The 230,686-nt window shown below is 55.6% G+C and carries 182 protein-coding genes, 1 tRNA gene, 1 pseudogene and 2 riboswitches; of the genes and pseudogenes, 95 read left to right on the top strand and 89 right to left on the bottom strand.

Going from position 1 to position 230,686, the window contains the following annotated elements; translation table 11 throughout:
• Nucleotides 1–52 precede the first annotated feature (52 nt).
• The 5 genes from nadC to IEW06_RS05940 all read left to right on the top strand — a co-directional run bounded on the left by nadC (nt 53) and on the right by IEW06_RS05940 (nt 3,930).
• Nucleotides 53–913: a carboxylating nicotinate-nucleotide diphosphorylase gene (nadC, locus tag IEW06_RS05920; RefSeq protein WP_187733485.1), complete on the top strand. Its 861-nt coding sequence runs from the start codon at nt 53–55 to the stop codon at nt 911–913.
• Between the two features lie 87 nt (nt 914–1,000).
• A complete protein-coding gene (locus tag IEW06_RS05925; RefSeq protein WP_187733484.1) occupies nt 1,001–1,624 on the top strand; it encodes a hypothetical protein in 624 nt (207 codons plus the stop codon).
• A gap of 126 nt (nt 1,625–1,750) precedes the next feature.
• A complete protein-coding gene (locus tag IEW06_RS05930; protein ID WP_187733483.1) occupies nt 1,751–2,125 on the top strand; it encodes a hypothetical protein in 375 nt (124 codons plus the stop codon).
• Nucleotides 2,126–2,370: 245 nt separating this feature from the next.
• Nucleotides 2,371–3,111, top strand: a complete 741-nt coding sequence (locus tag IEW06_RS05935) for a class I SAM-dependent methyltransferase (protein WP_187733482.1) — start codon at nt 2,371–2,373, stop codon at nt 3,109–3,111.
• Nucleotides 3,112–3,192: 81 nt separating this feature from the next.
• The gene (locus IEW06_RS05940) at nt 3,193–3,930 is read left to right on the top strand and encodes a ZIP family metal transporter (RefSeq protein WP_187733481.1); all 738 of its coding nucleotides are present in this window, start codon (nt 3,193–3,195) and stop codon (nt 3,928–3,930) included.
• 19 nt (nt 3,931–3,949) lie between these two features.
• On the opposite strand, the gene IEW06_RS05945 is transcribed toward IEW06_RS05940, so the two are convergent.
• The 3 genes from IEW06_RS05945 to IEW06_RS05955 all read right to left on the bottom strand — a co-directional run bounded on the left by IEW06_RS05945 (nt 3,950) and on the right by IEW06_RS05955 (nt 5,726).
• Entirely contained in the window at nt 3,950–4,273 is a 324-nt protein-coding gene (locus IEW06_RS05945; protein ID WP_187733480.1) for a chaperone modulator CbpM, read from the bottom strand.
• Between the two features lie 49 nt (nt 4,274–4,322).
• Entirely contained in the window at nt 4,323–5,270 is a 948-nt protein-coding gene (locus IEW06_RS05950) for a DnaJ C-terminal domain-containing protein (protein ID WP_188547685.1), read from the bottom strand.
• Between the two features lie 117 nt (nt 5,271–5,387).
• Nucleotides 5,388–5,726, bottom strand: coding sequence for a DUF3140 domain-containing protein (locus IEW06_RS05955; RefSeq protein WP_187733479.1), 339 nt, complete (start codon nt 5,724–5,726; stop codon nt 5,388–5,390).
• Nucleotides 5,727–5,893: 167 nt separating this feature from the next.
• On the opposite strand from IEW06_RS05955, the gene IEW06_RS05960 reads away from it, so the two are divergent.
• Nucleotides 5,894–6,307 (top strand): DUF6799 domain-containing protein, encoded by a 414-nt coding sequence (locus IEW06_RS05960; protein ID WP_188547687.1) that lies wholly within the window; start codon nt 5,894–5,896, stop codon nt 6,305–6,307.
• Nucleotides 6,308–6,370: 63 nt separating this feature from the next.
• Here IEW06_RS05960 and IEW06_RS05965 read toward each other — a convergent pair whose 3' ends face one another.
• The 3 genes from IEW06_RS05965 to IEW06_RS05975 are packed head-to-tail and all read right to left on the bottom strand — an operon-like array spanning nt 6,371 to nt 7,882.
• The gene (locus IEW06_RS05965; protein WP_187733477.1) at nt 6,371–6,565 is read right to left on the bottom strand and encodes a hypothetical protein; all 195 of its coding nucleotides are present in this window, start codon (nt 6,563–6,565) and stop codon (nt 6,371–6,373) included.
• A 40-nt stretch (nt 6,566–6,605) separates the two neighbouring features.
• A complete protein-coding gene (locus IEW06_RS05970) occupies nt 6,606–6,995 on the bottom strand; it encodes a septal ring lytic transglycosylase RlpA family protein (RefSeq protein ID WP_187733476.1) in 390 nt (129 codons plus the stop codon).
• 35 nt (nt 6,996–7,030) lie between these two features.
• Entirely contained in the window at nt 7,031–7,882 is an 852-nt protein-coding gene (locus IEW06_RS05975; RefSeq protein WP_187733475.1) for a glycoside hydrolase family 25 protein, read from the bottom strand.
• A gap of 113 nt (nt 7,883–7,995) precedes the next feature.
• On the opposite strand from IEW06_RS05975, the gene IEW06_RS05980 reads away from it, so the two are divergent.
• Both IEW06_RS05980 and IEW06_RS05985 read left to right on the top strand, forming a co-directional pair.
• Complete coding sequence (locus IEW06_RS05980) at nt 7,996–8,277, top strand: VF530 family protein (RefSeq protein WP_187733474.1); 282 nt, start codon at nt 7,996–7,998, stop codon at nt 8,275–8,277.
• Nucleotides 8,278–8,317: 40 nt separating this feature from the next.
• Nucleotides 8,318–8,641 carry a hypothetical protein gene (locus IEW06_RS05985; RefSeq protein ID WP_187733473.1) on the top strand — a complete coding sequence of 108 codons (324 nt, stop codon included), beginning with the start codon at nt 8,318–8,320 and terminating at the stop codon, nt 8,639–8,641.
• 84 nt (nt 8,642–8,725) lie between these two features.
• Here the strand turns inward: IEW06_RS05985 and IEW06_RS05990 are convergent, their stop codons facing one another.
• Nucleotides 8,726–9,109 carry an Hsp20/alpha crystallin family protein gene (locus IEW06_RS05990; RefSeq protein WP_187733472.1) on the bottom strand — a complete coding sequence of 128 codons (384 nt, stop codon included), beginning with the start codon at nt 9,107–9,109 and terminating at the stop codon, nt 8,726–8,728.
• A 239-nt stretch (nt 9,110–9,348) separates the two neighbouring features.
• Here IEW06_RS05990 and IEW06_RS05995 point away from each other — a divergent pair, with 239 nt between their 5' ends.
• Nucleotides 9,349–10,032 carry an alpha/beta hydrolase gene (locus IEW06_RS05995; protein ID WP_188547689.1) on the top strand — a complete coding sequence of 228 codons (684 nt, stop codon included), beginning with the start codon at nt 9,349–9,351 and terminating at the stop codon, nt 10,030–10,032.
• A 65-nt stretch (nt 10,033–10,097) separates the two neighbouring features.
• On the opposite strand, the gene IEW06_RS06000 is transcribed toward IEW06_RS05995, so the two are convergent.
• Both IEW06_RS06000 and IEW06_RS06005 read right to left on the bottom strand, forming a co-directional pair.
• Nucleotides 10,098–10,724, bottom strand: a complete 627-nt coding sequence (locus IEW06_RS06000; protein WP_188547691.1) for an Hsp20/alpha crystallin family protein — start codon at nt 10,722–10,724, stop codon at nt 10,098–10,100.
• 237 nt (nt 10,725–10,961) lie between these two features.
• Nucleotides 10,962–12,029 carry a Gfo/Idh/MocA family oxidoreductase gene (locus tag IEW06_RS06005; RefSeq protein WP_229743055.1) on the bottom strand — a complete coding sequence of 356 codons (1,068 nt, stop codon included), beginning with the start codon at nt 12,027–12,029 and terminating at the stop codon, nt 10,962–10,964.
• Between the two features lie 585 nt (nt 12,030–12,614).
• Here IEW06_RS06005 and IEW06_RS06010 point away from each other — a divergent pair.
• The 9 genes from IEW06_RS06010 to IEW06_RS06050 all read left to right on the top strand — a co-directional run bounded on the left by IEW06_RS06010 (nt 12,615) and on the right by IEW06_RS06050 (nt 23,830).
• Entirely contained in the window at nt 12,615–14,219 is a 1,605-nt protein-coding gene (locus tag IEW06_RS06010; protein ID WP_223284772.1) for a family 43 glycosylhydrolase, read from the top strand.
• A gap of 245 nt (nt 14,220–14,464) precedes the next feature.
• Entirely contained in the window at nt 14,465–14,971 is a 507-nt protein-coding gene (locus IEW06_RS06015) for a GNAT family N-acetyltransferase (protein ID WP_187733467.1), read from the top strand.
• 369 nt (nt 14,972–15,340) lie between these two features.
• A complete protein-coding gene (locus IEW06_RS06020; RefSeq protein ID WP_223284771.1) occupies nt 15,341–16,666 on the top strand; it encodes a DNA/RNA non-specific endonuclease in 1,326 nt (441 codons plus the stop codon).
• A 42-nt stretch (nt 16,667–16,708) separates the two neighbouring features.
• The gene (locus tag IEW06_RS06025) at nt 16,709–20,995 is read left to right on the top strand and encodes a T9SS type A sorting domain-containing protein (RefSeq protein ID WP_187733466.1); all 4,287 of its coding nucleotides are present in this window, start codon (nt 16,709–16,711) and stop codon (nt 20,993–20,995) included.
• Nucleotides 20,996–21,154: 159 nt separating this feature from the next.
• Nucleotides 21,155–21,523: a BlaI/MecI/CopY family transcriptional regulator gene (locus IEW06_RS06030; protein WP_187733465.1), complete on the top strand. Its 369-nt coding sequence runs from the start codon at nt 21,155–21,157 to the stop codon at nt 21,521–21,523.
• Nucleotides 21,523–21,714: a hypothetical protein gene (locus IEW06_RS06035; RefSeq protein ID WP_187733464.1), complete on the top strand. Its 192-nt coding sequence runs from the start codon at nt 21,523–21,525 to the stop codon at nt 21,712–21,714. The genes IEW06_RS06030 and IEW06_RS06035 overlap by 1 nt, the downstream gene beginning before the upstream one ends.
• An 8-nt stretch (nt 21,715–21,722) precedes the next feature.
• Nucleotides 21,723–22,901 carry a M56 family metallopeptidase gene (locus tag IEW06_RS06040; RefSeq protein ID WP_187733463.1) on the top strand — a complete coding sequence of 393 codons (1,179 nt, stop codon included), beginning with the start codon at nt 21,723–21,725 and terminating at the stop codon, nt 22,899–22,901.
• Between the two features lie 68 nt (nt 22,902–22,969).
• On the top strand, nt 22,970–23,509 hold the full coding sequence (locus IEW06_RS06045; protein WP_188547693.1) for a hypothetical protein: 540 nt from the start codon (nt 22,970–22,972) through the stop codon (nt 23,507–23,509).
• Nucleotides 23,510–23,572: 63 nt separating this feature from the next.
• A complete protein-coding gene (locus tag IEW06_RS06050; RefSeq protein ID WP_187733461.1) occupies nt 23,573–23,830 on the top strand; it encodes a hypothetical protein in 258 nt (85 codons plus the stop codon).
• 170 nt (nt 23,831–24,000) lie between these two features.
• Here IEW06_RS06050 and IEW06_RS06055 read toward each other — a convergent pair whose 3' ends face one another.
• Nucleotides 24,001–24,855: a pirin family protein gene (locus IEW06_RS06055; RefSeq protein ID WP_187733460.1), complete on the bottom strand. Its 855-nt coding sequence runs from the start codon at nt 24,853–24,855 to the stop codon at nt 24,001–24,003.
• 261 nt (nt 24,856–25,116) lie between these two features.
• Between IEW06_RS06055 and IEW06_RS06060 the strand changes: the two genes are divergently transcribed.
• Together IEW06_RS06060 and IEW06_RS06065 are read left to right on the top strand one after the other, a co-directional pair.
• Nucleotides 25,117–27,213, top strand: a complete 2,097-nt coding sequence (locus IEW06_RS06060) for a M13 family metallopeptidase (RefSeq protein WP_187733459.1) — start codon at nt 25,117–25,119, stop codon at nt 27,211–27,213.
• Nucleotides 27,214–27,525: 312 nt separating this feature from the next.
• Nucleotides 27,526–27,957 carry a hypothetical protein gene (locus IEW06_RS06065; RefSeq protein WP_187733458.1) on the top strand — a complete coding sequence of 144 codons (432 nt, stop codon included), beginning with the start codon at nt 27,526–27,528 and terminating at the stop codon, nt 27,955–27,957.
• An 11-nt stretch (nt 27,958–27,968) separates the two neighbouring features.
• Here the strand turns inward: IEW06_RS06065 and IEW06_RS06070 are convergent, their stop codons facing one another.
• The 4 genes from IEW06_RS06070 to IEW06_RS06085 all read right to left on the bottom strand — a co-directional run bounded on the left by IEW06_RS06070 (nt 27,969) and on the right by IEW06_RS06085 (nt 31,224).
• Nucleotides 27,969–28,685: a haloacid dehalogenase type II gene (locus IEW06_RS06070; RefSeq protein ID WP_187733457.1), complete on the bottom strand. Its 717-nt coding sequence runs from the start codon at nt 28,683–28,685 to the stop codon at nt 27,969–27,971.
• A 108-nt stretch (nt 28,686–28,793) separates the two neighbouring features.
• A complete protein-coding gene (locus tag IEW06_RS06075; protein WP_187733456.1) occupies nt 28,794–29,732 on the bottom strand; it encodes a proline iminopeptidase-family hydrolase in 939 nt (312 codons plus the stop codon).
• 72 nt (nt 29,733–29,804) lie between these two features.
• The gene (locus IEW06_RS06080) at nt 29,805–30,572 is read right to left on the bottom strand and encodes a creatininase family protein (RefSeq protein ID WP_187733455.1); all 768 of its coding nucleotides are present in this window, start codon (nt 30,570–30,572) and stop codon (nt 29,805–29,807) included.
• 61 nt (nt 30,573–30,633) lie between these two features.
• The gene (locus tag IEW06_RS06085; RefSeq protein WP_187733454.1) at nt 30,634–31,224 is read right to left on the bottom strand and encodes a DUF4269 domain-containing protein; all 591 of its coding nucleotides are present in this window, start codon (nt 31,222–31,224) and stop codon (nt 30,634–30,636) included.
• A 132-nt stretch (nt 31,225–31,356) separates the two neighbouring features.
• Between IEW06_RS06085 and aspA the strand changes: the two genes are divergently transcribed.
• Nucleotides 31,357–32,763: an aspartate ammonia-lyase gene (gene aspA / locus IEW06_RS06090; protein ID WP_187733453.1), complete on the top strand. Its 1,407-nt coding sequence runs from the start codon at nt 31,357–31,359 to the stop codon at nt 32,761–32,763.
• 68 nt (nt 32,764–32,831) lie between these two features.
• On the opposite strand, the gene IEW06_RS06095 is transcribed toward aspA, so the two are convergent.
• The 4 genes from IEW06_RS06095 to IEW06_RS06110 all read right to left on the bottom strand — a co-directional run bounded on the left by IEW06_RS06095 (nt 32,832) and on the right by IEW06_RS06110 (nt 35,998).
• A complete protein-coding gene (locus IEW06_RS06095; RefSeq protein ID WP_187733452.1) occupies nt 32,832–33,755 on the bottom strand; it encodes an alpha/beta fold hydrolase in 924 nt (307 codons plus the stop codon).
• 207 nt (nt 33,756–33,962) lie between these two features.
• Nucleotides 33,963–34,679 carry a 3-ketoacyl-ACP reductase gene (locus tag IEW06_RS06100; protein WP_187733451.1) on the bottom strand — a complete coding sequence of 239 codons (717 nt, stop codon included), beginning with the start codon at nt 34,677–34,679 and terminating at the stop codon, nt 33,963–33,965.
• A gap of 178 nt (nt 34,680–34,857) precedes the next feature.
• Complete coding sequence (locus IEW06_RS06105) at nt 34,858–35,124, bottom strand: acyl carrier protein (RefSeq protein ID WP_187733450.1); 267 nt, start codon at nt 35,122–35,124, stop codon at nt 34,858–34,860.
• A 307-nt stretch (nt 35,125–35,431) separates the two neighbouring features.
• Nucleotides 35,432–35,998 (bottom strand): GNAT family N-acetyltransferase, encoded by a 567-nt coding sequence (locus IEW06_RS06110; protein ID WP_187733449.1) that lies wholly within the window; start codon nt 35,996–35,998, stop codon nt 35,432–35,434.
• A 449-nt stretch (nt 35,999–36,447) separates the two neighbouring features.
• Between IEW06_RS06110 and IEW06_RS06115 the strand changes: the two genes are divergently transcribed.
• Nucleotides 36,448–37,002 carry a hypothetical protein gene (locus IEW06_RS06115; protein ID WP_187733448.1) on the top strand — a complete coding sequence of 185 codons (555 nt, stop codon included), beginning with the start codon at nt 36,448–36,450 and terminating at the stop codon, nt 37,000–37,002.
• Between the two features lie 81 nt (nt 37,003–37,083).
• Here the strand turns inward: IEW06_RS06115 and IEW06_RS06120 are convergent, their stop codons facing one another.
• The 4 genes from IEW06_RS06120 to IEW06_RS06135 all read right to left on the bottom strand — a co-directional run bounded on the left by IEW06_RS06120 (nt 37,084) and on the right by IEW06_RS06135 (nt 40,885).
• Nucleotides 37,084–38,418, bottom strand: a complete 1,335-nt coding sequence (locus IEW06_RS06120) for a TPM domain-containing protein (RefSeq protein ID WP_187733447.1) — start codon at nt 38,416–38,418, stop codon at nt 37,084–37,086.
• Between the two features lie 212 nt (nt 38,419–38,630).
• The gene (locus tag IEW06_RS06125) at nt 38,631–38,921 is read right to left on the bottom strand and encodes a hypothetical protein (protein WP_187733446.1); all 291 of its coding nucleotides are present in this window, start codon (nt 38,919–38,921) and stop codon (nt 38,631–38,633) included.
• Between the two features lie 15 nt (nt 38,922–38,936).
• Entirely contained in the window at nt 38,937–40,211 is a 1,275-nt protein-coding gene (locus IEW06_RS06130; protein WP_223284770.1) for a M48 family metallopeptidase, read from the bottom strand.
• Nucleotides 40,212–40,333: 122 nt separating this feature from the next.
• On the bottom strand, nt 40,334–40,885 hold the full coding sequence (locus IEW06_RS06135; protein WP_187733445.1) for a glycosyl-4,4'-diaponeurosporenoate acyltransferase CrtO family protein: 552 nt from the start codon (nt 40,883–40,885) through the stop codon (nt 40,334–40,336).
• A 363-nt stretch (nt 40,886–41,248) separates the two neighbouring features.
• Here IEW06_RS06135 and IEW06_RS06140 point away from each other — a divergent pair, with 363 nt between their 5' ends.
• The gene (locus tag IEW06_RS06140) at nt 41,249–42,262 is read left to right on the top strand and encodes a ScyD/ScyE family protein (protein ID WP_187733444.1); all 1,014 of its coding nucleotides are present in this window, start codon (nt 41,249–41,251) and stop codon (nt 42,260–42,262) included.
• Between the two features lie 256 nt (nt 42,263–42,518).
• Entirely contained in the window at nt 42,519–43,970 is a 1,452-nt protein-coding gene (locus IEW06_RS06145; RefSeq protein WP_188547695.1) for a Gfo/Idh/MocA family protein, read from the top strand.
• 247 nt (nt 43,971–44,217) lie between these two features.
• Here IEW06_RS06145 and IEW06_RS06150 read toward each other — a convergent pair whose 3' ends face one another.
• Nucleotides 44,218–44,901: a RibD family protein gene (locus tag IEW06_RS06150; protein WP_188547697.1), complete on the bottom strand. Its 684-nt coding sequence runs from the start codon at nt 44,899–44,901 to the stop codon at nt 44,218–44,220.
• Nucleotides 44,902–45,161: 260 nt separating this feature from the next.
• Between IEW06_RS06150 and IEW06_RS06155 the strand changes: the two genes are divergently transcribed.
• Nucleotides 45,162–46,229: a GmrSD restriction endonuclease domain-containing protein gene (locus IEW06_RS06155; protein ID WP_187733443.1), complete on the top strand. Its 1,068-nt coding sequence runs from the start codon at nt 45,162–45,164 to the stop codon at nt 46,227–46,229.
• An 8-nt stretch (nt 46,230–46,237) separates the two neighbouring features.
• A complete protein-coding gene (locus tag IEW06_RS06160) occupies nt 46,238–46,849 on the top strand; it encodes a hypothetical protein (protein ID WP_187733442.1) in 612 nt (203 codons plus the stop codon).
• Between the two features lie 50 nt (nt 46,850–46,899).
• Here IEW06_RS06160 and IEW06_RS06165 read toward each other — a convergent pair whose 3' ends face one another.
• Entirely contained in the window at nt 46,900–49,284 is a 2,385-nt protein-coding gene (locus IEW06_RS06165; protein ID WP_187733441.1) for a ribonucleoside-diphosphate reductase subunit alpha, read from the bottom strand.
• 487 nt (nt 49,285–49,771) lie between these two features.
• On the opposite strand from IEW06_RS06165, the gene IEW06_RS06170 reads away from it, so the two are divergent.
• Nucleotides 49,772–50,056, top strand: a complete 285-nt coding sequence (locus IEW06_RS06170) for a GIY-YIG nuclease family protein (protein WP_187733440.1) — start codon at nt 49,772–49,774, stop codon at nt 50,054–50,056.
• A 123-nt stretch (nt 50,057–50,179) separates the two neighbouring features.
• Here the strand turns inward: IEW06_RS06170 and IEW06_RS06175 are convergent, their stop codons facing one another.
• Complete coding sequence (locus tag IEW06_RS06175) at nt 50,180–51,139, bottom strand: ribonucleoside-diphosphate reductase small subunit (protein WP_133274415.1); 960 nt, start codon at nt 51,137–51,139, stop codon at nt 50,180–50,182.
• A gap of 483 nt (nt 51,140–51,622) precedes the next feature.
• Here IEW06_RS06175 and rplU point away from each other — a divergent pair, with 483 nt between their 5' ends.
• Together rplU and rpmA are read left to right on the top strand one after the other, a co-directional pair.
• Complete coding sequence (rplU, locus tag IEW06_RS06180) at nt 51,623–51,928, top strand: 50S ribosomal protein L21 (protein WP_133274414.1); 306 nt, start codon at nt 51,623–51,625, stop codon at nt 51,926–51,928.
• Between the two features lie 93 nt (nt 51,929–52,021).
• Complete coding sequence (gene rpmA / locus IEW06_RS06185; RefSeq protein WP_133274413.1) at nt 52,022–52,312, top strand: 50S ribosomal protein L27; 291 nt, start codon at nt 52,022–52,024, stop codon at nt 52,310–52,312.
• Between the two features lie 120 nt (nt 52,313–52,432).
• Here the strand turns inward: rpmA and IEW06_RS06190 are convergent, their stop codons facing one another.
• The 4 genes from IEW06_RS06190 to hemW form a co-directional block, all read right to left on the bottom strand.
• Nucleotides 52,433–53,203: a cyclase family protein gene (locus IEW06_RS06190; protein ID WP_188547699.1), complete on the bottom strand. Its 771-nt coding sequence runs from the start codon at nt 53,201–53,203 to the stop codon at nt 52,433–52,435.
• A 23-nt stretch (nt 53,204–53,226) separates the two neighbouring features.
• Entirely contained in the window at nt 53,227–53,919 is a 693-nt protein-coding gene (locus IEW06_RS06195) for an alpha/beta fold hydrolase (RefSeq protein ID WP_188547701.1), read from the bottom strand.
• Between the two features lie 224 nt (nt 53,920–54,143).
• On the bottom strand, nt 54,144–54,623 hold the full coding sequence (locus IEW06_RS06200; RefSeq protein WP_187733438.1) for a hypothetical protein: 480 nt from the start codon (nt 54,621–54,623) through the stop codon (nt 54,144–54,146).
• A gap of 28 nt (nt 54,624–54,651) precedes the next feature.
• Complete coding sequence (hemW, locus tag IEW06_RS06205; protein ID WP_187733437.1) at nt 54,652–55,791, bottom strand: radical SAM family heme chaperone HemW; 1,140 nt, start codon at nt 55,789–55,791, stop codon at nt 54,652–54,654.
• Nucleotides 55,792–56,066: 275 nt separating this feature from the next.
• Between hemW and IEW06_RS06210 the strand changes: the two genes are divergently transcribed.
• The 4 genes from IEW06_RS06210 (at nt 56,067) to IEW06_RS06225 (ending at nt 60,987) form a co-directional block, all read left to right on the top strand.
• Entirely contained in the window at nt 56,067–57,908 is a 1,842-nt protein-coding gene (locus IEW06_RS06210) for a POTRA domain-containing protein (protein WP_188547703.1), read from the top strand.
• A 135-nt stretch (nt 57,909–58,043) separates the two neighbouring features.
• Nucleotides 58,044–58,116, top strand: a tRNA-Met gene (locus IEW06_RS06215).
• 255 nt (nt 58,117–58,371) lie between these two features.
• Complete coding sequence (locus IEW06_RS06220; RefSeq protein WP_187733435.1) at nt 58,372–59,430, top strand: hypothetical protein; 1,059 nt, start codon at nt 58,372–58,374, stop codon at nt 59,428–59,430.
• A 1,095-nt stretch (nt 59,431–60,525) separates the two neighbouring features.
• Nucleotides 60,526–60,987: a hypothetical protein gene (locus IEW06_RS06225; RefSeq protein WP_187733434.1), complete on the top strand. Its 462-nt coding sequence runs from the start codon at nt 60,526–60,528 to the stop codon at nt 60,985–60,987.
• Between the two features lie 298 nt (nt 60,988–61,285).
• On the opposite strand, the gene IEW06_RS06230 is transcribed toward IEW06_RS06225, so the two are convergent.
• Complete coding sequence (locus tag IEW06_RS06230) at nt 61,286–61,915, bottom strand: YidB family protein (RefSeq protein WP_187733433.1); 630 nt, start codon at nt 61,913–61,915, stop codon at nt 61,286–61,288.
• 373 nt (nt 61,916–62,288) lie between these two features.
• Here IEW06_RS06230 and IEW06_RS06235 point away from each other — a divergent pair, with 373 nt between their 5' ends.
• A complete protein-coding gene (locus IEW06_RS06235; protein ID WP_229743056.1) occupies nt 62,289–64,502 on the top strand; it encodes a site-specific DNA-methyltransferase in 2,214 nt (737 codons plus the stop codon).
• A complete protein-coding gene (locus IEW06_RS06240) occupies nt 64,499–67,072 on the top strand; it encodes a DEAD/DEAH box helicase (RefSeq protein WP_187733432.1) in 2,574 nt (857 codons plus the stop codon). Before IEW06_RS06235 ends, IEW06_RS06240 begins: the two co-directional genes overlap by 4 nt.
• A gap of 246 nt (nt 67,073–67,318) precedes the next feature.
• Here IEW06_RS06240 and IEW06_RS06245 read toward each other — a convergent pair whose 3' ends face one another.
• From IEW06_RS06245 to IEW06_RS06280, 8 genes are all read right to left on the bottom strand, one after another.
• Nucleotides 67,319–67,924: a recombinase family protein gene (locus tag IEW06_RS06245; RefSeq protein WP_187733431.1), complete on the bottom strand. Its 606-nt coding sequence runs from the start codon at nt 67,922–67,924 to the stop codon at nt 67,319–67,321.
• A 14-nt stretch (nt 67,925–67,938) separates the two neighbouring features.
• Nucleotides 67,939–68,427, bottom strand: coding sequence for a hypothetical protein (locus IEW06_RS06250; RefSeq protein WP_187733430.1), 489 nt, complete (start codon nt 68,425–68,427; stop codon nt 67,939–67,941).
• Between the two features lie 55 nt (nt 68,428–68,482).
• Nucleotides 68,483–70,420 (bottom strand): YfjI family protein, encoded by a 1,938-nt coding sequence (locus IEW06_RS06255; RefSeq protein ID WP_187733429.1) that lies wholly within the window; start codon nt 70,418–70,420, stop codon nt 68,483–68,485.
• A 31-nt stretch (nt 70,421–70,451) separates the two neighbouring features.
• Nucleotides 70,452–70,958: a BT4734/BF3469 family protein gene (locus tag IEW06_RS06260; protein ID WP_188547705.1), complete on the bottom strand. Its 507-nt coding sequence runs from the start codon at nt 70,956–70,958 to the stop codon at nt 70,452–70,454.
• Nucleotides 70,959–71,289: 331 nt separating this feature from the next.
• Nucleotides 71,290–71,616 (bottom strand): helix-turn-helix domain-containing protein, encoded by a 327-nt coding sequence (locus IEW06_RS06265; RefSeq protein ID WP_187733427.1) that lies wholly within the window; start codon nt 71,614–71,616, stop codon nt 71,290–71,292.
• 96 nt (nt 71,617–71,712) lie between these two features.
• A complete protein-coding gene (locus IEW06_RS06270; RefSeq protein ID WP_187733426.1) occupies nt 71,713–72,915 on the bottom strand; it encodes a hypothetical protein in 1,203 nt (400 codons plus the stop codon).
• An 11-nt stretch (nt 72,916–72,926) separates the two neighbouring features.
• Nucleotides 72,927–74,207 (bottom strand): tyrosine-type recombinase/integrase, encoded by a 1,281-nt coding sequence (locus IEW06_RS06275; RefSeq protein WP_187733425.1) that lies wholly within the window; start codon nt 74,205–74,207, stop codon nt 72,927–72,929.
• Nucleotides 74,208–74,673: 466 nt separating this feature from the next.
• A complete protein-coding gene (locus IEW06_RS06280; RefSeq protein ID WP_188547707.1) occupies nt 74,674–74,892 on the bottom strand; it encodes a hypothetical protein in 219 nt (72 codons plus the stop codon).
• A 1,023-nt stretch (nt 74,893–75,915) separates the two neighbouring features.
• Here IEW06_RS06280 and IEW06_RS06285 point away from each other — a divergent pair.
• Both IEW06_RS06285 and IEW06_RS06290 read left to right on the top strand, forming a co-directional pair.
• Nucleotides 75,916–76,173 carry a hypothetical protein gene (locus IEW06_RS06285; protein ID WP_187733424.1) on the top strand — a complete coding sequence of 86 codons (258 nt, stop codon included), beginning with the start codon at nt 75,916–75,918 and terminating at the stop codon, nt 76,171–76,173.
• 237 nt (nt 76,174–76,410) lie between these two features.
• Nucleotides 76,411–79,116, top strand: a complete 2,706-nt coding sequence (locus IEW06_RS06290) for an FG-GAP-like repeat-containing protein (RefSeq protein WP_188547709.1) — start codon at nt 76,411–76,413, stop codon at nt 79,114–79,116.
• 16 nt (nt 79,117–79,132) lie between these two features.
• Here IEW06_RS06290 and IEW06_RS06295 read toward each other — a convergent pair whose 3' ends face one another.
• Nucleotides 79,133–80,311: a LacI family DNA-binding transcriptional regulator gene (locus IEW06_RS06295; protein ID WP_187733421.1), complete on the bottom strand. Its 1,179-nt coding sequence runs from the start codon at nt 80,309–80,311 to the stop codon at nt 79,133–79,135.
• A gap of 329 nt (nt 80,312–80,640) precedes the next feature.
• On the opposite strand from IEW06_RS06295, the gene uxuA reads away from it, so the two are divergent.
• From uxuA to IEW06_RS06405, 22 genes are all read left to right on the top strand, one after another.
• The gene (uxuA, locus tag IEW06_RS06300; RefSeq protein ID WP_223284762.1) at nt 80,641–81,897 is read left to right on the top strand and encodes a mannonate dehydratase; all 1,257 of its coding nucleotides are present in this window, start codon (nt 80,641–80,643) and stop codon (nt 81,895–81,897) included.
• A gap of 25 nt (nt 81,898–81,922) precedes the next feature.
• Nucleotides 81,923–84,028: an alpha-glucuronidase family glycosyl hydrolase gene (locus IEW06_RS06305; protein WP_188547711.1), complete on the top strand. Its 2,106-nt coding sequence runs from the start codon at nt 81,923–81,925 to the stop codon at nt 84,026–84,028.
• A 24-nt stretch (nt 84,029–84,052) separates the two neighbouring features.
• Nucleotides 84,053–84,865, top strand: coding sequence for an SDR family NAD(P)-dependent oxidoreductase (locus tag IEW06_RS06310; RefSeq protein WP_187733420.1), 813 nt, complete (start codon nt 84,053–84,055; stop codon nt 84,863–84,865).
• Nucleotides 84,866–84,920: 55 nt separating this feature from the next.
• Entirely contained in the window at nt 84,921–88,061 is a 3,141-nt protein-coding gene (locus IEW06_RS06315) for a SusC/RagA family TonB-linked outer membrane protein (RefSeq protein ID WP_188547713.1), read from the top strand.
• A gap of 165 nt (nt 88,062–88,226) precedes the next feature.
• Nucleotides 88,227–90,026, top strand: coding sequence for a RagB/SusD family nutrient uptake outer membrane protein (locus IEW06_RS06320; protein WP_229743057.1), 1,800 nt, complete (start codon nt 88,227–88,229; stop codon nt 90,024–90,026).
• A gap of 354 nt (nt 90,027–90,380) precedes the next feature.
• Entirely contained in the window at nt 90,381–92,057 is a 1,677-nt protein-coding gene (locus IEW06_RS06325; RefSeq protein ID WP_188547717.1) for a glycoside hydrolase family 43 protein, read from the top strand.
• 39 nt (nt 92,058–92,096) lie between these two features.
• On the top strand, nt 92,097–93,407 hold the full coding sequence (locus tag IEW06_RS06330; RefSeq protein WP_187733419.1) for a family 8 glycosyl hydrolase: 1,311 nt from the start codon (nt 92,097–92,099) through the stop codon (nt 93,405–93,407).
• Between the two features lie 18 nt (nt 93,408–93,425).
• Nucleotides 93,426–95,027 carry a glycoside hydrolase family 43 protein gene (locus IEW06_RS06335; protein ID WP_188547719.1) on the top strand — a complete coding sequence of 534 codons (1,602 nt, stop codon included), beginning with the start codon at nt 93,426–93,428 and terminating at the stop codon, nt 95,025–95,027.
• A 131-nt stretch (nt 95,028–95,158) separates the two neighbouring features.
• Nucleotides 95,159–96,502 (top strand): family 43 glycosylhydrolase, encoded by a 1,344-nt coding sequence (locus IEW06_RS06340; RefSeq protein WP_187733418.1) that lies wholly within the window; start codon nt 95,159–95,161, stop codon nt 96,500–96,502.
• A gap of 54 nt (nt 96,503–96,556) precedes the next feature.
• On the top strand, nt 96,557–98,485 hold the full coding sequence (locus tag IEW06_RS06345; RefSeq protein WP_188547721.1) for an alpha/beta hydrolase-fold protein: 1,929 nt from the start codon (nt 96,557–96,559) through the stop codon (nt 98,483–98,485).
• Nucleotides 98,486–98,682: 197 nt separating this feature from the next.
• Nucleotides 98,683–101,172 carry a glycoside hydrolase family 95 protein gene (locus tag IEW06_RS06350; protein WP_188547723.1) on the top strand — a complete coding sequence of 830 codons (2,490 nt, stop codon included), beginning with the start codon at nt 98,683–98,685 and terminating at the stop codon, nt 101,170–101,172.
• Nucleotides 101,173–101,219: 47 nt separating this feature from the next.
• Nucleotides 101,220–102,185, top strand: coding sequence for a glycoside hydrolase family 43 protein (locus IEW06_RS06355; protein ID WP_188547725.1), 966 nt, complete (start codon nt 101,220–101,222; stop codon nt 102,183–102,185).
• Between the two features lie 51 nt (nt 102,186–102,236).
• Entirely contained in the window at nt 102,237–104,282 is a 2,046-nt protein-coding gene (locus IEW06_RS06360) for an alpha-glucuronidase (RefSeq protein WP_188547727.1), read from the top strand.
• 78 nt (nt 104,283–104,360) lie between these two features.
• Nucleotides 104,361–106,364: a sialate O-acetylesterase gene (locus IEW06_RS06365; RefSeq protein WP_187733417.1), complete on the top strand. Its 2,004-nt coding sequence runs from the start codon at nt 104,361–104,363 to the stop codon at nt 106,362–106,364.
• A 447-nt stretch (nt 106,365–106,811) separates the two neighbouring features.
• Complete coding sequence (locus IEW06_RS06370) at nt 106,812–108,338, top strand: xylulokinase (protein ID WP_187733416.1); 1,527 nt, start codon at nt 106,812–106,814, stop codon at nt 108,336–108,338.
• On the top strand, nt 108,316–109,647 hold the full coding sequence (gene xylA / locus IEW06_RS06375) for a xylose isomerase (RefSeq protein ID WP_187733415.1): 1,332 nt from the start codon (nt 108,316–108,318) through the stop codon (nt 109,645–109,647). The genes IEW06_RS06370 and xylA overlap by 23 nt, the downstream gene beginning before the upstream one ends.
• A gap of 82 nt (nt 109,648–109,729) precedes the next feature.
• Nucleotides 109,730–111,781, top strand: coding sequence for a transketolase (gene tkt, locus IEW06_RS06380; RefSeq protein ID WP_188547729.1), 2,052 nt, complete (start codon nt 109,730–109,732; stop codon nt 111,779–111,781).
• Nucleotides 111,782–112,041: 260 nt separating this feature from the next.
• Complete coding sequence (locus tag IEW06_RS06385) at nt 112,042–113,670, top strand: alpha-N-arabinofuranosidase (protein WP_187733414.1); 1,629 nt, start codon at nt 112,042–112,044, stop codon at nt 113,668–113,670.
• 55 nt (nt 113,671–113,725) lie between these two features.
• Complete coding sequence (locus tag IEW06_RS06390; protein ID WP_187733413.1) at nt 113,726–114,850, top strand: endo-1,4-beta-xylanase; 1,125 nt, start codon at nt 113,726–113,728, stop codon at nt 114,848–114,850.
• 20 nt (nt 114,851–114,870) lie between these two features.
• The gene (locus tag IEW06_RS06395; protein ID WP_229743058.1) at nt 114,871–117,513 is read left to right on the top strand and encodes a glycosyl hydrolase 115 family protein; all 2,643 of its coding nucleotides are present in this window, start codon (nt 114,871–114,873) and stop codon (nt 117,511–117,513) included.
• Nucleotides 117,514–118,519: 1,006 nt separating this feature from the next.
• Nucleotides 118,520–118,771, top strand: coding sequence for a hypothetical protein (locus tag IEW06_RS06400; RefSeq protein WP_188547731.1), 252 nt, complete (start codon nt 118,520–118,522; stop codon nt 118,769–118,771).
• Between the two features lie 123 nt (nt 118,772–118,894).
• Entirely contained in the window at nt 118,895–120,274 is a 1,380-nt protein-coding gene (locus IEW06_RS06405; RefSeq protein WP_187733411.1) for a sensor histidine kinase, read from the top strand.
• Nucleotides 120,275–120,283: 9 nt separating this feature from the next.
• Here the strand turns inward: IEW06_RS06405 and IEW06_RS06410 are convergent, their stop codons facing one another.
• Both IEW06_RS06410 and IEW06_RS06415 read right to left on the bottom strand, forming a co-directional pair.
• On the bottom strand, nt 120,284–121,249 hold the full coding sequence (locus IEW06_RS06410; RefSeq protein WP_187733410.1) for an NAD(P)/FAD-dependent oxidoreductase: 966 nt from the start codon (nt 121,247–121,249) through the stop codon (nt 120,284–120,286).
• A gap of 118 nt (nt 121,250–121,367) precedes the next feature.
• The gene (locus IEW06_RS06415; protein ID WP_188547733.1) at nt 121,368–124,118 is read right to left on the bottom strand and encodes a 4-alpha-glucanotransferase; all 2,751 of its coding nucleotides are present in this window, start codon (nt 124,116–124,118) and stop codon (nt 121,368–121,370) included.
• Nucleotides 124,119–124,357: 239 nt separating this feature from the next.
• On the opposite strand from IEW06_RS06415, the pseudogene IEW06_RS20685 reads away from it, so the two are divergent.
• The 6 genes and pseudogenes from IEW06_RS20685 to tamL all read left to right on the top strand — a co-directional run.
• A pseudogene (locus IEW06_RS20685) lies at nt 124,358–125,094 on the top strand (DUF4394 domain-containing protein); the annotation flags it as partial.
• A gap of 120 nt (nt 125,095–125,214) precedes the next feature.
• On the top strand, nt 125,215–125,940 hold the full coding sequence (locus IEW06_RS20690; protein ID WP_223284916.1) for a DUF4394 domain-containing protein: 726 nt from the start codon (nt 125,215–125,217) through the stop codon (nt 125,938–125,940).
• Nucleotides 125,941–126,183: 243 nt separating this feature from the next.
• Nucleotides 126,184–127,785 (top strand): DUF4394 domain-containing protein, encoded by a 1,602-nt coding sequence (locus IEW06_RS06430; protein WP_187733405.1) that lies wholly within the window; start codon nt 126,184–126,186, stop codon nt 127,783–127,785.
• A 102-nt stretch (nt 127,786–127,887) separates the two neighbouring features.
• Nucleotides 127,888–129,549: a DUF4394 domain-containing protein gene (locus IEW06_RS06435; protein ID WP_188547736.1), complete on the top strand. Its 1,662-nt coding sequence runs from the start codon at nt 127,888–127,890 to the stop codon at nt 129,547–129,549.
• A gap of 317 nt (nt 129,550–129,866) precedes the next feature.
• The gene (locus tag IEW06_RS06440) at nt 129,867–135,005 is read left to right on the top strand and encodes a translocation/assembly module TamB domain-containing protein (RefSeq protein WP_188547738.1); all 5,139 of its coding nucleotides are present in this window, start codon (nt 129,867–129,869) and stop codon (nt 135,003–135,005) included.
• 142 nt (nt 135,006–135,147) lie between these two features.
• Nucleotides 135,148–137,526, top strand: coding sequence for a translocation and assembly module lipoprotein TamL (tamL, locus tag IEW06_RS06445; RefSeq protein ID WP_188547740.1), 2,379 nt, complete (start codon nt 135,148–135,150; stop codon nt 137,524–137,526).
• 363 nt (nt 137,527–137,889) lie between these two features.
• Here tamL and IEW06_RS06450 read toward each other — a convergent pair whose 3' ends face one another.
• The 3 genes from IEW06_RS06450 to fdhD all read right to left on the bottom strand — a co-directional run bounded on the left by IEW06_RS06450 (nt 137,890) and on the right by fdhD (nt 141,821).
• Entirely contained in the window at nt 137,890–140,445 is a 2,556-nt protein-coding gene (locus tag IEW06_RS06450; RefSeq protein WP_188547743.1) for an FdhF/YdeP family oxidoreductase, read from the bottom strand.
• A 158-nt stretch (nt 140,446–140,603) separates the two neighbouring features.
• Complete coding sequence (locus IEW06_RS06455) at nt 140,604–140,927, bottom strand: DUF7009 family protein (protein ID WP_187733400.1); 324 nt, start codon at nt 140,925–140,927, stop codon at nt 140,604–140,606.
• Nucleotides 140,928–140,939: 12 nt separating this feature from the next.
• Nucleotides 140,940–141,821, bottom strand: coding sequence for a formate dehydrogenase accessory sulfurtransferase FdhD (fdhD, locus tag IEW06_RS06460; RefSeq protein WP_223284755.1), 882 nt, complete (start codon nt 141,819–141,821; stop codon nt 140,940–140,942).
• A gap of 351 nt (nt 141,822–142,172) precedes the next feature.
• Between fdhD and moeB the strand changes: the two genes are divergently transcribed.
• The 3 genes from moeB to IEW06_RS06475 all read left to right on the top strand — a co-directional run bounded on the left by moeB (nt 142,173) and on the right by IEW06_RS06475 (nt 145,025).
• Entirely contained in the window at nt 142,173–143,282 is a 1,110-nt protein-coding gene (gene moeB / locus IEW06_RS06465; protein WP_188547745.1) for a molybdopterin-synthase adenylyltransferase MoeB, read from the top strand.
• A 103-nt stretch (nt 143,283–143,385) separates the two neighbouring features.
• On the top strand, nt 143,386–143,796 hold the full coding sequence (locus tag IEW06_RS06470; protein WP_187733399.1) for a hypothetical protein: 411 nt from the start codon (nt 143,386–143,388) through the stop codon (nt 143,794–143,796).
• A 68-nt stretch (nt 143,797–143,864) separates the two neighbouring features.
• Nucleotides 143,865–145,025: a putative sulfate/molybdate transporter gene (locus IEW06_RS06475; RefSeq protein ID WP_188547747.1), complete on the top strand. Its 1,161-nt coding sequence runs from the start codon at nt 143,865–143,867 to the stop codon at nt 145,023–145,025.
• A gap of 42 nt (nt 145,026–145,067) precedes the next feature.
• Here the strand turns inward: IEW06_RS06475 and IEW06_RS06480 are convergent, their stop codons facing one another.
• From IEW06_RS06480 to moaA, 3 genes are all read right to left on the bottom strand, one after another.
• Nucleotides 145,068–145,874, bottom strand: coding sequence for an alpha/beta hydrolase (locus IEW06_RS06480; RefSeq protein WP_187733398.1), 807 nt, complete (start codon nt 145,872–145,874; stop codon nt 145,068–145,070).
• Between the two features lie 431 nt (nt 145,875–146,305).
• A complete protein-coding gene (locus tag IEW06_RS06485; RefSeq protein ID WP_188547749.1) occupies nt 146,306–146,500 on the bottom strand; it encodes a hypothetical protein in 195 nt (64 codons plus the stop codon).
• 273 nt (nt 146,501–146,773) lie between these two features.
• Nucleotides 146,774–147,781, bottom strand: coding sequence for a GTP 3',8-cyclase MoaA (moaA, locus tag IEW06_RS06490; RefSeq protein WP_187733396.1), 1,008 nt, complete (start codon nt 147,779–147,781; stop codon nt 146,774–146,776).
• A 138-nt stretch (nt 147,782–147,919) separates the two neighbouring features.
• Here moaA and IEW06_RS06495 point away from each other — a divergent pair, with 138 nt between their 5' ends.
• Nucleotides 147,920–148,162, top strand: a complete 243-nt coding sequence (locus IEW06_RS06495; RefSeq protein WP_187733395.1) for a MoaD/ThiS family protein — start codon at nt 147,920–147,922, stop codon at nt 148,160–148,162.
• A gap of 52 nt (nt 148,163–148,214) precedes the next feature.
• On the top strand, nt 148,215–148,631 hold the full coding sequence (locus IEW06_RS06500) for a molybdenum cofactor biosynthesis protein MoaE (RefSeq protein ID WP_187733394.1): 417 nt from the start codon (nt 148,215–148,217) through the stop codon (nt 148,629–148,631).
• Nucleotides 148,632–148,900: 269 nt separating this feature from the next.
• Here the strand turns inward: IEW06_RS06500 and IEW06_RS06505 are convergent, their stop codons facing one another.
• Both IEW06_RS06505 and moaC read right to left on the bottom strand, forming a co-directional pair.
• Nucleotides 148,901–150,103 (bottom strand): NTP transferase domain-containing protein, encoded by a 1,203-nt coding sequence (locus tag IEW06_RS06505; RefSeq protein ID WP_229743059.1) that lies wholly within the window; start codon nt 150,101–150,103, stop codon nt 148,901–148,903.
• Nucleotides 150,090–150,581 (bottom strand): cyclic pyranopterin monophosphate synthase MoaC, encoded by a 492-nt coding sequence (gene moaC, locus IEW06_RS06510; protein WP_187733393.1) that lies wholly within the window; start codon nt 150,579–150,581, stop codon nt 150,090–150,092. The genes IEW06_RS06505 and moaC overlap by 14 nt, the downstream gene beginning before the upstream one ends.
• A gap of 266 nt (nt 150,582–150,847) precedes the next feature.
• Here moaC and IEW06_RS06515 point away from each other — a divergent pair, with 266 nt between their 5' ends.
• Entirely contained in the window at nt 150,848–152,065 is a 1,218-nt protein-coding gene (locus tag IEW06_RS06515; RefSeq protein ID WP_188547751.1) for a molybdopterin molybdotransferase MoeA, read from the top strand.
• A 178-nt stretch (nt 152,066–152,243) separates the two neighbouring features.
• Here IEW06_RS06515 and IEW06_RS06520 read toward each other — a convergent pair whose 3' ends face one another.
• The 6 genes from IEW06_RS06520 to IEW06_RS06545 all read right to left on the bottom strand — a co-directional run bounded on the left by IEW06_RS06520 (nt 152,244) and on the right by IEW06_RS06545 (nt 158,513).
• Nucleotides 152,244–153,263: an LLM class flavin-dependent oxidoreductase gene (locus IEW06_RS06520; RefSeq protein WP_187733392.1), complete on the bottom strand. Its 1,020-nt coding sequence runs from the start codon at nt 153,261–153,263 to the stop codon at nt 152,244–152,246.
• Nucleotides 153,260–154,444, bottom strand: coding sequence for an ATP-grasp domain-containing protein (locus tag IEW06_RS06525; protein ID WP_229743060.1), 1,185 nt, complete (start codon nt 154,442–154,444; stop codon nt 153,260–153,262). Before IEW06_RS06525 ends, IEW06_RS06520 begins: the two co-directional genes overlap by 4 nt.
• A gap of 161 nt (nt 154,445–154,605) precedes the next feature.
• A riboswitch (SAM riboswitch) is annotated at nt 154,606–154,697 on the bottom strand.
• A 146-nt stretch (nt 154,698–154,843) separates the two neighbouring features.
• The gene (locus IEW06_RS06530) at nt 154,844–155,164 is read right to left on the bottom strand and encodes a putative signal transducing protein (protein ID WP_187733389.1); all 321 of its coding nucleotides are present in this window, start codon (nt 155,162–155,164) and stop codon (nt 154,844–154,846) included.
• Nucleotides 155,165–155,241: 77 nt separating this feature from the next.
• A complete protein-coding gene (locus tag IEW06_RS06535; protein ID WP_187734371.1) occupies nt 155,242–155,391 on the bottom strand; it encodes an MFS transporter small subunit in 150 nt (49 codons plus the stop codon).
• A 39-nt stretch (nt 155,392–155,430) separates the two neighbouring features.
• Nucleotides 155,431–156,834 (bottom strand): L-lactate MFS transporter, encoded by a 1,404-nt coding sequence (locus IEW06_RS06540; protein ID WP_187733388.1) that lies wholly within the window; start codon nt 156,832–156,834, stop codon nt 155,431–155,433.
• A 170-nt stretch (nt 156,835–157,004) separates the two neighbouring features.
• Nucleotides 157,005–158,513: an N-acetylmuramoyl-L-alanine amidase gene (locus IEW06_RS06545; RefSeq protein WP_188547753.1), complete on the bottom strand. Its 1,509-nt coding sequence runs from the start codon at nt 158,511–158,513 to the stop codon at nt 157,005–157,007.
• A 194-nt stretch (nt 158,514–158,707) separates the two neighbouring features.
• Here IEW06_RS06545 and IEW06_RS06550 point away from each other — a divergent pair, with 194 nt between their 5' ends.
• On the top strand, nt 158,708–159,376 hold the full coding sequence (locus IEW06_RS06550) for an outer membrane beta-barrel protein (RefSeq protein ID WP_187733385.1): 669 nt from the start codon (nt 158,708–158,710) through the stop codon (nt 159,374–159,376).
• A gap of 63 nt (nt 159,377–159,439) precedes the next feature.
• Here the strand turns inward: IEW06_RS06550 and IEW06_RS06555 are convergent, their stop codons facing one another.
• From IEW06_RS06555 to IEW06_RS06610, 12 genes are all read right to left on the bottom strand, one after another.
• Complete coding sequence (locus IEW06_RS06555; RefSeq protein ID WP_187733384.1) at nt 159,440–159,931, bottom strand: GAF domain-containing protein; 492 nt, start codon at nt 159,929–159,931, stop codon at nt 159,440–159,442.
• Between the two features lie 243 nt (nt 159,932–160,174).
• Entirely contained in the window at nt 160,175–160,726 is a 552-nt protein-coding gene (locus IEW06_RS06560) for a hypothetical protein (RefSeq protein WP_187733383.1), read from the bottom strand.
• A gap of 87 nt (nt 160,727–160,813) precedes the next feature.
• The gene (locus IEW06_RS06565; RefSeq protein ID WP_187733382.1) at nt 160,814–161,290 is read right to left on the bottom strand and encodes a tetratricopeptide repeat protein; all 477 of its coding nucleotides are present in this window, start codon (nt 161,288–161,290) and stop codon (nt 160,814–160,816) included.
• 332 nt (nt 161,291–161,622) lie between these two features.
• Entirely contained in the window at nt 161,623–162,579 is a 957-nt protein-coding gene (gene metF, locus IEW06_RS06570; protein ID WP_187733381.1) for a methylenetetrahydrofolate reductase [NAD(P)H], read from the bottom strand.
• A gap of 331 nt (nt 162,580–162,910) precedes the next feature.
• On the bottom strand, nt 162,911–166,624 hold the full coding sequence (gene metH / locus IEW06_RS06575; protein WP_188547755.1) for a methionine synthase: 3,714 nt from the start codon (nt 166,622–166,624) through the stop codon (nt 162,911–162,913).
• A 71-nt stretch (nt 166,625–166,695) separates the two neighbouring features.
• Nucleotides 166,696–166,803, bottom strand: a riboswitch (SAM riboswitch).
• A 114-nt stretch (nt 166,804–166,917) separates the two neighbouring features.
• Entirely contained in the window at nt 166,918–168,309 is a 1,392-nt protein-coding gene (locus IEW06_RS06580; RefSeq protein ID WP_188547758.1) for a M16 family metallopeptidase, read from the bottom strand.
• Between the two features lie 46 nt (nt 168,310–168,355).
• Nucleotides 168,356–169,798 carry a M16 family metallopeptidase gene (locus tag IEW06_RS06585; protein ID WP_188547760.1) on the bottom strand — a complete coding sequence of 481 codons (1,443 nt, stop codon included), beginning with the start codon at nt 169,796–169,798 and terminating at the stop codon, nt 168,356–168,358.
• Between the two features lie 224 nt (nt 169,799–170,022).
• On the bottom strand, nt 170,023–171,363 hold the full coding sequence (locus tag IEW06_RS06590) for a family 1 glycosylhydrolase (RefSeq protein ID WP_223284913.1): 1,341 nt from the start codon (nt 171,361–171,363) through the stop codon (nt 170,023–170,025).
• 58 nt (nt 171,364–171,421) lie between these two features.
• On the bottom strand, nt 171,422–173,095 hold the full coding sequence (locus tag IEW06_RS06595) for a GMC family oxidoreductase (RefSeq protein ID WP_187733377.1): 1,674 nt from the start codon (nt 173,093–173,095) through the stop codon (nt 171,422–171,424).
• 89 nt (nt 173,096–173,184) lie between these two features.
• Nucleotides 173,185–173,802 (bottom strand): gluconate 2-dehydrogenase subunit 3 family protein, encoded by a 618-nt coding sequence (locus IEW06_RS06600; protein WP_188547762.1) that lies wholly within the window; start codon nt 173,800–173,802, stop codon nt 173,185–173,187.
• A gap of 349 nt (nt 173,803–174,151) precedes the next feature.
• Nucleotides 174,152–174,997: an SDR family oxidoreductase gene (locus tag IEW06_RS06605; protein WP_223284912.1), complete on the bottom strand. Its 846-nt coding sequence runs from the start codon at nt 174,995–174,997 to the stop codon at nt 174,152–174,154.
• A gap of 360 nt (nt 174,998–175,357) precedes the next feature.
• The gene (locus IEW06_RS06610) at nt 175,358–176,503 is read right to left on the bottom strand and encodes an alkene reductase (protein ID WP_187733375.1); all 1,146 of its coding nucleotides are present in this window, start codon (nt 176,501–176,503) and stop codon (nt 175,358–175,360) included.
• Between the two features lie 252 nt (nt 176,504–176,755).
• Between IEW06_RS06610 and IEW06_RS06615 the strand changes: the two genes are divergently transcribed.
• Together IEW06_RS06615 and IEW06_RS06620 are read left to right on the top strand one after the other, a co-directional pair.
• Nucleotides 176,756–177,142 (top strand): winged helix-turn-helix transcriptional regulator, encoded by a 387-nt coding sequence (locus IEW06_RS06615; protein WP_187733374.1) that lies wholly within the window; start codon nt 176,756–176,758, stop codon nt 177,140–177,142.
• A gap of 90 nt (nt 177,143–177,232) precedes the next feature.
• Complete coding sequence (locus IEW06_RS06620; protein ID WP_187733373.1) at nt 177,233–177,976, top strand: alpha/beta fold hydrolase; 744 nt, start codon at nt 177,233–177,235, stop codon at nt 177,974–177,976.
• 302 nt (nt 177,977–178,278) lie between these two features.
• Here the strand turns inward: IEW06_RS06620 and IEW06_RS06625 are convergent, their stop codons facing one another.
• Nucleotides 178,279–180,714, bottom strand: coding sequence for a penicillin acylase family protein (locus IEW06_RS06625; protein WP_187733372.1), 2,436 nt, complete (start codon nt 180,712–180,714; stop codon nt 178,279–178,281).
• A gap of 200 nt (nt 180,715–180,914) precedes the next feature.
• A complete protein-coding gene (locus IEW06_RS06630; protein ID WP_187733371.1) occupies nt 180,915–181,757 on the bottom strand; it encodes a septal ring lytic transglycosylase RlpA family protein in 843 nt (280 codons plus the stop codon).
• Between the two features lie 349 nt (nt 181,758–182,106).
• Here IEW06_RS06630 and IEW06_RS06635 point away from each other — a divergent pair, with 349 nt between their 5' ends.
• Nucleotides 182,107–183,021 (top strand): DUF72 domain-containing protein, encoded by a 915-nt coding sequence (locus IEW06_RS06635; protein WP_188547764.1) that lies wholly within the window; start codon nt 182,107–182,109, stop codon nt 183,019–183,021.
• Between the two features lie 384 nt (nt 183,022–183,405).
• Nucleotides 183,406–185,568, top strand: coding sequence for a matrixin family metalloprotease (locus IEW06_RS06640; protein WP_187733370.1), 2,163 nt, complete (start codon nt 183,406–183,408; stop codon nt 185,566–185,568).
• A gap of 66 nt (nt 185,569–185,634) precedes the next feature.
• Here IEW06_RS06640 and IEW06_RS06645 read toward each other — a convergent pair whose 3' ends face one another.
• Entirely contained in the window at nt 185,635–186,582 is a 948-nt protein-coding gene (locus IEW06_RS06645; RefSeq protein ID WP_187734195.1) for a 3-oxoacyl-ACP synthase III family protein, read from the bottom strand.
• 205 nt (nt 186,583–186,787) lie between these two features.
• Here IEW06_RS06645 and IEW06_RS06650 point away from each other — a divergent pair, with 205 nt between their 5' ends.
• Nucleotides 186,788–187,336 carry a hypothetical protein gene (locus IEW06_RS06650; protein ID WP_187733369.1) on the top strand — a complete coding sequence of 183 codons (549 nt, stop codon included), beginning with the start codon at nt 186,788–186,790 and terminating at the stop codon, nt 187,334–187,336.
• Between the two features lie 12 nt (nt 187,337–187,348).
• On the opposite strand, the gene IEW06_RS06655 is transcribed toward IEW06_RS06650, so the two are convergent.
• The 4 genes from IEW06_RS06655 to IEW06_RS06670 form a co-directional block, all read right to left on the bottom strand.
• The gene (locus IEW06_RS06655) at nt 187,349–188,356 is read right to left on the bottom strand and encodes a DUF3667 domain-containing protein (RefSeq protein WP_188547766.1); all 1,008 of its coding nucleotides are present in this window, start codon (nt 188,354–188,356) and stop codon (nt 187,349–187,351) included.
• Between the two features lie 158 nt (nt 188,357–188,514).
• Nucleotides 188,515–189,243, bottom strand: a complete 729-nt coding sequence (locus IEW06_RS06660) for a head GIN domain-containing protein (RefSeq protein ID WP_187733367.1) — start codon at nt 189,241–189,243, stop codon at nt 188,515–188,517.
• A gap of 195 nt (nt 189,244–189,438) precedes the next feature.
• The gene (locus tag IEW06_RS06665) at nt 189,439–189,834 is read right to left on the bottom strand and encodes an ACT domain-containing protein (RefSeq protein ID WP_187733366.1); all 396 of its coding nucleotides are present in this window, start codon (nt 189,832–189,834) and stop codon (nt 189,439–189,441) included.
• 9 nt (nt 189,835–189,843) lie between these two features.
• On the bottom strand, nt 189,844–191,901 hold the full coding sequence (locus tag IEW06_RS06670) for a M13 family metallopeptidase (RefSeq protein ID WP_188547769.1): 2,058 nt from the start codon (nt 191,899–191,901) through the stop codon (nt 189,844–189,846).
• Between the two features lie 312 nt (nt 191,902–192,213).
• Between IEW06_RS06670 and IEW06_RS06675 the strand changes: the two genes are divergently transcribed.
• Both IEW06_RS06675 and arfB read left to right on the top strand, forming a co-directional pair.
• Nucleotides 192,214–192,648, top strand: coding sequence for a hypothetical protein (locus IEW06_RS06675; RefSeq protein ID WP_188547771.1), 435 nt, complete (start codon nt 192,214–192,216; stop codon nt 192,646–192,648).
• Nucleotides 192,649–192,716: 68 nt separating this feature from the next.
• Nucleotides 192,717–193,124 (top strand): alternative ribosome rescue aminoacyl-tRNA hydrolase ArfB, encoded by a 408-nt coding sequence (arfB, locus tag IEW06_RS06680; RefSeq protein ID WP_187733364.1) that lies wholly within the window; start codon nt 192,717–192,719, stop codon nt 193,122–193,124.
• A gap of 28 nt (nt 193,125–193,152) precedes the next feature.
• On the opposite strand, the gene IEW06_RS06685 is transcribed toward arfB, so the two are convergent.
• The 4 genes from IEW06_RS06685 to IEW06_RS06700 form a co-directional block, all read right to left on the bottom strand.
• Nucleotides 193,153–193,803 carry a hypothetical protein gene (locus IEW06_RS06685; protein WP_188547774.1) on the bottom strand — a complete coding sequence of 217 codons (651 nt, stop codon included), beginning with the start codon at nt 193,801–193,803 and terminating at the stop codon, nt 193,153–193,155.
• A gap of 152 nt (nt 193,804–193,955) precedes the next feature.
• Complete coding sequence (locus IEW06_RS06690; RefSeq protein ID WP_187733362.1) at nt 193,956–194,867, bottom strand: magnesium transporter CorA family protein; 912 nt, start codon at nt 194,865–194,867, stop codon at nt 193,956–193,958.
• A 103-nt stretch (nt 194,868–194,970) separates the two neighbouring features.
• On the bottom strand, nt 194,971–196,353 hold the full coding sequence (gene mgtE / locus IEW06_RS06695; RefSeq protein WP_188547776.1) for a magnesium transporter: 1,383 nt from the start codon (nt 196,351–196,353) through the stop codon (nt 194,971–194,973).
• Between the two features lie 97 nt (nt 196,354–196,450).
• Nucleotides 196,451–197,278, bottom strand: coding sequence for an ion transporter (locus IEW06_RS06700; RefSeq protein ID WP_187733361.1), 828 nt, complete (start codon nt 197,276–197,278; stop codon nt 196,451–196,453).
• A 232-nt stretch (nt 197,279–197,510) separates the two neighbouring features.
• Here IEW06_RS06700 and IEW06_RS06705 point away from each other — a divergent pair, with 232 nt between their 5' ends.
• The 3 genes from IEW06_RS06705 (at nt 197,511) to IEW06_RS06715 (ending at nt 201,208) form a co-directional block, all read left to right on the top strand.
• The gene (locus IEW06_RS06705; protein WP_187733360.1) at nt 197,511–198,317 is read left to right on the top strand and encodes a cyanophycinase; all 807 of its coding nucleotides are present in this window, start codon (nt 197,511–197,513) and stop codon (nt 198,315–198,317) included.
• Between the two features lie 156 nt (nt 198,318–198,473).
• Nucleotides 198,474–199,727, top strand: coding sequence for an OmpP1/FadL family transporter (locus IEW06_RS06710; protein ID WP_187733359.1), 1,254 nt, complete (start codon nt 198,474–198,476; stop codon nt 199,725–199,727).
• Between the two features lie 101 nt (nt 199,728–199,828).
• Complete coding sequence (locus IEW06_RS06715; protein WP_187733358.1) at nt 199,829–201,208, top strand: SGNH/GDSL hydrolase family protein; 1,380 nt, start codon at nt 199,829–199,831, stop codon at nt 201,206–201,208.
• 75 nt (nt 201,209–201,283) lie between these two features.
• Here IEW06_RS06715 and IEW06_RS06720 read toward each other — a convergent pair whose 3' ends face one another.
• From IEW06_RS06720 to polA, 3 genes are all read right to left on the bottom strand, one after another.
• The gene (locus tag IEW06_RS06720) at nt 201,284–202,297 is read right to left on the bottom strand and encodes a YpdA family putative bacillithiol disulfide reductase (RefSeq protein WP_187733357.1); all 1,014 of its coding nucleotides are present in this window, start codon (nt 202,295–202,297) and stop codon (nt 201,284–201,286) included.
• 53 nt (nt 202,298–202,350) lie between these two features.
• Complete coding sequence (locus IEW06_RS06725; protein WP_187733356.1) at nt 202,351–202,785, bottom strand: DoxX family protein; 435 nt, start codon at nt 202,783–202,785, stop codon at nt 202,351–202,353.
• Nucleotides 202,786–203,082: 297 nt separating this feature from the next.
• The gene (gene polA / locus IEW06_RS06730; protein WP_187733355.1) at nt 203,083–205,941 is read right to left on the bottom strand and encodes a DNA polymerase I; all 2,859 of its coding nucleotides are present in this window, start codon (nt 205,939–205,941) and stop codon (nt 203,083–203,085) included.
• A 144-nt stretch (nt 205,942–206,085) separates the two neighbouring features.
• Here polA and IEW06_RS06735 point away from each other — a divergent pair, with 144 nt between their 5' ends.
• Complete coding sequence (locus IEW06_RS06735; RefSeq protein WP_229743061.1) at nt 206,086–206,691, top strand: DUF1684 domain-containing protein; 606 nt, start codon at nt 206,086–206,088, stop codon at nt 206,689–206,691.
• A gap of 47 nt (nt 206,692–206,738) precedes the next feature.
• Nucleotides 206,739–207,359: a 3'-5' exonuclease family protein gene (locus tag IEW06_RS06740; RefSeq protein ID WP_188547781.1), complete on the top strand. Its 621-nt coding sequence runs from the start codon at nt 206,739–206,741 to the stop codon at nt 207,357–207,359.
• Here the strand turns inward: IEW06_RS06740 and IEW06_RS06745 are convergent, their stop codons facing one another.
• From IEW06_RS06745 to IEW06_RS06755, 3 genes are all read right to left on the bottom strand, one after another.
• Nucleotides 207,360–208,148 carry a TPM domain-containing protein gene (locus tag IEW06_RS06745; RefSeq protein ID WP_229743062.1) on the bottom strand — a complete coding sequence of 263 codons (789 nt, stop codon included), beginning with the start codon at nt 208,146–208,148 and terminating at the stop codon, nt 207,360–207,362. It lies immediately after the preceding gene.
• A 44-nt stretch (nt 208,149–208,192) separates the two neighbouring features.
• Entirely contained in the window at nt 208,193–208,648 is a 456-nt protein-coding gene (locus IEW06_RS06750; RefSeq protein ID WP_188547783.1) for a TPM domain-containing protein, read from the bottom strand.
• A 79-nt stretch (nt 208,649–208,727) separates the two neighbouring features.
• Nucleotides 208,728–209,306: a LemA family protein gene (locus IEW06_RS06755; protein WP_187733351.1), complete on the bottom strand. Its 579-nt coding sequence runs from the start codon at nt 209,304–209,306 to the stop codon at nt 208,728–208,730.
• Between the two features lie 154 nt (nt 209,307–209,460).
• On the opposite strand from IEW06_RS06755, the gene IEW06_RS06760 reads away from it, so the two are divergent.
• The 7 genes from IEW06_RS06760 to IEW06_RS06790 all read left to right on the top strand — a co-directional run bounded on the left by IEW06_RS06760 (nt 209,461) and on the right by IEW06_RS06790 (nt 221,405).
• Entirely contained in the window at nt 209,461–210,462 is a 1,002-nt protein-coding gene (locus IEW06_RS06760; protein WP_187733350.1) for a sugar phosphate nucleotidyltransferase, read from the top strand.
• 457 nt (nt 210,463–210,919) lie between these two features.
• On the top strand, nt 210,920–212,317 hold the full coding sequence (locus IEW06_RS06765; RefSeq protein WP_187733349.1) for a hypothetical protein: 1,398 nt from the start codon (nt 210,920–210,922) through the stop codon (nt 212,315–212,317).
• 105 nt (nt 212,318–212,422) lie between these two features.
• The gene (locus IEW06_RS06770; RefSeq protein ID WP_187733348.1) at nt 212,423–212,815 is read left to right on the top strand and encodes a hypothetical protein; all 393 of its coding nucleotides are present in this window, start codon (nt 212,423–212,425) and stop codon (nt 212,813–212,815) included.
• Nucleotides 212,816–212,967: 152 nt separating this feature from the next.
• Nucleotides 212,968–214,416, top strand: coding sequence for a hypothetical protein (locus IEW06_RS06775; protein ID WP_187733347.1), 1,449 nt, complete (start codon nt 212,968–212,970; stop codon nt 214,414–214,416).
• A gap of 349 nt (nt 214,417–214,765) precedes the next feature.
• Nucleotides 214,766–218,239 (top strand): hypothetical protein, encoded by a 3,474-nt coding sequence (locus IEW06_RS06780; RefSeq protein ID WP_187733346.1) that lies wholly within the window; start codon nt 214,766–214,768, stop codon nt 218,237–218,239.
• Between the two features lie 58 nt (nt 218,240–218,297).
• A complete protein-coding gene (locus IEW06_RS06785; protein ID WP_187733345.1) occupies nt 218,298–219,833 on the top strand; it encodes a hypothetical protein in 1,536 nt (511 codons plus the stop codon).
• A 111-nt stretch (nt 219,834–219,944) separates the two neighbouring features.
• The gene (locus IEW06_RS06790; protein ID WP_187733344.1) at nt 219,945–221,405 is read left to right on the top strand and encodes a hypothetical protein; all 1,461 of its coding nucleotides are present in this window, start codon (nt 219,945–219,947) and stop codon (nt 221,403–221,405) included.
• On the opposite strand, the gene IEW06_RS06795 is transcribed toward IEW06_RS06790, so the two are convergent.
• Complete coding sequence (locus tag IEW06_RS06795; protein WP_187733343.1) at nt 221,406–221,708, bottom strand: DUF2695 domain-containing protein; 303 nt, start codon at nt 221,706–221,708, stop codon at nt 221,406–221,408. It lies immediately after the preceding gene.
• Between the two features lie 52 nt (nt 221,709–221,760).
• On the opposite strand from IEW06_RS06795, the gene IEW06_RS06800 reads away from it, so the two are divergent.
• Complete coding sequence (locus IEW06_RS06800) at nt 221,761–222,444, top strand: hypothetical protein (RefSeq protein ID WP_187733342.1); 684 nt, start codon at nt 221,761–221,763, stop codon at nt 222,442–222,444.
• Between the two features lie 94 nt (nt 222,445–222,538).
• On the opposite strand, the gene IEW06_RS06805 is transcribed toward IEW06_RS06800, so the two are convergent.
• Both IEW06_RS06805 and IEW06_RS06810 read right to left on the bottom strand, forming a co-directional pair.
• A complete protein-coding gene (locus tag IEW06_RS06805; protein WP_187733341.1) occupies nt 222,539–223,681 on the bottom strand; it encodes a PepSY-associated TM helix domain-containing protein in 1,143 nt (380 codons plus the stop codon).
• 21 nt (nt 223,682–223,702) lie between these two features.
• A complete protein-coding gene (locus IEW06_RS06810; RefSeq protein ID WP_187733340.1) occupies nt 223,703–226,156 on the bottom strand; it encodes a TonB-dependent receptor in 2,454 nt (817 codons plus the stop codon).
• 307 nt (nt 226,157–226,463) lie between these two features.
• Here IEW06_RS06810 and IEW06_RS06815 point away from each other — a divergent pair, with 307 nt between their 5' ends.
• The 3 genes from IEW06_RS06815 (at nt 226,464) to IEW06_RS06825 (ending at nt 229,733) form a co-directional block, all read left to right on the top strand.
• A complete protein-coding gene (locus IEW06_RS06815) occupies nt 226,464–228,662 on the top strand; it encodes a prolyl oligopeptidase family serine peptidase (RefSeq protein ID WP_187733339.1) in 2,199 nt (732 codons plus the stop codon).
• A gap of 205 nt (nt 228,663–228,867) precedes the next feature.
• Nucleotides 228,868–229,101, top strand: coding sequence for a hypothetical protein (locus IEW06_RS06820; protein WP_187733338.1), 234 nt, complete (start codon nt 228,868–228,870; stop codon nt 229,099–229,101).
• 125 nt (nt 229,102–229,226) lie between these two features.
• The gene (locus IEW06_RS06825) at nt 229,227–229,733 is read left to right on the top strand and encodes a GNAT family N-acetyltransferase (protein ID WP_187733337.1); all 507 of its coding nucleotides are present in this window, start codon (nt 229,227–229,229) and stop codon (nt 229,731–229,733) included.
• 108 nt (nt 229,734–229,841) lie between these two features.
• Here the strand turns inward: IEW06_RS06825 and IEW06_RS06830 are convergent, their stop codons facing one another.
• Nucleotides 229,842–230,144, bottom strand: coding sequence for a DUF4286 family protein (locus IEW06_RS06830; RefSeq protein ID WP_187733336.1), 303 nt, complete (start codon nt 230,142–230,144; stop codon nt 229,842–229,844).
• Between the two features lie 58 nt (nt 230,145–230,202).
• Entirely contained in the window at nt 230,203–230,652 is a 450-nt protein-coding gene (locus IEW06_RS06835) for a DUF6526 family protein (protein ID WP_187733335.1), read from the bottom strand.
• Nucleotides 230,653–230,686: the final 34 nt, after the last annotated feature.

The raw sequence follows: 230,686 nt of genomic DNA on the forward strand, positions 1-230,686 counted from the left end.
GAAGAGAGAGTAGCGCAGAGGCTTTGTCAGGTGCTTTTTCTATTTTTGCACCGTGCAAAACGCTCCCTACCTCACCCCTGAAGCCATATCCACGTTTATTCACACGGCCCTGGCCGAAGATGTGGGCGACGGCGACCATTCTTCTCTCGCTTCCATCCCGGCGGATGCTCAGAATCGGGCGCATTTATTAGTGAAAGATGACGGCGTGCTGGCTGGTGTCGCCTTGGCGCACCACATTTTCCGCGCCGTCGATCCGGGCCTGCGGGTAGAGGAACTGCTGAGCGATGGAGCCCGCGTTCAAGTTGGTAATATCGCTTTTCGGGTGGAAGGACGCTCACAGAGTATTCTGACGGCTGAACGGCTGGTGCTCAATTGTATGCAGCGCATGAGCGGCATTGCCACCCACACGGCGCATCTGACCAGCCTGCTAACTGGCACCCGCGCCCAACTACTCGACACACGCAAAACCACTCCCAATTTTCGGCTGTGTGAGAAATGGGCGGTGCTCATTGGCGGAGGCGTAAACCACCGCTACGGTCTGTTTGACCAGATTATCCTGAAGGACAACCACGTAGACTATGCCGGCGGAATTCGGGCGGCTATTGAAGCGACGCACGCTTATCTGAAGCGTACGGGCCGTCAGCTGCCAATTGAAATAGAAACCCGTACGCTGGCTGAAGTACAGGAAGCACTTGATACGGGCGGCATCGACCGTATTATGCTCGACAATATGCCTCCCAGTCAGCTGCGGGAGGCCGTAGCGCTTATCGGGGGGCGTTTTCCTACCGAAGCGTCGGGTGGCATTACTGAGGATACGATTGCCGCAGTGGCCGCTACGGGGGTCGACTTTATTTCCGTTGGGGCACTTACTCACTCTCTGAAAAGCCTGGACTTAAGTCTTAAAGCGTACTAAGTGGTTGTCGGGAAGAGGCATGGCTAGTAGCCAGAGCAGCCACCCGTAGGTTAGCCATTTACTCATTTAGCAATTCCAATTACTCTAATGCAGCAACCAAATCAACGGGGCTTCCGTCAGGCGCAAGGAGCTGCGCCGCTGGCCATCCGTACCAAAAAATACCAGCTGAACACCAACACTTACACCCGCATGGCCATGGCGCAAGTGTGGAAAAAGGAATGGTGGTATGCGCTTATTCCGCTGGCCATTGGGCTGTTGCCGGCCCTCATCTGGCCTTCGTGGTGGTGGATAGGTCTGGCGGTGCTACTGACTGTGCTGTTTGTGCTGCTCCGCTCGGCCCAGATTACGAGCGTGACGCAGATGGAGCAAAGCAAGCCGCTTTTTGAGCGTTTTAACTACGAGATTGATCAACGCCAGATTCTGCTTCGCCTCAATGAAAAGCAGGGGATGAACCTGAACTGGGACATGATTGGTCGGGCTAAGCGCGATGCTGAAGGCTTCACGATGTGGCTGCGCCCCGGCCAGGCACCCGATGAGGTAGCTGGCTGGCGTCGCTGGATTGCGCGCACCTTTGATGTGCCCGTATTCCTGCTGCTGCCCCTGCGAATTTTCAATTCGCCCAATGATATAAAGCTGTTTGATGCCATGCTGCGCCGCAAAAACCTGCTGCCCGCAGCACCAGCAGCGGCCGCTGATGCGCCGGCGGCGTAACATTTGCCCCCCAGGGTCGGTAATCCTTACTTCGCTGAATGGTTTGCTGGCTGACTGTTCAGATAATGCAGGCAGCGAGGTAGCTTTTCCAGCACTTACTCATCAAGCACATATTAGTTTAAACCCATGAATAAGAACCTGTTGCTCGCTGGCGTGGCCAGTCTCGCCTTATCAATGTCTGCTTGTAGCAGCGAACCTTCTTCCTTCCGCCCCGACAAGCAAGTGTCATTCGACCAGGTAGCGCCCGGCTCCCGTTCGTCCGACAATTTCGACCAAGGCACCGCTTACGAAACCAACCAGGCAAAAGGTGCCGCTATTCCGAAGCCGGTTAGCTCGGCAGTAGAAGGTGTTGACGGCAAGCCAAAGCCATCAGCTGAAGCGAGCATCTCGGCTAACGCCGAGGAAGCTATGCGCACCAACAGAAAAGAGGAAGCTGCCAAAATCAACGCGAAGCCCAGCCAAGCCGATACTATGGCAAATGGTAGCGAGATTCAGCGCTAAATAGTTAAGTAGCTTTCGTTTAATAGCTTAGCAATAGCCGCCATGAGCATAGTGCTCACGGCGGCTATTGCTTTAGTCGCTGGTTTCACTTCCTGTGGGGGGCAAATTTTCTGCTTACAGCAACCCGGCGGAAGGAAAGTCAGTTTAAGACAGCTGTTTTATCTGTAACATTGTTGCAAATATTAGTGCTCAATACTTTCCAGATTTGATTGTCTGGCCAGCAGGCTTCTCCTTCCATACCATTCATGTTACATCCTGCTATTGAGTGGTTTATCAGTTGGTTCGACTCTCCTTATTACCATCTGCTGTACCGTGACCGTAACGAGGAAGAGGCGAAAGCCTTCATAGATGCTTTGCTGACGCATCTGCGGGTTAAGCCACATGCGAGGGTGCTTGATCTGGCGTGTGGTAAAGGTCGGCACTCACTGTATCTGAGCCAGAAAGGCTACGCAGTTACCGGCGTCGATCTGTCGCCGGAGAGCATCACGTATGCGCAGCAATTTGGGCATGAGCGCCTGCACTTTCACGTGCACGATATGCGTAACCCGCTGCCGTTTGGGGAGTTCGATTTCATCTTTAACCTGTTTACCAGCTTTGGCTATTTCGCTCACGAGACGGAAAACATCGTAGCGTTGCGCTTCGCGGCGAATGCCTTGCGGCCGGGGGGCAAAATGGTGATTGACTTCATGAATACGGAGCGCACGCTACGCGAACTGGTACTTGAGGAAGAGAAAACCGTGAGCGGTATCACCTTTCACATCAGCCGCCGTCTCGACGATGGGTTTATCGTCAAAACGATTCGCTTCCAGGATGCGCTGGGGCAAGAGCAGCAATTCGAGGAGCGGGTTCGAGCACTGAGCCTGGAAAATTTTGAGGAATATTTTCAGATGGCGGGTCTGCGTTTGGCCGAAGTGCTAGGCGACTATCAGCTAGGCCCGTACAACGAGGCCCTGAGCCCCCGCATGATCTTTATAGTCAAAAAATAGTGGTGATGAACCGATAACAGGTGAGCTATATCCTGCCTTGCTATTCACTCCATCAGTGCATACCTAATTAACACAGTACCCATGTGGATTGCCGTTCTGCTACTATTTCTAACCGTGTTGGGCGCGGGCCTGCTCACTCGTCTGCTGCCTACGGCCCGCACTACCTGGATGAAGCCTTTGCTAGCGTTTAGTGGCGCCTATCTGTTTACGCTCACCATCACTCATTTGCTGCCCGAAGCCTTGCTACTAGTGCCTAACGATGAGATGCATCGCATCGGCTACTATGTACTGGGGGGCTTTTTTGGACAGCTTTTATTGGAGGTTTTCTCGCATGGCGTCGAGCACGGTCATATTCATCACAATACGGAGCATGATGGGCAAGTACCGTTTCTGCTCTTGTTCTCGCTGGTAATTCACTCTTTTCTGGAGGGCAGCATTCTGGTTAAGCAGCCCGAAGCCACACCCAGCAATGAGAACTTTTATGCTATTCTGGGGGGCGTGGCCTTGCACCACATTCCGGCCGCTTTTGCCCTGATGGCGGCGTTGCTGTTGCGCCTGCACAGCTTCAGGCGGGCGCTGCCGTATCTGGTGCTGTTTGCACTGGCCGCGCCCATCGGTATCGTAGTCAGCAATTATGTGGTGCTGGAGGACCTGATGACGGGCGGCTTATACGCTGCGCTGCTGGGCTTGGTCGCGGGCAATTTTCTGCACGTATCCACTACTATTCTTTTCGAAACAAGCCCTGAGCATCGTCTCAATTGGCCCAAACTCGGCGCTACGCTGGCCGGCCTGCTGTTGGCGCTGGCCATTGACGTTTAGTCTAGAATGGCAACCGCCGCTACAGATCCACCAGCGGACCGGATTTGTTTAGAAAATACTCCAACTGAGCAACGCGGGCACGCTGATGAGCCAGCTCGGCTTGGAGTTCCAACAGACGCTGGCGCATAGCCAATACAACGTCAATTCCTTCCGCGCTCAAGCCTAGCTCATGGTGCAAGCGGGCCAATCGGGCGAGGTCGTCGGGCTCGGCGCGGAGCGTGCCGGGTGCATCCGCCGGATGCAGCAGGCCCAGATCTACAAACTCCTGAAGGTCAGGCTCACTCAGGCCGTAGCGGATGGCGCAGTCGTGAAAGGTAATAGTGATGATGGACGACGTTTCCATAGCAGATAGTAAATAGCGGGTGGCAACGGCAAAGACAAACGGGCGGGCGTTAGGAGGCTTCGCCCCGCAGCTGAGCCAGCTGCCGAAACAGCTCTTTCTCTTTGTCCGTGAGGTGCTGAGGCAAACTCAGATCCAGTCGCAGGTACAAATCGCCGAACTGGCCGGGCTGCTTATACATGGGAAAGCCTTTGCCTCGCAAACGCAGGCGCGTGCCGTTTTGCGTTTCAGGCTTCACATTGATCTTAACCGGCCCCGACAGCGTATCGACCACCTGCTGACCACCGAGCAGGGCGGTATAAATGCTTACCGGCACATCCAGTGTCAGGTCGGCACCAGTGCGGGTGTAGCGAGGGTCGGGGGCTATGCGGAACGTAATGTAGAGCGAGCCGGCCGGCCCGCCGTTGCGGCCGGGCGCACCTTGGTCGCGCAGCCGGATGGTCTGGCCATCTTCTACGCCGGGCTGAATGTTGATGCGCAGCTTTTTGCCATTGACAGTAAGCGTACGTGGGCCGCCTTCGTAAGCCTCGGCCAAGGTCAATTCCAACTCCGCCTGATAGTCCTGGCCGGCGCTGGCTCTTGCAGAATGCCCCCCAGCGCGGCTTTCGCCCCCCATACCGCCAAAAATGGAGCTGAAGAAATCTGAGAAATCGGCGTTGCCAAATGGGTCGCCGCCACCGGCCTGCCCGTAGCCGCCATAGCCACCGGGCTGCCCATACTGCGACCAGTCAAAGCCTCCTCCGCCAGCGCGGCCTGCACCGCCGGTTTGTTGGTACCGCTGCCAGTCGGCGCCTAGCTGGTCGTATTTGCGGCGCTTCTCCTCGTCGCTAAGCACTTCATTGGCTTCATTTATCTCTTTAAACTTGCGCTCGGCCTCCGCATTATTCGGATTCACGTCGGGATGATACTGACGGGCCAGCTTGCGGTAAGCCTTCTTGATCTGGTCGGTGGTAGCCGATTTATCCAGTCCCAGCGATTTATAATAATCCTTGTAGTCCACTTCGTGCGTTGGTGAAGATTGAATGCTGAATGTTAACTGAATAAGTTACTTCGGCTCTTAGATGTCAACTCTCGGGCGCCGGCAATCCGATGTAGCATTCAGCCTACAGCCAGCTGCTTACTTTTTCAGCGGATCGTGGCCCCAGTTCATCAGCGAATAGCGCCAGCGCGAGTGCTCCACATCTTTTTCGGGCCCTTGAGCCAGGTGCCGGCTAATGTACGAGTGAACCTTATGCATGTGGGCTTCATCGGCCTCCGTCAGGTCCGCTTTTTTCTTGTTCAGGATCTCAATAATACGCTCGCCCGACTTGTGCCCGACGCTGGTGCCGTCGCCGCTGTCCTGGCCCACCGAGTTGGATTCATCCGTGGCAAGCCATTTTTTTAACTCAGTTGCGGTCATATTCACTTGGGCCTTAAAATCGGCGTAAATATTGTTTGATGCTTTATCCGCTGCCATATGAATCACTGATTTAGAGGATGAAAGAAGGTGCCGCTGATGTGGCGATTTTTCTTTTCTAACGCGCAGGGCTTAAGGCAGGTTGCTGGCTTGTATAGGTGCATGCCCAGCCGTTGTATTCTGAATTTGCTAGGCTTATTTCTCCCACTCTTCATCCCACTTCTCCCATGAGATTACGCAGTATCGCGCTCTTAGTATTTGCCTTAACCACCAGCGCTGTGGCCGCCTCGGCCCAAACAAAAATGCCCCCCCGCAAGGCCGCAACTCCTCGTCCGAAGCCTGTAGCGCCCGGCGTGGCTACTATGAAAGATGGCGTAATGATGAAGGAGGGAAAAGTAATGGTGACCCAAATGGGCCGCACTACGCCCCTTACCCAGGAAATGAGCCTTATTAATGGTACTAAAATAACGCCGACCGGCACGATAACGACGCCCGCGGGCGTCAGCACTCAGCTAACGGAAGGTGATGTGGTTTCGCTGAGCGGCCGTATTACCACGAGCGCTCAAAAGGCCGCGCAAGACAGCCTGCTTCTGGTTAAGAAGGAGAACCTGAAGAATAAAGGCAAGAAGAAGAAAAGCTAACCTGCACTAGTACTAAACAGCCGGGCGGCTCCGACCAGTAGGTTTGGGCCGCCCGGCTGCGTTTTAGGTCTGGGTGTAATCCTGCAAAATCAGGGTAGCCTCGGCATCGTCGCGGGCTTCTACTACCTCGTCCATCACGTACTGGATTTCAACATCGGTCCAGGCCTGGGCTTCGGCGGCTTTCACGAACGCGGCCAGCGCTACAAAACGACTTGCTGCAGCAGGTATAGTCCAGCGCACTTTTTTGCGAATTCTCATGCGAGACAAATAGAAAAATTCAGGTAAAAAAGCCCCCCGCTTAGCGCGAGGGAGCAGCCTTTACCACCTTCACCTTAACTGGAACCACCCCAGCATCAATCAGATCAATTTTACGGGCGGCTTTGCGCGACAAGTCAATAATGCGGCCTTTCACGTGCGGGCCCCGGTCCGTCACGGTTACTTTCACTGAGCGGTTATTACGTGTGTTGGTCACGCGTACCACCGTACCGAAAGGGAGCGTGTTGTGGGCGGCCGTCATCTTATTGGGCCGATATACGGAGCCGCTGGCCGTTTTGCGTCCATTGAACTTGTTGGCGTAATACGAGCCCTGCCCGCTCTGCGTGAACGTATTGGCGCCACCGGCGCATGCGCTCAGCAGCCACGGCAAGCTCAGCAGCCAGCAAAAACGACGAAATGAAATGTGAGGCATAAGCAAATATAAATGACACCAAGCTGGGCCGAATCCTACTCCGCCTTTTCGGGAATTCGCATGGCAAGCAGCATGGCAAAGTTGCCCTGAAATACGTTGAAATCGACCGGGCCGCGAATACCTGGTACGTGCGATTCGTCGCTATGCTGCCAGATAATCCATTTGTCGCGGGGCAGGAGGGGCTTTTCCACTTCGTAGTGCGCCAGCCACAACGGGTATTGATCGAAGTGACCAGCTAAGTGGCGCTTGTAGAAGTTGTAGTTGGTGTACAGAATGGGACGCACGCCATAGTGACGTTCGATCAGGCGCAGCCAGGTGGCTACGTTGCGCCGCATTACGGCCACGTCGTGAAACTTAGGGTCTTCCACATCGAGTACGGGGGGCAAATCGCCGGCGGTCAGGGGCACATTGCGCACAAAAAGATCAGCCTGCTGGGCACCGTCGTAGTTGGGCTGAAAGTAGTGGTAGGCTCCGCGGTAAATGCCTACCGCCCGCGCCTCGCGCCAGTTGCGCTGGAAACGGGAGTCGCGCAGCGTAACGCCTTCTGTCGCTTTAATAAATGCGAAACGCACCTGGTGCTCTGCTACTTCCGGCCAATCGATGCGACCCTGATACGACGATACATCAATGCCGTGCACCGTGTAGCCGGTCAGCAGCGGCGTTTTCTCGCGGCCCGTCAGCTGATGCGCCGTATACTTGGCATAAGTCAGGCGCGCATAGCGGTTGATCTGCCGCCAGTACCGCCCATAAAAAGCCAGCGCCGCCAGCAGCAACCCCACGCCGATCAGCAAGAGCAAACGCCGCCGGGGGGCAGCAGAGCGGCGGGGAGCAATAGGGCGTCGTCGGGGTCGGTTCATCAGCGTGGCCATCGCAAAGGTAACGCACATACGTCCCTTGCTCGTACCTAAGCTAGTGGTTCGGGCGCAAAAAAGCCCCCCAATTACTGTTTGCTTATCAATGACTGCTTTTCCCGACCTTTCGCTTCTTAACGCTCCGCCCCATGACCACTTCTAGCCTTTCCGACGCCCGCGACGAATCGGGCCACCTCATCCGTGAGCTGCACGGCATCACCCTGGCCCAGATTCTGGAATACCTGGTGGCGCATTATGGCTGGCTGGGGCTGGATGAGCGCATTCATATTAATTGCTTCGCCGTCGATCCCAGCATCAAGTCAAGCCTCGTATTTCTGCGCCGCACGCCCTGGGCCCGCGCCAAAGTGGAAGAGCTTTATATAAAAACCCGCAGCAAGGAGGTTTTGAGCAAGAAAAACGAGACCAAGTAAGCTCGGGGGGCAAATAGGTATCTAGCACTTAAAAGCAAAAATGGCTGACGTTTCGCAAAAATCGGGTTCTAAGTCGCTGCTGATTGGCTTCGCGTGCTTTGTGGTGTTCGAGGCCGTGACGTACTACGTTTTGCGCTTTGCCACCTCGGGGCTGGGCATGAGCGACCAGTATCAGCCCGAGAATACCATTGTCAGCAATTGGGTGAAAACCGTCGTGTTCTTGCTGTTGCACCTGCTGGTGATAGTGGTCGCGGTGCTCGTGCTCAGCAACCAACTGCCGCGCCGGTATCGGGGGCAGGTAATGGGCTGGTTTTATCTGGCGCTTGTCACTGGCTTTTTGCTGCTGATACCGCTTTTCGATTAATACAAAAAAAGCCACTGCGACTAAGCAGTGGCTTCAGTGAAAAGGTGTCGGTCGGTCCCGACGTTATGAGCAACTAAGCGGAGCCTAGCGCAATTTGATATCGATTTCGCGGCGGCGGCTGGCCGAATCCTGGAACGGAATGCGGATGCGCAACTCGTTGGCCTCATGCACGGCGTCGATGCGGTCGAGGTCTAGGTTGGCGGGCAGATCCAGGGTTTGCGCAAACAGTGGAGCGCTCATCTGGTCGTCCTCTTCGTGGCGGTAGTCGCAGTACACAGTCAGACGGTTGTTGTCGAGCAACACGTGGAAGTTCTCGGGGCGCACCGACGGCGCCGCTACCCGCACTACCACACCCTTCGCCACCTTATCGACGCGCAGCTGCGCCTGGGCCGTGCCACCGCCCAACGTGTTGAGTAGGTTAAGCTGGGGGGCAATATTGCGAATGAATTCTTGGCTTATCAACTTCATGGTCAGGTCCTTTTCTTGATTGTGATGGACTTATTTCAAACGATGTACCAACCTCTATCATGCGCCACTAGCGCCGAATACCGGCCAGATTGACGCCTTAAAACCCATCTGAAACATATTTAAACGGCCATAGTGGCAGGTGGAATAATTGAAATCAAGCACAACTTTGGGTGCCTCCCAACCATGGCTTGCGTCGCCGCCGTATAGAATACTTTGTCGCACCGCACCTGTTAGACTATATGCAGCTCCAAACGTTTAATACGACGCGCACCGCCCGCTACTATTGTGTGGGCGAACCCGGCCCGACGATTCGTCACGTCTGGTTTTGCCTGCACGGCGAAGGCCAATCCGTTGCTGATTTTGCCGCTCAGCTCAGCAACCTCGTGACGCCCGAGCGCCTCCTGATTCTGCCCGAAGCCCTGTCGCGCTACACCTTGCCGCCCGCTCCCGATGGTACACTGAGCACGGGCGCTACATGGTTTGCCGCCTCCGACCTGTTGCCCGACCTCGCCGACCTCACCAATTACCTCGACTCTTTGGCCGAAACAATTCTGGCTGCCTGCCCCCCCGATACCACCGTTACGGTGCTGGGCTATGGGCACGGTGCGGCGGCCGCCTGTCGCTGGCTGGCCAGCAACCGAATCAACTATGAACGCCTGATTCTGTACGCCGCCATCTTCCCGCCCGAAATTGACCGCCGCGCCACTCTCGTCGGCCTACCCGACCGGCCGGTGAACGTGGTAGCTACCACCGTGGATATGTACACGCCTGAAGCCGCCGGCGAAGGCCTCGTACAGGATTTGCTTGATGTGGGTCTCACGGCGCAGCTTAGCTACGTGGCAGAAGATGGCCTCACGCTGGCAGCTTTGGGCGCCGGCGCCGAATCCCTAAACTACGAGTCTAACCCCAATCCTACGGAATAAAAAAGTCCCCTGAAGTACTCAGGGGGCTTTTTTCGTGAAACATAATAACTGCAAAGGGCCGGTTTTTAAGGCTTCCTCTTTCCAGCGTTACGGCTATCGTTCGAGTCGCCATAGGAGCTGCCATCGCCCTGACCTTGCTGCATGCTGTACTGATTGCCGTTTGATTGCTTTTGCCCTTCGCCCGACTGCACGGATATGTCGCTGGCTTGCTGGCCCATACGCTCCGACATCTGACCGCTGCCGATACTTTGCCCCCCGCGAATATCAATCTGGTGACGCATGGTTTTCTGGGTGTCTTTGGGCACCATCACACGCAGCACACCATCCTCAAACGAGGCCTCAATCTGATCGGGGCTTACCGCGTCAGGTAGCTGGAATGACCGCTGAAACGAACCATAGGAGCTTTCCACAAGATGGTAGCGCCGGTCGTTCTGCTCATTCTTAAACTGCCGCTCGCCTGAAATAGTCAGGCGGCCCTGCTGAAAATCAACTTTAATGTCTTCGCGCTTCATACCCGGTAGCGCGGCTTCAATCTGATAGCCACGCTCCGTTTCGTAAGCATCTACCTGGGGAGAGAAGCTGGATAGCCGCCCCCGGGAAGCTACAGTGTCGTTGAAAAACCGGTCGAGCATGGCACTAAAAGGCGACTGGCTCATTCCGGAAAACGAATCCTGATATTGCTGAATAGCCATGGCGATAACAAAGCTTAAGAGGTTAAACCATTGTTTTAATCACGGACTTTTTACAGCACTTTTGACCGCTAGGTTTCACTAAAATATGCCTTTTTAAGCTCGTCAGGGCGTTTTTCAGTAGTATTTCTATCACCTCTGTGTGTTCTCACCAGTGGCCGTAAAACTACGCAGTCCAGTAGGCTACTCATTGCCCCGCGGCATGTCGAGAAAGGTGCCCATCTCAGCATCTCACAATACCTACAGCGTATCGTCGCTTTGTTCTAGCAGCTCCATCTGCCACCGTATTTGCTCCAGCTTAATCAGGTAAGGAATTCCGTTCCGAATGGTCTGATACAAAGCCTCAAACAGCTGCATATAGTCGCCTTTTGGGGCTGGATAAGAATGGGTAGAAAATTGGCCATCGGCGCTGGCTAACGTAAGAATTCCCTCTTGGCCGGGCGCTTCTAGGCCGTAGGCGGCATCTTGGGGGGCAATTCCTTGCTGCAGTTGGTTTTCTTGCACATCGGTGCGGGCCTTGCTGAAGCTGCCTTGCGCGCCATGGAGCACAAAAGAAGCTTGCGGCTGCGCTACCAGCAGGCTACTAGTCAGAAATACCTGCAAGCCATCGGGGTAGTGAAGGTGAAAACAGAAGTAATCCGGTACCTGCGAGCCAGGACGGAACATGCCGGTAGTTTTGCGGCTGAAAGTGGGCTTGCCAAACAAACTGATGGCTTGATCCAGCAGGTGCGGACCCAGATCGTACACAAGCCCACTGCCCGGAATAGGGGTTTCCTTAAACGCTTTCGTGTTAAGAGCCGTCTTGTAGCGGTCGAAGCGGAAGTGGACTTCTATGAGCTGCCCAAGCTGTCCACTGTCAATTACCTGCTTCACGCTCTGAAAATCACTGTCCCAACGCCGGTTTTGGTAGGCGAATACGTGCCGGTTCATGAGCTGGCCAAACTCCTCCAACTCCTTTACTTCGGCCGAAGAAGTAACCAACGGCTTCTCAATCAGCACGTGCTTGCCAGCTTCCAATGCCTGTCGGGCCAGATCGAAGTGCGTGTTGCTGGGCGTATTCACTACTATAAGCTCAATTTCGGAGTCCGCGAGCAGGGCTTCCACACTATCGTAGCTAATCAGGTTCGGATAATCCTGCTGCGCCTGCTTCTGGTGGCGCTCCGTCACGGCGCGTAGTACAAATCCGGGATGAGCAGCTAAAAACGGCGCATGAAAAACCTTGCCCGACATGCCATATGCCAGCAAGCCGGTTTGAATAGGGTTAGTTGTCGTCATCGTAGTGAGATAGTAAGCATGGGCAGGCCTCATAGTTAGTCGATAGCAACGACAAATGGTCCATCATAGGCTAACCTATAATGAAGAAATACGAGTGATAACCGTAATAATTATTGAAAATAAATCTTGCATGAATGCAAAAAATTATATAGCTTATTATCTATCTTGTAGACAACATGTTAAAAATCCGGGCGTGCATAGCTCGGTGGCCGTTGTTGGCAGAATGTTTGTGAAAAACAGTTATAAAGCGCTATACCAGACAAGATTCGTTTCTCTAGGCTGCCGCTGAAACACACAGGCCGGCCGGTGAAAGAAAATCAAAGTAGAGAGTTGGATTTATAAGAAAAATACAGTTGAGCATCAGCCCTGTATTTTAACCGCAAAGAAAGTTTAGTCACGCTGCCCTTCACACTTTCTAATTCTGGTGCTCACGAGCTAATACTCACCTACGGTTATTGGCTGCCGCGATGCATTTCCAATCTGTTTTTTCTGCTTCAAATACGCTGAGCGACCTCTCAGAGTACACATACTGCTAGTCAGGCTTGGGCCACCCGCCCGTCAAACCGTGCCTTTCCAGCGGCCGAGAGAATCTATTTCCCACCCTCTTTTTCTCTAGTTGTGTCTTTCGATCTAGAAACAGGTGCCTCTGATGCCAGTTCGCCCAGCGAATGGCCTCTTCCTTACCCCGTAGCCAGCCAGCCGGTGGTAAATACCGCGCCGCTGATTGAGGCCGCGCCCACACGCATTTACGATAAGCTCATTCTGCCCGGCGACTTCCCCGACCCTACGGTTACCAAAATCGGTGATACATATTGGGCCAGCGCTACTTCCGCCGAGTGGGGGCCAATTTTCCCCCTGCTAAAGTCTACGAACCTCGTTGATTGGGAAGTGGTGAGCTATGTGTTTCCGGATAAGCTGCCCGAGTGGGCCGACTCCAACTTCTGGGCCCCGGAAATCAGCCACGAAAACGGCAAAACCTACATCTGCTACACTGCCCGCAAAAAAGGGAAAGGCAGACGTGGTCAGCTATGCGTAGCCATTGCCAGCGCCGACGATCCGGCCGGCCCCTACACCGACCACGGCCCGCTTATAGGTCAGCGCAAAGGCTCCATCGATGGCTTCCCGCTGCGCGATGAGAATGGCGTGCTCTATATGGTGTGGAAAGAGGATGGCAACGCCTACAAAAAGGACACTCCCATTTGGGCGCAGCGCATGAACGAAAGTCGTACGGCGCTGATAGGCAAAAAAGTTGAGCTGTTCCGCAACGATACGCCGTGGGAAGGCTGTCTGGTAGAAGGCTCTGCCATCGTGCGTCAGGGCGAATACTTTTATATGTTTTATGCGGGGAATGGCTGCTGCGGCAAGTGCTGCACCTATGCTACGGGAGTGGCCCGCGCCAAAAAGCTGCTTGGGCCTTGGGAAAAATGCCCCCAGAACCCCATTCTGAAGAAAAATAAAACCTGGAAATGCCCCGGCCACGGCACCGTGACGGAGTATGAAGGCCGCTGGTTTCTGCTGCACCATGCTTACTACACCGACAGCCACGAGTTTGTGGGTCGTCAGGGGCTGCTGAGCGAGTTCACCTGGAACGCCGAGGGCTGGCCTGAGTTTGTGAACAACAGCCCCCAGGCCGAACCCTTGCGCGATTTGCGCGTGCTGAATGTGAATGACGATTTTCCCGGCAATCGCCTGGCAGCAGCCTGGCAGTGGCCAGTGAACGAGCAGCCTGGCGTGGGTGTCAGCGACGGTCAACTGCTGCTAACTGCTCGCCCCACGGGCATCGGAGCGGTGGTAGCGCAACGCACGTTCACGGCAACGTACAAAGCAGCCACTACCCTTGATTATGGTGCTTTGGCACCAAATACCTACGCTGGACTGGCGGCTATCGGCGACCCGCACAATGCCTTGGCGCTGGTAGCTGGCAATGGCCATTTGCAACTGTGGCACATGAAGGGCAGTAAGCATTTGACCCTAACGGAGGTAAAGCTGGAAGATTGTAAGATGCTCTGTTTGCGCCTGGAGGCCTGGGGCGGCAGCCGCTTCCGCTTCGCCTTCAGCACCGATGGCGGCACCGCCTGGCAGCCCGTCGTGCTGGATAGCTTTGCCCTGAACGGCACCTATCTGCCCCCGTGGGATCGGGGCGTACGGGTGGGGCTATTGGCTCAGGGGCCCGAAACCTCCACCGTGGCCTTTGATAATTTCGCCCTGCGCAACTGCCGCTAAAAAGTAGCTTTATTATAGTTGTATCATTATCATTCCGTTATCATAAAAAAGCCCCCCAGACTAGTCTGGGGGCTTTTTTATGATAACGGAACCGGCGCGAAAGCTAAAGCGATAATGCCGGCGTACAGCTGCCCGCCAGATGAAATGGACGGGAGGCGGTTTTGGACTAGGAGTTATTTCCTGCCTGTTTTCGATGTTATTAATAACTACGTTTAAAGCAAAAAACCAAACCGCCGCCCTTGCCAATGCTAACCATTCGTCGCGCCACCACTACTGATCTGCCCGGTATTCTGCTGCTAATCAGCCGTGTGGTACCGCTGATGCACGCCGCCGGCAATTATCAGTGGGAAGCATCATACCCCAACGAAGCGGTGTTTCGGCAGGATATCGAACGCCAACACTTGTGGGTAGCCGAGCTGGGGGGCAAAATTGCGGGCGTCGCGGCTCTCACCACCGATCAGGACCCGGAATACGCCCAAGCCGATTGGGATGCTTCGCTGCCCGCACTCGTAACGCACCGCCTGGCCGTCGATCCGGCCGCGCAAGGCCAGGGCGTGGCCGCTGCTCTGCTTCAGCAGGCCGAGCACTTAGCCCTAGAGCAGCAACTGCCCGTGCTGCGCGTCGATACCAACTCGGAGAACCAAGCCACCCAACAGCTTTTCCCCAAATTAGGCTACCGATTCGCCGGCGAAATCACGCTGGCGTTCAGGCCTGGCCTGCGCTTTTTCTGTTACGAAAAGCAGCTAGCGTAAGCATCTTCAAAGAAGTATCTCACCGGATTTTCAGGGCAATTTCAACTGGCAGCAACGGAAGCTACTGCCGTTGCGCCCGCGTGTCCAGATGGTTTTGACTGCCTCAACCGCATCCGGTCAGAGAGCCTATCTCAGCGGCTTTTCACGCCAGCCAGAATCTTTGCAGCTATTTGGCTTCCCTCTGTGAGCAAGACGTCTGAAAATTATATAAACTCTATTCATTTATATTATCCCATTATTTTATTGTTACGAATTTAAGCCTATTATATTTTATTAATAGCTAAGTTCTATTTCAATTGTACTTTTGTCACTGGGTTGCACAAGGTTGCGCAACTGGAACTTAGTCGAATGCTTTTCTCTTGCCAGAATATGCCCAAATTTCTACACAGTCCATTTCGCTTTTTGTTGCTGTTTTCGTGTCTGGCTTTTCAATCGGCTCCTGCCGGTCAGCAAGCTGCCAGCCTCACCGCAACTAATCCCCAAGAATCCTTCGACTCCGGAACGAAGACGGATTATACTGCCGGAACAGTATCCTTAGCTACCGGCACCTGGACGCTGACCGATGCCGTGCTGGGCAATACCGAGGCCGACCGTAAGAATGGCGCGCAGTCCGTGCGTTTGCAGCAAAACGGGAAGCTCACCATGGAGTTCTTTGTACCCAATGGCGCCACCACCGTAACCGTACAGCACGCCATTTACGGTAGCGATGCCAGCAGCAGCTGGGAGCTTTGGGCGCAGGCCCAATCGTGCAACTGCAACAAGTGGACGAAAGTGGGCAATACGGTATTTACTACCAGCAGCACACTCCAGGCCACTGCTTTCACCGTCAATATTGCCGGTAACGTCAAGTTTGAGATTCGCAAGACGTCGGGCGGGCCAAGCCGCCTGAACATCGACGACTTTGCCGTAACCGACTTTGGCACTGTTCAGCCCTCCATCGACAACGACCACCTCGCTTTGGGCAACCCCAGCGGTGCCGTCACCGACGTTAGCTATCCTGGTAATTATCTGATGGTGAAGCCTCAGTATAAACTGAGCTACAACCGAGATCAGGGCAAAGCCAACTGGGTAAGCTGGCACCTGGATGCTTCTGACCGCGGCGGTATCGACCGGCAGGACGACTTTCGCGAGGATCTCACGTTGCCCGAGGGCTGGTATAAGGTACTTGGTACAAGCTACCAGTCTTCTGGCTTCGATCGGGGCCACCTATGCCCATCTGCTGACCGCACCTCCAGCATTGAGAACAACTCGGCTACTTTCCTGATGACTAACATGATGCCTCAGGCACCCCAGAACAATCAGGGGCCCTGGGCTGACTTGGAAAATTACGCCCGCACCTTCTTGCCGGGTAATGAGGTGTACATCGTCTGCGGGAGCTACGGCGTGGGCGGAACAGGTAGTAATGGCGGGTTAACCAATACCATTGATAATGGCCGCATTACGGTACCTAAAAGAACCTGGAAAGTGATTGTGATTTTGCCTGTGGGCGATAACGATGTAGCTCGTGTCACGACTACCACCCGCGTCATTGCTGTGGATATGCCCAATATCAATACCCTCGATCAGAACTGGGGCACACACCGGACCACTGTCGATGCCATCGAGACGGCCACCGGCTATGACCTGCTCTCAGCTCTGCCTGTAGAGGTGCAGACCGCCCTCGAATCGAAGGTTGACGCCGGTCCTGTTAACTAATTCCAACTTCCTGGATCTTTTCAAAACGACATAATCGTCTATATGACAAGTTTTTACAAAAACGCTTGGAAGCTTGGGCAGTTGCCGGCTTTTCTGGTTTGCCTGTTTCTCTTCAGCACGCAGCAAAGCTGGGGACAGACGCCCGCTCAATTAGCCACTGGAACTTATACTCAGACATTTGACGAGATAGGAAGTGGTGCAGCGGTAACCGTGCCTACGGGTTTTCTTTTCTCAAGCGAAGCTGCTCCCACCTACACAAGTGCCAGTAACTATAAGGTTACTACAGCCGCCGCTAACGGCACAAATTTCACTGCTGGTGGCACCTATAATTTCGGTGCTGCGGCTGTTTCCACGGACCGTGCAATTGGTTTCCTATCCAGTGGCTCCGTCCTTCCTCCCCGCCATATTCTGCTCGCAATCCAGAATACAACAGGTGCCGTAATTCAGGATTTAAACGTCCAGTTTTTATTTGAAAAGTACCGCACAAACACACGAGGCTACGAATGGAAGTTCTTTACTAGTACCGACGGAAGCTCATGGACGGCACGGACGGATGGTGATCAGGCCTTTGCAGGCGGAGTAAACACCTACCACTATCCTCCTGTTTCGGTGTCCAAGTCAGCCCCGTTACTTGGTGTCAATATCGCGCCAAATGCTACTTATTATCTGCGGTGGACCTACCAAAGCTCAGAGGGAACCCTGATCACAAATGCTCAGGGTATTGGTATAGATGATGTTACGATAACGGCAACGTTAGAAGGTGGTACCCCACCTACCCCGGCAGCCAGCATCACTACTGCAGCTTCTGCTTTCAATAGCCCTTATTGCATTACGGCTTCTAACGGAAGCACTCCCTTCAATGTAGCCTATACCAGCAGCGTCACCTTCACGGGCGCGTTCAAAGTGCAGCTGTCAAATGCTTCGGGTGAATTCCCGACTAACCTGACTGATAACATTATCGGTAACGGCACTAGCTCCCCAATTGCGGCAGCTATCCCGGCTGGTACGCCAAGCGGCACTAAGTATCGTGTGCGGGTTGTAAACGATGCGCCCGCTACGTATGGCTCCAACAACGGCTCTGACCTGGTCGTAAGCTTAACCTCCGACAGCAACCCGGTGACCGTGACGCCGGCCAATGCTCAGACGGTAATTGCTACCGGGACAGGAGATGCCCTCACCGCTAGTGCTGCCGCTACTTCTACCTTCACTTGGCTTTATGGCACTAGTGCAGCCGGGCCGTATACTTCGGCTATCGGCGGGGCTACTTCGGCTACTTACACCATTCGGGGGGCAGATTTTCCTGGTGTAGGCACTTACTATCTGGTTGCGAAAGCAACTGTCACTACCGACTGCGGCACGGCTACGGGCCTGAGTGCGCCCATTACAGTAACTGTATCGGCGCCTCCTACTACTCCTGCCTTGCTCGTATCAGCTTCCACCCTTTCCGATTTTGGTAGTCTGGCCGTAGGGGCCGGAACCGGGCTGAAGAGCTTTATGGTGGAAGGCAATAATTTAAAAGGAGGTATCATCATCACGCCGCCGGCTGGTTTTGAAATCCGGACTGGCAACAACCCATTCGCCTGCTGCACTATCGAGCTGCAGCCGGCCGGCGGCAATGTGCCTAGCACTACCATTGACGTTCGCTTTGCTCCAACTGCTCCCCAGTCGTATAGCGAATCGATTCCGGTGCAGAGCGCCGGCTTGCCCGATCAGTCGGTAGCAGTTACCGGCACAGGCGTCAATCCTGTTTATCCGGCTGCGCTAAGCACTGCGGCCATCACCGGGCTAACCCCGACCAGCGCCAACACCGGTGGTACCGTAGCAGCCGATGGCGGCAGCGCGGTAACAGCGCGTGGCATTGTGTGGGCTAAAACTGCTAATCCGACTATCTCAGTTACTACCAAAACGGTTGATGGCACCGGTACGGGTACTTTCGCTAGTGCTATAACTGGCTTAGTGCCAGGCACAGCTTACTTCGTGCGTGCTTATGCCACCAATGGTGTAAGCACTTCTTATGGTGAGGAGATTTCCTTTACTACCGTAATGGTGCCGCTGGCCGCCGAGCCAACCACTCAGGCTACGCTCACAGCCAGCCAAGTAGCCAGCACCTCGCTCCAATTGAACCTAAAAGGCGGAGATGGCAAAAAGCGCCTCGTGGTAGCCCGCCGCGGCAGCGCCGTAGATGCTGTGCCCACTGATGCTACCACGTACACTGCGGATGCAGAGTTCGGTAAAGGTAGCGTGCTAGGTGTAGGCAACTTTGTGGTGTACAACGGCACCGGCGACAACGTGACCGTAACGGGGCTCCGCGCCAATGCTACTTATCATTTTTCGGTCTTCGCCTTCAATGATAACGATACGCCCTACGCCGAAAACTACATGGTAACTTCTCCAGGTACTTTAGTTCAGGCAACTTCAGCTGCTCCTGCTGCTCTGCTGCTGGAAGAAAACTTCGACTACGCAGCTGGCTCTCTGCTAACGGCTAATGGCTGGGCAGCACACAGCGGCGCGGGTACTAACTCAATTGCCGTTACGTCAACCGATGGCCTGACTTACTCCGGCTACAGCGCCAGCAGTGGCAAAGCAGCCGCTACCGTTGGTAATGGCGAAGATGTTAACCTGAAGTTTAAAGAGCCTGTGTACGCCGGTACGCCGGTATATACTTCTTTGCTGGTAAACGTTGCGAGTGTGGGTGCTGACTATTTTTTCCATCTTGGACCCGCAGCAATAGGCTCTACTTTCAAGGCACGCGTATTTACACGGGCTGGTTCTACGTCGGGTACAGTACAGTTTGGTATCACTGGCAACGGTGGAATCGTTACTTATACGACCGCGAATTATCCGTTGAATGCTACCCATTTATTGGTAGTCAAATACGACTATGATGAGGTCAGCAGTACGACTAAGTTGTTCGTCAATCCGGCAGCCGACGCAGAGCCTGTTACGGCAAGTGCTGAAGTGGCCGAATTAGGTGGTTCGCCTGCTAATATTGGCGCAGTGGCAATTCGTCAAGCTACCAGCCTTCCGAAACTGACAATCGATGGTATTCGGGTGGGAAATAGTTACCGGGTAGTGCGTACGGGCCTTATTTGCCTAGAGCCGGTGCCCGCCTTTACGGCGACTACGGCTTGTGTAGGCTCCGCAACTGCCTTCACGGACGCTTCTAAAGTCATTGAATCCAACGCTACGTATGCTTGGGATGTAGAGAGTGATGGCAAAGTGGATTATACAAACGTTGGCAACATCAGCCACACGTACGCTGCCGCCGGCACCTACACAGCTACACTGGTTATTACGCAGGGCGCTTGCTCTGCTACCTACACCCAGAAAGTAACGGTGCGTGAGTTGCCAACCGCAACCTTAAGCGGCACTGCTACCGTTTGTGCCGGCACTTCTACTTCGTTGAGCGTTGCTCTCACGGGCACGGGCCCTTGGAACCTGACGTACACGGACGGCACCACGCCGGTCGCGGTTACGGGCATCACCAACTCTCCTTATGTGGTTTCAGTTAGTCCTGCTGCTACTTCCACCTATTCCTTGCTGGCAGTATCGGACGCCAACTGCGCGGGTGCTGCCTTCACGGGCACAGCCGTTGTGACGGTTAATCCGCTGCCCGTACCAACCATTACTGCTACACCTTCCAATGACGTGTACACGGGCGGCGTTGCCACCAACCTCTACCTCGGCTACGGCTCACAGAGCCTGACCCTGACGGCTGCTGGTGGCACTAAGTATAGCTGGAGCGGCCCGGCTGGCCTCAGCAAAAGCGATATTGCTAACCCCGTATTCACTGCAAGCAAGCCCGGTACTTTCGTCTACACCGTGACGGTCACGAACCAGTTTGGCTGCGTTGCTACCAAGGCCGTGACTATAAAAGTGGTTGATGTGCGTGGTGGTAAGAAAAACGCACAAATTCTGCTCTGCCACAACGGCGTCAGCACCTGGGAAGATGTGGATGCTGTGAAGGGCCACCTTGTAATGCACAATGAGCAGCTCGGTAGTTGCGCTGGTAATACGCTTACTGCTTCGGCCGCAGCCTCTGCGGTAGCTACCGAATATGCCGCTACGGCCCATGTGTTTGAAGCGTATCCTAACCCCTTCACAGAGCGTGCTACCCTGCGCTTCCGCGCCGCCGAAACCGGGAAAGCGCAGCTGCTGGTCTACAATTCGGTAGGCAAGCTGGTCGCTACTATCTATGATGGCGTAGCAGAAGGCGGCCGCACCTATGAGTTCGCGGTAGAAGGCGCCGCCTTGGCCGAGGGCGTGTACACCTGCCGCCTGACTACCAACGGAAAAGTAGAAACCAAACGCCTGGTGCTGGTCAAGTGACCTGCTCCGCGCATAATGGCGCAATATTTTGTTGCTATGAAAAAAGCCCCTCAGAGTCTGTCTGGGGGGCTTTTTTGTGCCGCATTTATTTCTTCTGAAAATTTCTGCAACTAATTACGAATTGTTCGTATAATTACGAAAGTTTCGTAATAATCATTTATGGAAAGACTGACCCAACCCGAAGAGGAGGCCATGCAGGTGCTGTGGCAGCTCAATGGCGGCTTCACCAAGGACGTGCTGGATTTGCTGCCCACGCCTAAGCCGCCTTACACTACACTGGCCTCCACCATCCGCAACCTGGAGCGCAAGGGCTATCTGCGCAGTGAGAAGCTGGGCAACTCCTACCGATTTGCCCCCCAGATTGCCGCCGAAGAATATCGTAAGCGGTTTATGAGCGCCTTTGTGAGCGAGTACTTCAAAAACTCCTACAAGGAAGTCGTGTCCTTCTTTGCCAAGGATCAGAAGATTAGCGCCGAGGAGCTGAAGGAGATTATCGGCATGATTGAGAACGGCCAGCGCAAGGACTAATGACGGCGCTGCTTTTGTATCTGCTGAAGGCAAATGGGGCGCTGTTGCTGTTCGCGGGCCTGTATTATGTGGGGTTGCGGCGGCTCACGTTTTATACCCTGAACCGGGCGTACCTGCTGTTTGCGCTCCTCTTTTCGGCTTTGTATTCAGCCCTGGATGTAGGGCCATATTTGCCCCCCACGAACGCCTAAGCGGTTCGTTGCTTACTATTATTCCCAATTGGTCGGGTACTTTGGCTGCACCAGCAACGCCTGTACTCGGCTGGGCGGATGCTTTGGTTGTCCTCTACTGGACGGGCGTAGCGCTAATGAGTTTGCGCCTGCTGGGAAGGCTGATCTCGCTTTACCGTTTGCACCGAACGGCCGGGCCGAAAATGGTGAAAGGCGTGCTGGTGCGGTGCCTGCCGGGGGCCAATAGCCCGTTTTCCTTTGGGCCATTTATATACTTAAACCCTGAACAGTACCCTGCCGCGGAGCTGCCCGCCATTCTGCACCACGAGCAGGTGCACGTGCGTCAGTGGCACACGTTGGATGTTTTGCTGGCGCAGCTAGGACAGGTGTTGGGCTGGTTTAATCCGGCAGCGTGGTGTCTGGGGAGGGCCATGCAGGAAAACCTGGAATTTCTGACAGATGACGCGGTACTCCGCGCCGGCGTGGTGGCTCCGAAAGAATATCAATACAGCTTGCTCCGTCTCAGCGGCTTGGCATCGGGTGCCTCGCTGGCCAATCATTTCACGCTTCTCACCCTCAAAAACCGAATTGCCATGATGAACAAACCCTCTTCTGCCCGTGCGCATTTGGCGCAATACGCACTCGTGCTGCCGCTTGCCGCCGCGCTGTTTGCCTTCACTACTTTACGCGCCGGGCAACCTGTTTCCTCCAACTCAGCAACCGTGAAAGTCGGTGGTGTGAAGTATTATCTGGATGGGCAGCCCACTGTGCAGTCTGCGGTGGAAAAGCTGAATACGACACCAGATGCCATTGCCAACGTGCAGGTATTGAAGGGTGAAGCGGCCCAGGCGCTGACCAAAGCTGCCGCAAGCGGCGTGGTGGCGGTGACTACTAAAGGCAATGAGCGCCTGCCTGCCGTGGAGATGTTGAATGCTAAAATTATCAAGCTGCTGCCGGAGGCCGATACCAAACCTGAGGAGAAAGTGGTGCCCATCAGCAACCTGCACCCAGATGCGCTGGCTTATATCACGCAGCATTTCCCGGGTCATCGACTAGTTGAGCTGCTGGAGGTAAAAGAAAGCGGCGCAAGCGAGGTGCGCTACAAAGCCGTGATTGCCATGGGCCGCCGTCCTAAGTATGTGGTGTTCGACACGCAGGGCAAGGCGCTAGGAAGCTTTGACGCGACGGGCAAGCCGCTGACCGAATAGAGTATTGTAGCAGAAGAAACTCACCAGAACATAAAATTCATTTATCTCATCCTCATTTATTTCTCATTATGACAAACGGAAAGAAAAAACTCGTGAGCCGTATAGCCAAGTGCTTGTTCATTAGTTCATTAGTTGTTGCCGTAAACGTAAGTGCCGCTGCCCCCGCTGCCTATGCCACCGTCCCAACTACCGTGGTACAGAATGCAGTAGGCTTACCCGATGGTGTGTTGTATTATGTAGATGGCCAGAAAGTGAGCAAGGAAGTGGCTGAAAAGATGAATCCTGCTAGCATCGCTATGGTGAACGTCCTCAAGGGCGCTACTCTCCGCCAGATAGTGGGCAATGTACCCGAGACGCAGGTTATCTTGATTACGACCAAGGGCAACGAAAACGCGGCTCTGGTGGTGGAACTGAATAAAAAGCTGAACCGTAGCGTAGACCTTACCAATAAGCTGCTGCTCGTGGATGGCCAGCAGGTGACGCTGACAGAAATGGAGCGCCTGCTGCCTAGCCAACTTCAGCAAGTAACGGTGTTGTCGGCGGACGATGCTGTGAAGGCTTACGGCGAAAAAGGCAAAAACGGCTCGGTGTCAATAACGACTAAGTAGCTGCTTTGGCAAACCCCGGCACTCGCCTGCCGCGTAAACGGTGGTACTACTTACCCGCCTGCCATGCCGCTCCACCGCCTTTTATTCGATAAGCTCAACAAGATTTATGAGCCGTCCGCCACGATTGATGATGTGTTTAAAGGCCACGATATCACCTTCGTGACCAACGAAAACGGCGAGCCCGTTACGCTGTTCATCGGCAAGCGCCGCCCCGATGGCGTAATCATCGGTGAGCGGTACAAGCGCACCATCAAGCGGGCACCCGGTGATGCTCAGACAGCAGCAAGCCATTGGGACCTGAAGGGTAAATCACACATGTAAAAAGCCCCCCAGATACTTTCTGGGGGGCTTTTTATTGCCTTTCAAAGCTCAAGGCGGTCATGCAGAGCGGTAACGAAGCATCTCGCTCGCGGTAGTGGGATTACTAACCTCTCATCAGGACGCGAGATGCTTCGTTACCGCTCTGCATGACCGCCTTTTAAAAGAAATTATTATCCTTCCCAGGTGCCGAATTTGCCCGCGCGGTAATCCTGGTAGGCTTGCTGAATCTCGGCATCGGTGTTCATCACGAAGGGGCCGGCAGCTACAATGGGCTCCTGAAACGGAGCGGCATGACCTAGCAGCACCACGGCATCGGTGAGGGCTTCGATGTGCAGGTCGTCGCCATCGTAGTTGAACTCCAGCAGGCGGCGCGCTTCGGTTTGCTCGCCGTTCACGCGCACTTGGCCCCGGATGGTGTAAAAGAAAATGGTGCGCTCAGCGGGAATAGTCAGCGCCAATTTGCTCCCCGCCTTCATTTCCACAGTGGCCAGCTGAATATCGGTGAGGGGTTGCATGGCGCCGGCCGTGCCCAGCCAGTTGCCCGAAACAGCATTAATGACCACCCGGCCTTCATCTTGCTTTATTTCCGGGATGTCGGCTTTTTGCAGACCAGTGTACTGGGGTTCGGTCATTTTGTGCTTGGCCGGCAGATTTACCCACAGCTGCAAAATCTCTAGGTCGCCGCCGGTGCGCTTGAAGGCGGGCGACGATATTTCGGCGTGAATAAGGCCGCTGCCAGCCGTCATCCACTGAATACCGCCAGCCTCAATCACACTTTCGTGGCCACCGGAATCTTGGTGCATAATGTCGCCGGCCAGAATAAACGTCACCGTCTCGAAGCCGCGGTGGGGGTGTGGGCCGAAAGGTAAGCCGCGGTTGTTGGGCCGATATACCTGCGGGCCGTGGTGGTTCAGAAACAGAAAAGGATCGAGATGATCGACCGACTGCGTGGGCAGAGCCCGATAGGTAATCAAGTCGGCGATAGGGGCGCTAACGGCTTGGTGCTGTTGCTTGATGGTGCGCATAAGCTGGGGGGTAAATATCAGGTAGAAGGGCCGGCAACAGAGCGTCGGCGGCTTTTGTGGAGGAATACCATTTGGCTGGTCAGATAGTTTTTGACGGGTTGCCTGATGGGCTGCTGGCTATAGATTACGCTAACGGTGTTAATTTGTAAAGCGCTGAAGCGCCATGCCCGCATGATTTGCCTGCTACCAGCAGGTGCAGCCAGCAGCAGGCAAGGGAGTCTTTCAGCGGCTTTTTACCTCCATTCTTTTCTACTCGCCTCTATGAAAAACCATTATACCCTAACGCTGAGTCTGGCTGCGGGTTTACTGCTGGCCGGCTGCGCTACCAGCACGCCGCCAGCTACTACCGCTGCTACTGCTACACCTGCGCCAGTTGCCGAAGCTAATATCAAGGGAGTAGGCATTGATGTTGCTGACCTTGACCGCTCCGTTGATCCTTGTGAGGATTTCTTCCAATTTTCGGGCGGTACGTGGCTCAAGAATAACCCCATTCCGGCCTACGCTTCCAGCTGGGGACCGCGCAACCTGCTCGGCGACCGTACCCAAGCCCTGCTGCGCCAGCTCTTGGAAGAAGCCGCTGCCAACACCAGCGCCGAAAAGGGCAGCAATGCTCAGAAAGTGGGCGACTATTACGCCTCCGGCATGGATTCGATGGCCATTGAAAAGGCCGGTACCGCTGCCCTAAAGCCTGAATTGGCCCGCATTGCCGCTACCAAAGACCTTAAGAGTCTGCCTACTACGGTGGCCTATCAGCACCAACTGGGTACAGGGGCCTTTTTCCGGGCCGGTGTGTCGCCCGACCGCAAGAATAGCACGGTGTACGCCGTCAACCTGAACCAGGGCGGCTTGAGCATGCCCGACCGCGACTATTACCTCAAGGATGATGCGCGCTCCAAGGCTGTGCGGGATGCCTTCGTCACGTACATGACCAATACGTTTCAGCTTATGGGCGACCCGGCTGCAACGGCCTCTAAGAAAGCAGCAGCCATTCTGCGCCTGGAAACTCGACTCGCCAAAGCTTCCAAAACCCGCGTGGAACTGCGTGACCCTAACGCCAACTATAATAAGATGACGGTGGCGGCCTTCCACCAGCAGTTTCCGGCCATTGGCCTGCCTACTATTCTGGCCCAAAACAAGCTCGGTGCCGCCAAGGAAGTTATTGTCGGGCAGCCGCAGTTTTTTCAGGAGCTGAACGCCGTACTGAAAACCGAGCCGCTCGCTGACCTCAAAACCTATCTGCAATGGCAACTGGTTAGCTCCGTGACGTCGGCGTTGCCCAAGGCGTACAGCGACGAAGCTTTCCGGTTTGCGCAGGTACAGAGCGGCGCCAAGCAGCAGCCGGTACGCTGGAAGCGCATGCTGGCCGCCACCGATAACACGCTGGGGGAGGCCTTTGGCCAACTCTACGTAGATAAAGCCTTCTCGCCCGAAGCCAAGCAAAAGGCCCTAGATATGGTGGCCAATGTGAAGGAATCGATGGCAGAGCACATACAGAGCAACACCTGGATGAGCGCGGCCACCAAGGCTGAAGCCCTGAAAAAGCTCAACGCGCTGCGCGTCAAAATCGGCTACCCCGACAAGTGGAAGGACTATTCGGCCCTGACCATCTCGCGCGACTCGTACCTGCAAAACGTGCTGAACGCCCGCAAGTGGAACTATCAGCAGAACGTGCAGAAGTACGGGCAGCCCATCGACCGCAACGAGTGGGGCATGACGCCGCCCACCATCAATGCTTACTACAACCCGCCGATGAATGAAATCGTGTTTCCGGCCGGTTACCTCCAACCTCCCTTCTTCGACCCTAACGCTGACGACGCGGTGAACTATGGTGCCATCGGAGGTGTGATGGGCCACGAAATCACGCACGGCTTCGACGACCAGGGTCGGCAGTACGACTCCCAGGGTAATTTGCGCGACTGGTGGACGAAAGAGGACGCCGAGAATTTCACGAAGCGCGCCGCTATCGTAGGCCAACAGTACGATGCCTTCTCGCCCCTCGACTCGGTATATGTAAACGGCAAGCTGACGATGGGCGAAAATCTGGCTGACTTCGCGGGTCTCACCATTGTGTACGCCGCTTTGCAAAAGCAATTGCAGAAAAAGTACGGCAACGGTCCGCGCCCCAAAATCGACGGGTTCACGCCGGAGCAGCGCTTTTTCCTTTCGTGGGCCCAGCTGCGCCGCACCAACATCCGGCCCGAAGCCCTGCGTCAGCAGGTGCTCACCGATCCGCACTCGCCGGGCCAGTACCGCACCATCGGCCCGCTCATGAATATGCCCCAATTCTACGAGGCGTTCGGCTGCAAGGAAGGCCAGAAAATGGTTCGCGCCGAAGCTGACCGGGCCAAGATCTGGTAGCGTTTTCTGTGAATTATTGACAAAAAAGCCCCCCAGCATACTGTTGGGGGGCTTTTATGCCTTCTATAAATAGGTGGTTATGCAGAGCGGCGCGACGCATTTTCTGGCCTTCTTTGCAGCCGAACGCTTCGTTGAGTTACCATTGCAACATCAGCACGCGAGATGCTTCGCGCCGCTCTGCATGACGTGCTTTAGAAACAACTGCATTAGGAAGACTTCGCATTGCTCTGCGTAGGTGATTCTGCGGACGAGCTTCAGAGTCATGACGCATTGCCTGATGACGGCTATATTCGCCCCCAACTACCCGCAACTATGGCTGCTGAGAGGCTCCCCGATCTGCTCGAAACCACCTACCGATCCGACCTGAACCTGTTCGTCGGGCGCTGGGGCTACCAACCTCCCATTGAGGTGTTGCCTCACACTTATAAAAAGCTTACCCAGAGCGCGCTAGCTACTGGATGCCGCTTCTGGCTACAGGATATTCGGCGGCGTACGCTCAACGATCCGGCCATCACCCGCTGGCTGTTCACCGAGTACTTTTTGGATATGGCTGCGCAGCTGGGCGGTCGCCTGTATGTAGCTTATCTCACGAGCCCGACGCTGCTGGAAATCATTATCAACGGGCCCGGCTACGAAGTGCCCCACGCTTCCGACTACCAGCCCTTTGCCGTGGCTTTTTTCAGCAATGAAGGCGATGCGATGGAGTGGGTCAGTCAGGCGCAAACCCGAGACTCGCTAGCGTAAGCCTAACGGCACTAAGGTCGCTGGGGGGCTTTTTTGTCGATAATCTGCTTAGCTACTTCCGGCAGCGTTTTGCCCTGATAAGTGGGCGACGGCGCCAGCGGATACAAGGTCTGGCCTTTGCGGGCAATGAAACCCGCCGCGAGGCCGGCGTGCAGCGCGCCCGCAATATCCCAGCCGTGAGCGGCAACCAGGATAGCGGAAGCGGGCTCCGCTCCGGCCTGGCGCGCGGCAGTATGATAGACGTCGAGCTGCGGTTTGTAGCGGCGCTGATCATCCACACTCAGGCCCTGCTCGAAGTAATGAATGATGTCGGCGTAGCGCAGCTGCTCGTCGAGTACGCTACGCGTGGAGTTAGTGAGCGCCACCAGCGAATAACCGGCTTTAGCGAGCATTTTCAGGCCATCGGGCACGTCTTTGTGCGCCGGCAACTCGGTCATGAGAGCCAAAAGCTTATGCTTCTCAGCCGACTTCAGCGTTCTTTCCTGTAGCATAGCGGCCGTCATATCCAGGGCCGCGTCGCCGATGGTGCGGAAGTCGTGGTAGTGATTGGTCACCGTATCGACCAAGGAATACTGGAGCAACAGCCCAAACCACTGCTGAAAAGCTGCTTTGTTGTTGAAGGCTTTGATGAGCGCGTTTTTCAACTTGCTCATGTCCAGCAACGTTTCGTTTACGTCGAAGAGGATAACCTTGGAATTACTGGTAGAGGTAGAGCGGGGCTGCTGCATAAGTGAATAACGACTGACCAAAGGAACAAGTAGACCTGCATACGTAGCGACCGTTTACACAGACTGCTACTACCCGTTTTTTGGCGCGAAACGGAATAGAAATTCGGCTTACTTCTGCTTGTGCAAAAATGCCCGAACGGTCTGGAAGTATTGCTCCGGCACTTCCCAATAAGCCTTGTGGGAGGCATTTTCGAAGACTACCAACTGTGAATTAGGCGTTTGCTTCTGAAAATAAGCCACCGTGGCGGGCGCGGCTTCATCGAAGCGGCCACATAGGTAAAGCACTGGCACGGTGAGCTTTTTGAGGTCGTTGGCGCGGGAGTAGTTTTTCAGCGTACCAGTGGCTTGGGCTTCATCGGGTCCCCACATGGTCTCGTACACCTGCATGCCGAACGTTGGGTTCGGCGGCATCGGGCCGTTGCGATATAAGTGCCGGCGGTTGTAAAGCGTGACGGCCTCTTTATACGCCTGTTTGCTTGGCTCATCGGTGGCGGCGTACAGGCGCATGGCTTTTTGCTGGGCGGGCGGCAGCTGAGCAATGTAACGCTCCGCATCCTGCACCCAACGCTTGGTATCTAGCAACGGGCTCGACTGAATAAGACTGACGACGGTGGGAGGCTTTTTGGTAAGCAAATACTCGGTGGCCAGCGTGCCGCCCCAGGAGTGACCCAGCAAATGCAGTTTTGGGTAGCCTAGCGCCGCTATTATCTGCTCTAACTCGGTTACAAACCGCTCCAAGGTCCAGAGTTGCGGGTTGTCGGGCTTATCCGATTTGCCGCAGCCCAGCTGATCGTACATAATGACCGGCCGCTCATCGGCCAGCGCCACAAAGCCCTCGAAGCTGCCGCTTCCCGAACCCGGTCCGCCGTGCAGAAGGAGCAAGGGAATTCCTGGTTTGTCGGCCCCCAGCACTTTATACCAAACTTTGCCCCCCGGCACGGTGATATAGCCTTCTTTCATAGTTGGTTGAGCCTGTACGGCAAAGCCCAGCGCCCAACAAATGGTGGCAAGTAACAGCGTGCGACGTGACAGGAGAAAATGCTTCATAGAATCAAAAGTGGAGCGGGAGTGGCATGCTTAAACTTGCACAAACTTCCGTAGATGAGGTAGCGAAATTGTCTATTCGTATAGGTCCTGCGGATCGGCGGCGGCCAGATCAACTAAGAATTGCCCGATGTTGGTGGTCACCACTTCCAGAAAAGCCGCGCCTTTTTCAGCCGTCGCCTCGGCTGGGTCGCCCACACCGGTATCTGCTGATACCTTGCTCCACTCGCGCTGCGCCCATGCCCAGCCTTGCTGAAAGGCTTTGACTTTGAATTGCTTGGATGCGCCGTCGCCGGCTTCGGACAGTGGGCGGACCAGCTGGGGGGCAATGTGCAGCATGGCGCTGGTTTCCATAGCGTCGGCATGGTCGCCGGGGGCGATGAAAAACTGGCTGCGGTCGGCAGCCTTATACCAGTTGAGGGTGCAGAGAAAGACACTCGGAAACTCTGCCTGCAGCTCGCGCAATATCTGCCGAAAGTCGTTGCCGCCGTGGCCATTGAGCACCACCAGCTTCGGAATACCCTGCCGGGCCAGCACCTGCACCATATCGCGCAGAATAAGCAGCTGGGTGCTGGGGTTCAGATTCATATCGAGCGTAATATCCAGCTGGCCAGTGTTTACGCCGAAGGGTATGGTGGGCAAAACCACCAGTTTTGCCCCCCGCTCCCAGGCTTTGCGGGCTGCTTCGGCCGCCACGTAGTCGCACTGGTAGTTGTCGGTAGCGTAGGGGAGGTGGTAATTATGCGCCTCGGTGGCGCCCCAGGGCAGCACCACTACTTCGTACTTCGTTTCTTTCACCTGTTGCCAGGTGGTTTCGGCAAGGATATAGGGGCGTGGAGTCATAGGGTAAGAGCTAGAAAAGAAGGCTGCTTGGCAGCTATAAGATGAGGTGGAACGCTGGACATCAACCTACGTCAGGCAGCGCCGGAAGATTAGCCATCCACATGCGAATTTCCTCTATGCTTTTGCCTTCCAACGACAGTATGGCCTCATACGGGTTGCCGCGCAGCTGCAAGAGGGTCGCAAAAGCGGGCTCCGTCTTCAGGCCTTTTTCTTTCAGCTGGCGCACGGCTGTGCGCCACGCTTCGCCCCCGGCTTGCAGCACCACGTCTTCCACAATCATATGCCGAAAGGCGTGTTGGACTTCCGTAGGACAATCCTGCCCAAAAATCTCCACCTCAAACTCCTGGTACCGAAAGCAGCACACCACTGACGTGCGGTGGTTGATGATTTTCTGCGCTAGCGCAAACTCGGGAAGGTGGGCATAGTGGGAGCGGAGTAGCTCGGTGAAAGAAGACACCTCAGCAGGAGCTACGGCACACAGCACGTCGAGGTCGCTGCTGGCAATGTCAATGTCCAGCGGAATGGTGCCGGCCAGCACGGGATCAAAATCGCGCAGCGTGGCGAGCACACCTAAGTTTTGCAAGGTGACATACGCTAGTTGCTGGCGCGGGGTACCCGTTTGTAAGTAGCCTATATCCTTCCAGTTTGTCATTGTACCCCAATTATCGGCCCTTTTGCGCTGCTAACTGACATAACCCAGGGAATAGCACGCGCCGCCCCTCACAATTGCCGACCTCCTCCGTTACTTTGCGTAGACAAGCTACCCCTTGAAATCCACCCACCCATGCAAACTTCCCGACTCGAGCACGACTTTCTTGGCGAACGGGCCATTCCTACTGATGTATACTACGGCATTCAGACGCTGCGCGCCCTCGAGAATTTCGATATTACGGGTATTCCACTCCGGTCGGAGCCGTTGTTTGTGCAGGCACTGGCTTATGTAAAAAAGGCTGCTGCCCTGGCCAACCGCGACTTAGGCGTGCTCGACTCAGCCATTGCCGAGTGCATCGTGCAGGCCTGCGACCGGGTCGCGGCCGGCGAGTTCGATAGCCAGTTTACCACCGATATGATTCAGGGTGGCGCGGGCACTTCGGTAAACATGAACGCCAACGAAGTCATTGCCAACGTGGCGCTGGAGCTGATGGGCAAGCAGAAAGGCGAGTATCAGTTCTGCCACCCCAACAACCACGTCAATTGCTCCCAGTCGACCAATGACGCGTATCCTACGGCCTTTCGTATTGCTTTGAATAATAAGCTGGTGGGCTACAGCCAAGCGCTGGGACAATTGGCCGATGCGTTTGCGGAAAAAGGCGTCGAGTTTCGGAATGTGCTCAAAATGGGCCGCACCCAACTCCAAGACGCCGTACCTATGAGCATGGGCGACGAGTTCAAGGCCTTTGCGACCAACCTGCGCGAGGAGCTGCTGCGCATTGAAGACAGCCGCAGCCTCATCAGCGAGATTAATATGGGCGCTACGGCCATCGGGACGCGGGTAAATGCGCCGGCTGGCTATGCCGAAACCGTAACCGAGCACCTGCGCCAGATTACGGGCCTCGATTTAATACTGGCCGGCGACCTGATTGAAGCCACCTACGATACGGGCGCCTACGTGCAGCTCTCAGGGGTGCTAAAGCGCACGGCCGTGAAGCTTTCCAAGATCTGCAACGACCTGCGCCTGCTGTCCTCCGGCCCCCGTACGGGCATCAATGAAATAAATTTGCCCCCCTTGCAGCCCGGATCCAGCATTATGCCCGGCAAAGTGAACCCCGTAGTGCCGGAAGTAGTCAACCAAACGGCCTTCTATGTTATCGGGGCCGACCTGACCGTGACTATGGCCGCCGAGGCTGGTCAGCTGCAACTCAATGTAATGGAGCCAGTTATCTCTTTTGCTCTGTTTACCAGTATCTCTTACCTCACCCGCGCCTGCCATACCTTACGCGAGAAATGCGTGATTGGCATTACGGCTAACAAAGAGCACGCGGAGCGACTGGTGCGCAACAGCGTGGGCATTGTAACGCAGCTAAACCCTGTGCTGGGTTACGAAACGGCCTCAGAAATTGCGAAAGAGGCCCTGCGCACCGGCAAATCGGTGTACGATGTAGCCGTAACCGAGCGGCAATTGCTGACCCAAGCCAAATGGGATGAGATATTCACCTTCGAAAACTTGATCAGACCGCACTTTATTCAGTAGCTGATCCAGTAGCTGAACACCCATTGCGGCCCACGGTATAAATGCGTTTCTGCCGTGGGCCGCACCTTTTAACGGTTTTTAGAACTCGTTAACCAGATACCACCCGCTACAATGGCCATTATGCCAAGTACGGCGGCGGTAGTACTCAGGCGGCGGGGCGAAGCGGCAGCAGTTCCACGCGCTTCGACTGCTTCTTCAATAATTTCGCCACTGGTAGCGCGCAGAATCAAGCGAATGGTTTCCTCGGGCTGATCCCACTGCGGAAAGTGTCCACAGTTTTCGAACCACCGCAAGCGGGCATCCGGAAACTTGGCTAGCGCCCGCTTGGCCTGACTCGGAAAACACACCCGGTCTTGCCGGCCCCAGCCAATGATAAGGGGAGCGACAATACTACCCTGTGGAGCGCCTTTCTGCTTCTCCCCGTGAGCTAAGTTATCGAGCAGCTCATCAAATGAGGGAGCTTGGGCGAAGGTGCGCATCTCGTCCAGCGCTACTTGGGGGGCAATTTTCCAGGGCTGGGCTGAGAATTGAGCAAATAGCAGCGTGCGGCCCACGGTGCTACCAGTTAGCTGGGGCATCACTGGCTGTAAGGCACGTACAAGCTTAGTAGAAATGGCCACCGAGTGGTAGAAAAAAGGAATCTCCCAGCCTTCCCAGAACCCACCCGGATCAAGAGACACGACTGTTCCTACCACGCCGCCCCGGCGCGCCAGCTCCAATACCAAGCGCGCGCCCATCGAACTGCCTACCACATCGATGCCCAGCAAGTTTTGGGCGCGTAGGAAATCCGTTACCGCATCAGCCAGCGTAGCAATGGTAACCGGGCCATTCAAAGGGGGCGTATTGCCAAACCCCGGCAGGTCGACGGCAATTACGTCACGTTCAGCAGTGAGGCCATCGAGAATGGTTTGCCAGGAGCGCCAGCTGCCTCCTATGCCGTGTAGCAGTAAAAGTGCCTTTCCGGTACCGCGCCGGATGTGGTGCATATCCATGAGAAAAGAGTAGAAGTGGGAAGATTAAAAAGCCCCCCAGGCGCTACTTGTGAGCGTCTGGGGGGCTTTTCATTCGCGAATCTCGCGTAGGTCGAAGCTGATGCGCTGTACTTTCTACGCGATAGTGATGTGCTTAGATGCTGGGCGAGAAGCTAATAAGCCTAAAAAACGCCGCACCAAAAGACCAATAGGCAGTGCAAGGTCTTGCTACGGATTCGTAGACCACATGCCGGCTTCTTTGATAAACACCCGCCGGTTGAGCTTCAGCTGCGCGATTATAAGCTCGGCCAGATCTTCGGGCTGGGCTACTTTATCCGGGTTGCCATCGGTGAGCTTGTTGCTGACAGCCAACTCAGTAGCGATGGTGCTGGGCGTGAGCGCCGACACCCGGATATTGTGCTTACGCACTTCCTGCATCAACGACTCGGTGAGGCCCATGACGGCAAACTTCGAGGCACTGTAGGCGCTGGTACCCGCTGCGCCGCGCTGCCCGGCCGTGGACGAAATGTTGATGATGTCGCCGGTTTGGCGAGCTATCATCTGAGGCAATACGGCGCGGGTGGCGTAGTACACGCCCATCAGATTTACCTGGATAATGCGCTCCCACTCGGTGGGGTCGAAGTCCAGGAACTTGCCGAAGGTGCCGATACCAGCGTTGTTAATGAGAATATCGATGGGGCCGAGCTCCTGCTCCACGCGGGCCGCAGCGGCTTCCACGGCGGCGCGGTCGGTGATGTCGGCGGCTACTACGGTGGTTTTGCCCCCCAGAGCCTTGATCTCGTCGGCAACGGCCTGAAGCTGCTCCTCGGAGCGGGCCAGCAAGCCCACATGCACGCCTTGCTGAGCCAGCGCCAAGGCTACAGCGCGTCCAATTCCTTTACCTGCGCCCGTCACAAGGGCGACTTTTCCTGCTAATGATTCCATGCAATTTCAGCTAAAAGGGAGAGTGATACACGGCATAACCACCGAAGCCGACAGGTGTTTGGCCGCCTGCGGTAAGTAGCTGGTACACGCCGGGTTCAGTTTTTAGCGAAAAGAGGAATGCCGAGAAAAGCCGTTCAATAGAACGAGCACAAATGCGTCAGTAAGCAGGTGTAGTAGTCTAGGCCATAAGCACCGAGCAGCCCCACTTTTGCCCTACCAACTGATCATTGAGGCAGCTGATGAGTTGCTGCACGGTTTTTACCTGCTCCAGCTCGGTGTCGGGAATGCGGACATGGTAGAGATTTTCGAGGCGAATAACCAGCTCAAAAAAGTCAATCTGATCCATGCCCAAGTCCTCACCAAAGCGGGAATCGTTGGAAGGTTTGGCTGCTAACGTGGGCTTGATGGGCAGGTAGCTATACACCTGCTGCTGAATAGGTAGCATACAAAAGAAATAATAGAAGTTGGAGCAGCGTGCGCCGTTGCAAAGCCGCTTGTAGAAGTAGATAAAGGAAGCCGCTCCCACGCCTGTGGCAGGAGCCCATTCTTAGGCTATACAGACGTATCAACTGGCTTTTTACCTTATCAAGGAATCTGTTTTTTCCTGATACATGAGTGAACACCCCGTAAAAAGGTAGTAAATCCGACGCGAGGCACGCGTCCTAAGCCTAACTAGTAAGACGGTGTAAAAAAGCCCCCCAGAGTCACTCGGGGGGGCTTTTTATGATGGATTTATACGCAGCAGTAGTTGCTTATTTCTTCCCAAACCGCTCCAACATCACCGTAGGCTGGTCTTTGTACGTGGTGCGATGGTAGGGCAGGTAGCCAAACTTCTCGGCCAGGCGCAGGGATGCTTTGTTGGCCGGATGAATAATGCACACGGTGCGCACGGCCCCAAAATGCGCGTCGCCCCAGGCAACGGCCGCGGCTACGGCCTCCGTCGCGTAGCCTTTGCCGTGGGCGTGAGCAGCCAGCACCCAGCCAATTTCAGGCGTGCCGTGGTTCGAGGGCACGATATCGCGCTTCGGATCAGCAAAGCCCACGGCACCGATAAAGGCGCCGGTTTCTTTTTCCTCAATGGCCCAGAACCCGTAGCCCATCAGCGCCCAATGCCCAATGCTGCGGAGCATGGTAGCCCATACTTCTTCCTCTACCATGGGGCGGGGAGTCAGGTAGCGGTAAAACTTAGGATCGGCCCACATGGCCACATACTGCTCAAAATCAATGGGTTTGTACCCCCGCATGAGTAAGCGGGCCGTTTCCAGCACGGGTACTTGATGGAGGGGAGGGTTGAGAACCGGGGTAGAAATTGACTGCATAAAGTATAGTTAGTATCGACGCGCTGGCTAAAGTAATAAGTGCAAACATAGAGATGATGCTTATAAATCAGGCTGTGGTGCAAGGCTAGTGCCGGGCGTACGCGCTGGTAACGGCCACTCCCTGCGGCTTCAGTTTTTCTAAGAAGCCATTGATAACAGCTCTGTCGCTTAGTTCAGAATCGAACGCACTGTCCGTAAGCGAACATTTTTTGATGGGCGTCCTTTATTTATATTTTATATAAGCATCTGTATTGCAATAATTTATGCAAGTGGCACGGGTGTTGGAAATTTATCGGTGCCCCTACGATTCAACTGTTCACAACCGCACACACGCTGCTTTTTTCAGCAATGAGCTCGGCAACCAGCAGGGAGATTATGGAGGGGAATAGCCGCTGCCAAGCGGTGCATTTGGTAAAGTCTCCATCATTTCTAACCCCAAACTTTTTATCATGAAAAGCTCCTTCACTTCCGCCGCTTCCGCCTTCGCCGCCCGTTTTGCTTCTACGCCTGAGTCAACTCAAGCCCGGTCGGCATCTTCTGCTTTGGGTTATTTGCGTCGGGCTACCCTGGGCGTGCTCTTGTTTGGTGGTGCTCTGTTCGCCAGCCCCGTAGTGGCGCAGCAACAACCCGTAACCATCGACAAAGTAGAACCCACCGTCTTCCGGGTGCGCACCCAGAACCTAGCCAAAGAGCATGGGCAAGTGCAGGTGTACAGCCTCGTCAACGGCCAGAAACTGTTCGATGAAGCGTTCGACCAATCGTATTATTCCTGCCGCCTCAACTTTGATAATTTGCAGCCCGGCAACTACCTATTGTGCTTCAAGCTCGGAGGGGACAGCTACCGGTACACGTTGCGGGTAAAATCGGATGGTGCCAACGAAGAAGTAGCCGTGCGCAATGTGAAGGTTCGGCTGGGCAAGCAAAGTCAGCAGGTGGCTGCCCTCAACGCTGCCGTGCCTCTAGCAGCAACTCCTCCGCTGGCAGCTAGCGGTAATGGACTGTAATAACCACGAAAGACTTCTAGCAAAAAAGCCCCCCAAACATGTTTGGGGGGCTTTTTTGGTGTGTGCAGACCTGCGAAACGTTTACCAGGAGCCGCTGTTGTTGTTGGTGTCGTCGAAGTCACCGCCGCCAGTGTCATCAGAAGCGGTGTCGTCGTAGGAGGACGTCTCATCGGCGGAGAAGAAATCGGGCTCTGAACTATTGGCGGGTAAGTCGGAGAAATAATCGGGGCTTGTTTCCTCGACGTTGCCAGTGCCTTCCAGCGCCGGAAAGCCTCCAGAAGTAGCTGCGCCTCCCACACCAGCGGCATAGGTGTTTGCGGGGTCAAGGTTTTGGGGAGCCGTGTTGTCGCCGCCCGCAATGCTGTTGCCGGCTTGGTCAGAGTGTCCGCCCGAGGCCATTCGGTTGCCCAGGTAAGCGCCAGCCGCGGCGGCTGCCCCCGTCGCCAAAATGCCCCCCATGCCGCTGCTCAGGCCACCGCCGCCTCTGTTCATGGTGCCGGTGCCCAGAAAATCAGGAACTGGCTGGCGCGCATGTCCACGGGTGTAGTTGCCAGCCGACCTCGCGGATTGGTTACCCAGGAAATCAGGCGTCTGGTTAGGGTTTTGATTCGGATTCTGATTGGAATAAACAGTCCGGGGCGCGTCCGGAGCCTTACGCCGAAACATCCGCATCACCAGCCACAGGATGCCGCCAATAACCAAGGCTCCAATGGCCATAGTACCGATGCCCATGCCCGGAGACGAAGGCTCAGGCGACGCTTCGGCCGGCCGATAAGGCTCAGAGGCTGGTTCAGAAGCCGCAGGCAACTCATTGTTCAGGCTGGAGCCATCAGTACTTGCCGAACCTGCCGCCCCGCCCAAAGTTGCTGGGCCGGGCGTAGTTGCAGCCTGCTGCTTACCCTGGGGGGCATAATTAGGATTAGCGGCCAACATTAAGGAGTTGAGACCAGTGCGCAGGCCCGCGAAGTAGCGGCCTTGCTTGAAGCTGGGGGCCATTTCTTGGCTGATAACGCGGTTGGTCAACTCCGGCGTAATCTGAGCCCGCAGCCCGCTACCCGCTTGAATGGTGACCTGGCGCTCCTGCCCGGAAAGCAGCAGCACGATGCCGTTGTTTTTGCCGCGCTGCCCAACGCCCCAGGCTTCGCCCAGAGCACGACCGTAGTCGGCCACGGCACGGCCACCCAGCGTGGGCACCGTCACGACAACAATCTGGGTACCGGTGCTATCGGCATAGCGCCGCAGACCGCCTTCCAGGGTTTTAGCGTCGGCGGGGGAGAGAAGCTGCGCCTGATCGGTTACGAAGCGAAAAGGTGAGGGCCGCGGCGGCAGTCCATCAGTGGGCTGCTGCGCGCCTCTTACTGGCCCGCTCAGCCCCGCTGATACGAGCAATAAGATGACAAACAAGAAACGATGCATAGCATAGAGGATGAGGTGGGAGATCAACACTATTTTGCCTTCTACGTCGCTTGTTGTCAAGTGGCTGTAGACCGTAAGCCCTTGACCTAAAACCTCCTTACTCTTTGGTGCATGAAGCTCCTTGGCTGATCTACCGTCATCGAGCCTATTTTTTGGCAAGCTTCGTTAAGTTGGGTGAAAAATGAAGCCCGGCCCATACGCATCATGCCATGCTACTGCGCTGGAGGAGAGGGGCTTGCTGGGGGTGGTGGTAGCAATACTTCGGCCATTGCTTTGAGGTCAAGGTCGGGTACGAAGCCATCACAAACGGTGAGCACTGAAAACAAGTACCGCCTCAATTCCGCTGCCTGTGGCTGGGGATGGCGTAATGCCGCCTGTACCAAGTGCAGCGACAAATCGGCTAAAATGAGCTTCTTCCTCTCCTGCGAATCGACGGCCTCGATAGCGGCGGTCTCGGTCAGAGCGTGTGCTTGGTGAACTAGTTTAAGAATGGCGTCTTGCATAGGTGCGTAAAGAAGTTATTTATCCTGCAAATGCTCTGCCTTCCAGCGCATGGCCGTCAGCACGCGAGTATGGCCGCTAGGATGGTCGAAGAAAATGATTTCTTCCCACGGGCTGGGGTCAATTTTGCGATATTCTGACAGCTTCATAGCAATGGTAGCGAAGCCGTCGGGTTGGCGGGCGGCGTTCAGGCCAAACACGTCCGCTTCCTGCTCCTGGGTGCGAATAATAGTATTGAAAGCGGGCGTAGCCAGAAACATATACACCGCAAACAACGCCACCAGCAGCGGCAGCCCACTCACGTCGGCGATGCCAGCAATACCCCAGCGCGGGCCGTAGCGGCCGATAAGTCGGTGAAAAGCCCAATCGACAAACCACAAGCCGATACCGATAATCAGGACGAGGAAGATCAGCATTTTGGGAATGTGGTTCAGCACGTAGTGGCCCAGCTCGTGGCCCATTACGGCCTGCACTTCCTCGGGGGTGGAGCGATTAAGTAGGTTGTCATTGAGCGAAACCCGGATAGTGCTGCCCAGTCCGCTTACGTTGGCGCTGATGCGCTTGCTCTGCTTGGAGGCATCCACGAGGTACACGTTGTCGGCAGGTACGCCGTTGGCCCGCGCCATACTCAGAATCTGGTCGCGCACGGGCCCTTCTGGCAAGGGGGTGTACTTGTTGAATAAGGGCGAAATGAACACTGGCGACACAAATATGGATATCACCAGAAAGACAGCTAGTATAGCTGTGCCCCACACCCACCAGTTGCGCCCCGTGCGCCGAATAGCCGCGTACAAAGCCAGCAACACTAAGCTCCCGAATACCACCGACAGCGCCAAGCCCTTCAAATCGTCGGTTAGCCACTCACCGAAGCTCTGGTTGGATAAGCCGTACTGGTGCTCGCGGAAATAGTCGTCGTAAAGGCTAAGCGGGAAGTTGAGCAAGTAAGCCAACAGCAGATACAGCGCCGCATAAGCCAGCGTAGGCAGCACCTTACCGGGCAGTCGCGACGTCCAGCCTTTTATAACCTTGGAAAGGCCCAGCACCAGGAATATAGCCGCTACGCCCAGCGCGTATACTATGCCCAAAAGCTGGAGCCAGTAGCCACCCTCAAAGTAAGCGTCGGAGCTGGCCTTTTGGGCGGGCGTGAGCGTGTTGAGGTAATGCTGCGTAGCGGCTTCAATGCTGAAAGCGGCAACCGAATCCGCCGCTGCTGCTGGTGCGGCCAAAGCCGGAGCCAGTAGCACACCCAAAGCCAGCATCGTTAGAAAAATTCGTTTGTAAAGAAGCGTCATAGATTTAGCTAGAAGAGGAGACTTATTCGGACACTGTTTACCTAGGTACACTATGGGAATAATGCAGGTAATATAGCGTAATCGCAATTTGTTTGCCCCCTTTCTTAATAAGCTACTCACTATTAGGTAGAAGAAGGGTGAAGCCGCAATCTGACGTATTGCTGTAGCCACATCGGATAGAGGTTATAAACGACATTGGTAAGCCCGATAAGTAGTGCCCAGCGGCCATAGCCAAGCGCAGCGGCATACAGGCTCGTCAGTAGAAAAAACAGAAAGAGCACCAGGTGAAATCGCTCCTGATGGTAGGTGGCACGCACCAGCGCTGCCTTGTCGGAGTGAGTGCGTACGCGCTTGTACTGCGGATACTGTTGGCGAATCAGGCGGTGAATAAGGTCGCCGTGCTGGGTGAAGCGGTTTACGGCGTGCACCCCCAACCGTCGGTACGTGGCCGGGCCGCGGCTAAGCCGTAGATAGCTGAACCAAGAAGCTGGTATCCCGAAAGCTAATAGACTGACGAGTAGCATCCCATATAGCCACGGCCGCTCCATATGCTGGTAACAGAACACGCTAATAGGCGTTAGGCTCAGCACCGACCAGAACATATTCGGTACGGCATTGTACCATGCCAGCCGGATGGTAGAAGGAGCAGACGTTTTCTTACCAATCGGGAGCATAAGGCAAGGATGCAAAGGCGCCCAGCGGCTGGGCATAAGCTAAACTACACAAGATGAAAGCTCAGTGCTACGCCTTCAGAACGCGGTAGCAGCAAGTCTTTTATCAGGGCTCAGCTGCTAGCATAAAGACGCCCTCGGTACCCGCTGAACTGAGAGGCTGGGGGGGCTTTTTACTACTCATCTGGAAAGGATTTGCTAGTGTTGGGTACGCACTGATGAGCTGCAAAATTCTGGTATTAAACAGAGAGGAAAAATGCTATGAAATCTGGGTTTATCTTTATTAATTAGAGATAACAAGCTGATTAACAGCTATTTTAATTAAAAAAATCATATTTTCTTTCTCTACTCCAAACCCGAATTGCCATGAATTACAAACGTTACCTCCTGAGTGCAACCCTACTTCTGACCCTTGTTACTGGCTGCAGCGACCGCGACGGCCTCGATGGTTTGCTGGCTTCCCAGCGACCTATTCTAACGGATGATTTAGTAAATCCCATCGGGATGAGTGTTGCGCCGAATGGCCGGGTGTGGGTGAGTGAGACTGGAACAGGTCGTAACGACGGACGGGTGTCGGTAGTAACTGGTACGGGGCAGGTGTATCCTGTATTCACGGGCTTTCAGTCCGAATTGCGGCCCGACGGGGACGTAAGTAGTCTTGGCCATGTACTCTATAGAGATGGCATCTTGTATATTCTGGGGGGCTATTTCGGTAAACTCTACCGAGTGGATGTGTCGAGTTACCGGCTCGGCGACCCTGCGCGCCCAGCTTCCAGTCTGCCCTCGGAGGATATCGGCGCGTTTGTGCTGTCGCAGAACCTTTCCAGCCCGCTCGAATCAAACATTTACAGCATGACCTTTGGGCCAGATGGCAGTCTGTATATCGTCGATGCGGGTGCCAATGCTATCATCAGGCGGGATAAAGACAACGGAAGGTTGAGTGTGTTTGCACGCTTCCCCAACATCACACTCCAGAACCAGCCCGTACCCACGACCCAGGCCGTGCCAACGGGTATTGTGCATGATGGCAGCAGATTCCTGGTCAGCCTGCTCACTGGTTTTTCCTTTGCCCCTGGGGCGGCTAAAATAATGCAGGTAAGCAACACCGGCGTCGTGAGTGACTACCGCACGGGTTTCACTACCCTCACCGATATTGAATTAACAGCCAATAAAGCCCCCGTGGTTACTCAGCTGGCCGAGTTCGTATTTCAGCCACCAACAAACGTAGGCTTCCAGCCCAATACCGGCGCCGTACGCAACGAATCAGGCACCGTCCTGCTGGGTGGCCTCAGCCGGCCCACCGATATCGAGCGCATCAGCGGCAGCACCTACTATGTATTAACCAATGGCGACGGCACTATCCGCAGAGTAACGTTTTAAACGTGCTTTATTACTTGTGATAGATACTGTTATAAGCGCAAAACGCCCAGCCAAAAGGCTGGGCGTTTTTGCGTGTATGCCTACACCCTAAGGTGCTTGCTTACAGAAATTTCAGGTCAGCGCCAGACGGCGCAATTCATACATTCCTGTATCTTTCGTCCGGCGCCTTTCCCGCGAATATCCGCTCGATTAGCCTGGCCTGGGGGGCAAATTTGCTCAGCCGGCTCGTTCCCACCCTTACTTCACGTACTTATCGATGAGCCAGATCCCGGAGTCGCCATCACGGCGCGAGTTTATCAAGCACAGCGCCGTAGCCGCCGCTGGTATTATGATTGTGCCGCGCTTTGTGCTGGGGGGCAAAGGCTACACCGCCCCCAGCGACCAGCTTGTAATAGCCGGCGTAGGGGTAGGCGGCAAGGGCGAAAGTGATCTAGCCATGTTTGTCAAAACTGGTAAAGCCCGCATCGGCTACCTCTGCGACGTTGACGACCGCCGCGCCGCCGCTGCCCGCAAGGCCTATCCGCAGGCTCCTTACTACAAAGACTGGCGTCGGATGCTGGACAAGGAAGCGAAGAAGATCGACGCCGTATCCATCGCCACGCCCGACCACAACCACGCCGTGGTGACGCTGGCGGCTATGCAGTTAGGCAAGCACGTGTACGTGCAAAAACCACTCACCCACGACCTGCACGAAGCCCGCGTGCTGACCGAAGCCGCCAAACGCTACAAAGTAGTAACTCAAATGGGCAACCAGGGCGCCTCCAACGACGGCGTGCGCCAGCTCCAGGAGTGGTACGACGCCGACATTATCGGCGACGTGCACACCGTGTACTGCTGGACCGATCGGCCCGTCTGGCCCCAGGGCATTGCCTGGCCCACCGGCAAAGCCCCCGTGCCCACAGAGCTGGACTGGGACCTGTGGCTCGGCACGGCCCCGTACCGCGACTACGTGGATAAGCTGGTGCCCTTCAACTGGCGCGGCTGGTGGGAATACGGCACCGGCGCCCTCGGCGACATGGGCTGCCACCTGATGGAAGCGCCTTTCCGCGTGCTGAACCTTGAATACGCCCACGCCGTGCAGGCCAGCGTGGGCAGCGTGTATGTCGATGAGTTTAAGCGCGGCTACTTCCCCGAGAGCTGTCCGCCCTCCAGCCACGTTACCCTCACGTTCCCCAAAACCAACAAAACCAAGCAGGACATCACCATGCACTGGATGGACGGCGGCATTCAGCCCACCCGCCCCGACGAGCTGGGCTCTAACGAGAAGTTTGGCGACGGTGGCAACGGCACGCTCTTCATCGGCACCAAGGGCAAGATGATGGCCAGCACCTACTCCGCCGACCCGCGCCTGCTGCCCACCTCCCGCACCAACGAAGTGCAGGTGAAGCAAACCATTGCCCGCGTGCCCGGCGGCGCCGACGGCCACTACGGCCAGTGGGTAGATGCCTGCATCGCCGGCCACGGCAAAAAGACCGTCAGCTCACCCTTCGAACTGGCCGGCCCCCTCACCGAAGCCCTGCTTATGGCCAACCTCGCCATCCGCGGCTACGACCTCCAGCGCCCCAAAACCACGGGCCAGGGCATGGATTACCCCGGCCGCGGCATCGAGCTGCTCTGGGATAATCAGCAGCGCAAAATCACCAACTTCGACGAGGTCAACCAGTTCGTGAAGCGCGACTACCGCGCCGGCTGGAAGCTGGGCAGCTAAAAAGCCAGAAGCGTGTACTGCTAAAAAGAACGTCATGCTGAGCTTGTCGAAGCATCTCTACCGCTTCGCTGAATAGCATTGCAACGAAGCGGTAGAGATGCTTCGACAAGCTCAGCATGACAGATAGTTTGGCGACGACCGCACGCGAGATGCTTCGGCTCCGCCTCTGCATGACCGGCGGGAGTAGTAACAGTCCGTAAAGAAAAAAGCCCCCCACACCGCCAACTAGCTGCTGGGGGGCTTTTTCTTAAGCTGCTCCTGCCTCGTAGCGAAGCCACAGAATCCCGTCGGGGCGCTGCTCTGCGCTTAATAGCTTGAAGGGCGTGGCGGGGCCGGGCGCATCGCCCTGCTCGAAAATAGTGGGCGAGGTGGGTGCTCCATCTACCACGGGGTAATGCAGCAGGCTCAGCTCATCGATGAGGCCGACTTTGAGCAGGGAGCCGTTCAGGTGTCCTCCCCCTTCCAGCAGGATGGTCTGGATGGGGAATAGCTCGCCCAGCTTGTGCAGGACCAGCGCAAAGTCGATTTCCTGGGCGCCGCCGAACAGGTACGACACGCCTTTCTCGCGCAGGTAAGCCAGGTATTCGTCGCTTACCTGCTCGGTGAGGATGCTAATGATGTGGTCGTCGTCGATGGCGGCCGATTCCCAACCTAGCTTCCCGTGAGCATCGACGGCCACGGCAAACGACTCGGCCCCGTGCTCGGCCACGAAGTCGGTGCGGGGCAGGGGGGAGGCTACGGGCTTCAGGTCGGGGGTCAGGCCGTGGGTGAAGTCCTTTTCCATAGTCACGCGCCCGCACAGCCAGGCCTGAGCCTCGAAGGTGGCGGCCGTCGTTTCGTACTCCTTGGTGTTGGGCGAGTCGCCCCAGCGGCTGAGAATGGTGCGCCCGTCCAGGGAACTCATCATGTGGCAGATTACACGAGGTTTCATAAGTAGCAGGAAGATGTACATCTTGCCATACGTAAGTTGAAACTGCAGATGCCAGTTACTATTGGTGAATCATAAGCTGCTTCCACGACAACTGTCTGAATGCTACGGGGCGATTTCAACTTGCTTGTATTGCAAGCAACAAAAGCATAACATTCATCTCGAAGCTGGCACTGGCTATTAGTTCGCGCCAGTTATTGAAGCATCTTGTTTTACATTTAAAATAGTATTTTCTTGAATCTTAACCATTAATGTATTTGCCTGTGAAAAGCTTTGATACACGAGTATACAATGTTGCCGATTTTCTAGAATGGCATAGAAATAACCTTTTAGAGCTTTCTCCTGATTTTCAAAGAAGATCTGTTTGGTCTGAAAAAGCTAAGTCTTTTTTGATAGATACTATTTTGACAGGAAAACCTATTCCTAAGATACTTATCACTCAATCACTTAGGAATGCGCGCACTGTCAGAGTAGTAGTTGATGGCCAACAAAGGTTAAGAGCGATAATCGGCTTTATAGATGGCGATTTTAAAATATCTCGTGCTCATAATAAAGAATTGGCTGGGTACACATTTGAAAATTTGCCGGAAGATCAAAAGAGAGAGTTTCTGCAATACGAACTAGGTGTAGACCTCCTTTTTGATTTACCATATGAAGATATACTCGATATTTTTGCCAGATTAAATTCTTACACTGTTTCGCTCAATAAGATAGAAATAATAAATGCTAAATACTTAGGATATTTCAAACAATACGTGTTTAAATACGGGTATAAGTATGTCGAATATTTTATCCAGTCAAACGTTCTCACGAAGTCGCAAGTTACAAGAATGGCAGAGGCTGAGCTATCAGCTGACTTATTTGTCGCATTAGTTGATGGGGTACAATCAAATAAAAATGTTGAAAAATTTTATAAAGAATACGAAGAATCATTAGGCGAATTAGATGAGAAAGCGGAGCAATTTGATATGATTATGTCATATATAGGCGAAATATATCCTCCTAGTGAATTAAGGAATACTAACTGGTCTCGCGTACAGCTATTCTATACCCTGTTTACGTCTATTGGGCACTGCTTATTTGGATTAAGAGCACTAGAGCCCATAACTGGTGATTTTATAATAAATAATAAAATAATAGGTAAAATACGTGTAAGACTTGATGAAATTAGCTCTGTGTTCGATGAAATTAATTCAGAAAAAGAAACAAGTAGTAGGCCGCCCGAATACCGCCGTTTTGTTGAGAAAAGTCAAAAGGCAACAACAGATACTGGATCTAGAGTGGATAGAACTAATTTTGTTGTGAATGAGATTATTGATGCGTTTATCTAGAAAAAATAATGACACAACAGATATTAGACAATTTCTTAGACGAGACTTTAAAGGTTCGTCACTTTGACAGAGATAACCAATTGTCATTTAGCAGAAGAAATATAAATCTTTGGCAGCTGCATATTCTTACTGAGTCTGTTTTCCTCAAGTCATTTAGAAATTATGAAAATTACCTGCGAGATATATTTACTAATTACTGCTGCGAAGCAGCTACTGTGTCAGGCACTGCTGTGGTTTCTTTTTTGAAACCTAGAGATTCAGACCATGCAGAGACTCTACTTAAATCTGCGATGCCATTTCTTGATTGGTCTAGTCCAATATCTGTTATATCTAGGGCAGAAGTCTATTTGCAAGATGGAATACCAGTTAAATCAATATTGATTGCTAAAACTCAAAACTTAAAAAATTATAAATTAATTCGGAATCATATAGCACATAATTCAAAAGAGTCTAGCCTTGAGTACAACAAGGTGCTCAAGAGTTATTTTTCGACTTTCCCATTAACCCCTCCTCCTCCTGGGGAATTTTTATTAATGCCTTCTAAAAAAGCTGCTAATAAGTATAATTTAATATTGTTTTTTGACGAAATAGAGGCAGTAGCAAAAGCAATAGCCCAATAAAAAAGGCAGGAGTTTCATTACTCCTGCCTTTTTTATTGGGCTATTGCTTTTTACGAACCGCAAGCCTCGCAAGCGTCCGGATTATCCAGCGAGCAAGACATGTCCGAAGCGTTCTGGGCGGCTACGTTCAGCGGCTCCAGGGTCTCGGCGGCTTGTTTCTGCACCGTGAACTTGATGGCGTCGGCGGCGGCTTTGGTGCGCAGGTAGTACATGCCGGTTTTGAGGCCTTTCTTCCAGCTGTGGAAGTGCATGCTGGTGAGCTTGCCGAAGTTCACGTTCATCACGTGCAGGTTCAGGCTCTGGCTCTGGCAAATAAATGCCCCCCGGTCAGCCGACATATCGATAATGCGGCGCTGGGAGATTTCCCACACCGTCTTATACAGGTCTTTGATGTGCTGCGGGATGCGGGCGATGTTCTGCACCGAGCCGTTGGCGGCAATGATTTCGTTCTTCATCTGTTCGTTCCAGATGCCGAGCTTGATGAGGTCCTTGAGCAAGTGCTTGTTTACCACCATAAACTCCCCGCTCAGCACGCGCCGCACGTAGATGTTGGAGGTGTAAGGCTCAAACGACTCGTTGTTGCCGAGAATCTGGGCGGTGCTGGCCGTGGGCATAGGCGCCACCAGCAGGGAGTTGCGCATGCCGTGCTCCATTACCTGAGCGCGCAGCGTTTCCCAATCCCAGCGGCCCGAGTCGGGCGTCACGTTCCAGAGGTCGAACTGAAACTTGCCCTGGCTCATGGGCGAGCCGGCGAAGGTCTCGTAGGGGCCATTTTTCTTGGCCAAATCCATGGAAGCCGTGCAGGCCGCGAAGTAGATTGTCTCGAAGATGTCTTTGTTCAGGCCCGTGGCTTCGTCGCTCTCGAACGGCATGCGCAGGGCAATAAACGTATCGGCCAGCCCTTGCACGCCCAGCCCGATGGGGCGGTGGCGGCGGTTGGAGCGCTCGGCCTCGGGCACGGGGTAATAGTTGATGTCAATAACCTTGTTCAGGTTCTTGGTAGCGTGGTACGTGACGTCGTACAGCTTCTGGTGGTCGAACACCATCTGGCCCTTCTGCTCGCCTTCCTTCACGAAGCGCGGCAAGGCCAAGGAAGCCAGGTTGCAGACGGCAATTTCGTGCTCGTCGGTGTACTCCATAATCTCGGTGCACAGGTTCGACGACTTGATGGTGCCCAGGTTCTGCTGGTTCGACTTGCGGTTGGCCGCGTCCTTAAACAGCATGTAAGGCGTGCCAGTCTCGGTCTGGCTTTCCAGAATAGCAAACCACAGCTCCTGCGCCTTGATGGTCTTGCGGCCGCGGCCTTCCTTCTCGTATTTTTTATAAAGACGCTCGAAGTCCTCGCCCCAGGTGTCGCCCAGGCCGGGGCACTCGTTGGGGCACATCAGGGTCCAGTCGCCGTTATCCTCCACGCGCTTCATGAACAAGTCGGGCGTCCAGAGGGCGTAGAACAGGTCGCGGGCGCGGTTTTCTTCCTTGCCGTGGTTTTTCTTGAGGTCCAGGAAGTCGAAGATATCGGCGTGCCAGGGCTCGATGTAGATAGCGAAGGCACCTTTGCGCTTGCCGCCGCCCTGGTCCACGTAGCGGGCCGTGTCGTTGAACACCTTCAGCATCGGGATGATGCCGTTGGACGTGCCGTTGGTGCCCTTGATATAAGAGCCCGTAGCCCGCACGTTATGAATGCTGAGGCCAATACCGCCTGCCGACTGCGAAATCTGAGCGCAGTTTTTCAGCGTGTCGTAAATGCCCGTGATGGAGTCGTCCTTCATGGTGAGCAGGAAGCACGACGACAGCTGGGGCTTCGGTGAGCCGGCGTTGAACAGGGTAGGCGTAGCGTGGGTGAACCACCGCTCGCTCATCAGCTCATAGGTCTCAATGGCCGATTCGATATCATCCTTGTGAATACCGATGGCCACGCGCATGAGCATGTGCTGGGGCCGCTCTACCACTTTGCCATCCATGCGCAGCAGGTACGAGCGCTCCAGGGTTTTGAACCCGAAGTAGTCGTAGCTGTAGTCGCGGTCATAGAGGATAGCCGAGTCGAGGGTAGCCGCGTGCTTGTGGATAACTTCCCACACGTCTTTGGCAATCAGCGAAGCGTTTTCGCCGGTCTTGGGGTCCTCATACGTGTACAACCGCTTCATGGTGCTGCTGAACGACTTGGAGGTCACCTTATGCAGGTTGCTCACGGCAATGCGGGCCGCCAGAATAGCGTAGTCGGGGTGCTTGGTGGTGAGCGAAGCCGCAGTTTCGGCCGCCAGGTTATCAAGCTCAATAGTCGTAACGCCGTCATAAATCCCGTCAATGACCTTTTTGGCCACTTCAATCGGCGAGACATACACCATGTTGAGCCCGTAGCAGAGCTTCTCGATGCGCGCCGTGACTTTGTCAAATTTCACGGATTCGCGCCGGCCGTCGCGTTTAATTACCAGCATATGCGTGTGCGTTTTGGTAGTTGGATATGAGTTTGCCGGCCCAATGAAGAGCAGACAGTTTAGTCAAGAAAGTGAGGTAAGCAGCGTGTGACTGCGGTTAATCGTTGCGGAAGATATTTCTATCTGTTGGGTAGGACAAGACTTATCAACAGAAGTTATCCACATAGTCCAAAATTGTAGCGCTAGGGGGCAAAATTGATGTAGGCGCTGTAGGATAGGTGCTAAATTTTGGGAGCGAAATTGGGTTGTCCTTTTTGGTAGGAAGTTGTATGCTTAGACTTGCCACTCGTGAGTAGTCAGTCTCTACCTTGTTCCCTTCTTCACCTCTCCTTGTCATCCTGAGTTTACGAAGGACCTTATGCCCAGTGAACTACTAGCATAACAACAACTCGTGCCTGCGTGAGAAGGTCCTTCGCGCTGCTCAGGATGACAGACGAGGGGGAGTTAAGTGGCAAAGAGAAAAGGGCTCTGACATACCTAATCACATATGCCTTACTATACCTACATCACGACCAATCCTGCTCGTAACGTGCTGTATATCGGTGTCACCAATAGCCTAAGCAGTCGCATGGCCCAGCACTACGAAAACCGTGGCACGGCGCAGACGTTTGCCGGCCGCTATTTCTGCTACAACCTTATCTACTTCGAAGAGCATTCCGACAGCAAAGCTGCCATTGCTCGTGAAAAAGAATTGAAAGGCTGGACGCGTGCTAAAAAAGAAGTTTTAATAGCTGCGCAGAATCCAAACTGGGAGTTTCTATCGCCTAGATAAAAACACCTGTCATCCTGACGAAGGAAGGACCTTATCACGCTGAAACGACCAATGTAGTTACGGTTCGTTCTAACGTGATAAGGTCCTTCCTTCGTCAGGATGACAGGCGGAATTAGTTATCGCTTAAAAATCCTCATCAAGCGAGAAGGCATTCTCAGTACGCTCGCTCATTACGCCGGCTTTCTGATACTCAGCCACGCGCTTCTCGAAGAAGTTGGTTTTGCCCTGTAGCGAAATCATCTCCATGAAATCGAAGGGGTTAGAAGCATTGTAGATCTTGCTGTAGCCCAGCGACACGAGCAGACGGTCAGCCACGAACTCGATGTACTGCGCCATGTTCTTGGCATTCATCCCGATCAGGTTAACGGGCAGCGCATCGGTCACGAACTCCTGCTCAATGGTTACCGCGTCCCGGATGATGCTGTGCACACGCTCCTCGCTGAGCTTGTTCTGGAGGTAGCCGTAGAGCAGGCAGGCGAAGTCGCAGTGTAGGCCTTCGTCGCGGGAAATGAGCTCGTTGGAGAAGGTCAGGCCAGGCATCAGGCCGCGCTTCTTCAGCCAGAAAATGGAGCAGAACGAGCCAGAGAAGAAAATGCCTTCCACTGCCGCGAAGGCGATGATGCGCTCAGCAAAGTCTTCGGAGTTGATCCACTTCAAGGCCCACTCGCCTTTTTTCTTCACGCACGGCACGGTTTCAAGGGCGTTGAAGAGGCGGTCTTTCTCCTTGGGGTCTTTGATGTAGGTGTCAATCAGCAGCGAATAGGTCTCGCTGTGAATGTTTTCCATCATAATCTGGAAGCCATAGAAGCAGCGCGCTTCGGGCATCTGCACTTCCTGCATGAAGTTCACGGCCAGGTTCTCGTTCACGATGCCATCGGAGGCCGCGAAGAAGGCTAGCACATGCGAGATGAAGTGCTTCTCGTTATCGTTGAGGTTTTCCCAGTCTTTCTGGTCTTGGGAGAGGTCTATTTCCTCGGCGGTCCAGAAGGAGGCCTCCGCCTTCTTATAGAATTGCCAGACATCGTCGTTCTGGATGGGGAATAGCACAAAGCGGTTGGGGTTCTCAACGAGCAGTGGTTCCATAACAGATAGCGTATTGAAGGTGAAACGTGACCAGAAATATGATCAGCTAGTGGCTTGCCAACTCTGCGGCAAACGGAATTGTTTGGCCTGACTCACCAAAAAATTTGGGCGGTCATGGGATCAAATATAAACCCGACCTCCGGCAAAATGCCCCCCGAAAACCATTTTTATTCTGTTAATTTTTGCCTATGCTCACTGATGAGCTGTTGATAACCTTTTTTGTTGAAAGGAGCAAAATTTGGCTTGGAATGCCCAAATTTTGAATACTTATCAACATTTGGACTGTGGACAATCCAACTTATCCACAAAAAGTTTATTCGCGTGCCCGGCGCGTGCTGTTAAAAGACTGTCTGCATGCTGATGCCAGCTCGGTAGCGGATAAGTTTTGGAAGCCGACCAAATGAAGACTAGTGAGTTAGGTTTGGTTTTGAATCTTAAACCTGTTACTTTTGCCTTCCCATTTTTAAAACACGCGAGACGCCGATGTACGCAATCGTCAACATAGCTGGCAAGCAGACCAAGGTCGAAGCCGAGAAATTTGTTTATACCCACAAACTAGCCGGCAATGTCGGAGACGTAGTTGAGCTGGGCAATGTGCTCCTGACCGACAATAACGGTTCGCTCACTATCGGCGCTCCGTTCTTGGACGTGAAAGTGAAGGGTACCATCTTGGCCCAAGTAAAAGGTGACAAGGTATTGGTGTTCAAGAAGAAGCGTCGGAAGGGCTACAAGAAGCTCAACGGCCACCGTCAGGACTACACCAAAGTAATGGTCAACAGCATCGGGTAATTGAATTGACTGATCGGCTGCTGAGTGTGATAAGATTTAACTCAGAACTACCATCAGACAAGACAACACCTATAACGCACAACAAATACAACAATGGCACATAAGAAAGGCGTCGGCTCATCTAACAACGGCCGCGAATCGCATTCTAAGCGCTTGGGCGTGAAGATCTTCGGCGGTCAAGGCATTATTGCTGGCAACATCATCGTTCGTCAGCGTGGCACCAAGCATCACCCCGGCCAGAACGTGGGCATCGGCAAGGACCACACCCTGTTCGCTATGGTAGACGGCACCGTGCAGTTCCGCAAGGGCCGCAAGGATCGCTCGTTCGTATCGGTAGTACCCGTTATCGACGAGACCGAACTGACCGAAGCAACTGCTGCTTAGTCTGAGTTACTAGTTGATCGGGCTCCACATATTTCGTGGAAGTCGATACAATATTCAAAAAGCCCCCCAGACTCTACCTGGGGGGCTTTTTACGTTCAGCTTGATAAGTCGGCCATCCAGCTAGCTCAAGCGGTACAGGACTGGCTTACTTGGACTGGCATCTAACTCCAGGCTGGTGATCTGAAGGTTAAGCAGGTACAAGCCGTCTTTGAGTTCATCGGGCACGAAAATCAACTCGGTGATAGTGCTGGCGCGGCGTGTGTGCTCTGGGTATTGCCAAAACGCGTGATGAGCGAGCAGTTGGCCGCCGTCTTCTTCCCGGTCTACGCTAGGCAAGTCCAGAAGCAGGTGTTCGATATGGTGTTCGGCGAGATACTGGGCCAAGGCTGGCTCTACATAAGTAGGGTTGGTGCCAGAGTACTGACGGGCGCGCTTGGCTTTGTGGTTGGGCAGCGTCCGTAGAATGATGGCTTCCGGCAACACCTCAGAATCCGGGAAAATGCCCCCCAGCGCCGATTGTGCGTCCGCTAGCATCACTACTTGGTCGCCGTTGGGCAGTTGGCGCGGCTCCACGGAAATCAGCCGGGCTACGAATAAAAAGCGCCGCAGGCAGCGGTTGATAGTTGCCTCCAGATCGGTGGAAATGTGGCCGTAGCACTCCGTATGCGTGCCGTTGCCGTGGGGAGTGAGATGAACCCGCTTATAGTTCGTGCTGCCGCCCTCGGCCACGCTTCCCACAAAGTCGCCTACCCGAATGGTGTCAAACTGCACTGGCTCGGCCCAAAAGCAATTTACTTGGTTTGGGCCGGGTGCTAAGGGCAGCGAAATATCCAGCGGCGCGCCAGGGTCGAAGGAAAAGGTGTGGCCGTGGTAAGGATAGGTGGCGAGCATTTGGGGGGCGAATCAAGAAATAATTACTGCACTATATCAACACGCTTACCGGCGGAGGCTGCTTGCTTATCCTGCCGTTTGCTAAGCAGATCATTCAGAATCCGGCTTATCTCGTGAGCGTGCGTAAGAACCATAAAGTGGGTGCCACCGGGAATAAGATAGTCGACGGGGGCGGGAGAAGGTGGAAAAACCCGGTCGCGGGAGCCCAGAATCTGTACGCAGCTGCCAACGCCGGTACTGTCCCAATGCAGCAGCCGCCGGATGGCCCAACTGGTGTAAGCGGAGTCCATATCGCGCAGAATGGCTTTGAACACTTTGTATTCTACGTTGTCATCGATGCCGAAATACCAGCGCCCGGCCCACGGGAAAAGCTTGAGCAATGGCGGCGGCACCAGCTTGTAGACCCGCGTAGCCCGAATAATTCGGAGTAGAGTCGGCAGGCGGTCAGCATCCGGAATGCTGGACACTAACACCGCGCAGGCCCGCGGCCGAATGCGGCAGATTTCCTGCGCTATGACCCCGCCAAACGATACGCCTACTACAAAGCAGTCCGCATCCTCGGGAATCACCGCCGCCATGTGCCGCACATAGTCCGGCAACGGCTCATCACCAATCGGCTTTAGCCATTCCAGCACCTGAGACGGACCGTGCAGCAGAGGACGCAGCTTCTGAAAAACGCGCGCATCAGCCCCAAGACCAGGAATTAGGTAAAACATGAGCAGTAAAAAAGAGACTAATGTGAATTCGAATAGCTAGCTGCTGAATTAATCACTAAAAAGAACGTCATGCAGAACGCAGTGAAGCATCTCGCGTGCTGATGTTGGGTTAGTATTCCCACTAAACACGCGAGATGTTTCGCTTAGCTCTGCATGACGGGCGGGTTTTAGAGCATGTGGCCTGAAACCAAGAAGGATCTTCTCTGTTGCAATACTCGCACTTGCTACGGTTCGAGCCGCAAATACACGCCTTCTAAGTAAAAGATGTTGTGGGGGGCAATTTCTTCCTCATCGTCCTCATCCTCGTCTTCTTCGCTTTCCTCTTCTGCCTCACTCTCGCCCTCATCATCCTCATCTACCAATGTAGCCGGATAGGTGCAGGCCAGCTTCATAGCCACGTTTGGAAGGGGAACGGGGGGCTTTTCTTCGGTGGTATACTCCAGCAGGCAGGGCCATTCGGTGACGGTAGCCAGCGCCTCGGCTACTTCCTCTTGTAGCGCCTCCGCCCGCTCTCCGGCTAAGCGTAGCAATAGATCCAAGGCTGGAAACTGTAGGCCTAAATGAAAGAAATGCAGACTGTTATCGAAGTATGTAGTAGCCCACACGGTTACATCATCGGTCGTGTCGAAGACGATGGCGGTGATCTGAACGTGCTCGACAAAAAAGTCAGCATCGTCGGCGAGGGCATCAATCAGGCGTTCCATAGGCACAGATTACGCTGATTTTATTGATTTAGCCAGCGGCCTGAAATAATTCTAAGGTGATGTGGTCAGCCAGCAGTTTTCCCTGATCTGTAAGAATCAATACCTCATCGCGTAGCGTGGCCCATTGGTTTTGCTCCAAACCCCGCAAGTAGTCAGCGCGTTGGGCACGTAAGTCTACTCCAAATTCCTGCCGCAGACGCACCAGGTCGCAGCCACGAGCAGTGCGCAAACTAGTCATCAGGTATTCATTGGCGCGGTCGGTGGGAGAGAGAGTTTCGCGAGTGACGGGCACCGCGTTCTGCTCCAGCAGGCTCGTTACGTAGCGCGCGTTATTCGCTACCGCAAACTCTCGGCTGACTCCGTCGAATGAATGGGCGCTCGGGCCTAAGCCTAAATAAGGCACGCCGCGCCAGTAGTTCGAATTGTGCCGCGACTCGCGGCCGGGGAGGCAAAAATTAGAAATCTCGTACTGTTCGTAGCCGTGGGCAGGTATTTGGGCCAACAGCATTTCGAACTGCCGGGCCACAAAGTCGTCGGGTGGCGGAGTGAATTGCCCTTTGCGCAGGCGGCGTCCAAACACCGTATCAGGCTCAATAGTAAGCGCATAACACGAAAGATGAGGTACGCCCAGCGCAAAAGCCGCGGCCATATCCTGTTCCCAAATACGGTGGTCGGGAGCCGGCACACCATAAATCAGGTCCACCGAGATATTCTCGAAGCCCGCATCCTGGGCCAGCCGCACGCACCGCGCCGATTCTACGGCTGAGTGAGCCCGATTCATCAGGCGCAGGTGCGGCTCATGGAAGCTTTGCAACCCAATGCTCAGCCGATTGATGGGTGAGGCGGCCAACTCCGCTAGCTTCGGGGCAGTAAGGTCGTCGGGGTTCGCTTCGAGCGTAATCTCGGCCTGGGGGGCAATTTTGAAGTGCCGGTGAATGGCGCTAAATAACGTGTCTAGTTCCGCCGCAGTCAGCAGAGAGGGCGTGCCACCACCAAAATAAATGGTGTCGAGCGTGGCTTGGGGGCCGAGGTAGTCGCGGCGAAGCTCCACCTCCCGCACCAGCGCATCTACCAGCTTGCCTTTCAGTGCCATAGAAGTGCTGAAATGGAAGTCGCAGTAGTGGCAGGCTTGTTTGCAGAAAGGGATGTGAAGGTAAAGGCCAGGCATTCAGAAGAAAAGATAGCGTATGTGGTAACACCCAGAGATGCATAATTAGTTTGGGTGATTGGTTTCAGCTCCATTAAAAAGGACGCAACACCTCTCGCTCCATCTCCTGATTTGTTCTGCAAGGTACCCAGATCACAAATCTCCATTGCACGAGCCGCAGAAGCAGAACCTGACGGCGGCCCTGCTCTCATTGCATTTCAACCACAGGCTTCAAAATTAAATGCTTCCAGTCCACGTTCTTTGCCCCAATGTGTGCCCGCGTCTTTTTTTACTGTGTGCTGAGTCTGCTCCTGGGTTGGCCCAGTGAGATACGGGCGCAGATAACGCCCACCCCGGCCGCGCCTAGCCAGCCTGCGCTGCAGACGCCACCTTTGCCGCCCGCCCGCCCAGATACCAGCATTACGCGGCTGCGTAAGCCACTGCGGGGGGCAAAATTTATTCAACTTACTACCGAGGGAGCCGACCGGCCCACGCTCGTACGCTACCGGTTTCGGCCCACCGCGCCCGACTCGCTTACGGCTCTGCGCATCATCCGCGACGTCGTGCTGGCTCTGCAAGCCGACGCCTACCTCACTGCCTCCGCCGATTCCATGCGCTGGAGTCGCGACTCGGTGCAGGTTCGCCTGTACGTGGGCGAGCAATTCCGGTGGGCACGGCTGCGCAATGGCAACCTCGGCGACGCTTTGCTCACCAAGGCTGGCTACCGCGAAAAATTCTTCCGCGACCAGCCTTTCCGACCCCAGGAGTGGACCCAGCTCCAGCAGCGTGTACTCACCGAAGCCGAAAACCAGGGCTACCCTTTTGCCACCGTGCGCCTCGATTCCGTATCCCTTATCGGCTCCGATATCGAAGGCCGCGTGGTGCTCGACCGTGGCCCAGTTATCGTATTCGACTCTTTGCAGGTGCTGGGCACTACCAAAACCCGAACCCAGTTTTTGACCCGCTACCTACAGATTTTCCCTAATCAGCCCTATAGTCAGCAGCGGGTAGATGCCATTGCCCGCCAGCTGCGCCAGCTACCTTATATACAAGTCAAGGCTGAGCCTGAAGTGCGTTTCGCGCAGGGCAAAGCGCGGGTGTACTTGCTGCTTGACGATCGGCCGGCCAACCAGTTCGATGCCATTGTGGGCGTGCTCCCCAACCCAAGCCCCGGACCGGGCCAGAACAAAGTGCAACTCACCGGCGACGTGACCATCAACCTGCGCAATATTCGCGGCGGGGGCAAGCAGCTGGGCTTACAATGGCGCAAAGTAGACGCCGCCTCTCAGCTCCTGGACGCGCAGTATGTGCACCCTAATTTCTTCGGCTCGCCCCTGGAGGTGGGGGGCAATTTCAACCTTTATCGGCAATCCGATGCTTTCCTCACCCTGCGGCCTCGCCTTCAGGTGACGTACCCCACGGCGCGGGCCGGGCGCATCAGCTTCTTCACCGAGTTCCGCAGCTCCCGCCTGCTGTCCGATTCTACCTTTCGGGAGCTACGGGCTCTCCCCGAAAATATCGACTCCGAGTACACTTCCTACGGTCTCGACTACTCCAAAAGCACTCTCGACGACCTGTATTTTCCACGCCGGGGGGCTTTTTTCAGCAGCCTGGCCGCTGTGGGCAACAAGCGCATCAGCAAGAACACCGACCTCAATGACACGCTTTATACCCGAGTTCCTCTGCGCTCCACCCAGGTTACGCTCGGTGGCCGCGCCGAATACTATTATCCGATTGGTCGCAACGGCGTGCTCCTCGGCCGGGTGCGGGGCGAGTCCTTGCTCAACGACCGGCTGTTTCTCAACGACTTATTCCGATTGGGCGGCCTGGCTACACTACGTGGCTTCAGCGAGTTTGCTTTCTATGCCAGCTCCTACGCCGTTGGTACCGTGGAGTATCGCCAGTTCACCGGCCCCGATTCCTTTGTCTTTCTCTTCCTCGATCAGGCATACCTGCAACGTAAGCTAGCCCAAGGCGCCAACGCCGATGCGCCAACAGGCGTGGGCGCCGGTATCAGCTTTCGCACCGGCGCTGGTCTGTTTCAGCTGGTATATTCTGTGGGCCGCTCAAAGCAGCTAAATCAAAAGCTGGCGCTCAACGCCTCCAAAATTCACTTCGGAATTACCAGCCGTTTCTAGAATCAGTCACTTAATCACAACTTCATCAAAGAATAAAGCGGCTGATTATCAGTATAGAAGCCCCGAAAACCAACTTTTTACACTACAATACCACCTAATTCCAAAAAACCCTCTTACATTTGCAGAACCAAACAGTGCGGGGTGGAGCAGTTGGTAGCTCGTTGGGCTCATAACCCAAAGGTCACAGGTTCGAGTCCTGTCCCCGCTACCTAAAAGGCCGTTTCCTGATTGGAAACGGCCTTTTTTATATTTAAGGGTACATGTAGGGGTACACATCACTGCGATTTAGCTGTTTCTTTCCTTATTCATTAGCTTTTAAACGGCCGATATAATCTCAGGCTAGCCTTGTATCTTTGAGTAAGCCTATAAGGTTGTAGTTGCCAGCTCTACCTGTGGCAAAAGCCCCACATTCCTTAGTGAAGGAAGTGGGGCTTTTTCTGTAATAGTCAATAGTTCTTTTTGTATGTCAAAAAAAGGCAGTTATAGTAAACAGCAAGATGCGCTTTCAGAGAAGTTTTTCTCAGCAGAAAAAAAGTTTGGAGGGCAGTGCCGGTATCCTGGTTGCCATCAAAATGTAGATATGAGGTCTCATATTCTTCAAGAAAGAGGAATACTTAATCATATAGCTCCGGACGGAAATTTCATAGAATTCACCGTAGGGGGTCTTCATCATCCTGAACATAGATTTGAAAGGACTGGCGTAAACGCTACTAAGATGTTTACTTTTCGGGGGCTGTGTGGAACACATGACAACGCTCTCTTTGAAGAGATTGAGAATGGAGAGTACGAATTTTTAAATTATAGGCAACAACTTCTGTTTTCTTATAGAGCATTACTAAATGAGCTATCAAAGGCAGAGGTCGTGGTGAGATTTCACCGTAAATTAATTGACTGTAGTAATTATGATTTATCTAGAAAGAAACGCACTCAGAGTATGGCACCTCGGTGGATACTTGCGGCAAAAGATTTGTACTATTATAAACACTTGATGGAACAGGAGTTGTGGTTTGGCGATCATAACCAAAGGTTTGAATTTCATCGCCGAGTGCTCCCTAAGATCGATATTGCTACTTCGGCAGTATTTGGCGGCGCAATTAGACCAGTAGCAATAACTTACCTGCAAGCACAGGCTATAAATCCGCTTCACATAGGCTTTACACCATTATCACAGCCCAGATTTATTCATCTAATTCCTCGGGCAACAGATCTAGTTTCAATAGTTGGATACGTAAAGCATAGTAGCCAAAGAAAAATTAAAGGGGTTCTTATCAGCGAGATAGAAGAGCTACCTGATGAGAACTTCCGTAAGCTGATAAGCGATATCGTTGTTAGCATTCAAACGTGGGGGATTTCAGAATCTCTGTATGAAACTTGGGAGCATCAAGGAACTATAACAACCATTTTAGACGCCATAGAAAGTTTTGTTACAGGTTCTCAACAGCTTATTTCCCTGCCGACTAATGGTCAAACAGCTACTGACACTGAGCCTATTGGGACCTTCAACATGTTTGACACGCCTTAATGCGTTTGATTAGGATAGTAAAGGCCAAACTAAGATCTAATAGTATAATTTGTCATAGTCCGAAAGGCTACCTACGGCAAAAGCCCCGCGTTCCTCAATCGAGGGCGCGGGGCTTTTTTGTCATAATTACTCAGATTTTATATTTTATCATACTTGTACTATATACATTTACCACATTATAACTTATTATTGGATTAGAAATCAGTGGTTATACATTAAAACTTAAGTCGACTAGCCTAATGAAGAAATTACTCGCCATATGCTTAGTGATACTATTGTGGATTCTCATTATGTGCGGCAGGATAAACCCACCCCGAAGCGAATTTTTAGAAAATCCGTACAACCGCTAACCATGAGTTAGCTTGTAGAGAATAAACTAGTTGCTTAGCTGGCAACTGTGAAGTAGGGTTTAAACTTATTTCCTTACTTATACCCACTGGGTGAGTAGTTGCCAGTTCCCCCTAATGAGTAAAGCCCCGCGTACTCGATTGAGGAACGTAGGGCTTTTTTATAAGGTGACAAAACTACTAGGGCGGGCTACTCATTCGTCCTTAGCAGCCGTCAATCGGTTGAGTCAAGCTTGGCGGGGGGTATGCCACAATTGATTGAGATAAGGAAGATGGCGAAAGAAAGTATGCTGGTTTTCATAGTCATTAACATACAAAACGGAAGGTAGAGTTAGGGATAATCGTTGAGACAACGGGATGGACTATTAAATGATAAATATTAAACCATATATTTAATGATAATAATTGCAACGCGATTTTCTTCACTAATATGAACTTTTTACTTTGGCTGGGTTACTTATGGGGAACCCTTTATTTTGCTGATAGTCTACTCAAGGATAGTACGTCCATAATAAAGAAGATTATTATTATTCTAATTGCTTTAGGCGGTATGTGTTATATGACAGACGTTTTACTAATACACCCACCTCATTTTGAAGATTCAGACAATTTCAGGAAGCTTTGAAGTAGATCGCATGGTTTGCCCTGCCACCCTATATTTAAGGTCACTCATCATAAAAAACCACCATGAAACCACCCCTTGTAAAGTAATAATCAGCATTTGCATTTAACCTAAAAACAGGAAATCATGAAGCACATTTTACTTATCATTTTATTAATTTTTTCTGCATTTCAAGCTAATGCACAACGATATGACTTAGGAGATCAAATTTCGCCTGATGCAGATAAATTAAAATTACTGGGAATTTCTTCTGAAACAAATGTATCTACTTACAAATATATCGGAACTATTAACGAGAATATGTTTGGAAGAAAAATCGGAGATATTATTGTTGGCGTTAAAAATGGAAGAGTCGTTACAACAATTTACAATATAATTCCGCTTTCAGGCGAAAAAGGTGTGCCTAAATCATTTGTTGACGCCGTTCAGAAGGCTTTGCCCTTCCCATTAGCATATAGGAATGGGGTTTATGGTGTAAACATTGATAATGAATCTATTGCTATTAGCAGAGTAAAAAATATGATGACATTTGACAAAGATAGAATCGTGCTTTATAACTCAATTAAGGCAAGTGTGCTTAGAGATTAACTGATTTAGCAGATAAATACCCTGCTAACTGGCCAACATTAGGCAAAAAATCTATGACTGCTCATTGGAATGAGATGCAGAAAGCAACCGAAGGCGAGTTGCTTCTAATCGCTCAATCTTTTCAAAAAACAATGGCAGATAAAACAGCCTCAACCGACTGGTAAGACTCTGGTCCTTGAGCCTGTTGGACTGCGTCGGGTAATTCGTCGGGCGGCATCTCAAAGCTATCCAATTGGCTTAGCTGCATGGCTCCTGGCAGTTGGCGGTCGGGGCGTAGCGTACCCCTATGTGTACACACTTAAATAATTTCCTTTTCCAAGGATAGGAGTCCGGCATCCGCTTGTGGCGTATTCATCGCCTTTTCAAATGCCGGTTTAGTCAGTTCCTCGGGGCTGAGTGCCTTCGCCAAGGCAGCCTCAAATGCGGTCATGTCGAAGGCAGTGGGAGCGGGTAACTGTTTTTCCGGGGTGAGTTGGGCAACTGGTGCTGGCAGAGGAATGCCCAATCGTTCAAAGGCTTCTTCACGAGAAAGGCCCATTTGCTTGAGGATTGCCACCTGCCCTTTGCCAACCAAATTAAAAGTGTTGAACTGGGTCTTTGAAAGCTGAATTACCATCCGCGTTAACTCTTCCACCTGTTTTACCAAGCCCTTCGTGACAGCGAAGTACTCTGCCGTCTGGGTTAGGGTATTTGCTGCAAGGGCGCCCGTGGCCGAAGCCAAGGCTGTCTCTGCAAATGAGCCACGCTGCATCCCGCCTCTTGGTCCTTTGAGTTTGGTAACCCGACCCAGTGTACCGGCTTTTTTCTTCTTGCAATGGGTAGTTCGGCAACTGGCGGAGCAGAAGCGCTGCGTGCCCCGCTTCATGGGGACAAAATCTTGATGGCAATAGGCACATGACTGCTCGTGCGTATTCTGTAATTTGGCCATTTGCGTTAGTTTGTAATGGAGTGTTGACGGAATTGCATGAGCAAAGCTAACCTATGACATTACCGTAAACTGGGTAAACTAGAATAAAAGTGTACTTGAAACCCTTCAGGGGTATCGATACCCCAATAATATAAACCTTATGTTGCTTACCTTTACGATAAGCCGGAAGGTTTGTAGTTGCCAGCTCAACCAACGGTAAAGCCCTGCGATAATCCTTAGAGGACGCGGGGCTTTTTTGTGAGACTACATTAGAACCGTTTTATTGAATTGAGGTCGCTTGGACGGAACCTGAATAGGTTCTCGGCAATCGGGCGAGGCCCCTGCTGACGTGGCCCCGCCCTATCGTCGGATCCACACCATGTGTTGACACCCAATGGTAGTGGTAATTTGTGCCGAATTACATTGGCCAACTCCAACATTACACTACTACATTTTAAAAAACATTTTAGAAAAGCTTGTGTCTCGATTAACTGATCTTATTGCAAACGCGAAGGGCAAAGACCCACAGTTGGGGGCTGACCTGGAACGCGAGTTCCGGGCGCTGTCATCCCGGCTTTCCTTTGGTCTAAACTTTGAGCGGCATAACCCCGAAGCCGTTGAATTACCTCGTCGCCCAGTGCGCAGGGGCGACAAAGTACATGTGCTGCCGCCGCGCGGCTCAACGGCCAAGGGCGACCAGCGTCTGTGGCTGGTGAAGGCCATCCACAAAACCAGCAAAATGGCTGAGCTGACATTACTGGGCGCGGCCGGGGGGGAGAGCCACACAGTAGCGCTCGACGACCTTGTGGTAGTTGCCGAATTCCGCGATACCATCTATCCCGGTCTTGTTCCCACTGGTAATGTTTCGCGTGGTGGTGACAAGCCATGGCATACGGTCATCAATGGCGAGAATTATCATGCTTTAAAAGCCTTGACCTGGACCCACCGGGGCAAAGTGGACGCTATCTACATTGATCCACCTTACAACACAGGCGCAAAGGACTGGAAATACAACAACGATTACGTCGAGGGCGACGATTTGTACCGGCATAGCAAGTGGTTGGCGTTCATGGAGCGGCGGTTGCTGCTAGCGAAGGAGTTGTTAAACCCGGCGGATTCTGTTCTGATTGCCACAATTGACGAAAAAGAATACCTACGGTTAGGGTTACTATTGGGGCAGGTATTTCTGGAAGCACGAATTACTATGGTCAGTTCGGCGATTAATACCGGAGGTGTACCTAGAAAAGGAAGCTTTTCGCGATCAACAGAATACTTGTTTTTTGTATTTCTAGGTGTTTGCAAACCGTTGCCACAGGCTCTTCCTGCGGACTGGAATCCAGTGCAGACAAAAAACAAGTTCATACTTCGTTGGCGCCTTATGCGGCGCGATGGCACGAATGCTCAAAGGGCGGATGGCCCTAATAGTTTCTATCCTATTTTCATCCGGAAATTGGATGATCATGCTGTTTTCCACAGTGTAGGAGATGCCTATTACGGTAGCGACCTATCGGAAATTGAGACACCCGATGGATGTGTCGCGTGTTGGCCCATACGAAAGGATGGTAGCTTTGGAACTTGGCAAAATGGGCCAGCTCGTCTAAAAGAATTGATAAAAAGTGGTTATGCCAAAATTGGACCTTGGCGAGGTAAGGATACTGCTCTCTACTATTTGAACCAAGGAGAGCGAAGTAAAGTTGAGCGCGGCCAATTTCCACTAATCGGCCAAAACCCGGATGGATCAATTATCACAGACATATCCGATCAACATATCATGTTTGTACCATCGGACTTATGGCGTATTCCTTCACATGACGCGGGCAATGGTGGTAGCCGACTTCTTACATCGATTATTCCTGGTCGTAAATTCCCGTTTCCTAAGTCGCTCTATGCTGTTGAGGATGCTTTACGCTTTTTTGTTACAAACAAACCTAATGCGGTTGTCCTTGACTTCTTCTCAGGCTCCGGCACTACCGCCCATGCAGTGAAGCGGCTTAACAAGCAGGATGGCGGTAGGCGTCAGTGTATAAGCATCACCAACAACGAAGTCGGCGCGGATGAGCAAACGACGCTGCGAGAAAAGGGCTTTAGACCCGGCGATGCTGAATGGGAACGGTGGGGCATTTGTGACTACATTACCAAGCCGCGCGTTGAGGCTATCATTACTGGCACGACGCCAGACGGCCAGCCCATCACGGGGGATTACAAGTTTACCGATGAATTCCCTATGTCCGATGGCTTTGAGGAAAATGCTGAATTCTTCACCCTGACGTACGAAACGCCGGTTGGTGTTAGCTATCAGACCTCATTCCCGCGCATTGCACCACTGCTGTGGCTGCGCGCAGGCAGTGTGGGTCGCCGCATCGAAGAACTGCCTGTAGCGGGCTGGGATGTCGCTGATGCTTATGGCCTACTAGTGGAGCTGGACAAGGCAACCGATTTTCTGAATGCCATTCGCAGGGCCGGAACGCCTCAGATCGCTTACATCGTAACTGACGACGAGCGGCGCTTTCAGGCGCTTGCGCGCCGCTTGCCTGAGGGCGTGGAGGCGATCCGCCTGTACGAGTCCTACTTGACCAATTTCGCATTCGAAAACGGAGACAACGCATGAAGTTTACACTCAAAGATTACCAAGATAAAGCTGTCCGCGATGTGCTTGTAAATCTGCAAATAGCGCGCGAGGACTGGCATGGCAGATACAAACGTAAAAATGCTTTTTCGCTGACTGCTGCCACCGGCGCGGGCAAGACGGTGATGGCTGCAGCGGTGTTCGAAGCACTGTTTCACGGCGATGACGGTTTTGACTTCGACCGCGACCCAGGCGCCGTTGTGCTCTGGTTTAGCGACGATCCCTCCTTGAATGAGCAAACGCGCTTCCGGCTATTGGAGGCGTCTGACCGCCTGCGGTACACGGACTTGGAAGTAGTCGCAAACACCTTTAATCGCTCTAAATTCAACCCCGGAAAAATCTATTTTCTGAACACGGGGAAACTGAGTAAGAACAGCCTTCTTGTTCGTGGTTCTGATGGTGATGAGGAATATGAAGGCACATTCCCCGAGATGCGGCCCGACCTGCGAAACCACACTATTTGGGAAACAATCCGCAACACCATCGAAGACCCGGCACTTACCCTATACTTGGTCCAGGATGAGGCGCATCGTGGCATTGGCAAGGAGAATAGCGAAAAATCCACCATTGTTAAGCGGCTTATCAACGGCGAGAAGGGCGTACCAGGTATCCCAGTTGTCTGGGGCATATCCGCTACGGTGGAACGTTTCAACAAGGCAATGGAAGGTGCACAGGGCCGCAGCACACTGCCTGCTGTGACCGTGGATACAAGCCTCGTGCAAGATTCCGGCTTGTTGAAAGACACTATTGTGCTGGACATTCCCGAGGAATCAACGGGTGATTTCGACACGGTGTTGGTGCGCCGTGCTGCAAACAAGTTGCGTCAATCCACAGAGGAATGGGCGGCTTATACAACTCAACAGGAAAACGGCGAAACCGTGCTTCCGCTGATGGTGCTACAGGTACCTAACACACCTAATTCCAATGAAATCGGCCGCGCGCTTCATACGATTTTTGAGCTATGGCGGGATTTACCGGAGACATCCGTTGCCCATGTGTTCGGTGAACACAAGACTCAGGCATTCGGCAAGTATTCAGTGCCTTACATCGAACCACAGCGCGTTCAGCATGACACTTCAATACGGATCCTCATTGCCAAGGATGCCATTAGCACCGGGTGGGACTGCCCTCGTGCCGAAGTGATGGTATCCTTCCGCCCGGCAAGTGACCGGACCTACATTGCTCAGATGCTGGGCCGCATGGTGCGCACACCACTCGCACGTCGCATCCCCGGCAACGACAGACTTAACAGCGTCGATTGTCTGCTTCCGAGGTTTGATAAGAAGACAGTTGCAGACGTCGTAAAGGCATTGAGTGAGGGTGGTGGAGATACACCGCCAACGGGGCGCATTCTCATGAACCCGAAGGAGATGAAGCCCAATCCTGACGTGCCGCAAATGGTGTGGAACAAATTCGTTTTGCTGCCTTCTCAAACCCGCCCACAGCGTGGCGCGAAACCGGCTATTCGTCTAACTGCGCTGGCCCATGAACTGGCTTCTGATGGTCTGCTACCTGGTGCAGGTGGCAAGGCTCACGCTGCCATGCATAAGATGCTAGACAATTTCATTGCTGAACGGGAGCAAGCGTTTACTGAAAAACGGGCAGCCGTAATGACAGTGGATGGGCGTACCATTATTTTCAGTATGCAAAGCCACCAGACTCGTCACGACCTATTCCAAGCCGACGCAGATGACGCTGTAGTCGGGGACGCTTACCGACACACCGCGCGCATCATCACCCCTGATATTGCTCGCACGTACACCATCGAAAGGGCGAAACGCAAACCGGAAGCTGCTGATGATTTCGATGATGCACTGATTGAGGCCCGTGAGGATGTCGCTGCTCTGCACCTCTTGGAGAACCTGCAAATCCTGTTCGACGCCGAAGCGAAAGCACTGTCCGATTCATGGTTTTCGGAATACCGCTGCCAAATCAAGGAACTGCCGCACGACCGGCAAGAGGCTTACCGGCAAATCGTCGCCCTCAGCACGGAGCCACAGGATGTAGATTTAGCACTGCCCGTATCGCGCGTCGAACAAACCAAGGTGCGCGAAGGCAATGGTTCGGAAACGGATGTTCCGACGTATCAGCAGCATTTACTGTGCGATGAGAAGGGTTTATATCCATCTGAATTAAAGTCTTGGGAGCAGGCTGTTTTGTCGAGCGAGATGAAGCGAAACGGCTTTAAATGCTGGTACCGAAATCCTGACCGCCCTAGCCAAGACTCATTAGGCATTGCCTATACAAATGGTAATGACACTAAAATAGTCAGACCAGATTTCATCTTCTTCGCGGAACAGGATGAAACGATTGTGGTCGATATAGTCGATCCACATGGTTTTCACCTTGCCGATGCACTACCAAAATTGCAAGGCTTGGCTCGTTACGCTGAAACGCATTCACAGTTTTACCGCCGTATCGAAGCGGTTGCAGAAGTTGAAGGAAATATGCGCGTACTGAATTTGACCAACCCCGATGTTCGCCGAGCAATAGTGGGGGCGACCAATGCAGAATCCATTTACAAGAGTGCTGTGGCAGGCAATTACTCATAAACTGTGCTTTATAGAAGTAGGAACAGCTCTACACTAGGCAGTATAGTAGCCAATGGATATAAACTGTCTTAGAAGTTAATCGTGCAAAAAGCAAAACGGCTGTTCGATAAGCTGACAAAACCGACAAAAGTGTTTTTGTCGGTTTTGTCAGCTTATCGAACAGCCATTTGGTAAATAATAATTTGTGGATTGGAGCTTACTACTTGCGCTTGATTCATGGTAGTACCGGCAGATTGCGGTCAGGAATCAGTTAGATTGAGCAGAAACGACTCTTTTTCCATTCGCCTGCGCTAGCCGATTAACTACTGCTGGTGCCACTCCCAACTTGCGAGCAGTGGCCCGCTGTCCCAAGCCGGCATCCAATTCTAGTTGGATACTAGCTACCAAGTCGGCCGGCAGGGATGGCCTACCCGATTTCTTCGTGCTGCGAGCCAACCCCGCCCGAACTCGTTCACCCAGTCTCACCCGCTCTTGCTTGGCAATGGCAGCGATGAAACCAATAATAGCTTCCCGGAACGGCCCGGTTGAGTCAAGAAATGGCTCGGTGAAGGACTTAAACTGGACACCAGCAGTGGTTAGCCTCTGCAAATGATTGAGTGTTTCAGTCACGCCCTCGCGGCTAAAGCGGTCGAGCGACCAGAACAGCACCACATCAAAGCGTCGCTGGTGAGCATCAACGAACAGTTGCTGGAATTGGGGCCGGTTGGCGGTACCACCGCTTTCCTGGTCGCAGTACTCCTTATATAATGTGAAGCCCAAGCGTTCAGCGAAGGCCCGTAGCTCGCGGAGTTGGTTTTCGTTGGTTTGGCCTTTGTCTTTAGTAGAGACGCGGGCGTAGATAGCAGCGGTCATTGTGTAGCAGTGGATCAAATACCTGCTTTAGGGAATAATTTGCGAAATGCCTCTTCGTTTTTAAAAAAGTTATTGATGTTTTTAGCTTCACTTATTGCTTTGAGTGGCACCAAATTATTCTCATTATCTCTTAGTTCCCACTCTCCTGCGTTCGATTTTCGCAAAAAAGCATGAGGCGATGAGGAGTAATTATTTAGTTCCATCGAGTCAAGTTTAAAGATGGGATCGCTCTTAGTCGGGCCACCATCCCCTTCGCGGTAAATGAGAGTAAGACGATTCTTAAGTCTATAATTTTGGTTAGCTAAGTCAGTGTCAGTAACATTCATTTTATGAATCTGTTGAGCTAAATCTGCTAAACTTTCAATGTGCTGGTAGCGGCCTTTTTCAAACCATACTACAACAGGTGTACTTGGCATAAGATTGAATGTTGGTGTTCGTAAAGCTACTGTTTTAGGGACAGTTAGCTGACCTCGCTTTTTGACGTTTGCAGAGTGAATTTTCAAGGCATTTTAGAGAGGGTTTTTGGAACACCTTACATGTGCGATTTATTAAGTCAGTTTAGTGTGCTCGGCTTTCTGGCCCTTTCAGAAAAATACTGGGGTTGGCTTCGTAAACCGTACTATGTGGTCGTCCTACCTCTGAAGCTGGTTGGGCATGTAGTTCACGTATCCAGCTGGCCTCAACCAGGTCTTCCAAGGCAGTTGCCACCGCTACCTTGTCGGTTAAGCCCTGCCAACCTTTGCGTTGAATATCGCGCGCAGTGAAATTCGCCTTTAAGTGGCCTTTACTTATGTGTTCCCCTAGCGTAGCAGCATTGCTACCGTTGGCACCATAGGCGTAAATGCGCCGGGCATGGGCCGCGAAATAGGCGCACCACTGCTCAGCCAATTCGGCGGCCCATTGACTAACGGGACCGGGTGCGGTGGCTCCGCTTACAATTTCAAGCAAGTGAAACAGCAAAGCCAAAGCTGGGAACAGCTTGCGGTATTTGGCCAAGTGCTGCACCAAAGCTGGGCTTTCATCGCTGCTTTCAAGCGCCAGTTGCCATTTGGTAAGCCAAGCCACGAACACTTCTTGAGCGGCTAGGTCGAAATGAAAAGCAGGAATAAGATCGCCAGGGCGTATAGTTGCCCCAGCCTTTATGGGGTCTAACGCATCAAGGCGGCGTAGCAATTCAGCAGCGTCGGCGTGGGCGGCGTGGTCGGGAACTACGTCTATGTATTTAAAAGGGCGAGGGTCAGGCCAAGTCAGTAACGAAAAACGCTGCGTCATGCCATCGTTTTCGCCGTTTTGCGTCTGCCTCAAGTAGTTGGCCAGTTTATCGGGCTGAATACCGCCCAGCAACGACAAACAGCAATTTTGCACATATGAGGAGCCGCGACCAATTCTATCGCTCCCGTAATCGCCGGTGCCGTTCCAAGCTTCTAGATAAAACTGCCGATCGGTTTCGCGGCCCTGCTTCTCCCAGGTTAGCAATAAGCCAGTCAACTCATCCCGAAAAACGAGTAGGCCCCGAGGATTATCGATCAACAACTCGACGAGTTTCTCTACAGTGCTATCATTGACTAAGTAGCGGCGGGCCACCGGGGCCGAGGTTGCTTCAAGATTAGCCAGTTGCGCTTGCAGACTCATCAAATCATCCTCAATCCCTTTGTCAGCGGCTCTAGTGAGCTTCTTTTTAATGGCCTCCTTACGGGCTTTGAGCACCTCAGCTTCCGCTTCGTGTGAGCGAATATTATCACGGTGTTCATTGCGGGCAACGCGGTCAAGCTCTTTGAGTGGGTAAAGCGCCGCGTTAAGCGTGGGAGTTTTCATTTTGGAAGGGTCGGCCACTATCGCCCCCCACAAATTTGGCACTTCCAGCCATCCCGTGTCGAGTTGTTTGGGCCGGATGCCACAGCGGTTGCCCACCACAGCCCCCATCATCACCATCCAGGCCACGGCAGGCCAATCGGGCGGGCATTGCAGACGGTGAGCCACATCACGCAGGGCGGGCCGCAGAGCGGGCGGAAATAAATTCTCATTAAACGCCGGCACTGGCCGAAGGCGTGGGGATAAGGCGGCTGGGGTTGGCCACTCCGCCTCGCTCGCTTTGGTTGAAGGTGGGCGAGGGCTTGCCGCCCGGCCATGGCTGTAGTCAGCCACTTTAGTGCCGTGGTCAGATACTTTTTCGCGATAAATACCGCTAACGGTCTTCATGATCCGGTCTTCGCCGTGGCCGTGCAATGCGGGGTGGGTCAGCGCCCAGGAAAGCATGTCTGTTTCCAGTACCCCACGCTCGTTGCAGAAAAGTGCCAGCGCGGCGAGCCAGTCGTTGCGGCCCTGGCTAGGCATGGGGCACGGTCCACGGCTAAATGTTTCAATGCACCAATCCAGCGTGTCATTCGGGGCCGATTGCCGCGGGGTGGGTACAGCATTGGGTCGAGCAAAACCGTTGGGCAGATGAGTTTTTGGGGTAGGCGTTGCCGCCCGCAAAGATTTGAGGTTGATTTTCATTGCCAGCTTTTTTTAAAAATAGAATTGGCTGTCAGGCTGCGGCCGAAGCATCGGGGGGCGGTGCAAGCCAAGCTGCCGGGTCGTGGGGCACGAAACAGGCGCGGGCGAGGTCCTTACCTGCTTCGTCTGGTACGAGGCCCAAGTGCGCATAATGGGCTTTCAAGTAGTCAGCATATCCCCGGAAATTACCCAAATGGTCGGCTTCCGGGTCAGTCCATACAATGGCTTTTAAGCCATCTCCGCTGGGACTGGTGAACAGCATAGCTAGCCCCGGTGCCAACAATTCATCTGCCATCAGGGCTGCCCAAGCTGCGTTCACATCGGGCAAGTGGTCGAAATCTAGCACCAACAGCCCCGAGAGGCTTTGCACCCCGGCATTTGCCCGGTGGCTGAAAACGCCAGCTGGGGTCACATAGTCGAGGGTTTTCTTGATTGCCTTCCGCGCTGTATCTACTGTTGCTTCCCGCAGGGCCTTGGTGCGAGTACTGTATCGAGGCGAAACTAACACCCCGTGTAATTCGGCTAGCGTAAGTGTCATTGAAGGGGTGGTATTGCCAATACCACCTCCTTCGTAAAAGCTAAACAGTCCGGTGACCCTGGGAGGGACTACTGGCCCGGCCGGTGGTGTCTTCATGCGTTGCTCTAACTTGGCGGGCGTGAGGGGAGGCAGCCGGAGGCGTTGCCTATCAATTGTGTAAACAAGTTGGCCGGCCGCCAGCACGTCATTCACAGTCGGTCCATCCCCAGCAGGGTACATTATTCGCAACGCTGTCGCCAATTCGGTCGGGGTAGGAGTGCTTTTGCCGGTTAAGGCAAGCGCGACCGCTAACTCGTCAGAGCTTAAGGGCGGTTTTGAATTAGGCAGCAGCTTATCCACGGGGACCCCCCTTGCCGGATTTAACGCTCCGCTGATGCCCGCTTAGTGCGGTCAACACATCGGCCTTTTTTATGTAGGTGCGACTGCCCAGCTTGTGGTATTTTAGCAAGCCACGTCGCTTCCAGTCGTGTACGGTCTGCACCGTTACGTCTAGCACTTGGGCTGCTTCACGCAAAGTCAGCAGTTCGTCGCCCAGCGCTGGGATAGCCCCGGTGGGCGCGACCGGCGGCGCATGATGGTTTAGCTCATGCCGGATTAAAGCACGGAAGTCTTCTAATAGCTGAGTGTAATCAACACCCACAGGGATAATAGCTGGCATCGGTTAGAAGCTGACGGAGAGGTGTGCAAGTCAGCGACGATGCGAAATAGGTCCGCCTAGGTATGGATAGACAAAGCCCGACGTGGGTTACGGGACTTAATTCGGGACTTTGGTTTGTAAAGACGGGCCTTCCTGTCGTTTTGCTAGCGCCTTTATAGCCTTCGATTTCCAAAGCTGACGAATAGGCCCATCACGGTCAGACCCAATTTTGCAGTTGTAATGGGCAGAAAAAGCTTCGTATAGTGTTGGAAGCGTTTTCTCTTTAGGTAAAATGCTAACCTCTTTTAACGCTATAATAAACCCGGCACAGGCAGCTTGGATGTTTTTATCCACTACCATAAATCTGCCCTTGGAACGCAACTCAATTTCTTCGGCTATCTCTTCTATAAAAGTCCAAGGATAAGCACCAATTGGTACGGAAGGTGAATGCTGTAAAACAGCATTTTCGCCAAGTGCAGCAAGCACAAGACCCAATGCTACTTTAGCATACCCTATTTTGAACCCCAGTGACTTTCTAAAGTCTTGAATAAAGTCAGATTCCAACTTATTGGGAGTTTTGAAGTCATCCAAGTTGAGCCAAGTAAGGCCAGGATGAAAATAAATAAAAGAATTTAAATTAATTATTGCATTTGGATAAGAAATTTCAGTAAAAAAGTCCTCTAATGGAAAATTAGCAAGCGCTTCTAAGCGGTGAGCCGCGACTCTAAGAGAAGCACTCACAGCAGTTTTCTGAATTTCTACTTCAAACATTCTGAGCAAGCCAAGAAGCCTTTCCTGTTCGTCCCAGTCGGGATGTAGCCCAATCTTCACTGGAATCTTAGATTCATCATCAACATCAAATTCGGAGTCAGGGCCATAATCAACATCGGCATATACTGTACCCAGCGCTTTGATAAACTGTTCAATTGCTGACTCACGTCTTAGCCTAATCCATGACTTTAGACGGTCTGCTGCCCACAGGCTCTTAACCAGCATTTGGTGTAGTTGCTCCGGTCTCGTTTCAAAGGGTAAATGTTGTGAAAGGACAGCAAATTGCCCTTCATCGTATAAAAATGGGATAGCTCGACGTAACAAAGTTTCTAGTGCGTTAAGCCATTTTTCTCGCTCTGGGGAGTTGAAATAGATGCGTTCGTAACGAATGGGCGGGGGTAATTCTCCAGGCGCGCCTTGCCAGTCGTGGTCTCCTAGAGCATAAACCCAAAATGATAAAGCTTCTAAGTCAGACTCATCTGCTACACTGGCCCAATTTATTGCTGGCAAGGGACTTTCATAGTCACGGTAAGAGGTTCCTGTATCCATTTAACAGACCCTTAATGCGTGCTCGGCATTTCGTGGAACTTCGCAAATTCCTCGGCTACCCGCTGGGGCGTCAAGTTCACATACCGCTGGAAGGACTTGTAAGACGTGTGCCCGGTTAGCTTCATCACAAATTCGGCGCTCATACCCTTGCCCAGGTTCAGGGTCACGAACGTGCGCCGGGCAGTGTGAACAGTCAGCTTTTCGTACTTGGGGCACGTTGTTACGTCGGCAATACCGCCCCGGTAGCGAATAACTTCGATGGGCGAATCAATGCCCGCCAACTGCCCCAGCTCTTTCAAAAAGCGATTCAGTACAGGGTTCGTTATCGGCTGGCTTTTAATGCTTGCCAATTCTCCCGCCAGCAATCTATTAACGATAGATAGGGCTGAGGTGCTCAAAGGTATGTTCACCACAGAGCGCGTTTTCTTTGCAGTTATGCGAAGCAGTGCCGGCATAGCAGCAGTAGCGGGCCGTAGGTGTTGAGGACGGATGCTCACCAAGTCGGAATACCGTAGGCCAGTGTAGCAAGCCAGCAGGAACCAGGCGCGGGCTTTGTCGAGGCGGGAGCCAGGGGCTAGGGGCAGATCTTCCAGGGCAGCTAATTCGGCAGCAGCCAATGCAATAACGTCCGGCTCCCGGCGTGCCCAGCTTACACGGTCAAGCGCGGTATTTTCAGTGTAACCCCGTTTGGCGGCCCATTTCATGAATGACTTTACCCGCCCTAGGTGTTTGTTTATTGTGTTGTCGGTCAGCTTGGCCACGTTCAGCAGATAAGCTGCCCATCGGTCTCCCACGGTGGTGGAGAGTGTATCAAAGTCTACAGCGTATCCAGTCGAATCAGCAAACTCCCGTAAGTGCCGGCCAGCTGTAGCGTGCGCTTGCGCTGTCCGAACTGTGCCGGCGTCACGTGTGTAAGTAACCCATTCCTCATACCGTTGCCAGAACATTCCGCCAAGAGCGATTGGGGCAGCAATGGGTTCTTCGGCTCGGGCTGGTGCGGCAGCTTCACGAAGGGTGGCAGCAGTTGGCAACATCCCAGCCGCAAGGTGCTCGGCATAGACTAGCTGGAGCCGCTCCGCAATAGCAATCAGTGCATCATTGAGGTGTCCATTCAGTTCATTGCCTTTGCCTCGGACTTGCGCCCGCTGGTCCGCTTTAACCCATTTACTAGGGTGAAGACTTTGCCCAGTATAGACCTTGATCCGGGTACGCCGGTCAATGGTGAGTAGGGCATAAATGGCCGTAGGGCGGTCTGCCCCCGGCTCTTTCAAGTGAAAGGATACGGTTGCCATAGAAAGTGTGTGTAGTTGCCGTATCAAATATAGGGTGTGTACCCCATTCGGGGTACACGTAGGGGTACACACTTCTTGATTTTAACACTATTTAGACATACTCAAACAGATATCATGAACGATAAATATGCCTTATTGGAATTTTAAGGCCACTTTTACGGTCGTTTGTAGTATGTATAAAAATGCAGGTTGCATTCCTGTCCCCGCTACCTAAAAAGGCCTTTCCATAACGGAAAGGCCTTTTCTTTTTATCAGGGCACCTGACTATACATATTCCCTTGCTTCCAACTCTTGGCTGAGGCGCTCTACTGCATGTACCTGAGCGTAATGCAAAGCCTGAGACTAGCGCATTTACTCCTACCGCAAGCCAATTTTAAGCGTACAGGATTCAGTGCCACTTAAACATCAGGGCTACTTCGACTAGTCTTATAGTCTTACAGCCAAACGCCCCTGTAAACTCCAGACATTAGGCTGTATACACCACTGACCGTCTCTCGGGCGCATACTCGTGAGCCTCCAGATGAACCAGTACCTGATCCATTGTTAGCTCCCCGCGCACGAAGGCCTCAAGCAGCAGCTGATGATAAGGACCCGGAGTGAGAAAAGCACAGGAAGGGAAATGGAATGCTAACGAGACCGCCAAGCGATGCGCTTGATGGGAACTCAGGGTGGAAGTAGAACGCATGATCAGTCCAGTATTATTACGGAATACAAAGATCGATAATACGTACTTTTCCCGCAAGCTGAACCAAGCAGGTATTTATACGGGCAAACGCATTCCATCACTGCCGATGGATCCGCCCCCTTGCAATAACAACGTGTACATAATTTGAGGTGTAAAAGGCTTCTCTCGAGGCCCGTGAGTAATAATGTCGAGTACAGACGCGCTGATGAGAGTCTGTTAAGTATTTCTACTTATAACAACGAAATATCGGGCCAAAGTCATTAGCGCAGGGGTTTATCCTTGAGCTCACGAGTTCAGATTTTCTAATCTGCTTGCTGCCGCAATGCTCTCAAACCGTGCAGCTTGGAACGACTGCGGTACTCAAAGCCATGAAGCATTAAAGTATCGTGAGGTAGCTGCGCAGTAGTTTGAGTTGTACAAAAGCTGCGACAAATACGCAGCCCAAGATTCAAGGTAAATCACACACAGAATTAGCCTGTAAGGCCTAGCCGACACTTTTATCTCCGCCGTATAACCTCATGAGTGCTGCTCGAAGCGGCCCCGGTTTTTCTCCCACCAGAACCAACTCATGCAGGTATACCACGAAATTCTGCCGCGTACGTATCGACTTGTCTTGGTACAAGACCTAGAGCGGGAACCTGCGCTGCCGCTCTTGCAGGAGGCACTCCGACGAGCGGCTCGCAGCGGAAAACGCCTGGTTTGGATTGATTGCCGCTTGCCTCGGCTGGATATGGCAACATTGCGCCTGCTTGCGCACTACCGGAAGCGACTGCGAGCCATGGGGATACGGTTTCGCATTAAGCATGCTCCAGCTACCAATGTGCCATCCTAAGCCATAGAAGCAGAGTTTTCGGGTAGGACGCCTCATAAACAGCCACGGGAAAGCAGATGGCTGAGATCCTGTCCTAATCTCCTGCTACTTAAAAACAGGTAACAGCAGTTTTTGGCGGCTTCAAAAGGTCCCAGTTCACACCTGCTGTCTGCGCTTAGGTGAGCACCTAGTATAATTTTTAACTGCAGATTATGCCCCTTCATCCCGAATTAGAAAAGAAGCTTAACAAGACGTTTGAGCCCTCCACCAGCATCCACGATGTGTTCAAAGATTATGATATCACCTTTGTGACCAACCAGCACGGTGAACCCGTGACGTTATTTTTTGGTAAGCGCCGACCTGACGGCCTCATTGCCGGTGAGCGCTACACGCGCACAATCAAGCGGGAAGGTGATGGTATGACGGTAAAATCCAGCCACTGGGACTTACGCGGCAAGATTATGCGCTAAGAAATATGTAGGCTTAGTCACAAATTTTCTTGCTTGCTTTCAAACGCGAGAACGTTTACATGTATATTTAGTAAAGATCTTCTAACGCTCCTTCCGGCTTGTGCCAGATTGAATGTTGGACAAAGGGGCCCGCGCACCCCACTAGCTTGCGCCACCTCCATACCCCTGCTTTTACAGGTTATTGGTGTCTTATCTAATGTTAAGTGTCTATGAGCCAATTGTTCTACTCTAATTTTTATGTTACGCATTTCCTCGTTTTTGAGGCACTGTATCTGTGCTGTCGGCTTTTTTGTAGTGGCCACTGTTAGTGGGGGGCTTTTTTATTTGAATTTTATCGCCACCAGCCGGACGCTTGCTACTCAGGCTGCTGGTCCCGCTGGGGGGCTTTTTTCCAGCCAGGAAGCATCTGCCAAGCCTAGTGCGGGTGGGCTGGCTAACGGACCCGCCGCCGGACTTGCTCAAAGTGCAGTTTCGCGGGCTGCTCCGGCTACCGACGAACTTGCGGCCGTGCTGGCTGATGTGCAGCGCCGCGCCTACTTTCTGTATCAATCCAGTGAGCACTCAGCTGCCACTATCGCCGATAATCCTGATCAGGGGCTAATTTCTACCCTGGGCGCTGCGGCCTATACCGTGGCCGTTTCCGCCGACCGCGCCAAGGCTTCCCGGGCGTGGCAGCTAAGCTTAAAGCTGCGCGGCATCGGGCGAGGCGATAAGCTGAAGTTTTTGCCGGAAGACACTTCCACCGGTACCACCTGCCAGGAAAATAAGGCGGCATATGCCCACGGCGCAGCCTTCGCCGTCGATTATGAGAACTCGCCGGCAGGGTTGCGTCAGAACTATACCTTGTTTCAGCGGCCGGCTGGCCGGTCCGGTCCGGTGCAGGTGCAGTTGGCTCTGCATACCAATCTGCAAGTAGCAGGGCACGCGGATGGGCAGGCATTGAGCTTGCGTGAGGCCGGCAAAGAAGTGCTTCGCTATGCGGGCCTACGCGCCTGGGACGCAACCGGGCGGGTACTAGCGTCGCGAATGCAGCTCAGCGCCGATGAAAAAACAGTAGCGCTGGTCGTGGATGATGCGCGCGCCACCTATCCGCTCGTTATTGATCCGCTTATCACTACCCCCATCACCATTGCTGAGCCTGGCCCGAAGAAGCGAACCACCTTCGGCCATCGCATAGCGGGAGCCGGCGATGTAAACGGAGATGGCTACGACGATGTACTCATTGCTGCCAGCGACACTGCTAACAATTCAGGTGTTATATACAAAAGCCGGGCGTACCTCTATTATGGCAGCAAAAACGGATTGGTTACTGCCAATCCTACGGTCTTAGTTGCCCCTGCAAATACGCGCGCCTTTGGTCAGAATATGGCGGGAGCAGGAGATATTGATAACGATGGGTACGACGATGTATTGATAAGCGCTGAAAGCATCAGTAGTGGGTCAAGACGGGTATACTTCTACCGAGGCTCCGGCACTGGCCTTGTCACCGAAGATCCTACCTTGCTGGCTTCCCCCGGTAGCAATAGCGGCGATTATTTTGGTAACAGTGTGGCGGGCGTCGGCGATATCGATGGCGACAGCTACAACGATGTAATGGTTGGCGCTTTTGGTAATAATAACTACCAAGGGCGAGCTTACTTGTATCGGGGTACTAGCTTAGGAATAAACACTACTCCTGTCATCATCGCCAACCCAGTCAACACAGGTGAAGATTGGTTTGGCGTCAGCGTAGCAGGGGCTGGCGATGTGAACAAGGATGGCTATGCTGATGTGGTGATTGGGGCTCAGGGCGCCAATAATAATCGGGGGCGTGCTTACGTGTACCACGGCTCTAACGCTGGACTAGTCACCCCACCCACCATACTAAATGAGCCTCATGGGGTGAGGCTCAGCCAGTTTGGTGTAAGTGTATGTGGAGTAGGAGACGTAAATGGAGACGGCTATTCCGATATTTTGGTAGGAATCATAGCCGGTCTGGGTGGCACCCCGAACCGTGCTTACTTCTATAACGGTGGCCCTGCCGGAATCAACACGACCCATGTAACGCTCGATGACCCCATGGCAAAGCCGGGGAGCTTTTTTGGGCTGGACATTGCCAGCGCTGGGGATGTGGATAAGGATGGGTATGCTGATGTACTGATTGGAGCCTATGGTTCTGATGGGAATAAGGGCAGAGCGTATCTCTATCATGGGTCCAGTTCTGGGCTGTATACCACGAGCCCCATCATATTGAAGACACCGGAAAGCACAACGACTGCCTTTCTATTTGGGAGTGTAGTAGCCGGGGTCGGGGACATCGATGGGGATGGGGACGACGATATAATGATCGGCGACCCATACGCAAACAACCGGCAAGGCCAGGTCTATCTTTACCAGGGTTCCAGTGTTGTCCCCTTACCAGTTGAGCTAGTAAGCTTTACGGCCGTAGCCAGCGGCTCCTCTACGGTGAGTTTAACCTGGACTACGGCCTCAGAAAAGGACAACGCCAGCTTTACGGTGGAGCGCAGCACTGGGGGGCAAATTTTTGCCGCCATCGCCAAGCTGAATGGCGCTGGCACGAGCACTGCCTCGCACCGCTATACTTTCCGCGATGACAACCTGCCGCCCGGAGCGGCGGTGCTCTATTACCGCCTCCGCCAAACCGACCTCGACGGCACGGTGAATTATTCGCCTGTGCGGGCCCTAAAACGACCCAAAGTTGTACCTGGCTTCGACGTGTATCCTACCGTGGTTGTGGCCGGGCGGGCGTACTACCGCTATACCGGGCCAACTGTTGCGGCCACCCTCAGTATAGTTAACCAAAGCGGCCAGGTGGTTCGCACGCAGACGGTAAAAGACGCGGCAGAGGGCGACTTGGCTCTGGCTGGCTTACCGGGGGGCATTTATGTGGTGCGCTACCACACCCCCGACGGCCATTTCCAGAGCCGATGCGTGATACAGTAGACGAGAGCCGGCAGGTTTAAATCTCCAGCTTAAAATAATTTCCCTTGCCCTTCAAAGATGACTGCCGGATCACCAGGTCGCCGGAGATGACGAAGGTGCGGGGCTGGAAGTTCTCCTTCATCCGCATTTGCTCGAGAAAGAGCCGCGCCGCCTGCTGCCCGATACGATAAGGGTGTAGATCAACGGTCGTCAGGCCGGGCTCTATCATCGAAGCCATAAACTCGTCGCCGAACCCTACCACCGCCATATCGTCTGGCACCCGCAGGCCGCGCTTTTTGAGGGCGACCAGCAAATCAAACGCATTGGTGTAGTTAATAGCAAAAATGGCGTCGGGAGGCTCGGGTAGAGCCAGCCACGCGTCTAAGGCTGCTACGGCTTCCTCGGGCTGAAACTCTATGTGCACCTCGTACTCCGGGCGCAGGGGCATTTGGTTGCGTTTGAGGGCATGCTGGTAGCCCGCTAAACGATTACGGCTGATCAGCAAAGACTCAGGCCCCGCCAGGATTGCAATACGTTGCGCGCCCTGCTCAATCAGGTGTTCGGTCACGTTGAAAGCGCCATTCCAGTCATCCAGAATCACTTTGGCGCTGTCCACCTCGTTGCTCACCCGATCAAAATGCACCACCGGAATTCCGCGGCAGGCCAGCGGCTTCACGTGGTCGAAGTTCTGGGTTTCGCGGGAGTGGCAAATCAGCAGCCCGTCTACGCGGCTGGCGATAAGTGCCTGTACATTGCTGACTTCTACATCATACGACTCCTTCGACTGACAGATCATGACGCGGTAGCCCGCCTCCGTCACTACCTGCTGAATACCACTGATAGCCGTAGCGAAAAATGGTCGCTCAATGTCAGGAATAACAACGCCAATGGTCTTGGTTTCGCTGCTTTTAAGGCTCTGAGCCAGCAAATTAGGCTGATAGTCCAGTTGCCGGGCCACGTCAATAATTGCCTGCCGGGTATTTGAGTTGATGTCGGAGTGGCCATTGAGCGCCCGCGACACCGTGGAGGGCGCTACGCCCAACACTTTTGCCACGTCGCTGATCGTGGTTTGGTGCCGTTTGCGCTCCGGCGCCGGAAGAGCCTTATTATCCGTGAAGTGATAGTCGCAGGCTTTGCAGAAGAACCGTTGGCGGCCCCGAATGAAGCCTGCCCGCATCACCGCATCGGCGGAGGTGCACTTTGTGCATTTCATCATAATATGAATAGTATTATTTCTAAATGCCTAAGCGGTAGTGGAAAAGCACTAAGAAATATCCTCCTTGATTATTCGAAGATAATCTAAAATTATTTTTTGTATAGATGAGTTTTAAGAATACCTATCGAAACCGTTTCCGGTAACGTTTCCGGTATTTTTATTTAGAAATCAGCCAGTTAGGCCATGTTTTTTTTTGCTTTCGGTTCCAATTGTTATTCTATCTTCGAGAGCAAGTTACTCTAAATAGCTTGTTGCGGCTTTTTCGGCAAAGCCTCCGATACAAACCGTAGAGCTTAAAGTTAATTGGACTTTTATAATACAAAGCGCCTATGTTGCACACCATGCGCTGGTTCGGACCCCATGATCCGGTTTCTCTTCACTCACTCCGCCAGGCCGGATGTAGCGGCGTAGTTACGGCCCTGCACCAGCTGCCCGTGGGAGCGGTGTGGCCAATGGAAGAAATTCGGGCGCGCCAGCAGCTGATTGAGACTGATGATGGCCAGTATTCGGCCTTGCATTGGGCAGTAGTAGAAAGCCTGCCCGTGCACGAGGACATCAAGAAAGGCTTGCCTACGCGGACTCAGTACATAGAGAACTATAAGGAGTCGTTGCGCAATCTGGCTGCTTGTGGCATTCAGACGGTGTGCTACAACTTCATGCCAGTGCTGGACTGGTCGCGTACCAACCTGAACTATCAGATGCCCGACGGCTCGCGGGCGCTACGCTTTGTGTGGCAGGATTTCGCCGTTTTCGACCTGTGCATTTTGAAGCGTCCCGGTGCCGAAAACGATTACGACTCAACAGTGGCAGCCGCGGCCCGCACTCAGTTTGAAGCTATGTCGCCGGCCGAGCTGCAAACGTTATCGGATACGGTGCTGCTTGGGTTGCCCGGCTCGGAGGAAGCTTTTCAGCTAACCCAATTTCAAGGTTTGTTGGATCAGTACGCCAATATCGGCGCCGCTGAGCTACGCGAAAACCTGTATTACTTTCTGCGGGCAGTAGGCCCAACGGCTGAAGAAGTAGGGGTTAATCTGTGCATTCACCCCGACGATCCGCCGTTTCCGCTCATGGGTTTGCCGCGCGTGGTAAGCACCGAAGCCGACCTCACTGGCTTGCTGCAGGCGTATGATTCGCCCGCCAATGGCCTGACCTTCTGCACGGGCTCGCTGGGCGTTCGGCCCGATAACGACCTGGCCGGCATGGCCCGCCGATTTGCCCCCCGCATTCACTTTATCCACCTCCGGGCCACCAAGCGCGAAGAAAACCCGCGCAACTTCCACGAGGCCGATCATCTCACTGGCGACGTGGATATGTACGCGGTGGTGAAGGAGCTGGTGCGCGAGGAGCTGCGCCGCGCCCGCACGGGCGAAGGCAACGCAAGCATTCCTATGCGCCCCGACCACGGCCACCAGATGCTCGACGACTTGGAAAAACGCACTTATCCCGGCTACTCGGCCATTGGCCGCCTGCGCGGACTAGCCGAGCTGCGCGGACTGGAGCTGGGTATTCGCCGGAGCATGCAGGAAACCGAAAAAAGCCCCCCAATCCACACCAACGCCGATTCTCTCGCTTCCCACTTCAATTAATTCTTTTCAATTGCCCTTCCCACCTATGGTATTTCGCTTTCTCCTCCTGCTTGTAGTTCTATGCGTTGGCTCCCTTCAACAGGGCCTTGCCGACGATGGCTACCGCTTGTGGCTGAAGTACGACCAGCTGCCAGATGCGCGCTTACGCAAGGCCTGGCAGGCGCAGGCCAAGGGCATTACAGTAGAAAATGGAGCCTCGCCTACTTTACAAACGGCCGCCCACGAGCTGCAACTCGGGCTGCAAGGTTTGTTGGGCCGCCCGGTGTCGGTGGGAGCATCGGGCGGTAAGGGGCGAATCCGCTTGCAAGTAGCCGCCGACCCCACGCTGGGCAAGGAAGGCTACAAAATATCGGAGCAAAATGGCGGACTAGTCGTAACTGGCCCCACCGACGCGGCCGTACTCTACGGCTGTTTCGCCCTGCTTCGCCACGTGCAAACCGGGCAAATGCCCCCCACGGCGGCCCTGACCAGTCAGCCGCGCGTTCAGTACCGCATGCTTAATCATTGGGACAACCCCAATGGTACCGTGGAGCGCGGCTACGCGGGTTCTTCCATCTGGAAATGGCTAGAGCTGCCCGAGGTCATTGACCCTCGCTACAAGGACTATGCCCGCGCCAATGCTTCTATTGGCATCAATGGCATCGTAGTCAACAACGTGAATGCCAGCGCCCGCTACCTCACGCCCGAGTACTTGCGGAAGGTGGCGGCCGTGGCCGATGTCATGCGGCCCTACGGCATCCGGGTGTATCTGTCGGTGATGTGGGCGGCTCCCAAGCTCATTGGGGGGCTTTCTACCTCCGATCCGCTTGACCCCAAAGTGCGGCAGTGGTGGAAGGCCCGCACGGATGAAATCTACAAGACCATTCCCGACTTCGGTGGCTTTCTGGTAAAAGCCAACTCCGAAGGCGAGCCCGGCCCCCAGGACTACGGCCGCAACCACGCCGACGGCGCCAACATGCTTGCCGAGTCATTGGGCCAGCACGACGGCATCGTAATGTGGCGCGCCTTCGTGTACAAAGCCAACTCCAAAGGCGACCGGTTTAAGGAAGCGTACGAGGAGTTTAAGCCGCTCGACGGCAAATTTGCCCCGAAGGTGCTGGTGCAGGTGAAAAACGGCCCGATTGACTTCCAATCGCGCGAGCCGTTTCACCCGCTGTTTGGCGCCATGCCCCGCACCCCGCTCGTGCTGGAAGTGCAGCTTACCCAGGAGTATCTGGGCTTTGCTACTCACCTCGTGTACCTGGGCCCGCTTATCAAAGAATGCCTGGAGTCGGACACGTATTCCCAAGGCAAAGGCTCGACGGTGGCCAAAGTGATTGATGGCACCCTGGAAAAGCACAGCATCAGCGGCATTGCCGGCGTGGCCAACATCGGCTCCGACCGCAACTGGACCGGCCACCCCGTAGGCCAGGCCAACTGGTACGCTTTCGGGCGGCTGGCTTGGGACCACACACTGAAGTCGGATGCCGTTGCCGAGGAATGGACCAAGATGACGCTCACCCGCGAGCCTCAGGCCGTGAATACCATTGCGCAGGTGCTCAATCAGTCGCGCAACATCTATGTGCGCTACACCACGCCACTGGGTTTGCACCACATTATGGGTCAAAGCATCCACTACGGCCCCGAGCCCTGGCTGGAGAAAAGCGCCCGCCCCGACTGGACCTCCGTGTATTACCACAAAGCCGACTCCATTGGTCTGGGCTTCGACCGCACTGCCAAAGGCTCCAATGCCCTCAGCTTGTATTCCCCCCAGGTGCGCCAGCTTTGGGGCAATCCGGCCACTTGCCCCCCCGACTATCTGCTTTGGTTTCACCACGTTCCCTGGGGGCAGCGGCTAAGTACCGGCAACACTCTGTGGGATGAACTGACCACCCGCTACTACTCTGGGGCCGACTCCGTGCTCTGGATGCAGCAGCAGTGGGAGCAGGTAAAGCCCAAGGTCGACCCCGAGCAGCACACCGATATAGCCTCCCGCCTGCGCATTCAGCACCGCGAGGCCCTATGGTGGCGCGATGCCTGCGTGCTCTACTTCCAGACCTACGCAAAGCGACCGATTCCGCCTTCGCTAACGCCCCCCACGCGCCCCTTGGCCGAAATCAAAGAACTGGTCGACATCTATCAACTGCGCTAATTATCCCGCATCATTCTTTCTGACATGGCACACACCGAGCACCTTGTTTCACCGCATACCCAGCCTAGCGGGCAGCAGCAGTCCAACCCGTTTTCCCTGGAAGGAAAGCTGGCGCTGGTGACGGGTGGCGGCACCGGCATCGGGCTGGAAATAGCGCGCTGCATGACCGTTGCGGGCGCTACCGTCATCATTACCGGCCGCCGTGAGGCCGTGCTGCAGGAGGCTGTTGCTGAGCTTGGCGAAGCTGCTCATTACCTCACCAATGATGTCAATGAGCTAGACACGTTGGAAGACTTGGTAGCTCAAATTGAAGCTACCTATGGCCCGCTGGACATTCTGGTAAACAATGCCGGGATAAACATGAAAAAGCCTGCCCTCGAAGTCACGGATGAAGACTTCAACCGCATTATCCACACCAACCTGAACGCTGTGTTTGCCCTCACCCGGGCCTGTGCCAAGCGCATGGTAGAGCGCCAGAGAGGAGTGATTATCATGATTTCGTCTATGGCGGCCTACTATGGTATCGACCGGGTAGTGGCTTATGCTGCTTCCAAGTCGGCAGTAGAAGGCATGGTAAAGGTGTTAGCCTCAGAGTTATCCAAGCACAACGTGCGCGTGAATGCAATTGCCCCCGGCTTCATTGAAACCGAGATGAGCCGCACCGCCATGAACAGCGACCCCGACCGCCGCGACCGGGCCATGCGCCGCACGCCCATGGGCAAGTTCGGACAGCCCTCCGATATCGGCCATGCAGCTGTGTTTATGGCTTCTGAGGCAGCACGTTATATCACCGGTGCTTCCCTCCCCGTGGATGGAGGCAATTCCATTGGCTTCTAGGAGCTGGTTCCACTAGAAATTAAGCTTACTCTCACACCTCAAACATCCCACTTCCATGCATTTATCATTACGAAAAACGGTCTTCGGGCTGAGCTGGCCGCTAGCGGTGGCCACCAGCCTACCCCTAGTCGGGGCCATGCTCGTCCCTGTGCAGGTACAAGCCCAAGCAACTCAAACTATTTCCGGTCGTGTAGTGGCGGCCGATGGTACCGGGTTGCCCGGTGTAAACGTAGTGGTGAAAGGGTCCAGTACTGGTTCCGCAACCGACGCAGATGGCCGGTTTACGGTAGCAGCAGCACCAGGATCTACTTTGGTATTTTCATTTGTAGGCTATACGGCTAAGGAGGTACCCGTCGGCAACCAGTCCACGCTTGATGTAACACTAGCCGAGGATACGAAGCAGTTGAACGAGGTAGTGGTGGTTGGTTACGGCGTGCAGAGAGCAGAAGCGGTAACGGGTTCAGTTGCCTCTATCAGTGGAGAGTCCTTGCGCGAAGTGCCAACGGCTAACATCTCGCAGGCCCTGCAAGGCCGGTTGCCGGGGGTACAAATTGCCCAAACCTCCTCCCAGCCGGGCGCAACCACGCAGATTCGGATACGCGGTACTCGCTCCCTTACGGCCAGCAATGACCCGTTGATTGTATTGGACGGGATTCCTTTCCCGGGTTCCATCGGCGACATCAACCCCAACGATATCCAGAGCGTCGACATCCTGAAAGATGCCTCGGCCACGGCCATCTACGGGTCGCGGGGAGCCAATGGCGTGGTCTTGGTAACCACCAAAGGGGGCAAAAAAGGGCAAAAGGCCCAACTGACATATGATGGATTTGTGGGCGCGAAAACCCTTTTTGCCCCATACCCCATGATGAACGGGCCAGAGTTTGCGGCGCTCCGCAAAGCAACGGGCTTGTACAATAATGGGCAGCCCTTGTATACTAACACCCTAGACGAATCTGATGACGTCGATACCGACTGGCAGAAGCTGTTGTACCGAACCGGCATTCAATCCAACCATAACATAGGGCTTACCGGTGGTACGGAGAACGGGCGGTACAATTTCAACGCGGGTTACTATCAAGAAGAAGGCGTAATTCCTACTCAGGAGTACACCCGTTATTCTGTCCGTGGCTCTCTTGACCAAGGCGTTGGTAGATATGTCCGCTTGGGCTTCACTACCAACAATACCTATAGCTTAACGGAAGGCTCTAACGTAGGGGTGTATGGGGCCTTGACTTCATCACCACTCGCCAGTCCGTACAATGAGGATGGGACGCTGAGAAGAACCATCAGAATGCCCTTGGATGAGCAGTGGGTAGGTACCAAGGATGTGATAGAAGCCAATAAAGACAGATGGCTGAGTGAATCGAGAAACTTTGCCAGCTACAACTCTCTCTTCGGTGAATTCAGTATGCCAGGAGTCGATGGGTTGAAATACCGCATCAACCTGGGTGTAAACTATCGGCAGGGCCAGGGGGGCAGCTATACGGGACCGGGCATCAACGCGGTTCTCGCTACTAATCCTTCTACGGCATCCACCAGTAACTCGCTTACCACGGACTACACCGTTGAAAACATCCTGACCTACGATCGCACCTTTGGCGAGAAGCATAATATCAATGCGTTAGCCTTGTATTCTGCCTCCAGCAATATTTTCAATCGGTCGCAGATTAATGCCCGGGATATTCCTGCCGACGCCTTTCAGTTCTATAATCTGGGCCTGGCGGCCGGCGAAATCATAGTAAACCCCAACGACCAGCAGTATGTAAAATACGGGCTCTTGTCCTACATGGGACGTGTGATGTACTCCTACGATGACCGGTACCTGCTATCCGCTACGGTCCGTTCGGACGGCTCCTCCCGGCTGGCTGAAGGAAAAAAATGGAACACGTACCCGGCGGTGTCGGTCGGCTGGAACATCGCCAAAGAATCGTTCATGCAGAGTGTTTCAGCCGTAAACATGTTGAAACTGCGGGTTGGCTACGGTGTAACGTCAAACCAGGCCGTTAACCCTTATTCTACCCTAGGCCGCCTGGCCACCCGACCCTACAATTTTGGCCTTAGCCCTACCGGCTACCAGACGGGCTTGTTTGTGAGTGAGGCACCCAACCCTAACCTGGGATGGGAATTTTCTAAAACCTGGAATTACGCGTTGGATTTTGCAGTCCTGAAAAATCGTCTTTCGGGTACCGTGGAGTACTATGTCACCAACACCGAAGACCTTCTGCTGGGGTTGCCCTTGCCTTCCACCTCCGGTGTGGGTAGCTACACGGCCAACATTGGCTCCACTCAAAACAAAGGCATAGAGTTTTCTTTGAACGGGTTGATCTTGGACAATCCTGACGGCTTGACGTGGGAAGCGGGCTTCAACGTGTATGCCAACCGCAACAAGATTACGTCGCTGGCAGGAAATTCACCCCGGGATGAAGCAAACTGGTGGTTTGTGGGCAAACCGATCAACGTAGTCTTTGATTACGAAAGAATAGGGCTGTGGCAAGAAGAGGACCCCTACAGAGCCATTCTGGAGCCATCTGCTAACCCTAATGCCACAATTGGTATGATTAAGGTGAAATACACCGGTACGTACAACGCTGATGGTACCCCCACCCGCCCCATTGGCACCCAAGACCGTCAGATTCTGGATGTAAACCCCAACTTTGAGGGGGGGGTGAACACCCGGGTAGCGTACAAAGGCTTTGACCTGTCCCTCGTAGGGGCCTTCCAAAACGGCGGCCTGCTCAATAGTACAATTTACGGTTCGTCGGGCTACCTCAACTTGCTGAATGGTCGTCGCGGGAACGTAAAAGTGGATTACTGGACGCCGGAAAACACGGATGCCAAATATCCCCGGCCAGGTGCCCTCGCGAGCGGCGACAACCCAAAGTACGGCTCTACGCTTGGCTATTTCGATGCCTCTTACCTGAAGATCCGCACCATCTCGCTCGGCTATAATTTCGACAATATGGAGTGGTTGAAGAGTGCCGGCGTTAGCCGACTGCGGCTGTACGCGACGGCACAAAACCCCTTCGTGCTGTTCTCGCCCTACCACAAAGAATCAGGCATGGACCCGGAGACTAACTCGTTTGGCGACCAAAACGCGGCCGTACCCCTGTCCGGCAACCTGCGCCGCATTCTGACGCTGGGCACCAACGCCCCGGCAACCCGCGCCTTCATCGCCGGACTCAACCTTACCTTTTAAGAAAAGATCAACATGAAGACCTTTAACATAAAATTCTTTATTGGAGCGGCATTCATCTCTATGTCTGCCGCTGGGTGCACGGATCTTTTGGAAGAAGAACCCCGAGCCATTTACACGCCCGGCTACTTTCAAACCGAAAGGGGCGTTAGCGGTGGATTAACCTCTATGTACGCTCACTTGCGCTACATCTACGGAAACGCGTACTACTATAATGCTACGCTGACCGGAACCGATGAGGCAACCTACGGCCGGGATGCCGATGAGAACTTTCTGGCCATGGACCTCTCCGGCCGAGCGGCGCTCAACGCCAATAACAGCCGGGCCGATGCGTTGTGGGGAGCTGCTTTTCCTAATATCAACACCGCCAGTGGTATTATTAAGAGTGCCAGCGCCGTCGGTACCATTTCGCCGGCGTTGATTGCTGAGGCGAGATTCTTCCGCGCCTTCGATTACTTCATGCTGGTCCAAACGTTTGGCGGGGTACCCCTGGACTTGGGTTCGGGAGAGTTGGAGTTCAACACCAGTGCTATCAGAACCTCGGTTCGCAATACGGTGCCCGAGGTCTATACCAAAGCCGTTTTTCCTGACTTACTGATAGCCGTCAACGACTTGCCGGCGAATCCACGGGTAGTAGGGGGCGCAACTAAAACGCTTGCCCGCCTTTATCTGGCCAAAGCGTACCTGACCTATGCCTGGTGGCTGGAAAACCCGAACAACATTCCCACCTATCCGGCGGCGCCAAGAACCGATCCTGACGGTCATGACGCCCGCTGGTATTATCAGCAGGCCTACGATGTCGCCACGGCCGGTATCGACAGCCCGGGGCCGTTCCGCCTGCAGCCCACGTACTACGATGTGCACGTAGGCACGAATGACCGCAATTCGGAAATGCTGATGTTCGCGGACCACACCGAATCCAGCGAGTTATACAATGGCGGCAGCATCACCTTTGGTAGTGGTGGTTCCCCTGACAACTTTGCCGGCTGGATGATGACGTGGAACTATACCAACATCCGAAGCTACACCAATGCGAATGGCACAGGGGGCGTAAATTCGGTGCAGCGGGAAGCCGCTCAGGCATTGGGCCGTCCTTGGAACCGGATGGCTCCGACCATTGGGGCCATCGAAAACACGTTTGCCGACAAAACCAACGATTCCCGCTACGATGGGACGTTTACCACGGTGTACCGTGGCAACTGGCCCAAGGCAGGCGTCACTAACGCCACCTTGTACAACGCCAACAACCTGCCAGTAACCCCAGGTAGTGCCATCCTGACTTTTCTGGATACAGAACCTGCTACTGCTATTACGTACCCCACCGGCACTGGCGCGAGCAATGTAGGAGCAGGCACACTACCCGGCAGAGCCGATTATGTGATTTCGCCGCGCGGGATAAGCCGGATTGTTTATCCCGGTCTCTGGAAGCTCGGCCCTTACCGTACCGACAACGGTACGGGCTTAGGACAGCCGAATGCCGGCAGCACGCGGCCGTTCAACGTGGCCAAGTTCTCGGAACTATACTTCGTAGCGGCCGAAGCCGCCGTAAAAGGAGCCACTACCAAATCTGGTAAGAGCGCCCGGGAATTGATTAATGTCATTCGTGCCCGGGCCGGTAAGTGGCGTTTCGACAACAACGGTAACATGGCCAAAGTGCAGGATAACAGCGCTGCGATGGTTGCGGCCACTCCGACCACGATAGACATCAACTACATCCTGGCAGAACGTTCGCGCGAATACTATGCTGAAGGTTACCGTTGGTTTGACTTGGTGCGCACGCAAAAATGGAATGAGTTAGCTTCTACCTACCGTATTGGGGGCACTAACTACGGAGACCATACCCCTCTAACCGTTACGCGCACCATCCAACCTTATCACTATCTGCGTCCTATACCGCAGTTCCAGCTTGAGCGTTTGGACGTATCACCAGATGTAAAAGCTACTTATCAAAACCCGGAATATCAATAGCCTGATAAAAAAGGGTTAAAAAAGACTGGCTGCTCAACACGGGTAGCCAGTTTTTTTACCCCTTTTTTCTTTGATGCTTTTTTGCACAGCAAGTAAAGCGAATGCCATTTTACGCAAGTGACTATCACCTCACCAATTCAGTATAAGTACATGCCCAGTTGGTGACTGGGGGGCAAATTTTACCTGAATGAACAATAGCGGATCCTAGCACTCACCTGCAAACTAAGCCTAAAGCTGGACGGAGAATGAAGCCAACTTCTACTAATTCTGGCCGGCATTATTTACATCTGAAAATTCAATTTGGTTGATAAACTTTTCGCCTAGTCAACTAAATTAAATACCTGATAAAATAGCATGAAAATCAAAGCGCTTCTCTTCACCTGCACCCTCTTTTTGCTGCATAATGTAGCTGTTTTTGCACAATCGATTGAGTTGGTTAATCCCATCATGACGGGCTTTTACCCCGACCCCAGCGTCATCCGGGTGGGTACGGATTACTACTTGGTTAACTCCACCTTTTCTTATTTCCCAGGCATTCCGGTCATGCACAGCAAGGACCTGAAGAACTGGAAGCAGATAGGAAATGTCATCAGCCGGCCCTCACAGATGACCTTCATGGGCGACCGCATGACGCGCGGGTTGTTTGCTCCGGCCATCGAGCACCACAACGGCACTTTTTACGTCACCTGCACGCTGATTGACCACAAGGGCAACTTTGTGGTGACGGCTAAAAATCCCGCCGGGCCGTGGAGCGACCCAATCTTTTTGCCCGAGGTGAAGGGCATTGACCCCTCACTATTTTTTGAGGGCGACAAAGCCTACGTCATCTACAACAGCGACCCGCCGAACAATGTATCACTCTACTCCGGCCACCGCACCATCAAGATTATCGAGCTGGACCCGGTGAAGCTGCAAACCGTAGGCGAGGCCAAGATCCTTGTCAATGGCGGCGTCGATCTGAGTAAGAAGCCGGTGTGGATTGAAGGACCGCACATTATGAAGCGCAACGACTGGTACTACCTGTACGCGGCCGAAGGCGGCACGTCGGTAAATCATACGGAGGTGGTATTCCGCAGTAAGTCGCCATTGGGGCCCTATGTGCCCTACGAAAACAACCCAATTCTCTCGCAGCGGGAATTGCCTAAAGACCGCAAAGACCCTATCACGTCGGCCGGCCACGCGCAGTTTGTAGACGGACCCGATGGGCAGACCTACGCTATTTTTTTGGCTGTGCGGCCCTACGAAGGCAACCATTACAATACGGGCCGCGAGACGTTTATCGTACCCGTTATCTGGAAAGACGAGTGGCCCGTTATGAACCCCGGCCCCGACGGGGTGCAGTATTCGTACATGGCGAAGTTTCCGGAAGTGAAGCAGCCCGGCGCGCTGCCGCAGAGCGGAAATTTCGCTTATACGCTCACCTTCGACAAGCAGCTCGACCCGGCGCTCCTGTTTATGCGCACCGTGGACAGCACCAATTTTTCCTTGAGCAAAGCCAAGGGACTTACGCTTAAACTCAAGCCGGAAACCTGCGCGGAACTGGGCAATCCGGCCTTTATCGGCAGGCGACAGCAGCACCTGTATGGCAGCACCGAAACCGAGCTGACCTTCTCGGCTAAGGCGGAAAATGAAACGGCTGGCCTGGTAGTCTTTCAGGACGAAAAGCACTTCTACTACCTCTGCAAATCGGTGGAAAAGGGGAAGCCAGTGGTGCAGCTGCTCAAGAGTACCGATGACCCAAAGAACATGGAGCTGCTGGCGAAGGCTCCTCTGAAATCGGCGGGGGGCAAAATGCTGCTGCGCATCAATGCCGAGGGGGACACCTACAGCTTCCGGTTTTCGGAGAATGGCAAAGCCTGGACCCTGCTCAAAGACAAGGTAGACGCACGCTTCCTGAGCACGCAAACTGCGGGGGGCTTTATTGGCTGTCTGTTCGGTATGTACGGCACCTCGGCCGGGCAGCCTACTACCAATGCGGCTTCCTTTAAGTGGCTGAAATACGAAGGAAACGACCCGGTATACAAGAAGTAAGGCGCGCTACAAACGAAGTCACGGCTATATAATCAGGCGATGAACGCACTCCTCCAACTTCTTAAAAGCAGCAAGGGTCACTGTCTGCTGCTGTGCCTGCTGTACGTGGGCCTGGGTAGCAACGCCGAAGCGCAGCGACTGCCAAAACAGAAGCAGGCACAGCCAAATCGGAAAGCGGCTTTTTACACCGGCCAGTACCCCAACCTGTTCCGGGAAGCGGGCTATAAGCAGGCCGACATCGATAAGAAGGTAGCCCAAACCTACCAGGCGCTATTCGAAGGTCCCAACCGGATCTACTTCGAAGTGGGCGATTCGATGGCCTACGTATCCGACCTGAAAAACCATGATGTACGGACGGAGGGAGTTTCGTACGGGATGATGATAGCCGTGCAGCTAAATAAGAAGGAGGAGTTTGACCGCATTTGGCGCTGGTCGAAGAAATACCTGCAACATCAGGAAGGCCCCTTAAAAGGGTATTTCGCCTGGAGTCTCAATCCGGCCACCATGAAGCGGAATTCCGAAGGGCCGGCTTCCGATGGCGAACTGTATTTCGTTACCAGCCTGCTGTTTGCCTCCAACCGCTGGGGCAATACGACGGGCATCAACTACTACCAGGAAGCCCGCAACATTCTGGATGCTATGTGGAAAAAGGACGGCACCGGCGACGTGTATAACCTGATCAACACCGAGCATAAGCAAATCAGCTTTGTGCCCGTCGGCGACATGTATAACTGGACTGACCCTTCCTACCACGTACCGGCCTTCATGGAAATATGGGCCGAGTATGCCAAGGACGGGCACGAGGCGTTTTACCGGGCCTGCGCTGATACGTCGCGGGCGTTTCTGCACCGCGCCTGCGACCCCGTAACCGGCCTCAATTACGATTACACTGAGTTTAGCGGCAAGCCCCACGCCACCAAGTGGGCGCCGCCCGCCTTCCGCTACGATTCGTGGCGGGTGCCGATGAATATTGCCATGGACTACGTGTGGTTTGGCAAGGATAAAGCCTGGCAGGAGCAGTACGCCCAGCGTTTTCAGGGGTTTCTGCGCAGTAAGGGCATCAACACCTTCGAGGATCAGTTCAACGTGGACGGCTCGCGGCCGGAGTTTATTCTGCAAGCCGGCAACGTCAAGAAGCTGCGGCACTCGCTGGGGCTGGTGTCTACCGCCGCCTCGGCTTCTCTGATAAAGCAGGACAAGCAGCTCGATTTTGTGCACGCCCTTTGGAACGCCAAGCTGGAGCCCTATGAAGACGGCTACTTCGATCCTTATTACGACGGTATTCTGTATTTATTCAGCTTAATGCATTTAAGCGGGAAATATCAAGCTATAAAACCGCAGCAGCGCTAAAAAAAAATACTCAGGCTTATGTATTATTTTTCTGTTGGGGGCTTTTTTAATAAAATCGGTTTATTCTGCGGAATAATTTTCGCGTCGATTTTTATTTCGCCGCTGTTTGCGCAAACAAAGCAGGCGCAAAATCCGGTGATTCACGCCGATGTGCCGGATATAGCAATAATTCGCGTGGGGGGCAATTATTACATGAGCAGCACCACCATGCACATGAGTCCGGGCGTGCCGATTATGAAATCCACGGATTTAATTAATTGGAAGCTAATAGGCTATGCCTACGACACGCTGGTGTCGAATGACGCCATGAACCTGACCAACGGTAAAAGCACTTACGGCCGGGGCTCCTGGGCCAGCAGTCTGCGCTTTCACAATGGCACGTACTACGTTAGCACCTTCGCCCAAACCTCCGGCAAAACGCACATTTACTCCACTCGTGACATCGAAAAAGGCCCCTGGAAAGCTGTGTCGTTCCGGCCCAGCTACCACGACCATTCCTTATTTTTTGATGACGACGGCCGCGTGTACCTGGTGTATGGCGCTGGCAAGTTGCGTCTGGTAGAGCTGACGGCCGACGCTTCCGGCGTGAAGCCCGGCACGACAGAGCAAGTCCTGATCGAAAACGCGAGTGCGCCGGCCGGCCCCAACATCAACCTGCCGGCGGAAGGCTCTCAGCTGTTCAAAGTGAAAGGTAAATATTACCTCTTCAACATTGTATGGCCAAAGGATGGCATGCGCACGGTGGTAATTCATCGGGCCGATAAGATAACCGGACCCTACGAGGGCCGGGTGGCACTCCAGGATTTGGGCGTAGCCCAGGGCGGCCTTATCGATACGCCCGATGGCCAGTGGTACTCGTACTTATTCCGCGATTTTGGGGCCGTGGGCCGCATTCCCTATTTGGTGCCTGTAACATGGGCCGACGGCTGGCCCGTGTTGGGTACGGCCGGAAAAGCCCCCCAGACGCTGGCTTTGCCCCCTAGCAAAGGACTCATTCCCGGCATTGTCGCCTCAGACGAATTTGACCGCCGGCCAGGCGCGCCGGCTTTGCCGCTGGTGTGGCAGTGGAACCACAACCCCGACAACGCGCTCTGGTCGCTCACCGACCGCCAAGGCTACCTGCGCCTGAAAACCGGCCGCGTGGATTCCTCCTTCCTGCTGGCCCGCAATACGCTCACCCAGCGTACCATCGGGCCGGTATGTTCCGGAACTACGGCCCTGGATATTTCGCAGCTGAAGGACGGTGATTTTGCTGGCCTGGCTTTATTGCAGAAGCGCTACGGGCTGGTAGGAGTAGAGCGCACAAAAGACGCAAAAGCCATCGTGATGATAAGCGCGGAGTCGGAAAAGCCGGTGGAAATGCAGCGCATTCCGCTGACGCAGAACAAGGTTTATTTTAAAACCGAGTGTGATTTTACGGACCGTAAAGACGTGGCTACTTTTTTCTACAGCCTAGACGGCAAATCGTGGAAAAAAATTGGCGCGCCGCTTAAAATGGCTTACACGCTGCCGCATTTTATGGGATACCGGTTCGGGTTATTTAATTATGCCACAAAAAATACGGGTGGTTATGCTGACTTTGATTATTTCCGAATTACAGAGCAGATCAGTAAAGAATAAAAGAACGTCATGCAGAGCGGCAGCGAAGCATCTCGTGTGCTGACGTTGCCAAGCTATACAACTAAACACGCGAGATGCTTCGGCTCCGCCTCTGCATGACAATACGCACGCATTTCAATAAAAAGTCTCAAATGATAAAACATAAACTGTGGTATCTGCTGACTGCATTTGTCTTTTTTAGCATAACTGCCGGCGCCCAAAACCCATTTATCACCAATCAATTTACGGCTGACCCCACGGCGCGCGTATTTAATGGCCGGGTGTACGTGTATCCGTCGCACGATATTCCCTGCGGGCCAGGCCGCGGGCGCATCGGCTGGTTTTGCATGGAGGATTACCACGTGTTTTCGTCCGCCAATCTCACCGACTGGACCGACCACGGCGTCATCGTCACCCAAAACAAGGTGCCCTGGGTGAAGCCCGACAGCTACAGCATGTGGGCGCCGGACTGCATCTACCGCAACGGCAAGTACTATTTCTACTTCCCAACCACGCCCAAAGACACTACGGTCATCAAAGGCTTCACTATCGGTGTCGCCGTGGCCGACAAGCCAACGGGTCCGTTTGTGCCGCAGCCGCTACCCATCAAGGGCGTGCGCGGCATCGACCCTAATGTGCTTATTGACAAGGACGGACAGGCATATCTGTACTGGTCGCAGGGAGAGATATACGGGGCCAAGCTCAAGGAAAACATGCTGGAACTGGCTTCCGAACCCAAAACCCTAGGCGAGCTGCCGACCAAGGGCCTCAAGGAAGGGCCGTACGTATTTGAGCGCAAGGGCACGTATTACCTCACGTATCCGCACGTGGAGAACAAGACCGAGCGCCTCGAATATGCCACCAGCACCAGCCCGCTGGGGCCGTTCAAGGTGCAGGGCGTGATTATGGACGAGTCGCCCACCGGCTGCTGGACCAATCATCATTCGCTGCTGGAGTTCAAGAACCAGTGGTATCTGTTCTATCACCACAACGATTTGTCACCCAACTTCGACAAAAACCGCTCGGTCAGAATCGACAGCTTATCCTTCGCGCCCGATGGTTCCATTCGGAAAGTGCAGCCGACCCTGCGCGGCGTGGGCCTGACCGATGCCAAGCAGAAAATCCAGCTGGACCGCTACAGCCGACTCAGCAATAGCGGCGCTTCGATTGCTTTTCTGGACACAGCCAATACGTTCAAAGGCTGGAAAACCGTGCTTACCAACAGCCAGGCGTGGGTACAATACAACGAGGTAGCGTTTGGCAAACAGGCGCTCAAAACGGTAACGATGCGTGCGACAGCGGGCGCCGGTGCAACGGTGCAAATCAGAACAGCTGGAGCTGCCGGGCCAGTGCTGGCCCAAGTAGTGGTGCCGAAGGGCGGGCAGTGGCAGGAAGTGAAAGCGCCCTTGTCAGCTTTCAAGCCCGGTACGCATACGCTGGTGGTTTCGTCCAAAACGAATACGCCTGTAGAGATTGACTGGGTGAGATTCGAGTAAGCAGCAAAAAAAGCCCCCCACACCTTCCACCTGACAGATTTGCCCCCCCGAGCTATGAGAAACCTGTTTTCTGTCATCCTGGGTGTTGTCCTGCTAAGCGCAGGCGGCGCTTTTGCCCAACCGACGGTGAAGGAAGCGCCCAAGGGCTTCGACCAGCCTACTGCGGGCGTTGCCAATGGCCGCCTGGACAGCATCACCTACACCTCCAAAACCGTGGGCACGGTGCGCAAGGCTCTGGTGTATACGCCGCCGGGGTTTTCTAAAAGGAAAAAATACCCGGTGCTCTACCTGTTGCACGGCATCGGCGGCGATGAAAAAGAATGGCTCAAGGGCGGGCGCCCGCAGGTGATTCTGGATAATCTGTACGCGGCGGGCAAGCTCAAGCCCATGCTGGTGGTGATGCCCAACGGCCGGGCCATGAAAGACGACCGGCCCGTGGGCAATGTCTTCAGCCCCGAGAAAGTAGCCGCGTTTGCCAACTTCGAGCAAGACCTGCTGACCGACATCATCCCTTATATTGAAAAGAAGTACCCGGTGCTCACCAATCGCGAGAACCGGGCCGTGGCCGGGCTGTCGATGGGCGGGGGACAGTCGCTGAACTTCGGGCTGGGCAACTTGGATAAGTTTGCCTGGGTGGGGGGCTTTTCTTCGGCCCCGAATACTAAAATGCCTGAGGAGCTGGTACCCGACCCGGCGAAAGCCAAAAAGCAACTCAAGCTGCTCTGGATTTCGTGCGGCGACCAGGACGGCCTGCTGCCCATCAGCCAGCGCACCCACGACTACCTGTACGAGCACAGCGTGCCCCACGTGTACTACCTAGAAGCAGGCGGGCACGACTTTAAGGTCTGGAAAAACGGTCTGTACATGTTCGCGCAGTTTCTGTTCAAGCCCGTCGATACGGCGGTACTGCCTACTTACACCGTGCTGGGCGCGCCCGCTGCTACCAACGTGCGCAACGCCAAGTATCCGCAGATTTTGCCCGATAATCGCGCCGTATTTCGCCTCAAAGCCCCCGGTGTGCAGCAAGCACAGCTGGACTTGGGCCGCAAATACGACATGGTGAAAGACAGCAGCGGCACCTGGACCGTCACGACCGATACGCTGAGCCGGGGCCTGCACTACTATTCCCTGGTGCTCGATGGCCTGCCCGTGGCCGACCCCACCAGCGACACCTTCTACGGCATGGGCCGCATGGCCAGCGGCATCGAGATTCCCGGCCGCGGCACCAGTTTCTACGCGCTAAAAGACGTGCCCCACGGCGAGGTGCGGATGAAGCGGTTTTATTCCAAGGTCACCAATTCGTGGCGGCAGTTTTACGTGTATACGCCGCCGGGCTACGAGGCCAATACTGCCACCAAGTACCCGGTGCTTTACCTGCTGCACGGGGGCGGTGAAGACGAAACCGGTTGGGCCAAGCAAGGCAAAGCGGATTTGATTCTGGACAACCTGATTGCCGAGAAAAAGGCCAAGCCCATGCTCGTGGTGATGCTGGACGGCAATATGGGCGGCCCTGGCGGCTTGGCCAGCTTCAACGAGAATACGCTGAAGCGCTTTGAAGACGAGCTAAAGCAAACCGTAATGCCGGTGGTGGAAAGCAATTATCGGGTAACGGCCGGGGCCCAGAACCGGGCGCTGGCAGGTTTATCCATGGGTGGCTTGCAAACGCTCTACGCCGGCATCAGGAACACGGATATGTTTGCTCACTTGGGGGTGTTCAGCTCGGGCTTTTTTGCCAATAATACGGCCTTGTCTGACCCGCAGTATGCTTTTATGAAAGCGAATGCCGGCACCATCAATACCAACCTTAAGCAGCTGTGGCTCTCGATGGGCGGGCCGGCCGACATTGCTTACGCCAACAACAAAGCCATGCGGGCCAAAATGGATGAGCTGGGCATCAAGTACGTGTACAGTGAATATCCCGGCGGCCACACCTGGCCCGTCTGGCGGCACGACTTGTATCTGTTTGCTCAGAAGCTGTTTTAAGGGAAGCCAGCTGTGACTAAAAGCGTGAACAATAAAACAAACAGAACGTCATGCTGAGCTTGCCGAAGCATCTCTACCGCTTCGTTGAGATAGTATTGATTACTACTCGGTAGAGATGCTTCGGCAAGCTCAGCATGACGTTCTAAGAAGTCTTAAACAAACTCTAACGCTCAACTCGGCATCCATCCTACCCACGTATGAGGAAACTTCGCTGGCCTGTGGGGGGCTTTTTACTTTTGCTTTGCTGGGCTGCCGTGCAGCCGGCCATAGCCGCCAAGCCCATGCCAACCCCGCTGCGGCTGTGGTACGACCGGCCCGCTGCCAACTGGAACGAGGCCCTGCCCCTCGGCAACGGTCGCCTGGGGGTGATGGTGTTTGGCGCGCCAGAACGCGAACGAATTCAGCTGAACGAGGAAACCATCTGGGCCGGCGGACCCAACAACAACGTGAAGCCTAACGCCCTGTCCGTGATTCGGCAGCTACGCGAGCAGCTCCGAGCCGGGCAGCTAGTGGAGGCCCAAGCGCTGGCGCAAACCCAGATGCAGCCGTACGGCAACAGCGGCATGCCTTACCAGATGGCCGCCAACGTGTACCTGGATTTTTCCGGTCACGAAAAAGCCGCCCACTACCAGCGCGACCTGGATATCAGCCGCGCCGTAGCCTCCGTTAGTTACCAGCTGGGGGGCGTTTCGTACCGGCGGGAGATATTCAGCTCCTTGCCCGATCAGGTTATCATCGTGCGCCTCACGGCCAGCAAGCCCGGCCAGATCAGCTGCCAGCTTGGCGCGGAAAGCCTGATGCCGCACACCCAGTGCACTGAAAACAACCAGCTGGTGCTCGATGGCCGCGGCAGCGAGCACGAAGGGCAAGAGGGGAAAATTCGCTTTCAGACGCGCGCGCAGGTTGTGGCCGAAGGCGGCACCGTGCAAACCACCGACGCAGGCATCCGCATTCAAAATGCTAACAGCGCCACGCTCTATATTTCCATCGGCACCAACTTCAACAACTACCACGACGTGAGCGGCAACGCCGCCGAGCGGGCCACGGCCCACCTGACAAAGGCCGTGAGCAAGCCCTACCGGCAGGCCCTGGCCGACCATGTAGCGACCTACCAGCGCTACTTCAACCGCGTGACGCTGAATCTAGGCGTAACGCCCGCAGCCCAGCTGCCCACCAATAAGCGCCTCGAAAACTTCGCTCAGGGTAATGACCCTGCCCTAGCGGCGCTGTATTTCCAATACGGCCGCTATTTACTCATTAGCTCCTCGCAGCCGGGCGGGCAGCCGGCCAATCTGCAAGGTATCTGGAACGACCAGCTCAAGGGCCCCTGGGACAGCAAGTACACGGTGAACATCAATACTGAAATGAACTACTGGCCGGCCGAGGCTACCAACCTCACCGAGCTGCACCAGCCTTTGTTTGCTATGCTCAAAGACCTGAGCGTGACCGGCCAGCAGAGCGCCCGCCAGATGTACGGGGCCCGGGGTTGGATGCTGCACCACAACACCGACATCTGGCGCATCACGGGGCAAGTCGACCCGCCGCAGTACGGCCTCTGGCCCATGGGCGGGGCCTGGCTCAGTCAGCACCTCTGGGACCATTACCAGTTCACCGGTGACGAGCAGTTTCTGCGCGAGTACTACCCCGTGCTCAAGGGCGCGGCCACCTACTGCCTCGATGCCTTGCAGGAGGAGCCCACCCATCAGTGGCGGGTAATAGCCCCGTCGGTGTCGCCCGAGAATACCTATTCGCTTCAGGGTAAAGCCATTGCCATTGTGGCGGGCACCACCATGGACAACCAGCTAGTGTTCGACCTGTTCTCGAAAACTATCCGGGCCGCCGAGCTGCTGAACACCGACCGCGCCTTTGCCGACACCCTGCTCACCCTGCGCGAGCAACTGCCGCCCATGCAGATTGGGCAGCACGGACAGGTGCAGGAGTGGCTGCAAGACGTGGACAACCCCCAGGACCAGCACCGTCACATTTCCCACCTCTACGGACTGTTCCCGAGCGGCCAGATTTCGCCCTACCGCACCCCCGAGTTGTTTGAAGCCGCCCGCGTGACGCTCACCCAGCGCGGCGACGCGTCCACGGGCTGGTCGATGGGGTGGAAGGTGAACTTTTGGGCCCGCATGCTCGATGGCAACCACGCCTATAAGCTGCTCACCGAGCAGCTGCGCCTGCGCTCCGGGGCGGGCGGCAACTCGGGCGAGGGCGGCGGCACTTACCCCAACCTGCTCGACGCGCACCCGCCGTTCCAGATTGACGGCAACTTTGGCTGCACCGCCGGCTTGGCCGAGCTACTGGTACAGAGCTACGACGGCGTCCTGGATTTGCTGCCGGCCCTGCCCGACGCCTGGCCGACGGGCGAAGTAACCGGCCTCGTGGCCCGCGGCGGCTACGTGGTAGACCTTGCTTGGGACAAGGGTAAAATAACCCGCGCACGCATCACCTCGCGTCTGGGGGGCAATTGTCGGGTGCGGGTGCACAGTCCCGTGAAAGGCTTTGGCAAAACGAAGCTCCAAACTGCCCAAGGTGACAACGCCAACCCGTTCTACCAGACGCCTTCCATAAAAGCCCCCCAGATATCCGGAAAAGCCCCCCAGCGGCAACCCACGCTGCCCGCGTCGTTTGTGTATGATTTTCCGACGGAAGCTGGAAAGGCCTATGAGCTGCGGTCCCAGTAAGCTTTCAGTCACTACTGCTCCCTTATTCTGTCATCCATCCTGATTCTATGAAAAAGAGCTTCCTCTTATCAGTCGTAGCCTTGCTGCTCCTGACGACTGCTACCAGCCTACAAGCGCAAAACCCCATCATTCGGGACGTCTTCACCGCCGACCCGGCCCCGCTCGTCTACCGCGACACGCTGTTTCTGTACACCAGCCACGATACTGCCTCGGTGCAGGAAACCAACTACAAAATGCCCGACTGGCGCATCTATTCCACCACCGACATGGTAAACTGGAAAGATTACGGCAAGCGCCTTTCGCCCCGCACCTTCGCCTGGGCTACCGGCGACGCGTATGCGGCGCAGTGCGTGTACCATAAGGGTAAGTTTTACTGGTTTGTATCCACCTTCCACAAGAAAGACGACAACAGCCAGGGCGGCGCGGCCATCGGCGTGGCCGTGTCGGATCGGCCGACGGGGCCGTTCAAGGATGCCATCGGCAAGGCGCTTATCATCAATGAGATGACCAAGGACAAGCCGCACGCTTGGGACGACATCGACCCGACGGTTTTCATCGACGACGACAAGCAGGTGTATATGTATTGGGGCAACTTAAGCTGCCGCTGGGTGAAGCTCAAAGACAACATGACGGAGCTGGATGGCCCCATCACGGTGCTGAATATCAAGAACTACATTGAAGGTCCCTGGGTGTACAAGCGCAAGAAGCTCTACTACCTCGTGTACGCCAGCCAGGGCACCAAGCCCGAAATGATTGAGTACTGCACAGCTCCCAGCGCCACCGGCCCCTGGACGTATCGGGGTATAATTCAGGAAAATGTGCCCAACAGCTTTACCACGCACCCCGGCATTATCGATTACAAGGGCAAGAGCTACTTCTTCTACCACAACGGCGCCCTGCCCACCGGCGGCAGCTACCGGCGCTCCATCTGCGTGGATTACCTGCACTACAATAAGGACGGTACTATCAAGCCTATCGTGCAGACGACCACAGGCGTGGCGCCGGTGAAGTAAAAACTCAGAGCGGCCCCTTCCCCTTCAACAGAAACCTTCCCACTCTGCTTTATGAAACGCTTCTTTCTCTTTCTGCTGTTCCTGAGTGCAGCCTCATCATTGAGGGCCGAAGACGGGCACCAGCTTTGGCTCCGCCCGCAGCGGGCCGCACCGGTTAAGGTGGTGGCTACCGGCAAGAATTCACTCCTGCTCGCTACGGCGCGGCAGGAGCTACAGCAAGGCTGGCAGGGAAAACCCGGCGCATCCGTTGCGCTAACCCTCACAAAGGACAAAACCATCAAGTACGACGGATTTCGCCTGGGACCTACCAGCGTGCAGGCTGCCACCGAGGCAGGCCTCCTGTACGGGGTGTATGAGCTGCTGCGGCGCCAGCAAACCGGCCAGCCCGTGCAAAACGACCTGCTCAATCCATCCTATGAGCACCGGCTCCTCAACCATTGGGACAACCCCGACGGGTCGGTGGAGCGGGGCTACGCCGGCCAGTCTATCTTTTGGCGCAAGGATAGCGCCCTGGTAACGACTAGCCAGGACAAAACCCGCTGGCAGGAATACGCCCGCGCCAATGCCTCCGTGGGCATCAATGGGGCCGTTATCAACAACGTGAATGCCGCCCCGCAGATCCTCTCGGCCGAGTACCTAACCCGCGTGAAGGCTATTGCCGACGTGCTGCGACCGTATGGCGTCAAGACCTATCTCGCGGTGAAGTTTTCCTCGCCAGTGCTGCTCGGGGGGCTCAAAACCGCCGACCCGCTGGACCCGGCGGTGGTTAAGTGGTGGCAAGGTAAGACCAAGGAGATTTACCGGCTGGTGCCCGATTTCGGTGGCTTTCTGGTGAAGGCCAGCAGCGAAGGCCAGCCCGGCCCCCAAGACTACGGCCGTACCCACGCCGACGGCGCCAACATGCTGGCCGACGCCGTGCGGCCTCACGGCGGCCTGGTGATGTGGCGCGCCTTCGTGTACAGCCCCAACGATAAGGACCGCGCCAAGCAGGCGTACAACGAATTTGTGCCCCTGGACGGCAAATTCCGCGACAACGTCATCGTGCAGGTAAAGAACGGTCCGATTGACTTTCAGCCGCGCGAGCCGTTCAGTCCGCTCTTTGGAGCCCTGAAAAAGACCTCCGTCATGCCTGAGTTTCAAATCACTCAGGAATATCTGGGACATTCTATTGATCTGGCGTTTCTCGCCCCCATGTGGGAAGAGTGCCTGGGCAGCGACACCCACCAAGCCGGTCCCGGCAGCACAGTGGCCCGCTGCACCGATGGCAGTGTGTACCCGCAGAAGCATACGGCTATGGCTGGCGTAGCCAACGTGGGCCTCGATACCAACTGGACCGGCCACGACTTTGCCCAGGCCAACTGGTACGCCTTCGGCCGCCTGGCCTGGAACAATCAACTGAAAAGCGCCCAGATTGCCGACGAGTGGCTGAAGCTGACCTTCGGTGGGCCGACTGCCGCCGCTGACTGGAATACCCAGTTTTTAACTCCCGTCAAGCAATTGATGCTGGATAGCCGGGAAGCCATCGTGAACTACTCGATGCCGCTGGGTTTGCACCACATCATGTCGGCCACTCGCGAGCACTACGGCCCTGGGCCGTGGTGGGCCCCACCCAAGATGCGCGCCGACTGGACTCCGCGCTATTATCATCAGGCCGATTCGGCCGGCGTAGGCTTCAACCGCACCAAAACCGGCAGCGATGCCGTGAGCCAGTACCACGAGCCCCTGGCAACCCAATTCAACGACCCGACCACCTGCCCCGACGAGTACCTGCTGTGGTTTCACCACCTGCCCTGGGATTTCAAGATGAAAAGCGGCAACACCTTGTGGAATGAGCTGTGCGCCCACTACGATAAGGGCGTGCAGCAGGTGCGGCAATTCCAGAAAGTGTGGGACAAAGCCCAGCCCTACGTCGACGCGGAGCGGTTTGCGGTGGTGCAGCACAAGCTGCGGAGCCAGAGCGGCAACGCCGTGCAGTGGAAAGACGCTTGTTTGCTCTACTTCCAGCAGTTCAGCCGTATGCCCATACCCGCGGACGTAGAGCCGCCCATGAATAACCTGGATGCTATCATAGCCAATGACATGCGGCCAAGAAGATAAGGGAATAGCTTATCAGCCAAGACAGAAGGCCGAGCAGTAACTCCTTCTTTACGTTTAGCTTATTTAATACCTCCTCTTATGATAAATTACCGCATATTTAATTCCGCGCTGCGCTGGCGCACTGCGCTAGGCCGGCGAGGCGTGCTGCTGGCCTTGCTGGGCAGCGGGCTGATAACGCCAGCTGAGCTCAGAGCGGAAGTACGCCTGCCGCGGCTGGTCAGCGACGGTATGGTGCTTCAGCGCGACGCCAAGCTGACGGTGTGGGGCTGGGGGGCAAAAGGCGAGAAAGTAACCCTGCGCTTCAAGAAAAAAACCTACTCCGCTACCACCGGCCCCGATGGCAAATGGACGGTGAGTCTGCCGGCACAGCCAGCGGGTGGGCCCTATACCATGAACATTGCGGCCAGCAACCAGCTAGAGCTCAAAGACATTCTGGTGGGCGACGTGTGGGTGTGCTCGGGCCAGTCGAACATGGAAACGCCCATGAGCCGCCTGCGCGACCGGTTTCCGGAGGAAATAGCCACAGCCAACAACCCCCGCATCCGGCAGTTCACGATGCCCACGAGCTACTCTTTCAAGGGTCCCAAAGATGACATCGCGAGCGGCAATTGGGTCAGCGTGAGTCCGCAGAGCATCGGGCAGTTTTCGGGCGTGGCGTACTTTTTTGCCAAAGACCTTTACGCTAAGTATCAGGTGCCCATTGGGTTAATCAAAAATGCCATAGGCGGCTCCCCAGCCGAAGCCTGGCTGAGCGCCGAGGCACTCAAGCAGTTTCCCGCCTACCAGCAGCAAGGCGAGCAGTACAAGGACAGTGCGCTGGTAGCCAGCATTCAGCAGCGCGACCAGGCCGCTGGCCGCGCCTGGCAGCAGCGCCTCTATAAGGCCGATCAGGGGCAGGCGCCCGGCCAAATGAAGTGGTCGGCGCCCGGCTATGATGCTACGGGCTGGGCTACCATGGGCGTGCCCGGCTTCTGGGCCGACCAAACACCGCTGGGCCAGGTTAATGGCGTACTCTGGTTTCGCAAGGAAGTGGAAGTGCCGGCCAGCATGGTTGGCAAGCCCGCCCGTCTGGAGCTAGGCACGCTGGTCGATGCCGACTCCACTTACATCAACGGTCAATTGGTGGGCACCACCGGCTACCAGTATCCGCCCCGCAAGTACGACTTTGGCCCCGGCGTATTGAAGCCAGGCAAAAACGTAATTGTAGTGCGCCTCATCAGCAACGGCGGGCGCGGCGGCTTCACCCCCGACAAGCAATACCAGCTTAGCGCCGGGGGGCAAACTCTGGATCTGCGCGGTCCCTGGCAGTACAAGCTGGGAGCTGCTATGCCGCCTGCACCGGGTAGCACTTCCTTTCAAAATCAGCCTGGGGGGCTTTTTAACGGCATGGTGGGGCCGCTGCTGCCCTACGCTATCAAGGGCGTCATCTGGTTTCAGGGGGAGTCCAACACGGGCAAGGCGCAGGAATATCAGCAGCTTTTCTCGGCCGTAATTACCGACTGGCGCAAGCAGTGGCAGCGGCCCACGCTGCCATTTCTGTACGTGCAGCTCGCCAACTTTATGAGCACCCGGCCTCAGCCCGGCGAAAGCGGCTGGGCCGGCGTGCGCGACGCCCAGCGCCAAACCTTGCAGCTGCCCAATACGGGCATGGTCGTCGCCATCGACGTGGGCGAGTGGAACGACATTCACCCCTTGGACAAAGAAACTGTGGGTAAACGCCTCGCCCTGGCCGCCCGCCAGGTGGCTTACGGCGAGAAAAAGCTGGTGGCGTCTGGTCCTTTATACCAATCCATGCAGGTGAAAGACGGCAAGGCAGTACTCCAGTTCGCCAGTGTGGGGGGCGGTTTGGTGGCCAAAGGCAGCGGACCGCTCACACAGTTTGCCATAGCCGGCCCCGACAAAAAATTCGTGTGGGCGCAGGCACGCATCGAGGGTAACACCGTCGTGGTGTGGCACGACGAGGTGCCGGCGCCGGCCTTCGTGCGCTATGCCTGGGCCGACAACCCAGCCGGCGCCAACCTATACAATAAGGAGGGATTGCCAGCTTCACCTTTCCAGGCTAGCTCGGTAGCAGTTCCCTAAAGCGTTGAACTCGCGATTCAGAAATCCGCAAAGTGAAACGCCTGGGCTTGCCATAGAGTAAAGACAATAGTATTATTTCTAACACGTAATAAGCTCGACTGCTACCGATCCTGTGTTGTTGCGTTTGATTATTCAAAGATATTTTAAGAAATAAAAATGCCTGCTAAATACCTATCGAAACCGTTTCCGAAAACGGTTTCGATATTTTTATTTGAAAACGAAGCGCGTACGCCCCGATTTAGAATGCCACGTGTAATCGATTGTGATGTATATTCGATGAGTAGATACAACGTACACTAGCTATTGCTCCCTCTTGAAGCTGACAGATAGTAAGTTGTTGACTTACTTGTTAATTGTACTTTGTAAAGTAGGGCGCTCGATGGTTACTGCCATTAGGGCGGCATGTTTCCCTTCAGGCTTATCTGAAAAACCCTTTACTTCCCACCCATGAAATACCTGCTCGGGTACGATATAGGCAGTTCATCCATCAAGGTCGCTCTACTTAGCGTGGATACCGGCAAGTGCGTGGCCAGCGTCACATCGCCGAAAAAGGAGATGGAAATTACCGCGGAAGCGGTAGGCTGGGCCGAGCAACGGCCGGAGCGCTGGTGGCAGGAGGTAGTAAACGCCACGCGGGAGCTAAAAAGCGAGTATGGCTTCGATGCGTCGCTGGTGGCCGGTATTGGCATCACCTATCAGATGCACGGCCTCGTACTGCTTGACAAGGATGGTAAGGTGTTGCGGCCCGCCATTATATGGTGCGACAGCCGCGCCGTAGACTTTGGCAACCAAGCGTTTGCGGAATTAGGCGAAGAATACTGCCTCCAGAATTTTCTGAATTCGCCCGGCAACTTCACGGCTTCCAAGCTCAAGTGGGTAAAGGAAAACGAGCCCGCTATCTACGAGCAGATCTACAAGATTCAGCTGCCCGGCGACTACATCGCTTACCAACTCACAGGCCAGATGCAGACCACTGTATCGGGCTTGTCGGAAGGGGTTTTCTGGAATTTCCGCGAGCAGAGCATCGCCCAGGATCTGCTCGATTATTACGGCATCAGCCGCGACTTACTGCCCGAGGTAGTCGACACATTTGCCCCCCAGGGCCAGCTCACGGCCGAAGCGGCTCAGGAACTGGGCCTCCATGCGGGTACGCCCATCAGCTACCGCGCCGGCGACCAGCCTAATAATGCCTTCTCGCTCAATGTATTGCAGCCCGGCGAAATAGCCGCCACGGCCGGTACTTCAGGGGTTGTGTACGGCATCACCGATCAGCCCGCCTCCGACCCGCATTCGCGCGTCAATGCGTTTGCCCACGTGAACAGCACGCCCGAGCAGCCCCGCAACGGGGTGTTAATGTGCATGAACGGCACGGGCATTCTAAATAGCTGGCTGCGCAAAATCGTCGGCGAAATGCCCTACGACCAGATGAACCAGCTGGCCGCTCAAGCGCCAATCGGGTCGGAGGGCTTGCTGTTTTTGCCCTTCGGCAACGGCGCTGAGCGCATCCTTGAAAACCGCCCTACTGATGCCGAACTGCGCGGTCTGAGCTTCAATATTCACTCGCAGGCGCACGTGCTGCGCGCGGCCCAGGAGGGAATTGTGTTTGCGCTGAACTACGGCATGGACATTATGCGCAGCATGGGCGTGCAAGTGCAAAAGGTGCGCGCCGGCAACGCCAACATGTTCCTGAGCCCGCTGTTCCGCGAAGCTTTTGTGAATACTGGCAACGTGACCCTGGAGCTATATAATACGGATGCGGCTCAGGGCGCGGCCCGCGGCGCCGGTATCGGCGTGGGCGTGTACGCCAGCCCGGCCGAAGCCTTTGGGAGCCTGGAGCGTATCCTAACCTTGGAGCCTACGACGGAACTGCAAACACAATATCAATCGGCCTATGCCCGCTGGCACAAGGTTCTTACTCAACAGATTCTTTCAACCACAACCACCCAGACAGATGTCGTCCAACACGCTTTCTAAAACGGAATTCTTTAAAGGCATTGACACCATTCGCTTCGAAGGACGCGAGTCGGACAACCCGCTATCCTTCAAATGGTACGACGAGAACCGCGTCGTGGGGGGCAAAACCATGAAGGAGCACCTGCGCTTCGCTGTATCGTACTGGCACACCTTCACTGGCACCGGCGGCGACCCATTCGGGCCCGGCACCAAGACCTTTGCCTGGGATTCGCACCATGAAATCATTGGCCGCGCCAAGGAAAAAATGGATGCTGCCTTCGAGTTTTTCACCAAGCTCGGCACGCCCTACTACTGCTTCCACGATATCGACCTGGTAGACGAAGGCGACTCGCTGGCTGAGTATGAGCGCAATCTGCAAGCCATTGTAGACTACGCCAAGGAGCACCAGACGGCCAGCGGCATAAAGCTGCTGTGGGGCACGGCCAACGTGTTTTCGCACCCGCGCTACATGAACGGCGCCAGCACCAACCCCGACTTCTCCGTGTTGGCGCACGCTGCGACGCAGGTGAAAAACTCCATGGACGCGACCATCGCGCTGGGAGGCGAGGGCTACACCTTCTGGGGTGGCCGTGAGGGCTACATGACCCTGCTCAACACCAACATGAAGCGTGAGCTGGACCACATGGGTCGCTTCCTGAGCACGGCCCGCGACTACGCTCGCAAGCAAGGCTTCACCGGCAAGTTCTTCATCGAGCCCAAGCCCGCCGAGCCTACCAAGCACCAGTATGACTTCGATGCGGCCACGGTTATTGGCTTCCTGAAAGAGTACGGCTTGGAAAACGACTTCATGCTGAACCTCGAAACCAACCACGCCACGCTGGCTGGCCACACTTTCCAGCACGAGCTGCAAGTAGCCGCCGATAATAACATGCTCGGCAGCATGGACGCCAACCGCGGCGACTACCAGAACGGCTGGGACACCGACCAGTTCCCTAACAACATCAACGAGCTGACCGAGTGCATGCTCATCATTCTGGAGCACGGTGGCATTAAGCCCGGCGGCATCAACTTCGACGCCAAAACGCGCCGCAACTCAACCGATCTGGAGGACATTTTCGTGGCGCACATCAGTGGCATGGATGCATTTGCCCGCGCTTTGGTAACGGCCAACGATATTCTGGAAAAGTCGCCTTACAAGAAGTTCCGCACGGAGCGCTATGCCTCCTTTGACAGCGGCGACGGTGCTGCTTTCGAGAAAGGCCAGCTGACCCTGGAAGACCTGCGCACCATTGCCCATAAGTCGGGCGAGCCGGTGATGAAGAGCGGCAAGCAGGAGTGGCTGGAAGCCATTATCAACCAATACATCTAAACTGAGTGAAACCGAACCGGCTGGCTGCTTGGGTGGGAATTTTCGTGGCCGGCCGGGGACGTTTTATTTAATGTAGCGCAGCATGATTGAGCAGCAGATATCAGTAGAAGAGCAAAGTGTAAGCACCATCCGCCTTTTGTCGGTGGATATGGTGCAGAAGGCTAATTCCGGCCATCCGGGCTTGCCGCTGGGAGCCGCGCCTATGGCCTACGTGCTGTGGTCGCGGTTTTTGCGGTTTAACCCCCAGGATCCCGCCTGGCCCGACCGGGACAGGTTTGTGCTGTCGGCTGGTCATGGCTCGGCCCTGCTGTATAGCCTGCTGCATCTGTATGGCTACGATTTGCCGCTTGAGGAACTCAAAAACTTCCGCCAGCTGCACTCCAAAACGCCGGGTCACCCGGAGTCCAACATCACGGCGGGCGTGGAAGTAACCACGGGCCCACTGGGTCAGGGCTTCGCCAATGGCGTGGGCATGGCCATGGCCGAAGCACATTTGGCCGCCATGTACAACAAGGAGGGGCACGAAGTAGTAAATCACTATACGTACTCTATTGTGAGCGACGGCGACCTGATGGAAGGAATTGCGGCTGAGGCCGCCTCCCTGGCCGGCCACCTGAAGCTGGGCAAGCTCATTTACCTCTACGACGACAACGATATCAGTCTCGACGGGCCCACCAGCCTATCTTACACCGAGGATCCGTTGATGCGATTCGAAGCCTACGGCTGGCACACCCAGCGCGTGATGGACGGCAACGATCTGGACGGCATTGAGCAGGCTATTCGGGCGGCGCAGGCTGAGACCGACCGGCCTTCGCTGATTTCGATTAAAACCATTATTGGTTTTGGTAGTCCGCAGGAAGGCACAAGCAAAGTGCACGGCAGCCCACTGGGCGACGAAAACCTACGCAAAGTCAAGGAGTATTTTGGCTGGAACCCCGACGAGTCGTTTGTGGTGCCCGAAGAAGTACGTCAACACTTGGCCGAACCCGGCCAGCGCGGCGCGAAGCTGCAGCAGGAGTGGCAACAAAAGTTTGAGGCTTACCAGCAGCAGTTTAAGCAGGAAGGCGAGCAGTTTCTAACATCCTTTACCAGCGATCTGCCCGCTGGCTGGGACGCGGAGCTGCCCGTTTTCACGCCCGCCGATGGTGCTTTGGCTACTCGCCAGGCCTCGGGCAAGGCGCTAAGCGCGTTGAAGAAAACGATTCCTTTTCTGTTTGGTGGCTCGGCCGACCTGGCCAGCTCCAACGAAATGCCCCCCGCCGGCGACCTGAGCTTTCAGCCGGGCAGCTACGAGAAGAGCAACATCTGGTTTGGGGTGCGCGAGCACGCCATGGGCGGCGCCCTGAACGGCATGTCGCGCCACGGCGGCGTGCGCGTGTACGGTGGCACCTTCCTCACTTTCTCCGATTACATGCGGGGGGCAATTCGTCTCACTGCCCTTGCCGAATCGGCCGCTACGTTCGTTTTCACCCACGATAGTATCGGTTTGGGCGAAGATGGACCTACGCACCAGCCGGTAGAGCAAGTGGCCGCCCTGCGCACCATCCCCAACATTATCGTGCTGCGCCCCGGCGACGCCAACGAAACCGTAGAATCGTGGCGCGTTGCTATGACAAAGCCAGCGTCGCCTGTTGTCTTGATTTTGTCGCGCCAGAAACTGCCTACACTGGATCAAGAAAAGTATGGCTCGGCGCGCGAAGGCGTGGCCAAAGGAGCTTACATTCTGAGCGAAGCCGAGGGTGGTAAACCTCAGCTCATTTTGATAGCTACTGGCTCGGAAGTGTCATTAGCTATGCAGGCTCAGCAGGAGCTCCAGAAGCAAGGCATTGCGGCGCGGGTCGTGAGTATGCCGAGTTGGGAGCTGTTTGAGCAGCAGAACAAAGCGTATCAACGGCAAGTTTTGCCCCCCACCGTGCGCAAGCGCGTTACCATTGAAGCCGGCTCGCCCATTGGCTGGCACAAGTACGCCACCGATGAAGGCACCGTCATCAGCATGAACCGCTTTGGCGAGTCGGGTCCGGGTGAGGAAGTGATGGCCATGTTTGGCTTCACGGTAGAGAATGTGGTAGAGAAGGCTAAGGCGTTACTGGAAGACAACCCCGCCGAAACCGAGCCCAAAGAAGTTCTTTCCTAGAAATGACGGCCTTATTCATTCCTCGAATAAGGCCGTCATGCAGAGCAGCGCGAAGCATCTCGCGTGCTGAGGTTGCCAAAGCATATGTCATGCTGAGCTTGTCGAAGCATCTCTCCCGCTTCGTTGAGCACCGATTGGAATTAGTTACCAGTAGAGATGCTTCGACTTCGTTTAGCATACCTCAGCACGCGAGATGCTTCGCGCTGCTCTGCATGACGTTCTGTTTTTAGCACCATTTCTCTAGTCCAAGAATAAACCTAATGACCAAACTGCACTCAAACCGACCGCTGGGGGGCTTTTTTGAGACGAATACGCCACGTTTTTCCCTGCGAAAGTGGGGAAAAAGAGTCGGGCTCCTTGCCGGACTCGGGCTTGGCTTAACGCTTAATGCCGTCGCCCAAACGGTGCAGGTAACAGTGCAGCCCGGCGACCCTAAGCTGCAAATCAGCAAGCACATTTACGGGCATTTTGCCGAGCATTTGGGCCGCTGTATCTACGATGGCTTTTGGGTGGATGAAAAGCTGAACGTACCCAAACAGGGCCGTATCCGCATGGACATTGTGGAGGCCCTGCGCAAGATAAAAGTGCCCAATCTGCGCTGGCCTGGCGGCTGCTTCGCCGATACCTATCACTGGCGCGACGGCGTGGGGCCCACGGCCCAACGTCCCAAGATGCTAAATATGTGGTGGGGCAATAATCTGGAAGACAACAGCTTCGGTACCCACGAGTTTCTGGAGTTGTGTAAGCTGCTGGGCACCGAGCCGTATCTGGCGGCCAATGTGGGCAGTGGTACAGTGCAGGAAATGGCGGGCTGGATGGAGTACCTGAACTCCAACGACGACACGCCGCTCGTGCTTGAGCGGCGCAAAAACGGCCAAGCCAAACCTTACGGTGTAACCTGGTGGGGCATCGGCAACGAAAGCTGGGGCTGCGGCGGCAATATGACGGCCGAGTACTACACCGATGTGTATAAGCGCTACGCCACTTTCGCCCACAACTACCCGGCCTCGCCTCCGCTGAAGAAAATCGTGAGTGGGGCCAATGGCGACGACGCTCACTGGACGGAGACGTGCATGAAAAATATTCCGCTCAACCAGATGTGGGGCCTCACGTTGCACCAATACACGCTGCCCACCGGCAGCTGGACTGGCAGCAAGGGCAAGGCCACCGGCTTCAACGAGCAGGAGTACTTCAACACCATGAAGAACTGCCTGAAAATGGAAGCCGTGGTGACCAAGCACGCTGCCATCATGGACAAGTACGACAAGGACAAAAAGGTAGCCTTGCTGGTGGATGAGTGGGGCGTGTGGACCGATGTGGAGCCCGGCACCAACCCCGGCTTTTTGTTCCAGCAAAACTCCCTGCGCGACGCGCTGGTAGCGGGCACCACGCTCAACATCTTCAACAATCACTGCGACCGGGTGCGGGGGGCAAATTTGGCTCAGGCCGTGAACGTACTGCAAGCACTCGTGCTGACGGACAAGGAAAAGATGCTGCTCACGCCCACCTACCACGTTTTTGATCTATATCAGGTGCACCAGGATGCCCAATACATGCCCCTGCAATTCACCAGCCCTGATTATGTAATGGGCAACGACAAAGTGCCCGCCCTGAACGCTTCAGCTTCCAAAGACGCCAGTGGCGCCGTTCACATCTCCCTGGTAAACCTGGATACCAAAAAGACCCTGAAGCTGGAAACCGCCCTGCCCGGCGTAACCTGGAAAACCGTGTCCGGCCGGATTCTGACCTCGGCCAGCGTGAGCGACTATAACTCGTTTGACAACCCCAACAAAGTGAAGCTGGGGAGCTTTTCTGGCGCTAAGAAGCGCGGCGGCAACCTGGCCGTGGAGCTGCCACCCCAGTCGGTGGTGGTGCTGGAGCTGAAGTAACCGCTGCTTGAAGCTCGCATATCCTGTATCTATTTCCCGTTGCTATTCCACTTCCATGATTATCAAAAAGACTTTTACATACGCCATCCTTACCGGTGTTTCGCTGGGCTTTATCCAGAAGTCGGAGCCAACTTTAAAGGATGCGTTCAAGCAGGATTTCTATGTGGGCGCGGCCCTCAACGGCCGGCAGATTAGTGGTCAGGATCCCAAAGCTACAGCCCTAATTAAGCAGCAGTTCAACACCATCAGCCCCGAAAACCTGCTCAAGTGGGGACCCGTGCACCCGCAGCCGGACACCTACAACTTCAAGCCGGCCGACGACTACGTAAAGTTCGGGCAGGACAACAAGATGTTCATTGTGGGGCACACGCTCATGTGGCACCAGCAGACGCCCAAGTGGGTATTTGAAGACGCCGCCGGCAACCCCGTGAGCCGGGAAGTGCTGCTCAAGCGCCTGGAAGACCACATCAATACCGTAGTGGGCCGCTACAAAGGCAAGATCGGCGGCTGGGACGTAGTGAACGAGGCCATCGATGACCAGCAGGGCGACTTGCGCAAAACCAAGTGGCTGGAAATTCTGGGCGAAGATTTCGCCGCCAAAGCATTTGAGTACGCCCACAAAGCCGACCCTAAAGCGGAACTGTACTACAACGATTACAGCCTCTATCGCCCCGAAAAGCGGGCAGGTACCATCAAGCTGGTCAAGAGCTTACAAGCCAAAGGTATCAAAGTGGCGGCTATTGGTATGCAGGGCCACTACGGCCTGACCAAACCGAGCCTGGAGGATATAGAGGCGAGCATTGTCGCTTTCTCGAAGCTGGGGGTAAAGGTCAACTTCACGGAGCTGGACATCGACGTGCTGCCTAATCCCAGCCGCCGCCAGGGCGCCGACATCGCCGAGACCTTTGGCGCCGACGAGAAGTACAACGTGTATACCACCGGCCTGCCCGACTCGGTGCAGCAAAAGCTGACCAAACGCTACGCTGACCTGTTCGCCCTCTTCCGCAAGCACCGCAACGTAATCGACCGCATCACGCTCTGGGGCGTGACCGACAACGATTCCTGGCTAAACGACTGGCCCATCCGAGGCCGCACCAGCTACCCGCTGCTCTTCGACCGCAGCTACCAGCCCAAGCCCGCTATGCAGGCCGTTCTGCAAACGGCGAAGAATAAAATGTAGAACGCGTTTCGCGAAAAGCTATGCTACTCAAACCCATCCAACTGTACTTATACATGCGCCGCAAATGGCAGCTGCCTATGCTGCTCGCGTTGCTGGCGACGCTGCCTACGCTAGCCGGCCCAACAGTGCCGGGAGCTGAAGTCTACGTGTCGAGCCAAAAGGGCAAAGGTGGCTTTACGCTGGCGGCGGGGGGCAAAACGGCCGCTCTTTACGCCAGCAACTCCGACTGGCCCGGCGTGCTGCGCGCCGCCAAGGATTTGCAGACCGACATTAACCGCGTAACTAAGCTCACGCCCACCTTCACCACCGACAAAGCACCAGCCGGCAAGGAAGTAGTGCTCATCGGCACGCTGGGAAAAAGCCCCCTGATCGACGGTTTGGTGAAAGCCAAGAAGCTCGACGTGGCGGGCGTGGCGGGCAAGTGGGAAACTTTCGTGCTGCAAGTGGTAGAAAAACCAATGCCCGGTGTTGACCGCGCCTTGGTGATTGCCGGCAGCGACAAGCGCGGCACCATCTTCGGCATTTACGATTTGTCGCAGCAGATTGGCGTATCGCCGTGGCACTGGTGGGCCGATGTGCCCACGCCGCAACAGCAGGCTTTGTATGTGGCGCCCGGCCGGCATACCCAAGGCGAGCCGAAGGTGAAATACCGGGGCATTTTCCTTAATGACGAGGCGCCCGCCTTGAGCGGCTGGGCCAAGGAGAAATTCGGCGGTATCAACTCTAAGATGTACGTCCATGTATTCGAGCTGATTCTGCGCCTGAAGGGTAACTACCTGTGGCCAGCTATGTGGGGCAATGCCTTCAACGACGACGATAAGCAGAGCCCCGTGTTAGCTGATGAGTACGGCGTGGTGATGGGCACTTCCCACCACGAGCCCATGGTACGCTCGCAGCAGGAGTGGAAGCGCTTTGGCAGCGGCCCCTGGAACTACCAGACCAACGAAAAAATCTTGCAGGACTTCTGGCGGCAGGGTATCAAGAATATGGGCACCAAGGAGAGCATCGTGACCATGGGCATGCGCGGCGACGGCGACGAGCCCATGAGTGAGGGCAGCAACATTGCCTTGCTGGAGAAGATTGTAGCCGATCAGCGCCGGATTATTGCCGAAGAAACCGGCAAGCCCGCCGAGCAAACCCCGCAGCTTTGGGCCCTCTACAAGGAAGTGCAGGACTATTACGACAAAGGCATGCGCGTACCCGACGACGTGACCCTACTGCTCTGCGACGACAACTGGGGCAATATCCGCAAGCTTCCCAAGCAAGGCGAAAAGCCCCGCAGCGGCGGCTACGGCATCTATTATCACTTCGATTATGTGGGTGGGCCGCGCAACTATAAGTGGCTCAACACCAACCCGCTTCCGCGTATCTGGGAGCAGATGCACTTGGCCCACGAGTACGGTGCCAATCAGATATGGATTGTGAACGTGGGCGACCTGAAGCCCATGGAATTGCCCATCAGCTTCTTTCTGGACTACGCCTGGAACCCCGATAAGATAAAGGCCGACCAAGTGGCAGCGTACACGCAGCGCTGGGCCAGTCAGCAATTCGGCGAGAAACACGCCACTGATATTGCTGATATTCTGGCTAAATACGCTAAGTACAACGCCCGCCGCAAGCCCGAGTTGCTCGACGCCAACACCTACAGCCTAGCCACCGGCGAGTGGGCCACCGTCGTGAGCGACTACCAGCGCTTGCTGGAGCGGGCCGAAGCTATTAACCAGAAATTGCCCCCCACCGTCCGCGACGCTTATTATCAGCTGGTGCTGCACCCGGTGCAGGCTAGCGCCAACCTCAATGAGCTGTACTACACCGTAGCCCAAAACCGGGAGGCCGCCAAAGCTGGTCATTCCACTACCAATGCGCTGGCCGACAAAGCCAAAGCTTTGTTTGAAAAAGATGTGGAGATTAAAAACCGCTACCACGCCCTGGCTGGGGGCAAGTGGAACCACATGATGGATCAGACGCACATCGGTTACACCTATTGGCAGCAGCCGCCCGTGGATAAAATGCCAGAGGTGGTGACATTGACGCCCGATAAAATAGTGGCCGCAGCCGAGCCAACAGTTCCGGCGCCCCATGTCAGCGACAAGTTTATCTCGATTGAAGCCGAGCAATTTACGCGGGCTGTAAATGCGGGCTCCATCACCTGGCAGCACCTCCCCGACCTGGGCCGCACAGCCGGAGCCGTCACGACGTTTCCGGTTACGGCCGCGCCAACGGCCGCGCCCGGCGGTGCCAGTCCACATTTGGAATACGAACTCACCCTAACGCAGGCTGGCCCCGTAACGGTGCAGGCATATTTGTCCCCCACACTGGATTTTATGGCCAGCCAAGGGTTGCGGTACGCCGTGTCGTTCGACGACGAAGCCCCCCAGATCATTAATCTGCATACGGGTATGGTAGCCGACAACGGCAACCGCCCTTGGGAGCAGGCGGTAGCGCAGAATATTATTCTGAAAACCTCCACGCACACGCTGGCCAAGCCCGGTAAGCATGTATTGAAACTCTGGCGCGTCGACCCCGGCGTGGTAGTGCAAAAACTGGTGGTAGACCTCGGCGGCGTGAAGCCCAGCTACCTCGGCCCACCCGAGAACTTCTCGAAGAGCACGCCCGCGCCGAAAGCTACTAAGGCATCTAAGGGTAGCGTAGGACAGCGCTAGGCTACTTATCTAGTTGTCCTGATTGTCCTGCGGGCATAGGTGTCCGGCGAGGCTCAAACGGGAGCAGGAATTTGCCCCCCGCATCATGCGCATGTATGCGACAAAGGAAAATGGCTCCAGAAAACGCCTGCCCAATTGGGCAGGCGTTTTTTAGTATGGAATTCAGAGCAATTTGTAGTCTAAGCTCAACTGTAAAGCCGCGCCCAGTCAATGACTAGCCAAGCCGACTCTCACCTGCAAAGCTTTGATTTAACAATTTAAACTATAGCGATTTATAGAAATTCGCTGCCTGTGGCCTGCATTACTTTTCTGACCTGAAAACAGGCGCAATTTTTGGGAAAATGCTGGTAGACACAGTATTAGGTTTTTTCACCAGCCGAGTATGTCTTCTTCCCCTATCGTTCAAGCTACACGGCTCTGGCAGGATATGCTGGGCCAGGAACACGAAATGCCGCGCTCTTTCCTCTGGCAGCATGTGCAGGAGAGGAGCCTGACGAAGCCGGCCCCATCGACTGGAAAAACCGTCAGCCCAAGACGCGCATTTACTTGCAAAGCGGCCACGTTATCTGCGTTTTGGGCACTTATGAGCAGTGGTGCTGCCGCTGGCTGGCTTATACAAAATGGCACACTGTTTCATTGCAGCAGTACGGCCTGAATTAAAGCTGACCTGAATAGATCAAGCCGTTTGAGATAATAAAATGCCCCCCAGACAAACAGGCGGTTGTTTTTCGCTTCGGGGCAAAAGCACATTGGCTACAGGCAGCCGTAAAGCTGCGCAGCAGGAAAGCGGATACGTTGTATACCATTGATTACCGCCTTACAATCAGCGTGTTGTTTGGTTGGATTTGCTGGGCTATTGCTTCAGAAAGCAAACACAGTAGATTTGTTCATAATTCTATAGCGAGTTTCGAATAAATTCTATTCATAATCAGTAGTATAGTGGTGCTCTTCCTCAATGTCTGGTGTTAAGTTATTTGTTTTATGTCTGGTCTGTCCGCTTTCCATCATGAGCAGCCAAGCACAAAATCCCGCTGGCGCAAAACCCATTGAGACCTCGCAGCAGCTTTCCGTACGCATTACGTTGCCTACCTCCGTGGGACTAATTGGAGATTATGCCAGCATTCTCTTGTCGAAAGAGGATGACAAGCTGAAAAAGCTAACCACCCGCCGCCGCCCTCGCACCAGCAATCCTACAGTTGTCTTTGCAGTTCCGCTGCCGAGGAACTGGCTTACCAAAAAGTTAGCAAAAGATGATTAGTATTATTTCTCACTAAGCTGACCTTTTTCCACACTGGAATGCAGGAAATGGAAGCGGCAATATGTCAATCGATACCATGCATTCCTGCCAGTTTACCTCGCTGTTTCAGCACCGGTTTTCCCTATGAAATTTGATGGTCAAATAATAATTAGCATTCTGCTGGCCCAGTTTCTGGTGGTGCGAATCCTGCGTAGGTTTTTCGACCTGCCCAATCGCCTGCCCCATTGGGATAAGCTGCTCCGGTGGATCTGGGTGCCGGGGGTGGGGCTAGGTATTATTGACCTCCTGTTCAACTTTCGCAACGACCAGCTGGACGAAGTGTATATGCTCTTCGTCTTTGTGGTCGTAATACTGGTCGCACTGGCTTTACGGGATTACCGACCGGCCCGCACCGTGTTGCTGGCTGTAGTGCCTTACACCGTTTACTCTGCCATCGAGCTGATGCTGGTAGTATCGGACTGGAAGCTAGGCGAGAACTATGAAGACGCCTTCGATGCTTCGCAGGGCTTCACGGTGATATGGATGATTACCTTTCTGCTGATTGCCCGCAATCAGAAAAAGCACCTCGAGAAAGAGCGCCTATTGCGAGAGGAAGAGGAACAGGAAAAGCAGCGCATCGCAACGCAAAACGCTGAGTTGGAGCGACTCGTAGCTGAGCGTACCGCTACGCTTACCAAGCAGACGGAGGAGCTGAGCCAGGCATTAACTGAGCTTAAAACCATGCAGACCCAGCTCATTCAGGCCGAGAAAATGGCCAGTTTGGGCGAGTTGACCGCCGGTATTGCCCATGAGATTCAGAACCCGCTGAACTTTGTCACCAACTTTTCGGATGTAAGCGCCGAGCTGATTACGGAGCTGGAGGAGGAAAAGCGCAAGCCCACGCGCAACATCGATCTGGAAACCGAGCTGCTGGTTGATTTGAAGCAGAATCTGCAGAAAATTACCCACCACGGCCAACGAGCAGCGTCCATCGTGAAGGGAATGCTAGAGCACAGCCGCGCCAGTACGGGCGAGCTGCAGCCGACCGATATAAATACGCTGGCCGACGAATACCTGCGCCTGGCTTACCACGGTTTGCGGGCCAAGGACAAAACCTTCAACGCCACCCTGTACACGAACTTGTATCCTGAACTGGGACAAGTGAATGCGATTTCGCAGGATATAGGGCGGGTGTTGCTCAACCTTTTTACCAACGCATTCTACGCCGTTCAGAAAAAGAAAGAGTGCGTGTCTGATGGCTACGTGCCCACGGTGAGTGTAAGCACCCGCCGTACCGAGGCCGGCGATGTAGAAGTGCGTGTACGCGACAATGGGATGGGCATGCCTACTACTGTAAAGGATAAGATTTTTCAGCCCTTTTTTACCACCAAACCCACGGGCGAGGGCACAGGCTTAGGTTTGTCTTTGAGCTACGATATCGTGACCAAGGGACATAATGGGTCGCTTACGGTAGAAAGCCAGGAAGGCGAATACACGGAGTTCACCATTCGCATACCCGGCTGATCCAGCTTGTTATACGCACTCTTCCTTGGTCAGCTTTTCATTTATCATAATGGCGGCCAGTGAGCCCTCGGCGGCAGCCAGAATAGCCTGCTGCATGCCGGCCGTAGTGTCGCCGGCAGCATAGAGGCCCGGTATCGAAGTTTGCTGCTTTTTGTCCGTCCAAACAGCGCCTTTGCTGTTCAGACGACAGCCCAGTTGCTCTGCTAGATTGGTGCGTTGGTGCTGGTGTGGATGCACGAACAGCGCCTCGCGCACCAGCTTGTCGCCATTCTTGAACAGCACGTGTTGCAGGCCCTCTTTCTCAGAGCCCTCCAGGCGTTCAATAGGCTCTTCATGCACCTTAATAGCTTGCTTGTGCAGACGCTGACGGGCCTTTTCTGTGAGGCCACCGGGGCCATCGGTGCATACCACCACATCCTTCGACCAGCGGCTGACAAGCAACGCCAGACCCGTAACGCCTTTTCCCCGTCCGTATACCGCTAACGCCCGGTCGCGCACCTCCCAGCCGTGGCAATAAGGGCAATGCAGCACGCCGCGTCCCCAAAACTCACGCATACCATCCAGGGGGGGTAATTCGTCTTCTACGCCCGTGGCCAGCAATACTTTGCGCGCCGTTATGGTGCGGGTGCGGCTGGCCTCCGTATCGGCCACAATGGTAAAGCACTCGTCGCTCACGCTAACCTCGGTTACGCGCAAGGGGCAAACTTCCACACTCGGGTAGGCCGCCAGCTGCTCTAGGCCCAAGCGCAGCAGCTCACTGGGCTGCACCCCATCGCGGGTGAAAAAGCCCCACACGGCGGGCGAGGGGTCATTGCGTGGGGCGCCACCATCGCACACGAGTACGCGGCGGAGGCAGCGGCCCAATACCAGCGCCGCGCTGAGTCCGGCACTTCCGGCTCCTATAATAATAACATCGTAGTCGGTAGCAGGTCGAAGACGGCGGGCCGCTTTGGGAAGAGGAAGAGCTGTAGGCATATGAAACGCAGTAGAAACTCCTATACCAAAAAAGCCCCCCAGCGGTTAGGCCGGGGGGCTTTTTTTAAGTAGAAAATATAGAAAAGCCTTTAGCTAAAGCAAATGCAAGTACCTGAATCTAATACACTTGGTTGCGCCCGCTTTCATCAGTCAGGTTATGCAGCGCTTGGGTAAAACTTGCTTGGGAGGCCAGCTCTTCCAGATTCAGGTGCAGGCGATACTTCCAGAAATGCTGCGGATTAGAGGGAACGTTAATCTGCTCATCGTGCGGGTTTTCGCGACGCAGGTCAGCATCCATAGCCAGCAAATCCTGAAGGGGAAAAATAGCCCACATGGCGGGTGAATGCAGGTGCTGCACGTTTATTTCGCGCGCTATCCATGGTTCACAGTGCTGGGGGGCAATTTCGCCCCGATGGCCGAGCAGGTCTTCGAAAAAACGCTGGGTAATGTCGCGGTCTTCTTCCCACCAGCCGCGCAAAGTGCTCATATCGTGCGAGCCGGGGCTGACAACGGACAAATACGGCGCGTGGGCTGGGTTGCCAAACTCCACGTTGGGGTCGGAGGGCATGCGCTGGATGTTGAGGCCCAGCATGCCCAGCTCGCGCATCACGCCCGGCACGGAGGCGGGCACCATGCCTAAGTCTTCGCCGCAGATCAGCATATCGGTGGCGTAGCGCACGGGGGGCAATTTTACCAAGCCCTGCCGCCGCCAGAAGTCTTCGTGACGACGGAAGAAGAAATCGTTGTAGATCTCGTTGATAAGATGGCGATTATGATCGTCCAGCTCCTTAAACGACGTGCTCAGATACACCGTGATGCGTGGGTGGTAGAAGTCGGGCTCATCAGCGGGCACAAACAGCACCTCATTTACTAGTTTGTACAAGCCCGTGCGCAGCCAGCGCAGGTGCTCGGCATTGTTTGGGTCATCGGCGATTCGCTGGTCAAACAGCGCCTCTATCTGCCGCTGGGTGCGCACGTAGTCTTTGAGGCGGATAGCGCCGTAGCCGGCATCCTCCATAAACTCATCGAACACGGCCTGCGCCTGCGCGTGAAAGATGTGCTGAAGCATGTGCCAGCGGATATATGGCTCGCACAGGCGGCCATAATCAAACCAGCCCAGTCGCTGCTCAATCTCGTGGCGGTGCATCGGCAAAGCGGGCGCAAAATGACCCAGCAAGCCTTCCACCGAATGCCCCGGAATTTCCCAGATGCGGAAAAAGCCCAGAATATGGTCGATGCGCAGCACGTCGAAGTAGCGGGCTAGGTGGCTCAGGCGGTTGCGCCACCACTGGTAGTTGTCTTCGGCCATGCGCTCCCAATTGTAGGTGGGGAAGCGCCAGTTCTGGCCCGTCACCGAGAAGTCGTCTGGCGGAGCGCCGGCTTGGCGGTCCATGTGGTAGAGCTCGGGCTGGGTCCAGGCATCCACGGAGTGGCGATAAATGCCGATGGGCAAATCGCCCTTGAGCACCACGCCGCGCTCACGGGCATATTCTACGGCTTCGCGCAGCTGCTTATCGAGGTGAAACTGCGTGAAGAAGTGCAGGCCAAACTCGTCGAAATCGGGCTGGCTGGGTGCGGTAAGCTCATCCAGGTTCCGGGGCGTCTGAAACTCTTCGGGCCACTGCTGGAAGTCGGCGGTGCCAAACCGGTCGCGCAGGGCCGAAAAGGCAGCGTAAGGCACCAGCCACTCATTCTGCTCCACCCAAAACGCTTTAAAAGCAGGATCGGCGAGGAAAGTCGCCTTCTGCTGCTGGTACAGGCGTTTGATGAACTTCCATTTGGCCTCCATCACGGGCTCATAGTCCACAAAGTCGCGGGCATTCAGCTCTTCGCGCAGGCAGTCCAGCTCGGTGCGGTCGGCGGCATCAGCTAGCTCCGCAATACCATCCAGATGCAGATAGAGCGGATGCAGGGCAAACACCGAAATAGCCGCGTACGGGTACGAATCGACCCAGGTATGGGTGGCCGTGGTATCGTTGATAGGAAGAATCTGCATCAGTTTCAGGCCCGCTTCCGCCGACCAGTCGGCCAGCATCTTCAGGTCCGAAAACTCGCCCACACCTAAGCCCTGCTTGGTGCGCAACGAGAATACCGGCAGCGCCACGCCGGCTCCGCGCCAGTTGCCGGCCGGGTAGCGAAAGCCTTCATCTGCCCGCACCCGCAGGGTATTGGCAGGCGTGGGGGGCAAAATTACCCGGTCGTCGCCGGTTTCCAGATGGACGATATCGCCGGTTTGGGCATCGCAGATGGCGTACTTGTACTGGGTGTTCTGGCCGGGCTGCGCCAGGGCTACCTGGGCTGTCCAGGTAGGATAGTCCTGATCGTCAAGGATAATAGCCCGACTGGCATCCCAGGCGCCCAGCGCTTCATCGGAGCCCAGAATACAGACCTGGTGCTGCGGTGCTACCCGCGGCGCCACCAGCTGAAACCGGATGGCTCCCGCCGACCCGATGTCTGTTGCGGATGGTGTGGCGAGGGCTTGAGCGGAGGCTACGTGCGGCCCCCGACGAAACAGGGCTTTGGTGAAGGCCGCCGTGTGCAGCTCATTGTCGGGCTGGGCGGGGGCGCGCCAAAAATCTTCCAGCACAAGGCGGGTAAAAAGCCCCCCAGAGTCAGCCACCACCCGATTGGAGCCCCACTCCCAGTGCTTGCTGCCGTCGCGCTCGTCGAGCAGCACGTATTTGTATTCAATGGGATGAGGATGGTCAGTGGGGATGCTGATTTCCTGGGTCCACAGGCCCGTGCGGGCAGCGTAATGCAAAAAAAGCGCGCGGTCGAGGTTCCATTGGCCCAGGCTGGGCTCGGAGCCGCAGACCGCAATGCGCTGGCCGGGCTCGGTATGATAGGGAAGAGAGAAGCGAATAATCATTCGGAAGAAATCAGATGGGGGCGAAAGATAAGTTTTACTACGCTTTATGACTGTGCTAAGTAGTAGCTACCTGATCAGGCCGACAAGGTTCGGGTGAGTTGGTGCTTCCCACAAAAATTTGATAATCCGAATCTATATAGCTACATAGAGTATGTGATAAAATAAATTCTATTATTTCTCATTTTAGTAATAAAAATTTACTTAAAATGATGAAGATTTTTACCCTCGCCAAGTGGGGCATGGCCGTCTTGCTCTTGTCTTCGTTGAGTAGCTGCGAAGACGTTCTGGAGAAATACTTTCCAAGGCCTGCCCCTATTGTCCCAACCTTTCCGAGCCTGGGACTAGATATTCCTTTTTACGCTTTGTCGGGCGGCAGCCGGTTGGATGCATATTCGACCAAGGCTCCCGCCACGCGCACAAACTCAGTAGCTATTACGGGCTTAGCCGGCGGGGAGCAGCTCTTGGCAATCGACTTCCGGCCCGCCACCGGGCAGCTTTATGGGGTGAGCAGCGCCAGTCGCCTGTACGTGATTAACCAGAATACGAGCGCCGCCCACGCCATTGGCACCGGTGCCTTTACGCCCGCGCTGGGGGCAATTTGGTGGGCTTCGACTTCAACCCGACCGTGGACCGGATTCGGCTGATTACTTCAACGGGTCAAAACCTGCGGCTGAACCCCGAAACGGGCACCGTGGCCAGCACCGATGGCGCTATCAGCGGCGTTGCGGGCGCCAGCATTACGGCGGTAGCCTACACCAACAACGTGGCGGGAGCCACAACAACGGAGTTGTATGCTATCAACTCGGCAAGCCGGCAGCTCTATCTGATCAGCCAACCCAATGAAGGCACCGTAGCGCCGATAGGAGGGCTGAATCTAAGTATCATCGGGGATGGCGGCTTCGATATTCATGGGAAGTCGGGCACGGCCCTGGGCCTGTACGCAGTGAGCGGCACCCCGACGCTGTTTGCCGTTGATCTTGCCACGGGCGCCGCCAAATCATTGGCCCAATACGACGTAAGCCTAGATTATTCAAGCATCGCCATCCCAACCTCACCGGTAGCTTACGCGGTCACCATCAACAACGACCTGTTGATTGTGGACCCCACCAATCCGTCCACTTCCATCACTAAACCCATCACCGGGCTTACTCCGAATGAAGAGATGGCCGGCCTGGATTTTCGACCCCTTAATGGGCAACTCTACGCCCTGACTGTGCAGCGTCCGCAGGGTGGTCCTCAGATGGATAATGGCCGCTTGTACACGATCAATGCCGCCACTGCCGAGGCTACGCGGGTAGCTAGCTTATCTGTTCCATTAACGTTCAGAGGCGCGTATGGCTTCGATTTCAACCCCGTAGTGGACCGCATTCGTATTGTGAGCCGCTCCGGCCTGAACGTACGGGTCAACCCTGCTGACGGCTCCGCCATCCAGGACGGTGACCTGAATCCGGGTACGCCAGTAGTGGAGGCCGCCGCCTACGACAACAACTTCGCCGGCGCAACTATCTCCAATTTGTACGTAATCGATACCCGCGATTTCAGCCCCCGGGCCCCTTTCCTTTCCGCCAAGCTGTTTCAACTGAACGCGCCCAATGCTGGCAATATGGTAGAAGTGGGGAATCTGGAGCTGAACGCCGGCCCCGGCAGCAACTTCGATATCGGAGGCACTACCAACACGGGCTACGCTGTGCTGAACATTACGGGTAGCACGGAACTGTATACCATCGATCTTGCTACGGGTAAGGCTACCAGCAAAGGCATATTTGGCCGAAGCTCCGGTGGTATCGGCACAAGCGGCTTTACCGTGGGCTTGGGCTTCTAATTCATTGTCTGGTTAGTTTGAACTCTTCATGCCATAAAAAAGCCCCCTAAAATCATTTGGGGGGCTTTTTTTGTGGTTTTATATGATAAGGACATGCCCAAGGGCACTAAATATCAGGCATCTCAACTAGAATTAATTCTTTCTAGAAAGTGGAAAATAGCAACATCCAAATACAATAGAGTTGCGTATGGCGAAGGAGCTTAGTTCAATTATTTCTTCCTTCCATCCTATCATCTTCATTATATGCTAAAACGTTCTTCCCTCGCCACTTGGGGCGCGGCTGTTCTGTTATTGTCCTCGCTAAGTAGCTGCGAAGACATCCTGGAGCAGTACTTCCCCAAACCCACTCCACCGCCCACTATTCCCACCTTTCCACCTCTAGGCCAAGACATATCCTTCTATGCGCTGTCGGGCGGCACCAAGCTCGATGCCTACTCTACCAAAGATGCCGCCACGCGCCTTAGTTCGGTTTCCATCACGGGCCTGGGCAGCGGTGAGACCTTGCTAGCCATCGACTTTCGCCCCGCTACGGGCCAACTCTACGGGGTGAGCAGCGGCAGTAGGCTGTACGTTATCAATCAGAATACCGGCGCGGCCCGAGCCATCGGCAGTGGCGCCTTCACCCCGGCCTTGGGGGGCAATTTAGTCGGCTTTGACTTCAACCCGACCGTGGACCGCATTCGCTTGGTCACTAGCACGGGCCAGAACCTGCGGGTGAATCCAGAGACCGGTACGGTGGTCGCCACCGATGGGGCCGTTAACGGCGTGGCGGGCGCCACGCTGACCGGGGTAGCCTATACCAACAACACCGCCGGCGCTACGACTACGGCCTTATACGCCATTAACACCCAGAACCAACAGCTTTACCTAATCAACCCACCCAATGACGGGACCGTGGTGCAAGTGGGCAATTTAAATGTGCCAGTGAGCGGCAATGGCGGCTTCGATATCGATGCCACGACCGGCACAGCCTTAGGTCTGTATCCAGTCAATGGTAATCCTACACTATTCACCGTCGACTTGACTACGGGCGCGGCCCGGCCCTTGGCCCAGTACGCGGCCTCCACTGCTTATGCAGGTCTAGCCATCCCGACTCAGCCCGTAGCTTATGCCACTACGGCAAATAGCCTATATATCTTTAATATAGCTACGCCTGCGGTTGGGGTTACCAAGCCCATCACAGGCTTAGCGCCCGGGGAGTCAGTGGCTGGCATAGACTTTCGGCCGGCTAATGGCCAACTGTATGCCATAGCTCGCACAGCTGACTTTAATAACGTGACACTGTATACGATTAACGCTGCCACTGCTGCTGCGACTCGTGTCGGTCCACTCACCGGGCCAACAGAGTTACTCATTGCTGGTCCCGGGTTTGACTTTGACCCGGTAGCAGATCGTATTCGCATTATTAGTGGTCAGAGGAATGTAAGCATCAACCCTGTGGATGCTACTTTCATAGAAGATGGTTTGCTGCATTTGAATGGCCAGAGAAGTACTGGCCTTGATGCAGGTATAGCGTCGGTGGCGTACGATAATAATTACGCCGGGGCTACCACTGCTACTTTATACGCTATTTTCTCGCGCAAAGGAGACTTTGCGATTATAACGCAGCCGGCTGAAGGAATCTATAGTTTCCGGAATCTTACTTTCGCGCTTGATCTTCAGTATAATACAGGATTTGACATTGGTGGAATGAGCAATACAGGCTACGCCATTCTTACCAATGCGTTACAGCAATTTGACCCTGGCCGATATTTCTATACAATTGATCTGGCTAGTGCTAGTGCTACTAAAAAGGAAGTATTTCCTTTTGATGCGACTGGATTTACGGTTGGCTTAGGGTTTTAGTATTTGCTCACCACATAAGCATGTCTGTTTATTACAAAGCCCCGGCTCAAGAGTCGGGGCTTTGATGCTATGTTTTGTATTTCATTTTACTCTCATCGCTGTATGAAAACAACTTCTTCACTTGCCAAGCTTGGGGCCGCTGCCTTGCTATTGGTGTCACTCACGAGTTGCGAAGACATCTTGGAGCAGTACTTCCCCAAGCCCACTCCACCACCAGTTATTCCTACCTTTCCCCCATTAGGCCAGGACATTGCTTTTTACGCACTATCGGGGGGCACCAAGCTCGACGCCTACTCCACGAAAAATGCCGCCACGCGCCTTAGTTCAGTCAACATTACGGGCTTGGGCAATGGCGAGACTTTGCTGGCCATCGACTTTCGCCCCGCTACGGGTCAGCTTTACGGGGTGAGTAGCGCGAGCCGCTTGTATGTCATTAACCAGAATACCGGCGCGGCCCGAGCCATCGGCAGTGGCGCCTTCACACCAGCGCTGGGGGGCAATTTAGTCGGCTTCGACTTCAACCCGACCGTGGACCGCATTCGCTTGGTCACTAGCACGGGCCAGAACTTGCGGCTGAACCCGGAGACGGGCGCAGTGGCCGCTACCGATGGGGCCATCACTGGCGCAGCGGGCGCTGCTATTAATGGGGCGGCCTACACCAACAATACGACAAAAGCGGCTACAACGGTGCTCTATGACTTGGACCCGGCCACCGATCAGCTCTACCGCCAGGATCCGCCTAACGACGGGACATTAGTAGCGGTCGGGAGTCTGAACCTGAACATTAGCGGCGACGGGGGCTTCGACATTGATGCCAAAACTGGCACCGCTCTTGGGTTATATAGTGTAAGTGGCAACCCTACTCTCTTCACCGTAAATCTGGCTACCGGCGCGGCGCGGCCTTTAGCTCAGTACGCAACTAGCTTAGCCTACTCCGGCATCGCCATTCCCACTCAGCCAGTTATTTATGCTGCCGGGTTTATAACTATTCCTCTGAGAGGAACTTTTAACTCCTTGTACACTTTCGACCCAACGAACACCACTGACCCCACCGCTGCCATCACGCAGCAGTTCGGTGGGTTGGCTATAAACCAACAAGTCGTGGGCCTGGACTTCCGCCCGGCAACTGGTCAACTCTACGCCTTGATAATAGGGCAAGGAGCCCGCTATCTGAACGGAATCGACTATATCGCCAGTACTAGGCTCTATACCATCGATCTGGTAACGGCTATGGCTACGCCTGTAGCTGACCTGAGTATCCCCTTATCCTTTTCTTCAGGAACTAGCGCTTATACATTTGATTTCGACCCTATCGACGACCGTATTCGTATCGTGAGACGTAGTGGGGGGCAAAACCTAAGGGTGAACCCCACCGACGGGGTTGTTACCGTAGATAGCAATCTGAATCCTGCCTTGCCATCCGTAAGTGCAGTGGCTTATGATAATAGCTTTGTCGGCGCAACCTCTACCAAGTTGTACGTTCTGGGTAGCAATAAGCTTTATCTTCAGAATCCGCCTAACGCAGGCACGCTGACCGAAATCGGGACAATAGGCCTGAGTGGATTTAGCTCGACCACGACCAGTGTTAATGTTTTTGATATTGGAGGTACTAGCAATACGGCCTATGCTATTTCAATTGGCAGTAATAACCAAAATGAGGTTTCGATTCTTGACCTAGCGACCCCAAGAGCCACTTTTCTTCGCAAACTCAACCTTGCTGGTGGTCCTTTCATCTTTTCCTTAGCAGTTGCGCCAGGTTTTTAACCCGTTTATTAGGATAAACAAAAAGCCCTGGCTCGAGAGCCAGGGCTTTTTGTTTACATACTGCTGGTTGCACACTGCTGGCAGGTGCAAATAGACACCGTCACCAAGCTCGACACTACCGCTTGCTGGTTTCGCAAGTTTCGTGCTTCACGCCGCACCAGTCGCGATATATAGAGCGTTCTAACAGCAAAAAAGCCCCCCAGCCAACCTAGCATGGCCTTTTTTCGTTGGGTGATACTGAACACTTTAAGCACAGCTGAGTTATCAAATCCCTGCCTACCTACGTTCGCCGCATCCTCTATGGTATCCTGGGGTTGGTGGCTTTTATTGTCCTACTGGTAATCCTGGTAGTGGTGGCTTTGCAATTCCCGGCTGCCCAGGATTTTGCGGCGCGCAAAGCCAGCGGCTATCTGCAAGATAAGATCGGGACGGAAGTGCGCATCGGGAAATTCCGCACCGACTGGCGCAACGCCATTTCCCTCGACGATGTGTATCTGGAAGACCAGAAGGGCGATACCCTGCTGGCCGTGGGTCATTTGGGCGTCAACATTGACTTGTGGGCGCTCACCAAATCGCAGATTAACGTAAAGTCGGTGGAGCTGAATGACGGTACCGTGGGCATCACGCGCACCCTGCCCGACAGCACCTTCAACTTCGACTATATCACGGCCGCCTTCGCGACCGGCGACACCACCACGGCCCCCGTCGATACGGCCAGCGCCGGGTTTCAGTACAACATCGGGGACGCCCGCCTGACCAACATTCGCCTCCGCTACGACGACCAGGTGGAAGGCATGGCCGTGAAGACGCGCGTAGGCGAGCTGGCCGTGAACATGGACGCCGTTGACGTGGACGCCTCCACCTACCGCATCGATCAGGCGGCTCTGCGCAACACCCGCATCGACATTGTGCAGAGCAAAAACGCCCCCCCGGACACGGCCGTAAGTGAGCCGCTGGAACTGGAGCTGGGCCTGAACCGCGCGCAGCTCAATAATGTCAGTCTGACGTACAAAAATGCCCCCTCGGCCCAGTATATCACCACCCGCATCGGCCAGGCCGACATTACCACCGACAACATCGACCTGCGCAACTCGCGGGTGGCCCTCAATACGTTGCTGCTGCGCAACACCTCCTTCGCCTACGCCCAAAATGAGAACGTGCCCGTTGAGGAGCGCATCATCAATCCGGCCGAGGCTGTACGCGACCTGAATGAATCGGTGGAGAAAGCGACCGGCCAGGAAGCCAGCTGGGTGGTTACGCTCAAGAAATCCGACATCAACGGGGTAGATGTGGCGTTCGACAACTTTAACGAGCCCGCCCAAAAAACCCGCGTGCGGGGCATGGACTATAATCACCTCAAGTTTACCGACTTGATTCTGAATACGGAGAACCTGTTTTACTCCGAAAACCGCACCACGGGCCGCATCGTGAATCTGGCGGGCAAGGAGCAAAGCGGCTTTGAGGTAGAAAGCGCCACGGCCGATGTCGTCTTCGACTCGGTGCAAACTCGCCTCGACAACCTCGACCTGATAACGCCCCACACGCGCATCCGCCGCACTTTGGCTATGGGCTACGAAAGCCTAGATGCCCTGGCCGACACCGAGAAGCTGGGCCAGCTGCGCATTGAGGGTGACCTGCGCGAAACCCGCCTGGGCTTCCGGGATATTCTGTATCTGGCCCCCGATTTGGCCAGCACCCCACCGTTTACTACTGGCCCTAACCAGTCGGTGCTGGTGAGTGGGCGCGTAAATGGCCGCGTGGGCGACTTCCGGGTGCAGAACCTGGATGTGGTGGGCTTTCGCAATACGGTGCTGCGCGCCAGTGGCCGCATTCAGGGCCTGCCCGAAGTAGACCGCCGCCTCTACACCGACCTCAACATCGCGCAGTTTACGACCACCGCGGCCGATATCAAGAGTTTGGCTCCCGCCGGTACTATTCCGCGGGAGTATCAATTGCCGCCGCGCATTGCGGTATCGGGCACGTTTCAGGGCCGCCCTACGGCCATGGTGTTTGATACCAATCTGAAAGTAAACACCAGCTTCGGCAACGCGACGGCCGTGGTGAATATGGAACCCGGCCCCGCCGGCCGGGAGCCCGTTACGGCTCGCTTCTCGGTACAGAACTTCAACGTGGGTGCCGTGCTGCGAGATCCGACCATTGGACGCGTGACGACTACTGGTCGCCTGAATGCCCGCGGCCTCGACCCGGCTACCATGCAAGGCCGCCTAGTGGCCGACGTGCAGCGGGCCGAGTACAATAACTACACGTACCGCGACATTGCCGCCACCGTCGACATCGACCGCAACCGCTATGTGATTGCTGCCGAAAGCAAAACCGACCCCAACCTGAACCTCGACGTGCTGGCGACTGTGAATCTGCGCGACGCAAACAACCCGAGCTACGAAGTGTCGTCGCTGAACCTGCGGGGGGCAAATCTGACGGCGCTGGGCTTCTATACCGGCGGCGACCTGCGCGTGCAGGGCAACCTGACGGCCAACCTCAGCGGTGCTGATGCCAATTCCATCAACGGCACGTTCTCGGGGCAGAATGTGGTAGTTGTGCGTGATAACCAGCCTTTTGCCTTTGGCACATTGGAAGGTAAGATTGTGCAACAGCCCGGTCGCTCGGCGGTGGACGTGACCTCGGATATTTTCACGGTTAAGCTGGATGGCAATACGCCGCTAGGTGATCTGGCAACGGTGCTTCAGCAGCACATCGACCGCTACTTCGACCTGCCCGATGTGCGCTACGTGGCGGGCGGTCCGGCCCGCAATTTCACCTTCGATGTGCGCGTGCTGGAGCCCCGCCCGATTGCGGCCTTTGTACCGGGATTAACCAAGATTTCGCCTTTCAACCTGACCGGCGGCTTCGACAGCCGGGAAGCTAACCTGACGCTGAACAGCCGGATTCCGGTTATCATCTACGAGGGCTTCCGGCTCGACTCGACCCAGCTTACCATTGCCTCCGATCCGCAAAAGCTGGATTACGCGCTGCGTATGCGCCAGGCCAGCCAGGATACCAGTCTGCGCCTGCCCAACCCCAGCATAACCGGCAACGTGGCCAACAACCAGGTGGCTACAAGCGTGCGCATTGCGGAGTCGGATAGCGCCCAGCTGCTGAATCTGGCTGGGGTGCTGCAAGTGCTGAGCCAAGGCGACGCGTATGCGTTCAGCTTTGATGAAAATCTGGTGGTGAGTAACCAGAAATGGACGGTTGCACCCAATAATAAGGTGCAGTATACTCTGGCATCAGGGGCAGTGCGAGCCGAAAACGTGCGCTTAAGTCAGGGCCAGCAGTTTATCGAGCTGCAAACCTTGCCGGGGGGCGAATATCCGTTGCAGGTGCGCTTGGGCAGCCTCGATCTGAACATGCTGGCTGTAGCGGGCGGCTTGCAGGATTCGTTGGTGGGCGGTACGCTCAACGGGCAGGCTGTAGTACGCAGTCTGGGCCAGCCGCGCCAGGCATTTACCGCCGACATGACCCTGAGCAGCTTCGCCTACAACAAGTCGGTTATCGGTGACTTGTCGTTGAATGCAACTAATCCCACTGCCGACCGCTACCAGGTCGATGCTCGCCTGACGGGCGGGCCCAACAACAACGAAGTGCGGGCCACGGGCTACTACTTGGCGGCTGGCGATTTGGATATGGCCATCAACGTAGCTCGCCTGAACCTGAATACGGCCGAGCCTTTCGCGCTCGGCGAGGTGCGCGAGATGACGGGCTATCTGACTGGTGATTTTACGGTGCGAGGCACTACAAATGCCCCCCAGCTGCGCGGTACGCTCAATACCAACGATGCCGGCTTTACGCTTACCCAGCTTGGCGCCCCTTTCACGCTGCCCAACGAAAGCCTGACTTTCGATGAGCAGGGAATCAAGTTTCAGGACTTTACCATTCTGGATTCGCTGAACAACAAGGCGGAAATCAACGGCTACGTGTACACCAAGAACTACATCGACGACTACCGCTTTCAGCTGCGAGCCGTTACGAATGACTTTCTGGCCGTGCAAAGCACCCAGCGCGATAACGAAATATTCTACGGCAAGCTACTGGTCGATTCGGACACGCGCATAACCGGGGATCTTGCGTTGCCGCGCATCCGCACCACGGCTACCGTAGTGGAAGGCTCCAATCTGACGGTGGTGGTGCCCAACGATGAGGCCGTGGCGGTAGAGCGAGAGGGCATTGTCGAGTTCATCGACCTCAGCGCGCCGCTCGATACTATGTTGGCCCGTCAGGCACCCGTCGATTCGGCCCAAACGGCGGAGGGCTTTGATATTGCCGCCGTCGTGACTGTGACCGATGAGACGCCGTTTACCATTGTCATCGACCAGGCCTCCGGCGACAATCTGCAAGTGCGGGCCGCCGGCACGCTGAACACCGCCATCGACCCTGCGGGTACCATTACGCTCAGCGGACGGCTGGATGTGACGGAGGGCAAGTACGCTATGTCTCTATACGACCTAGCTTCGCGCGAATTTGAGATTGCCCAGGGCAGCTCTATCACGTGGAGCGGCGACCCGTATAATGCCCAAACCAACGTAACGGCTATTTTCAATGTCAAAACGGCCCCCGCGGAGCTGTTGGCCGGGCAGGGTGAAGCCGACGAAAGCTTGCAGACGATCGGGCGCAATCAGTTGCCCTTTGAGGTGTTGTTGAAGGTAAACGGCGACCTGCTCAAGCCCGTTATCAGCTTCGATATTCAACTGCCCGAAGATGCCCGTACCCAGTTGCGGCCCCAAATCGAAAACCGTCTGGCCCAGCTACGCCAGCCGAGCCAGACGGACGAACTGAACAAGCAGGTATTCTCACTGCTGGTGCTGGAGCGCTTCCTAGCTGCCAATCCGTTCGAGTCGAGTGGAGGTAGCCTGGTGGCGGAGCAGCTGCGGGGTAGCGCCAGTCAGGTGCTTACCCAGCAGCTTAACAAGCTCACGGGCAGCTACCTCTCCAACTTAGGCGTGGAGCTGGGCGTGAACTCACAGGCTGACTTCTCCTCGGGCTCCGAGAAAACGCGCACCGACCTGAACGTGGCCGTGCGTCGCCAGCTCTTCAACGACCGTGTAACGGTGCGACTGGGTACGGATGTGCCGTTGGCCGGGGGCAACCAGGCTTCGAGCGGACAGCAAAGCGTGAGCAACTTCGCCGGCGACGTGAGCATTGAGTATGATATTCTGGCTAACGGCCGCCTCCGCCTGCGCGCCTACCGCAACAACGCCTACGGCGACATCGATGGGCAGTACGTGCGCAACGGCGCCTCCCTCATTTTCCAGCGCGACTACAAGACCCTGGCCGACTTGTTTCAGGGCATTGACAAAGACGTAAAAGAAGAACGCAAGCAAAACCGCAAACGCGAAAAACAGGAAGAAAAAGCAGTCAAAGACTCCGTGCAAACCGTGGCCGTGCCCCGGCGTGAGGCCGGCCGCTTGGCGCGGCGCCAGACGACGGCGGGCCGGTGATGTAGAACGGAGTGGCACTCCGTTCTGCCGCCTAGCGGCAAGCCCACGCGGGCGCGGTTACGGCTTTGCGCTTCGCGTAAGAACGGAGTGCCACTCCGTTCTACATTCTGCCATTATCTACCCAAAATCTCCAACTTATTCCGTGCCTTCTACGACCCACACCGTTATTGCTATCGCAAAAAAAGCCCCCCAGTGGTGGCTGGGGGGCTTTTTTGTCCTGCTGCTGGCTGGCTGCTCCGGCACCAAGTTTATTCCCGAAGGCAGCAAGCTCTACACCGGCAGCACCGTCGCGATTAAGTCGGAAAGCGCTATTCCGAATGAGTCGGTGCTGACGACGGAGTTGGAGTCGGTGATAACGCCCAAGCCCAACAGCTCCATTCTGGGGCTGCGGCCCAAGCTGTATTTCTGGCACATGGGCGAGGGCAAAACCAAGGGCCTGGGCAAGTGGCTGGCCGATAAATACGGCGAAGAGCCCGTGCTGCTGAGCGCCGTGGACACCAACAATGTAAAGGGGCTGATGACCAACCGTCTTTACAACAATGGCTATTTCAAGCCCGCCGTGAGCAGCAAGGTGAAGGTGAAAGATAACACGGCCTCCATTGATTATGTGGCGGCGGTGGGCAAGCCGTATCTGATCAAAGAGATTCACTTCCCCGACCGCGACACGCTCATCGACCGCGCTATTCGGGCCACGGAGCCAAACTCGCTGCTGAAAGTAGGCGACCCGTACAACCTGCAAACCATGATTAACGAGCGGGTACGTATCGACGCGGCGCTCAAAAACCAGGGCTACTATTATTTCAACCCCGATTATATTCTGTTTCAGGTAGATAGCACCCTGGATAATGAAGCGAATGTCTACCTGAAAATTAAGGGTACCATTCCGCCCCAGGCGGCTAAGCCGTATGTGCTTAATCGGGTGACGCTGGATACCGACTATACTCTTTCTGATACGACGGAAGGCGCCAAGGAGCCAGTCATGTTTCGGGGCTACCGCTACTTCCCCGACGAGAAAGTGTTTAAGGCTAAGGCTATTACCAACGCCACCTTCATTTACCCCGACAGCATTTACCGCCGCCGCCGCTCCGACCAGACGCTGAGCCGACTGATGAGCCTGGGCACCTTCAAGTTTGTGGACATCCGGTACCGGGCCGCCAACCAGCCCGATTCGGGGGGCTACGGCCACCTCAATTCTCTGGTACGCATGACGCAGGTGCCCAAAAAGTCGCTGCGGGCGGAGGTACAGATGAACGTGTCCAACATTTTCACCGGGCCGGGCATTGTCTTGCAGTTTCGCAACCGCTCTGCCCTGCGGGGCGCTGAGCAGCTGCTGATAAATGCGCGGGCCTCATTTGAAACCGGCAACGGTATTCAGTCGGGCGTTACGTCAACCACCATTGGGGTAGATGGGCAGCTGCTGGTGCCGCGCCTGATTACGCCGCCTTTTGATATCCGTCTGCGCAACTCGGATTTTCAGCCCCGCACTTTCTTCAACGCGGGCTATAAGTACGTGCTGCGCACCAACTTTTTTCAGCAGGATGTATTTAATCTGGGCTATGGCTACAGTTGGAAAACCAAGGTCACCAACGAGCAGCAGCTTCAGCCCATCAACGTAGAATACCTGCGCCTGGCTAACACGGATGCAGCTTTCGATTCTTTATTGCGTGAGCGGCCTTTCCTGGCCAATAGCTTCCGTCAGCAGTTTGTTTTGGGTAGCAGCTACACCTATACCTACAACCAGCAGGTGCTGGAGCAGCGCCGCAACCAGATTTATTTTAGCGGAGGAGTAGAGCTGGCCGGCAACTTGGCGTACCTGCTGCAAAGCACTAAAGGAGCCCCCCAGAATGAGCAGGGCAACTACGAGCTGTTTGGGCAGGAGTTTTCGCAGTACACCAAGGTCAACCTGGAGTTTCGCGACTACTTCCGCGTGTCGCCCGACGCTACCAGCGGCAACCGCTTTGCTACGCGCTTGCTGATTGGAGTGGGCGTGCCGTATAAGAACTCCAATGTGCTGCCTTATCTGAAGCAGTACGGTATTGGAGGACCGAACAGCGTGCGGGCCTTCGCCGCGCGGGGCATCGGACCGGGCACGTACCGCTCTCAGGACCCGGAAGATGTAACCAGCTTCTACGACCAGGTCGGCGACATGCGTCTGGAAGCCAACATCGAATACCGCCACGATTTGTTTCCGTATGTGAAAGGCGCTCTGTTTGTTGATGCGGGTAACATCTGGCTGATTAATGCCGATGCCGACCGCCCTACCTTCGATGCCAACGGCCAGCCCGACGGCAAAAACGGCCAGTTCAAATTCAACAGCTTCTTTCGGGAATTAGCCGTGGGCGCCGGCGCCGGCATCCGCATCGACGTGCAGTTCTTCGTTATCCGTTTCGATGCGGCCTACCCGCTCATTTATCCGTTTGAGAATTCAGCTTTCCAAACGCCGAATGGCGATGATTATAATAAGCTGGACTCCGGCTTTAAGGCCGTGCGCCTGAATATCGGTATCGGCTATCCGTTCTAGGTTTACCCCTGGCGATTGGCCTCACCCCCCGACCCCCTCGCCTAGGGGTAACGCGCTTCAAGTGTTTGCGGGTGAGCCTGACGTTAATCGTTCTACGTGGCTACGTCGCCTGTCGCCTCCGCAACCGCTACCGACTTAGATTTTTTGCAACGTAAAAAAGCCCCCCAGAAAAATCTGGGGGGCTTTTTTGGATCTGAGCTTGGCGGATGGAACTCGTAGTAGTGCCTGAGGCGAAAGCCGAAGGTGCGGCGTAGAACGATTAACGTCAGGCTCACCCGCAAACACTTGAAGCGCGTTACCCCTAGGCGAGGGGGTCGGGGGGTGAGGCCAATCGTTGGGGGGCTTTTTCGCCGCCTAAGAAGCTTACGCCTCCACCGCTTCCCGAGCCATTGCCTTTTCCGAAGCGCCATTAGAAACGGCAGCAGGTACCACCGTCACCACCACATACTTGGAAGTAGGCGTATTACTCACCTTAGCCACGCTGGAAATTGGTACCAGTGGGTTGGCCTCGGGGAAGTAAGCGCACACGTTGCCTTTGGGAATATCATACGGCACGGCCACGAACTTCTCTACGGTGCGCTGCTCGCCTTCATAGTGGCTGGTGATGTCGATCAGGTCCTTGGCTTTAATACTGCGGGCGGCCATGTCCTGCTTATTCATGAACAGCACGCGTCGCTCGCCGTGGATGCCCCGGTAGCGGTCGTTGTACTCGTAAATGGTCGTGTTGAACTGGTCGTGGCTGCGCACGGTCATCAATACCAGTTGGTCGGGCTCCAGGAGGGGCTTTTCCAGGGTAGTGGTAGTGAAGTTGGCTTTGCCGTTCTCAGTTGTAAACTTCCGCTCACGGGGGCCGTTGGGCAAATAAAAGCCCCCCGGACGGCGGAGCTTCTCGTTGAAGTTCTCGAAGCCCGGAATCACGCGGGCAATATGGTCGCGGATGTTGTCGTAGTTCTGGGTCATGGCTACCCAATCTACCTTGGTCCGGTGCCCGATGGTGGCCAGGGCCATACCGCTGATGATGGCTACTTCGCTCAGCATCTGCCCATCGAGCGGCACCAGCACGCCTTTGTTTTGGCTAACTACGCCCATCGAGTTCTCGCAGGACGTCATCTGGTGGCCCGACTTCTGCATGTCGATATCCAGGTGGGTGAAGCAGGGAAGCAACAAGCTGGTTTCGCCGGTTACGAGGTGGCCGCGGTTGAGCTTGGTGCCCACAAACACGGTCAGCTTCTGCTTGCGCATACCTTCGGCAATCAGCTCGGTATCGGGGCCCGCGGCTAATAAATTGCCCCCCAGACTGAAATACACTTTGATTTTGCCCAGTACCATAGCCTTGATGCTTTCCACGGTATCCAAGCCTTGCTCGCGGGGCGGCGAGAAGCCGAACTCCTTTTCCAGCGCGTCCAGAAAGTTTTTGTGCGGCTTTTCCCAGATGCCCATGGTCCGGTCGCCCTGCACGTTGGAGTGGCCACGCACCGGGCAAGTGCCCGCGCCCGGCTTGCCGATGGCGCCCTTCATCAGTTGCAGGTTGATGATTTCCTGGATGGTTTCGACGCCCTTGCGCTGCTGCGTAACGCCCATGGCCCAGCAGGTGATGATTTTCTGCTTGTTGGCAATGAGGTTAGCCGCTTCCAGCAGCTCGGCCCGCGAAACACCGCTGATTTCCTCGATATCCTCCCAGCTCGTGTTGCGAATATTCTGCTCAAAAGACTCGAAGCCTGTAGTGAACTCATTCACAAAAGCGCGGTCTACCACTTGGCCAGGGTTGCGGTCTTCGGCTTCAAACAAATGCTTCATAATGCCGCGCAGCAGGGCCATGTCGCCATCCACGCGTACTTGCAGGTATACGTCCGTAATCTGCGTGCCGTCGCCCATCAGAGCGCCCAGGGCCCGCACCGGGTTCATGAAATCCTGAGGGTTTTTGAAGTGGTTCAGACCGGCTTCGATCAGCGGATTTACGCTGATGATTTTGGCCCCGTTGCGCTTGGCTTTCTGCAAAGCCGTGAGCATGCGCGGGTGGTTGGTGCCGGGATTCTGGCCAATAACCAGAATAACCTCGGCCTCGTGAATGTCATTGAGCGTGACAGAGCCTTTGCCCAGACCCAGCGTGGGGCTTAGGGCCGAGCCGCTGCTCTCGTGGCACATATTGGAGCAGTCGGGCAGGTTGTTGGTGCCAAACTCGCGCACGAAAAGCTGAAACAGGAAAGCCGGCTCGTTGGGCACTTTGCCCGAGGTATAAAACGCCGCCTCGTCGGGCGAGGAAAGCGCGTTCAGCTCCCGGCCAATGATCTGGAAGGCTTCCATCCACTCGACGGGCTCGTAGTGGGTGCCGCCGGGGCGTTTGATGAGCGGGTGCGTGAGGCGGCCGGCGTTGTTCTGGTCGCGGTCGGTCATGCGCGATAGGTCAGCGAGGCTGTGCTTAGCAAAGAACTCGGGGCCGCAGCTTTTATCGTCGGCGTCGGAGGCGGTAGCTTTGGCGCCGTTCTCGCAGAACTCGGCCACGGAGCGGTGGTCGTCGGGGTCAGGCCAGGCGCAGCTAGAGCAGTCGAAGCCGTCCTTCTGGTTCATCTTAAGCAGGCCGCGGGTGCCACGGTTCATGCCACCCTCGCTCCAGCTGAACTGCATAGATTTGATAACGGCCGTAACCCCAGCAGCTACTTTCATGCGCTCTTCCAGCTTCAGGCCAGTCAGGGTTTCGACGGGCTGGGCCAACACCGGAAACAGGTATTTGGCGCGCGCCACCTCGGGGGCCGGAATGTGTTCTTCTTCCTTCTTCAACTGTCCTTCGGGATTATAATGGTCGTTGGTGGGCGCTACTCCCTGATCAGGACGTTCCCCGCTTTTGGGCACGTTGTCCTGGGCCGTTTGCTCGTGAGTGCGGCCGGCTTTGCTGGGGTCTTCGGCGGGGGACTTTTCCATAATAAGAGCTGAGAATGAAGGTGGGTGGGCGCAACGAAACAGCGAAACTCTATTAAATACGTACAGTCTGGATTGTTGTCAACAAAAAAAGGTTTTTATTGGTTTTCAAGCACTTTAGCCAAAACCATCCACGAAGAGCGTAAGAGAAAGTTACGCCACTAGTGCCGACAATCCAGGTCCTTTTCGATTAAAACCTTGAGTGATTGAGTATCGGTGAGCAGTAAGGTTGCCGACAACCCATTTTGATCGGTTGTGGTCCATTGATTGGCCAGCGTGGCGGGCACCTTCACGGTGATGGCGCCGGCACCGTATGAGACCCGAAAATGCTCCGTTTCTACGCGCTCAAGAGCGTAAGTCAGGGCGTCGGTGGCGGCTGGACCTAGCGGGACTACGGCTGCTACCCGTCCCGTTTCGGCAAATTGGTGCACTTCCGCCTCCGACAGGCGCAAACGAAGCGAGTTATCCTCAATGCGTAGTTTCATGGGTAGCAAGGTTTATGTGTCAGACGCAGTAGCGCTTATGCGCCACTCGCCCGAATATACATTATAGCGGCCTTGGCGCACGAAGCCGCAAAGCGTCATTCCAAAGTCTTTCGCGGCTTTTACGGCCAAAGAGCTGGGGGCGCCTACGGCAGCCATCATGGGAATGCCGGCCACGGCCGCCTTTTGCACCAGCTCAAATGATGCCCGCCCACTCACCAGCAGTATGGTGTGGTGCAGGGGAAGCTGTTCTTGCAGCAGAGCCGCGCCAATTACTTTGTCCAGAGCATTGTGCCGGCCCACATCTTCGCGCAGCAGCAGCAATTCGCCTTCGGGCGAAAACAAAGCCGCTGCGTGCAAGCCGCCGGTTTGCTCAAACAAGGCTTGGGCCGCCCGCTGCCGCTCTGGCAGCTGATGAATGACGGCCGCGCTTACGTGGGGGGCATTTTTGGGCAACACCGGGCAGGAAGCCGCGTGCACCGCGTCGATGCTGGTTTTGCCACAGACGCCGCAGCTGCTGCTGGTATAAAAGTGGCGCTCCAGGCGGGGCAAGTCGGGGGTGGCCGTGGGGGAAAGCTCGGCCCGCACTACATTTTCGCGCTCTTCTTCTTTTTCTACATCGGGGCAATAGATGACGCCCTGCAACTCCTGCCGGCCCCGAATGATGCCTTCGGTGAGTAGGAAGCCCGCGGCCAGCTCAAAGTCGTGGCCCGGCGTGCGCATGGTAATGGACAGGGTACGATGCTCGCGCTGCCCGCTGGGCCCGTAGCCAATCCGAATTTCTAGGGGCTCTTCGGCGGCCAGCACATCGGAGGCTACTGTTATTTCTTCGCCCTGCACCTTGTGCACAGTGACGTAATCGTAGCTGGTGGGGGGCAAAAAAACGGGCGCGGACACGAGTGCAGGAATTAAGAAACGGAAAAAGCGGTAGTTATCAGCTGATGATTAACTCTTAGTGCCTACGTTAGTTTAGCCTACAGGTGTAGAGAGGCGTACTTGCAGATAGTCTTTGTGGGGTGTTATTTTTCCTGTCATCCTGAGACACGAAGGACTTTATAGCAGTTGTACGACTTTCCTGGTGTGAAAAGGTCCTTCGTGCCTTAGGATGACAAACAGGTGGATTTTAAATGGATGAGTATACATTAAACATTATCAGCAACGATAGTGACCCAATCAGACGTGCCGCTCACCTTTGTGGATAAACCTAAATTTGCTTTAGCTAGGTTTCTATAGTTACTTATCTGTTCTATGCTTACTCAAGAAGACCGTCAACGCTACCGCCGCCACCTTCAGCTGCCCGAAATAGGGGAGGAGGGCCAGGCGCGGCTGCTGGGGGCGCGGGTGCTGGTGGTAGGCGCTGGCGGCCTGGGCTGTCCGGTGCTGCAATACCTGGCCGCCGCCGGCGTCGGGACGCTCGGCATTGCCGACTCCGACCGGGTGGAGCTCAGCAATTTGCAGCGCCAGGTTCTGTTCGGCAACGCCGATATTGGCCAAATGAAGGCCGAAGCCGCCGCCCGTGCTGTAAAGCGCCTCAATCCATCCATCAGATGCGAAATCCACGCCCGGCGCGTAGACCGGGTGAGCGTTGAGAAGCTGGTGGGCGCCTACGATCTGGTGGTCGATGGCTCCGATAATTTTGCCACCCGCTACCTGCTCAACGACGCCTGCGTGAGCGTGGGCCGACCACTGGTTTCGGGGGCCATTTATAAGTTTGAAGGGCAGGTTTCGGTGTTCAATTACCAAGACGGCCCTACGTATCGCTGCCTGTTCCCGACGACGCCCTCGGCGGCCGAGGCGCCTAACTGCGACACCACCGGTGTGTTGGGCGTGCTGCCCGGGCTCATTGGCTGCGCCCAGGCAACGGAGGCGCTCAAAGTGCTGATGGGGCTGGGCGAAGTGCTGCGCGGCCGGCTTTGGGTATTCGATGCGCTGAGTTTTCAGTCGCGCATTCTGCGCTTTTCGCGCCACCCCGAGCACTCCCTACTCAACCTTAGCACGGCTTCCCCCACCGATTATGCGGAGCTCTGCTCGGCCACGCCAGTAGCCATAACAGCGCCGGAGCTGGCAGAGCTTTTGGCCTCCGAAGCGCCGCCGTTTCTGCTGGATGTGCGTGAGCCGGAGGAGTATTACCGCTTTCATTTGCCGGGGGCTACCCTTATTCCGCTGAGCCAGGTAGTGGCTCGCGCCAGCCTGTTGCCTCGCCATCACCCCATTGTGGTGTATTGCCACCACGGCGGGCGGAGCGCGGCGGCTATTACGGAGCTGCAAACCAAGGCGGGCTTCACCAATCTGCAAAACCTGACGGGGGGCATTCATGCCTGGGCGCTGGAGGTTGATCCAACTATGCCGCAGTATTGAGGGAGGATTTCAGAAGCTAGTAGTTTACCATGCATCCATGCTAAGTAGAGTATTCGATGCATATTTGACCCGAGCCTGCCTATTCTGCTCTAATTCTACCCCGTTGGATACCACCACCCGCACCATTGCTTACCGCCCCGATTTAGGAATTTTGATTGTGCGCTGGCACCAGGATGCGTCCCTGCCGGTCTTGCAGGCTGATTATCAGGCCATGCTGGAAGTGGCGGCTGAACATAGCTGCGCCCGCTGGCTGCTGGATGTGCGCCGCCGCGAAAACACCGATCCGCAGCTGAGTGCGTGGGCCAGTGCTACCTTCTACCCCCAAGCCGCCGCCCGATTATTGCCCCAGCGCCTGCGCTTAGGCGTTCTGAATTCGACTTATATCTACGACCGCTTCCGCAATGACCCGGCGCACCAGCAGCACGTGGCGTATATGCTCGCGCCGGAGCGTCCTTTTCTGGTCAATGTTTTTGATGACGAAGGCGAGACCACGCGCTGGTTGCAGGAGGCATAAGCGTCGCTAGAATAATTGCTCCAGCCACTTGTCCAAGCAGCTCTTCAGTAAGATTATAAGTGCCAAAAATGCCCCCCAGTATCGCCCCAACCCCGCGCCATATTCGTTTTGACCGCAATGAGCTGGCGGGGGCTTTCGGGGATTTGGGCACCGATCTGCCGCTGCTTATTGGCATCATTGCCGCCTCAAACGTTGATAGCGCCAGTGTGCTGATCATGTTTGGGCTGATGCAGCTTTTTTCGGGATTTTGGTACGGACTGCCCATGCCAGTGCAACCACTGAAGGCGTTTGCGGCCCTCGTTATTGCCCAAAAACTGCCCGGCAACGTCATCTTTGGTGGTGGGCTGGCCATTGGTGTGGTCATGTTCCTGCTGTCGGTATTGGGGCTGATTGATGGGCTGGCCCGACTGGTGCCCAAACCCGTGGTACGCGGTATTCAGTTGGGGTTGGCCTTGCAACTGGCTTCTCTGGCGCTCAAGGAATATGTGCCCGCCGATGGCTTGGGGGGCTATTTGTTGGCTGCCGCCGCGTTTGGCGTCACGGTGGCGCTGCTTGGCAACCGTCGCTGGCCGGCGGCCCTGCTGGTCATTGCGCTGGGGGGCATTTATGCCTTGGTTTTCAAGCTCGATCTTACATCATCTTACGCCGCGCTGGGCTTCCATTTACCTACCTGGCATACGCCCAACCGTGCCGATGTGCTGACCGGAGCCCTGTTACTGGCCTTGCCTCAGATCCCGCTTTCCCTCGGCAATTCCATTCTGGCCACCAAGCAAGTCCTCACCGACTTCTTCCCCGAGCGCCGCATTACTGTCCGCCAAATCAGCTTCACTTACTCGCTGATGAATCTGGTCAATCCGTTTTTTGGCGGGGTTCCGGTGTGCCACGGCTCCGGGGGGCTGGTAGGGCACCATGCGTTTGGGGCACGCTCCGGGGGCTCCGTTATTCTATATGGGGGGCTTTTTTTGGTGATGGGCCTGTTTTTCAGCCAGGGCTTCGCCCAAATTGTGCAGATATTCCCGCTGCCTATACTTGGTATTCTGCTCTTGTTTGAATCCCTGACGCTAGCCGCTCTCATCCGCGACCTGACCGGCTCCCGCGCCGATTTGCTGGTGGCCCTGCTGGTAGGTTTGCTGTGTGGCGGGCTACCGTATGGGTATCTGGTAGGACTGGTGATTGGTACGGCGGTGTACTATGCTATGCAGCGCGGTTGGGCTGGCTTGGGCAAGTAATTGGGGCAGCAAACACATGTATTGCGCAGGCAAACCACAGAGTTATACCGTCGGCGCGCTCAGGATACCCCGGATTATCGTCTGGTAGATAAGAGTTTCGGTCATGCCGTTGTGCCCGATTCCGGGGAGCGTAATAAGCCGGTCGGTGGGTTTGAGCAAGGGTTTGAGCTTCAATGACGAGCCATAGTATACTACCTCATCCTGGTCGCCGTGGATGAGCACCACCGGCGCTTTTACCTGCGGCAATAACTCGTGGGTGCGCATGGGGTAGCGCAGCAATACGCCCGGTACCCAGGGGTAAAAGTGCTGAGCCAAGTCTTGAAAGCTGTAGTACGGAGCTTGCAGAATGAGCAGTCTGGGCTGATAATGAGCAGCGAGCCAGGTTGCCAGCCCCGTACCCAGCGAATAGCCCACCACCACAATTTGGTTTTCGTGGTACCGAACTTTGACATGCTCATACGCCACCTCAGCATCGCTAATGAACTGCTTTTCAGTGCTGATTGTGCCCTCACTTTTGCCGTAGCCCCGGTAGTCGAGCATAAACACGTCGTAACCAAGGCGGGTGTAAACCGGCGCTACATCACCCCAACTGGTCAGCGAGCCAGCGTTGCCGTGCAGGTAAAAGATGAGGCCTTTCGGGTCTGGCGTGGTGAAGAGTAAGCCATGCAGGCGCGTCCCATCGGCGGCCGGTATCCAGCGCTCCTCGAAGGGAACAGGGAAGGAAAATCGGTAGCCGGGGGGCAATTTTTGCGGAAAGAACAGCAGACTTTCCTGCTTGTAATAAAGCAGGCAGCACACCGCCGCATATAGCACCAAGGCTACGCCAAATGCAACAAGGAAAAGTTTCATGGCATAGGCTTGCGCCTAGTTGCTGGTGGCCGAGTAGGTAAGCTAATTTACAACTAAGCTATTACACTACGGCAAGCGGCGCAACTAAGTCGGGTGTGGGCTGCATAAGTTAGCCGCAGCTTGGCGTAAGCTTTTATTTACCAGGAAGTAAGCCTTGTAATAGCCGTAAGGCATAACAGCCTGCAAAGCTCTCCTTTAGCTCAACCAAAAACCGTGTTTTACCGTTGAGCTTCTTATGAAGCGCATTCCTCCATTTTATTCTTTAGTGCGTGGCATCGGTGTTAAGGATGTATACCACGATAATGCTGAGTGCCCTATTGCTAAGAGCGTGGAGGAGTTTTACCGGCTGCCGGGCACTGGGAAGAATCGAACGCACTGTACTTTCTGCGCCATTCTTAACGAATCGTTTGATTCAAGAGGGGTAAATATTTCTAGTCCTCTGTCCCCTCATCCAGAAGGGTAATTACCTCGTCCAGAGAGAGTTCGCCGGCTACAAACTGATTTAATAACTGCTGCTCACGCTGTGCAGGTGCCAGCGGTGTGTTTTGCGTAATGGTTAGAGCCCAGGCGACTGCCCGCTCGCGCCCGTCACGCTGCATCAAGTCAGAGGGTTGCAAAGGTTTCATACCTGCAATTTCCAACTCTCTCACCTATTGCGCAAGCTGAGCAGGACTGTATTTTCTTGAAATAATACTTAAATAGTAAAAGCAGCATGTAGCGTCAAATATGTGTTAATACTTACTTAAATGGTGTATTTTTTAAATGAACGCAAAGTGAACGCAAAGTGAACGCAAAGTGAACGCAAAGTGAACGCAAAGTGAACGCAAATTAAAATCTCGTTAAAAGCCTAAATAGCTCTGCTTCAGCATCGCTTAGAAGCAATACCTGAAATCGAAAGCTTAGCCCCCGATTGTCGACATCGACTCGAAATTAAGCTGATGTACGGGACGCTGCCGCTCGGCCTCGAAGCCATCGGCGGCGCGGTGGCGGAAAGCATGGATCAGCGCGGCGCGTACCTCTTCGTCGGGGCCACCGTTGCGCAGCAACGCCCGCACATCGAGTACGCCTTGGTCATAAAGGCATGTTTTGAGCCCGCCTTCCGCCGTAAGGCGAATGCGGTTGCAGGTGCCGCAGAAAGTCCGTGAGTAGGCAGCAATAATGCCTATCTGGCCCATGTGGCCCGGAATAGCGTAGGCCGTAGCCGTAGCGCCAGCCGGCGTAGGCAGCGCGTGCAGACCTGGAAAAGCCCCCCGCAAATGCTCCCGAATGCGAATGTGGTTCCAGGGCAGCGCAATGGCGCCGTGGCTACCGCCGTTGAAGGGCATTTCTTCAATAAAACGCACATCAACGGGCAGTTCGCGGGTAAACTCGGCCAGCGGAATCAGGTCTTCGATGTTCTGCCCATCCATTACCACCGCGTTTATTTTGACCGCAATGTTGGTAGCCAGCAACTTGTATAATGTGTCCAGCACGCGGGGTAGCTCATCGCGGCGGGTAATGCGCAGGAAGCGGGCCTGATCGAGTGTATCGAGGCTTAAATTAACGCTGCGGATGCCCATGCGCACCAGCTCGGGGATGTGCGGAGCGGTGAGTACGCCATTGGTTGTCAGACTGATATCCTGAATGCCCGGAATCCGGCTCAGCCGATCCATAAAAGGCACAAGGTCGCGGCGCACGAAGGGCTCACCACCGGTAAGCCGTACTTTGCGCACGCCTAATCCGGCCAAAATACCGACCACGCGCTCCATTTCTTCGTAGCTCAGCAGATCGCGCTTGGGCATATACTCGATACCTTCGGCGGGCATGCAGTAAAAGCAGCGCAGGTTGCATCTGTCCGTAACGGCCACGCGCACGTATTCGAGCGGACGGCCGTGATTATCGTACAAAACGGAAGGAGCAACAGGCATAGACGAGGTGAAAGGCAGCGGCAATCTATAACGTTCGGCGTCGTAAACCGGACGGTTTCGGAACAAAAATGGTTCGATGTACTTTGCTTTACGCAGCGCCTTCAGATAGGCTCAATTTACGAACTGACATCTCAACAAATGAAACTCAAACTTTCTCTTTTCGGCATCACAAAAGAAATTGTCGGCAGCTCCGAGCTGGAGTTGACCGCACCCGACACGCAATCGGTGGCCGGCCTCATGGAACAGCTCCGCACGCAATATCCAAAGCTGCGTGACCTAACCAGCTGCGCCGTAGCCGTAAACAGCGAGTATGCCGCCGATGATTATCAATTGCACGAGCGCGACGAAATTGCGCTTATTCCGCCCGTCAGCGGCGGCTAAAAAGCCCCCCAGTTAATTATAGGTGCCTATTTCTCCTCGCTAAACTTTGCCAATGCTCATTGAACTCACCGACCAGCCAATTGATGTAGCCGCTACCATTGCTGCCGTAGAAGCCGAAGGCGCGGGAGCTGTCAACGCCTTTATCGGTACGGTTCGCAACCAATCGACTGGCCGGCCGGTGGTGCGCCTGCACTATGAAGCCTACGATGCCATGGCGGTGCACCAAATGCGCCTCGTGGCCGAGCAGGCCCAGGAAAAGTGGCCAATGCTACAAAAAATAGCCGTTGTGCACCGCAAAGGCACGCTTGAAATTGGTCATGTAGCCGTGGTGGTAGCCGTATCTACGCCCCACCGCGCCGAGTCGTTTGCCGCCTGTCAGTTTATCATCGACACCCTGAAAAAAGTGGTGCCGATCTGGAAGAAAGAAGAGTTTGAGGACGGGCAGGTGTGGGTGGCCGCGCATCCGTAGGCCTCACCCCCCGGCCCCCTCTCCCAAAAAGAGGGGGAGCCAGCCGCTCAGTCTACGCGGCTACGTCGGCTGCCGCCTCCGCAACCGCTACCGCGTTCTTTTCTTGGTTTTACAAAGCAAAAAAGCCCCCCCAGAAGATATCTGGGGGGGCTTTTTTGATGCTGATTTCAGCGGATGAAACTGGTTGCCGTGCTGGAGGCGCGAGCCGAAAGTGCGGCGTTGAATGACTGACGTCTGGCTCCCCCGCAAACGCTTGAAGCGCGTTACCCCTAGGCGAGGGGGCCGGGGGGTGAGGCCAATTCCCGTTGCGCCGTTTCACGCTCCTCAGGAGTGTTCACATTGCGCAATTCGCGCGCATCGGGTGCCTTCAATACCGCCACGTCGGAGTTGATGAGCGCCTTGCGGGGGCACGAATAGCCCAGACTCAGAAACTGCAGCAGCGTGGTGTAGCTGCCGGGCTCCCAAATGGTAATCAGCGGCTCCGGGAAGTCGTTGTGCGGGCTTTGGTAAGCGGTGGCCATCTTACCCGGCTGGCGGTGCGCTACGAGGTGTTGCAGGGTATCGACGGAGAGGAAAGGTAGGTCGCAGGCTACTACCAGCCAAGCCGCGTTGGGGTCGAACTGGAAAGCGGATAAAATGCCCCCTAAAGGACCTAAATCTAGAAAACGGTCGGGGAGAGGCTGAAGCGAAGCGGGCAAGTCGGCTGCCTGGTCGGGGCGGCAGGATACGTGCACGTCGGTGCACACAGTAGCTAGTAGCTCGGCCACGTACTCGCGCTGCTCCTGGCCGTGGTAGTGCAGGCGTCCTTTGTCGGTTTGCATGCGCTGACTTTGCCCCCCAGCCAGGACCAGGCCGCGCAATGGTGGGGCGCTGGCCTGCCACCATTGTTTTATAAATCCTGCAATGCCTTCCGTGTCCGTTAGATCAAGCACCGTGATTTGGCCAGCGTTAAGCAAATGATTCTTGAGGTACTCAGGTAGCTCCTGCTCGGCGTTCACGCGCAAAATAAGCTGCACATCAGTGAGCTTATCCAGCTTGCGGTCCAGAGGCTTGGCTGGGTCGAGGATGATAATCTGCTGCTTTGCCCGAAAATGATTGCCGTTCACCAGCACCAGATTCTGGTGCGCCAGCCACTCCGGCTGACTAAACCGGTCCATAGCCCGTGGCTGATCCAGGCGGCGAAACTGAATCTTGTCGGTCAGCTCAGCCGTGGCACCGGCTTGTAGTATGGCGCTGGCGCCGGCCGTATCATCGGCGTCGGCGGTGGCGTGGTCGGCATCTACGTAGCCCACGCTCAGCGCCGGCGCCAAGTGCGGCAGCAGGCGGGCCACCAGGTCCTTTATTTTGCCACAGGGCGCACCCAAAATAGCCAGCTCGTGGCGGCCAAACTCACCGATGTTGGGGCGGGCCAGCGCGGCGTGCTTGGTACGGGGTTTGGGGGGCAAATCGGTGGAAGTTTTATTCGTCGACATGGTGGAAATCTTTTTTGCCGCCGGTCTTCTCGATCAGGCGGGTTTCGCTGATAACAATGTTGTGCGACAATGCCTTACACATATCATACACCGTAAGCGCCGCCACGGAAGCCCCCATCAGCGCCTCCATTTCTACGCCGGTTTTGCCCGTTACGGTAGCTGTGCATTCGATGATGATGGCATCGGGCGCGGCTACTTCAATGCGCACCTGGCAGTCGTCGAGCCCCAGCGGGTGGCAGAGCGGAATCAGGTCGGCGGTTTTCTTAGCGGCCATTACGCCGGCCAGAATCGCGGTTTGAAACACGGGACCTTTCCTGGTGGGCAAATCACCGGCCTGCACCAGCGCCAGAATTTCGGCGCCCAGCACCACGCGGCTGCGGGCGCGAGCCACGCGGCGGGTAGCAATTTTGCCCCCCACATCAACCATAGACGGCTGGCCAGCGGCGTTGAGGTGAGTAAGCGAATGGGATTCAGACATATTGGTGAGCTTTTCTTACTTATACGTCATGCAGAGCGGCAGCGAAGCATATCGCGTGCTGACGGCTGATTAGTGACCTTGGTAAACACGCGAGATGCTTCGCTTCGCTCTACATGACCGCCTTTTTATTAGCAGGATTGAAAAGTAGAGGAATACATTCCGAAACTATAACAGCTCACGCGGCAAACAGCCAGAATAAACCCAATTTACGATACGCAACCACAAACGTGCTTCGGTGTTTTCCGTCCAACTATTCTCCGTTTTCTATGATTTCTGTCGCCGAAGCCGAACGTCTTGTTCTAACTACCGTCCGCCCGCTGCCTGCCGAAACGGTGCCGCTGCTGGCTGCTACCGGCCGCGTACTGCGTCAGGACCTTACCGCCGACCGCGACTTTCCGCCCTTCAACCGAGTAGCGATGGATGGCATTGCGCTGGTGTTCGAGGCCGTAGCTGGGGGGCAAATTACGTTTCCCATTGAGACTATTCAGTTCGCCGGAGCCCCCCCGCAGCCGCTACAGAATCCGCAAGCCGCCGTCGAAATTATGACCGGCGCGGTGTTGCCGCCCGGCACTGATACAGTGGTGCGCTACGAAGACGTGACTTTTCAAGAAGTTGATGGCCAACGCACCGTTACCATTCAAGGCTTGCCTGAACGAGCCGGTCACAACGTGCATGCCCGCGCTGCCGACCGTCACCAGGGCGACTTACTGGTGCCTGCCGGTACCCGCCTCGGCCCGGCCGAAATAGCCGTGGCGGCTACTATTGGTGCGGCCACAGTGTTGGTTACGCGGCTGGCCCGCCTCGCCATCGTCAGCACCGGCGATGAGCTGGTGGACGTGGCGGAGCAGCCGCTGCCCCACCAGATTCGGCGCTCCAATGCTGCCATGCTGCAAGCCGCTGCCCAGGCCGCCGGCGCCACTACCGAAGCGTTTCATTTCATCGACGACCAGGACGTTCTGCGCCAAGGTTTGCCCCAACTGCTCCGCGAATTCGATGCGGTAGTGCTCAGCGGTGGTGTATCCAAAGGGCAAGCCGATTTCCTGCCCGGCGTGCTGCGCGAGCTAGGCGTGGAGCAGATTTTTCACGAAGTAGAGCAGCGGCCGGGTAAGCCGTTTTGGTTCGGGCAGCAGCCAGGCGGCGCGGTAGTATTTGCCTTGCCCGGCAATCCGGTATCCACCTTCGTAAACTACTACCGCTACGTGCAGCCCTGGCTCCGCGCCTGCCAGTCGCCCGAAATGCCCCCCGCTCCTGCCGCAGTAGCTGAGCTGGTCACTGATGTCAGCTTTCGTCCGCGCCTCACTCACTTCCTGCCCGTGCGACTAGAGATGGCCCCCGACGGCCGCCTGCTGGCTCACCCGCAACGAGCCGGCGGCTCCGGCGACTTAGCCAGCCTGCTTCACTGCGACGGTTTCCTGGAACTACCCGCGGAACAAACCGAATTCCCAGCCGGCCAGGTGTGGCCGCTGCTGCGGTTTCGGAGCTAGAGTATAAAATACTTTTCAAGAAAAAAGGCGGTCATGCAGAGCGACAGCGAAGCATCTGGCGTGCTGATGTGAGGTTAGTATTCTCACTAAACACGCGAGATGCTTCGCTGTCGCTCTGCATGACCGCCTTTTTAAAGTAGTCTTTCAGCTGTGGCTATCGATGCGAGAAAAAAGTCAGCTACGCCAGCACATGAATCACTGATTCCGAGAACCGCTCCATTTCCTCTAGTTGTGGGCTGCATTGCAACAGGAAGAAATCAACGCCCACAGCTTCGTATGCGCCAATGCGGTCCTGAATCTGGGCGGGCGTGCCGGTGAGGCCAGTGCGCAGGCCGCGGTTGGATACTGAGTAATCTTGTAGCGACACTTGCTGCTCCAGCTGCGTGCCGGCCAGCCACTGCTGGTAGTTGCCGTAGCCCGCGGCCGAAGCCTGTACGTTGGTAATACGGTCGAGCTCGCGCTTCACTTCCTGCTCGCTGTCGCGCACGATGCTGTAGCCGGCCACCCCAAACTTCATGGGGGGCAAATTTTTCTGCTCACGACGGCGACGCATGTCGGCAATGCGCTGGCCAATTTGCTCCGGCGAGTCGCCGTGCATCACGTAGCCGTCGCACTGCGAGGAAATAAGATCCTTGGCCGCCTCCGATTCGCCCCCTGCGTACAGGAAGGGCTTCTTGGCAGGCTTAGGCTGCAACACGTTGTCAGTCAGCTGATAATACTTGCCTTCGTAGGAAAAATGGTCCTTTTCCCACACGTTGGTCACCACATCCAGCCACTCTTTGGTGCGGGCGTAGCGGTCGTCGTGCTGCTCGAAGTGCAAGCCGTACTTGGTCGCCTCGTCGCGCCACCACGACGATACCACGTTCAGCGACAAGCGGCCCGGTGCAATCAGATCGATGTTGGCGGCTTGTTTGGCCAGTAAAGCCGGGTTATGAAAAGTAGGCCGCACCGCCACCATTATTTCCAGCTCTCTGGTCGAGGCTGCCAGGGCTGCGGCTGTGCTCCAAGCTTCGAGGGCCGGTGCTTCCTGACCTTTGATATCGTTCAAATACAGCTCAGCAATCAGCGTGAGGCTGTAGCCCCAGTCCTCGCTGCGCTGGGCCAGCTGTTTTACATAGTCCCACGACGTAGGCATTTGCTCATCAGGGACATTGCGGAGCCAACCGCCAAAAATGGGAAGCCAATACCCGAATTTCATATTGTCAGAGCGTTTGCGGTGGTCAATTCGAGTTGCTGCTCCAGGTAGTCCACGAAGCGGGCGTAAGGGTCAAAGCCTACCACGTTCACGGCGTCGGCCACGAAGTTGGATAAGGCATTGATGTCGTAGAACAGTGCCTCGCCGGTGCGGTCATCAATCAGATACTCGATGCCACCCACGTCGATTTTGGCGGAAGCCACTATGCGCTCCACGGCCTCAATTATCTCATCGGGCGGCGTAGTAGCTTCCACCTGAATGCCTTTCTTGGGTGCTTCGGTCAGGCAGAAGTCGCCGGCCGTAGGCTCGTCGGGTATCTGGCAGATTTCGGCTGGGCAAAGGTTAAAGCTCTCGCCCGTCGTGTACACCTTCATGGCGTATAAAAACTTGCCATCCAGGGTTTCCACGCGGGTAATATGCCCCCCACGCGGCGTCACGTACTCCTGCACCAACGCCGTTTGGTCGATGCCCAGATCAATTTGATTCGCGTCCACGGCTGCTTGCAGGCCTTCGGGCGTATCGAAGCGAATAATGCCCGCGCCGCTGCCGCCAATGTTCACCTTCACCACAATAGGAAAGCGCAGCTGCTTAGCCGCATCCACGGCCCGCGAGGCGTGGTTTATCACGAACGACTTCGGGTAGCTCAGCCCCAATGACTCGAACAGGGAGAGTTGGCGCGCCTTATTCGTCTCAATAGCCGTAGCCGCCGAGCCGTTGATGATACGCACGCCCAGTCGCTCCAGGTGAGTAGCGAAGCCGGCGGTGTGAAAAATGCCTTGTCCGTGTCCGCGCAGATAAGCCGAAGAGCTCATCCGATTCACCACCAGGCTATAGCGGCTTTCCTTCTCGGCGGGGTCAAACAGGTGATGGGCAGCGTCAATCTTTTCGTAGGGCAAACCGCGGCGGTCCAGCTCCGCAAATAAGGGCTTAAACCATTCGGGGTGCTCATAATAAATGCCGATAGGCTTCTGTAAATCAGACATGTTAGGTGCTATAGTAAGTAAGTGAAAACATTGGAAATCGGCGCGTTGCCAACGGCAGTAAAAGCTGGGGGGCTTTTTTGCTGCATGAAACAGACCGAATAAGTTGGAGCGCCGCAGGGCCGTAGCCAGCAAGGCCTGAATAGCGGTAGCGAGGTGCTCGGCACTGGCGCCTACAAGGCGGAGCCGCGAAAACAGGAGCACCAGCCAGTCGCTAGAAAAGCGTCAGGCTAGGTTGCCGGCAGGAAAGGGAAGAGGGGAAATCAACAACAACCTTGTCCTACCGAGCGCATACAACAGCACGGTTGCGAAGCAACGAGGGACGGGGAGAAGGCGGAGGTGTTGAAAAAGTCCACGGTAACTTGTTTTTATATGGTCAGGACTTGGCACCGTTCCACGGGGAGTGGGGGTTGCCGGCGCTTCGCGGAGCCTGTCTCTCTGCGCCTCTGTATAAAAACAATCCTTTGATGGGAAAGAATTGGTAGTGCAAAGGTACTATCAGGATTTTTAATATCCCAAATCCGAGGTTGTACCCTAGTCGTTGATGAGGTGATTTTTAAAGAAGGGTCGTCGTTCTGGCCTGCAATTCCAGCAGAGCAAATACTACGAAAGCAGCCACGCCCGCAGCCGCGTAAGCAGGCTGCCGGATGAGTCGGAAGTCGCTTGAGTTGTGTCCAAATCGTCATCCTGCACGGCTGTCATCAAGGCGCTGTGCTCGGACAAAATCTGTTGCGCGGCTTCCAGATCCTGCTGGCGCACGTGCAGCCGTACGCCACCCGAAATAGGGCCGTAGGGCCGATTTTCGTTGCTGATAAAGCAGGCAATGCCAGCCGTTTCCAGCTGATTTTTGGCCAGGTGCGCCGAAATAGAATTAGCAAATGACTCCAGCAGCACCACCGTGCCATCAGTTGACTCAATGAACATAGAAAGTAGGATTTGAGCTAAAACACGAGAAGCACCCGATTAGGTGCTTCTCGTGGCAAAAAATATGCGTGGGGGGCTTATTTGAACAAGTCCAGCGCTTTGATAAACGTTTGGGAAACGCCCCACAGAAGCGGCACGCCGACATACAGCCAGGCCAATGCCGTTTGCAGGCCCGATGAAGGCGTAGCGGCGGGTTCGGGAACGGTAGGATTTATGCGATTGTCCATGCGAAGTTTTTTTGATGATGGCCGAAGCCGGTTCGAGCCCTAAGCAGCCACTTTTTTGGCAGCGGCTTCCTTGTAGTGATATTTCTCGTTTACGGCCTTCACCAGCATATTGGCAATCAGGCCAACTACCAGCACTCCGGCCATCACATAAAACACCGTTTGATACGCCTCAGCCCCGGTCAGCCCTTTGTCCTTCTGACTTTGGTGCAAGTAGTTAACAATCAGGGGTCCCAGAATGCCAGCCGTTGACCAAGCAGTGAGCAGGCGCCCGTGAATGGCCCCCACCTGCATAGTGCCAAACAAGTCGCGCAGGTAAGCTGGAATAGTAGCGAAACCACCGCCGTACATGCTCAGAATCACGCAGCACACGATGACAAACAAAGCCAGCGAGTGATTGGCCGCCAGCGTAGGGACCAAAGCGTAGAGCACAATGCCCAACCCAAAGTAAATCATGTAGGTAGGCTTGCGGCCCAGCTTATCCGAGGCCGACGACCAGAAAAAGCGCCCCAGCAGATTGAACAAGCTCAGCAGACCAACAAAGCCTGCCGCCGCCGCCGCCGTTACACCCAGGCCCTCACCCATAGATACATCGGAAAAGGTTTCCTGAATAAGCGGGGAGGCTGTTTCGAGCACCCCGATACCAGCCGTTACATTCGTAACCAGTACCACCCATAGCAGCCAGAACTGCGGGGTTTTGATGGCCGTGTCGGCATCCACGTTGGCCGCCGTAATAAGCGTTGAATGCTGAGTGTTGGGCACATAGCCTTCCGGTTTCCAGCCTTCGGCTGGTACCCGAATTGTGAACACCCCAAACATCATGAAAACCAGGTAAATAGCTCCCATCGTGAGCATGGTAGGCGCTACGCCCATGGGGGCCGAATCTTTGAAATAAGCCATCAGCGCTACGGCCAGGGGCGAGCCGATCATGGCGCCGCCGCCAAAGCCCATAATAGCCATGCCCGTAGCTACGCCCGGCCTGTCGGGAAACCACTTGATTAGCGTACTTACCGGTGAAATGTATCCGATGCCCAGTCCGATGCCGCCCACAAAGCCATAGCCGAAGTACACCAGCCAGATGTTGTGTATGGATACGCCCAGGGCCGAAATAAAGAAGCCGCCGCTAAAGCATAAAGCCGAAGCCAGCATCGCCTTGCGCGGCCCAACTCGCTCCAGCCATTTGCCAAACACCGCCGCCGACAAACCCAGGAGCACGATGGCAATGGAGAAAATGACCGCGAGCTGGCCGGGTGTCCAGTCGCTAGGAGCCGGGGCGTTCACATCTCCACTGATAAGGGCTCCCATTGGCTTTTTGAATACGCTGAAGGCGTAGGCCTGCCCGATGGCAAGATGAATGGCGAGGGCCGCCGGCGGAATAAGCCAGCGGTTGAAGCCCGGCCCGGCAATGGTACGGCTGCGATCCAGCCATGAGGTAGAGGTTGCCATGCAGTAATAAAAGAGTGGTGGGAAATAGGTGAACGGGAGAGAGCTGGGGCAGGGCAGAGGCTGCAGATGCGTCTCTTGCATTGAGAATCAGGAAGGTAGAAGCTTTTGTTTCAGATTATCAACCTAAAAGCTATAAATGTTGCTAAACAACTATAGCTAACAGCCGTAGCCTACTGCTCAGCGGGCTTGCGACTCAGCCAGCCGCGCAAACCGGGCTGCCGACTAGCCCGCAGAAAATTTGCCAGCCCCCGGACCATACTTTCGGCCATCTGCTGCTGAAAATCAGGTGAGGTGAGAAGGCGCTCATCCTCAGGGTTTGAAACGAAGGCCGTTTCTACCAAGGCATTCGGGTATTCGGTTGGGCCATTTAGGCCAAAATTGAAGCTGCCCACGTTGCCAAAGCCCGGCAGGCCCGTAGCCAGCATTTCAGTGTACAGCGCTGTTGATAGAGGCCGAAACGCTACGTAGCGGTAGTAGGTGCTGGTGCCCCGTACAGCCTTGTTACCCGAGGAGTTGACGTGAATACTGACCAGCAAATCGGGGTTGGACTGGCGCAGGCGCAGAATTCTGTCGCCGTTGTCTACGCTCACGTCGGCGTCGCGGGTCATCAGCACGCGGGCGCCTTTGCGCTCTAGGGCCCGCTGCAAACGTTGGGCAATAGCTAAAGTGAGGTCTTTTTCGCGGGCGCCGCTGGCCCCTACGGCCCCGGTATTGGGGCCGCCGTGGCCGGCATCCACGGCTACGGTCAGGCCGCGCAGACTCATCTTAGCTGGGGGGCGTTTTACGCGAACGGTCAGCACATTATTCTGGTAACCAATGCCGTAGCCCCAGCTTTGGCGGTGGCGCAAATGCAGCACAAGCCGAAATACGTCGGGCTGCACCTGCTCATAATGCACATCGCCGAGGGCCTGCAAGCCGGCGCGCTGGGTTATCCAGTTGGTGTTGGAGGTAGCCCCGAATACGTCGATGACCAAGCGACTAGGTTCGGTGAGAACTTGGGAGCGGTAGGGCAGGCGCTCGGTGAGGGGCACGCGCACATAGTCGTAGAGCGAATCGCCCTGCACGATCCAGGAGCCAGTAAGCGAGGCGGGCGCAAAGCCGCCGGGGGGCAAAAAACGCACGTTGTTCTCAGGCACCCAGGCGGTCTGGTTTTCGGCCAGCCGCACCCGATACTGGTTGCCAACCTTGCCCGTAATGTGCAGTACCACCAACGAGTCGAGGTAGCCCATCTTGGCCCCGCCCAGGCGGTCCTCACCCAGGCCATAGTTCAGGTAAGCCAAGGGGCCCTTCGTAACGGCCAGCTGGGGGGCATTTTGGTTTAGAAAACGCACTTTGTTCTGGCTGAAAGCCACGGTGAGCATACTGTCGGGAGTGAGCAGCTCAAAGGCGATGGGCCGATCCGGTAGCGTATCGCCGGGCTGCACCACGTAGGTGCCTTGATAAATGCCAAGCTGGCCATTGGTGAGCGTAGGGGGCATTTCGGTCATCAATTTGCCCCCCAGAAACGTAGCCGTTGCGCCCGGCTGGCCTTTCAGACGCACTTGCAGCCGGTCGCCGGGCTGTAGCCACTGATCGGCGGCGGGCACGGTTTCGGCAGTTTCGATAAGCGGCGCCTGCGCCAGGGCAGCAGTGACGGGAAGCAGCAGAAACAGCCGCAGCAATAACTTGGAAACGAACATGAAATCAGAATGAGAATGACTTAGCCGGTACAAAACCCGTGCGCAGCATCATGGTGGAGGTTTGCAACCATTTGCCGGCCCACAGGCCTCATCGCCCCAGAGTCAGCTAGGCACCGAAGTGCAATTTGGTACCAGGCAGCTACGGCTCAGCGCCTGCCCGGTTTCTCTTCCTCCTCATTCCCATGTCTGTAATTATGCTTAAGACGCTACCCCTAGCAGTGTTTTTATTGGCCGCAGGCCAGTTTGCCCAGGCGCAGAACCAGACCAAACGCGCCTATGAGGCCGGCATCGAAGTCGTAAACTACAATCCTTCCGGCAACGGCCACCGCTACGCCAATTCTCCTGCAAACAATCCCGCTCAGTGGGTTTCCGGCGTGTTCTTACGCTATACTCCCACGCGGTTTGGGGTGCGGCTGGGGGGCAATTTTAGCCAGGGCACCGTGAAGCCGAACTACGATTATTGCGCCGACTGCCTGACGAGCGATATAACCGACAAGGAGCTGCAAGTAAAGCTGGGCGCTCAGTACGCGCCGCTGAAAAAATACGACTGGCTCTACGTCTTCACTGACCTGTATTACCGGCGCTACACCTCCACCGGCGACCTTACGGGTGGGAGGTGCGGCTGCCTGGATGTTACGGAAACCCGCACCTCCAACGGCCTTGGTCTGAACGCCGGCTTGGGGGCCAAAATCAGGGTGTATAAAAGCTTCTACCTGAGCCCGGAAATCTACTACGACGTGCTGCGCGCCCGCGACGAAACGACGAGCCGGGACAACCTCAACGGCAGTCCAGACTTTACCTATCAGGAAACCACAACCATGCACCGTCCGGCCATGCGGCTACGCGCCACTATTGCTTTCTGACACAAAGCGCAAAGCTAAAAGTCGGCTTGCTGTGGCCGGAAAGCAGTGCGTGAGGCTGAACGACTACTTGGCGTCGGTGGGGTGCAGGTGGTTGTAGAGCAGATCGGCGGCGGCTTCCATCAGCGGCAAATCGGTGGTGCGCTCCTGGCAGCGCTGCGTATCAAAGTGGCAAAGCGAGCCGAATGGCCTGCCCTCGTTATCCCGAATCAGGACCCCACAGTAAGACTGCACGGGCTTGTTAATCAGGTGACTGAGGCGCGGGTCAGTGGCGGCATCCGTGATTTCTAAGGGCGACTGCTGCCGGGTTAGTAAGATGCAATAAGAGGCCTCGAGGGGAGCATCGGGGCCGTGCACCACATTCACGGGGTCGCGCCGGTCGTAGAGGGCCACGTTGCGCAACTGGTCGCCATCGAAGCGAAAAATGCCGGTATAGCGGTGCGAGGTGCGGCTGTTCAGGTATTGGAGGGCAGTATGAACCCCATGCCGCTCCAACAGGGAGCTAAACTGCTCAATATCGGAGAGCACAGGCGAAGCGGAAGACGATGCAGTGGTCATAGGAAACAGGTGCGGCTAGACAGAATAAATAAAGCGAAAACAGACCTCGCGAATCGCTGCAAATCCGGAAAACAGAGCGGTAAGGCATCACTTCAACTGGCAGTAGATCAGTGATTTTGCGCTTGGCTTCATGAATATTTAAAAATACACTAAAAAGCCCCCCATGTACAACATGGGGGGCTTTTTCTTATGATACAACGTAACCCAACAGCAGTGTGCCCGACGTAGCTACGCGCCAAAAAGCTACTCCTTCACGGCTTGGCCCAGATCCTTGATGTCGCGGCCCGCTTCCATAGCTACAAACTCCGCTTGCAGGCCCCGAATGCGCAGCTCATCACGTCCGACTACATCCAGGCGCACCGCTTTAAGACGATCATTCAGGCGGCGATAAATGCTGGTAGCGTAGTCCCAGTCGCGCTGGGTCCACTGGCGGCGCTTAGCGCGGGTTTGGCGAAGTAGCTGGGTGTAAGCCGGCTCAATAGTCTGCGGGGTAAGCTGGCCGATGGCTGCATAGGTGCCCAGCAGCTCGGTGGCAAAGGTGGCCTCGGCGGCGGGGTCCAGGGGCTGACGATTGCGGGCGCGGGCGGAGGCAGTGTAGTCGCCGGCGCGGTCGCTGGCACGGTCGATGCGGTCGCCGGCGCGGTCGGCCAGCGTATCAAGCTTGCGGGCTTCCTGACGCACAATTTCCTGCCGTTCGCGGGGCGTGGTGTCGCAGCCGCTAAGCAGGAAAAGGCAGACAAAAGACAGGCCCGCAACAGGTGCCAGGGAGAGTGGAAACGGAGTGGCTGATTTCATAGTGGCGTGTACGCAACCACCGCCCAGTTGGATATTCAGGCTAGCCTGATTTCAGACCGAAAAAGCCCCCCAGCATTAAATGGCTACCTAGTAGTCCTCGTCGGTGCGGTCGCGCAGGTCGCGCAGCTGGCTTTGCAAACCCGGAAAGTGCGGACAGATTTTGGCCAGGCGGCGCAGCACGCGCAGGGCGCTCCGGTCTTCGCCCAGCATGCGCAGCATGGCCACCCAGCCGGAAAGGGCCCCAAAATGGCGGGGCTCACGGCGCAGCGTTTCGGCAATATCCAGCAAGGAGGCGCGGTACTCGCCCCGCATGTAGTAGGCCGTGGCGCGCTTGTTCCAGCCCTCAGCAAACTCCGGTCGGTGATCGATCAGGTATGTAAAGTCGGCAATGGCGCGGGTGTAGTCGCCGGCCGAAAGGGCCCGCATACCGGCCTCCAGATGCTTATCCAGGGCATGGTCGTGGGTGGTCAGCCAAATCTGCCAGATGCCGCTCTGCAACGCTTCAATCTCCGCTGGCACTTCGGCTTCCTGCAACCTGGCAAACAGATCATCGAGCGTAGTCATTTTTTCAGCCAGAGATTGTGAATTAGAATATACGCAGATAAGGCAGCGACGTGTTATGACTATTGATTCGGCAGGGAGATTTTATGAATTTCAGCGCCTGTTATAAGATGGCCGTCATGCAGAGCGGTAGCGAAGCATCTCGCGTGCTGAGCTTGTCGAAGCATCTCTCCCGCTTCGTTGGAATTACCAACCAGTAGAGATGCTTCGACAAGCTCAGCATGACGTTTTCTTTAATTGATTTACTTCTCCAGCATCAGCACGCGAGATGCTTCGCTACCGCTCTGTATGACCACTGTTTTATTTACTAATGTTGTCCCACACGCGCTTTTTGTTCAAAACAACTCCTTCGCCACGCGCCGAATCGACTCCGACTTGCCCATAGAATAATAGTGCAGACAAGGCACGCCGTGGGCCATCAATTCGCGGCTCTGGTTGATGCACCACTCAATGCCGATGCGGCGCGCATCCTCGTTGTCGCGGCACTGGCTTATAGCCTCGGCCAGCTCTTCCGGAATGTTAAGGAAAAACGTGCGCGGCAGCATCGTGAGCTGGCTTTTAGTGGTCATCGGCTTCAGGCCCGGAATGATGGGCGCCGTAATGCCCGCCGCCCGGCAGCGCTTTTCGAAGTTGAAAAACTGCTCATTGTCAAAAAACATCTGCGTGACGATGTACTCGGCGCCGCGGTCCATTTTCTGCTTCAGAAAGCGAATATCGGAGCCGTAGTTGGGTGCCTCGAAGTGCTTTTCCGGGTAGCCCGCCGTACCGATGCAGAAGTCGGTCGGAAACGTATCTTCCTGCTCATCATCCAGATACCGGCCTTTGTTCATGCAAGATACCTGTTCAATCAGGTCACTGGCGTAGGCGTGGCCGTCGGGCTCCGGAATAAAGTGCGGCTCCGACTTTATCGGGTCGCCGCGCAAAGCCAGCACATTGTCGATGCCCAAAAAGTGCAGGTCAATCAGCGCGTTCTCGGTCTCCTCTTTGGAGAAGCCGCCGCAGGTCAGGTGCGGTACCGTGTCCACATCAAAGCGGTTTTTGATGGCCGCACAAATCCCTACCGTGCCGGGCCGCTTGCGCACGGTTTTACGCTCCAGAAAGCCGTTGGGCTGCTTGCGGTACACGTACTCCTCGCGGTGGTAGGTCACGTCAATAAACGGCGGCTTGAACTCCATCAGCGGCTCAATGTTGCTGAACAGGTTCTGGATGTTCTCGCCCTTTCTGGGGGGCAAAACCTCGAAGGAAAACAGCGTTTTGCCGTCGGCTTTGATCAGGTGGTCAGTTACTTTCATATAGAACACCAGCAGCGGGCTGGTGAGTAGTTGTGGTAGTAAATAAGCTCCCCTCCTTACCAAGGAGGGGATGTTTTCGCGCAGCGGAAACGGGGGTGGTTGGCTCGTTGCTGATGTTGTTTAAAGGGTGGTCATGCTGAGGTCACGAAGCATCTCGCGTGCTGACGTCTGATTGCTAATCCCACTAAGCACGCGAGATGCTTCGCTGCCGCTCTGCATGACGTTCTGGGGGGCTTTTTATCAAACAATTTAACAACTAAACAACGTCTCCACCACCCCAGCGGCGGCGGCGCCGCGTCCCCTCCTTGCTAAGGATGGGAGTTGGTCGTTCTTACAGCGCCGTTACGGGTACGCTGGTTGGGTTATAATTTAGGTTTGGAGAGAGCCAGCGCTCCAGCTCCGCAATGGGCATGTTTTTGCGCTGGGCAATGTCCTCTACCTGGTCGCGGGCTATTTTGCCCAGGCCAAAGTAGCGCGAATCGGGGTGGGCGTAGTAGAGGCCGCTGACCGAGGAAGCCGGGTACATGGCCAGATTTTCGGTGAGCCGGATACCGGTTTGCTGGTCGGCGTCGAGCAGCTGAAACAGCGTGATTTTCTCGGTGTGGTCGGGGCAGCCAGGGTAGCCGGGGGCTGGCCGCACGCCGCGGTACTTCTCCTGAATAAGCTCTTCCTTGGTCAGCTTCTCGTCGGCCGAATAGCCCCAGAACTCCTCTCGCACACGCTGGTGCAGGCGCTCGGCAAAGGCCTCTGCCAAGCGGTCGGCCAGCGCCTTAATCATAATGCTGGAGTAGTCGTCGTGGTCGGCTTCGAACTTTTCGATGAGCTTTTCTATGCCCAGGCCCGCCGTTACGGCAAAGCCGCCGATGTAATCCTGGCGGCCCGATTCTTTGGGGGCCAAAAAGTCGGAGAAAGCGAGGTTGGGAATGCGGGGGCCTTTTTCGCCCTGCTGGCGCAAGGTGAAAAACTCGGTCGATACCTGTTCGCGTGTGTCATCGGCGTAGACTTCAATGGTATCGTAGCCAACGGTGTTGGCGGGCCAGAAACCGACCACGGCACGGGCCGTGAGCAGGTTTTCGCTGATAACTTTCTGAAGCAAAGCCTGCGCATCGGCAAACAGCTTGGTAGCCGCTTCGCCCAGGTTTTCGTCTTCCAAAATGCGTGGGTAGCGGCCTTTCAGCTCCCAGGTGTGAAAGAAAGGCGTCCAGTCGATGTATTCGGCCAGCTCGGCCAGCGGGTAATTATCCAGCACTTTCGTGCCCAGGAAAGTCGGCTTGGTGATGGGCGCGGTTTCCCAGTCGGCCTTGAATTGATTTTCGCGGGCCGCTTCAATGGTCAGGTAGCTCTTCTCCCGCTGCCGGGCCGCGTAATCAGTGCGCAGGGCGGTGTATTCGTCGCGCACCGTTTTGGCGTAGGTTTCGGCGCTGGAGCCGAGCAGACTAGCCGCCACGCCTACCGAGCGGGATGCGTCGTGTACGTGCACCATCGGCCCGGAGTAGTTGGGGGCCACTTTTACGGCCGCGTGCAGGCGCGAAGTGGTAGCGCCACCAATGAGCAGCGGGGTTTTCAGGCCGCGCTTTTCCATCTCCTGAGCCACGTACACCATCTCATCGAGGCTGGGCGTAATCAAGCCGCTCAGGCCGATTACGTCCACGTTTTGCTTCACGGCCTCGTCCAGAATGCGCTCCAGCGGCACCATCACGCCCAGGTCCACGATATCGAAGTTGTTGCAGGCCAGCACTACGCCCACGATGTTCTTGCCGATGTCATGCACGTCGCCTTTCACTGTAGCCAGCAGAATCTTACCGGCCGTTTGGCGCTCCGAGCCTTGCTTATCGGCCAGCAGATACGGCTCCAGATACGCCACCGCCTTCTTCATCACGCGAGCCGATTTCACTACCTGGGGCAGGAACATTTTGCCGGCGCCAAACAGGTCACCCACCACGTTCATACCAGCCATGAGCGGCCCTTCAATCACCTCCAGCGGTCGGCCTACTTGCTGACGCACTTCCTCGGTGTCTTCGTCGATAAACTCAGTGATGCCGCGTACCAAAGCGTGCTGCAGGCGTTCGGCCACGGGCAGGCTGCGCCAGGCATCGGCCACTACTTCTACCTTGTCTTTCTGCTTTACCGTTTCGGCAAAGTCGACGAGGCGCTCAGTGGCGTCGGGGCGGCGGTTGAGCAGCACGTCTTCTACCAACTCCAGCAGATCTTTCGGAATCTCGTCGTATACGCCTAGCTGGCTAGGGTTTACGATGCCCATGTCCAGGCCGGCGCGAATGGCGTGGTAGAGGAAAGACGTGTGCATGGCTTCGCGCACCACGTCGTTGCCGCGGTAGGAGAAGCTGATGTTGCTGACGCCGCCACTGGTGAGGGCGCCGGGCAGGTTGGCTTTAATCCACCGCACGGCCTCAATAAAGTCCAGGGCGTAGTTGCGGTGCTCTTCCATGCCGGTGCCCACGGTCAGGATGTTGGGGTCAAAGATGATGTCTTCGGCCGGGAAGCCCACTTCATTTACCAGAATGTCGTAGCTGCGCTGACAGATTTCGATGCGCCGCTCCAAAGAGTCGGCCTGGCCATTTTCGTCGAAGGCCATCACCACCATTGCCGCGCCGTACTGGCGCACGGTGCGGGCGCGCTCCTTGAATACTTCCTCGCCTTCTTTCAGGGAAATCGAATTGACGATGCTCTTGCCTTGCACGCATTTCAGGCCAGCTTCCAGCACGCTCCACTTCGAGGAGTCAATCATCACCGGCACGCGCGAAATGTCGGGCTCGGAGGCAATCAGGTTGAGGAAAGTAGTCATGGCCTGCTCCGAGTCGAGCATGCCTTCATCCATGTTCACGTCGAGGACCTGGGCGCCGCCTTCCACTTGGTCGCGGGCAACTTGCAGGGCCTGCTCGTAGGCGCCGGTGCGAATGAGGCGGGCGAAAGCGCGAGAGCCGGTCACGTTGCACCGCTCGCCCACGTTTACGAACAGGCTGTTGGGCGTGATGTCGAATGGCTCTAAGCCCGACAAGCGCGTTGTGGGGGGCAAATTGGGTAGCTGGCGCGGCTGGTATTTCTCGGCCAGCTTCGCTAGCTCGGCAATGTGCTGAGGCGTGGTGCCACAACAACCACCGGCCACCGTCACGATGCCCTCTTTCAGGTAATTCTCCACTACGGCCGCAAATTCCTGGGCCGACTCATCGTAGCCCCCAAAAGCATTAGGCAAACCAGCATTCGGATAAGCCGACACGTGCACATCAGCAATGCGGCTCAGCTCCTTCACATATACGTGCAGCTGATCAGCCCCAAGGGCGCAGTTCAAACCCACGCTCAGCAGCGGCAAGTGACTGATAGAGTTCCAGAAAGCTTCCACCGTCTGCCCCGAAAGCGTACGGCCCGAGGCATCCGTAATGGTGCCCGAAATCATGACCGGCACAACCCGACCGCCTTCGTCGAAGAATTTCTGCACGGCATACAGAGCCGCTTTGGCATTCAGCGTATCGAAGATGGTTTCAATCAGCAGCGTGTCGGAGCCACCTTCCACCAGGCCGCGCACCTGCTCGTGGTAAGCCGTTGCCAGCTCATCGAAGGTCACGGCGCGGAAGCCGGGGCGGTTCACGTCGGGTGAGAGGGAAGCAGTACGATTGGTGGGCCCGATGGCACCAGCTACGAAGCGCGGCTTATGCGGCTCGCGGGCCGTAAACTCGTCGGCAACTTCTTTCGCAATCCGCGCCGACTCGTAGTTGAGCTCGTAGGCCAAATGCTCCAACCCATAGTCGGCCTGGGCGATGGTAGTGCCGCTGAAGGTGTTGGTTTCCACCATGTCGGCCCCGGCGGCGAAATATTCAGCGTGAATACCGCGGATAATATCCGGTCTGGTCAGGCTGAGCAGGTCGTTGTTGCCGCGCAAGGGCTTGGGATGATCGGCGAAGCGCGTGCCCCGGAAGTCCTCCTCCGTCAGCGGATGGCGCTGAATCATGGTGCCCATGGCGCCATCGAGCACCAGAATGCGCTGTTGGAGAATGTCGTAGAGGGGGGAGGCGGGGCGAGTCGTTTTCATAAGGTCTCCTTTGGAAAAAGGCGTTTTTAGCGCTGCTTATCCAGAAAGAGAACCTCGCAACGCGGGCTCCGCACTTATCTTCTTCTGCCCGTGGGGGGCAAAATGGGAGTTGGCACCTTGTTTTACTCAGGTTGCCAAGACGTCGTAGGGCCCAGTCCCTCGGTCTTTCTGGATAAGTAGCTGAGCAAAGATACAGCAAGACGACGAAAAAAGTTTACTCTGATTTTAGAGCCTAAAACAAGAAGGGACTGACCTGCTGGCCAGTCCCTTCTTACTAAAATGTGGAAAGCGTATTAAAGCGACTTCTTGCGCTCCGCCTGAAACTTCTTCAACTGCGGCTCAATCACCTTTTTATCGCCTACTACCACGATGGTCATCTCATCGGGGCGGACGTATTTCTTGGCCGCATCCTGCACCTCTTTCGGAGTAATGGCGTGAATCTCTTTCACTTGGTTGGTGAGGTAGCTGTCGGGGAGGCCGTGCAAATCGAGGAAGCTGAGCTGACCGATAATGCCGGCCGGAGTGGAGTTGCGCAGCACAAACAGGCCGGCCTCGTAGTTTTTGATGCCTTCCAATTCAGCTTCCGTGGGCGCTTCTTTTTGCAAACGATCTATTTCGTAAACAATTTCCTTGAGCGAGTTACCCGTGTGCTCCGTCGTTACGTCGGCCACTTCGGTCCACTCACCCACGCGGTAGCGGGCATTTATGCTGCTGGAAGGCGAGTAGGTGTAACCTTTATTCTCGCGGATATTGCTGGTGATACGTGAGCCAAAAGAGCCCCCCAGCAGGGAATTCATCACACGGAGGCGCGTGAAATCGGGGTGCGTAGGGTCAACGACGGGCAAGCCGATAACTAGCGTAGATTGGGGCGCGCCGGGCCGGTCCTGCACCATCAGGTCGGTTTTGGTGATGGGCTTGGCAATCTCAATGCGCGGAGCGGGGCCTTTGGTCCAGTTGCTTAGCGAAGATGTAACCGCCTCGCGCATAGCCTTTTCGTCAAACTTGCCGGCGGCGTATACGGCCGTGCGCTGGGCCCCAAACTGCTTGGTGTAAAAGTCGCGCACCTGCTCCGGGCCGTAAGCGTTTACTTCGGCGTCGGTGGGAATGTCGCGTCCGTAGGGGTGGCCTTTGTACATGGCCATCGTGAACTTCGTGCGAGCCTGAGTGCCTGGCTGGGAGCGAGAAAGGTTGTTCTCACGCTTAAAGTCGTTTTTGATGCGCTCAATCTCAGAAGGCGGGAATGCGGGGTTTTGCACCACATCAGCCATCAGGTTCACCAGTTCCGGGCCGTATTCGGATAGCACTGAACCAGTGATAAAGGTCTGATTTGGCCCCACCGATACGCTGAGCGAACCACCCATACGGGCTACTTTCTCCGATATCTGCTTGGCGGAGAGCGTGGTAGTGCCTTCCCGCATCAGGCGCCCAACGATGTCGGCCAGGCCGTTTTCGTTGGGCGCCTCGTGCACGTTGCCTACTTGCACAATCATGCTCACCGTTACTTTCGGAATCTCGCCGTAGGGCACCAGGGTGGCTTGCAGACCATTATCCAGGGTAAATTCCGTCTTAGGGGGCAAAGTGAAGTCGCGGGGAGTGCCGCCGGCGGGTGGGGTTTCTTTTTGGGCCAACGCCGGAGTGCCGAGGGCATAGGCAACGCTCAGCAGGCCAATAACTATATTTTTCATGGGAGTTGTCAAGGAATGAATCACCAAGTGAAAGCCTTATGAACCACTAGCTTTTAGCCAATGGATTGATAGTCAGAATCGTGCGGTTGGTGGGGCGCAGGTATTCGCGGAGGGTCTTCTGCATCAGCTCCGGCGTTACTTTCCGAAACTCGGTTTCCAGCTGGTTGATGCGCTTGGGGTCATTCTCAAACAGGGCGAACGTAGCCAGCAGATCGGCCTTGCCGAAGCCGTAGAGCTGACTTACCTGATCATAGAGGTCGGAGCGCATCTTCACAATGGCCAAGTCCAGCAGCTCCTGACTTACGCCTTCCTTGTCGAGCTTCTGAATCTCGCGGTCCAGCACGGCTACCACTGAGTCGGCCGATACCGTTTTGTCGTACACCAGGCTGCCGTCCCAAAGCATAGGGCCGTTGTAGTTGAACATGTTGCCCAGGCCCGAGTTGATGCCGCCGCTCACCGAGCCGGTGTAGCCGCGCTCCTGCACCAAAGCCTGATACAAGCGGCTGTCGTTGCCCTGCAACAGAATCTGGTCGAGCAGGCCCATGGCGTAGTACTCCGGCGTGTTTTTGTCGGGCATGTGGTAGGCAAAAGCCAGGGCAGGCTTAGTGGCCAGCTTGTCGTCTTTGCTGAAGCGCTGCTCCTTTTCCTGGCGGGGCTCCGTCAGATCTACTTTGGGGGGCAATGTTGACTTCGGAATGTTCTCGAAGTACTTCTTGATCCAGGTTTTTGCCTCGGCAGGATTGAAGTCGCCGACTACGACCAGCGCCGCGTTGTTGGGCGCGTAAAAGGTCTTAAAGAAAGACTGCACATCCTCCAGGTTGGCCGCGTCAAGGTCTTTCAGGTCGCCGTAGAAGTTGTGAGCATTGTGCCAGTTTTTGTTGGCGTACTGGGGCATGTCCAGCCACGGAAAGCCGCCGTAGGGCTGATTGAGCACGTTCACCTTCACCTCGTTTTTCACCACGCCCTGCTGATTGGTCAAGTTTTCCTGGGTGATGTTGAGGCCGCGCATGCGGTCGGCTTCGGCCCACAGCATGGTTTCGAGCTTGTGGGCGGGCACGATTTCGAAGTAGTTGGTGAAGTCGAAGCGGGTGGAGCCGTTCAGGATGCCACCATTCTTCTGCACCACCTGAATAAACTCCATCTTGCCCAGGTTATTGGAGCCCTGAAACATCATGTGCTCAAACAAGTGCGCAAAGCCGGTGCGGTTGCGGGGCTCTATGCGAAAGCCGATATTATAATAGGCCGCGATGGTGGCCACCGGCGCCGTTTTGTCGGGCGAGAGTACCACTTTCAAGCCGTTGTCCAGGGTGTAATATTCCACGGGCACTTGGTAGGTAGCTACTTTCGCTACCTCTGTAGCCTGCGTGGACTGGGGGGCATTTGTGTCGCCGGCTACCCCCGACGTAGTTTTCTGACTACAGGAATTCAGGGCAAAAAAGCCCCCCAAACCCAATAGCAGGCTAGGAATAAATCGTCTCGTTGAAAGCATAAATAGAGGAGGCTGGAAAGTGGAAGAATTTCGGGTTTGCGATATTAAGAAAATCTAAGCATTTATATAAAAGATGCCATTCTTAATCGAACCGTTGCTTTCCAGAAGCTGCTATTTTGTTGCTTATAAGCCTATTACATAATCAAGCGTAGAGCCTCTCAAAACCTTAAGGCTGTCATGCTTCGCTGCCGCTCTGCATGACGGTCTTGTAAGCTCGGTTTCTATTATATCTCTACTTTCAACGTGGCTGGTTTTGGGGTGATTACGAACATTTCGCCGTGGGGCACAATCGTAATCTGGCCGTACTCTTGGAGTAGCTGCCGGTAGGCCGCCGCCACGGGGCGTGGGTTGCGGTCGAGGTCGTAGAGGCCGCAGGCGTTCACGGTGCCCACTTTGCGCGTCAGGCCAATGTCCCAATCTACTTGGTCGATGAGGGAATACCAAGTGAAGCCTAGCACCGGCACGCCTTCTTCCCGCATTCTGAGAATATTGACCCACTGTTTCCAGAGCCAGGTAGGGGCATCCTTGGCCTCAAAAACATTGGTTTCGGTGTGCATCACGGGCTTGCGGTAGCGGCTGTAGTACTCCAGCGTGATATTGTACCAGCCCAGCACATCCACGCTGGTGCAGATTTCGCCAGAGGGCAGAATAATCTTCTCGTTGCGGCCGTAGTAGTCGTTGCCCATAATCTGGTAGCCGGGCGGCTCACCGGCCATAAACCAATCGTACTCCTTGCGAGTCAGGCCGTTATCGAGCAGATACGTGAGCACGTCGGCGTCGGGGTGGTGGGCGTAGAGGAGGTCAAGGGCCAGAAAGCGCAGCTTGTTATCGAGCTTAATCTGGGAGCACGGGCTTGCTCTCAGCTCGTGGATATACTCCGCCGATTCGCTCTGCACGATAATGCAGTCGGGGCGCTGCTCGGCAATTTTCTGGTTGGCCATGATGCTGGCGGCCACCAGGTGCTTCATGGCCGTTACGAAGCCTTTATCGGTGCGCAGCTGCTCATTCCAGGCTCCATCCTTCGCGCTCATGCGGGCTGTGACGAATATTTCGTTGATGGGCGTGTAGTAGCGCACCCAAGGGTAGCGCTTGGCTACGGCCCCGGCAAAAGCGGCAAAATGGACGGGCAACTCGGGGTTCTGGAAGTTGCCCAGCCAGTCGGGCACGCCGAAATGCAGTAAGTCCAGAATAGGCGTGATGCCCAGGCGCTGCATTTCGGCCATCACCTGATCGGCAAATTCCCAGTCGTAGCGGCCAGGGCCTTTATGCATGCTGTAGTAGGGCAGGCCGTAGCGCAGTACTTTAAGGCCCAAGTCTTTGACGAGCTGTAAGTCTTTTTGCCAGTTGTCGTAGTGCCCACATTCGGCCAGCAAGTCGCGGCGGGTGCGGCCGTTATCGATGGTGGGGTATGAGCACTCGATGCCGGTGGCAAACATGAAGTTGCCGGGCGTGCCGGTGGGCAGGCCGCTACCGTCGTGGCCGCCGGCCCCACCATATTGGTCGCCCTCGTAGCCGCCGTTACCGAACTTATCTATGATGTGCGTTAGAAATCCTTTAGCCATGATGAGTTGCTGCTGGTAGAACGAAAACTCCCCTCCTCATCTGAGGAGGGGAGTTTGTTGTTCAATTGTCTCTTCTTCTTTCGCTTTCCAAAAACTTATCGGCGGTGCGCAGGCTGAGAGCCATAATAGTCAAGGCTGGATTGACGCTTAGGGCGCTTGGAAACACGGAGTTGTCGCAGATATATAAGTTGGGCACGTCGAAGGCGCGACCGTCGGAGTTTACCACGGCATCGTCGCCGGAAAGGCCCATGCGGGCAGTACCGATCACGTGGGCCGAGCGCGGAAACGCCCAGATATCGGTGGCGCCGGCCGTTTCCCAGATGCGGCGCATGAGCTGCTCGGCGTGGCGGTTCATGCGGATTTCGTTTTCGTGGTTGGTGAAGTGCAGGCGGGGCTTGGGCAGGCCGCGAGCGTCTTTTTCCTCGGCCAACTCCAGAAAATTGTCGGCGTGGGGCAGGCAGTCGCCCAGGATGTTGATGCCGGCAATGTGGTTGTAGTTGCGCATATACTCGCGCAATTTTGCCCCCCAGAGCTTGCGCTCCCGCACTACCTGGCCGGCAAACGTAACGGGCATCATGCCAATGCTTTGCAACAGATAGCCGCCCGCAAAATCGGCGTCCGGCGGGCGGTGGGTATCCTCGGAAATAAGCCCCCCAGGAATGCCTTTGTAGGGTCGGATGTCCTCGGGGAAAGTGCCCCACACCTGCACGCCGGGGTGGGCCATAAAGTTGCGCCCCACGTGGCCGCTGCTCAGCGCCAACTCATTCAGCAGCAACAAACGCGGCGTTTCAACGGCGCCAGCGCATATAAACAAATGGCGGCACTGCTGGCGCTGAGTGATGCCGTTGTGCTCGTACACCACGCCCGTTACGCGGCCTTGCTCGTCGCGCTCAATTTCCGTTACGAAGCAATTAGGGCGAATTTCGGCGCCGTGGGCTACGGCCAGGGGCAGAAACGTGACGTCCATGCTGGCTTTGGCCCCGGTACTGCACCCGGCCTGGCAGAAGCCGCGGTTGGTGCAGGCCTCGCGCCAGCCCACGCCCTCCTGATAATAGCGCGCAGACAAGGCCGCGTTGGCTGCGGGAGAAGTCTGGATGCCAAGCTGTTGACAAGCTCGCTCCATCAGCTGCGCGGCCCCATTGAGCGGCAGCGGGGCCAGCGGATAGCCGCGGCGGCGCGTGGGGCCCCAGGGGTAAGGCGTCGGGCCAGAAATGCCCAGAAAATGCTCTAGCTCCTCATAGTAAGACTCTAGCTCCTCGTAGCCAAACGGCCAGTCGACGCCCACGCCAAAGTCGCGGTTTAAGTGGAGGTCGTCGGGGTGGGCGCGGGGCGTGTAAGCGGTGTAGTGTAGGGTAGAGCCGCCGACGCCGGTGCCGGAGTTGTTTTTGCCGAAGGCCACGGGGTCTTTGCCTGCCGAAAGGCGCTCGTCGTTCCAGAAAAGAAATTCCTGGGCTTTCTCATCGGTGGCAAAATCAGTTTTGGGGTCGTGCCAGGGGCCGGCCTCCAGCGCTACCACTTTCAACCCGGCCATAGCCAGCCGCGCCAGCAGCGGCGCACCGCCCGCTCCGGTGCCGATAACGAGGCAATCGACCTCATCGGTGGGCAGGGGAATTTCGGCGGGCTGGGGCTCAGGCTCAAATGTCGACTCCTGCATAATCTGCTTTAGCAAAGGATCCTGAACTTCCTGCTTCAGCGGATTCAACACGCCTTCTTCTATTACTTCTTCGTCGGGCATAATGGTCTTTGAGAAATACGCCGCGGCGTGTTCAATCGTAACTTGAGAAAGGGTAAAGAGTCACGCTTCTAGAGGGAGTTAGCTCGTTTTTACAAACCTGGCTGGGACGAAATAGCTTCCGGTTCGCGGGGCTCCAACTCGTTTAGGCCCAGTCGGGTCCAGCCGGTGGCATCGGCCATGCCCACGTACCCGATTTCTTCCTGAGCTAAGGGGTGAGCGTAATAAAGCTCCGTTAGCTCGGCCAGCATTTCTTCGAAAAACCGTTCGGCGGGCACTGTTTCCCACGCCTCGCCGGGCGCTTTGCCTTCCTGTACCAGTTGAAGCACGCTGGCTTGCTCATCGGAAGTTAGCACCCGAAATTCCTGCTGAAACACCGCTTGGGCAGTTTGATTAATGCCCCCCAGACCCATGCGGTACGCTTCGCGGTCGGGGGGCATTATGTCGTAGCGCCAACCGTCGCTGCGGCCGGCGGCGAGGCGCTGATCTACGCCGGGGGCTAGCTCAATGGGGGCATCGGGGCGATCGGGCTGGGGGAAAAGGCAGGCGGCCACAGCCCGCAGCAAATCATACGTGGCCGGCTCCAGAAACTGTGGTTCGTAGGCTGGCGCGTCGAGGCGCTCCTGAAGAGCCGTGCGGGTAGCCTCGGTTACGAGTTCGGTGGCGAGCAGGGCACGTACGGTACCGTCGGGGTAGTGCGGAGAAGTCATGGCAAAGCAGCTGATTAGGGAAGCTACAGGTAGTAAACTGCCTGGAAGCCAAAACTTCCCGCTGTGCCAGTTATTTAATGCCTGCTTCCGACTATTGTCTTACTGTTGAGCTGATTTTATGGTTGCCATCTGCGGGGGTGCGTCACCGGCCGGAGAAAGCTAGGCTGATCTGGGAAGCTAGCTGAGCTATACTTTGGACTGTTCAGGTGAGGTAGAGACGCAATAGTTGGAGTATTGGCATTAGTGCCGCTGAGCCTCAGTTGTAGTCCTGAATGACGCGTTGCCTGTTGTTCAACGACGAGACACAACTATGTGTCTCTACCTCGTTCTGGCTACGTCAAAACATTTTCTACTGGTCGCTGGATAATTTGCCCCCCGTAACGTGCACCAGACTGCCGGTCATAAAAGAGCCGTCCTGCGAAGCCAGCAAGACATAAGCGGGGGCCAGTTCCTCGGGCTGGCCGGGGCGCTGAAGCGCTACTTCGTAGCCAAACTTCTCAACTTCCTCTAAAGGCATGGTAGCCGGAATGTTGGGCGTCCAGACGGGGCCCGGCACCACGCAGTTAACCCGGATATTCCGCTCGCCCAGGTGCGTAGCCAGCGATTTGGTGAAGGCATGAATAGCCGACTTGGTGGCGGTATAATCGATGAGAAGGGGGTTGCCGGTAAGGCCCACGATGCTGCCCGTGTTGATGATGCAGTCGCCGCTTTCCATGTGGGGCAAGGCCGCCTGGGCCATCCAGATATAGCCGAGAATATTGGTATCGAAGGTGCGGCGAATCTGCTCCTCGCTGATGTCTTCAAACTTTTCCTGGGCCATCTGGTAGGCCGCGTTATTCACCAGAATATGCAAACCACCGAGCTCGGCGCGGGTGCGGCGCACGGCCTGGCGGCACTGCTCGGGGTCGCGCACATCAAGGCGAAGCAGGAGGCACTTGCGCTGCTGGGCTTCTACTAGGCGCTGGGTTTCGGCGGCGTCGGCGTCATTTTCATTGTAGAGCACGGCTACGTCGGCGCCTTCCATGGCAAAGGCCACCGCCACGGCCCGCCCGATACCAGAGTCGGCACCGGTGATGAGGGCAATTTTGCCCCCCAGCTTATTGGCGGCCCGGTAAGTGGAGAAGCTCATGCCGGGCTGGAGCTTCATATCGGCTTGTTTGGCGGGGTAAGGAAGCTTCTGCGCGTGCTTCTTCATGTCCTTGGCCGTGGGATGATCAATCGGCGTCGGCGCTTTTTTGGTGTTGGCGTTTGGGGCAGGGGCAGAAGCTTTTTTGGTCATAACAGAGCAGTGTGATAAGGTTGAGTTTGCTGTCTACGCAGAATCGGACCTTGGGTAGAAACGCTAATATCCAGACACCTATAAGCCCTCTTGGCGGTCATGCAGAGCGGCGCGAAGCATCTCGCGTGCTGACGAGAGGTTACTAATCCCACTAAACACGCGAGATGCTTCGCGCCGCTCTGCATGACCGCCAAGAGAAGGAGTATTTTAACATAAAAAACCCCGCCCTGGAATGTTTCAGGGCGGGGTTCTTAGCAAAATCGGCAGGGCCGCTGCTTAATAATTCACGATGTCCTGCTTGGGTGAGGCTTCCGTAGCTTCTGCTTCCTCCAACGAAGGATAGTCGATGTAGCCATTATCGTCGCCGCCGTAAAAAGTAGCCGGATCGGGCGTGTTGAGGGCCGTGCCTTGCTCGTAGCGCTCCACCAGGTCGGGGTTGGCGATGAACGGAATACCGAAGGCAATCAGGTCGGCTTCGTTGTTTTCCAAAGCGGCTTCGGCCGTTTCCTGGGTGTAGCCGCCATTCAGAATGAACGGGCCATCGAAGATTTTGCGCAAGTGCGGACCAACCGGCTCCTGTCCGTTTTTGGCCGCCATCGCATGGCCGGGCAGCGCCTCAATGACGTGCAGATACGCCAGGCCAAACTTGTTGAGCTGCTCCGTCACGTAGCTGAACGTACCACGGCGGTCGGAGTCAGAAATGCCCCCCACGTTGCCGGTGGGCGACAAACGGATGCCCACGCGGTCGGCACCGAATACGTCGGCGGTGGCCTGCACTACTTCCAGCACAAAGCGGGCGCGGTTTTCTACGCTGCCGCCGTACTCGTCGGTGCGCTGGTTGGTGCCGTCCTGGATGAACTGGTCGAGCAGGTAGCCGTTGGCGCCATGAATCTCCACACCATCGAAGCCCGCGTCTTTCGCGTTTTGGGCTGCCTGGCGGAAGTCGTTCACTACGCCGGCAATCTCGCTCAGCTCCAGGGCACGCGGGGCCGGAATTTCCTCCATGCCTTTATCTGTGTAAGCCTTCACGTCGGTCGGCTTCACGCTTGAGGGCGCAACCGGCAGCTCGCCATTATGGAAGAATGGGTGCGAAATACGGCCTACGTGCCAGAGCTGAATAAAAATACGGCCGCCTTCGGCGTGTACCGCGTCGGTTACTTTCTTCCAGCCTGCTACCTGAGCCGCAGAGTGAATGCCGGGCGTGAAAACGTAGCCAACACCCTGAGGCGAAACCTGAGCGCCCTCGGTAATAATAAGGCCCGCCGACGCGCGCTGCCGGTAGTATTCCACCGTGGAATCGGTGGGCACGTTGCCATCGTTTTTGGCGCGGCTACGCGTCATGGGCGCCATTACGAAGCGGTTGGGTAAAGAAAGAGCACCCATTTGAAAGGGCGTGAAAAGATGCTTGGTGGAAGACGACATAAGAACTGGTAATGATTGACTTTAAAAAGAATGAGAGCGAATGTGAAGCTTAGCCCACTAGCGCGTCGTGCCAAACCACCTGGGAGCAGTAAATGTTGGCTGCCCACCGGATTTGCCGGGACGCAGATGCCTCATTTCCGCCTGTCGGCAGCGCTTGCAAAGGTCTCGCCCATAGGATACATTTGTCAAGTAGGTACCGTAAAGTAATGCAGGTACCTTTTAGAAACTGTTGCTGATAATCAACTGAATAAAATGATAGCCAAGCCAAAGAACTCGCCGATATGCCCCATCACGGCCGCCCTCGACGTGCTGGGGGGCAAATGGAAAGTGTTTATCCTTTCGTATCTGGCGGAGCATGGCACCCTGCGCTTTGGCGAGCTGAAGCGCCTTATTCCGAAAGTGACGCAGAAGATGCTGGCCCAGCAGCTCAAGGAGTTGGAAGAAGCCGGCCTCGTGAATCGGCGCGTGTATGCGCAGGTGCCGCCCAAGGTAGAATATCGCCTCACTGCCCACGGCGAAACGCTTTGTCCGGTGCTGCATTCCCTGCGCGAGTGGGGCAATCTGCACCGCGAAGTGCTGGGCCTAGGCGAAGCGCCGTGTGCGGAAGCAGCTTCAGACGTGCTGGTTGCGGCCGGATAAACCGCGGACGGAGGCTACTCGCTGGGGGGCATTTTTGACCATTCCGAAGCGGGTTTGCGTAGGTAGGCTACACGTTTCAAACGCCTCCTTATGCCTTCGTCTGCTGCGCCCACTTTTATTTGTTTGCACTACTGGGCTGGCTCGGGCCGGGAGTGGGCCGCCGTAGCCGCCGCGTTGGCCCCCGACTACACCTGCCTGACTCCCGACTTAGGCGGCTTTGGCGGTGCTCCGGCTCCGGCGGGTGGCTACTCGGTGCAGGCGTATGCCGAAGCGGTAGGAGCGTTCATCCGGGAGCAGGGCCTGAGTAGTTATATTCTGGTGGGGCATAGTATGGGGGGCAAAATTGCCCTTGCCTTTGCTGCTCAGCAACCAGCAGGCCTGCGCGGGCTGGCCTTGCTCTCCCCCTCGCCGCCGTCGCCCGAGCCCATGACGGACGAGGAGCGCTTAGCCTCCCTGCACGCCTACGGCAACCCGCACGCTGCGGCCCGCACGCTGGCCCATATTACGGCCCGGCCCCTGTCGGAAGCACTGCAGACACAGGTCATTGAAGACAATCTGCGCACTACCCACGCTGCCTGGGACGCGTGGTTACTACATGGCAGCCGCGAGAATATTCTAACTCAAATGCCTCTGATTACGGTGCCCGCCGTGGTAATAGCCGGCGATGCTGATGCGGTAATGTCGCCGTCGCTGCACGGTCTGGAAACGCTGCCCCATTTGCCCCCCAACACGCCTCTGGAAATAATTGGAGGGGCTGGGCACCTACTGCCCCTGGAAGCGCCGCAGGAAGTAGCAGCACTGCTGCGTGAGTTTGCCGAGTCGTTAGAGCGCTAGCTTATTTGAGTAAGTATGGCCCTATTCATTCAAAGCCAGACCGTCATGCAGAGCGGCGCGAAGCATCTCGCGTGTTTAGCTGCAAAAGATATTGTCATGCTGAGCCAAGTCGAAGCATCTCTACCGCTTCGTTGCAATACTAATCTGACATCAGCGGTAGAGATGCTTCGACTCCGCTCAACATGACCGCCTTTTGGGTCTAGGTTAGCACTGCAACGACCGCACGCGAGATGCTTCGCTGCGCTCTGCATGACGGTCTGGTTTTGAATGAGTGCTTAGTGGTCCTTCTAATATCGCTTACCTCACGGCTTTAGCGCTAAACCTGCTTTCACGCGTGGGTTTTTCTCGTCAGGCTTTTGCAGAAAAATCAACTCGTTCAGCTCGCCCTTGCGCCACGTTTCTATCATGTCATCGTAGTGAGCCGAGCCGGGGTTACCGCTTTGGCCCCCTGGGAATACGCCGTAAGCCTTCACCTGCGGGCCCAGCGCCACTACCATGCGCCAGGAGGGGCCGTTGCGCTCCGAAATAGCATTCACGATGGCCGCGCCGCCGCCCACTTCCAGGTCCATGCGGCCGAAGCCCGTTAGCTGGGCCAGATGCAGAATATCGGTGCTTTTCTGGTTGGCCCAGCGCCAAGCCGGCCCCTGGGGGCCAAATTTGCGCTCCAGCGAATCGGTGGCAAACTGGAAGGAAGCCTGCACGAGCTGGGGCATCGTTTCGCGCTCGGGCGTGCGCCGGTCGTCGATCCAGCGGCTGGTGTCTTGGGTTAATAGGAGGTTGTTGGTTCGGTCGCGGGGTGGGAAGCGCATTTCCAGGCCAGTGGCGGCGGCCCCAAAATCATCGTCCCACAGGCGCTTTACCAGATTACCGTACCACAAGTCGAATACGCTGGGCGCGATGGCATCGGCGTCGTAGAAGTAGTTCCACTGGCGCAGATTGTCGTAGGTGCGGCGCTGGGCGACCGTTAGCTGCTGCGGCTTCACGAGGGCCAGCAGGCGCGGCAGCATAAGCTGGGCGTTCAGATTCAGGTTATCAAGCTGCAACAGGCGAAGGCTGTCGGGAGTGGCGTTCTGCATAGTGGCAAGCCGCTCGTTGATGCGGTGGCCGCGCTCCCACGTCGCAAACGACCAACCCAGATAATATGGGTAGTCCGGACCGGCCGGAAACTGGTTGGCCGAGCTGACGAAGCCCCGCGCCGGGTTGTGCACGTGCGGATTGTGGGTGGACGGAATCCAGCCTTGCCAGTCGTGGGCCGGGTTGGTGCCATCGAGGATAAACTTGCCCTGATCGGTCCATTTCAGCGGAAACTTGCCGTTGGGCCAGATGGCCACGTCGTTTTGGGCGCTGGCAAAAATGAAGTTCTGGGCCGGCGCAGCGTAATATTGAAGCGCAGCAGTGTAATCGGCGTAGCTGCGGGCGCGGTTCAGGCCGTAAAAGGCTTTTACCTCGTTGCCGCCTTCGTGGGCCGTCCAGCGCAGGGCGTGGCGAATAGGGGTTTGCTTGTTGAAAACCTTCTCATCGTTGTCGTACACCACCGGTCCGTGGTGGGTGTAGAGCACCGTGTCGAGGCGGTCAGGGAGGCCGCGCACTTTAACGCGCTCCACTACGCGGCGCACCGGTTTCCAGCGGCCATCGTGCCAGTACTCGCTCTTGGTGCTGTCCTTGAATTTCAGCTGATACCAGTCCAGCACATCGGCGCCCACGTTGGTCACGCCCCAGGCCACTTGCTGGTTAAAGCCAATGATGACCAAGGGCGAGCCTGGAATGGTAACGCCGTACACGTTCACGCCCGGCGCGGTCAGCTGAATCTGGTACCAGATGCTGGGCAGGTTGAGCTGCAAGTGCGGATCATTAGCCAGCATTGGAAAACCCGTAGCCGACTTCGCGCCGCTTACTGCGAAGTTATTGGACCCCAAATCCGCGTCTGGCTCACGTGTCGGCACTTTATCCGATAGGGCGGCGGCAAACGTGGGCGGCGTGGCGGGCACTGGCACGGGCGTAAAATCCTGGGGCGTACCCACGGGCACAATAGGATCTTCGCGGGTTGGGTAGCTGGGGAAAAGATCGTTGGTGATGGCCGGGCCGTACTTATTCAGCGCATTAGAGAGGCGCAAATCGTCGGAGCGGCCGCTCAGGTCCCAGGCCATCAGCTTGAGCAGCAAGGCGCACTTCAGCGGCTGCCAGGGCTCGGGGGTATAATCTAGGAGCTTGTACTCAAAAGGCAGCTCTTTAGCCGTTAAGCCATTGATGTAAGTATTTACCCCGGCCGAATACGCCTCCAGCACCGTGCGCGTGGTGGGGTCAGCCATCATCGCCTCCAACGATTTTTGGGCCCCAAAAGGCAAGCCCATGCGCCGCTGGAACCGGTCGTACTCCAGGGCTCTGGCCCCGACAACTTCCGAAATGCGGCCAGCAGCTACGTGGGTTTGAAACTCCATCTGCCAGAGCCGGTCGCGAGCGGTGAGGTAGCCCTGGGCGAAGTAGAGGTCGTGGTCGTTCTGGGCAAAGACGTGGGGCACGCGCCGGTCGTCGAAGCGGACCTGCACGGGCGCCTTCAGGCCGGGCAAGGTTAGCTCTTGCTGAGTGGCTTGGGCATCAGAAGCTTCGGCATTTTGCCAAAAACCCACGAATGGGCTCAGGAACTTACCAAACGGCGGCAAGTCGCCCTGCTTGCTGTTGAGTACCCAGGTAAGCGTAGCACTGACCAGCAGTGCCAACAAGGCCTTTATCCAAGCCATAAAGAATGGTAGAAATCGGGTGAAAAAAGCCCCCCAGCGGGTAGGCAGTTGCCGTTAAGTTATAGCGATGCACTCACATAACAACGCATACTCTTCGCTGACCAACTTATGCCCTAAAAATTTGCCCCCCAGCCTACACGAAGAAGCCCGAACCTCTGCTACAGCAGACAGTTCGGGCTTCCAAATGCTTGAGGCGAATGCTATCGGCCGGCGGCTACTGCATGTGCGGCGGGCTCGATGGGCACCTGAATCTGGCGAACCAAACCGGTAATGCCACGCAGCTGCAACTGCCGGCGTACGGCTTCAGCGGCTTTGCGGTTGGCGAACTGGCCTACTACCACGCGGTTGAGGACCTTTCCGTTCATGGTTTCGGGCGTTACCGTTACCACCAGCTTGCTATTGATAGACTGAATCTTGGTAAGCTGATTCTGGGCGTTTAGGGCGCTGCCGAAGGTGCCGGTTTGTACTACATAGGCAGCCGTTGAGGCAGGAAGCGTAGTGGGCACCGAAGTTTCGGTAGTAGCCAACGACGGCATTTCCGGATCGATGGTGTCGTTGAGAATCTCTGCTAAGTCTTCGGGGGCATCTGTGGGGCCTAGGGGCGTCGTTTCGGGTACTACCTCGGCCACAACTGAAATAGCGCCTTGCTGAATAATACCCAGCGGACGGGCGGCAATTTCGGCTAAATCAAGAATTCGCTGGTGGCGGAAGGGGCCACGGTCAGTAACACGCACGACGACCGATTTGCCGTTTTGAGGGTTGGTTACGCGTAAGCGGGTGTTGAAGGGAAGCGTCTTGTGAGCGGCGGTATACTTGTTGCGGTCAAATCTCTCGCCACTGCTGGTGGGCAGGCCTTGATGCTGAATGCCGTACCACGAGGCCCGGCCGCGCAACACGACAACTTTCTTACGGGCGGTAGCTGTGGGAGCCTTATCATCGTCGCTGAGCCGGGTGGCAAATGCAGTTTGGGGGAAGGCTAAAGGCAAGGTGAGGAGCAGAGCAAACAGCCAACCGGCAAGAGGTAATCGGAGGGATCGAATCACACTTTTAGACAATTGGTAAACAGCCAAAACTAGAGCGCCGCTTTTTGGGGAAGAGTCAACTTCACTGGCGGTAGCTGTTACCAAGTATAATAAATTATATTTTTTGAATAAAACTTGTACGAAAATAATTTGCACTTCCTCCAGCGAAATGGCCTTTTGTGTTTCAGAAAGATGCTCTTAGTATTATTAAAAGAAGGCTCCTAGGGGCTAAAAAGAATGATATTATTTGATTGGTACAAAATTTTGTCATTGGCCTGTTCAGCATGTTCAAAGCCGTGTTGCAAAAGTCCTTGAATTTTGTTACTGGAATAACCTACTTCCTGCGGGGAGATTTGCCGTACTTTGCCCTATGGATTTTGGCCGCCTTTCCGACCTGCGCGGCGTGGATTTCACGCTTCCTCCCGACCACCCCGAAACGGCTACGTTGCTGGCTCGCGCCCGGGCTGCGGCTCCGCCTCAGCCTGCCATTTATGTGGGCTGTCCTATCTGGACAAATAAAGCCTGGCTCGGCTCTTATTTCCCGGCTGGCATCAAGGATGCCGACTACCTGCACCACTACGCCCGGCAGTTCAACAGCATTGAGCTGAACACCACGCACTACCGCATTCCGGACGCGCCCACCGTGCGCAAGTGGCGCGATGCGGTGCCGCCGGGCTTCAAATTTTGCCCCAAGATGCCCCAAAGCATCACCCACGAGCGGGAGCTGTATAATGCCGACGAGCTGACGACCTCCTTTTGCCGGGCCATCAGTGGGCTGGAAGAACATTTGGGGCCGGCCTTCCTGCAATTGCCCCCCACGTTCGGGCCGGAGCACATGCGCCGCCTGGAGCGCTACCTACTCGACTTTCCTGCCTATGTGCCGCTGGCCGTGGAGCTGCGACACCCGCGCTGGTTTGCCGATGTGGGCGTGCGCGATACGGTTTTTGCCTTGCTGGAAGCGCTGAACAAGACGCTGGTAATCACCGACGTAGCGGGCCGCCGCGACGTGCTCCACCAGCGCCTGACTACGCCTACGGCGTTTATCCGCTTCAACGGCCACGGCCTCGGCAACAGCGACTACCGCCGCGCCGATGCCTGGGCCGAGCGCGTGGCCGGCTGGCTGAGCGCCGGGCTGCACACGGCGTATATCTTCATTCACCAGAAAGACATTATGCACTCGCCCATCTGGACGCAGTATTTTCTGGAGAAGCTGCGCACGCTCACGGGCCTCGAAATTGCCCCCCCGAAGGTGATTGTGCAGCCCGTGCAGGGAAGCTTGTTTTAGCGCCTTCCGTTGGCTACCAGCGCGGGTTAGAAAATTTGATTTTCAGGCCAAGCATGACGGAAACGGGTTTTCATGAAATTCCCAAACACACCCTTTTCTAAAAGAAAGCAACTGGTTATGCCGCCATCAGGTAGCAAGATTTAATTCTGATGGGTCTGGGGGGCAAATTTTTGGCTCGCCGCCCCGTTACTGCGTAGAAAGCTCCTGGTGGCACAACCCTTCCTTCGGCCAGGGCAGCAAACCAAATGCAGGCTTAGCGGTAGCCTAAAACAATGCCTCTGAAATAAAGACCTGATACAGGCTGGGCAGCAATGAACGGTGCGAACCGAAAGCCGTATCTTGGAACACACTATTGTCAGCGCTTTTCGTTCTCGTTGCTTCGGTATGAAATTATCGTCTTCTCTTCAGCTGGCCCTTGGGCTGGTTTTTTCTGTTGTTATAACCCCGGCTGTTGCCCAAACCGTGAGCGTGGACCCCGAAAGCCACTGCCTGATGCTCCCCCTCGACCCCACGAGTCGGGCGCAGGCCTCGGCGCTGGTAGTGGAGGGGGAAGTGCTGGATGCCCGCAGCTTTTGGGATGCCCGTCACCGCCGTATTTATACCGCGCATCGGATACGCGTTTTCAAAGTTTTTAAGGGCACCGCTGCCGCCGAGCTAACCGTTATTACGGAAGGCGGCACCGTAGACCTGAGCCGGCAGGAGCTGACTAATACGCTGCGTTTGTTTCCGGGCGAGCAGGGCGTGCTGTTTCTGTATCCGGCCCCGTTTGCTGGTATTGAAGCTGCCGGTCAGGCCTGGACGGCTTACGGCAGCGAGCAAGGCTTTATTCGCTACGATCTGACGCAAGCCTCGGCCTCGGAGCCGTTTCGGCAGTATCCGCTGGTAAGCCAGAACTTTTACGCCGAGCTGAAGCTGACTACGGGCCAGCCTACGCTGGAAGTAACCGCCAACCCAGTGCTGGCCGCCGCTCAGGCCCAACGGGCCCGGCCGGCCGTAGCTGCCAAAGGCACGGCTCCGGTCGTGTCGGGTTTATCCCCACTCATCATCTCAGCCGGTACCAACTCCGTGCTGACCATTACTGGTTCTGGGTTTGGTGCCACGCGCGGCACTGGCTTTGTTTCTTTCCTGAATGCCGACGATGGCGGCGAAACCCGGACCCGCGCCAAAGCCTCCGACTACATCAGCTGGACCGATACCCGAATCCAGGTACGCGTGCCTTCCAATGGTACCGTCCCTTCTTTGCCCAACAGCAGCGACCCTGAGCGCAGCGCGCCCGCCGGCACCGGCCCCGTACGGGTAACTTCGGCCGACCAGCTGGAAGGCACGAGCGGCGTACCGATTACCGTATTGTATGCGGTGAGCAACGTGGAAACAGAAGGAACCGGCGAAATTGTCCGGCCGGGCCATATAAACCAGAATGGGAAGGGTGGCTACACGCTCCGCTTAGAGTCGGGCTTGGCTGGCAATGCGCCGGCGGTGGCGGCTTTCCGGCGAGCCTTGGCTACGTGGCGCTGCCAAACCGGTATGAACTGGGAAATTGGGGCCAACAGCACGAAGCGCGGCTCGGACGAGGATGATGAAAACGTCATCGGCTTCGACTTTGGCACCGGCGACAGCCAACTACCCGCGCGCGTGCTGGGTCGCACCACCAGCTACTACGAAGGCTGCCGCGTAGGCAGCGGGCCTGTTTATTTCTGGGTTTCGGAAATTGATATGCAGCTGGATACCGAAACCGCTTGGCAGTATGGCCCCGGCAATCCTTCCGCTAACCAGATTGACTTTGAGTCGGTGGTGGTGCACGAGTTGGGACACGCCCAGCAGCTTTCCCACGTCATTCTGCCCGCCGCCGTGATGCACTATGCCGTAGCGCGGGGTCAGCAAAGCCGGCAGATAAATCCGGTGAGTGATGTAGCTGGGGGGCGTTTATTGTTGCGCACCCGCAGCTTTGTACCGCCCGCGTGCGGTAGCGTGTCGCCGCTTCTGCCCGCCCCGCTTACCAGCGTAGATGCCAACGCCCTGGCCGGTATCGGCAATCAGATAAGCTGGACGACGCAGGACGAATGCTTCCTGCGGGAGTTCGTCATTGAGCGTGCCGCCGATACCACTGCCTGGCAGCCATTGGCAACCGTGCAGCCCGGTAGCGCAGGGGGCCAATACACCTACATTGATGCCACGCCGCTGACGGGGCGCTCGTTCTACCGCCTGCGCGTCCGTCGCCCCGATAACAGCCTCGATAATACGCAGCCACAGGCTGTTACGGCGCTTGTCGGTAGTGGCCCCATGGCGGAGGGCTTACAGCTTTTCCCCAATCCGTTGGACGAAGGACCCGCGAGCTTGCTGTACATAGGTGCTGCTACCGGTCAGCTTACCCTGGATATTTATGATGCCATAGGGCGTCGCCGCCGTACGGAGCAAGTCAACTATCAATCGGGCCGGCCCTTCTTCCTGACTCTGACGGATCTGCGCTCAGGCTGGTACATCGTGCGCTGGCGCGACCAGACGGGTAAAACGGGCTCACTTAATTTTGTGCGCTCCACCAACGACTAAGCCCAGAAAAAAGCCCCCCATACGTTTATGGGGGGCTTTTTTCTGGGCTTAGTCGTTGGCGCTGTTCTAGCGCTCCAGCAGCATAGCCCCGTACGAATAGCCGCCGCCAAAAACAGTGATGATGATTCGCTCGCCGGGCTGCAAGCGTGGGTGATAGTCGGCAAGGGCAATGGCGGCACCCGCGCAGCCGGTGTTGCCCAGGTCCTGAATGTTGGAAATGGCGCGTTCTGGTGGTAAACCCAAGGCCTGTACCACGTTTTTGGTGATACGCAGGTTGGCCTGGTGCGGAATCAGGTAAGTTACGTCGTTGACTTCCAGTTTATTACGCTCCAATACCTCGCTCGTAACGCGGGCCATATACTGGCAGGCGTGGGTGAACACGTCGCGGCCGTGCGGCATTACGATGCCTTTCTCCACCGGTTTGAGCGTAACAGCGGTATCGGCTTTGCCTACGTGGGCGGCACCGCCGGTACGCAGATCCACTATGCGTAAGTCGCTGTCAGCGAGGCGCTCTTTACTGATGAGCAGTGCCGCCGCGCCATCACCCCAGAGGTGACCGGCCACGGTGTCCTCTTCGTTGTTGTACGCTGTGTTGTGCTCCGATACGATTACTAAAGCTCTGGTAGCCTTATTCATAGCAAAGTAGCCTTCTACAATTTCAACGGCATTCAGCAACGACGAGCAGGCCGAGGAAATACTCACCACCGGAATGTCGGCTACGCCCAACTCGCGCTGTACGGCGTGCGCTAGGGTATAAATGGTGTCGTGGGGGGTGTAGGTGGCGCCCACAATGAGGTCGATGCTATCGGCGGCGATGGCGGGCACGGCGGCCAGCACGCGGCGCGTGACCTCGGTGGCCATGGTGTTGGTGTTTTCGCCAGGAGCAGCCTTACGACGCTCCCGGATGCCGGTGCGCTCAATAATCCAGTCGTGGGAAAGGCCGTTTAGGCGGGTAAAATGCTCGTTGGTAATAACCTGGGTGGGCACATACGCCGCTACCTGATGAATGTACACGGGTGGAATGGGGCTGGATGAGGGCAGTGAATGAGGCTGCAAGTTACGGTGCTGCTAGAGAATGCACCATCAAATGGCCTCCTGCCCCGTACTTTGCGCCCTCATTTAACGTTCAAACACCCTTAGCGTGCCAGAGTTCAACAGTGATAGTAATAAGATTATGATATTTCGTCTTCCTACACGCTTGATTTTCACGGGCTTACTGATGCTGTTAACACTAGCCGCCAGCGCCCAGAAATACCGCACGGCTGCGGGCCTGCGTGTCGGCAGAGACAACTTTGGCGTAACGGTACAGCAAAAAGTGTTTGAAAGAACCACGCTAGAAGGCATCGGATTGATTGGTACCCGCGAGGTAAGCGCCACGCTGCTGGCCGAGCAGCACTTTGGCTTGCTGGGCAAAAGCCTCAATTATTACCTCGGCGGCGGCGCTCATATTGGCACCCAGAAAGACAACGGCGGCTTTGGCGGCTTCGATGCCATTGCGGGCGTGGAGTACAAAATTGCCTTTGTGCCCGTGGTGCTTTCCCTAGATATAAAGCCCAGCGTAGAAATCAGTAGCACTGACTGGTTCCGGTTTCCGGCGGCTTTGTCGGTGCGCTGTATTCTGGTTAAAGACAAAAAAGAAGGCTTCCTGAACGATGTCTTTGGCGACGGAGACGACCGTGATGACCGCCGTCGGCAGCGGGAGCGCGAGCAGAAAAAGCGCGACCGGAACAAAGACGACGAGCCGCGCCGCGGCCTGTTCGACTTCTAAAAAAGCCCCCCGCTACAGCGTAAACACACTGATCAGCGCCGACGCTATCATAGAAATGCCTAACACCAGGCCGTAGGCTACCATCATCAGAAGCACTTTGGCCAGGGTTTTAAGCGGCGGCTGCCCGAAGTTGTTGCGTAGTGCCAAGTAAAAATACACGGCTGGCAGAAAGAACAGCACCGGCTCAAACCAGTCGCTAATGTGCAGGTAGCCAAGTAGTAAGTTCACAATGAACAGCACAAACACGAAGCTGTGAAAGTGAATAGAGAAAATGAGGTGAGCTAGGTAGTACTGGTGCTGCCGCCGGTACAGCCATTTCAGAAGCAGGGCAAATAGCGGCATGAGTACAAACATGACCGTGGGCAGCATTCTAATCCATTTGTTGGTGATTTCGTCGGGGCTGGCATTGAGTGACCTTACGGTTTGGCGCAGCGCCAGGCGGCGCATGGTAGTAGGCTCTGCTCCCCGGCTTCTGATGGCCGAATCGATCCGCGCTGGGCTAGGGTCTTTGCTTATATAAAGTAGCTCCGCCTGACTGAAATTCAAGTTGAGAGCCGAGGTAAGGGGCGAGTCGGAGGAATCAGCCTCATACACCTGAAATCTGGTTGATTCGGGAGCGTTAGCGCGCACAGAATCAGCGACTTCTTGCACGCCTTTCTTCTCCAGCAGCTTCCTCGTGGGCTCTTTACTAACGGGGCCCATGCTCAGGGATAGCAAAAAGAAAAAGACGAAGCTCAGAAAGACGTACAGCCGAATAGGTGGCACATACGGCATTCGCTTGCCTTCCAAAAACCGCTTCGTAAGTTCACCAGGCTTGAAGAGCAGCAGCTTAGCCGTGCGGAATACCTTGCCGTCGAAGTGAAATAAGCCTTCCAGCGTTTCTTCCAGCACATGCCCCGCCGACAGGTTAAGCTCATGATTCTGCTGACCGCAGCGGGGGCAGTATTCGTTAGGGCGGTCGGGGGGAAACGTGTAGTGGCAGTTGGCGCAAGCCGGGAGTTTAGTAGCAGTATGAGGCATAAGCAAACAAGTAAACGATTAGGCCGCAAGCCACGGAAAACGTGGGCATAAGTACGAACTTTTAACTCAACCCTCTATATAGCTTAGCTGAATTATATGTAATAAAAAAGCCCCCTAGGCGATTGCTGGGGGGCTTTTTAGATACTGGTTAAGCAAGATTAGCTGCTGCGAACCCGGCCGCTGCCCGCCGTGGAGGCATTAATCTGGGGCTTGCCCGTCACGTACACATTGCCGGAGCCGGCCAGGCTGGCGTCGAGAGTTTTGGTTACTTCGATGCGGCAGTTGCCCGAGCCGCTGATGCTCACACGGCTGGTTTCGCTGCGCATGTTAGGCGCATTTACCTGGCCTGAGCCGCTAATGCTTACTTCGTGGCGTGGGCTGGTGCCCGACATGGCCATTTCGCCCGAGCCTGATACCGACGACTTCAGTTTGTTGGCCTGCACGCGGCTCAGCTTCATGCGGCCCGACCCGCTCACCGAAAGCTCCAGGTTATTACCCTGAATAGCCTCTGAGGCGCTCATATTGCCGGAGCCGCTTACGCCCAAGGCTTCGATGGTAGGCATCGTGACGTAGACCGTCACTGGTCTTTTAAAGTTATACGACGACCAACTCATGCCCATACCTCGCTTTTCCTGTTTGGTGCCTACCCGCAGCTTGCCGTTGGTTACCGTCGTTTCCACGTGCGAAAGATCTTCCGGGTCGGCTTCTACTTCCACCTTTTGGGGGCTGCCCTGGCGTAATACGATGTTGAACGACCCTGCTAGGTTGAGCTGCGAGAAGGCTGGCACGCTACGCACCTCACGCTCAGCAGCCGCATCGAGACGAAAAGCCGACAGCACAAACAGCACGGCCAGCAGGGGAAAACAGAACAAGCGTAGGTTTTTCATAGTACTAAGGTCAGCTTAAGAGGTGAAAGGTAAGTCAGTACCCATAAGATGAAGAACTTACACCAACCGTTGCCTCCCGCCTGAAGTAAGTCAGCGCCGTAGTAGTCGTTGCTGCTGAAACCCTCCTCTAATAGCGCCGCTTTAAGCGCAAAAAGCCCCCCAGAGCATTTCTAGGGGGCTTTTTTGTTTGTTACATCAGTCAGATAGTTTTCTTAGCAGCTGCAGCGCCTCGTCGGCGCGGGCAGTAGGTACAAAGAGATGGTCGTGGTAAAAGGCCGACACGGCATTCACGCTGATACCATGCGCCGCAAGCATAGCGGTAATGCGCGCTAAAAAGCCAACTGCCTCCAGGCTGGAATGTATGTTCAGCGTAATCATACGACACGGGTAGCTGTAGGGCAGCTCTGCCTGTTCCGCTTGCGTCTTCATTACGATGAGCGTCAAGCCCTCCGCCTCGCGAAAAGTGCCCATGGGAGTCAGTAATTCCGGTATAGGCCGAGTCGGGGGCAGCGTGCAGAATACGTACTCCTCAGTCAGCAGCACCGGCTGCATAGAGCGCAGCAGCTCATTCAGGTTTGTTTCGCCGGTCATGGCAGCGCGTTACCAGATCTTCACGCGGGCCGAATCGGGTAGATATAGCTTCTGACCGGGCTTCACGTTGAAGGCTTCATAAAACTCGGGCACGTCGGCGAACGGACCGTTTACGCGGTAGCTGGCCGGCGAGTGCACATCGGTGAGGATGCGTTGGGCCAATACTTCGTCGCGCTGGTGGCTTTGCCAGCCGAGCGCGTAGCCGAGGAAGTAGCGCTGCACGGGCGTGAAGCCGCCAATCTTTTCGCCTTTCTTGTACTGCTCGGTTTTCTTAAACGCATCGAGAGCAATGACAATGCCCCCCAGATCGGCGATATTTTCACCAGCCGTGGCTTTGCCGTTGATGTGCAAGGAGTCGAGCACGGTGTAGCCGTTGAACTGGCGCACAATGCCATTTACGCGTTGCTGGAAGGCGGCGCGGTCCTTTTTGCTCCACCAGTTGCGCAGGTTACCTTTTTCATCAAACTGGCTGCCTTCGTCATCAAAGCCATGCGTAAGCTCGTGGCCGATGGTGCTGGCGCCGGCATAGCCATAAATGACGGCGTCGTCGGCGTTTTTGTCGATCAGGCCGGGAATGGAGAAAATGGCCGCCGGCAGCACAATCTCATTGTTCGACGGATTGTAGTAGGCGTTGTAGGTCTGGGGCGTCATTTCCCACTCGGTGCGGTCCACGGGTTTGCCCAGCTTATTCGCTCGGTAGCGATACTGCCACTGCTTGGCGCGCATCACGTTTTGGGCGTAGGAGTCGCGGGCAACTTCCAGGCTCGAATAGTCGCGCCACTTATCGGGATAGCCCACTTTCTTCGTGATTTTGCTCAGCTTCACCAGCGCCTTTTGCTTGGTCGAGTCGCTCATCCAGTCCAGCGCCTGAATATGCTCGCGGAAGGCCGCCACCACGTTTTCGGTCAGCTTCTCGTAGCGCTCTTTGGTTTCGGGGGTGAAATATTCCTTTACAAATTGCTGGCCCAGGATTTCGCCCATGGCGTCTTCTTCCTCATCCAGCACCCGTTTCCAGCGGGCGCGCTGCTCCTTTTGGCCTTGCAGCACCGTGCCGTAGAAGCGGAAATGCTCGTTGTCGAGCGGGCGGCTGAGGTTAGAGGCGTACGCATTCACCAAATGCCACTGCAAGTAAGCTTTCCAGTCATCTACGGAGGCGGTTTTCAGGAGCTGCTCGGCTTTTTTGTAAAACTCCGGCTGACCCACAATCACGGTGTCCACTTTGCCCAACTCCATTTGAGTAAGCAAGGTTTTCCAGTTGAGGCTGGGAGCGAGCTTGCCCAGATCGGCCACGGCCATTTTGTTGTAGTTGGCGTACGGGTCGCGAAGGTCTTCCAGCTTGCGCGAGGAGCCCGCTAGCGCCGTTTCCAGGCGCACGACGCGGGCGCTGTTGGCTTGCGCCTGTCCCGAATCCTGGCCGCTGAGCTGAAACATGCGGGCCACGTGCCGGCCATACTCCTTGCGAATGTTGGCGGTGCGCGCGTCCTTATTAAAGTAGTAGTCGCGGTTTGGCAGCCCTAAGCCAGACTGCCAAAGATAGGTGGTCATCTGGTCGCTCTTTTTGGCGTCCTGACTTATAAATACCCCAATCAGCGCATTCACGCCCAACGGCTGCAAACGAGCAATTACCGCCGGCACATCCTGCACGGTGCGTATGGCCGCAATGCGGTTTAGCTCAGGCTGAAGCGGCGTAATGCCCTGCTTGTCAATGGTGACTGAGTCCATGCCGGTAGCGTAGAAATCACCAATTTTCTGCTCGTTGCTGCCGGGTTTGGCCTTGGCTTTAGTGGCTTCTTCATTGAGCTTGCGCAGACGGGCGTACACCTCGTTCTGCACTTCCTTGCCAATGCTCCACGAGCTTTCAGAGGCCGGAATAGGGTGTTTCTTGAGCCAGGCGCCGTTGGCATACGTGAAAAAGTCGTCGCCAGGGTTTACCGTGGTATCGGCGTTGGCTTGCAGCAGATCGGGCTGGCCAGAACCGGTTTTGTCCGACGACTGGCAGCCATTCAGGGCCAACAGGGCAACCGGCAGGGCAAAAAGCCATTTGCTGGCAGCAAAAGAATAGGTCATAGAGGGGAAGGGGTTTGACTGAAAAAAGATAACTAAGCTACCAGTTCTGGGCAACTATCGGTACACCGACGGTTCCGGTTAGCGCCGCGTTGCACGCAAGAGGTAAGGCAGCTTATGAGTAACACTTTTGTCATGCAGAGGCGGAGCCGAAGCATCTCGCTTGTATGGTGAGATTACTAATCCTGCGCCAGCACGCGAGATGCTTCGCTCCGCTCTGCATGACGTTCAAAAAGCCCCCCAGAGCTTTGGATTAGTGAATGGCGCTGGAGAAAAGTGTCACATTTATCGTTGCGGGGCGTACCTTGAGCTACAATGTCACTGAAGCTGCTTGTTCTGCTCAATTTCGCCCTGGCGGCATACCTCACGGGCCTTATCTGGACGGTGCAGCTGGTGCATTATCCCAGCTTCGCCTTCGTGGCAACGGATAAGTTTGTGGCGTTTCATCGGGCCCACTCCACGCGTATGGGCTGGGCAGTAATGGCCCCGATGGTGGCCGAGCTGGGGCTAGCGGCGTGGCTGGCCTGGCAGGGGCGGGCACTGGGGGGCAATGTGTGGTGGAGCCTGGCGCTGGTGCTCCTTATCTGGGCCGTTACGTTCTTTGTCTCTGTACCTTTTCACAACCGCCTCGCCCAAGGCTTCGATTATATTGCTATCGATGGGCTGGTGCGGACCAACTGGCTGCGTACCATAGCCTGGACGGCGCGCTTTGCATTGCTCGGCTACATGCTGTGGCGACTAATTAAGTAGCTCCAGCGAGCTTTCCCCGCAGTGTTTTTTCCGCTTCAGCGTGTTAATTGCTAACTGTTACTTTCTAAATGACTCTTCCGCCCGCCGCATACTTCTGGCCCGAGCTACAGGTGCAAACCAGCCGCAGCAGCGGTCCTGGGGGGCAAAATGTAAACAAAGTGGAGTCGCGGGTGGAGCTGCGGTGGCAGGTATCCTCCTCCCAGCTCATCACCGACGAGCAGAAGGAAATGTTGCTGCAAAAGCTGGCACCCCAGCTCACCACCGAAGGCTACCTGTTGGTAACTGCTCAGGAAGACCGTAGTCAGCTGCGCAATAAGGAAATTGCCCTCCAGAAATTTCATGACCTGCTCAAGCGAGCTTTGCACAAGCCCAAAGCCCGCAAAGCCACCAAACCCAGTAAAGGCGCCGTGCGCAAACGCTTGGAAACCAAGAAAAAACACAGCGAGAAAAAAACAAACCGCCGGCTGGATTTATAAAGACAGCTAGCCATAACGAAGGCGTTATCTAGTTCAAATCCAGGCCAAACAGAACCCCAAACCACGGCTTGCTCTGATATATCCAATGCTGGCCATCAGGGCCCATCAGCTGGTCAGCACCCACGGCTAAGCCCAGGTTAAAGACGCGGGCATCGTAGATAGCGGCGGCCCCAAAGTGAATCACAAAGCCTTCGTACTCAGCGACCCGTGATTGCTGATTCGTCACATCCGGGTTGACAACGGTGGAACCCAGGCCCGTGAACAGGCCGTAGCCCAGGCCCACAGTTCGCACGTGCGGCTGCTGTCGGCCGCTTAGTAGCTGCCGGCTATTGACGTGATAAAAATCAAGTCGGCGGCCATAATATACGGCCGCGTTAAAATTGGTATTAAGCTGCAACGGCAGCGGCCCTTGGGGTGGGCGGGCCTTAAATGGAATCGTAAAGACGTCCAGGTCGAACTTGCTGTCCAACAGGATAACGTGCTGCCCGCGGCGCAAAGGGTAATTGAAGCGGCGCGGAACATGCGTTTTAGCATCAGCTTCATCCTTGGGCTGCGAGAGAAATTTCAATGAATCCTGCACCTGCTCCACATATACAGTCCGCTCCTTGCCAATGGCAGCGGCCAGAGCCGGGTCATTTGTGCGAAAAAGCCGGTAGTCGCCAGATTCCAGAGTAGGCAATTGGCCCACCGCGACACAGCCCGTAAAAAGCCCCCCACTCCCCACCAAGCCGGCCAATAATAGAAGGCAACGACTTGGTTTGCAGCGCAGAAAGTTAAAACACAGCATATACCATTACATGATATTTTACAGCACGCGGCGCGAAAGCCTTGCTATATCCAGCCTTTGCGCTTAAACCAGGTATAGATACCCACAGATATCAGCACCATAGCCGCCATAGCGCCCGGATAACCCATTTTCCAGGTCAGCTCGGGCATGTATTCGAAGTTCATCCCGTAGATGCCGGCAATAAAAGTCAGGGGCAGGAAGAAGGCCGAAAACACCGTGAGCACGCGCATGGCCTCGTTCGTGCGCTGCGAAGACAACGACAGGTACAGGTTCATGAGGTTGGTGGCCGCCCCGTCGAGCTGCTGATAGAGCGTTTCTACCTTCGTCTGCAAGTCCTGTGTGTCTTGCATGAGGGTGGTGTCGTCGGTGGCCGATTGTCGGCGGAGCATGGTCAGGATGTCGCGGGTAAGCAGCAGAAGCTGCTTGGCCGCCGAGGCTTTGCGCTTCAGAAAATACAGGCCCTGCAGCGTGTTTGGCACCTCACGCTTCAGAAATATATCGGCTTCGTAGTTGTCCAGCTCCCGGGTTAGCGTGATGGCGGGCTGTACGTAGCTATTGAGCGCGTAGCGCACGATGTGAATAGCTATTTCGGCCGGTGAGCTGCACTCTTCGCCGGGGCCGCAGGCTACGTTTTTCAATTGACTTAAAACGGGGTGCGAGCGTCGATGTACCGTAATTAAGTAATCGGCCGCGTAGAAAATGGCAATCTTGGTGCTCAGCTCCTGGATGGTATCGGCTTCGTTGTTTTCGGGCGTAACAAATACCCGTAGCATGATGAAATTAAGGCCATCGTTGACTTCGAACTTGGGTAAATGAGTCGGCTCCAGACAGTCGCGCACCAGCGAATCGGGCAGATCATACTGCTCAGCCACGGCCTGAAGCTCATTCACGGCCGGGTTGGTAATGTCGAGCCAATCAAATTGACTGCTTTTCTGGGTAAGAAGCTGTTCAGTCATAGCTAGAAAGTAGGAGCCAGGAGGCAGAAGCTAGGAGCTGGAAGTCAGGAGCTAGGAGTCAGGCAATGTACCTCCTGCCTCCTAGCTCCTAGCTCCTACATGCTTAAAGCAAGGTGCCGCTCAAGAAAAGTAGCGCAAACGAAAAGTAGATCACGAGTCCGGTCACGTCTACGAGTGTTGCCACGAAAGGCGCCGATGAAGTAGCCGGATCGGCGCCGAGGCGCTTGAGCAGCAGCGGCAGCATAGAGCCGCACAACGAGCCCCACAGCACAATGCCGACCAGCGAAAAACCGACCGTAAAGCCAATCTGCCAGTAGTACTCGCCGTATTCGTTGGGGTATAAGCGCGACCACAGCAGAATGCGCAGCAGGCCCACCACGCCCAAAATGCCCCCCAGCATCAGGCCCGTAGCCAGCTCGCGGCGCATCACGCGCCACCACTCGCCCAAGCTCAGCTCGCCCAAGGACATGGCCCGGATAATAAGCGACGTGGCCTGAGAGCCCGCGTTGCCACCCGCGCTGATGATGAGCGGAATAAACAGCGCCAGCACCACGGCTTTAGCTATTTCTTCCTCAAAATACCCCATGGCCGTAGCCGTAAACATCTCCCCGATAAGCAGAATCACGAGCCAGCCCGCGCGTTTGCGCACCATACCCATCAGCGGAATGCTGAGATAAGGCTCGTCGAGGGCCTGGGAGCCACCGAGTTTTTGGATGTCTTCGGTATCTTCTTCTTCCCGAATGTCGAGAATGTCGTCGATGGTCACGATGCCGAAAAGCACGCCCTCATCATTGACGACGGGCAAAGCCACCCGGTCGTTTTTGCGGAATACCTCAATGGCTTCTTCCTGGTCCTGCATGGTTTGGAGGTGGACGAAGCGCCGGTCCATCAGCTCGCTTATCTGCTTGCTGGGGTCGGCCAGCAGCACCTCCCGAATACTGATGTCGTCGATGAGCACGCCGCGTCTGTCGGTGACGTACAGTAGGCTTATCGTTTCAGATTGCCCCCCATGCAGCCGAATGTAGTCGAGCACCTGCTGCACCGTCCAGCTCTCACGAATGGCGATGTAGTCGGGCGTCATCAGGCGGCCTACGCTGTACTCGGGGTAGCCCAGCAGTTCCAGCGTCACCTTGCGCTCGGGCTCCGAGAGGGTCTGAATCAGCTCCTTTACGAAGTCGTCGGGCAGAAACTCCAGCAGGGCCGTCCGGTCGTCCGGCGACATCTCGTTCAGAATGTCCGAGATTTTATCCTGACTCAGATTGGCCAGAAAGTGCCGCTGTACGTCTATCTCCAGGTACTCAAATACCTGCGTGGCCAGCTGCAACGGCAGCAGACGGAAAATAATAAGCTGTTCGCGTTCCTCTTCCTCTTCAATCAGCTCCACCACTTCGGCGGGCTCAAACTTCTTGAGCAGTTCCTTTAATTTAAAAAATTCGCCCTCCTGAATCAGGGACGTAATCTGGTCGGTGGTGGGGTGCTGATTCATGAACTACTGAGAGGAGTGCTTCGCTAGGCAAGGATGAGTTAGTGAGAACTGGCCCTCAAAATTAACCTAAATAAACGGCCCCGCCGCTAGCGCTAGGCTATTTCTGAGTGGGGGCGGGCGGTGCCGGAAACTGACCAGCCTGCAACTCCTGACGGAGCTGGCGTAGCTCGGTGTGAAGGGCTGCCAGCTGAGCAGCTCCGGCTAACTCGGCTTCGGGGCTTTCGGCGTCGCGACCCATAAAGAATGACGCCAACGTAGCCGTGAAATAGCCAAACACCGCGAAGCCATAAAGGGCCAGCAAAAAGCACAAGGTTCGCCCTTCCAGCGTCTGGGGCCAATACTCACTTCCCAGGCTGGTAAGCAACATGGCCGTCCACCACAGCGCATCGGCGTAGGAACGGAGGCCGCCCTCCACTTTATTCTCGAAGGCATACATACCGGCCGCGCCCAAGAACAGAACAACACCCGTAAGCGCGGCCACATAACCAGCACCGCGTCGGCCAAAGCTGTTCGATAAGGCTCGCATTCCCCGATTCAGTGAGCCGACTACTTTCACTAACCGTAACCCGCGCACGGCCCGCGTGGCCCGAAACACACGCACCACCCGCGCCAGCCGAAACAGTCGCAGGGCCGGCACCAGCAAGGAGATTAGCGTAATGACGTTGCTTTTAAGAAAAGTCCATTTCCGGGGAGCCAGGATGAATTTGATCAGAAAATCGATAATAAAAATCACCCAAATCGTTGTGCCCAACAGCTCCAAGCCCGGCGACAACCCCCAGATTAGCTCAACACCTAATAAACCGAGCCACACAAAGCCTAGCACCAGCATGGGCGTTTCAAGCCAGTCGGTGAGTTGTTGTAAAAGTTCAGTACGCTCCTGCTGGAGCTGTTCCTTTTCGGGCGAGGATGTAGGATTGGAGAGCATAGGCAGAGCAGAAACGTAGGAAAGTATTTCTTCATACGCCCTCACCTTAGCCAAGTTCACGTATGCCTGACGGTGCAAAAAGCTTTTGCTCGTACTCTTGATTAAGTAGATGTGACTTGAACGCTTACACCTCAAAAAAGCCCCCCAGCTTTAAAAACAAGGCAAGAAGAGTAAAACTCGTCGGTGCTTATCTCATCTTTATTGACTAACTACCTATAACTACCGCTTCTTTATGTCCAGAAAATCACCTCTCGGAACGCTCGTAGCCCTGGGCGGCGGCGACGACGACGCCATGCTGGCCATGCTCACGGATATGCTGCCCGCGCCTACTGCTACGGTCGAGATTGTAACCACGGCCTCTAGCAACCCCGGCCGCAGCAGCCGCGGCTACCAGGATAGTCTGCACGATCTGGGCTGCCGCTCGGTGCACCACCTGCGCATAGATGAGCGCCACGCCGCTGATACCGAGGAAAATCTGAGACGTTTGGAACGAGCCGCCATAGTGTTTTTTACCGGCGGCGACCAGGAGCGCATCACCGAGTTCTGGCAAAAAACCCGCGCCCTAGCCGTGCTGGCCGACCGTTACCGCCACGACGCGGCCTTCATTGTGGCTGGCACCAGCGCCGGCGCGGCCGTGCTGCCCGACTGCATGATTGTGGAAGGCCACGGCGCCCGTTCGCTCACAAAAGGCGGGCTGCGTACGGCTCCGGGTCTGGGCTTGCTGGGAGAGGTGTATCTGGACCAGCACTTTGCCGAGCGGGGCCGCTTTGGGCGCTTGGCTCACGCGGTAGTGCAGCATCCTGCGCGGCTGGGCTTAGGACTAGGCCAGGAAACGGGCATTATCGTGCGGGGTGGCCAAGAAGCGGAGGTGTTCGGCGACGGGGTGGTGATGGTAGTGGATGGGCAGCACCTACGCGGCAGCAATTTAGGCCGCATCGGTCGGGGCGAGCCGGTAGCCGGCCAAGACTTGCGCGTGCATGTATTGGTGAGCAGCCAGCGTCTGGATTTGCACAGCCGACAAGTTGTAGCTAATCAGTAAGCATAATTGCTAATTTGCCCCCCAATATCCAATGAAGGCAAATTGTTCAAAGTTTAGAGCGTCCTGTAAACTACTCGGCACGCCTACTAATTTGATTGATTTTTCTACTTACATTTAGTCCCATAAACCGCAAATCCTCACTCATTCCCCTTTTTTATGAAGTTAAAATCTCTACTCCTAGTGAGTGGTGCGCTACTTACGGGTACTGCAGCCTCGGCGGGTGGCTATCAGGTAACGCTGGCCGGGCAGAAAAACAACGGTATGGGCGGCGTCGGCGTCGGCTTATCGCTCGACCAGGCTGCTATGTTTTACAATCCGGGCGCGCTGGCAATGGTGCGCGAGCGGGGCGTACAAGTAGGAGTTAATGCTACGTTTGCCCGTCAGGCTTTTGTAGCTGAAGGCGGAAGCACCCAGCGCGAACTGCAAAATACGGTGGTTACCCCTTTCAACCTCTATGCGAGCTTCGGCCCTGCGGAAGGCAAGTTTCGGGCGGGTATAGCGGTATATACACCTTTTGGCAGCACGCTGAAGTATGCTGAGGGCTGGGAAGGCCGCACGTCCCTGACCGAGATTGAGCTTCAGTCTATTTATGTGCAGCCCACCGTGAGCTACGCCATCACTGATCAGATCAGCGTAGGCGCGGGCCTGACGGTATTGGCTTACGGTGCCGTAAACCTGCAGCGTGATGTGCCTTTGCCTGATTCCTTTGGTCATATTGAGCTGGACGGTGAAGCCGAGCGCAAAGTCGGCTTTAACGCGGGTATCTTCTTCAAGCCATCTGAGAAGTTTAGCCTGGGTATAAACTACCGCTCAAAGATTGACGCCGAGGTAAAAGACGGTGACGTTACTTTCACCGGCATCGACCCTAACTCGGTATTGGCCTCCCGTTTTCCTAATACCAAATTCAGCGCTACGCTTCCCCTTATTGCTACTACCAGCATCGGTATCGGCCTCATGCCTACCGATAAGCTCACTATCGGTATCGACGTGAACTACGCTGAGTGGAGCGAGTACAAAAGCCTGGAGTTCACCTTCGCTGATCCAATCAACGGTTCTAACACCAGCGTTTCGAAGCGCAACTATGAAGATGCGCTTACCTTCCGCTTAGGTGGACAATACAAAGTGACGGAAGGCCTGACCCTACGCGCCGGTGGTGCTTATGATGAGTCGCCCGTACGCGATGGATACGTAACGCCCGAAACGCCTGACGCTAACCGTGTCAGCGGTACCATTGGTGCTTCTTACGCCATGGGCAAATTCGGAGTAGATTTCTCCACTCAGTTTGTAAGCATCGCTAAGCGTAGCCAGACGCAAAGCCAATTGGTAGCCAATGGCACTCAGGACCGCGTAGCTGGTACCTACAAAACCAACATCGTGATTCCAGGTATCGGCCTGAACTACTCCTTCTAACTCTTTGCCTCGCTTGTATCGATATGGTCTCTAAACTGTTTACTAAATCCGCCCCGTTCCTGGCGTTTCTTGGGTTGGCTCTTACGGGCTGCCAGCCTGATTTGGAACAAGACATTAAGCCCAGCAGCGGCACTGCCGACTTCTCGCGCTACATCGCCGTAGGCAACTCCCTAACTGCTGGTCAGGCAGATGGCGGCTTATACCTGGAAGGTCAGCTGAACTCTTATCCTAACCTGCTGGCGCAGCAGTTCCGCAGCGTAGGTGGCGGCGAATTTGTGCAGCCACTATTCACGGAGGCTCAGCGCAATGGCACTGGATATTTGCGGCTGGCTGGTTTCACTGCCACTGGCAGCCCTATCACGGCGCCAGTGAATACGGAGTTAGCCCTACGGGCAGGCGCTACGGCAGCCCGTCCGCTCTACACTAAGTTCACAGAGCCGATAAATAACCTAGGTGTACCCGGCATTCGCATGGCGGATATTCTTTCGACTACTTATGGTAGCGTAACGGGTAATCCACTATTCGAGCGTATTACTCCCGACGCACAGTCTAACCAGACTTACCTAGCGCGTGTAGCAGCCTCTAACCCTACTTTCTTTACAGCTTGGATGGGTAATAATGACGTGCTGGGTTATGCGACATCTGGTGGCGCAAGTACCGCCCCAACTAGTTCGCTAACAAGCACCACAGTTTTCACTGCTAACAACAACCAGCTCATCGATGCGCTCACAGCAAATGGTGCCAAAGGGATTGTTGCTACCATTCCAGACGTTACTAACATTCCTTTCTTCACCACAGTAGGTCCATCATTCCGGGCCACTTTAGAAACTCCTCAGCCTGGTTTGCCAAATGGTGTTCCTGGCATAGTAGTTCAGACTGGGTCAGCCACAGGTCCTGCAAGTGCTACCACTCGCAAGCAAATTGCAACCGCTGACATTCGCAATGCCAGCGGTGTGGGTCGCCAGTTGTTTACGCTGACATCTTCGCCTTTCCTTGGCCTGCTGAATCAGCGTACGGGGCGTGCCTGGCGCTATGTCTATGGTCAGAGTGGCCAACCAGCAGCCGGTTTCCCGCTCTTCCTGACGGCTTATGGCATTGATACGCTCCAGACGTTTGGTACCAGCATGGGTAACCCTATCCCAAGCGCCTTTGTGCTTGACGATGCTGAGCAGGCTTTAGTACGCACGGCTACTACTGCCTTCAACAATGCCATGATAGCCAAAGCCAATGCAAAAGGCCTGGCCGTATTCGATGTAAATGGCTTTTTTGCTCGTGTAGCTGCCAACGGCATCATCACTAACGGGGTAAACAATACCACTCAGTTTATTACCGGCAACCTGTTCTCGCTTGATGGGGTGCACCTAACTCCTCGCGGTTACTCTATTGTAGCCAACGAAATGATAAGAGCTATTAATCAGCAGTATGGTGCCTCGGTTCCAACGCTAAATTCAAACGAATATCGGGGTGTTAAATTCCCATAGTTCGTTTTAGGTATTCACAAAAAAGCCCCCTCCGCACTGGAGGGGGCTTTTTTGTGAGTGCACTTGCCAGCGCTATTACAGCTGTACAGGCTGGAGCACGGGGGGCAAAATGGGAGCCGCCTGTCCCGCCAGATGCGCCGCAATAACAGCCGCGTGGTAGCGCCCATTCTCGATAAACCACCGACTGGTATTTAGCCCCCCGCATACGGTACCCGCCAGATATACGCCAGGGCGGTTGGTTTCGAAGGTCTCAGGGTCGTGCCAGGGAGTGCGGGCGGCGTCCGGCTGAGTGTCGATGCCTAAAGCGGCCAGCAAGCTATAGTCGGGGCGGTAGCCGGTGAGGGCGTAGATAAAGCTGGCAGGCAGGGTCTGGGGGGCATTTTCCGTCACTACATCTATCTCTCCGGGCCGGATAGCCGAAATAGTGGTGTTGAAAAGCGCCTTTATTCGGCCCTCAGCGATACGATTCACCAGATCAGGCCGAATCCAATATTTCACCGAGTCGGCTAGGGCAGGTCCGCGCACTACCAGCGTTACGTCGGCGCCGGCGCGGGCCAGTTGCAAAGCCGCTTTGGCCGATGAATTTTTGGCCCCTACCACAATTACCGGCTGCCCTACATGGGCGTACGGCTCTTTGTAGTAATGACTTACGTGGGGTAGCTCTTCGCCGGGCACGTTCAGCTTATTGGGCACATCAAAGAAACCCGTCGCTACAATCACAGACTGCGTTTGCATGCGGCCCAGGTTCGTGTGCAACTCATACGCGCCCGGTTCGCCTTCCAGGCTTAGCACGCGCTCGTAGAGGCGCAGCGGTAGATTTTCGGCGAAGGCTACCCGGCGGTAATAATCCAGGGCATCTTCGCGCAGAGGTTTGTAGCCACTAGTAGGGAAGGGGTAGCCGCCAATTTCAAGCAGCTCGGGCGTGGAAAAGAACTCCATGTTGGTCGGGTAGCCCACAATGGAATTGACCAGTGCCCCTTTGTCGACCACACAAACCGACAAGCCGCGGCGCTGCACCTCAATAGCGCATGCCAGCCCGACCGGCCCCGCGCCGATAACTATTACATCAAAAGAAGAATCCGTCGTCATACACAGTTATACCAACTCAGCCAGTCGGGAGTTCATAACTTATCGATTTGCGGCTAAGAGCGGCCATTCTTCGAGCGTTTCAACGCCTCCAAAGCTCCCGTCGACCATAGTGCCCAGCCCATCAGCACGGGCTGAAAAAACAGTCTGCCCATTCGTTTGGCGTCGGTATCGAGGCCAAACGCAGAAATGTGGTGCGTGTACTGGTGAATGTTGCCGGGAAAAACCAGCGCGTAGAAGGCCGCCAATCCTAACCCCATCCGCACCCGGTTCCGGCCTTTCAGCGATAGCAGCGCCAGCCCCAACCCGATTTCTACGACTCCCGATGCCAGCACGGTTGTGTCTTTGTCAAGCGGCACAAAGTCGGGTACCTGAGCCTGAAACTCCCGCCGCGCAAAAGTGAGGTGACCCGCGCCAGCTACTATCATAAAGGTGCCCAGCACACCGCGGGCTACATTCTGCAAAGTGGTAGTATGGATCTGGTGTGGCATAAGCGCGAGGAATACGATAGTCGTGTAGCCCCGCTATACGGTAGGCGAGCGGCTGGGGTATTGTAGTGTGAAGAAAGGTTTAGAACCGTTGTGCCTGTGGCGCGACCTTTCCGTTCGCGTATCGTCGAATCGTGGGACAGCGAAACGAACGATGATGTCTGGGGGGCTTTTTTCTTTGACTAGTGCAGCTATAGCAACGTTAAGCGAACCGAAATGCCGCGCTACAGCATTGCCGCTATTCCGGGAATAGTTACGAGCGAATAATAAAGGGAAAGCAAGTGGCTTTCCCTTTATTATTTAGTGCGCTTGCAGCCAGTTGCTGCCCGTTCCTACTTCTACTTCCATCGGTACGCTTAGCGGTAAGGCGTTGATCATCAACTCCCGGATGCGGGGCGTGATGTACTCGATTTCCTCTTTGGGCGCGTCGAACACCAGTTCGTCGTGCACCTGCAGAATCATCTTGGTGCCTAGCTTTTCCTTTCCCAGCCAGTCGTGGATGTGGATCATGGCAATTTTGATGATGTCGGCGGCGGTTCCTTGGATGGGCGCGTTTATGGCGTTGCGCTCAGTAAAGCCGCGCAGCGTGGCGTTGCGCGAGTTGATATCGCGCAGGTAGCGGCGGCGACCGAGCAGGGTTTCGGCGTATTCCAGCTCGCGGGCTTTGTTTATGCTTTCGTCCATGAAGCGCTTCACAGCTCCAAACTCTTCAAAATAAGCCTCGATAATATCCTGAGCTTCCTTGCGCGAAATGCTCAGGCGCTGAGCCAAACCGAAGGCCGAAATGCCGTAGATGATACCGAAGTTCACGGTTTTGGCTTTGCGACGCATCTCAGCATCCACGGCCGAAAGCGGCACATCGAATACTTTGCTAGCCGTACTGCTGTGAATATCAATGCCTTGGCGAAACGCCTCAATCATGGTCGCGTCCTTGCTGAAGTCGGCCATGATGCGCAGCTCGATCTGGGAGTAGTCGGCGGCGAGGAGCAGGTGGTCGGCATCGCGGGGCACGAAGGCTTTGCGGATCTCACGGCCTTTTTCCGTCCGAATCGGGATGTTCTGGAGGTTGGGGTTGGTGCTGCTCAGGCGGCCGGTGGCGGTTACAGCCTGGTTGAAGGACGTGTGCACCCGACCATCCAGCTCGCACACCAGTTGCGGCAACGCCTCCACGTAGGTAGAGCGCAGCTTGGTGAGCTGGCGGTATTCCAGAATGAGCGCGGCCACGGGGTTATCAATGGCCAGAACGCTCAGAATCTCCTCACCAGTAGCGTATTGGCCAGTTTTGGTTTTCTTGATCTTGCCGCCCCCGAGCTGCATTTTATCAAACAACACTTCGCCAAGCTGCTTGGGCGAGCCAATGTTGAACTCCTGCCCGGCCGCCTGAAAAATCTGCTTTTCCAGCTCCGTAACGTAGCCTTGCAACTCAGCGGAGTACTCACCCATGGCCGAGCTGTCGATGCGCACGCCCTCGTACTCTATATCGGCCAGCACAGGTACCAGCGGGTTTTCTACTTCGTTCAGCAGCTTCAACAAACCGATTTTGGCCAGCTTGGGCTCAAATACATGCTTGAGCTGCAAAGTCACGTCGGCATCCTCGCAGGCGTAGTCGCTGACCTGGCTGGGGGGCAAATCGGCCATGGTTTTCTGGTTTTTGCCCTTCGGCCCGATGAGCTCCAGAATAGAAACCGGCGTGTAGTGCAGGTAGGTTTCGGCCAGAATATCCATGTTGTGGCGCATGTCGGGCTCCAGCAGGTAGTGGGCCAGCATGGTGTCGAACAACGGACCGCGTACCCGCACGTTGTAGTGCTTCAAAATGGTGAGATCATACTTGATATTCTGGCCAATCTTACCAATGGTTTCGCTTTCCAAGAAAGGCCGAAACTCATCTACAAGCGCCTGAGCGGCAGCCATATCATCGTGTGGCACGGGCACGTAATACGCCTCGCCGGGCAAATAGCAGAACGACAGTCCCACCAGCCGCGAGGTCATCGTGTCTAGGCCCGTCGTTTCGGTGTCGAAGCTCACCTCTTTTTGCTGCATCAGGAAGCCCAGCAAAGACTTGCGCAGGGCCGGCGTATCAATCAGGTGATACTGGTGGGGCACATCGGCGAGGGTACGCTTGGTGGCGGGGGGCAAATTTTCGTCTTCGTCTTCGTCCTCATCCTCTGCCGTAGCTGCGGAAGCCGGCGCACCAAACAGCGCAATTTGCCCCCCAGCCGCTGCCCGCCGTGCCCGCGGCGACGGCGTAGAGCTAGCCGGTGCGCCACCGCTCAGCACCCGCGCCGCGAGTTGCCGGAATTCCAGATCCTCGAATAAAGCGCGTAGCTGCTCCTCGTTGGGCGGACCCATTTTCAGTGCCTCGGGCTCGAATGGGATGGGCACGTTCACGTGAATCGTGGCCAGCTCTTTACTCATCAGGCCCTGCTCGGCGAAGTTGCGCACGTTTTCCTGCTGCTTGCCTTTCAGCTCATCTACGTGGGCAATGAGCTGCTCCACCGATCCATACTTCTGAATCAGCGTCTTGGCCGTTTTTTCGCCGATGCCCGGAATGCCGGGAATGTTGTCGGAGGCGTCGCCCTGCAAACCTAGAATATCCGTTACCTGCTCCACGCGCTCAATCTCGAAGCGCTGGAGCACGTGGGGCAGATCAAGCACTTCGGCGGCGTTGCCCATAAAAGCAGGCCGGTAAATCTTAATTTTCTCCGTCACGAGCTGGCAGTAGTCCTTATCGGGGGTCATCATGAACACCTCAAAGCCTTGTGCTTCAGCACGCTGAGCCAGGGTGCCAATCACGTCATCGGCCTCAAAGCCATCTACCATCAGAATCGGGATGTTGAAGGCGTCAATCACCCGCTTGATGTACGGAATGGCCGTGCCGATATCTTCGGGCATGGCCTGGCGCTGGGCCTTGTACTCGGCAAAGCTGTCGTGGCGAAACGTTTTCTTCTGCGCGTCGAAAGCCACGCCGAGGTGAGTGGGCTTTTCCTTCTGCAATACCTCCACGAGCGTGTTGGTAAAGCCCAGCACAGCGCCCGTGTTCATTCCCTTGGAGTTGATGCGCGGGTTCTTGCTAAAAGCAAAGTGCGCCCGATAGATGAGGGCGAAAGCGTCGAGGAGAAAGAGTTTTTTGGGTGTTTCGGGGGCGGTAGTCTCGGTCATGGAGGCGAATATACAAGCAGGAGGAAGCAAGCGCTCTGTGTAAACGCACCAGCGCGCGCCATGTTCAGCCAATACGCCAGTTCGTATGCGAAAGCTGGTGTATTTTGGAGCATGAAATACACTTGCTTCCTTCCGCTACTGCTAATGTTGGCTTCCCTGAGTGCCGCCGCGCAAACCACTGCTCCTATCACCACGCTGCCAGTAGCAGAGCATGCCAAAGAAGTAGCGCTTTTTCAGCAGGAGCTGAACGCCGAGTACCGCAACCCGGCCGAGTCGCCGCTGCCCGCCAAAGAGCTCAAGAATTTCAAGGGACTGCCCTTTTTTCCCTTGAACAGTACCGCTCGCGTGCAGGCCCGCTTTGTGCGCGATTCGCTGGCCGCTCCTTTTGAGATGGAAACCAGCACCGCCCGCCGGCCGATGTACCGCAAATATGGCGACGCGTATTTCACGCTCGATGGGCAGGCGTTGAAGCTCACCATCTACCAAAGCCTTGATCTGATACAAAAGGAAGGCTACCAGGATTATCTGTTTGTGCCCTTCACCGACCGCACCAATGGCCACAGCAGCTACGGCGGCGGCCGCTACCTCGACTTACGCCTCGGCCAGATTCAAAACGGGCAAGTGGTGCTGGATTTCAACCGGGCTTATAACCCATTTTGCGCATATGGGGGGCAATATTCCTGCCCCGTGCCGCCCGCCGAAAACCGCTTGCCCGTAGCCATCAAAGCAGGCGTAATGAGTGATCATTAAGAAGCAACGGCTCCAACGTCTGTGTACTGCCAACCGTACAGGCTGAGATGCGCTACATTTCCCTCGACCTTGAAACCTCCGGCGGCAAGCCTCAGCGCCATCAGATTCTGGAATTAGCGGCCGTGGTGGAAGATACCAAGCGCCCGCGCCCACTGACTGATTTACCCGTTTTTCGGCGGGCAGTGCGGCACCACGAGTACGTGGGCACGGCCGGCGCGCTGGCCTTGAATGCGCGGTTGCTGGAAGAGCTGGCGCGCAATGAGCCGAACCCGGAAATTTGCCCCCCAGAAGAGTTGTTGCCTCAGCTGCGGGAGTTTTTACTAGCGCAAGGCTTCAAAGCCGACAAGCACAACTGCGTAACCGTGACGATGGCCGGCAAGAATATCGCTTCTTTCGACCTGGGCTTTCTGCGCGAGCTGCCCGGCTACGGCACTTTGGTTCGGGCCGAGCCTGCCATGCTGGACCCCGCCGCGTTCTACCTAAACTGGAAGAAAGATTCGCGCCTGCCCACGATGAGCATCTGCAAGGCCCGCGCAAAGTTTGAGGACAACACCGTAGCCCACGAAGCTGTGGCTGATGCGTTGGATGTCATTCAGCTATTGCGGCCGTTTTATGAGCTGCCAATGTATCAGCAGGTTGTGCCACACGGCACCGAAGAAGCGCAGTAATTACCAGTCGCCGCTGGCCCCGCCGCCGCCGGAGCTGCCGCCTCCGAAGCCGCCAAAGCCTCCGCCACCGCCGCCGAAGCCACCTCCCAAGCCGCCTCCGCCGCCAAACACACCGCGGCCGCCGCTAAAGTCGCCGAAGATGACGGGTGGAATACCCATGCCACCAAAGCCCCGGCTACGTCGGCCGCCGGAGCCGCCGCCACGGTTGCGCATAAATAGAAACAGCACCAGCACGCCGATTACCAGCCAAAAGGTCCAGCCGGAGCCGCTGTCGTCGCTGCTGCGCTCCCGTTGGTTTGTGGCTGGGTCGGCTTTGTACTCGCCTTTGGCCAGCGCAATAAGCTGATCCGTAGCCCGATCTAGGCCGTCGTAGTAGCGCTGCTGCTGGAACGCCGGCACGACGGTATTGGAGATAATACGCTTCGCCAACGCATCCGGCACGGCACCTTCTAGGCCATAACCGGTCTGGATGCGGGCTTTGCGTTCTTTTTCGGCTACCAGAATAAGGATGCCGTTGTTGCTGCCTTTTTGCCCAATGCCCCACGCTTCGTAAAGCTGTTGGGCGTAGTCGGCCAGCTCATAATCGCCTAATGTTGGAATGGTTACAACGGCAATTTGAGAAGACGTAGAGTCGTCGTAAGCCACCAGCTTATTTTCCAGCGCGGCCACCTCATCGGGGCGCAGCATACCGGCCAGGTCGTTCACCAGCCGCGGCGGACTGGGTCTGGGGGGCAAATCCTGGGCGAGGGCTGGGGGGCAAATTCCGGCCACGGCCAGCCACAGCAACAAACAAGGAACTAAGATTCGCCAGAAGGCAGAAGGGGAGGGGTGCCTCATGCGCGCGGGGGCGTCGGTTTGCCAAATGAGATAGAATCGTCGAGCTCGTTGCTGTCGGTGCCCGCATCGTACGGGAAAAAATGCTGCAATTGTTCGCCCACCATGCGCACGCCTTTTTCCAGGCCAGTCACATAGTCATTAGCCCGAAAGTGCTTGAGAACGGTTTCCTTAGTGGTTTCCCAGAAGTCGTCGGGCACGGCGGCATTAATACCGGCGTCGCCAATGACCGCGAAGCGGCGCGCTTCCCAGGCCAGATAAAAAAGAACCCCGTTGCGTTGCGCCGTGCGGTGCATATTCAACTCAGCGAATACCTGCGCGGCCCGGTCTAGGGGTTCGGGCGTAGGGCAGTTATCTTCCAAGTGTACCCGAATTTCGCCTGAGGTCTTGATTTCGGCCTGTCGAATGGCGGCAACCAGCTTGGCTTCCTGCTCCGGGGTCAAAGGGTTCTTCATTTGTTTCTGATCATGGGTTTGTAGCGGCTGGTTGCCGGCTTTAGGCTTTTACGGAAAGCCGGCAACCAGCCGCTAAAACTTAAAACTGTACTGTAGGCGCTTTCTGAGAAGCCGCATCGGCCTCAAAATATCCTTTGGCCGAGAAGCCAAATACACCCGCAAATAAGTTGTTGGGAAACTGTCGGATGAAGCCGTTGTAGTCGTTAGTCATGTTGTTGAACTTGTTGCGCTCCACGTTGATACGATTCTCGGTGCCCTCAATCTGGGCCTGCAGCTCCTGAAAGTTGGCGTTGGCCTTTAATTCCGGATAATTTTCTGACACGGCTAACAAACGACCCAAACCAGCGCTTAACTGACTCTGAGCCTCCTGGAATTTCTGAATGTTTTCGGGCGTCAGCTGGTCAGCGTTAAGCTGTACACTGGTTGCCTTAGCGCGGGCTTCGATAACGCCGGTAAGCGTGCTTTGCTCGAAGTTAGCAGCACCTTTCACGGTATTTACCAGGTTTGGAATCAAGTCGGCGCGGCGCTGGTAGGCGTTCTGCACGTTACCCCATTGAGCTTTTACGGCCTCATCACGCTGCACCATGCCGTTGTAACCGCACGACGACTGCGTGAGCAGCACCATCAAACCAAACAGATAGAGAAGAAGACGTTTCATAGGAGAAAGGGAGAGGAAGGGAAAGATGGTTGTAGTTACGCACCAAATATTAAATATGCGCAGTGCAAAGTACGGAAACGCGTCTTAGCGGTTGTCTTTAGAGTTACTGCCGCACGAATTACTATTTTGCGGTCTTACGCCACGTTTGTCGTTTATGAAAGCTGTTATTCCTGTTGCTGGTATTGGTTCGCGCTTACGGCCCCACACCCACACCCAGCCCAAATCACTGGTGCCAGTGGCGGGCAACACTATTCTGGGGCACATTATCGACCGGCTGGTGGCCGCCGGCATCGAAGATTTTGTGTTCGTGATTGGCTACCTGGGCGAGAAAATTGAGAGTTACGTGCGTCGGCAGTACCCAAATCTTCGCTCCGAGTTTGTGGTGCAGGAGCCCCGCGAAGGCATTGGTCACGCATTGTGGGTCGCGCGCGAGCATTTTCGCTACGAAACCGACGGCATGCTGATTCTGCTCGGCGACACCATCGTAGACGTAGACCTGAGCCAGCTACTGGATACGCCCGGCACGGTGCTGGCCGTGAAGGAGGTGAAAACGCCCTCCATGTTTGGCCTGGTCGAGACGGATGCTACCGGACAGGTAACCAAGGTAGTCGAGAAGCCGCGCATCCCGAAGTCGAATCATGCGCTGGTCGGGCTTTATAAAATTGCCAATCCTGAGCGGCTGGCCGTGGCCCTGGAGCGTATTATCGCCGATGAGCAGCGCACCCACAATGAGTATCAGCTAACCGATGCGCTCATGCTGCTCATCAACGAAGGTGAGGAAATGACCACCACGCCGGTTGATAACTGGTTTGACTGCGGCCGCAAGGAAAGCCTGCTCGAAGCCAACGCCCGTCTGCTCAACCGCCCCGAATTTCTGGTAGCCCGCGAGTACCCCGAATTTCCGGATACCATTATCATCCCGCCCGTCAGCATCGGCCGCGACTGCCAGATTCGCCACTCCATCATTGGGCCCAATGTGGCCATAGGCGACCGCACCATCGTGCGCAACACCATCATAAGCGACTCTATCATTGGCTCGTATAGCGAGTTGCGCTCCGCCGTCATGCAAGACTGCATTGTGGGCAGCGACGCTTCTTTCAGTGGCCTGAACCACAGCCTCAACATCGGCGACAACACCGAAATCAATTACAGCTAATAGTCTGGGGGGCTTTTTTTTAGCCTAGTTCATTACCAACTGTTGACCGTCATGCAGAGCGGAGCGAAGCATCTCGCGTGTTTAGCGGGAGTAGTAGCTCAGCTAAGAAGAACGTCATGCTGAGCTTGCCGAAGCATCTCAGTTGGTTACTAATCCCAATCGGTGCACAACGAAGCGGTAGAGATGCTTCGGCAAGCTCAGCATGACAATTACTACTCCGACATCAGCGCGCGAGATGCTTCGCTTCGCTCTGCATGACGGGCTATATGACATCTTTACTAGCCATCTGCTGCACTGCCTAACTGTCTAATTCAAAAACATTCGATAATATCGATAAGGCTGCCAGCCGAGAAGTGGCACAAAATTTTACGAGTTTCTCAGCGTTCCCCCACAACCCACCCGCCCGGCCAGCAGTACGCAGGTTGCGGCACGGGCCGTTTGCTTCTATTTTGCTTCTATGAATTTGCCCCCCTGCTTCCGTTTTCAACCTGCGCTGGCCGCTGTGCTGTTAGTATTGGCCGGTTGTTACTCCCGCAATGATGTAAAAACCGAAGGCGGCGCGGTAACCGAGCAACAGGTCGAGAACGACCAAACCAAGATGCCGCGCGACAACGCCAAAGTCGCCCCCGACAAAGGAGCGCCCAACGTGGCAGTCGAAACGGATGCTGCCGCTGCCGCGCCGCTAGCTCAAGTAAATGTGTTTCTGGAAGTATCGGGCTCGATGGAAGGCTTTATGCCTAAGCCCGGCGCTGATGCCAGCAATACCCGCTTCCAGCAGCAGGTCGCACAGTTTTTGTCGGAGCTGAATAACAGCCCAGCAGCAAGCCGCAAAGTGTATTATCGTATTAAAGAAAAGCCTTATCGCGACTCGTACCAGGAACTCTCCGGCACCGTGCGCGGCGGCATCAAAGAGCCCGCCAGCAGCACCGACATCCCGACAGTGCTCGATACGCTGGTCAGCAACTACTACGCGGCCAACACGGTCAACGTCCTGATTTCGGACTTTATCTACTCGCCCAAGAACACGGGCGCCATTCCTTACATCAAAACGGATATCACCGACGCCATCAGCCGCACCCAGCGCACTGATCTGGCTGTGTCGGTATACGGTTTCACCTCCGATTTTCAGGGCACGTTTTACCCGGCCATCATGACCGGCGCCCGCAAAGTACCCAACTGCTGCGACACCGATATTCCGTATTATTTCTGGGTAATTGGCCCCCAGGACGCCGTGCGTCGCTTTGAGGCCGCTTTGCTGGCCAAACAGCCAGCTCAACAGGTGCATTACGGCATAAAGTATCCGCGCCCGGCTTCTTCCCTGCTAAATAAATATCAGAACAAAGGTGATTGGTATTACGGCGAGAAAACCGCCAGCAAGCGTGAGGCCGGTGCCACCTACCACACGGTAGCCGTGCAGGAAGCTTCCGCGCAGAACCCCGTGGAGTTTGTGCTGGGTCTAAATTTGAGCACCATGCCTGCCTTGTACCGCGACCCCGCTTATCTAAAGCAAAATTTAAAGCTTGTTGGTCAGGATACGGACGCGAAGATCGTTAACGTAGCCGCGGCCACCGACCAGACCCGCGCCAGCAGCGGCCCCGAAAATCAGTACACGCACTTTGTGAAAGTGCGCTTAACTAAAATGGCCCGTGCTGCCCGCCCTTTGCAAGTAGTGCTCAATGATGCCCGCCCGGCTTGGGTAAGCCAGTGGACAACCCAAAACGACAGCAACATCAATCAGGCGGGCCCCAAAACCTTCGCCTTCGCCAGTCTCCTCGATGGCGTGTCTACAGCTATTGTCGCTGGCCAAGATGCCCCCGTATTTCAAATTCCACTCACGCTTGAGCCCGCCAAATAGCGTAAGAAGTTAATATTGTTGCGCTGATTTGCATCATGCACACAATTCTGTTGAATCTTCTGCGTTCAGCGAATCTCCACTCAAAGTTATTTGTACATTTCCGCTATGAAGTCATTTTTCCGTTTTCTCTACGAACTCATCGGCTCTCCGCAGCCGCCATCCGAAACCCCTGTTTACCGCGAGGTAATTTTCCCCAACGTCGGCCTGCTGACGCTAGGTGTTTCGTTGGCCCTGGTGCTGATTTTCTATTATCTGATTAACCGGGCGATGGGAGTAGCAACCTTCAATAAGGGACGCCATTGGGCAATTTTCCTTATTGCTAACGCCATTATTGCCTTTATTATCGCCATTGTGCAGTGCAACAGTCAGCAGGTAGCGGAGCACTCTTATATCTATTGGCTGGCAACGCTGAACGCCGTGTACGGCCTACTCTGGTTTTTTCTTTTCTCTGTTATTCTGCGCAAAGGCTCGACCAACGCCAGCACTACACCTTTTTAAGGGCATAAAGACGCGATAACTCGCGTCTTTATCGTTTCTATAGCTAAACTCATAACTGGCGGTGAAGCCTATAGGCTCAGCAGTAAGCCACCAAATAATGCGTTTCTGTACGCATCCGCGAAATCTGATCAATCTGCAAACTCTGCGATTCAATGGCTAAACTCTTTTTATTCGGTATTGGCGGCACGGGCTCCCGCGTTATTCGCTCCCTCACCATGCTGCTGGCCGCCGGCGTACAGCTACCCAATTGCGACCGGGTAGTGCCCATCATCATCGACCCCGACGCTCACAACGGCGACATGAATCGGACGGTGAATATGCTGAAGAGCTATCAGCAGATTTATAGCCGCCTAGGGCAGCGCGAAGACGGCTTCTTTCACACCAACATCAGCACGCTCAGCAGCATTTCGGCTGACACCAACGGGGGTGTAAAGGACACGTTCGTCTTCGACTTTGGCGGCATCAACCAAAGCTTCCGCCAATATTTAAGCTACGACCAGCTTTCTATCGATTCCAAAGGATTGGTAGAGTTGCTGTTCACCCAAGACAATCTAGAAAGCCCCCTGACTATTGGTTTCCGCGGCTCGCCTAACGTGGGCAGCGTCGTGCTGAATAAGGTGGTCGACTCGCCGGAAATCCGCTTTTTCGCTGACAACTTCCAAGCCGGCGACCGGGTGTTTTTCGTTTCCAGCATCTTCGGCGGCACAGGCGCGGCGGGGTTCCCATTGTTGCTCAAAAACCTCAAAGACCCCAACACGCGCCTAAGCAATGCCCGCTACCTGCGCGATGCTTTGACCGGCGCCGTGACGGTGATGCCCTACTTTGCGTTGCAATCAGAGGATAACTCCATCATCGACTCCAACAGCTTCCTCACCAAGACAAAGGCGGCACTCAGCTACTACGAGCACAACCTACAGGGCCTCGACGCTCTGTATTACCTGGCTGATACGCCTGATACGCCCTACGAAAACCAACCTGGCGGCACGGCCCAGCGCAACAAGGCTCACCTCATTGAGCTGCTGGCCGCGCTCAGCATCGTGGACTTTATGCAGTACCCCGATGCTGAACTGCGCAATGGCGGTCCGCACTTCCACGAGTATGGCTTGGGCGTAGACACGCAAGAGTTGAACTTCAGCCACTTGCCCGACGAATCGCGGGAACTGATTGCTAAGCAACTCACGCAATTCCTGTACTTCACGCGCTATCATAAGCAGCACCTGCCCACTGATAAAGCCCCCTACCACGACAACTTGAACCTGGACTATGCCATGCGCAATGAACCCATATTCAAGGAGCTGAACAACTTCCTCCACAGCCCTGAATTCGGTGTGGATGAGTGGCTAAGAGAGCTGTCCCAAAACCGTCGCGCCTTCCGCCCCTTCGACCTCACCACCGACGATTTCAACGCCATGATTGCCGGCAAGCCTGTAGAGAAAAAGTGGAATGACTTTTTCAACAAAGGCCTCAGTCAGAACTACTTCCTCAATCAGCTCAACGACGCTGCAAAGTCTATCCAGGAGCCCGACAACTTCAAGAAGCTGCTGGCTCTGTTCGACCGCGTGACGGATAAAGCGTTTGAAGAAAAGGTAAAGGTTGTATAAGAACATCAAGCTCCCCTCCTAAGTTGAGGAGGGGATGCGGCGGCGCAGCCGCCGCTGGGGTGGTTGAGGTCGTTGCTGATGTTGTTTAACGGGAACGGGTATATAGAACGTCATGCAGCGCAGCGCGAAGGATCTCGCGTGCTGATGTCTGATTACTAATCCCGCTAAACACGCGAGACGCTTCGCTCCGCTCTGCATGACCGCCTACCGTTTGCAGGCCCGCTTCCACACAACATCAGCAACGCCGGTCAACCACCCCGCCCTTAGGGCACCCCTCCTTGCTTGATGCGCAACAGTATCTGAGGAGGGGAATTGAATTACTACTCAATCGACATAATCGACTATAGGAATGCCCAAAGTCCTTCGCTTACATAACAACGGCTCCCAGCAGGTGCAAGGCTGGCAGAAAACCGCTCCCATTACCAGCACCGAAATTGATACCGTAACCGACCCCACAGGCGGGCGGGCCAAGAATGTGGCCGTGTCCATTCCGACGCCATTTGCGCGGATGCACTTGTTTGAAACGGCCTTTGATTTCCTGGCCCGTGAGGGACAGCGCAATGCGGGCTCGGTGTACCATGAACTGGTGTCGCACTACTGGGACCTGTTTGAGGTGCTGTACAACTTCAACCTCTACACCCAAGCTGGCCGCAAAATCACGCTGCGTCGCTGGAACGCGGAGACGGAGCTGCGCAAGATGCAGGCCGATGAGGGCACGCGTCTGCTGGGCGAAACCTTGCGGCTGTTCTTGCAGGATGACCGATTCCGTGACTTCTCGGATATGTATCTCGTGTTCTACGAGTCGCCGGACCTGCCGGGCGGACCGCGCTTGCTGGGGGGCACTTCACCACTTACCCTGCTCTTCACAGCCCCTACAGTAGCACCGCTAGACTTGGAGCGCGCCCAGGCTAGGGGGCATTATTTCGATAATCAGATTGTGCTGCTCGAAGACCGCTCGCCGGCTTTCCGCGAGTTCGTGTACGAGCTGTTTCTGGCGTATCCGCAGTTGCAGCGCCGCGAGTTTGCCGGCAGCGTATTCGCCAGCCTCGACCGCAGCCGCATCAATCAGATGCAGATGCAGGGCGAGCACACGGCCCAGCGCTTTGCCGCCAAGTACCCCGCCATCACTGACTTCCAGGGCAACTTGGTAAGCGTAAAGTATGTGCCGCTACCCGGTCGCGCCGATCAGTCGGCGGTGATGAGCAGCGACTTGTTTATTCAGCCTACCCGCGAAACCAGCAGCGGCCGCCTACGCCCATTGGTATTGCGCCCCAACCTGACCATGCAGGGAGCAAATTACCTCAACGGCCAGCCCTGGGACGACCGCACGCCTGTGCCCTACGCCGATGAGCTGACGCTGGAGAATCGGGTGTTGCCCGGCAAAGGCTTCAAGTATCCTTACCTCACGGTGGGCGACTTCTTGGAAGATGCGCTGGTTGAGCTGCCATACGAGCTAAATACCCAGCGCTTCCACACGGGTAAGGTCACGTTCCAGTACGGTGCTGACACCCAAGGTCGTGCGCGGTTTCCGTATTTGCTGCCGCTGAAGCAATCCTTCTTTGAGTACTTCACGGAGCACGATCTGGCTGAGCTGGTCACGTTTACTATCGACCTGAACCATGTGCGGGTAAACGTGCGGGTGCCAGTGCAGGGGGGGCGTTTTATCACTTTTGAGCGCAGCTACTACCAGAATCCGCAGAACCCTAAGGATGCGCAAGGCCGCGAAATTCCGGAGAAGGGTCGCATCGTGCGGGCCAACATTGGCCTGGGCGTGTTCCCGTTCTACAAGATGCGCGCCCAGCCCGAGTACAACGACTTCTACAAAGTCATGCTCGTGGATGCCGACAACAGCCCCACAATGCTGCAGCGTCGCTACGAACTTACCTTCTTCGTAGGTGGCGAGCGACTGACTGACCAGGGCGCAGCCCGCCGCGCTACCAAGTTTGAGCGCACTCAAAAAAGTGTAGCCACGGCTGGCAGTACATATTACGAAATCAGCGGTACGCACTTCGATCTTGCTGAGCTGACTTGTCCGCCAGCTACGTTGGGCGCCGAGCCGGCCCGCGGTCTTATTGTGCCGCGCTGGCGTGAACTGGACCGCGGCACCCGCCGCTTCACCTTCGCCGTTGACTTTGGTACCAGCAACACGCACGTAGCCTACGCCGACGGTCCTTCTGCTCATCCTAAGCCGTTTACTATTGGGGAGGGTGACTTGCAGGTGGAACTGTTGAACGCACCATTGCCTGACACTGGCTATTCGGCTTTCCAGCGCTACATGCGCGGCCCCGGCCAGTTGTTTGATATTCCGCTGATTCAGAACCGGGAGTTTGTGCCTAGCATCGTGGGCGAGCAGCAGTCGGTGTATGAGTTTCCGATTCGGACGGCGGTGTGCGAGACAAACTCCTATGCCAATGAGCCCAGCAAAGTGCTGAGCAACATCAACATCGGTTTCAGCATTAACACCGAAACCAACCAGCCGCCCCAGAACCGCTTCGTGACTAATCTGAAGTGGTCGGCGGAACTGGACCCCCAGGGCGTGAATCGGATTGCAGCTTTCTTCAAAGAGATTCTGCTGCTAATGAAGCACAAGGCAGCTCAGTACGGTGGTATTCTGGAAGACACCCGCGTAGTGTGGTTTGCCCCCCTGAGCTTTGATATGTTCCTGCGCAATCAGTTTCAGCAGGTGTGGGACGAGGCATTCCAGGAGGTGTTCCGTGCTCGCCGGCCCACGCAGTGTATTTCAGAGTCGGTGGCGCCGTACTACTACCTCACGGCTACGAACCAGGTGGTGCCCAACCGTGATGAGAATGTCATCAACATCGACATCGGTGGCGGTACGACTGACTTGCTGATTTTCGCCGAGCAGAAGCCTTCGTTCAGCTCATCGTTCCGCTTTGCCGGCGACGACCTGTGGGGCGATGGTTACGCCCGCGTTCAGGGTGCGCCCAAGCAAAATGGCCTGCTTCGCCTCGGCGTGCAGTACGTAGAAAGCCTGCCCGATTCGGAGCAGAATCAGGAGTACAAGGGTTACTTACGCGCAGCTCTACAGAACCCCGATTTCGGTTCGGCCGACGTAACGAGCTTGCTCTTTACCTATAATGAAGCGTTGCGCTTTACGCAGAGCCTTGGCTTGGGCAAAGGACGGCAGTTGCGAGTGCTTTTCTACCTGCACTACACGGCCATAATTTACCATGTAGCGCAATTGGTGCAGCATTTGGGCTTGAAAACGCCTCGTTACTTGTGCTTCTCCGGCAAAGGCAGCTTGTACCTGCGGTTGCTCAGCGGCGGCAGTAGCTTGGCGGCTATTGAGAAGATCACCAAGGCTGTATTCCTGGCCGCTACTGGTCAAGAGCCACCGCAAAACTTCCGCGTTATCCTGGCTGACAACCCGAAAGAGGCAACTACCAATGGTGGTGTTCTCTTCGAAGAAAGTGCCACCAGCGCCGCCGACTTCGACAAGATTCGGACGGTGAAGCTTAATGGTGCCTTGGAAGGTGCCGACATCGACACGGCGCGCCTAAAGATTCCGCAAGTCGACGCCGAGTTGAAGCAGTCGGTAATCGAAAATACGCGCCGTTTCCTCGAAATCGTGCTCGACAACGACGACGTGGCCCCGCTGATGCGCGAAGTAGGCGTAGACGTGGACCGACAGAAGGTGAAAGACTTCCTGCTCCGCGAAATTGAGGACAGCCTGAACTTGGGTCTGCACCAGATTGGCCGCAACCTCGGTCAGGGCGAAACGCTGCCGGAAACGCTGTTTTTCTACCCGATGAAGCAGGCGCTGTATAACTTGAGCCGCGAGCTGATTAACCCGAATTCATAATGAAATAACGCCGTGCAGGAGCCTCTTCTGCACGGCATTTTACCGTCATATTTCTTCTATGAAAATATTACCCCGTTTCGCTACTCTGTTGCTAGGTATAGCGCTTTTTGCTTCCAACGCTAATGCTCAAACCCAACTCGGCCAGCCCACGCTCGACGAAGCGAAAACTCAGATCTGGTGCGCCACGGCTCGGTTCGTGTATGAGGATACGGGTGTGCCCGAACTCAAAAGCACCCTGCGTTGCGACGGTAGCTTGCAGGCATTTGAGAACAGCATCAAAGCCGACAAGCAGAGTGTATACAGCCGCTTGTATAAGCCGCTGGAAGGCCGGGGGGCAATTTATAACGGGTTGACAACCGATCCGGCGCGGCTTACCAAGCTGACCACTGAAATCATCAATCGGCTTAAAAACCCAGCGCGCACCAACGACCCGGTGCGCATGCAGCGACTGACGGCTTTAGAAACCGGCCTGAAAAGCTTCGTTCAGAATGGTACACCGCTAGGTGACACTGGCGCTGATCTGGTAGCGCAAGAAGCAGCTGACACGGCATCCCTTGCCGATACCACAGTGGACTCCGATGTAGGTGTAGCACTGCCAACCGGCACCAGCGTAAGCAGCCCGCGCACTTACGCGGCGGAAAGCACCATGAGTAAGCTTTTTGCTCCTATTGCTTTGGTGTTTTCCCTGCTAAGCTTGGTGCTTTTTGCCTTGCAGCGTAGTCATATCAAGGCCTTGAATGCTCGTGCTGAGCGTCATAGAGCGGCGCTGGAAGCCGTAAAGCTGGCTATGCCAAGTGATAGTCCTTCGCTTAAAAAACTGACGCCTGAGCTACAGCGCGAGATTGAGAAAGTGGTGGAGCAACGCGTAGCCACGGCACTGGCTCAAACGAAGCCAGCCGCCCAAAATTTGCCCCCCAGACCTGCCGCACCTGCTCCGCAGGCGCAAAATCGCCCCCCAGTGGCCACAGCGCCAAGCGCCCCTACACCTCCTCCGGCGCCGGCGCGGCCCGTTGCGCCCGTGGCCGCTGCCCCCGCACCGCCACCTGCCCCACAACAGGCTGTTCCAGTTCCACCGGCTCCGGCGCCCACTTATACCGCCCCGGCGCCAATGGCTGAAGCTCAAGTTGCTCCTCCGGCGCCGGTAATACCGGCTGGTCCGCCCGCGGCGGCTCCGCGTGATGATTTTGATAGCTTGGTGCCGCCTGTGCAATTACCCACTCCGGATAATTGGTCAGTGGCGCCTCTCCTAAACAAGCCGGAAAATCAGCCAACGCAGCCGACCCGCTACTATGTGAAAGTGCCCGTGAATGGCGGATTCAGCGAGTATGACTTGCAGGAACAACCCCAGCACGACAGCATCTACGAGATAAAAGTGGATGCCCAGCGTCCCGAGCGGGCAACGTTCCGGGTTACTTCCAACACGGCGGTACACGCTTACGCTATTCAGAGCGCGCAATATTCCCTGCGCGAGGCGTGCCGCTACCAGCAGCCCAGCACGCCCGTTTCGCGCATCGTGACGGATGAGGAAGGAACGCTGTTCAAGAGCAACGGAGCCTGGCAGATTGAGCAAAAGGCCGCTATTCATTTTGAGTAGGAACGTACCCCAACGCTTTGGGCGTTGTTTCTTTGTGGTCGTATTACTGATTACATTCCACCGCCGCGTATGCCAAACGCGGCGGTGTGTGTTTCTACAAACTCTTGTTTGATGCTCGAAATCGTTCTTGAAATAATCGTTGTGCTCGTGGTGGTGGGCTTGCAGATTCGCACGTTTCTGCAAACCCGCGCCCAGGCTCAACGATTGGCGCAGCTTTACCCAACCAAAAACACGCTACGAGTTGAGCGCCGCCTGATAACGCCTGCGGGCGAAGATTTGCCCCCCTATGCCGCCAACGCCCCCGCCGATGCTTACCTGATTGATTTGATTCGGGCCGATGCCGTGCCCGCCGACTTTCAGGAGATTTTGACTGACACAAACGACTACCTGCGCCATAATAAAGGCGCCGCCGCCGACTTCGGTATCCTAAAAGACATTTCGGAGCGGCAGTCGCAGGTGCTGGAAAATGCAGTGCAGGCCAATGTAGCCACGCCCTTGTATCTGGGTTTGCTGGGGACCTTTTTGGGCGTAATTCTGGGCTTGGTAGGTATTGCGCGCAATGGTGTCTCGGATGAAGATGCGCTGACGCCCTTTCTGACGGGCGTACTCATCGCTATGACGGGCAGTTTCGTAGGCCTGTTGCTGACATTGCTGGGCAATGGCTTGGTGCGGAAGGCCCACCAGCAGCTTGACCAGGGCCAGAATAGGTACTACACCTTCCTGCAGGCACGCCTGCTACCCGTGCTGCACAACGACATGGCCAACAGCCTGTCTACGCTGAAAGGGGTGCTGGATGCGTTCAATCAGGATTTCGTAGGCAAGGTCACCCTATTTGAGCCCATCATTGGCACGCTAACCGAGAACGTGAAAGTGCAGCGTGACTTCCTGGTGAAGCTCAATGAGATTGGCTTTGATAAGATGGCGAATGCCAACCTGGCGGTGTTCGACAAGGTGCGGGAGTCGGCGGAGCTGTTTGGTTCTTTTGTAGGCTATCAGCAGCGGCTTAATCAGATGCTGGAGGAAGGCACGGCCACGGCTAACGCCGTGCGTAGTATTCTGGACCGCCTGACGGGCTTCGAGCGTGGTATTAACAACGTAGGCCAATACATTGGTCAGCACGATAACCTCATTCAGCATCAGCTCGACTTTTTCCAGCGTCACGAGAAGGAAATGACCAACGTGGCTGCCCGTACCGAGCAATACTTCGACCTCGCCACCGGCCGCCTCACCGATCTGATGCAGCAGCGCCTCAGCTTCCACGAGCGCGACGCTCAGCAGGCATATGAAAAGTGGGGCCAGTACTTCCAGCGTCTCAATGAGGAAAACGTGTTTGACCGCATCACGCACTACCTGGAGCCCTTCAAGAACCTGGATGCCGAGCAGAAAAATCTCTCCCGCGACGTAACGGCCACGCAGCGCGAGCTGATGCGCAAGATCGAGATGGACTCGCAGATTCAAGCTAAAATCTTAACCGAGCTATCCGCTCTGAACGAAGTATTGGTGAAAGCCACCGCCAAAAACCGCATGCAGCGGGCTATGGACAGCTTGTTTGGGGGCGTGAAGCCGCAGTAACTATAATACATCCTCAAATTTCTCTTCCACATTTGCTAGCACTTCACAATCACAGTTGCCTCCATAGGTCGCTAGCCAACTAGTAGTAGCAAATATTGGTAGCTGGTGCGACTCAAGAAACTCACGAGTTAATAGGACTGTATCATCGCAACCGTGTTCTACAAGTTGCTCGTCTAGATAGTCAAACAAAGCCTTTAAATCAGATAAGGGCAAGGGTAAATTGACAAGCTTATCAGCTCGGTGTTTTGCCGCGAGTGAATTTAAGATTGCTTTATGCTTTTGCTTTTCGTCTTTAGAAGGCATAGTGTATGATTGAAAAGTAGTTAGCAAATTAATACTCCCTTTAAGCTTATTCATGCAGGATTCTCAAAACCGCTCTTCCAACGACTTCTTCTGGCCCAGCTACGTGGACCTGATGACCTCGTTGTTTGTGGTGATGCTGGTGCTGTTTGTGTATAGCTTTAAGCTGTTTAAAGACCGGGAAAAGGAACTGCAACAAGCCAACGGCGAGCTAAAAGCTAAAGCTGAGGAATTAGAGCAAATCACCAAGATTCGGCGCTCCTTGCAGCGGCTGGAGGGCAAATATTTCCGCTACGACCCAAATCTGGAGCGGCACGAGCTGCTGGTGCCGGTGCAGTTTAAGGCGGGGCAGGATGAGATTCAGGACGCTTATAAGCCGGCTTTGCTGCAAGCGGGCAAGACGCTGCGCTCCGTGCTCAAAACCATAAAAACGGAGCAGCCGGTGCGTTATCTGGTTATCGTGGAAGGCATGGCAGCGCGCTACGCCGGCAATGATGCCCGCAACCGCACCCAGGAGCAGCTGACGTATCAGCTTAGCTACCGCAGGGCGCTGAACCTGTTGAATTTCTGGAAACAGAACGGCCTGAACTTCAGTCAGGATAGCAACATCGAGCTAATTATTGGGGGCAGCGGCTTCTATGGTACCGGCCGTTACCGCGGCGCCCGCGAAGGCGACAACAAGCGCTTCCTGATTCAGGTGATTCCGAAGATCGGACGGATTGGGGGGCAAAAAAGCTAGATCCGAACTTGTGCAGTACTAATATTATTAACTGTCATGCAGAGCGAAGCATGACGCGCTTTTTGAGCCAAGCTTCGTTGTTTACTCAGCTGCCCTAGACAGCTTGCACAGGTTGGGGGCGGCGCGGCTTTTCTTTCTTGGGCTTATTGCGCTTTCCCCACCATACCAGCGTACCAGTGACGGGCAGGCTAGCCGAAATCAGGCTGACCAGAAAGGCGATAATTTTGCCCCCCAGACCCAGAATCTGACCGGTGTGGATGTCGTAATTGGCGTCGATGAGCTTCTGGCCGCGACTCTTGCCGGCGTCTGGAATGGCTTTGAGTACCTCGCCGGTGGTGGGGTGGAAGTAGTACTCGTCGCGGTGGCTGTAGAGCAAGGACGTGCGGTAGGCAATGGAGTACGCGGGCTGGTCGGGAGCGACGGGCGCTGCAACGTAGAGCATTTGAGCCGTGGGCGAGCCGCGCCGTATCTGCGCGTAAAACTGGTCGATGAGGGGCAGGCTGGGCGTACTTACAGGCTGGGCCGTCACCTTGGGGGGCATTTTTTCCTCGGGAAAGCTGCTGCCCATATTGGCCGTCAGGTACACGGAGTTGTTTACCCATTCAAAGCTCATGACTAAGCCGGTAAGGGCAATGATCAGCGCGATGCTGGCGGTGTAAAAGCCCAACACGTTGTGCAAGTCGTAGTTGACGCGTCGCCAGCGGCCGTTCCATTTGATGGTGAAGCTGCGGTGCCGGTCTTTTTTGCGCTTGGGCCACCACAGCACCATGCCCGTGATGAGCATGACCACGAAAATCAGAACCCCGATGCCCACCACCCATTCGCCCACCGCCACGGGCAGCAGTAAGTACATGTGAATTTCCTGGACGATGGTGAAAAAATCGCGCTTCAGGTCCTTGTAGTGCAGCTCCTGGCCAGTGTAAGGGTCAACAAAGGCCGCGTACGAGCCGCCGGCTTTGTCTGTGCCGTACACGAGGGCGGAGCGGTCGGGAGCCATATACATCACCCAGGGCGAGGTCAGGCCGGGGTGGTTGCGCAGCATGGCAGCTTGCAGCCGGGAAGGCGGCAGGGCGGGCGTGGCGGCCACCGGCACTTTCAGCCACGGCTCAGTCGCTTCCCGAATCTCCTCCTGAAAAGTAAAAATGGCCCCCGTAATGCTCACGATAAACACCACCAGCCCCGACGCGAGGCCCAGCCAGAGGTGAAGTTTGCGAATAGCTTGTTTGAGGGGCGTCATCAGCAGGATAATTTAGGCCACTTAAAACTTATACGCCACGCTGCCCACGAAGCTGCGCAGCTTCTGCGCGTTCATGGTGGTGTAGCCAATCCAGTACCGCTCATTGGTCAGGTTATCGACTTTGGCCGAAATTCGGAACTTGGGCTGGTCGTAGAAAACGGACGCGTTCAACACTGTGTAGGCGGGCAGGGTAAATACGCTGGCCGTGGTGTTCTGAATCTTGTTGTCGCTGGCGTAGTTGCCGCCGAAACCCAGACCCAAGCCTTTCAAGGCCGAAGTGGGCAGGCGGTAGCTTAGCCACAGGTTGGCCAGATACGGCGAAGAAGCCGTGCTGGGACGGCGGCCTGTGTCAAGGGCAGTGGCGCGCTCCAGGCGGGAATCATTGTAGGAGAAGCCGGCCACGGCATTAAAGCCCTCAAACGGGTTGCCCACCACATCAAACTCAACGCCGCGGCTGCGCTGGGTACCGTCCTGGGTTTGGGCAAAGCGGGCAGCGGCTTCCGGGCGCGGATCGGTGCGCAGCAAATCCTTCACCTGAATGTCGTAGTAGCTAAGGGTAGCCGTCAATTTGCCCCCCAGCGCGTCTACTTTCACGCCCGTTTCCCACTGGTTGGCTTGCTCCAGATTGGCGATGCGCTGGCCGGTGCTGTCGGGGAAAGCCACATCGTAGGCCAGGTAAGAGCCGCGGTTGTTGAAGCTGTTCTGGTAGTTGGCAAACAGCGAGATTCTATCCTTCAGCGGCTGAAATACGACGCCAAACTTCGGCGAAAGCGCCGTTTGCTGGAAAGCCGGTACCGCCCCGCCGACCAGTCCACCGCGGTTATCGAAGTGGTCTACGCGCAGGGCCGCCAGCACACTCAGCCGGTCGGTCAGGTTCAGTACGTCGGAGGCAAAGGCGCTGTAGGTGTTGATTTTAGTGGTGACGGGATACGTGAAATCGGGGGCGCCGGCGGCGTAGCGGGCACTCAGGCTTGCGCCGTTAAATTGCGAATAGTCGAAGTCGGGTTGGTTGAGCGGCACGATATCGAACACGCTGCCGAAGAAGTTTTGGTCCGAGTCGATGCGCAGAAAGTCCAGGCCCAGCACCACGCGGTTGCGGCGGCCACCCACCTGAAAGTCGCCATTGAAAAGCTGCTGCACCTCGTACACCTGCTCAGTGCTATTGCGGGTCGACTGGTCGGCGCGGGCCAGAAAATTGCCCCCCGGCGCGGCATTGGGGTTATTGGTGGCCACGGCATCGGGCACCAGATAGAAGTAGGGTCCGAAGCCTTCGGAAAAACTGCGGCTGGCCGAGAAGTTAGTGGACGATGTAAAAGCCGACGAAATCCGGTAGTTCACCTGCCCAAAAAAGTTGGTGCTGCGCGAATCCAGCTCCAGCCCGTTGCCCATGTAGGAGTTGCGGTAGTCGATGTTCACATCATCCGCCCGCGAAACTCCAAGCTGAGAAGAAGGGAAGTAGAAGAAAATGAGCTGCTTGCCCACGCTACGGCCCCGAAACAGCTCCGCGTCGAGGTTGATGCTAAGGCGCTCAGTGGGCTGAAACGACAGGCTGGGCGCAATGGCGATGTTGCGGTTGAAGCCCTCGCTCTGAAAGTTATCTTCCTTCTGATAAGCCGTGTTCAGGCGGAAAGCCAGCGTTTTAGCTGCGTTGAGCGGCGTATTCACGTCGGCGCTGAGGCGGTGGAAGCCGAAGCTGCCGCCCGAAGCCGCTACTTCGCCCCCAAACGTGTCGTAAGGCTTCTTGGTTACGCGGTTGATGAGGCCACCGTAGGAGGTGAGGGCGCTGCCGTAGAGCGTGGCCGACGGCCCTTTGATAATCTCGACCTTCTCCAGATTGGCCGCGTCCACGTCGCTGGTTACGTTGCCGGCCAGACCGTTGCGCAGCTGGCTCTGCACGATAAAGCCGCGGGTGTTGTAGTAGCTGCCGCCGTCGCCAGCCCGGCCGGTGGCTTCCCACATGCGCTGCACGCCGGGCGCGTTGCGCAGAGCATCATCCACGGTAAATACCAGCTGCTCCGTGAGAAGCTCCTTGCCCACGGTGTTGTACACCTGCGGATTTTCCAGGTTTTGCAGCGGCATCTTAGCCGCGTAGTCCGACTGCTTGCGGGCGAATTTGTTGACGCGGGCCCCGCTTACTACCACTTCGCGCAGCTGCTGGGCATTCTCAGTGAGCACAAAGTCGAGGGTCGCGCTTTGGCCGCCAGTTACTGTTACGGTTTTCTCTGCCGACTTCAAGCCGATGCCCGAAACCACCAGCGTGTAGGTGCCGGCCCGCATTCTACTCAGCACATATTCGCCCCGGCTGTTGGTGATGGTGCCCTGGCTGCGGTCTTCCAGACCCACGGTAATTGCCTCGGCCGGGCTGCCGTCGGAGGTAGTAACGCGGCCCCGAATGGCGGCTGTTTGTTGAGCCTGAACAGTTAGAACGCTGCCAGTGAAGGTAATGGCTAAGCCAAAAGAGCGGATAAAAAACATAAATTGCTTATTCAGAAACTTTCTAAAGAGATGCAAAGGAACAACATATCCTCTTATTTAGAAAAATTCTGAATAGTTATTTGAACAGTAGCAAGCCTTTTCTCTTCTTATATAGGTTAGCATGTAAGCCATAAGAGGAGCAGCATTACAAATGATAAGCTGTGAATATTTTATGGCTGCGCTCAACCTGATAAACACTGCCACTGGAACGGCGTGACTTTATATATTACAAGGAAGCCAGCCTCATTATGAGATAAAGCGAAGATGGACTTCTATCTTCGACATACACTCCGCTGCCCTACACCTCATGCACATCACTAAATATCCGCTGCTGGCTTTGCTCGCGCTGGGGGCTTGCCGCTCTGCGGGGCCAACTGCCAAATCGGCTACTACTTATTCAGCCAACCCTCATATGGCGGCCGTTACCCCATCTGTTTCCTCCGTGAAGTACCCCGAAACCCGCAAGTCCGACCACGTCGATGACTACCACGGCACGCCCGTAACCGACCCCTACCGCTGGCTTGAAGACCTGGACTCGCCCGAAACCAAAGCCTGGGTGGAAGCGCAGAACAAGCTGACCTTCGGCTATTTGGAGAAAATACCATTTCGGGATAAGATCCGGGAGCGGCTGACTACCATCTGGAACTACGAGCGCTACGGCGTGCCACAGGTGGAAGACGGGCAGCTGTATTTCTCCAAAAACGACGGCCTACAAAACCAGGCGGTGCTGTACGTGCAGAAAAATGCCCCCCAGAGCCAGCCGGAAGTCCTGCTCGACCCCAACAAGTTCTCGGCCGACGGTACCACGGCCCTTACCGGCACCTACTTCTCCAACGACCACCGCTACATGGCGTACGCTACCTCCGGCGGCGGCTCCGACTGGCTGAAGGTGAAGGTGCTGGACCTGAAAACGCGGCAACCGCTGAAGGATGAGCTGGAATGGGTGAAGGTGTCGGGGGTGGCGTGGACCAAGGATGGCTTTTACTACAGCCGCTACGCCGCACCCAAGCAGGGCGAAAACCAGCTGGCGGGCAAAAACGAGTTTCACCAGGTGTATTACCACCAGCTTGGCACCCCGCAAAAGGCCGACAAGCTGGTGTATGAGAACAAGAAAATGCCCCTGGGTTTCCGCTTTGCGGGCACTACGGAGGATGAGCGGTTTCTGGTACTAAGCCTCACCGACGGCGTGGCCGACGGCAACCGCCTCGCCGTGCGCGACCTCACCGACGCGAAGCAAGCCGACAAGTTCACCACGCTCATCAGCAGCTTTGAGCACAACAACTCGGTAGTGGGCAGCGTGGGGGGCAAATTATTGGTGCTTACCAACTACCAGGCGCCACTCTACCGCTTGGTACTCATCGACCCCAAAAAGCCCCAGCAAGCCAACTGGAAAACGGTGCTGCCCGAAACCACTTACAAGATTGACAATGTGGAGCACGTGGGCGGCCGCCTCATTGCAACCTACTTAAAGGATGCCAGCAGCCAGGTAAAGGTGTACAGCGAGGCGGGCGAGTTTCAGAACGACGTGGAACTGCCGGCCATTGGTACCGCCGCCGGCTTCAGTGGGCGCCGCGATGCCAAGGAAGTGTACTACGCCTTTACCTCGTTTACTTACCCGACCACTATTTACAAATACGACCTCGCCACCAAGCAAAGCACTGTGTTTCAGGCGCCAAAGGTGGAGGTAAAGCCCGATGATTACCTGACCACGCAGGTGTTCTACAGCAGCAAAGACGGCACGAAGATTCCGATGTTTATCGTGCACAAGAAGGGTTTGAAGCTCGACGGCAAGAATCCGACTTACCTCTATGGCTACGGAGGATTTGATGTTTCCCTGACGCCTTCCTTTAGCGTGGCGCGCATGCTATGGCTGGAAAACGGCGGCGTGCTGGCCGTAGCCAATCTGCGCGGGGGCGGCGAGTACGGCGAGGCCTGGCACAAAGCCGGCATGACGCCCAACAAGCAAAACGTGTTCGACGACTTCATTGCCGCCGCCGAGTACTTGTCGGTGCAGAACTATACGTCGCCTAAGCACTTAGCTATTGCGGGCGGCTCCAATGGCGGCTTGCTGGTGGGCGCTACCATGATTCAGCGGCCCGATGTGGCGCGCGTGGCGTTGCCGGCTGTGGGCGTAATGGACATGCTGCGCTACCAGAAGTTTACCATCGGCTGGAACTGGGCGCCTGAATACGGCACCTCCGACAACTACGCGCAGTTTCAGAACCTTTATAGCTTCTCGCCCCTGCACACGTTGAAGCCAGGCGCCGACTATCCGGCCACGATGATTACCACCGCCGACCACGACGACCGCGTAGTGCCCGCGCACTCGTTTAAGTTTGCCGCGGCTTTGCAGGAAAAAGCAGGCGGGGCCAACCCCCAGCTTATCCGCGTAGACGTAAATGCGGGCCATGGCGCGGGCAAAAGCACCAAGCTTCAGATTCAGGAGTGGGCCGATGTGTGGGCCTTCACCTATTACAGCATGGGCCTAAACCCGTATGGCAAGTAGAGACACCTATTTGTGTCTCATCGTTGAACGACAATAGTATGAACGGCGCAACCAGCATCGTTTGACAGGAAGTCACAAGTACGTGTCTCTATATGGCTGCAAGAAAATAATTAGCCACTGACGGGCTTTTTTCCGTACTAACCTTTCGCGGGTCGCTTTGTATCTTGCGGCCCGAAACCCAATTGCCCGCCTTATTCGGCTGTTTATGAAGAAAACGCTTGTGCTCGGTCTGTTGGCCGGCGCTTCCCTGACCCTATCCGTGACCTCGTGCAAGAATCCGGATTATAAGAACATGGACGAGAATGTGGCCGTGAAGCCCTTGCCGCCCATTCCTGCCGCTGCCGACACCACTGGCGGCAAGCCCGACCCTAACGTGCCGCGCGAAATAAACGCCGCCAACGCTACGGAAAGCATCAAGAATATGCAGCCTCAAATGTAATTGAGCGCTTTAGAAGGTATAGTATACAATGAGCAATAGCCGGTTTAGTGCTATTGCTCATTGTGCTTTTCGGCTCTTATTTGTGTAGTGCCTAAATAGTTTTCCAAACCCTTCATCTCCTACTGATGACAACAATCCGCCGTGGCACACGCGCCGATTTGCCCCAAGTGCTGGCGCTTATTCAGGAGTTGGCCGTGTATGAGCGCGCGCCCCACGAGGTGACCAACACCCTGGCCGATATGGAGCGCGACGGCTTTGGCCCCGACCCCATCTTCAAGTTTTTTGTAGCTGAAAAAGCCCCCCAGCACATCGTAGGCATAGCTTTGTACTATACCGCGTACTCTACCTGGAAGGGCCGGATGCTCTTTCTGGAAGACCTGGTTGTAACGGAACAAGTGCGTGGTACGGGCCTCGGTAAGCTGCTTTTCGACGCGGTGGTGGCCGAAGCGCGCGCGACCGGTGCCAACCGCATGAAGTGGCAGGTGCTGGAGTGGAACGAGCCCGCCATTGGCTTCTACAAAAAGATCGGGGCCAACCTCGACCCGGAGTGGTTCAACGGCAACCTCAGCGCCGAGCAGCTGCAAGCCTACGTTTGCGCTCCCGCTGCCGAAGCTGCTGCGTTGAATGGGTAAGTAGTCTAATAAATTGGCTAAAAAAAGCCCCCCAGAAGTTTCTGGGGGGCTTTTTTTGTAATGCAGAAAAGGGTTGTGAGACTAACCCACCAATCACTATTTCGCCGCTTATTCCATCACCTCCAGCACCGTGCGGAAGGAAACGTACTGACCCGGAAAGCGGATTTCGAGGTCGGTGCGCAGGCCGGGGGCGGCTACGCGCTGATATTCTTCGAGCTGCTCCAGACTATGGCAGTAGTACTGCGCGGCGTAGGTGATGCCGCCCTCTTCCTCATCAAGGAGGCGGCAAAGCTGACTGCGGATGAAAAAACCAGTGGCCATCACCTCCGGCATATGGGTTTCCTGCATAAAAGTCAGCCATTCGTCCGCTATTTCTGGCTCAATGCTGCTTGTTACGTTGTAAAGAATCATGATGTAAACGGTTGATTGTTAAATGGTCAGGCAGCCATTTGATTGGTGTAAGCTTTCCTCACACCCGCATAGGGTCGAAGTGAAAGTCCTGAATACGAGCCTGAATGGTTTTGGGGGGCAAATTTTCGCTGATTGTAGCCTGCACCAAGCTAGCCAGCTCCGCGTCGCCGGCAAAGCGCAACGACAGAATTTGCTTCAGCGAAAGCCGGTCTTCCAGCGGGCGCAGGCTTTGGCCCGTGACCTCAAAATACCGCTGCCGCACCTCCAGCCGAATCAAGCGGTCTTGCAAAGTAAGGGCATAATGCTGCCGCAGCATGAGCAGAACTCCTGCCCCAATAACGGCGAGGGCCATGAGGGAAAACCAGAGGCGCGAAAGATCTGAGTCGTCGCCAGCAACCTCAGCGTAGCGCCGGCCAGTGTAAAAGGCCATAATAAGGGCAGCCGGAAGCAAAACGAAATGGTGGAGCGGATAATAGCGAGCCGTGTTTTTGGTCGGTAGATTGGCCATTGAAAAAGAGTAAAGCGTGAGTGTGGAAGCATAA

This window comes from Hymenobacter qilianensis (assembly GCF_014638675.1).
In the GTDB taxonomy this organism is placed as follows: domain Bacteria; phylum Bacteroidota; class Bacteroidia; order Cytophagales; family Hymenobacteraceae; genus Hymenobacter; species Hymenobacter qilianensis.

Excerpts from the sequence above, each read along its gene's own strand:
- IEW06_RS06270 (WP_187733426.1), bottom strand. The coding sequence starts at position 72,915 with ATGGATACAGGAACCTCTTACCGTGACTATGAAAGTCCCTTGCCAGCA.
- IEW06_RS06110 (WP_187733449.1), bottom strand. The coding sequence starts at position 35,998 with ATGCAGTCAATTTCTACCCCGGTTCTCAACCCTCCCCTCCATCAAGTA.
- IEW06_RS06530 (WP_187733389.1), bottom strand. The coding sequence starts at position 155,164 with ATGTTCATTGAGTCAACTGATGGCACGGTGGTGCTGCTGGAGTCATTT.
- IEW06_RS05960 (WP_188547687.1), top strand. The coding sequence starts at position 5,894 with ATGAGATTACGCAGTATCGCGCTCTTAGTATTTGCCTTAACCACCAGC.
- IEW06_RS06310 (WP_187733420.1), top strand. The coding sequence starts at position 84,053 with ATGGCACACACCGAGCACCTTGTTTCACCGCATACCCAGCCTAGCGGG.
- IEW06_RS06095 (WP_187733452.1), bottom strand. The coding sequence starts at position 33,755 with ATGGATATGCACCACATCCGGCGCGGTACCGGAAAGGCACTTTTACTG.
- IEW06_RS06220 (WP_187733435.1), top strand. The coding sequence starts at position 58,372 with ATGTCAAAAAAAGGCAGTTATAGTAAACAGCAAGATGCGCTTTCAGAG.
- IEW06_RS06435 (WP_188547736.1), top strand. The coding sequence starts at position 127,888 with ATGAAAACAACTTCTTCACTTGCCAAGCTTGGGGCCGCTGCCTTGCTA.
- IEW06_RS06020 (WP_223284771.1), top strand. The coding sequence starts at position 15,341 with ATGCCCAAATTTCTACACAGTCCATTTCGCTTTTTGTTGCTGTTTTCG.
- IEW06_RS06405 (WP_187733411.1), top strand. The coding sequence starts at position 118,895 with ATGAAATTTGATGGTCAAATAATAATTAGCATTCTGCTGGCCCAGTTT.
- IEW06_RS06255 (WP_187733429.1), bottom strand. The coding sequence starts at position 70,420 with ATGAAAATCAACCTCAAATCTTTGCGGGCGGCAACGCCTACCCCAAAA.
- IEW06_RS06410 (WP_187733410.1), bottom strand. The coding sequence starts at position 121,249 with ATGCCTACAGCTCTTCCTCTTCCCAAAGCGGCCCGCCGTCTTCGACCT.
- IEW06_RS06825 (WP_187733337.1), top strand. The coding sequence starts at position 229,227 with ATGACAACAATCCGCCGTGGCACACGCGCCGATTTGCCCCAAGTGCTG.
- IEW06_RS06000 (WP_188547691.1), bottom strand. The coding sequence starts at position 10,724 with ATGGCTATTCAGCAATATCAGGATTCGTTTTCCGGAATGAGCCAGTCG.
- IEW06_RS05930 (WP_187733483.1), top strand. The coding sequence starts at position 1,751 with ATGAATAAGAACCTGTTGCTCGCTGGCGTGGCCAGTCTCGCCTTATCA.
- IEW06_RS06475 (WP_188547747.1), top strand. The coding sequence starts at position 143,865 with ATGCCCCCCAGTATCGCCCCAACCCCGCGCCATATTCGTTTTGACCGC.
- IEW06_RS06160 (WP_187733442.1), top strand. The coding sequence starts at position 46,238 with ATGACACAACAGATATTAGACAATTTCTTAGACGAGACTTTAAAGGTT.
- aspA (WP_187733453.1), top strand. The coding sequence starts at position 31,357 with ATGCAAACTTCCCGACTCGAGCACGACTTTCTTGGCGAACGGGCCATT.
- IEW06_RS06285 (WP_187733424.1), top strand. The coding sequence starts at position 75,916 with ATGCCCCTTCATCCCGAATTAGAAAAGAAGCTTAACAAGACGTTTGAG.
- tkt (WP_188547729.1), top strand. The coding sequence starts at position 109,730 with ATGATTGAGCAGCAGATATCAGTAGAAGAGCAAAGTGTAAGCACCATC.
- IEW06_RS06035 (WP_187733464.1), top strand. The coding sequence starts at position 21,523 with ATGACGGCGCTGCTTTTGTATCTGCTGAAGGCAAATGGGGCGCTGTTG.
- IEW06_RS06335 (WP_188547719.1), top strand. The coding sequence starts at position 93,426 with ATGTATTATTTTTCTGTTGGGGGCTTTTTTAATAAAATCGGTTTATTC.
- arfB (WP_187733364.1), top strand. The coding sequence starts at position 192,717 with ATGACTCTTCCGCCCGCCGCATACTTCTGGCCCGAGCTACAGGTGCAA.
- IEW06_RS05975 (WP_187733475.1), bottom strand. The coding sequence starts at position 7,882 with ATGTGCGTTACCTTTGCGATGGCCACGCTGATGAACCGACCCCGACGA.
- IEW06_RS06535 (WP_187734371.1), bottom strand. The coding sequence starts at position 155,391 with ATGGACAATCGCATAAATCCTACCGTTCCCGAACCCGCCGCTACGCCT.
- IEW06_RS06030 (WP_187733465.1), top strand. The coding sequence starts at position 21,155 with ATGGAAAGACTGACCCAACCCGAAGAGGAGGCCATGCAGGTGCTGTGG.
- IEW06_RS06795 (WP_187733343.1), bottom strand. The coding sequence starts at position 221,708 with ATGCCTTCTAAAGACGAAAAGCAAAAGCATAAAGCAATCTTAAATTCA.
- IEW06_RS06045 (WP_188547693.1), top strand. The coding sequence starts at position 22,970 with ATGACAAACGGAAAGAAAAAACTCGTGAGCCGTATAGCCAAGTGCTTG.
- IEW06_RS06150 (WP_188547697.1), bottom strand. The coding sequence starts at position 44,901 with ATGAAACCTCGTGTAATCTGCCACATGATGAGTTCCCTGGACGGGCGC.
- IEW06_RS06635 (WP_188547764.1), top strand. The coding sequence starts at position 182,107 with ATGGATTTTGGCCGCCTTTCCGACCTGCGCGGCGTGGATTTCACGCTT.
- IEW06_RS06790 (WP_187733344.1), top strand. The coding sequence starts at position 219,945 with ATGCTCGAAATCGTTCTTGAAATAATCGTTGTGCTCGTGGTGGTGGGC.
- IEW06_RS06345 (WP_188547721.1), top strand. The coding sequence starts at position 96,557 with ATGAGAAACCTGTTTTCTGTCATCCTGGGTGTTGTCCTGCTAAGCGCA.
- IEW06_RS06580 (WP_188547758.1), bottom strand. The coding sequence starts at position 168,309 with ATGAAAAATATAGTTATTGGCCTGCTGAGCGTTGCCTATGCCCTCGGC.
- IEW06_RS06565 (WP_187733382.1), bottom strand. The coding sequence starts at position 161,290 with ATGACTACGCTCGATGATCTGTTTGCCAGGTTGCAGGAAGCCGAAGTG.
- IEW06_RS06195 (WP_188547701.1), bottom strand. The coding sequence starts at position 53,919 with ATGTTTTACCTAATTCCTGGTCTTGGGGCTGATGCGCGCGTTTTTCAG.
- IEW06_RS06385 (WP_187733414.1), top strand. The coding sequence starts at position 112,042 with ATGACCAAACTGCACTCAAACCGACCGCTGGGGGGCTTTTTTGAGACG.
- IEW06_RS06505 (WP_229743059.1), bottom strand. The coding sequence starts at position 150,103 with ATGTCGACGAATAAAACTTCCACCGATTTGCCCCCCAAACCCCGTACC.
- IEW06_RS06705 (WP_187733360.1), top strand. The coding sequence starts at position 197,511 with ATGTCCAGAAAATCACCTCTCGGAACGCTCGTAGCCCTGGGCGGCGGC.
- IEW06_RS06170 (WP_187733440.1), top strand. The coding sequence starts at position 49,772 with ATGCCTTACTATACCTACATCACGACCAATCCTGCTCGTAACGTGCTG.
- IEW06_RS06765 (WP_187733349.1), top strand. The coding sequence starts at position 210,920 with ATGAATTTGCCCCCCTGCTTCCGTTTTCAACCTGCGCTGGCCGCTGTG.
- IEW06_RS06660 (WP_187733367.1), bottom strand. The coding sequence starts at position 189,243 with ATGAAAAACCTACGCTTGTTCTGTTTTCCCCTGCTGGCCGTGCTGTTT.
- IEW06_RS06810 (WP_187733340.1), bottom strand. The coding sequence starts at position 226,156 with ATGTTTTTTATCCGCTCTTTTGGCTTAGCCATTACCTTCACTGGCAGC.
- IEW06_RS06260 (WP_188547705.1), bottom strand. The coding sequence starts at position 70,958 with ATGACACTTACGCTAGCCGAATTACACGGGGTGTTAGTTTCGCCTCGA.
- IEW06_RS06495 (WP_187733395.1), top strand. The coding sequence starts at position 147,920 with ATGAAACTCAAACTTTCTCTTTTCGGCATCACAAAAGAAATTGTCGGC.
- IEW06_RS06165 (WP_187733441.1), bottom strand. The coding sequence starts at position 49,284 with ATGCTGGTAATTAAACGCGACGGCCGGCGCGAATCCGTGAAATTTGAC.
- IEW06_RS06400 (WP_188547731.1), top strand. The coding sequence starts at position 118,520 with ATGAGCAGCCAAGCACAAAATCCCGCTGGCGCAAAACCCATTGAGACC.
- IEW06_RS06340 (WP_187733418.1), top strand. The coding sequence starts at position 95,159 with ATGATAAAACATAAACTGTGGTATCTGCTGACTGCATTTGTCTTTTTT.
- IEW06_RS06775 (WP_187733347.1), top strand. The coding sequence starts at position 212,968 with ATGGCTAAACTCTTTTTATTCGGTATTGGCGGCACGGGCTCCCGCGTT.
- IEW06_RS06650 (WP_187733369.1), top strand. The coding sequence starts at position 186,788 with ATGCTGTTAACACTAGCCGCCAGCGCCCAGAAATACCGCACGGCTGCG.
- IEW06_RS06615 (WP_187733374.1), top strand. The coding sequence starts at position 176,756 with ATGATAGCCAAGCCAAAGAACTCGCCGATATGCCCCATCACGGCCGCC.
- IEW06_RS06585 (WP_188547760.1), bottom strand. The coding sequence starts at position 169,798 with ATGCTTTCAACGAGACGATTTATTCCTAGCCTGCTATTGGGTTTGGGG.
- IEW06_RS06140 (WP_187733444.1), top strand. The coding sequence starts at position 41,249 with ATGAATTACAAACGTTACCTCCTGAGTGCAACCCTACTTCTGACCCTT.
- IEW06_RS06545 (WP_188547753.1), bottom strand. The coding sequence starts at position 158,513 with ATGTTCGTTTCCAAGTTATTGCTGCGGCTGTTTCTGCTGCTTCCCGTC.
- IEW06_RS06395 (WP_229743058.1), top strand. The coding sequence starts at position 114,871 with ATGCTACTCAAACCCATCCAACTGTACTTATACATGCGCCGCAAATGG.
- IEW06_RS06735 (WP_229743061.1), top strand. The coding sequence starts at position 206,086 with ATGTTGGCTTCCCTGAGTGCCGCCGCGCAAACCACTGCTCCTATCACC.
- IEW06_RS06325 (WP_188547717.1), top strand. The coding sequence starts at position 90,381 with ATGAAAATCAAAGCGCTTCTCTTCACCTGCACCCTCTTTTTGCTGCAT.
- IEW06_RS06805 (WP_187733341.1), bottom strand. The coding sequence starts at position 223,681 with ATGACGCCCCTCAAACAAGCTATTCGCAAACTTCACCTCTGGCTGGGC.
- metH (WP_188547755.1), bottom strand. The coding sequence starts at position 166,624 with ATGAAAACGACTCGCCCCGCCTCCCCCCTCTACGACATTCTCCAACAG.
- IEW06_RS06235 (WP_229743056.1), top strand. The coding sequence starts at position 62,289 with ATGGTAGTGGTAATTTGTGCCGAATTACATTGGCCAACTCCAACATTA.
- IEW06_RS06760 (WP_187733350.1), top strand. The coding sequence starts at position 209,461 with ATGAAAGCTGTTATTCCTGTTGCTGGTATTGGTTCGCGCTTACGGCCC.
- IEW06_RS06625 (WP_187733372.1), bottom strand. The coding sequence starts at position 180,714 with ATGGCTTGGATAAAGGCCTTGTTGGCACTGCTGGTCAGTGCTACGCTT.
- IEW06_RS06700 (WP_187733361.1), bottom strand. The coding sequence starts at position 197,278 with ATGCTCTCCAATCCTACATCCTCGCCCGAAAAGGAACAGCTCCAGCAG.
- IEW06_RS05980 (WP_187733474.1), top strand. The coding sequence starts at position 7,996 with ATGACCACTTCTAGCCTTTCCGACGCCCGCGACGAATCGGGCCACCTC.
- IEW06_RS06290 (WP_188547709.1), top strand. The coding sequence starts at position 76,411 with ATGTTACGCATTTCCTCGTTTTTGAGGCACTGTATCTGTGCTGTCGGC.
- IEW06_RS06610 (WP_187733375.1), bottom strand. The coding sequence starts at position 176,503 with ATGTCGTCTTCCACCAAGCATCTTTTCACGCCCTTTCAAATGGGTGCT.
- IEW06_RS06320 (WP_229743057.1), top strand. The coding sequence starts at position 88,227 with ATGTACGCTCACTTGCGCTACATCTACGGAAACGCGTACTACTATAAT.
- uxuA (WP_223284762.1), top strand. The coding sequence starts at position 80,641 with ATGTTGCACACCATGCGCTGGTTCGGACCCCATGATCCGGTTTCTCTT.
- IEW06_RS06280 (WP_188547707.1), bottom strand. The coding sequence starts at position 74,892 with ATGCGTTCTACTTCCACCCTGAGTTCCCATCAAGCGCATCGCTTGGCG.
- IEW06_RS06430 (WP_187733405.1), top strand. The coding sequence starts at position 126,184 with ATGCTAAAACGTTCTTCCCTCGCCACTTGGGGCGCGGCTGTTCTGTTA.
- IEW06_RS06555 (WP_187733384.1), bottom strand. The coding sequence starts at position 159,931 with ATGACCACTGCATCGTCTTCCGCTTCGCCTGTGCTCTCCGATATTGAG.
- IEW06_RS06655 (WP_188547766.1), bottom strand. The coding sequence starts at position 188,356 with ATGCCTCATACTGCTACTAAACTCCCGGCTTGCGCCAACTGCCACTAC.
- IEW06_RS06120 (WP_187733447.1), bottom strand. The coding sequence starts at position 38,418 with ATGCATCGTTTCTTGTTTGTCATCTTATTGCTCGTATCAGCGGGGCTG.
- IEW06_RS06130 (WP_223284770.1), bottom strand. The coding sequence starts at position 40,211 with ATGACGCTTCTTTACAAACGAATTTTTCTAACGATGCTGGCTTTGGGT.
- IEW06_RS06750 (WP_188547783.1), bottom strand. The coding sequence starts at position 208,648 with ATGAAGAACCCTTTGACCCCGGAGCAGGAAGCCAAGCTGGTTGCCGCC.
- IEW06_RS06800 (WP_187733342.1), top strand. The coding sequence starts at position 221,761 with ATGCAGGATTCTCAAAACCGCTCTTCCAACGACTTCTTCTGGCCCAGC.
- IEW06_RS06100 (WP_187733451.1), bottom strand. The coding sequence starts at position 34,679 with ATGGAATCATTAGCAGGAAAAGTCGCCCTTGTGACGGGCGCAGGTAAA.
- IEW06_RS06670 (WP_188547769.1), bottom strand. The coding sequence starts at position 191,901 with ATGACCTATTCTTTTGCTGCCAGCAAATGGCTTTTTGCCCTGCCGGTT.
- IEW06_RS06070 (WP_187733457.1), bottom strand. The coding sequence starts at position 28,685 with ATGCAGCAGCCCCGCTCTACCTCTACCAGTAATTCCAAGGTTATCCTC.
- IEW06_RS05945 (WP_187733480.1), bottom strand. The coding sequence starts at position 4,273 with ATGGAAACGTCGTCCATCATCACTATTACCTTTCACGACTGCGCCATC.
- IEW06_RS06075 (WP_187733456.1), bottom strand. The coding sequence starts at position 29,732 with ATGAAGCATTTTCTCCTGTCACGTCGCACGCTGTTACTTGCCACCATT.
- IEW06_RS06690 (WP_187733362.1), bottom strand. The coding sequence starts at position 194,867 with ATGACTGAACAGCTTCTTACCCAGAAAAGCAGTCAATTTGATTGGCTC.
- IEW06_RS06370 (WP_187733416.1), top strand. The coding sequence starts at position 106,812 with ATGAAATACCTGCTCGGGTACGATATAGGCAGTTCATCCATCAAGGTC.
- IEW06_RS06050 (WP_187733461.1), top strand. The coding sequence starts at position 23,573 with ATGCCGCTCCACCGCCTTTTATTCGATAAGCTCAACAAGATTTATGAG.
- IEW06_RS06415 (WP_188547733.1), bottom strand. The coding sequence starts at position 124,118 with ATGATTATTCGCTTCTCTCTTCCCTATCATACCGAGCCCGGCCAGCGC.
- IEW06_RS06390 (WP_187733413.1), top strand. The coding sequence starts at position 113,726 with ATGATTATCAAAAAGACTTTTACATACGCCATCCTTACCGGTGTTTCG.
- IEW06_RS06175 (WP_133274415.1), bottom strand. The coding sequence starts at position 51,139 with ATGGAACCACTGCTCGTTGAGAACCCCAACCGCTTTGTGCTATTCCCC.
- moaA (WP_187733396.1), bottom strand. The coding sequence starts at position 147,781 with ATGCCTGTTGCTCCTTCCGTTTTGTACGATAATCACGGCCGTCCGCTC.
- IEW06_RS05925 (WP_187733484.1), top strand. The coding sequence starts at position 1,001 with ATGCAGCAACCAAATCAACGGGGCTTCCGTCAGGCGCAAGGAGCTGCG.
- IEW06_RS05955 (WP_187733479.1), bottom strand. The coding sequence starts at position 5,726 with ATGGCAGCGGATAAAGCATCAAACAATATTTACGCCGATTTTAAGGCC.
- IEW06_RS06330 (WP_187733419.1), top strand. The coding sequence starts at position 92,097 with ATGAACGCACTCCTCCAACTTCTTAAAAGCAGCAAGGGTCACTGTCTG.
- IEW06_RS05970 (WP_187733476.1), bottom strand. The coding sequence starts at position 6,995 with ATGCCTCACATTTCATTTCGTCGTTTTTGCTGGCTGCTGAGCTTGCCG.
- IEW06_RS06485 (WP_188547749.1), bottom strand. The coding sequence starts at position 146,500 with ATGAAACCTTTGCAACCCTCTGACTTGATGCAGCGTGACGGGCGCGAG.
- IEW06_RS06230 (WP_187733433.1), bottom strand. The coding sequence starts at position 61,915 with ATGGCCAAATTACAGAATACGCACGAGCAGTCATGTGCCTATTGCCAT.
- IEW06_RS06620 (WP_187733373.1), top strand. The coding sequence starts at position 177,233 with ATGCCTTCGTCTGCTGCGCCCACTTTTATTTGTTTGCACTACTGGGCT.
- IEW06_RS06005 (WP_229743055.1), bottom strand. The coding sequence starts at position 12,029 with ATGAGGCCTGCCCATGCTTACTATCTCACTACGATGACGACAACTAAC.
- IEW06_RS06740 (WP_188547781.1), top strand. The coding sequence starts at position 206,739 with ATGCGCTACATTTCCCTCGACCTTGAAACCTCCGGCGGCAAGCCTCAG.
- IEW06_RS06785 (WP_187733345.1), top strand. The coding sequence starts at position 218,298 with ATGAAAATATTACCCCGTTTCGCTACTCTGTTGCTAGGTATAGCGCTT.
- IEW06_RS06600 (WP_188547762.1), bottom strand. The coding sequence starts at position 173,802 with ATGACTTCTCCGCACTACCCCGACGGTACCGTACGTGCCCTGCTCGCC.
- IEW06_RS06080 (WP_187733455.1), bottom strand. The coding sequence starts at position 30,572 with ATGACTCCACGCCCCTATATCCTTGCCGAAACCACCTGGCAACAGGTG.
- IEW06_RS06820 (WP_187733338.1), top strand. The coding sequence starts at position 228,868 with ATGAAGAAAACGCTTGTGCTCGGTCTGTTGGCCGGCGCTTCCCTGACC.
- IEW06_RS06295 (WP_187733421.1), bottom strand. The coding sequence starts at position 80,311 with ATGATGAAATGCACAAAGTGCACCTCCGCCGATGCGGTGATGCGGGCA.
- IEW06_RS06315 (WP_188547713.1), top strand. The coding sequence starts at position 84,921 with ATGCATTTATCATTACGAAAAACGGTCTTCGGGCTGAGCTGGCCGCTA.
- hemW (WP_187733437.1), bottom strand. The coding sequence starts at position 55,791 with ATGCCTGGCCTTTACCTTCACATCCCTTTCTGCAAACAAGCCTGCCAC.
- IEW06_RS06360 (WP_188547727.1), top strand. The coding sequence starts at position 102,237 with ATGAAACGCTTCTTTCTCTTTCTGCTGTTCCTGAGTGCAGCCTCATCA.
- IEW06_RS06055 (WP_187733460.1), bottom strand. The coding sequence starts at position 24,855 with ATGCGCACCATCAAGCAACAGCACCAAGCCGTTAGCGCCCCTATCGCC.
- IEW06_RS06135 (WP_187733445.1), bottom strand. The coding sequence starts at position 40,885 with ATGCTCCCGATTGGTAAGAAAACGTCTGCTCCTTCTACCATCCGGCTG.
- IEW06_RS06305 (WP_188547711.1), top strand. The coding sequence starts at position 81,923 with ATGGTATTTCGCTTTCTCCTCCTGCTTGTAGTTCTATGCGTTGGCTCC.
- IEW06_RS06015 (WP_187733467.1), top strand. The coding sequence starts at position 14,465 with ATGCTAACCATTCGTCGCGCCACCACTACTGATCTGCCCGGTATTCTG.
- IEW06_RS05995 (WP_188547689.1), top strand. The coding sequence starts at position 9,349 with ATGCAGCTCCAAACGTTTAATACGACGCGCACCGCCCGCTACTATTGT.
- IEW06_RS06560 (WP_187733383.1), bottom strand. The coding sequence starts at position 160,726 with ATGAAATCAGCCACTCCGTTTCCACTCTCCCTGGCACCTGTTGCGGGC.
- IEW06_RS06025 (WP_187733466.1), top strand. The coding sequence starts at position 16,709 with ATGACAAGTTTTTACAAAAACGCTTGGAAGCTTGGGCAGTTGCCGGCT.
- IEW06_RS06605 (WP_223284912.1), bottom strand. The coding sequence starts at position 174,997 with ATGAAGAAGCACGCGCAGAAGCTTCCTTACCCCGCCAAACAAGCCGAT.
- IEW06_RS06225 (WP_187733434.1), top strand. The coding sequence starts at position 60,526 with ATGAAGCACATTTTACTTATCATTTTATTAATTTTTTCTGCATTTCAA.
- IEW06_RS06455 (WP_187733400.1), bottom strand. The coding sequence starts at position 140,927 with ATGAAACTACGCATTGAGGATAACTCGCTTCGTTTGCGCCTGTCGGAG.
- IEW06_RS05940 (WP_187733481.1), top strand. The coding sequence starts at position 3,193 with ATGTGGATTGCCGTTCTGCTACTATTTCTAACCGTGTTGGGCGCGGGC.
- IEW06_RS06145 (WP_188547695.1), top strand. The coding sequence starts at position 42,519 with ATGAGCCAGATCCCGGAGTCGCCATCACGGCGCGAGTTTATCAAGCAC.
- IEW06_RS06755 (WP_187733351.1), bottom strand. The coding sequence starts at position 209,306 with ATGAAACGTCTTCTTCTCTATCTGTTTGGTTTGATGGTGCTGCTCACG.
- IEW06_RS05990 (WP_187733472.1), bottom strand. The coding sequence starts at position 9,109 with ATGAAGTTGATAAGCCAAGAATTCATTCGCAATATTGCCCCCCAGCTT.
- IEW06_RS05985 (WP_187733473.1), top strand. The coding sequence starts at position 8,318 with ATGGCTGACGTTTCGCAAAAATCGGGTTCTAAGTCGCTGCTGATTGGC.
- moeB (WP_188547745.1), top strand. The coding sequence starts at position 142,173 with ATGCTTACTCAAGAAGACCGTCAACGCTACCGCCGCCACCTTCAGCTG.
- IEW06_RS06520 (WP_187733392.1), bottom strand. The coding sequence starts at position 153,263 with ATGAAATTCGGGTATTGGCTTCCCATTTTTGGCGGTTGGCTCCGCAAT.
- IEW06_RS06675 (WP_188547771.1), top strand. The coding sequence starts at position 192,214 with ATGTCACTGAAGCTGCTTGTTCTGCTCAATTTCGCCCTGGCGGCATAC.
- IEW06_RS06595 (WP_187733377.1), bottom strand. The coding sequence starts at position 173,095 with ATGCCCGACGAAGAAGTAATAGAAGAAGGCGTGTTGAATCCGCTGAAG.
- IEW06_RS06355 (WP_188547725.1), top strand. The coding sequence starts at position 101,220 with ATGAAAAAGAGCTTCCTCTTATCAGTCGTAGCCTTGCTGCTCCTGACG.
- IEW06_RS06200 (WP_187733438.1), bottom strand. The coding sequence starts at position 54,623 with ATGGAACGCCTGATTGATGCCCTCGCCGACGATGCTGACTTTTTTGTC.
- IEW06_RS06550 (WP_187733385.1), top strand. The coding sequence starts at position 158,708 with ATGCTTAAGACGCTACCCCTAGCAGTGTTTTTATTGGCCGCAGGCCAG.
- IEW06_RS05965 (WP_187733477.1), bottom strand. The coding sequence starts at position 6,565 with ATGAGAATTCGCAAAAAAGTGCGCTGGACTATACCTGCTGCAGCAAGT.
- IEW06_RS06190 (WP_188547699.1), bottom strand. The coding sequence starts at position 53,203 with ATGCTCGCCACCTATCCTTACCACGGCCACACCTTTTCCTTCGACCCT.
- IEW06_RS06265 (WP_187733427.1), bottom strand. The coding sequence starts at position 71,616 with ATGCCAGCTATTATCCCTGTGGGTGTTGATTACACTCAGCTATTAGAA.
- IEW06_RS06060 (WP_187733459.1), top strand. The coding sequence starts at position 25,117 with ATGAAAAACCATTATACCCTAACGCTGAGTCTGGCTGCGGGTTTACTG.
- IEW06_RS06830 (WP_187733336.1), bottom strand. The coding sequence starts at position 230,144 with ATGATTCTTTACAACGTAACAAGCAGCATTGAGCCAGAAATAGCGGAC.
- IEW06_RS06500 (WP_187733394.1), top strand. The coding sequence starts at position 148,215 with ATGCTCATTGAACTCACCGACCAGCCAATTGATGTAGCCGCTACCATT.
- IEW06_RS06115 (WP_187733448.1), top strand. The coding sequence starts at position 36,448 with ATGAAAAGCTCCTTCACTTCCGCCGCTTCCGCCTTCGCCGCCCGTTTT.
- IEW06_RS05935 (WP_187733482.1), top strand. The coding sequence starts at position 2,371 with ATGTTACATCCTGCTATTGAGTGGTTTATCAGTTGGTTCGACTCTCCT.
- rpmA (WP_133274413.1), top strand. The coding sequence starts at position 52,022 with ATGGCACATAAGAAAGGCGTCGGCTCATCTAACAACGGCCGCGAATCG.
- IEW06_RS06125 (WP_187733446.1), bottom strand. The coding sequence starts at position 38,921 with ATGCAAGACGCCATTCTTAAACTAGTTCACCAAGCACACGCTCTGACC.
- IEW06_RS06480 (WP_187733398.1), bottom strand. The coding sequence starts at position 145,874 with ATGAAACTTTTCCTTGTTGCATTTGGCGTAGCCTTGGTGCTATATGCG.
- IEW06_RS06365 (WP_187733417.1), top strand. The coding sequence starts at position 104,361 with ATGATAAATTACCGCATATTTAATTCCGCGCTGCGCTGGCGCACTGCG.
- xylA (WP_187733415.1), top strand. The coding sequence starts at position 108,316 with ATGTCGTCCAACACGCTTTCTAAAACGGAATTCTTTAAAGGCATTGAC.
- IEW06_RS06640 (WP_187733370.1), top strand. The coding sequence starts at position 183,406 with ATGAAATTATCGTCTTCTCTTCAGCTGGCCCTTGGGCTGGTTTTTTCT.
- IEW06_RS06720 (WP_187733357.1), bottom strand. The coding sequence starts at position 202,297 with ATGACGACGGATTCTTCTTTTGATGTAATAGTTATCGGCGCGGGGCCG.
- rplU (WP_133274414.1), top strand. The coding sequence starts at position 51,623 with ATGTACGCAATCGTCAACATAGCTGGCAAGCAGACCAAGGTCGAAGCC.
- IEW06_RS06085 (WP_187733454.1), bottom strand. The coding sequence starts at position 31,224 with ATGACAAACTGGAAGGATATAGGCTACTTACAAACGGGTACCCCGCGC.
- IEW06_RS06710 (WP_187733359.1), top strand. The coding sequence starts at position 198,474 with ATGAAGTTAAAATCTCTACTCCTAGTGAGTGGTGCGCTACTTACGGGT.
- IEW06_RS06065 (WP_187733458.1), top strand. The coding sequence starts at position 27,526 with ATGGCTGCTGAGAGGCTCCCCGATCTGCTCGAAACCACCTACCGATCC.
- IEW06_RS06770 (WP_187733348.1), top strand. The coding sequence starts at position 212,423 with ATGAAGTCATTTTTCCGTTTTCTCTACGAACTCATCGGCTCTCCGCAG.
- IEW06_RS06780 (WP_187733346.1), top strand. The coding sequence starts at position 214,766 with ATGCCCAAAGTCCTTCGCTTACATAACAACGGCTCCCAGCAGGTGCAA.
- IEW06_RS06240 (WP_187733432.1), top strand. The coding sequence starts at position 64,499 with ATGAAGTTTACACTCAAAGATTACCAAGATAAAGCTGTCCGCGATGTG.
- polA (WP_187733355.1), bottom strand. The coding sequence starts at position 205,941 with ATGACCGAGACTACCGCCCCCGAAACACCCAAAAAACTCTTTCTCCTC.
- mgtE (WP_188547776.1), bottom strand. The coding sequence starts at position 196,353 with ATGAATCAGCACCCCACCACCGACCAGATTACGTCCCTGATTCAGGAG.
- IEW06_RS06105 (WP_187733450.1), bottom strand. The coding sequence starts at position 35,124 with ATGCTACCTATTCAGCAGCAGGTGTATAGCTACCTGCCCATCAAGCCC.
- IEW06_RS06835 (WP_187733335.1), bottom strand. The coding sequence starts at position 230,652 with ATGGCCAATCTACCGACCAAAAACACGGCTCGCTATTATCCGCTCCAC.
- IEW06_RS06350 (WP_188547723.1), top strand. The coding sequence starts at position 98,683 with ATGAGGAAACTTCGCTGGCCTGTGGGGGGCTTTTTACTTTTGCTTTGC.
- IEW06_RS06815 (WP_187733339.1), top strand. The coding sequence starts at position 226,464 with ATGCACATCACTAAATATCCGCTGCTGGCTTTGCTCGCGCTGGGGGCT.
- IEW06_RS06245 (WP_187733431.1), bottom strand. The coding sequence starts at position 67,924 with ATGACCGCTGCTATCTACGCCCGCGTCTCTACTAAAGACAAAGGCCAA.
- IEW06_RS06515 (WP_188547751.1), top strand. The coding sequence starts at position 150,848 with ATGATTTCTGTCGCCGAAGCCGAACGTCTTGTTCTAACTACCGTCCGC.
- IEW06_RS06450 (WP_188547743.1), bottom strand. The coding sequence starts at position 140,445 with ATGGAAAAGTCCCCCGCCGAAGACCCCAGCAAAGCCGGCCGCACTCAC.
- moaC (WP_187733393.1), bottom strand. The coding sequence starts at position 150,581 with ATGTCTGAATCCCATTCGCTTACTCACCTCAACGCCGCTGGCCAGCCG.
- IEW06_RS06275 (WP_187733425.1), bottom strand. The coding sequence starts at position 74,207 with ATGGCAACCGTATCCTTTCACTTGAAAGAGCCGGGGGCAGACCGCCCT.
- metF (WP_187733381.1), bottom strand. The coding sequence starts at position 162,579 with ATGAAAGTAACTGACCACCTGATCAAAGCCGACGGCAAAACGCTGTTT.
- IEW06_RS06540 (WP_187733388.1), bottom strand. The coding sequence starts at position 156,834 with ATGGCAACCTCTACCTCATGGCTGGATCGCAGCCGTACCATTGCCGGG.
- IEW06_RS06665 (WP_187733366.1), bottom strand. The coding sequence starts at position 189,834 with ATGACCGGCGAAACAAACCTGAATGAGCTGCTGCGCTCTATGCAGCCG.
- IEW06_RS06725 (WP_187733356.1), bottom strand. The coding sequence starts at position 202,785 with ATGCCACACCAGATCCATACTACCACTTTGCAGAATGTAGCCCGCGGT.